Here is a 224070-nt window from a genome sequence, read left to right as displayed (position 1 = left end):
CTCGAGCCCCGCGTGCCGGCGCAGGGCGGCCAGCGACGGCTCGCGCGTGCCTTCCGAGTTCATGAGCAGCAGCGGCAGCCGGGCCCCGTGGCGCTCGCGCAGCGCCAGGGTCTGCACGGCCACGGCGTCGAGGAAGCTCGTGCCCGGCTTGATCTCGAGCAGCGACTTCGGCCCGTCGAGTCCCATGCTCGTGCCCAGCCCGCCGTTGAGCTTGATCACCGCGAGCCGGTCGAGAGCCCGGCGCGCGTCCTCGTCGGACGGCTCGGGCAGGCCGTCGAGCGTCGGCAGGTCGTCGACCGGCGCGAGCTCCTCGCCGGGCAGGACGGCGCTCTCCGGGTCGGCGAGCTGCTCGAGGCGGCGGCGGAAGGCCTCGACCTCGGCGGGGTGGGCGTCCCGCGCGGTGAGGGCGGCCAGGGCGTCGTCGACGTAGGACATGCCGCCATCGTCCCGAACGGCCGTGTCGGACCGACCCGCGGTGTCGGGCGCGTCGGTACCCGCCGCGGCACGCCCGGCGTAGGACGATGGGGCCATGTGGAGGCGAGCCCGATGAGGACGGTCGAGGCCCAGCTGCGCCGCGTGCTCGACGCCGCGGTCCGCCCGGCCCCCATCCGCGTCGACATCTCCTCCGCCCAGGGCCTGCTCTGCGCCGAGGAGGTCGTGGCCGACCGGGCCCTGCCCGGCTTCGACCAGGCGGCCGTCGACGGGTTCGCGGTCCGCAGCGTCGACGTGCTGGCGGCGGCCGACGAGCCGGTGGAGCTGCCCGTGGTCGGCGAGGTCGCCGTCGGGTCCCGCCAGGCGCACCGCCTGCAGCCCGGCCAGGCCGTGCGCGTGGCCACCGGTGCGCCGCTGCCGACGCTGGCCGACGCGGTCGCCCCGCACGACCACACCGACGCCGCCGACGACCCCGCGAGCCGGGCCACCGGGCACCGCGCGCGCCTGACCGTCAAGACCCCGGTGCCGTCGGCGGCCTGGGTGCGGCGGGTCGGCGAGGACGTGTCGCCGGGCGACGTGGCCGTCCGGCGGGGCGCCGCGGTCGGCCCCGCCCAGGTGGGCCTGCTGGCCGCGGTCGGGCGCACCAAGGTCCTCGTGCACCCGCGCCCGCGGGTGTCGGTGCTCGCCGTCGGCGACGAGCTGGTCGACCTGGACCGCACGCCCGGCACCGGCCAGGTCGTCGACGTCAACTCCTACGCCCTGGCCGCCGCGGCCGCCGACGCCGGCGCCGAGGTCACCCGCCTGGGCATCGCCTCGACCGAGCCGACGGCGCTGCGCGAGGCGGTCGCGTCGGCGCTGGCGCGCTCGGAGATCGTCGTGATCGCCGGCGGGGTCGGCGGGCAGCTGGGGGAGGACGTCCAGGACACGCTCGCCCAGCTCGGGCCCGTCGACATCTCGCGGGTCGCCATGCACCCCGGCTCCGTGCAGGGCTTCGGGCGCCTCGGCAGCGAGGAGATCCCGACGTTCCTGCTGCCGGCGAACCCCGTCTCGGCGCTCGTCGCGTTCGAGGTGCTCGTCCGCCCGCTCATCCGCCTGACCCTCGGCAAGCAGGACCTGCACCGCCGCGAGGTCACCGCCGCGCTGCTCTCGCCGGTCAGCTCGCCGCCCGGGCGGCGCAGCTACGTGCGCGGGCGCCTGCTGCGCGACCGCGCCACCGGCGAGTACCTCGCCCAGCCGCTGGGCAGCTCGGGCTCGCACCTGCTCTCGTCGCTCGCCGAGGCGAACGCGCTGATCGTCGTCGACGAGGAGACGACCGAGATCGGCATGGACGCCCCCGTGCGCGTGTCGTTCCTCGCGCCGCGTACCTGAGTGGGCGGCTGAGGTGGGCCGGCCCCCGTGGGGCGGCGCCCGTCCGACCGGTCGCCACCCCGGCTGGCCCGCCCGCACCCGCGCGCTGCGCGTCCCGGCGGGCGTCGTCGAGCTGCGCCCGATCCGCCTGCGGGACGGCGCGGCGTGGTCGCGGACGCGGCTGCGTGACGAGGAGCACCTCGCGCCGTGGGAGCCGACGCTGCCGGGGCCGTGGGCGGAGCGCAACGCGCTCGTCGAGTGGCCCGCGCGCTGGGCCGCGCTGCGCTCGATGGGCCGGGCGGGGCAGGCGCTGCCGTTCGCGCTGCTCGTCGACGGGGACTTCGCCGGCCAGGTCGTCATCGGCAACGTCGTGCGCGAACCCCTGCTGTCGGCCTACGTCGGCTACTGGATCGGCGCGCACGTCGCGGGCGGTGGCGCGGCGACCGCGGGCGTGGCGCTCGCCGTCGACCACTGCTTCGCCCGGGTCGGGCTGCACCGCGTCGAGGCGACCGTCCGGCCCGAGAACGCCCGCAGCCTGCGGGTGCTCGCCAAGCTCGGGTTCCGCGAGGAGGGGCTGCTGCGCCGCTACCTCGAGGTCGACGGCGACTGGCGCGACCACCTCGTCCTCGCGGTCACCGAGGAGGACGTGCTGCCCGACGGCCTCGTCGGGCGCCTGCTGCGGGCCGGTCGTGCCGAGCGCGCGTGAACTCGCACCCACACGGCCTAGAGGTCGAGCCTGGCGCGCCATCCGGTCGAGTGGTATCAGGCCCGAACGCCCGGGGTCAGGGTTCCCCTACTGGAGGGATCTCGTCACCGCTCGCACACGACACGCCGCGTCAACTGCGGGGCGCGCGGGACTCGTGTGACTAGCGTGGCGCCTGCGACGAGCCGGATCCGGCCGTCGCGGTCGTCCGGGGTGGGAGGTCTGCGGTGCCGAGCTCGGTCGTCTTCGCGGCCCTGGTCCTGGCGTGGCTGGTGGTGCTCGTCCCCGTCGTCGCCCGCCGCCGCCAGATGGTCCCGCGTCCCGCGGACGTCGATCTGAGTGCACGGGTGCTGCCGAGGACGGCCGGAGCATCCCTGATCGAGGAGGTCCCCGTGGCGACAGTGCAGACGGACGGACGCGCCCGCGGTGAGCGTGCGGCGGCGTCGACCGGCACCGGATCCGTGACGGGCGGTGGCACGGCCCTCGCCGAGCGCGCCGACGAGACGCAGGAGGCCCTCGACGCCGAGCTCGACCTCGACGCCGAGCGCGACGACCTGGACGAGTACGAGGACGACCGGGACGACCGGGCCCCCGCGGACGAGCCCACCCGCGTCGTCGGTCGCGAGCGGGTGCTGCGCCGACCCGCGCACGAGGAGCCCGAGGAGGTCGACGACCTCGAGGACGAGTACCTCGAGGACGAGGACCTCGACGAGCTCGAGGACCTCGAGGACCTCGACGAGCACGACCCCGAACCGTCCCGCGAGCTGCGGACCTACCGGCCCGGGCGGGGCGGGTTCGACCCCGACGCCGCGGCCGCCGCGGCGCACGCGCGCTACGCGTTCCGCCAGCGCGTGGCGATCGGGCTGATCGCGGTCGCGGTCCTGTCCGCGCTCGCGGCGCTCGTGGTGTCGAGCGCGATGTGGTGGCTGCACGCCGTCGCCGACGTCCTGCTCATCGGCTACCTCGTCTTCCTGCGCCGCCAGACCCGCATCGAGGAGGAGGTGCGGGCACGCCGCGCCGCCCGCCTGTCCGGCGAGCGCCGGGCGCTCGAGGCCCGACGGGAGCGCCAGGCCGCGCACGAGGAGCGCATGGCCGCCTACCGCGACGCCGACTGGATCGACGGGGAGTACGACGCCCACGACGACGAGCTCGCCGACGAGCACGACGAGGACGAGGACCGGGACGAGGCGCCCCGCTGGGCGGCGCCGCGCACGCCCCCGCCGCCGGTGCCGGAGGACATGGAGCTGGTCGACGACACCGACGACGACCCCGCGTTCCACGACCTCGACGGCGAGCGGACCTACGGGTACCGCCGGGCGGCGGGAGCCTGACCCGCTGTCCCGGACTGATCCGCGGCGTTGATAGAGTCGGCGTCGCACCAGGGGCTGTGGCGCAGTTGGTAGCGCGACTCGTTCGCATCGAGTAGGTCAGGGGTTCGATTCCCCTCAGCTCCACCCTTGCTCTCCGTCCGGCTTCTCTCTTCGGGCCCGGGCCTCACCAGTCCGCCCGCCGGGCGATCTCCTCCAGTTCACGCCGGTCGGCCACGGCCTCGCCCGGGTCCTCGGGCCAGGTCCCGATCTGCTCCTCGGCCCAGTCGGCCCAGCGCGCGACCATCGCGTAGAGATCGGTGAAGAACGCCCCGGCGATCATCCCCTGGGCGGCGCGGTGCTGGTAGGGGCCCTCGCCGGCCGCGTAGTCGCGGGCCGCCTCCCGGTTGACGACGTTGCGCTCGGCGGCCCAGGCGCGGGCCGCGGCCACCGTGCGCAGCGCGTCCTCCCGCGTGCCGTGCTCGGCGAACCCGAGCTTCACCAGCGCCTCGAACTCCAGCACCGGGCCCTCCCCGGGCTCGGCGAGCCAGCGCGCGAGGGCGGCCCGGCCCTCCTCGGTGATCGAGTACACGGTGCGCGGCCGGCGCCCGACGGTGTCGGTGGCGGCGGACGCGTAGCCGTGCGCGACCAGCTTCTTCGGCTCCTCGTAGAGCTTGCTCGCCGCGCGCGGCCACATCCGGCCGAGGCTGCGGTCCATCTGCCGGGTCAGCTCGTAGGTGCTCCAGGGCTGGACCCCGAGCAGTCCGAGGACGGCGTAGGACGTGCTGGTCAGGCGTGGGCTTGACATGTACTCCCCTGGGGACGACCGTAATACTCCCCAAGAGAGTATCGGAGAACCGCGATGACCACGACCACGACCGTCGACCCCACCAACGTCGACCCCAGCAACGAGGCCCAGGCGCAGGCCTGGGACGGGACCGAGGGCGCCTACTGGGCGGCCCACCCCGACCGCTTCGACACCGCGCTGGCCCGCTACCAGCCCGCGTTCCACGCGGCGGCCGACGTCGGACCGGGCGACCGCGTGCTCGACGTCGGGTGCGGCACCGGCCTGACCACCCGCGCGGCGGCCCGCGCGGCGGGGGACGGGGCGGCGCTCGGCGTCGACCTCTCCGCCCGCATGGTCGAGGTCGCCCGCGCCACGGCGGAGGCCGAGGGTCTCCCGAACGCGCGCTTCGCGCAGGCCGACGCCCAGGTGCACCCGTTCGCGACGGCGGGGTTCGACGGGGTGATCAGCCGGACCGGCGCGATGTTCTTCGGCCGCCCCGACGTCGCGTTCGCCAACCTGGCGCGGGCGCTGCGCCCCCGCGGGCGGCTGACCCTGCTGACCTGGCAGCCCGCGGACCGCAACGAGTGGATCCAGGTGTTCGCCCGCACGCTCGCGGGGCGCGAGCTGCCGCCGTCGCCGCCGGGACAGCCCGGCCCGTTCTCGCTCGGCGACCCCGACCACGTGCGCGAGCTGCTCACGGCCGCGGGGTTCACCGACGTCGCGTTCGACGGGCTCGCCGAGCCGGAGGTCTACGGACGCGACGCCGGGGAGGCGAGCGCGTTCGTGCTCGGCCTGCTCGGGTGGATGCTGGCGGACCTCCCGCCCGCCGAGCGCGACCGCCGCACCGAGGCCCTGCGCGCCATCCTGGCCGCGCACGAGGGCCCGGAGGGCGTGACGCTGGGGTCGGCGGCGTGGCTGGTCACGGCCCGCCGGCCGTGATCGCCGCTGCCCTCACCGCCACGACGGCAGCCACAGCTCCGCGTTCCAGCGGTCCGCGGTGATCCACGTCCCGACGAGGATCGGCCACAGCCACGCGAAGTTGGCGACGACGAGGCCGGTGTAGACGCCGACGACGAGCGTGCCCGTGCGCCGGCGTTCCAGCCCCTGCTCGCGGCGCCCGAGGAACTCGCCGAGGGCCAGCACCACCGCGAGCACCAGGAACGGCGCCACCGGGGTCATGTAGAAGAAGTACATCTGCCGGTCGAGGTTGGTGAACCACGGCAGGAAGCCCGCGCCGTAGCCGACGAGCACCGCGACGTGGCGCCAGTCGAAGGCCGTCACGACGCGCCAGATCGACCAGCCGAGCACCGGCACCGAGACCCACCACAGGGCGGGCGTGCCGATGAGCATCACCGCCGACACGCACGAGGGCGAGCCGCAGCCGAGCTCGGCGGTGCCCGACTCGTAGTAGTAGAGCATCGGTCGCAGGCCCATCGGCCACGTCCAGGGCTTCGACTCCCACGGATGCGGCGAGCCGCGCGGGGTGTCGAGCGTGGCGTGGAACTCGAGGACCTTGGTGCTGTAGTAGGCCAGGCCGCGCAGCCAGTCGGGCAGGAAGCCGAAGGGCCCGCCGACCGGCAGCTGCTGGCCGACGGCGTGGCGGTCGGTGCCCGTCTCGCTCGCGATCCACGGCAGCCAGCTCGCGAGGTAGCAGAGGACCGGCACGCCCAGGAAGGCCCAGGCGGCGGGGGCGACGTCGCGCACCAGCGTCCCGACGAAGGGGCGGGCGACGCCGGCCGCGCGCCGGGCCGCGGCGTCGAAGCCGAGGAGCAGGAGGCCGAAGAAGACGATGTAGTAGAGCCCCGACCACTTCGCCGCGAGCGACAGCCCCAGGCACGCGCCGGCGGCGAGGCGCCACCAGCGCACCCCGAGGCGGGGCCCGTAGACGGTCTCGGCGATGCGGCCCTCGGCGACGACGACCGCGAGGCGGGCCCGCACGTCGTCCCGGTCGACCAGCAGCGCCGCGAACGCGAGCAGCACGAACAGGGCCGGGAAGATGTCGATCATCCCGACGCGGGCGGAGACGTGGCTGACGCCGTCGGCGATGAGCAGCACGCCGGCCAGCCCGCCGAGCAGCGTGGAGCGGGTCATCCGCCGCGCCACGCGGATGATCACCAGGATGCACAGCGTGCCGACGAGCGCCGAGGCCGCGCGCCAGCCCACCGGGTCGTAGCCGAAGACCCACTGGCCCACCGCCATGAGCTGCTTGGACAGCGGCGGGTGGACGACGAGCTCGTAGCCGGGGTTGTCCTCGTACCCGCCGTTGCGCAGGACCTGCCACGCCTGGGGCACGTAGTGCTTCTCGTCGAAGATCGGCGTGCCCTGGTCGGTGGGCCAGCCGAGGTCCCAGAAGCGGACGATCCCGCCGACCACCGTGAGGACGAGCGCCACCACCCAGCCGCGGAGGCGGTCGGTGGGCATCGGCCGGCCGAGCAGCTGCGCGACGGCCGGGGCGTCCTGCGGCGCCGGCCGCGCGGGCCCGCCGGGCGGTGCGGGGCGCGCGATGGTGGCCGTCACGGGCACCGATCGTATGGTCTCGGTCGTGCCTGCGGTGTCATCCGGTGGTCCGGACGGGGTCCTCCTGCTGGGTGGTGTCCCGCTCGGCGACCCCGCGGACGCCTCGCCGCGCCTGCGCGACGCCCTGGCCGGCGCGGACGTGGTCGCCACCGAGGACACCCGGCGGCTCAAGCGCCTCGCCGCGGACCTCGGCGTCACGGTCGGCGGGCGCGTCGTGGTGTTCCGCGAGGACAACGAGACGGCGCGCACCCCCGGGCTGGTCGAGGACGTGCGCGGCGGCGCGACCGTGCTGCTCGTCACCGACGGCGGGATGCCGAGCGTGTCCGACCCCGGCTACCGGGCCGTCACTGCCTGCCTCGAGGCCGGGCTGGCCGTGCGGTGCCTGCCGGGCCCGTCGGCGGTGCTGACGGCCCTGGCGGTGTCCGGGCTGCCCACCGACCGGTTCTGCTTCGAGGGGTTCGCGCCGCGCAAGGACGGCGAGCGCCGGGCCTGGTTCGCCGAGCTCGCCACCGAGCGGCGGACCGTCGTGTTCTTCGAGTCGCCGCGGCGGCTGCGGTCGCTGCTGGAGGCCGCGGTGGCGCAGCTCGGCGGGGAGCGGCGCGGCGCCATCTGCCGCGAGCTCACCAAGACCCACGAGGAGGTCGTGCGCGGGACGCTCGCCGAGCTCCTCGCGTGGGCGACCGAGCCCCTGGGCGAGATCACCGTGGTGCTGGCGGGCGCGACCCCCGTGACGCCGGAGCCCGGGGACCTCGCGGCGGAGGTCCTCGGGCTGGTCGCCGACGGGCGCCGGCTCCGGGACGCCGCCCGCGAGGTGGGGGAGGCCCACGGCGTCTCGACGAAGGCGCTCTACGACGCGGCGGTGCGGGCCAAGGGGTGAGTCAGGGGACGAGCACCAGCTTCCCGGAGACGCGGCCGTGCTGGTTGTCGTCCTGGGCCCGCCCGGCCTCCTCGAGCGGGTAGGTGACGACGGCGGTGGTGCGGAAGCGGCCGTCGACGATGCGGGGGAGCGCGTCGGCGAGCCAGCGGCGCTCGTCGGCCGGGTCGCCCCCGGAGGTGAACACGACGCCGAGCTCCTGGGCGCCCGCGTAGTCGGCGATCGTGATGGCCCGCTCCGGGGAGCCCACCAGCGTGACGAGGTCGCGCAGCGCGCCCTTGCCCGCGGTCTCGAACGCGAGGTCGACGCCCTGCGGGGCCAGCTCGCGGACCCGCTGGACGAGGCCCTCGCCGTACACCACCGGGGTCGCCCCGAGCGCGCGGACGTCGTCCTGGTGGCCCGCGCTCGCGGTGCCGACCACGGTCGCGCCGCGGGCGACGGCGAGCTGCACGGCGTACACGCCGACCCCGCCCGACGCGCCGTCGACGACCAGCGTGGTGCCGGTGTGGTCGCCCTCGCCGAGCCCGAGCTGGTCGAGGGCCCGGTAGGCCGTGCTGACGACCACCGGGAGCGAGGCCGCCACCTCCCACGAGAGCCCCTCGGGCTTGCGGACCAGCGACCCGGCGTTCGCCACCGCCTTCTCGGCGTAGGCGCCGGGGGCCTTGCCGAGCACCTCGTCGCCCACGGCCAGGTCGGTGACACCCTCGCCGACCGCCTCGACGACGCCGGCCACGTCGTAGCCCGGCACCTGCGGCTCCGGCGGCGCGGGCGTGCCCGCCATCGCGCCGGTGCGCAGCTTCCAGTCCAGCGGGTTCACCGCCGCGGCGCGCACGGCGAGGCGCACCTGCCCCTCGCCGGGGACCGGGTCCTCGCGCTCGACGACCTCGAGGACCTCCGGCCCTCCGAAGTGGCGGTACTGCACGGCTCGCGACGTCATGCCTCGCCCAACGCTCTCGGGCGCCCGCCCATGCCCGTCCGTGGGGCAAGATCTCGGTCTGCGGAGCGAACGTTCCGCTCAGCGGAGCGTTCGCTCCTCGCATCAGGATCTCGAGCGCAGGGTCTCGACGAGCCGGGCCAGGAAGACCGCGGGCTGCCCGCGCAGCTCGTACCAGTGGGTGCGCAGGACGACCCAGCCGGCCGCGGCGAGCGCGGACTGGCGGGGGCCGTCGCGCAGGAAGGCGCGCAGGTCGCGGTGGTACGCCCAGCCGTCCACCTCGACGATCACCTTCTCCTCCTCGAACACCACGTCCCCGAGGGCGCGCCCGTAGCCCGGGAGGACGATCTCGGTGTTGGCCGACCAGCCGACGACGCCGGCCGCGCGCATCTCGGTGTGCAGCGTCCGCTCCGCCCACGACGCGGCGCCGCCCGCCGCGAGGGCGATGATCTCGCCGCCGATCGTGGTGCCGCGGCGTCCTGCCGTCCGTGTGTGCGTCTCGCGCAGCTTCTCGACGGTCACCATCTCCTTCTGCAGCGCCCGGTCGGCCACCTCGGCGCCCGCGTCGAGCCCGAGGACAGCGGCGGCGTCGAGCACCGTGAGGGCCCGGGCCGTCACGGCGATCCCGGACACACGGACCCGGTCGGCGGGAGCGATCGCGCGGCGGACGACGTCGACGTCATCGCGTGGACGCGGTCGGCGGTCCGGGGGCACGGCCGCCCGGGTCCGGGTGGGAGCGGTGTCGAGCAGGCCCCACCACCACGCCGCCGAGTCCCCGACGAGCGTCGCGTCCGGGCCCAGCGACAGCAGCGTGGCGACGGCGCACGATCGCGGCGTCCTGGCGTGCTCGGCGATCTGGTAGGTCCGCGGCCCGGCCGGGAACCACGCCTTCTGGGCGACCTTACGGGCCACGGCCTGCCGGGTGTAGCCGGCCGCCTTCGCCTGCTCGAGGCTCAGCACCCCGTGCTGGCGACGGATGAGCCGGCGGAACTCCGTGCGCTGTGTTTCGGTGGTCATGCGGGGTTCGACGCAGCGGTCGGCGCCACGGATCCATCGCGCCGACCGGCGAGATCCTGATTCGTGGAGCGAGCGCTCCGCTCAGCGGAGCATTCGCTCCGAAGTCTGAGATCTTGCTAGTCGGCGACCCGTTCCACGGCGCGGAGCGCGACCGTGGCGCCCAGCTCCCACGCCGCCTCGCGCTCGGCGGCGCCCACGGCCCCGGTGACCTCGCAGACCTCCGCCGCCTGCTCCCACCCCAGCGCGCCCGTGATCCTCAGGACGTCCCGGACGGCGCCCGCGGTGTCCGAGCCGCCGTGCACGTAGAGGCCGAAGGGCCGCCCGCCGGTCTGGTCGAGGCAGGGGTAGTAGGCCTGGTCGAAGAAGTGCTTGAGCGCCCCGGACATGGTGCCGATGTTCGCCGGCGTCCCCAGCACGATGCCGTCGCAGTCCAGGGCGTCGGCGGCGCCCGCGGTGAGCGCCGGGCGGCTGACGACCTCGATGTCCGCGTCGATCTCGTCGGTGCCCGCGCCCTCGAGCACCGCGGCGAGCAGCTCGTGCAGCGTCGGCGACGGCGTGTGGTGCACCACCAGCAGCCGGGTCACGGGGCCGGCGTCTCCTCCAGCGCGGCGCGCACGAGCCGGTGGAGCAGCTCCCCGGTGCGGGCAGCGGCGGCGTGCACCGCGTCGATGACCGCGAGGTGGTCGATCGCGTCGTCGGTGGTGCCCGCGGCGGGGTTGCTCACCAGCGCCACCCCGGCCACCCGCGCCCCCGCGGCGCGCGCGGCGATCGTCTCGAGCACGGTCGACATCCCGACGAGGTCGGCGCCGAGCGTGCGCAGCATCCGGATCTCGGCGGGCGTCTCGAAGTGCGGGCCCCGCAGGCCGGCGTAGACGCCCTCGGGCAGGTCGGGGTCGATCGCGCGGGCCAGGGCGCGCAGCCCCGGGTCGTAGGCGTCGGTCAGGTCGACGAACGCCGGCCCGACCAGCGGCGACGTCGCGGTGAGGTTGAGGTGGTCGGCGACGAGCACCGCCTGCCCGACCGCGTAGGACGGATCGATGCCCCCGGCGGCGTTGGTCAGCACCACCGTCCGGGCGCCGGCGGCGCAGGCGGTGCGCACCGGGTGCACGACCTGCGCGGGCCCGTGGCCCTCGTAGAGGTGGGTGCGCCCGAGCAGCACGAGCACGCGGCGCCCGCCGACGTCCACCGAGCGCGCGACGCCGGCGTGGTCGGGGGCGCCGGGCGGGGCGAAGCCGGGCAGGTCGGTGAACGGGACCTCGGTGACGGGCTCGCCGAACGCGTCCGCGGCCGGGCGCCAGCCCGAGCCGAGGACGACCGCGACGTCGTGGGTCAGGGCCCCGGTGCGGCGGGCGAGCTCGGCCGCGGCCTCCTCGGGCGAGGGCGGCGGCTCGGGGGCGAGGATCTCGGTGCCGGTCACCGCGGGCCCTCGGGCGGGGGCACGGCGAAGCTGTCGGCGACGGCGCGGAACTGCTCGGGGGCGCCGACCGGGTCGGTGCTCGGCGCGGTCAGGCGCACCACCCACAGGTCGGTGCCCGACGGCACCAGCCGCGTCCAGGTCGTGCGGTCGTCGGGGCCCGACGTCGTGCGGTAGACGGTCTGCTGCGGCGGCTCCGCGCCCGGGGCGGCGGCGCCGACGTCCTCGACCGGCCCGACGGAGCTGCCGTCGACGCCCAGGCTCGCGGGCCGTGCGAGCAGCGCGAGGTAGTCCGCGGCCTTCTGTGACGGGTAGAAGCCGGCGACCCGGTCGACGCGCAGCTCGCGCTGGGCGTCGGGCGACACGAAGCGCACGGTGACGTCGCCGCCCGCCTGCTCGAGGCGGAACTGCTGCCACCCGGCCGGCACGAGCGCGCTGAAGCCCAGGCCGGTGCCGCTGTAGCGCTCGTCGGTGTCGGCGTGGGCGATGAGGACCGTGCCCGCGACCTCCGGTCCCGACGGCGTCAGCGTCGTCGCCAGCGCGCCCTGGCCGGCCAGCGAGCGGGTGAGCGCGTAGGCCCCGACCGCCCCGAGCGCCGCCATGAGCACGAGCAGCGCGACCACGGCGGCGACCGCCCACGGCGACCGGCGCGGCGCCGGGGCCCGCGGCGTCGGGGTGAACGGCAGCGGGCCCGGGTCCGGCGCCAGCTGCCCGGGCGTGCCGGCGGTGCCCATCCCGGTCGCCGCGGGGCGCGGGGGTGCCGGTCGCCAGCCGGGCGCCGGCGCGCCGGCGGGCGGGGTCCAGCGGGCCCCGGTCGGCGGGCCGGTGCGCGGCGGCAGCGGCGGGCGGCGCACGGTGCGCGTGACGTCCTCGGACGTCGACAGCCGCGGCCCGACCATCGTCGTCTCGGCGTCCGACGGCGGCGGGAGACGCTTCGGGGACGACGACGGGGTGGTGGGGCCGCGCCCGTTCCCGCTGCTCGTGCCGGTCTCGGGCTTCTCGCCGGGCTCGTCCGCCGGCTCCTCGGCGGTGGGCTCCTCCCCGGCCGGCTTCCCGTCGGCCGGCTCCTCGGCGGGCTCGCCGTCGGCGGCCGTCTCCTCGGCGGGCTCCTCGTCGGCGGCCGTCTCCTCGGCGGCCGTCTCGACGGCGGACTGCTCGTCCGACGCCTCGCCGGTGGCCTCGTCCGGCCCCGCCCCGGCGTCCTCACCGGCGTCCTCACCGGCGGGCTCCGCGACCCCGTCGTCCTCGTTGCCGGCCCGGGACGCCTCGGGCGCCGTGTCCTCGCCGGCCTCGGCCTCCTCGTCGGCGGTCTCCTCCTCGGCGGCCTTCTCCTCGGTGACCTTCTCCTCGGCGGCCTCCTCGGCGGCCTCGGGCGCCGACTCCTCGACCGCGCTCTCCTCGGCGGCGTCGCCGTCGGTCGACGCCGCGGGGCCGCCGACGACGGCCTGCTCCTCGGCCTCGTCCTCGTCGCCGGGCTCGGCCGCGGCGGTGGACCCGGCCGCCGCCGCGGGCTCCTCGGTCGCCGTCGCGGACTCGCCGGTGGCGGGCTTCTCGTCGGCCCCGCCGGTCGAATCGGCAGACGTGGCGGCGGCGCCCGCGACGGCCGCGGCGGCGGCGACACCGGCGACCGGTCCCGAGGACGCGTCCGCTGACTTCCGGGGTTTCTCGGGCTCCGCCTCCTCCGGCGTCTCGACGGCGGGCGCCTCCGCGCTCGCCTTCTCCGGCGCCGCCGCCTTCTCCGGGGCCACCGGCGTCTCCGGGCCCGTCCGCGGACCCGGGGTCGGTCGGGGGCGGGGCGGCTGCTCGGGGGCGACCGGGGTGCCGTCGGCGAGCGTGCCCGTCGGGCCCCGGGAGGAGGAGGCGGGGATGAGCCCGGCCTGGTCGCTGGCGGGACCCGGGCGCGGCACGCGGAACGCCGCCGTGCGCGGGGCGGACGACACCGCGAGGACGGGGCCCTCGGGGTCGGAGAGCAGCGGGCGCAGGCGGCGGCGCACGGCGGCCAGCGGCATGCGCAGCGCCGGGTCCTTGACCATGAGCCCGCGGATGACGTCGACGACGGGGCCGCGGCCGGCGGGCACCGGCACGTCGCCGTGCACGACCTCGGTGACCGTGCCGACCGGGTCACCCGCGTCGTACGGCGGCCGCCCCTCGAGGCAGGCGAAGAGGGTGGCGCCCAGGCCCCACAGGTCGGCGGCCGGCCCGACGGCGCGCCCCATCGCCACCTCGGGCGCGATGTAGGGCGGCGAGCCGAGCACCGTGCCGGTCTGGGTCATCGACTGCTCGGCGGCGTTGCGCGCGATGCCGAAGTCGGTGAGCTTGATCTGCCCGTTCTCGCCGATCAGAACGTTGCCGGGCTTGACGTCACGGTGGGTGATGCCGGCGCGGTGCGCCGTGGTGAGCGCCGAGGCGACCGCCGACCCGATCTCGGCGGCCTCGGGCTGCGTCAGCCGGCCGCGCTCGCCGATGTAGCTGGCGAGGCTGCGCGAGGGCAGCAGCTCCATGACGACGTAGGGCTCGGAGGCGACCTCGACGACGTCGTAGAGGGTGACGACGTTGGGGTGGCTGAGCATCGCCGTGGCGCGGGCCTCGCGCAGCGTGCGCTCGCGGACGATCGCGCGCTCGTTGACCGGCACCGACGAGAGCCGCACCTCCTTCACCGCGACCGGGCGGTGCAGCACCTCGTCGTACGCCGACCACACCGTGCCCATGGCGCCGCGACCGAGCTCGTGCTCGAGGCGGTAGCGACCGACGATCCGGCGGGGGCCGGGCGCGTCGGTGGGTGCGGGGCTCACCCGACCATCATGGCAACGTCGACCGTTGGGCGGGTCGCCCCCGGGGTACCCGGTGTCAGATCGGCTGCGCCGGACGGCCAGCGAGCGCCGGGCAGCGGCCCGGCACGCCGGTGACCTGCGCAGACCGGCCGTTCGTCGGCTCAGGGGGTGACACAGGTCGCCGCCGACAGCGCGATCGCGACCCCTCGGCGCCGCGGGGGCTCGATCGTCCACAACCGCCGTCCGGCGCAGGCATGCTGGGCCGGACAGTCGGACTCATCACGGGCCCGACACGGGAGGTGTGTTCGATGACTCTGGCGGAGCCGCGCGTGACGTCTGCCCCCGTGGCCGACCTCGGCGCCGGCAACGGCCCGGAGTGGATCGACGGCTGGCTCGCCGCACACGCCGGGGACGTGGTGGGCTGGCGCCGGGCGCTGCACGCCCGGCCCGAGCTGGCCCGACGCGAGTTCGAGACCACCCGGCTCTGCGCCGAGGTGCTCACCGCCGCGGGCCTGGCGCCCCGGCTGCTGCCCGGCACCGGTCTGGTCTGCGACATCGGCCACGGGCCCCGCACGGTGGCCCTGCGCGCCGACCTCGACGCCCTGCCGCTCACCGAGCACACCGACGCGTCGTACGCCTCCCGCGTGCCCGGCGTCGCGCACATGTGCGGTCACGATGCGCACACGGCGATGCTGCTGGGCGCCGGCCTCGCGCTGGCCGCCGCGCCGTCGCTGCCCGGCCGGGTGCGGCTGATCTTCCAGCCCGCCGAGGAGGTGCAGCCCGGCGGCGCGCTCGACGTCATCGCCGCCGACGGGCTCGACGGTGTCGACCGCATCTTCGCGCTGCACTGCGACCCGCGCCTCGAGGTCGGCAAGGTCGGCACCCGCACCGGGGCGATCACCTCGGCGTGCGACATGCTCGAGCTGCGCCTGACCTCGCCGGGCGGGCACACCTCGCGCCCGCACCTCACCGCCGACCTCGTGCACGCGCTGGGCACCGTCATCACCGGCCTGCCCGACCTGCTCTCGCGCCGGGTCGACCCCCGCTCGGGCACCGTGCTCGTGTGGGGCACCGTCCAGGCCGGCCACGCGGCGAACGCGGTGCCCCAGCAGGGGATGCTCGCCGGCACCCTGCGCACGGCCGAGCACGCGACGTGGAACGATCTCGAGCCGCTGGTGCGCTCGCTGGTCACGGCGCTGCTCGCCCCCACCGGCGTCGGGTACGTCCTCGAGCACCGCCGCGGCGTGCCGCCGGTGGTCAACGACGCCGTGTCGGCCGACCTGCTCGCCCGCGCCGCGGAGCGCGCGGGCGGCCCGGCCGCCGCGGTCGACACCGCGCAGTCCAGCGGCGGCGAGGACTTCGGCTGGTACCTCGAGCACGTGCCGGGCGCGATGGGCCGGCTCGGCGTCTGGTCGGGGGTCGGTGAGATGTCCGACATCCACCAGCCCACGTTCGACCTCGACGAGCGTGCGCTGCCCGTCGGCGTGCGGACGCTGGTGCACGCTGCGCTCGCCTCGCTCGGCGGCTGACGACAGGATCGGGCGGCACGGAGCCTGCGGAGCTGCCGCGCCGGAGGCGGTATGCCGTCGCACGCCGTCGGGCCCGTCGGGCACGATGGCGCCCGTGAGCGATGCGACGGTGACCGCCACGGACGCGCCGGCCCCCGAGGGCGGACCCGCGGGCGAAGCGTCCCCTGTGTCCACTCCCGTGCTGCCCCCGGTCACGCGGCGCATCGCCGACGAGCTCGGGGTCGCCGAGGGCCGGGTGTCGGCCGCGGTCGAGCTGCTCGACGGCGGGGCCACCGTCCCGTTCGTCGCGCGCTACCGCAAGGAGGCCACCGGCGGGCTCGACGACGCGCAGCTGCGCACGCTCGAGGAGCGCCTGACCTACCTGCGCGAGCTCGAGGAGCGCCGCGCCGCCGTGCTCGAGTCGGTGCGCTCGCAGGGCAAGCTCGACGGCGAGCTCGAGGCGCGCATCCTGGGCGCGGAGACCAAGAGCCGCCTCGAGGACGTCTACCTGCCCTTCAAGCCCAAGCGGCGCACCAAGGCCGCGATCGCCCGCGAGGCGGGGCTCGAGCCGCTGGCCGACGCGCTGCTCACCGACCCGACGCACATCCCGCGCACCGCCGCGGGCGCCTACGTCGACCCCGACCACGGCGTGCCCGACCGTGACGCCGCCCTCGAGGGCGCCCGCGCGATCCTCGTCGAGCGCTGGGCCGAGGACGCCGACCTCGTCGGCGAGCTGCGCGAGCAGATGTGGCGCCGCGGGCGGCTCACCGCCACCTACCGCGAGGGCCGGGGCGGCGAGGGCGACACCGCGGCGGCGAAGTTCTCCGACTACGGCGCCTTCGACGAGAAGTTCACCCGCCTGCCCTCCCACCGGATCCTCGCCGTGCTGCGCGGCGAGACCGAGGAGGTCCTCGCGCTCACCCTCGACCCGCTGGCCGCCGACGACGACGAGAGCGCCATCAACGAGGTGTACCTCGCGCGCATCGCGAACGCGGTGGGCGTCGCCGACCGGGGGCGTCCCGCCGACCGCTGGCTGGGCGAGGCCGTGCGCTGGGCCTGGCGCACGCGCATCCTGTCCCGCCTGGTCGTCGACCTGCGGGTGCGCCTGCGCGAGGTCGCCGAGGAGGGCGCGGTGCTGGTGTTCGCCGGCAACCTGCGCGACCTCCTGCTGGCCGCCCCCGCCGGGGCGCGCCCGACGATGGGCCTCGACCCGGGGCTGCGCACCGGCGTGAAGGTCGCGGTGATCGACGGCACCGGCAAGGTCGTCGCCACCGACACCATCCACCCGCACGTCCCGCGCCGGCAGTGGGAGGCCTCTCGCACCCGCCTCGGCGAGCTGGCGCGCGAGCACGGCGTCGAGCTCGTCGCCATCGGCAACGGCACGGCCTCGCGCGAGACCCACGCGCTGGTCCGCGACCTCATCGCCCGCGAGCCCGGGCTCGGGCTCACCGCGGCGGTCGTGTCCGAGGCCGGCGCGTCCGTGTACTCCGCCTCCGAGCAGGCCTCCGCCGAGCTGCCCGACCTCGACGTGTCGCTGCGCGGCGCGGTGTCGATCGCCCGGCGCCTGCAGGACCCGCTGGCCGAGCTCGTCAAGATCGACCCCAAGTCGATCGGGGTCGGCCAGTACCAGCACGACATCGCCGGGACGGCCCTGTCGCGCTCGCTCGACGCGGTCGTCGAGGACTGCGTGAACGCGGTCGGCGTCGACGTCAACACCGCGTCGGCCCCGCTGCTGCGCCGCGTGTCGGGCATCAGCGCCGGGCTCGCGACCACGATCGTCGGCTACCGCGACGAGCACGGCCCGTTCGCGTCGCGCACCGCGCTGCGCGAGGTGCCGCGCCTGGGCGCCAAGGCCTTCGAGCAGAGCGCGGGCTTCCTGCGCATTCCCGGCGCCGACGACCCGCTCGACCGCTCGGCGGTGCACCCCGAGTCGTACCCGGTGGTGCACCGGATCGTGGAGTCCACCCACACCGACGTCGAGGGCCTCGTCGGCAACAGCGCGGTGCTGGCCGGGCTCGACCCGGACGCCTTCACCGACGAGCGCTTCGGGCGCCCGACGGTGATCGACATCATCGCCGAGCTCGACAAGCCGGGCCGCGACCCGCGCCCCGAGTTCACCACCGCGGAGTTCGCCGAGGGCGTCGAGCAGATCACCGACCTGACGCCGGGCATGGTCCTCGAGGGCCAGGTCACCAACGTGGCCGCGTTCGGCGCGTTCGTCGACGTCGGTGTGCACCAGGACGGCCTCGTGCACATCTCGGCGATGTCCAAGGACTTCGTCTCCGACCCCCGCGCGGTGGTCGGGCCGGGCGACGTCGTGCGCGTGCGGGTCCTGGACGTCGACGTGGAGCGCAAGCGGATCTCGCTGACGCTGCGGCTCGACGAGGAGGACACCGCGGGCGCCGGGCCGCGCGAGGGAGGACGGGCCGGCGGCCGCGGCGGGCGCGGGCGCGGCGGCCGGGGACGCGGCCCGAAGCAGGGGACGCCGAGCGAGGCCCCGGCGGCGGCCCCCGCGGCGGCGCCGGCGGCCGAGACGCCGCCGGCCGAGACCGGCGAGCGCCAGGGCGGGCGCGGTGGCCGTGGCGGGCGCGGGCGTGGCGGGCGTCCCGGGGAGGGCCAGGGACAGCGTGGCCAGGGACAGCGCGGCGAGGGCCAGGGCGGCCGCGGCGGCGGTCGTGGCGGACGCCCCCAGGACGGCGGCGAGCGCCAGGGCGGCGGACGTGGTCAGGACAAGCGTGGTCAGGACAAGCGCGGTCAGGACAAGCGCGGGGGCCAGGGCGGCCAGGGCGGTCGTCCGCAGGGCAACCGCGACCGGCGTCCCGCGCCCACCAACGACGCGATGGCCGAGGCGCTGCGCCGGGCGGGCTACCAGAGCTGAGCTCTCACGACGGCGACCCGTGTCCCCGGGACACGGGTCGCCGTCCGGGGCTCACAGCTCCGAGCCCGGCCCCGGCCCGACGGAGCGGCAGGGCCGCTCGCGCAGGGACTGCACGTAGTCGTCGGGCGCGCCGGCGGCCTCGGCGGCGTCGGAGAGCACGCCGATGTAGCGCGCCGAGGGCAGCCCGCCCTCGTAGGCGTCGAGGACGTAGACCCACGCGAGCTGCGGCCCGTCCATCGTCTGGATGCGCAGGCGCAGCTTCTTGTGCATCCCCAGCTCGCCGCCCTCCCAGCGGTCGAGCTGGTCGACGTCGAGCGGGCTGACGTCGTAGAGCACGACGAACACCCGCGACGACGGGTCCTCGACGACGGTGGACAGGGCCCCCTCGAGCCCGAAGTCCTCGCCGCCGAAGGTCAGGCGCCAGCCCTCGAGCCAGCCCGTGCCCGACATGGGCGAGTGGGGAGCCCGTTGCATCATCTGTGCGGGGTCCATGTTGGATCCGTACGCGGCGTAGAGCGGCACGGCGGACAGGGTAGCCAGGAGGAGCGGGCGTGGGCCCGGGCCCGCGCCCGGCGGTGCCCGGAACGCGATCGGCACGCGTGCGTCGTCCCCGTCGTGGACGATGGAGGACGACGACACAGGAGGGAACCACCACCATGACCCGCATCGTCATCCTCGGCGGAGGACCGGCGGGGTACGAGGCGGCGCTGGTCGCCGCCCAGCACGAGGCCGACGTCACGGTCGTCGAGCAGGACAGCCTCGGCGGCAACTGCGTGGCGTACGACTGCGTGCCGTCCAAGACCTTCATCGCCTCGGCCGGCGTCCGGGCCGGCTTCCGGCACACCGCCGACATGGGCGTCGACGTCGACGACCCGCGGGTCGACCTGCCGCGCGTCAACGGCCGCGTCCGCGGGCTCGCCCTCGCCCAGTCGGCCGACGTGCACGCGACGCTGCAGTCGGCAGGGGTGCGCGTCGTCCAGGCGCGCGCCTGGTTCAAGGAGAGCGACCGCAGCAGCGCCACCCACGACGTGTGCATCGCCCACCCCGACGGCAGCACCGAGACCGTCACCGCCGACGTCGCCCTCATCGCGACCGGCGCCTCCCCGCGCGTGCTGCCCGACGCCCAGCCCGACGGCGAGCGCATCCTCACCTGGCGCCAGATCTACGACCTGGAGACGCTGCCCGAGCACCTCGTGGTCATCGGGTCCGGTGTCACCGGGGCCGAGTTCGTGTCCGCATACGCCGAGCTCGGCGTCCCCGTGACGCTGATCTCCAGCCGCGACCGGGTGCTCCCGCACGAGGACCCCGACGCCGCGGCGACGCTCGAGGAGGTCTTCACCGAGCGCGGGGTGCGCATCGAGCCGCGCTCGCGCGCCGAGAAGGTGGTGGCCACCTCCGACGGCGTGCGCGTCACGCTCACCGACGGTCGCGACGTCGAGGGCTCGCACGCGCTGATGACCGTGGGGTCGGTGCCCAACACCGGCGACCTCGGCGCCGGGAACATCGGTCTGGCGCTGCAGGACAGCGGGCACATCGCGGTCGACCGCGTCTCGCGCACCGACGTCCCCGGCGTCTACGCCGCCGGCGACTGCACCGGGCTGCTCCCCCTCGCCTCGGTCGCGGCGATGCAGGGCCGCATCGCCATGTGGCACGCGCTGGGCGAGGGCGTGTCCCCGCTGCGGCTCAAGACGGTCGCCTCGGCGGTGTTCACCCGCCCCGAGGTGGCGACGGTCGGCATCAGCCACGCGCAGGTCGAGAGCGGCGAGTTCTCGGCCCGCGAGGTGATCATGCCGCTGGGCACCAACCCGCGCGCGAAGATGTCGGGGCTCCGCGAGGGCTTCGTGAAGATCTTCTGCCGGCCGGCGACGGGCGTCGTCATCGGCGGGGTGGTCGTGGCGCCGGTGGCCAGCGAGCTCATCCTCCCGCTGGCCATGGCGGTGCAGAACAACCTGACCGTCGGCGACCTCGCCCACACGTTCTCGATCTACCCGTCGCTGTCCGGGTCGGTCACCGAGGCCGGGCGGCGGCTGATGCAGCACGACGACCTGGACTGACCTGGACTGAGGGCGCCTACCCCGTCATCTGCACCCGGTCGCGCAGGGCACGGCGACCGCGGATGCCGAGCTTCCCGTAGACGTTGCGCAGGTGGTACTCGACGGTCTTCGCCGAGACGAACAGCTCGGCGGCGATCTCGGGGTTGGTCCAGCCGCGCCCGACGAGGCCGGCGATCTCGCGCTCGCGGTCGGACAGGGCGTCGGTCCAGCGGCCGGGGTCCTCGGCGGGGTCGCTGCCGGGGTCGCTGCCGGGGTCGCCGCCCGCGAGCTCCCCGTCGAGGCGGGCCCGGTCGAGGAAGGGCCGGGCGCCGAGGCGCGCGAAGGTGCGGCAGGCCTGGGCGAGCACCGCGCGCCCGACGGCGGGCTCGCCGACGCGCAGCATCAGGCACCCGTAGGCGTGCCGCAGCCGCGCCCGGTACCAGCCCGGCTCGCCGCCCTCGGCGGGGACCGCCAGCCCGTCCTCGAACAGGCGGCAGGCGAGCGTGACGTCCCCGCGGGCCGCGGCGAGGCGCCCGCCGACCCAGGCCCGCGCCACCGGCAGGCAGCTGCCCCGCACCGGCACGCGCGCCAGCTCGTCGAGCGAGCGCTGCGCCTCGTCCCACCACCCGAGGTCGATCTGGCTGTCGGCGATCGCGGGCAGCCACCACCCCGACAGCAGCCGGACGCGGTCGGCCTCGATGGCCCCGGGCGTCAGCGGGCTCAGGGCGGCGACCACCTCGGCGGGCCGTCCGGCGGCCTGCGCGATCGCGCCCCGGGCGAGGGCGAGGTGGACGCGCGGGCCCAGGAAGTCGGCGCCCTCGGCGTGCTCGGCGGCCGCCGCCAGGTCCGCCCGCGCCGCCTCCTCCTCGCCGCGCCCGGCGTGCAGGATCGCCGACAACGACCGCAGCGCGGCGTGGTCGAAGCTGCGCCCGTACTGGTCGGCGCCGGCGCGGGCGACCTCGAGCGCGCGGCCGGCCGCGTCCCACTCGCCGAGGAGGTAGTGGCACCACACGAGGTGCAGGTCGGCGGCCATCCCGAGGAACCGGGTGAACGGCGTGTGCCGGCGGGCGGCGACGGTGAGGTCGGCGACGGCGGGGTCGAGGCGACCGAGCAGGCCCGTGAGGATGCCGCGCTGGATGAGGGCCGGGAGCTGGGGCGGCGCGGCGTCGACGGGGCCCGCGGGCAGGAACGCCAGCTGGTCGAGGCCGGCCGGGGCGCCGTCGGTCAGCGCCGTCCCGGCGGCGAGGAAGGCGCGCGCGACCGCGCAGAGCCGGGGGAGGTCGGGCCGGTCGTGCAGGGCCCGGCGCGCGGCGGCCGTGGCGGCCTCGCCGGAGCCGAGCTGGGAGTGCACGTAGGCGAGCTCGACGTCGATGCGCGCCCGGAGCTCCGAGCCCGCGGGCGCCTCGTCGCGCGCCGCGAGCAGCAGGTCGCGCGCCGACGCCACCTCGTCGCGGGCGAACGCGAGCAGCCCGCGGATCTCCGTGCGTGCCGCCGAGTCGGGCAGGCACTCGATCGCCGCGGTGTGCTGCAGTGCGTCGCCCTCGCGCGCGGCGTAGACCAGCAGGCGCACCGCGTCGATCAGCCGCCGCCCGGCCAGGGCGTCGTCGTCGCTGCACTCCGACGCCCACTCCAGGTACTCCGCGGCGGGCACGAGGTCGCCCCGCGCGATCGCGTCCTGCGCGGCGGCGTCGAGCCCGTCGGCGAGGGCGCGGTCCGGGCCGTTCGTGGCGCCGACGAGGTGGCGCCAGCGCGCGCTCCCGCCGGTCAGGTCGGCGGCCGCGCGGTGCAGCGCGCGGCGGCGGGCCGCCGGCGTGCCGGTGTAGACCGCGTCGCGCAGCAGGGGGGAGGGGAACGCCAGGTGCTCGCCGGTCTCGTCGGCCTGCCGGACCGCGAGCCCCGCCTCCACGAGCGGCGTGGCGCACGCGGGGGCGTCGGGGCCGGTCAGCGCCGTGAGGTCGGTGAGCGAGGCCGGCTCGGCGAGCACCGCCATCGCCTCGAGCACCCCGCGCGGCGCGGCGGGGAGGGCGTCGAGGCGGGCGCGCAGGGCCGCGGTGAGCGTGCCCGGCGGCCGGGCGCGGCCGAGCCGGTAGCGCTCGGGGAGGTCCGACTCGGCGAGCACCGCGTGGACGTGCAGCGGGTTGCCCGCGGTCTCCTCGTGCAGGCGCCGCACCGTCCACGCCGTGCCCCGGCGCCCCGCCGCGCGCGTGAGGTCGTCGACGTCGGCGACGGTCAGCCCGTCCAGGTGCAGGCGGACCGCGTCGTCGCCCCACCCGCCGGCCGCGCCGACGAGGTCGAGCCAGCCGTCGGGGCGGTCGCGGCCGGTGAGCACCGCGAGCACGCGCAGCGGGGTCAGCCGGCGCAGGAGCAGCCGCAGCACCCCCAGCGACTCGGGGTCGGCGCGGTCGAGGTCGTCGACGACGAACAGGACCGGGCCGCGGCGGTCGAGGTCCTCCAGCGCCGCGAGCAGCGCGGTGCCGAGCAGGAGGGGGACCTCGGCGCTGCTCGCCCCGCCCGCCGCCCCCAGGCAGCGCGCCAGCACGGCGCCGGGCGGAGCCGCGCCGGCGCCGGGGGCCCGGGTGCGGACGAGGGTGAAGTCGGCGAGCCGCGCGGCGAGCCGGTCGACGAGCTCGGACTTGCCGACGCCGGGGGCGCCGTCGAGCAGCACCACGGTCGCGGCGCCGCCCCGCACGCGCTCGGCCAGCGCGTCGAGGCGCGCGATCTCGTCGCCGCGCCCGACGACCCCCGTTCCCCCCACCCCGCGATCGTCGCGTGTCGGCCCCGCCCGGGACCAGAGGATCTCAGGACTAGGGGATCTGCCTGGGGCACGCCCGGGCGGCGACGCCGAACCTGGAGCTCGTCGCCCGGACGGCGGGAGACAGGCGGTGGACGGACCCCGGGTCCGTGGGCGCCGGCGCGGCGCGCCCCCTCGGCGCCGCGTGCCGCCGTCCGGGCGACCCCGGCACGGGAGGGACCCCATGATCACGATCGTCGACCCGGTCGCGACCGGTCGCGAGCTCTCCGCGTCGTTCGTCGAGCGCGGGGTCCTCCCGCTGCACCTCTACCAGCGCCGGTGCGCGCCGGCCTTCGAGGCCGACACCCACCCGCACACCCTGCTCGTCGACGACCCGCGCGAGGCGCTCGGCGACCTGGCCGCCCGCGGGGTCACCGCGGTCGTGGCCGGCAGCCGCGGCGCCGTCGACGCGGCCGACGCCCTGTGCCACGCGCTCGGCCTGCCCCACCACGACGCGGCGACCGCGCCGGCCCGCAGCGACGACGGCGCCCGGGACGACGCCCTGCGCGCGGCCGGGCTGCCGGTGGCCCTGCCGGTGTCACGGGGCCGCACCGAGGGGCCGGTGTTCGTCGTGACCACCGTCAGCGCGGGCGGACGCCACGCGCTCGGCGACCTGCAGGCCGTGCGCGTCGACCGCCTCGCCGACGGGCCCGTCGAGCGGCACTCGGTGCTGATCCGCCGGGCCTCGCCGGTGCACATCGCCGCCGTCGCGCACGTCAGCCACTGCCTGGACGCCCTCGGCGTGCGGGAGGGGGCGGCCCACACCACGGTCCGGATGACCACCGACGGGCCGCGCCTCGTCGGCTTCGCCCCCACGCTCACCACGGCGTCGCAGGACCCCGCGCTGCACCGTCCCGCCCTGGGCTACAGCCACGCCGACCTCACCGCCGAGCGGTTCGCCGACCCGGCGGCGTTCGCGCTGCGGTTCACCGACCCCTACCGGCCCGACGCGTCGATCGCGACCGTCCCGCTCCACGTCCCGACCGACGGGATGGTTACCGACCGCCCCGGGCTCGCCGCGCTGCGCGCGCTGCCGGGCTTCCACCGCGCCGAGGGGCTGCTGGAGGTCGGTGACCCCGTACGACAGCACGGCCCCGCCGGGACGGCGTATCTCCGCCATCCCGACGAGGCCGTGCTGCGGCGGTCACTGAGGCGGCTGCACCACCTCGAGGACCGGGGCGAGCTCTACGCCCTGGCCCCTACGCCCAGTCGAACGTGCGGGTGACCGCCTTCTTCCACTCCGCGTAGGTCTCGTCGCGCAGCTTCTCGTCCATCGACGGCGACCAGACCTTGTCCTGCGCCCAGTTGTCGCGGATGTCCTGCTCGGAGTCCCAGAAGCCCACCGCGAGGCCCGCGGCGTACGCGGCGCCGAGGGCCGTGGTCTCCGAGACGACCGGGCGGATGACGTCCACGCCGAGCAGGTCGGCCTGGAACTGCATGAGGACCTCGTTGCCGACCATGCCGCCGTCGACCTTGAGCGCGGTCAGCGGCACGCCCGAGTCGGCGTTCATGGCGTCGATGACCTCGCGGGTCTGGAACGCCGTGGCCTCCAGCACCGCGCGGGCGATGTGGCCCTTGTTGACGTACCGGGTCAGACCCACGATCACGCCGCGGGCGTCGGAGCGCCAGTACGGGGCGAACAGGCCCGAGAACGCCGGGACGATGTAGGCGCCGCCGTTGTCGTCGACCGACTTCGCGAGGGTCTCGACCTCCGGTGCCGACGAGATCATCCCGAGGTTGTCGCGCAGCCACTGCACCAGCGAGCCGGTGACCGCGATCGACCCCTCGAGCGCGTACACCTGCGGCGCGTCCCCGATCTTGTAGCAGACCGTGGTGAGCAGGCCGTTCTTCGACTCGACCTTCTCCGTGCCCGTGTTGAGCAGCACGAAGTTGCCGGTGCCGTAGGTGTTCTTGGCCTCGCCGACGCTCAGGCAGGCCTGGCCGAAGGTAGCGGCCTGCTGGTCGCCGAGGATGCCGGACACCGGCACGTCGGCGAACGTGCCGCGGGCGCGGATCGGCCCGTAGGTCTCCGACGACGACCGGATCTCCGGCAGCATCGCCATCGGGACCCCGATCTCCTCGCAGAGCTGCGGGTCCCACTCGAGGGTGTCGATGTTCATGAGCAGGGTGCGGGAGGCGTTGGTCGGGTCGGTGACGTGCAGCCCGCCCTCGTTGCCCCCGGTGGCGTTCCACAGCACCCAGGTGTCCATCGTCCCGAACGCGAGCTCGCCGCGCTCGGCCCGCTCGCGGGCGCCCTCGACGTTGTCGAGGATCCAGCGGGCCTTGGGGCCGGCGAAGTAGGTGGCCAGCGGCAGCCCGGTCTTCGTCCGGTAGCGCTCGGCGCCACCGCCGAGCGCCCCCAGCTCGTCGCAGATCGCCTGGGTGCGGGTGTCCTGCCAGACGATCGCGTTGTGGATCGGCTCGCCGGTCGCCTTGTCCCAGATGACGGTGGTCTCGCGCTGGTTGGTGATGCCGACCGCCGCGACCTGGTCGGCGTTGATGTCGGCGCGGGCCAGGGCGCCGCCGCAGACCTGGCGGGTGTTGCCCCAGATCTCCGCGGCGTCGTGCTCGACCCACCCCGCCCGCGGGAAGATCTGCTGGTGCTCGAGCTGGTCGACGGCGACCACGTGGCCGGAGTGGTCGAAGATCATGCACCGGGTCGACGTCGTGCCCTGGTCGATCGCGGCGACGTACTGCGTCATGCCTGTACTCCTGGCGATGTCGGGAAACGGTGTCCGGGAGGTGTCGGGTGGCCGTCGCCCCGCGCCGGGGCGACGGTCCCGTCAGCCCGTCTTGACGGGCGCGACGATCGCGACGAGCGCCGCCAGCACGGCCCCGACCAGCGGAGCGATGACGGGCACCCAGGAGTAGCCCCAGTCGGGCCGGCCCTTGCCGCGGATCGGCAGCACCGCGTACGCGATGCGCGGCCCGAGGTCACGGGCCGGGTTGATGGCGTAGCCGGTCGACCCACCGAGCGCCTGGCCGATGCCCATGACGACCGCGGCCGCCGCACCGTAGATCGCCGGGCTGCTGCCGTAGGGGTTGACCAGCAGGAACAGCACCAGGGCGAACGTCGCGATGAGCTCGGTGACGAAGTTCCAGGCCGGCTTCTTGATCGGCGGATTGGTCGAGAAGATGTTCAGCGTGCCCGAGTTGTCCTCGTTGGCGTCGAACTGCAGCTTGTAGACGAGCCACGCGAGGACGGCGCCGACGAAGGCGCCCAGGAACTGGCCGATGAGATAGAACGGCACCTGGCCCCACGGCGTGCCGCCGTTGATGGCACTGGCCAGGGTGACTGCCGGGTTGATCGCGCCGCCCGAGGCGTCCGCGATGCTCGCCCCGGCGAACACGCCGAAGCCCCAGCCAAAGGTGATCAGCACCCACGACGCGGTGTCCCCGTCGGCATTGGTGCGGGTGAGCAGCACGTTGGCCACCACGCCACAGCCGAAGAGGAGCAGCACCATGGTGCCGAGGAACTCCGAGAGAATGATGCTTCCAGCGCCCACGAGGACTCCTGTCGACGGCGACCCGGCCCCTGCGACACGCTCGTCCGGTGATCCCCCCGCCGGGTCCTGGGCGCGCGTGATCGCGAACGTTAGTGGCGACGCTCACCGCCTGTCCATGATCCTGACGGATCTCGGGGGTGGCGGGGTGGATCCACGGGCATCCGGAGACCGGGACGGAGCAAGCGGCTGCCCCGCGTGCTCGGTGTGAGGGTCGGCGTTACCGCGTTAGCGTGAGCGGTAGCGCCCTCGGGACGCCGGACGCGGCAGGACCGGCACGCTGTGGTGACGAAGGACGAGACGAGAGGGGCTGGACGTGGGCGCAGCGCACGACGGGGGAGCGGCACAGGCCGAGGCGCTCGACGCGGCGGCCGAGCCGGCGCGACTGGGGCCAGCGTCGCGGGACGAGGCATGGGAGCGGCTCGCCTCGGAGAAGTTCGACGTCGTCGTGGTGGGCGGCGGCGTGGTCGGCACGGGCGCGGCGCTGGACGCGGCCACCCGGGGCCTGAAGGTCGCCCTCGTGGAGGCGCGCGACCTCGGCTCGGGGACGTCGAGCCGGTCGTCGAAGCTCTTCCACGGCGGGCTGCGCTACCTCGAGCAGCTCGACTTCGGGCTGGTCCGCGAGGCGCTGCGCGAGCGCGAGCTCAACCTGACGCGCCTCGCCCCGCACCTCATCAAGCCGGTCAGCTTCCTCTACCCGCTGACCAAGCACTGGGAGCGTCCCTACGTCACCGCCGGCGTGACGCTCTACGACACGATGGGCGGCAAGAGCTCGCTGCCCCACCAGAAGCAGCTCACGCGCTCCGGCGCGCTGCGCATGGCGCCGGCGCTCAAGCGCAGCGCCCTGGTCGGGGCCATCCGCTACTACGACGCCCAGGCCGACGACGCCCGCCACACCATGATGGTGGGGCGCACCGCGGCCCAGTACGGCGCGGTGGTCCGCACCTCCACCCAGGTCGTCGACTTCCTCCACGAGGTCGACCGGGTCGCCGGCGTGCGCGTCCGCGACGTCGAGTCCGGGCGCGAGACCGAGGTCCGCGCGTCGGTGGTCGTCAACTGCACCGGCGTCTGGACCGACCAGATGCAGCACGCCGCCGGCACCCGCGGGCGCTTCCGGGTCAAGGCGTCGAAGGGCGTGCACTTCCTCGTGGCGCGCGACAAGATCCCGTCGGACACCGGCATGATCCTGCGCACCGAGAAGTCGGTGCTCTTCGTCATCCCGTGGCGCAACCACTGGATCGTCGGCACCACCGACACCGACTGGAACCTCGACCTGGCCCACCCCGCGGCCACCCGCAAGGACCTCGACTACCTGCTCGAGCACGTCAACTCGGTGCTGGTCACGCCGCTGACCCACGACGACATCGAGGGCGTGTACGCGGGGCTGCGCCCGCTGCTCGCCGGCGAGAGCGAGGAGACCTCGAAGCTCTCCCGCGAGCACGCCGTCTCCCGCGTCATGCCGGGACTCGTCGCCATCGCGGGCGGCAAGTACACGACCTACCGGGTGATGGCCGCCGACGCGATCGACGCCGCGTCCGAGGACATCCCGACCCGCGTGGCGCCCTCGGTCACCGACCGGGTGCCGCTCGTCGGCGCCGACGGCTACTTCGCGCTGGTCAACCAGTCCGAGCAGCTGGGCCAGCGCCACGGGCTGCACCCGCACCGGGTGCGCCACCTGCTCGACCGCTACGGCTCGCTGCTGCACGGCCTGCTCGCCATGGCCGACGACGACCCGTCGCTGCTCGAGCCGGTGCCCGCCTCGCCGGACTACCTGCGCGTCGAGATCGCCTACGCGGTGGCCTACGAGGGCGCCCTGCACCTCGACGACGTCCTCACCCGGCGCACCCGCATCTCGATCGAGTACGCCCACCGCGGCGTCGACTCGGCCGAGGCCGTGGGCGCGCAGATGGCGCCGCTGCTGGGCTGGACCGACGAGCAGCGCGACCTCGAGGTCAGCTCCTACATCGAGCGCGTGCAGGCCGAGCGCCAGTCGCAGTCGGTCGACACCGACATCGAGGCCGACAAGCTCCGCGTCGCCGCGCCCGACCCGCGCGCCCCGCGGCTCGCGGCGCTCGGCACGGGCTGAGACGGGCCCTCCCGGGGGAGCGAGGGCGTCCCTGACTGCGTGGGACGCAGCGGGGGACGCCCTCGCACCCGGACGGGCGGGCAGGGACGCCGGACGCCCGGCACTGGTCGCGGGCGGAGCCGGGCGGTGGACTCGGGGACATGACGACCCCGGTCCCCGCGGTGACGCTGCTCGCCGGCGTGCTCTCGGCCCTGCTCGCGGGGCTCTACCTGGCGTTCTCGCTGGCGGTGATGCCGTCGCTGGCGCGGCTGCCCGACCCTGTGCTGGTGTCGGTCATGCGGGCGGTCAACCGGGTCATCGTGCGGCCCGGGTTCGTCGTGCTGTTCCTCGGCGCCCCGCTGGTCGCCGTGGCGGCGGTGGTGCTGGCGCGGGTGGCGGGTGCGCCCGTGATCGCCGCGGTGGTCGGGGCGGTGCTGCAGATCGCGTCCCTGGTGGTCACGGCCGTCGTGAACATCCCGCTGAACACCGCCCTCGACCGCGCCGACCCGGGCGACGCCGGTGACGTCGCCCGGGCCCGCGAGGCGTTCGAGCGTCCTTGGGTGCGCGCGCACGGCGTGCGCACCGCGGTCACCGTCCTCGGGGCCGTGGCCCTCCTGGCGGCGCCGCTGCTGTGAGGCGTCAGCGGCCCGCGACCGGGCTGGAGGGGGCGGACGGGGTGGTGTCGGTGTCCGCCGGCGCCTCGTCCCCGCTCGCGACGGCGTCGGGGGCTGGCTTGCGCCGCACCATGAACGACACCGCGACGGCGATCAGCCCGATGACGCCGGCGGCCATGAACGCGAGCCGCAGGCCGTCCGCGTCGGGCGTGCCCCCGGCGGTCGCCGACCCGATGGCCGCGATCGTCACGAACCCCGCCGTGCCGGCCGCGCCCGCGACCTGCTGCAGCGTGGTGAGGATCGCGCTGCCGTGCGAGTACAGGTTCTCCGGCAGCACCGCGAGGCCCTCGGTGAGCAGCGGCGTCATCATCAGGCCGAGCGACACCATGAGCAGGATGTGCACCGCGACGACCATCCACAGCGCCGCCCCGGCGCCGAGCGCCGCGAGCAGCCACATGGACGTCGCCAGCCCGATCGCGCCGGGGATGACCAGCGGGCGCGCGCCGACACGGTCGAACAACCGGCCCACCGGACGCCCCATGAACCCGAGCACGAGGCCGCCGGGCAGCACCGCGAGTCCCGTGGTCGCGGCGCTCACGCCGAGCACGTTCTGCAGGTAGATCGGCAGCAGGATCGCCCCGGCGCCGAGCAGCGACATGAACAGCAGGGCCGAGAGCACGATCGCGACGACGAACTGCCGGTGGCTGAACGGCCGCAGGTCGAGCAGCGCCGACTCGCTGCGCTGGAGCTGCATCTGGCGCAGGACGAACGTCAGCAGCGCGACGGCGCCGACGACCAGCGCGGCCCACGGCGGGATCGCGCCGCTGCCGCCGTGACCCAGCGTCGAGAGCCCGTAGACGATGCCGCCGAAGGCGAAGAACGACAGGACCACCGACAGCAGGTCGAGCGGCGTCCGGCGCGTCTCGCTGTCGAGCCGGAAGAGCACGACCCCGACCAGCAGCGCGGCCACCGACAGCGGCAGCACGCTCCAGAACATCCAGCGCCAGTCGAGCGTCGAGAGGATCAGCCCGCCGATCGTCGGGCCGATCGCGGGGGCCACGGCGATGACGATCGAGATCGTGCCCATCGTGGCGCCGCGGCGGTCGGCCGGGATCAGCCGCATGACCGAGGTCATGAGCAGCGGGATCATCACCGCGGTGCCCGACGCCTGCACGATGCGGCCGGCGAAGAGCATCGGGAAGCCCGGCGACAGCGCGCAGACGAGCGTGCCGAGGCTGAACAGCGTCATCGCGGCCAGGAACACCTGGCGCGGGGTGAAGCGGTTGAGGATGTAGCCCGTGGTCGGGATGACCACGCCCATCGTCAGCAGGAACCCGCTGGTCAGCCACTGCACCGTCGTGGCGGACACCCCGAGGTCGCCGGTGAGGTGCGGCAGCGCCACGCTGAGGATGGTCTCGTTGAGGATCATCACGAAGGCCGAGACGACCAGCGTCATGATGATCACCATGGGCCGCGTGGGCGCACCCTGGCCGGTTCCGGACGGGCCGGTCATCGTTCCCCCTCGTGGCGGCGGCCGTGACGGTCACGGGCCGGTCTCCAGAGCATCACACGCCCCCCTGACAGGCGAACGGGTTTCGCTCACGGGTGACCGGACACGCACCGGCCGACGAGGACGCCAACGCCCGGTCGGGGGTCCCTGTTCCCGGTCGTGACGCATCGCGCCGGGCGCAGCCCTCTCAGCGTTCGTGGCGGTGGGAGATGACGGCCACGCCGGCGATCACGATCGGCACGAGGATGAAGATCCACGGGAAGCGGCCGCCGCTGACTGCGAAGAGCAGCGCGGCGACCGCCGGCGTCAGCAGCGAGATCAGCCCGGCGTGCCGGGCGATCGTCGCGCCGGTGGGGGCGACGAGCTCGGGGAGCTCGGGCATCTCCGGTGCGGCGGGCGTGCCGGTGACGCGCCGGCCCGCCGCCGGGGCCTGCGGCGCCGGGAGGTCGGGGTGCGGCTCGGGGAGGTCGGTGAACAGCGCCTCGAGCTCGGCGCGCGACGTCGCCCGTGACGCGGTGGAGCAGCGCTCGGCGTGCTCGCCGCGCTCGAGGCGCCCGGCGCGGCGGTGCGCGTCGAGCGCCTCCATCGCGAGCTCCCGCTCGTGCGCCCCGACCTCCATGCCCCCAGTATGCGCGGCCTAGCTCGCGTCGGGGATCTCGCAGATCACCGCGCCCTGGTTGACGCTCGCGCCCGCATCGAGGGTCAGCCCGGTGACGACGCCGTCCTTGTGGGCGGTGACCGGGTTCTCCATCTTCATGGCCTCGACGACCACGACGAGGTCGCCCGCGGACACGGTGTCGCCCTCGGAGACGGCGACCTTCACCACGGTGCCCTGCATCGGCGCGGTGATCGCGTCGCCGGAGACCTTCGCCCCGCCGCCCGAGCGCTGGCGCTTCTTCTTGGGCGCCGCGGCGCGCGCGCCGCCCCCGCCACCACCGATCGCGAGGTCGCCCGGGAGGGAGACCTCGAGGCGCTTGCCGCCGACCTCGACGACCACGGTCTGGCGCGGTGCGGCCTCCTCGTCGTCCGGCGCGGGCTCGGCCGCGTACGGCTCGATCTGGTTGTCGAACTCGGTCTCGATCCAGCGCGTGTGCACGAGGAACGACTCGGCGCCGTCGGGGGCGACGAACGCGGGGTCGCGCAGGACGGCCTTGTGGAACGGGATGACGGTGGGCAGGCCCTCGACGACCAGCTCCTCCAGCGCGCGCTTCGAGCGCGCGATGGCCTGCTCGCGGTCCTCACCGGTGACGATCAGCTTGCCGACCATCGAGTCGAACTGCCCGCCGATGACCGTGCCGGTCTCGACGCCGGAGTCGACGCGCACGCCCGGGCCGTCGGGGGCGACGAAGCGGGTGACGGTGCCGGGGGCGGGCAGGAAGCCGCGGCCCGCGTCCTCGCCGTTGATCCGGTACTCGATCGCGTGGCCGCGCGGCTCGGGGTCGGCGGAGAACCGCAGGTGCTGGCCCGCGGCGATGCGGAACTGCTCGAGCACGAGGTCGATCCCGCTGGTCTCCTCGGAGACGGGGTGCTCGACCTGCAGGCGGGTGTTGACCTCGAGGAACGAGATCGTGCCGTCCTCGCCGACCAGGAACTCGACCGTGCCGGCGCCGGAGTAGCCGGCCTCGACGCAGATGTCGCGCGCCGAGGTGTGGATGCGCTTGCGCTGCTCGTCGGTCAGGAACGGCGCGGGCGCCTCCTCGACCAGCTTCTGGTGGCGGCGCTGCAGCGAGCAGTCGCGGGTGCCGACGACGATGCAGTTGCCGTGCTGGTCGGCCAGGACCTGGGCCTCGACGTGGCGGGGGCGGTCGAGGTAGCGCTCCACGAACGACTCGCCGCGCCCGAACGCGGACACCGCCTCGCGCACCGCGGCGTCGAACATCTCGGCGATCTCGTCGCGCTCGCGGGCGACGCGCATGCCGCGCCCGCCGCCGCCGAACGCGGCCTTGATGGCGACCGGGAGCCCGTGCTCGTCGGCGAAGGCGATGACCTCGTCGGCGTCCGCGACCGGGTCCTTGGTGCCCGGCACCAGCGGCGCGCCCGAGCGCTCGGCGATCTTGCGGGCGGTGACCTTGTCGCCGAGGTCGCGGATCGCCTGCGGACCCGGCCCGATCCAGATCAGCCCGGCGTCGATGACGGCCTGGGCGAAATCGGCGTTCTCCGAGAGGAACCCGTAGCCCGGGTGCACGGCGTTGGCGCCGGAGTCGCGCGCCGCCTTCAGCAGCTTCTCGATGTCCAGGTAGGACTCGGCGGCGGTCTCCCCGCCCAGCGCGAAGGCCTGGTCGGCGAGGCGCACGTGCGGTGCGTCGCGGTCCGGGTCGGCGTAGACCGCGACGCTCGCGAGGCCGGCGTCGGCGCACGCGCGCACCACGCGGACCGCGATCTCGCCACGGTTCGCCACCAGGACGGTGTGCAGCGGGTCGAACCCCGTCGGGGCGGACGCGGCCATCGGTTGACCTCCTGGGGGCGACGCTGAACCGGGGGCGGTCGGGGCAGTGTAGGGGCGGCCGGACGGGTGCCCGGTCGGGTCACTCTCTCGTACTCGACGCGCGGACGGCGCGGGCGCGGGCGTGGCCATGACCACACACCGACCCGAGGGTCCCACGCACCGTGACCGCTCGCCCGGCTGCGCCTCACCCGACGGACGCGGCTACGGTCGGCGACCGATGCAGCCTTGGTGGTGGCGGTCGGTGGCCGCGTGCGCGTCCGTGCTGGTGCTCGCCGGCCTCGTCGCGGTGATCGCCGGCGCGGTGGGGGCCGACCGGGCGACCGCCCTGCGCGCGGCCGGCGAGGACGTCGCGGCGGTGGAGCAGCCCTCGCCCGCGGCGGCCACGCCGACGGCGCCCGGGCCGGCGCCCGGGCCTGCTCCTGACGCGGCGGAGCCCGATCGGGGGCCCGACCGCGTGCCCGACGCCGTCACCGCCACCACGGTGGCCGTGCTCCCGGGCTGGCGGGTCGTGCCGACCCAGGACGTCGTCGAGATCCCGGCGGGCCGCTTCGAGGACGCCACGATCCTGCGGCGCGGCGCGGACGCGGTCGTGCTGGTCGGGGTCGCCGACCCCGCGCGCGTGCCCTCCCAGCCCGAGCCGAGGCCGTCGGCGGCGCTCGACGCGGAGGCGCGGCGCCTGGCCGACGCCTACGTCGAGCAGCTCGCCCCCGGCGCGGACACCGCCGCGCTCACCGACGACGGCGAGGAGATCGCGGACCTGCCGACGCGGACCTCGGTGCGCCGGATCGAGGGCGGCGCGCTCGACGGGGCACTGGTGCGCGTGAGCACGATCGCGGCGCCCGGCCGCACCCTGGCCGTGCTCGCCGTCGTCCGGCCCTCGCCGACCGTCGGCGCCGACGGGGACGCCGCGGACGCGGTGGTGCGCTCGCTGCGGCTCGACCCGGCCTGAGCGGGGTCAGCCCGCCCAGAGGGCGTCGATGCCGACGCCGATCTCCTCGAGCAGGCGGCGGGTCAGTGGCAGGCTCAGGCCGACGACGTTCGACGGGTCGCCCTCGATGCCCTCGACGAACCAGCCGCCCCGGCCGTCGAGGGTGAACGCGCCGGCGACGGCCAGCGGCTCGCCGCTCGCGAGGTAGGCCTCGAGCTCGGCGGTCGTCGGCTTCGCGAACGCGACGGCCGTCCTGGCGTGCCCGGCGACCTCGCGGCCCACGGCGCCGCCGACGATCTCGACGAGCGCGTGGCCCGTGAACAGCTCCGCGGTGCGCCCGGCCATCTGGTCCCAGCGCCCGCGCGCGGCGTCGACGGTGCCGGGCTTGCCGACCATCTCGCCCTCGAGGTGCAGCATCGAGTCGGCGCCGACGACGACGCCGTCCGGGACCGCCGCGGCGACCCGGGCGGCCACGGTCCGGGCCTTGGCCAGCGCGAGGGCGGACACCCGGTCGATCGGGGAGGCCTCCTCGCCCAGCTCGGCGAGGAGGGCGTCCTCGTCGACGTCGGAGACCTCGACGAGGGGTTCGACCCCGGCGGCCCGCAGGACGGCCAGGCGGGCGGGGGACGCGGACGCGAGCACCAGACGCACGGGGCGGCACACTACGTCGGTGGCTCCGGACCCACCCGACGGGCGACCCCCGCGAGGATCGAGAGGTGAGTGGGGCTCTCGAACCCGCGCCACCGGCCGACGTCGACGCCCCCGGGCTCGACGAGCTCGAAGCCCGCGAACAGGGCGGTGATCTCCTCGCGGGAGCGCAGGTGGCCGCCCTGCGGGGTGCGTGCGCGAGCACCACGGGGTCGTCGTCGACGTAGCCGACCCGCGCGTCGGGGTGGGTGCGGCGCGCCACCTCGTGCACGGTCGGCGCGGTCGGGATCCCGGTGCCGATGTCGACGAACTGGCGGATGCCGGCGTCGGCGAGATGCTCCACGGCGCGCACCAGGAACGCGCGGTTGTTGCGGGCGAGCTGGCGCTGGTCGGGGTGGCTCGCGATCACCGCCTCGGCGGCCTCGCGGTCGGCGGCGAAGTTGTCCTGCCCGCCGAGGTAGTAGTCGTACATCCGGGCGGGTGAGGGCACGTCGCTGTCGAACCCCTCGGTCACCGCCGGCCCCCGCGCACGGCGCCACGCTATCCGCGGCGTGCCCGGGGACCGGCGCGAGACGCGCGGGGTCGCTCAGAAGGGCGGGTCGTCCGTTCCCGGATCCTTCGCGGGCCGGGGTGGGGGTCTGCTGGGTGGGGCGGGGTAGGGGCCGTGGATCCAGACGGGGTCGTCGGTGGCGAACTCGTGGGGTGTGGTGCGGGAGCCGTGGCCTCCGGGTGCGGGGTCGGGGATGTCGGGCGCGACCGGTCGGGGTGGGCGGTCGTAGGTGTGGCCGGTGGGGCTGGTCCAGACGAACCGGCCGGGGGCGGGCTGGGCGAGGCGCCAGCCGGCGTCGTGCTTGAGGCGGTGGTCGTGGCGGCAGGCGGCGCCGAGGTTGGGCGCGAGGGTGGCGCCGCCGTGGGTGACCGCGCGGGTGTGGTCGATGTCGGTGACCAGCGCCGAGGCGCGGCAGGGCGGGAACACGCACGTGCGGTCGCGGGTGCGGATGAAGCGGGCCAGCGCGGCGTGCGGGAAGCGCCGGTGGGCGTCGTCGGGGCTCGATGACGGGCCCGTCCAGGCCCGGAACCGGGCACGCAGATCTGCGAGCACCCCGGTCCACGCGGCGGGCTCACGGAGACGCTTCAGCTCGGTCTCGGTGATGCGGAGCTCGAGGACCGGGCGGGCCGCGGGCGCGGTCTGCTCCGGGGTGGTCGCGTAGCCGTCAGGGCGTCGGCGGGTGACCAGCGCGGCGATCAGGTGGCCATGGTCGTCGGTGACCGCGACCCGCCAGTCGGCGTGGCAGAGCTGGCGGGCGAACCCGCGGGCGAAGGGGGCGTGCACGACGCCGTAGCCGGGCAAGGTGCCGGGCTTCTCGTCGTGGCCGAGCAGGGTCAGCAGCCCGACCCGCATCTCGATCCCCGCCCGCCGCGACGCGGTCACCCGCGCACCCGCCGCCGGCGACCCTGGCTCGTCGGGCTCGGGTGCGTCGGGCTCGGGTGCGTCGGGCTCGGGTGCCTCGGGCTCGGGCGGCTCGCCCGGCGCGGAGTCGTCGGGCCCAGGGCTGTCGGGCTCGCGGTCGTCCGCGCTGGTGTCGCCGCCGGGGCCGGGGCCGCGGGCGCCGACGTGGCGCGGGGTCACGCGCCCGCGGGGGTCGGCGGGGTCGGCGTGCGCGACCACGTGGGCGACCAGGGTGTCGTCGTCCCACCCGTGGGGGCGGGGGTGCAGCAGCGTGAGGTACACATCGGCGCGAATGGTGTCGAGCAGCCCCGGATGCCCGGCGGCCTTGGCCCGCAGCGCCAGGGTCTCCACGTGCGCCACCGACAACGCCCCGGCATCCAGCGGCAGATCCAGCCCGGACAGGTTGACCGTGCCGGACTCGGTGCGCCGGGCCCGCACCCGGCGTTGGCGGCGCGCCCGCTCGTAGAGCTTCGCGGCCCAGTCGGGGTCGAGACCGGTCGCGACCTGCTGGAGGCGCTCGATCAGCCCGGACAGCGTCAACCCGGCCGCTCCGGGCAGCACCGCCAGCACCGCCGCGCGGGCGTGCTCGGCCGACAGCGAGGCGGTCCAGGTGACACAGATGCGCACCCGGTCGGTGTCGAGGTGCCCGGCGTCCCAGGCCGCCCACAGCTCGGGGATCGCCGCGATCGCGGTGTCGGCGTGGTCGAGCAACTTGGCCACCCGGGTGCGGGACTCGACCAGCAGGGCCCGCAGCTCGTCGGTGGCGAACTCCCCGAGCTCGCCGAACCCCGCCCGGCGCCCGCCGGGACGGTCGGGGTCGGCCAGGGCGACCTCGCGGGCCGCGAGCGCGAACCGGGCCTCGTGGTGGGAGAGCTGACGGCGCCACGCCCCGGCCAGGGTCACCACGTCGTGCGGGGACACCGCGCGCGGGTCGACCTGCTCCAACAGGGCGCCCAGCGCCGCGCCGGGAGGGGTCGTGGCGACACCCTCCGGCAACGATGCGAACACCTGTTCGAACACGACACCAGGCTAGCGCCCACCTCCGACAACGACGGCCGCGTCACTCGCCGGCCGCCCCGGTCGCCAGCTCCACGACCACGTCGAGGTGACCCAGGTGCCGGGCGTACTCCTGCACGAGGTGCAGCAGGATGCGCTCCAGCGTCGCCGGCGGCGCCCCACGCCATCGGGGCCCGGGCTGCCCGACCTCCTCGAGCGCGTGCGCGGCGACGACCGCGCGGCTCCGCTCGCCCTGCGCCCGCAGCTCCGCGACGACGTCCTCGAGGCCCGCGCCGTCGGGCACCGCCCACCGGCCGTCGCGCTCGTCGGCCCACGGGTCGTCGATCGCGGCGCCGAGGAAGCCCCACTCGAGCCAGCGCCGCTCGACGTGGCGCAGGTGGTGCGCCAGCTCCAGCGGCGACCACCCCGACGGCACCCCGGACCGGGTCGTCCCGGCGGCGGGGAGTTCGCGGAGCTTCTCCACCACGCGCTCGCGGAAGAAGTCGAGGTAGCCGACGAGGACGTCGCCGCGGTCGCCGCGGGCGTCGGTGGGCTCGGGGAACTCAGACGGCATCGCGCCGTACCGGCAGCACGGCACCGATCCCAGCACACCGGACCCCGCTCTCACCCTCGGCAGGCGATCCCACCCCGGCCGCGGCGCCGCACGATGACCACCGTGGCGACCGCCCCGCACGAGACCGCCCCGCCCCGCGAGGGCGACATGAGCGGGTCCGCCCAGGCCCACCTCCGCGCGGCGCTCACCGGGTCGATCTTCGCGATGTCCGTGCTGGCCTACCTCGGCAGCCACGACACGACCCTGCTGAAGGCCGTCGCGACGGTCGCCGGCACCGGCCTGGTGGTCTTCTTCGGCGAGGTCTACGCGGGCCTGCTGTCGGCCTCCCTGGCCTCGGTGCGCAAGCTGCCCCGCGCGGAGATCCGCCACGAGGTCAGCGCCTGCTCCATGGCGGCCGCCCCGGGCCTGCTCGCGGGCGCCTTCCTCGTGCTCGCCGACGCGCTGGGCTCGACGACCGCGATCGCCGTCGACGTCGCGCTGTGGCTCGGCGTCCTGACGCTGACCGGCCTGAGCATCCTCGAGGCCCACGGGTCGCACCGGTCGCTGCTGGTGCGCATCGGCTCGGTGGCCGTGTCCGTGCTGATCGGGGTCGGGATCATCGTGCTCAAGGCCCTGCTCCACTGACCATGCACGGGGCGAGCGCGTTCGTCGAGGTGATGGAGGGGACCGCCCGGCTCTTCGAGCTCGTCGCGGTGGCCGTGCTCGTCCTCGGCCTGCTGTGGTCGCTCGGGCTGGCCGCCGTGACCTGGGTCCGCCGCCGCGCCGGGCACCTGGCCTTCCAGACCCTGCGGGAGGCGTTCGGCGGCACGCTCCTGCTCGCGGTCGAGGTCCTCGTGGCCGCCGACCTCATCCGCACGATCGCGGTCGAGCCGACGCTCGAGAACGTCGCGGTGCTCGGGCTCGTCGTGGTGATCCGGACGTTCCTGAGCTTCTCGCTGGAGGTCGAGATCGAGGGCGTCGCCCCGTGGCGCCGGGCGGCGACCACCGGGATCGCCCGCTCGGCGCGGGCGGCGCGGCGCGCGGTCGCGGACGATCAGCCGTGATCGCTCAGAGCTGCAGGACCGCCTGCACGTCGAGGTGGATCTGGATCGTCGAGCCGACCACCGGGATGCCGCGGGCGACCATCTGCTGCCAGTTGAGCGTGAAGTGCTCGCGGTGCAGCGAGGTGGTCGCCGTGGCGCCGATGCGCGTGCCGTTCCAGGACTGCGTGCCCAGGTAGGTCGTGTCGAGGCGGACGTCGTTGGTGCGCCCCCGGATCGACAGCTCGCCGTCGATCGTCCAGGAGTTGCCGGAGCGGATCGCGAACCGCGTGCTCGAGAACTGCAGCTGCGGGTGCTCGTCGACGGCGAGGAAGTCCTGCGAGCGCAGGTGGGCGTCGCGCTGGGCGTTGTGGGTCTCGATGCTCGCCGCGTCGATGACGACGTCGATGCTGGAGTCCTCGATGTCCTCGGCGATCTGGATCGACCCGCGGAACCGGGTGAACTGCCCGTACACGCGCGACAGGGCGATGTGGCGGGCGACGAACCCCAGCCGGCTGTGGGCGTCGTCGATCACCCACTCGCCCGGCGACGGCCGCGTGCTGCCCTGGTCGGCGGCCATCGTCAGCGCGCCCAGCGCCGCGTGGTCGCCGCGCCCGACGAGGATGTCGCGGGTCAGCGAGGTGTAGCCGCCGAGGGTGGCGCGCAGCGTGTACGAGCCGCTGGGCACGGCCGCGGTGTAGAAGCCGAACGGGTCGGTGACCGCCTCGGTGACCACCCGCCGCAGGCCCTCGGTCTCGATGACCGACACCGTGACCCCCGGCAGCGGCCGCCCCTCGACGTTGCGCATCTGCGCGCTGACCAGCCCGCCGGTGGGCGGGATCGGCATCAGCGCGTGGTCGGCGTCGCGATAGGTCTCGCCACCGATCGGTGTGCGACGTCGTCGGCGCAGCAGGGCCATCAGGGAGTCACCAGGGGGTTCGGGGGACGGTCAGCGGGGACGGGCGGAGGCCCGCCAGCCGCCGGGACCCGGGTGGACCGGGCCGCGGACGAGGTCGACGTGACGGGCCCAGCCCGACCGCGGCGTCGGGTCGGGAGCATCGTCGCCCCCGCCGCCGGCCGTGGCCAGCACGGCCGTCAGCGCCGCGATCTCCGCGGCGTCCGGCTCGCCGCGCACGATCCGCAGGGTCGGACGCGCCGGTGCGTCCTCCTCCTCGCTCACAGGGGCACGTTCCCGTGCTTGCGCGGCGGCAGCGTCTCGCGCTTGGTCTCCAGCATCCGCAGCGCCCGGGCGACGTAGCCGCGGGTGTGCGACGGCGGGACGACGGCGTCGACGTACCCGCGCTCGGCGGCGACGTAGGGGTTGGCGAGGGTGTCCTCGTACTCCTGCTGCAGCTCCGCACGGCGGGCCTCGACGTCGCCGCCGTCCTCCTCGACCTTCGCGAGCTCCTTGCGGTACAGGATGCTCACCGCGCCCGAGGCGCCGGTGACGGCGATCTGGGCGGTGGGCCAGGCGATGTTGACGTCGGCGCCGAGGTGCTTGGAGCCCATGACGTCGTACGCGCCGCCGTAGGCCTTGCGGCAGATGACCGTGACCAGCGGGACCGTCGCCTCGGCGTAGGCGTAGATCAGCTTGGCGCCGCGGCGGATGATGCCGTTGTACTCCTGGTCGGTGCCGGGCAGGAATCCCGGCACGTCGACGAAGGTCAGCACCGGGATGTTGAAGGTGTCGCACGTGCGCACGAACCGGGCGGCCTTCTCGCTGGCCCCGATGTCGAGGCAGCCGGCGAGCTGGGTGGGCTGGTTGGCCACGATGCCGACCGGCCGGCCCTCGACGCGGCCGTAGCCGGTGACGATGTTGGCGGCGTACAGCGCCTGGATCTCCAGGAACTCGCCGTCGTCGACGACCCGCGTGATCGCCTCGCGGATGTCGTAGGGCTGGTTCGGCGAGTCGGGCACCAGGGTGTCGAGCTCGAGGTCGACGTCGTTGATGCCGTCCGGGACCGAGCCGGACTCCTCCTCGCCGGGGATCCGCGGCGGGTCGGTGAGGTTGTTCGACGGCAGGTAGCCCAGCAGCTCCTGCACGTAGGAGATCGCGTCCTCCTCGTCGGAGGCCAGGTAGTGGGCGTTGCCGGAGGTCGCGTTGTGGGTGCGGGCGCCGCCCAGCTCCTCGAACCCGACGTCCTCGCCGGTCACCGTCTTGATCACGTCCGGGCCCGTGATGAACATGAACGACGTCTCGTCGACCATGACCGTGAAGTCGGTGAGCGCCGGCGAGTACACCGCCCCGCCCGCGGCCGGACCCATCACCAGCGAGATCTGGGGGACCACCCCCGAGGCGTGCACGTTGCGCTTGAAGATCTCGCCGTAGAGCCCGAGGGCGACGACGCCCTCCTGGATCCGCGCGCCGCCGCCGTCGTTGATGCCGACGACCGGGCAGCCGATCTTCATGGCCACGTCCATGACCTTGACGATCTTCTCGCCGTAGACCTCGCCGAGCGCCCCGCCGAACACCGTCGCGTCCTGCGAGAACACGCAGACCGGGCGCCCGTCGACGGTGCCCTGCCCGGTGACCACGCCGTCACCGTACGGGCGGTTGGCGTCGAGCCCGAAGTTGGTGGAGCGGTGGCGCGCCATCGCGTCGAACTCGAGGAAGCTGCCCTCGTCGAGCAGCAGGTCGATGCGCTCGCGCGCGGTCTTGCGGCCCTTGGCGTGCTGGCGCTCGACGGCCCGCTCGCTGCCGGCGTGGACCACGTCCTCCTGGCGGCGGTGCCAGTCGGCGAGCTTGCCCGCCGAGGTGTGGACGTCGGGCTCCTCCGATGCGTCATCGGGCTGCGGCAACGGCTCCGTCGCGGCGGTCATGATGCTCCAGCTCCGCTTCGCTTCGTGTCGCGCATGGCCCGGCACTGTAGCGATCGCCCCCGACACGGCCCGGGTCTGCGCCGGGAGGGTGACCAGCGGCACTACCGTGCGCGCTCGTGGCCGCACCCCTGGACGCCGACGCGCTGCGACGCACCCTCGGACCGCCGACGGGACCGTGGGCGTCGGTCGACGTCGTCGCGAGCACCGGCTCGACCAACGCCGACCTCCTGGCGCGCGCCACCGGCCCCGACCCGGCCCCCGACCGCACCGTGCTGGTCGCCGAGCACCAGGACGCGGGGCGCGGCCGCCGCGACCGCGTCTGGGAGGACCGCGCGTCCGAGGGCCTGACCTTCTCGGTGCTGCTGCGCCCGCGCGAGGTGGCCCCCGAGCGGTGGGGGTGGGCGCCGCTGCTCGCCGGGCTCGCGCTGGTGGAGGCGGTCGGGCGGGTCACCAGCGTGCCGGCCGCCCTGAAGTGGCCCAACGACCTGCTCCTGGGCGCCGAGCCCGCGGCCAAGGGCGCGGGCATCCTGGCCGAGGTCGGCGCGGGGTCGGGCGGTGACCGCGCGCTCGTCATCGGCATCGGCCTCAACGTCGCCACGCCGGTCGCCGACCTGCCCGCCGGCGCGACCTCGCTCGCCGCCGAGGGGGCCGACCCCGGACGCGACGCCGTGCTGGTCGCCGTGCTGCGCGCGCTGGCCGACCTCGACGCGCGGTGGCGCGACGCGCACGGCGACGTCGTCGCGGCCGGGATCGTCGACGACTACCGCGCGCGGTGCGCCACGCTGGGCCGCGAGGTGTCGGTGACCCTGCCCGGCGACCGCGTGCTCGCCGGGCGCGCCGTGGACGTCGACCGCGACGGCCGCCTCGCCGTGCGTGCCCCGGACGGGGGCACGACCGTCGTGTCGGCGGGCGACGTCGTCCACGTGCGGCCCGCGGCTCGCTAACCTCGGGGCCGGATCCCGGGGAGGGGGTGCGGTGTGGCGTACCCCGACGGCGTGCTGCGCCGCGGCGAGCACGTCCTCGCCCACCGGCGACCCCACTGGCGCATGCTCGTCGTGCCCGCGCTCGTGCCGCCGGTCGCGGTGTTCCTCGCGGCGCTGCTCGCGGGCCTCGCCGGCGGGATCGCCGAGGGCTCGACGCGCACGGCGGTGCGCCTCGCCCTCGTGCTGCTGGCGGTGCTCGCCGTCGTGTGGCTCGCGGTCCTGCCCCTCGTGCGCTGGCGCTGCACCCACCTCGTCGTCACCGACCGGCGGCTGCTCGTGCGCGAGGGGGTGCTCACCCGCGAGAGCGTCGACGTCGCCGGGGCGACCATCACCGGCGTGCGCACCCGCAGCAGCGGCGTCGAGCGCCTGCTCGGGGCGGGCACGCTCGTCGTGTCCACCGCGGGCACCGAGGAGCCGTGGGAGTTCTCCGGCCTCGGCGACGTCGAGCGTCTCGCCTCGCTGGTCGAGGGCGTCGCGGACGACCGCGGCGGGCTGGCGCCGGCCGCGGACCGGGACGCGTGGGACGACGACGACCCGCTCGACGAGGTCGACGAGCCCGAGGACGAGCCCGAGCCCGAACCGCCGGCGGTCAGCCGGTGGCGGCGCCGGGCTCGTGCTCGCGCCGCCCGAACATCCCGGTGAAGCGCGACCGGAACACCTCGGTCGAGCCGTCGCGGACCAGCGTGCCCCGCAGGGTGATCAGGCCCAGCTGGGGGCGGCTGGCGGAGACGCGCGCGGCGACGATCTCCATGCCCGCCTCGAGCCGGTCGCCCGGGAACACCGGCGCCGGCCAGGCGATCTCGTCGCCGCCCGGCGAGCCCATGGACGCCGAGCGCGACAGGACGCTGTCCACGTAGCAGCGCATCCACAGCGAGGCGGTGAACCACCCCGACGCGCACAGCCCGCCGAAGAGCGACGCGCGCGCCGCCTCGTCGTCGACGTGGAAGGGCTGCGGGTCGAAGCGGCGGTTGAACGCCAGCATCTCGTCGCGGTCGACGACCACCGTGCCCAGCACGATGCGCCGACCGGCGGGCAGATCCTCGAACCAGACCTCGGGGGCGGGCACGGCGAGGATCGTGCCCTGATGTCGACGGAACCGCACGGCGCCCCGCTGCGTCGAACCCCGTGTGCGAGCCGGTGAGCTGGCGGGCTGGCTGACCGCGGCCGGGGTGCCCGGGGCGGCGGTCAGCGTCGACGCCGAGGTCGAGCGGACGTGGTGCGTGCGCCCCGTGCCGGGGCAGGACGAGGGCTGGGAGGTGTTCTGGTGCGAGCGCGGTGGGCGGTTCGAGTGGACGCGGTTCGACGACGAGTCGGCCGCCTGCTTCTCGCTGTTCGGGCGGCTGGTGTGGGCGCGACTCGCCGGGTCCGCCTAGCGGCGGACGATCTCCAGGGCCGCGTCGTGCAGGCGCCCGTTGGTGGTCAGCGAGTCGCCGCCGTCGGGGCGCGCGGCGCCGGTGAGGTCGGTCAGCCGCCCGCCGGCCTCCTCGACGAGGATCTGCGCGGCCGCGAGGTCCCAGGTGTTGGCCTCGGGCTCCACGGCGACGTCGAGCACGCCCTCGGCGACGAGGCAGTGGTGCCAGAAGTCGCCGAAGGCGCGGCTCTCCCAGCAGGCGTGGGTCAGCGCGAGCCAGTGGTCCTGGCGCCCGAGGGTGCGCCAGTGGTCGAGGTCGGTGGTGGAGGCGTAGGCGTCCTCGAGGGCGGCGATCCCCGAGACCCCGATGCGGCCGGCCTCGATCCCGCGGGCGGGGTCGCTGGTGTGGGCGCCCCGGCCCGCCGCCGCCCACCACCGCCGGCCCAGGGCTGGCGCGCTCACGACGCCGACGACGGGGCGACCGTGCTCGACCAGCGCGACGAGCGTCGCCCACACCGGCACGCCGCGGGAGAAGTTCTTGGTGCCGTCGATCGGGTCGATCACCCAGACGCGGTCCTCGCCGAGGCTCCCGCCGCGCTCCTCGCCCAGGACCGCGTCGCTCGGGCGGTGGGTGGCGAGCACCTCGCGCAAACGGTCCTCGCAGGCGGTGTCGGCGTCGGTCACCGGGGTGCGGTCCGGTTTGCGCTCGACGCGCAGATCCACCGCGCGGAAGCGGGGCAGGGTGACCGCGGCGGCGGCGTCGGCGAGGGAGAGGGCCAGGTCGAGGTCGGTCGCGGGGTCCGTCGGACCGGCGGGGCACATGGCCGACGATCGTGCCAGTCCGCCCTCGTCCTGGGTCTACTGTGGCGCGGTGACCACCGTGCTGCTCGTCGAGGACGACGCGGCGATCGCCGGACCCCTCTCCCGCGCGCTCCAGCGCGAGGGCTACGAGGTCGACGTCGTCGGCGACGGTCAGGCCGCGCTCCACCACGCGGGCGCCGCCGGGCCGGACCTCATGGTGCTGGATCTCGGGCTGCCCGGGATGGACGGGCTCGAGGTCTGCCGGCGGGTCCGCGCCGACCAGCCCGACCTGCCCGTGCTGATGCTCACCGCGCGCACCGACGAGGTCGACTTCGTCGTCGGGCTCGACGCGGGCGCGGACGACTACGTGGGCAAGCCGTTCCGGCTGGCCGAGCTCCTCGCGCGGGTGCGGGCGCTGCTGCGCCGGCGGGCGCCGGAGGTGCTCGACGCCGGCGGGGTGCGCCTCGAGCCGTCGGCGCGGCGGGTGACGGTCGACGGGGTCGAGGTCGGCCTGGCCAACAAGGAGTTCGAGCTGCTCCGGGTGCTCATGGCCCACGCGGGGCAGGTCGTGTCCCGCGAGGAGATCCTCCGCGAGGTCTGGAACGACCCCGAGATGAAGACCTCCAAGACCCTCGACATGCACATGTCGTGGCTGCGCCGCAAGCTCGCCGACGAGGGGGGCGGGGCCGGCGGCGGCCGGCGCATCAGCACGGTGCGCGGGGTCGGGTTCCGCTTCAACACCTAGGCCCCGCTCGTGCGACGCCGGATCCTCGTCTCCACGCTCATCGTCGTCACGATCACCGTGGCGGTGCTGGGCGGGCCGCTGGCGCTCACCACCTGGCGGCTGGTGGAGGACTTCACGCGCGCGGACATCAACTCGCGGCTGCGCCAGGTCGTCGGCACGCTCGACTCCCAGGTGTCGGTCGACCGGCCGGTCGACCTCAGCGCGGTCGGCATCGCGGTGCCGCCGGGCGGGTCGCTGGTGGTCCGCACCCCGCGCGGGGTGAGCACGCTGGGCGAGCTCGCGCCGGGCCCGACGGTCAGCGAGACCCTGCCCTTCGGGCTCAGCGGCACGGCGGTGCTCTCCGAGCCGATCACCGAGATGCGGGCGCGCCAGCTGCAGGCCACGGCGCTGGTGGTCGCCGCGGTGTTGCTGTCGGTGGCCGTCGGGGCGGTGGTGGCGACGCTGACCGCCCGGCGCCTGGCCGATCCGCTGCAACAGGTCGCCGGCCGCGCCGCCCGCCTCGGGGCCGGCGACTTCCGGCCCGCCCCGCACCGCCACGGCATCCCCGAGCTCGACCGCGTCTCCGACGTGCTCGACTCCTCGGCCACGGCGCTCGCCGAGCTGGTGCAGCGCGAGCGCGAGCTGGTCGGCGACGTGTCCCACCAGCTGCGCAGCCGGCTGACCGCGCTGCAGCTGCGTCTCGACGAGCTCGCCGCCCACCCCGACGAGCACGTGTCGGGGGAGGGCGCGGCGGCGCTCGAGCAGGCCGAGCGCCTCGCCGAGGTCCTCGACGAGCTGCTCGCCTCGGCCCGTGCGGCGCGGGCGGCCGGGGCGGCGCCGATCGAGGTGGCCGGCGAGCTCGACGCCGTCGCCGACGAGTGGCGCGACCCGCTGCGCGCCGAGGGGCGCACCGTCCGCGTCCGCACCCCCGAGGGGCTGGTCGCGCGCGCCACCTCGGGACGGCTGCGGGAGGCGCTGGGCGTGCTCGTCGACAACGCGATGCGCCACGGCAAGGGAACGGTCACGCTGACCGGCCGGCTGTCGGACAACGACATGATCGTCGTCGAGGTCGCCGACCACGGCGACGGCGTGCCCCCCGAGCTCGCGCCCCACGTCTTCGACCGGGGCGTCTCCGGGGCCGCGTCCACCGGGGTCGGGCTCGCCCTGGCCCGCGCGCTGATCGAGGCCGACGGCGGGCGCCTCGAGCTCGCCCGCACCCGCCCCGCGACGTTCTCGGTGTTCCTGCCCGTGCCCCGCACCGACCGGGCCGTCGCCGCGCCCCGCCCGCTGCCGAGCACCGGGCCGCGGTGAGCGTCAGCAGGCTCAGCGGGGGCGGTGGTGGCGCACGAGCGCCACGGTGACCTCGGTGAGGTCCTCCGCATCGAGCTCCTGGCGGCGCCCGTGGGCCTCCTCGCGGGCGCGCCCGGCGGGGTAGGGGCCGTAGGTGTCGGCGGCACCGGTGACGGGATCGAGGACGAGGACCATCAACCCGTCGCACTGCTCGAACTCGTCGGGTTCGAGCAAGGGGTCGACGGGGGCGTCCCGGCCGATGGTCCGGTGCGGGCACGGCAGCTTCGGCACAGCTGGTCCTCCTCCGCGTCCTTCGAGCCCGGAACCGCGGAGGCCCCGGCGGCCGGGCGGTACCGACGGTATCAAGAACCTTGGAACACTCTGCGCGTTCGGGCGACGACCGGCCCGTGGTCGTAGACCGGCGGTCGTCGCGATCACCAGTCGGCGGCATCGAGGACGTCCGTCGGTGGAGGGGCATACCCCGATCGGTCCCGCAGGGCGGTCACGTCGAGCGTTCGCTCGGGGGCGATGTGGCGCACCGCGTACCGGGTGAGAACCGGTGTCGTGCCCCACAGGTGCGCGCCCAGCTCCGCGACCAGCGCCGTTGCCCGCGCCAGCGGCACCGGCAGCCCGAGCGGGCGGGCCCGGACACCCCGCGCGGCGAGCACCGTCTCGATCACCGCGAGCAGCTCGACGGGCTCGGCGTCGGCGACGTTGTATACCCCGGCGGGTCCGCGCAGGACGGCGAGGACCGCGCCGACCAGGGTGTCGATGCGCGTCAGGCTCACCGCCCGGGGCCCGCGCCCGGGGACCAGGACCCGTCCTGCACGCACGGCGGCGAGGAGCCGGGGGAGCAGGGTGGTCTCGCCGGGGCCGTAGACCGCGTGCGGGCGCAGGATGACCGCGTCCGGGCGGGTGGCGCGCACCAGGCGCTCGGTGGCGGCCTTCGCGGTCCCGTAGCCGTCGGGGTGGCGGCGCGCGGGCCCGGCGTCCTCGCGGGCGCGGACGGTGGGGCGGCGCGGGTCGTAGACGCTCGCGGTCGACAGGTGCACGAGCCGGGCGTCGCGGGGCAGGGCGGCGAGCACCGTCCGCGTCCCGCCGACGTGGGCGTCCCAGTGCGCCTGCGCCGGGAGCGAATCCGAGGCGGGACCGGCGGCGTGCACGACGGCGTCGGTGCCGGCGAGGTCGCCCGCGAGGGCCGGGAGGGAGTCCGCGAGGTCGTGGGCGCGGTACGGGGCGCCCGCGACGTGGCGTGGGTCGACGCGGGGGCGGCGGCCGAGGGCCAGGACGTCGTGGCCGGCCGCGACCGCCGCGCGGCAGACCGCCCCGCCGACGTAGCCGGACGCCCCGGTGACGGCGATCCTCACCGGTTCACCAGGCGCGCGCGCAGAGCGGCGCGGTCGGGCTTGCGGGACCGCCCGCCGCGGGGCAGGTCGTCGAGGACGACGACCTCGTCGGGCGCGTCCACCCCGAACAGTCGCCGCACGGTCGCGGGGCTCGGCGCGGTCCCGGCGACGGCGAGGACGACGTGCTCGTCGCCCGCCGGGGTCGGCACGCCCACCAGCAGCGCCTCGCGGACCCCCGGCAGGTCGGTGACCGCGGCCTCGTAGAGACCGGGGTAGATGTTGCGGTCACCCCGGATGATCATGTCCTTGCGCCGCCCGGTGAGCACGATCCGGCCGTCGTCGAGGACGCGGCCCAGGTCGCCGCTGGGGATGTCAGCGGCGTGGCGCTGCAGACGTTGAGTGTCCGTATCGCCACGCGCTCGATCCGTGTCGAGGTACCCGAGGGCCTGGTGCGGGGCCGTGAGGCGCAGCTCGTCGTCGACGACGTGGACGGCCACGCCCGGCAGCGGCGAGCCCAGCAGATCGCCCTCGGCGCCGCTCTCCGTGTACGCGATCTTCTCCTCGGCGGTGGCGATCGCGGCGGGCGCGAGCTCGGTCATCCCGTAGACCGCGAGCAGCTCGGCGTCCGGGGCCGCCGCCCGCAGCCGGCGCAGCGGGCCCGGGAGCACCGGCGCGGCGCCGAGGAGCACCCCGCGCAGCCCCGGCGGCAGGCCGCCCCGCACCACGGCGTCGACGTCGGCGGGCACGCAGAAGGTGTGCGTCGCCCCCCGCCGGCGCAGGACCCGGCCCAGCCGCGACGGCCGGGCCCCGGGTGCGGGCAGCGACCAGGTCGCCCCGCCGGCGAGCGCGGGCAGCCCGATCATGAGCTGGTCGGTGTGGACGACGTCGCCGGGAGCGAACGGGACCCGCGCCGCGAACGCCGCCAGCCCGGCCCCGAGCCCGGCGCGGGAGTGCACGACGAGCCGTGGCGCGGCGGTCGTGCCGGACGTCGGGATGACCAGCGTCGGGGCGGCGGGGTCGCCGACCGGTTCATGATCGTGGGGGCTTCCCTGACGTTCAGCGTCAGGGTGGCCGCCACGCTGACCCACCGCCAGGTGCGTCCAGGACACGGCGCCGCGGGGGACGCCGGGGAGTCGGGGGCCCACGCGGACGTGGGTGACGCCGGGCAGGACGCGCCAGGGGCGGCCCGCCAGCGCGTACACCGGCGATGCGGCGATCGCCCAGCGCGGCGCCAGCACCGCCGCCCGCGCGGCGAGCACGGCCTCGCCGGCGCGGGGGTCGGCGAAGGCGAGCGTGCCGCCGGCGATGACGACGCCGAGCGCGAGGGCCAGCGACGTCGGCGAGGGGGGCACCGCGAACAGCACCCGGTCGCCCGGGGCGAGGCCCCGTGCGCGCAGCCCGGCGGCGACGGCGAGCACCCGCGAGCGCAGGGCGCCGAAGCGCACGGGACGGCCCCGGGGTCCGGAGAGCAGTGCCACGCGGTCGCGGTGCCGGGCGCAGGCGTCGAGGACGGTCCGGGCCAGGTCAGCGGGCACGCGCCACCACCAGCTCGCGCCACGCCGGGACGAGCACGCGCCGCGACGGGCGCCGGCGCACCACCCGCAGCGGCCCGGCGTCCAGCGCGGCCGCGGCCGTCGCGCGCACCTCCGCGCGCGCCAGCGCCGCGCCCAGGCAGTGGTGCGGGCCGGCGCCGAACCACAGCGAGCGCGCCGCGGGGTCGACCGGTGCGCCGACCCGGAACCGGTCGCCGGCCCCGACGGCGGCGTGGGTGAGCACGAGGACGCGGTCGCCGGGACGCAGCGCGCACCCGCCGACCACCGCGGGCGCGGCGACGCGGCGCAGCATCGCCGGCGAGGGCGCGGTGAACCGCAGGGCCTCGTCGACCGCGGCGTCGAGCTCGGCGTCCTGCTGGCCGGTGTCGACGAGCAGCGCGACCAGGCGGGGCAGCAGGGCGACGACGGTCTCGGTGCCCGTCAGGAACAGGGCCGCGGCCGCCCCGCAGGACGCGTCGTGGTCGACGCCCGCCTCCCGCAGGCGCGCCATCACGGTGCCGGCCCGCCGGGCGTGCCACGACGCCGACGCCGCGTCGACCACCGGCGCCAGCTCGGCGCGCGCCCGGCCGGCCCGGCGCGGCGAGAGCGTGCGGGTCGTGGGGCGGACGCCCGCCGCCACCCGCGAGGCCCGCAGGCTCATCGCGCGGTGCTCCGCCGGCCCGCCGTCGAGGCCCACGAGCGCGGCGATCACCGCCCCCGCGACCACGCGCATCTCGTCGACGAGATCCACGGCGTCGCCGCGGGACAACCGCGCGGTCAGCGACCCGAGCCGCGGCGTCACCGCCCCGGCCACGAGACCCGCCGACGCCCGCACCGTGAACAGGTCCGCCAGCGCGCGGCGCATCGCCCGGTGCCGCTCGCCCTCCATCCCGAGCAGCACGGCCTCGCCCAGCACCGGCGTCCACAGCGCGCCCGGCCCGCCGGGCCCGTCCTTGCGGAAGCGCTCGGTGTCGGTGAGCACCTCGCGGGCCAGCGCCGCGTCGCTGACCACCGCGCCCACCCCGGGCACCCGCACCACCGGGCGCCGCGCCGCCAGCCGGGCCAGGGGCGCGGCGACCGGGTGCGCCGCGTCGATCAACCGCTGGTCGGACCGGACCGTCATCGCACGTCCACCACGGCGGGACGGTGGCGGTGGTCGGCGTACCAGCCGAGCGTCCCCACCAGCCCGTATGCGCGCACCCGCCGGACCGACCCGGCGACCACCGCGTCCCGGCGCCGCCCGATCCGCCCGCCGGCGCGGCGCACGGCGTTGACCAGCGCGCGGTCCTCGTGGACGTCCTCGATGGCGGTGCGCGGGAACCCGCCGCTGCGCCGGTACATCGCCGCGGTGATCGCGAGGTTGCAGCCCGGGCACATGACGTAGGGGCCGCGGAACGCCGGGTCGCGGTTCGACGGCCGCAGGCGCCCGAACGCCGCGGCGACGGCGACCACGGCCGGCAGTCCCCGGCGCTCCCACCACCGCAGCCGCACCTCGTCGGTCCGTGGCACCAGGCGCCCGCCGATCAGCTCGAGGCCGTCGGCGAATCCTTCCCGCAGCGCCGCGGTCCAGCCCGGCGCGGGCAGGCAGTCGGCGTCGGTGCGCGCCAGCAGCGTCGCCCCGGCGCCGATCGCGTGCCGCATCCCGGTGTCGGCCGCAGCACCCGTGCCCTTCACCGGCTCGTCGACCACCCGCAGGTCGAGGCCCCGGTCGTGGGCTCGGACCACGTCCCCGGTGCCGTCGCGGCTGCCGTTGTCGACGACGAGCACGGTGAAGGCCGGGTCCTGCTGGGCGGCGAGGGCGTCGAGCGTCGCGGTGATCCCGCGGGCCTCGTCGTAGGCGGGGACGATCACCCACAGGCTCACGGCAGCGAGAGCGCGATCATGCGGCACCGGCGGGGAGGGCGGTCATACCGAGTGATCTCACCCTTCCCCGGGCCGTCCCCGGCAGGGGAGAAATACTGACATGACGACCGCGCAGCGTCACGAATCATGGCTGCTGTTCCGATCACGCCCGGCGCTCTGGGCCCTCCTGCGCGCCGGTCGGTGGACCGGGCCGGTCCGACACGTGCCGCGGGTGGGCTGGCTGGTGGCCGACCCGGTGCTCGCGCGGCGGGTGCTCAACGACCACGCGCACACGAGCGTGCTCGGCGAGGGCGGGGTCGGGCACCTGTGGGCGCAGGTCCTCGGCGACTGGGTCACCGAGCTCTTCGACGGCCCGGGCCACGCCGCGATGCGGGCCCGGGTGCGCGACGTGTTCACCGAGGCCTCCGCGCGCGCCCACGTCGACCGGGTCCTCGCCCCCCGCCTCGCCGCGGCCACCGCGACGCTTGCCGCGGGCGGCGAGCTCGACGTCGCCGACCTCGCCCGCGTGCTCACCGGGCGCCTCGTCGCCGACCTCCTGGGCCTGCCCGGGACCACCGACGAGCAGGCACGGGCCCGCTTCGCCACCGCCGAACGCCTCGCCGCCCTGGCGGTGGGCACCGGCGCCTCCACGCACCTCGCCCCGGCGACCGTCGCGACGGCGCGGGAGCTCGTCGCCGAGCTGACCGCCGGGGTCGCCGACGGGTGGGCGCACGCCGGCGAGGACCGGCTGCTCGGCCGCTGCCGCGCGCTCGGGCTGGGCCGGCGCGAGACCGAGGGGCTGGCGGTCCTCATGGCCGTCGCGGGCACCGGGACGGCGGCGAGCGCGATGGCCCGCACGGTCGCCCTCGTCGCCGACACCGGCAGCGCGCCGCGCCTGCTCGCCGCGCCCGACCTCGTCGGGGACGCGGTGCGCGAGGGCCTGCGCGTCAGCACCCCGGCGCCGGTGATCGGCCGGCACGTCACCGGCGACACCGCGCTCGGCCCGGCGGCGCTGCGGGCGGGCGACCGGCTGCTCGTCCTGACCCACACCGTCGACAACGCCGCCGGCGGCTTCGACCTCGACCGCCCCTACGACCCCGCCACCCGGCAGCTGTGGTTCGGCGCCGGGCGCCACCAGTGCCTCGGGGCGGCGCTGGCGAAGGCCGAGCTCGCCGCGCTGCTGCGGGCCCTGCTCGCGACCGGCCGACCGTGGCGGGTCACCGGGCGTCGCGCGGCCCGGGGGGTGCTGGTCCCGGCGTACGCGCAGCTGCGGATCACGGCCGCACGCCGCGACGCGGAGCCGCGCTCGTGAGAGGAGCCGCGTGACCCTCCTCGCCACCGCGCTGGCCCTCGTCGCGGCGCTGCTCGTCGGCGTCTCGGCGGTGCTGCAGCAGACCGCGGCCGCCACGACGCCCGACCGCGGCGCCGGCTTCTTCGCCGCGCTCGTCCAGCGGCGGCGCTGGCTCGCGGGGGCGGCGGCGGACACCGCGGGGTTCGTCGTGCTGCTCGGGGCGCGGGCGGCGGGCCCGCTGCTGCTCGTGCAGCCGCTCATGGCGGTGTCCGTGCTGGTCGCGCTGCTGGGCGGTGCGCGGGTGGCGGGGCGCCGGCCGCGCGCCGGGGAGGTCGTCGCCGGGGTCGTGCTCACCGTCGCGCTCGCGGTGCTGGTGGCGCTCGGGCGTCCGGTGCGCGGCGTGGACCGGGTGCCGCTCGCGACGTGGGCGCCGGCCCTGGTCGTCGTGGCGGCCGGGGCGGTGGCCGCGCTGGTCGCCGCCCGCCGCGTCCGGCCCGGGCCCGCCCGTGCGGTGCTGTTCGGCGTCCCGGCGGCGCTCGCCTACGGGCTCGGGGCGGCGCTGACGACGACGGTGGTGGCGCTCGTCCCGGACGGGGTCGCCGCGGTGCTCGGCGCGTGGGAGACGGCGACGGCCGCCGTGGTGCTGCTCGCCGGCACCGCCGCCCAGCAGCTGGCCTACCGCGCCGGGCCGCTCCCGGCGTCGCTGCCGGTGGTGGCGGCGGGCGAGCCGGTGGTCGCGGCGGTGCTCGGGGTGGCGGTGCTGGGGGAGACGCTCGCCGGGCTCGGGCCGGCGGTCGTGCTGGCGGCCGTCGCCGCGGCCGTCGGCGTCGTGGTGCTCGCGCGCGGGGTCGGTGACGCCGCTACCGCAGGGGCCCGACCTCGTCCGGGAACACCCACCGCCGGAACCCCCACCAGCGGAAGACCATGGCGAGCAGGGTCCCGACGACCTGGGCGCTGACGAGGTCCGCGACGTGCTCGGTCAGCGCGGACACCGCCGGCTGGGCGAGGTCGAGGACGTAGCGCGAGACGCCCAGAGGTGCGGCGTTGATCGCGAGCGCGACGCCCGACACGGCGAAGTACAGCAGCGCCTCGTGCGGGCGGCCGCGGCCCCCGCGCAGGCGGAAGGACCACTCGCGGTTGAGCACGTAGCCGACGATCGTGGCGACGAGCACCGCGACGATCTTCGCGGTGACCGGCTTGGGCTCGAGGACCGTGGACTTCGCGGTGACGAACACGGCCGTGTCGACGACGAAGGTGATCGCCCCGACCGTCGCGAACTTGACCAGCTCGCCGTGGCGCCCGGCGAGCCGCGCGGCCCATCCCGGCACGTAGCGGACCCCGATCATCGCGGCGAGTCTAGTGAGCCCTCCCGCGCGGCGAGGCCGGTCCGGCAGATCACGCCCCGCGTGTCGAGCACCGGCAGGCGCGCCGTGACCAGGCAGTCCGCGCCCCGGGGACCCGGGCTGCTCCGGGCGTCGGCACCGGACGCGAGCACCCCGGCGCCGCCGCTGTCCCGTTCGGCGGAGCGGGCGGTCCGCAGCGGCGCGGTGGGCGCGTCCGACGCGACCGGCCCGCGTGTCGGGGAGCGCGTGCTGGTCGGGGCCGGTGCCGGGGAGGGTGCCGGCTCGTCGAGCAGACCGGGCAGGGCCAGCGCGGCGTCGGGCGTCGCCGCGCTGCCCGGCCGCGCCGGTCCGGGTGCCGCCGGGGACGGGGGAGCGACCGGCACGCCGCCGGGCGGCGCGGCCGGCGGGAGCGTCCCCGGCGGCGAGATCGGTGGCAGGGGCGGGAGGAGGGGCGGGAGGAGGGGAGGTGCCACGGGCGGCACGAGCCCGGGCACGGCCCGCACCGGCGGGAGGGCCGGCGGCTCGAGAACATCGCCGAGGAGGAAGCCCGCGACGCCCACGGCGCCCGCGAGGCCGACGACGGTCGCCGTCCGCACCCGCGGCAGGGGGGCGGGGCGCGGGGTGAGGCCGGTCAGCGCGCCCAGCACGCCCAGCGCGCCGCCCCCGGCGACGGCGAGCTCGCCGGTGCTCGCCTGGAGGAACGGGCCGGTCGAGCCGCGCGAGGCGAGGTAGCCGACGAGCCCGGCGCCGAGCACCAGCGGCGCGACCACCGAGCGGACCATGCCGGCGTTGACCTCGCGCAGCTCGTCGGCCAGCGCGCGGCACTCGGCGCACTCGGCGAGGTGGGTCTCGACGCGCTGGGCCTCGCGGCGCGCCAGCCCGCCGCGGGTGTAGGCGCCGAGCTTCTCGCCGGTCTCGCGGTGGCGCCGGTCCCGGCGTCCGGTGCCGGCGTCGAGGTGCTCCTGGAGGTAGGCCTGGCGCAGCCCCTCCCGCGCGCGGTAGCCCAGCGCGGAGACGGCGTTGGCGGACAGGCCGAACAGCGGGGCGATGTCGGCGGGGCTGTCGCCCTCGACCTCGAGGTGCCAGAGCACGGCCTGCCAGCGCTCGGGCAGGGTCGCGAACGCGCGCGCCGCCATCGTCCGCTCGAGGCCCGCGAGGGCGGGGTCGGTGAACGGGACGACGGTGCCGTCGGGGTCGATGCCGTGGACGTCGGTGATGTCGTCGGTGAGGTCGAGGCGTCGTTCGGCGCGGCTGCGGTCGTAGGCGAGGTGGCGTACCGAGGTCAGCAGGTACGCGCGGAAGGCCTCCGTCGGCCCGCGGCCGGCGCGCAGGACCTCGAGCATGCGGGTGAAGGCGCCGGCGACGAGGTCGTCGGCGTCGGTGGGGGAGCGGGCGAGCTGGCGCGCGAGCGACCGGGCGGCCTGCTGGTGGCGCGCGTAGAGGGTCGCGAAGGCGGCGGTCGAGTCGTGGTCGGCGCCGCGTCCCCGCAGGCGGCCGATGAGCTCGGCGTCGCTGCGGAGGTCCTCCTCGGAGCCGCCCCCGACGTCGTCGAGAGACACGGGCGTCACCTCCCCCCTCACCCGTCCGGTCGAGTGTGGCGTGGTCCCTACGGCCGTATCGGTGAGCGTCACCGTCATGGGCGACGGTTCCGCGCGTCTCTCCTGCCGGGACCACGGGACAGGAGGCCGGCCGAGGGATGGACGTGAGCAGCATCGACGGGGCGGCGCCGGCGCACGGCGAGGACGTGACGGGCGCGCTGGACGGCGCGACGGCGCGGCCCGAGCGGGCCGCGGCCCTGCGCGAGCGGTGGTTCGCGTGCAGCAGCGCGCTGGGGTGGGCGGCGGCCGCGGAGTGGCCGGACCCCGCGGTCGACGCCGTCTGCGCCGTCGCCACGGCCCGCCACGACAGCCGCGTCGCCCACGACCGGGCCGTCGAACGGGCCCTCGCCCGCTGGGCGGGCGCGCGCGCCGGCGCCGGGGTGGGGCTCGCCGAGACGCTCACCGACCTCGCCGCGCTGAGCACCGCGGTCTCGGGCGCGGGCGACGGGGACGGGGACGGGGCCGTCGTGGACACCCGCTCGACGGGGCGGGGTCCCGACGGCGTGCGCCTGCTGCGCGCGGTGTCGCTGGCGTGGACCGACGTGGCCTGCGGGGACCTCGCCGAGACCGCCGCGGTCGACCCCCTCTCCGGCCTCGCGAGCGTCCGCTACCTGCGCACCCGCCTCGCCGAGGTCTACCGCGCCGCCCGCGCGCACGGCCGCTCCGCGGGCGACGACCGCGCCCTGGTGGTGCTCTCGCTCGACGTCCGCGACTGGCGCCGCGTCGCGCCGCTGTCGATCGCCGGGGACGCCGCGGGCGTGGTGTTCGACGCGGGCGAGTCGCTCGCGGTCGTCGGGCGCGGCACCGTCGTCGTGCTCGCCCCGCGCGAGGGCCTCGCCGAGCGCGCGGCGGTGCTGCGGCGCCTGTTGGCGCGCCGGCTCGCGGCCGCCGAGGGACTCGTCGGGTCGCCCTCGGTGCGGATCGCGCGCCTGCCCGCCACGCACGAGGGGGCCTGCGCGCTGCTCGAACGTCTCCGGGGTCGCGAGCCCGAGCCGGACCCGGATCACACCTGACCAGCGCGTAGCCTCCTCCGACCGTGGACCAGCGCACCGGCCTGCCCGTGGTGACGATGATCGGCGGCGGCCAGCTGGCGCGGATGACCCACCAGGCCGCGATCGCCCTGGGACAGTCGCTGCGGGTCCTCGCGACCGGGCCCGGCGAGCCGGTCGCCCTGGTGGCGCCCGACGTCGTGCTCGGCGAGCACACCGACCTCGACGCCCTGCGCCGGGCGGCCGCGGGCGCCGAGGCCGTGACCTTCGACCACGAGCACGTCCCGGGCGAGCACCTGCGGGCCCTGGTCGCCGACGGCGTCAACGTCCACCCGGGTCCCGACGCCCTGCTGCACGCGCAGGACAAGCTCGTCATGCGCCGGCGCCTCGCCGACCTCGGCGAGCCGGTGCCCCCGTTCGCCGCGGTGGACGGCGTCGACGACGTGACCGCCTTCGCCGCGCAGCACGGCTGGCCGGTGGTGCTCAAGGCCGTCCGCGGCGGCTACGACGGGCGCGGCGTGTGGGTGCTCGACGACGCCGACGCCGCGGGCACCACGGTCCCCGAGCTCCTCGCCGCCGGCACGCCGCTCATGGTCGAGCAGAAGGTGGCGCTGCGCCGCGAGCTCGCCGCCGTCCTCGCGCGCTCGCCGTTCGGGCAGGCGGCGGTGTGGCCGGTGGTCGAGACCGTGCAGGAGCAGGGCATCTGCACCGAGGTGCTCGCGCCCGCGCCCGGTCTGGACCCCGAGCGCGCCGAGGAGGCCGAGGAGCTCGCCCTGCGCGTCGCGGCGGCCCTGGGCGTGGTCGGCCTGCTGGCGGTGGAGCTCTTCGAGACCGACGGTGCTGACGGACAGGGGGGCCTGGTGGTCAACGAGCTCGCCATGCGCCCGCACAACTCGGCGCACTGGACGATCGAGGGCTCGGTGACCTCCCAGTTCGAGCAGCACCTGCGCGCCGTGCTCGACTATCCCCTGGGCTCGACGGCGACCACCGCCCCCGTCACGGTCATGGCCAACGTCCTCGGCGGCGACCCCGTCCCGGCCACCGGCGTCGACGAGCGCCTGCACCACACCCTCGCCCGCTTCCCCGAGGCGCGGGTGCACCTCTACGGCAAGGCCGAGCGGCCCGGCCGCAAGGTCGGCCACGTCACCGTGCGCGGGGACGACCTCGACGACGTGCGGACCCGCGCCCGGCTGGCCGCCGACCACCTCTCCACCGGCGTGTGGAGCGACGGATGGGACCCCCACCAGTGAGCGTCACGGAGCAGGCCCCCGCCGTCGGCATCGTCATGGGCAGCGACTCCGACTGGCCGACGATGCGCGCCGCGGCGGAGGCCCTCGACGAGTTCGGGGTGTCGTGGGAGGCCCGTGTGCTCTCCGCGCACCGCACCCCGCGGGTGATGCTCGACTGGGCCGCGGCGGCCGCCGGGCGCGGGCTGCGCGTCGTCGTCGCGGGAGCGGGCGGCGCGGCTCACCTGCCCGGCATGGTCGCGTCGGCGACGACGCTGCCGGTGATCGGCGTCCCGGTGCCGCTGAAGCACCTCGACGGGATGGACTCACTGCTCTCGATCGTGCAGATGCCCGCCGGCGTGCCGGTGGCGACGGTGTCGATCGGCGGCGCCCGCAACGCCGGCCTGCTCGCTGTGCGGGTGCTCGGCGCGGCGGACCCGGAGCTCGCCCGGGCGATGGAGCGGTTCCAGACCGGGCTCGCCGAGTCCGTCGCCGCGAAGGACGAGGCCCTCGCGGCGCAGGCTCACGACGACTCGAGGGGTCCCGTCAGGTAGCCCTGGATCGTGCGGCCGTAGACCCCGATCAGCGTCTCCCGGTCGGCGGCCGCCAGTTCGGGCAGCTCGAGGATCTGGCGCGCCACGAGGATCCCGACGATCTGCGAGGCGCACAGGTCGGCGCGCAGGCGGGGCCGGTCCGTGTCGATCGCCGACGCGACCCGGTCGAGGATCGCCTCGCCGAGGAACTCGCGCATCATCCGCGCCGCCTCGGGGTGCCCGACGGCCGAGCGCACGAGCGCGAGCATCGGGTTGGCGTCGCCGAGCTCGTCGATGACGCCCAGCAGGAACCGCACGAGGCGCTCGCCCAGCCCGTCGACGCCCGGCGCGACGAGCCGCGGCACGACCTCCGCCGGGTCCAGCGGGAACTCCATCGCCGCCACGAACAGGGCCTGCTTCGAGCCGAAGTAGTGCATGACCAGGGCCGGGTCGACGCCGGCGTCGCCCGCGATCGCGCGGACCGTCGCGTCGCGGAAGCCCGCCGTGCTGAAGCGCGCCCGCGCCGCGTCGAGGATCGCCTCCCGCGTGCCCGAGTCGCCGGGACGGCGGCCGCGGCGGGGGCTCTCGGTCCGGGGCACCCCCGCATCCTAGCGTTTTTCAACAGTGGTTGATTTGTGCCCGGTGAGGGTCCACACTCGGATTCAACAGACGTTGAGATCGTCAGTCGGGAGACAGGCGGAGGTGGGGACCGTGGAGCGCACGACGGTGTGTGTGGCCGGGGGCGGCCCGGCGGGGATGGTGCTCGGGCTGCTGCTGGCCCGGGCCGGTGTCGAGGTCACCGTGCTGGAGAAGCACGCCGACTTCCTGCGCGACTTCCGCGGCGACACCGTGCACCCGACGACGCTCGACCTGCTCGACGAGCTGGGCCTGGGCGAGCGCTTCGCGGCGCTGCCGCAGAGCCGCCTCGACCGGGTCGCGTTCCCGGTCGGCGAGCACGGCGAGACGCTCGTGGTGGGCGACCTGCGCCGCCTCGAGGGCCACGTCGGGCACCCCTACATCGCGATGGTCCCGCAGTGGGACCTCCTCGACCTGCTCGCCGAGGCCGGCGCGGCCGAGCCGGCGTTCACGCTCCGGATGAGCACGGAGGTGACGGGCCTGCGGCGGGGTGCGGGCGGTGCCGTCACCGGGGTCACCTACCGCACCGCCGACGGCACCACCGGCGAGCTCGCCGCCGATCTCACGGTGGCCTGCGACGGGCGCGGCTCGACCGCGCGGGCCGGGGCGGGCCTCGAGGTCGTCGACTTCCCGTGCCCGATGGACGCGTGGTGGTTCCGGCTGCCGCACCGGGCCGACGAGGACGCGCCGGCGCTGACCCCGCGCCTGGGCGACGGCCGCATGGCCGTGGTCATCCCGCGCGAGGGCTACTTCCAGATCGCGTACCTGACGCCCAAGGGCGAGGAGGCCGCGGTGCGGGCGCGCGGGATCGAGGCCTTCCGCGCCGACGTGGCCGCGATCGCGCCCGACCTCGCCGACCGGGTCGACGCCCTGGAGAGCATGGACGACGTCCGCTTCCTGTCCGTCCGGCTCGACCGGCTGCGCCGCTGGCACGTCCCGGGCCTGCTCTGCCTCGGCGACGCCGCGCACGCGATGTCGCCGATCGGCGGGGTCGGCATCAACCTCGCCGTGCAGGACGCGGTGGCCGCGGCGACGCTCCTGGCGGAGCCGCTGCGCCGCGGGCGGGTGGGCCCCGCCGACCTCGACCGGGTGCGCCGCCGCCGGCTCTGGCCGACCGTCGCGGTGCAGGCGCTGCAGCGCGCCATGCACCGCGCGATCGTGCGGCCCGTGCTCGCGGGAGACGCGGCGAAGCGGAGCTCGACCCGGGGGAAGGGACGCCGCGGCGGCCCGCCGGCGCCGATCCGGCGCCTCCTGGCCGCGTTCCCGCCGGCGACGATCGTCCCCGCCTACCTCATCGGCGTCGGCCTGCGACCCGAACGGGCGCCGGCGTTCGCGCGGCGGGACCCGGTGCCGGTCGACGCCGACCGACCGTAGCGGGGACCACACGCCGTCGGGCGATCGCGAGGTCCCCCGACGGTAGGACGTCCGAGTATCCTGGTCCCGCAACGCCGTCGTGTGTGGAGGAACCCCGTGGACCCGGACTTCGACCTGTACAGCCTCGGCGAGGAGCGCGACGCGCTGCGGGAGTCGATCCGCGCGCTGGCGGAGAAGGAGATCGCCCCGTACGCCGCGGAGGTCGACCAGCAGGCGCGGTTCCCCACCGAGGCGCGCACCGCGCTGACCCAGAACGGGTTCCACGCGATCCACATCCCCGAGCAGTACGGGGGCGAGGGCGCCGACTCGATCGTGGCCTGCATGGTGATCGAGGAGGTCGCGCGGGTCGACGCGTCGGCCTCGCTCATCCCGGCGGTGAACAAGCTCGGCTCGATGCCGATCATCCTGTCGGGCTCCGAGGAGCTGAAGCAGCAGGTCCTGCCGACCATCGCCTCGGGCGAGTCGATGATCAGCTACGCGCTCTCGGAGCGCGAGGCCGGGTCGGACACGGTCTCGATGCGCACCCGCGCCCAGCAGGACGGTGACGACTGGGTGCTCAACGGCACCAAGTGCTGGATCACCAACGGCGGCGTCTCGGACTGGTACACGGTCATGGCGAAGACCGATCCCGACAAGGGTGCCAACGGCATCTCGGCGTTCGTGGTGCACAAGGACGACCCGGGCTTCTCGGTCGGCCCGAAGGAGCACAAGCTCGGCATCAAGGGCTCGCCCACCACCGAGATCTACTTCGAGAACTGCCGCATCCCCGGCGACCGCATCATCGGGGCGCCGGGCACCGGGCTGAAGACGGCGTTCGCCACCCTCGACCACACGCGCCCGACCATCGGGGCGCAGGCCGTGGGCATCGCCCAGGGCGCCCTCGACGCGGCCGTCGAGTACGCGCGCGAGCGCCAGCAGTTCGGCAAGGCCATCGCCGACTTCCAGGGCCTGCAGTTCATGCTCGCCGACATGGCCATGAACACCGAGGCCGCCCGCCACCTCGTCTACGCGGCCGCCGCGCGGGCCGAGCGCGGCGAGAAGATGGGCCTCATCGCCTCGGCGTCGAAGTGCTTCGCCTCGGACACGGCGATGTCGGTGACCACCGACGCGCTGCAGATCTTCGGCGGCGCCGGCTACACCGTCGACTTCCCGGCCGAGCGGATGATGCGCGACGCCAAGATCACGCAGATCTACGAGGGCACCAACCAGATCCAGCGCATGGTCATGGCGCGGGCCCTCCTCAAGAAGTAGCCCGTTCGGGGTACTCGTCACGGAGCGTGCGGGGAGCTAGCCTGGCCGGGCGATAGAGGCCGCGACGACCGCGATCTCTCCCCACGCTCCGTGAGAGGTCCCCCATGCAGTGGTACCTGAAGGTGCTCAAGCAGTACGCCGACTTCAGCGGGCGTGCGCGTCGCACCGAGTTCTGGATGTTCGTGCTGTTCAACATCCTCGCGTCGATCGTCCTCAACATCATCGACGTGCTGATCGGCACGGCGAGCTTCAGCAACACGGGCACGGGCTTCGCCGTGACCGGCGGCCTGCTCAGCACGATCTACTCGCTCGCCGTGCTCTGCCCCTCGCTCGCCGTCGGCGCGCGGCGCCTGCACGACACCGGCCGCTCGGGCTGGTGGCAGCTGCTGGCGCTGATCCCGATCGTCGGCATCATCATCCTCATCGTCTGGTGGGCGACCGAGGGTCACGCGGGTGCCAACGAGTACGGCATGAACCCGAAGCAGGAGATGGCCGGCGGCTACCCGCAGGGCGGCTACCCGCAGCAGGGCTACCCGCAGGCCGGCCACCCGCAGCAGCAGGACCTCGGCCAGGGCGGCTACCCGCAGCAGCAGGGCTACCCGCAGCAGGGCTACCCGCAGCAGCAGGGCTACCCGCAGCAGCCGCAGCAGCAGTACCCGCCGCAGCAGCAGTACCCCGGGGCCCCGCAGGCCTGACGCGGGCGGCTCGCCGAGCCGCCGCAGGACGAACGCACGGCGCTCTCGCTGCTTCCGTGGCAGCGGGAGCGCCGTTCGCGTTTCCCGGGTGCGCGCGTCCGGGTCAGCGCCCGGCGCCGAACGGCCCGCCGGGCGCGAAGGCGTGCGCGGCGAAGCGCTCGGCGACGAGGCGGTGGGTCGCCGCGTCGGGGTGCAGCCGGTCGGGCAGCGGGAGCGTGGCGGCGTCCGCCTCGCCGTAGAGCGCGAGCCCGTCGAGGTGGTGCAGGTGCGGGTCGTCGGGCGTGCGCTGGGCGGCGACGCGAGCGATCTCGTCGCGGACCACCCGCAGGGTCAGCCGGCCGGCGGCGACCTCGGCCGGGTCGCCGGTGGCGCGGAACGTCATCCTCCCGTCGTCGGTGAGGTCGACCGCGCCGGGCCCCGGGGTGTCCTCGTGGATCGGGCAGAGGATCGGCGAGACGAGCAGCACCGGCGTCACCGGCCGGCCCTCGCGGATCGTGTCGAGGAACCCGTGCAGCGCCGGACCCAGCGCGCGGCGGCGCATGAGGTCGGCGTTCACCAGGTTGATGCCGATCTTGATGCTGATCACGTCGGCCGGGGTGTCACGCAGGGTGCGCGCGACGAACGGGTCGAGCAGCGCGCTGCCGCCGAAGCCGAGGTTCACCAGCTCGACCCCGCCCGCCGCGGCGGCCAGCGCGGGCCACGTCGTCGACGGGCTCGCCGCGTTCGAGCCGTGGCTGATCGAGCTGCCGTGGTGCAGCCACACCCGGCGGTCGCCGGGCGGCGCCGGCGTGGCCGGCGCGTCGGTCCGCAGCGCCACGAGCTCGGTGATCTCGGTGTGGGGCAGCCAGACCTCGACCTGCTTGTCGCGGTCGGGCAGGTGCTCGAAGCGCACGGTGCCGACGGGGCCGGGCTCGGTCTGCGCCGTCCCGGTGGCCATGTCGAGCCGCAGGACCTTCCCCCCGGACGTCGACCCCTGCGCGACGAGGTCGCCGTCGACGCGCAGGTCGTAGACGCCGTCGGGGCGCAGGGGCAGGCCGGCGTACCCGACCCGCGTGCGCAGCGTGTCGAGCTCGATCACCGTGGCCCGGGTGCGCACGACGACCCGCACACCCGACGGCTGGGCCTCGGCCATCGCGATCTGGCCGTCCCCCTGGGCACGGGCCCGCGCCGGCAGCCGGTGCGGCACGAGCCCGTGCTCGCCCGGCACGAGCTCGATCGCGCCCCGGACGAGGTCCGGGCCGACGTCGGTGGCGATCACGCCGCGAGCACCCGGGTGACCTTCTCGGTGCCGGCCCGGCGCTCCTGGTCGCCCGCGGGGTGCCGGACGTGCACCAGCGACGCCCCGGCGGCGAGCACCGCCAGGAAGCCGTCCACGAGCCCGCCGGTCAGGGCGAGCGGCCACGCCGCGGTCGAGAGCACGCGGTCGTCCGCACCGAGCCCCAGCTCCGCGGCGCGGGCACGGGCGGTCGCGACGACGGTGCCGGCGTCGGCGCCCACGAGCGCGGGGGCGTGGTCGGGGATCGGGGCGAGCGGGTCGAAGTGGTCGCCGTGCACGCGGACCTCGGTCGCGTAGTCGACGGCGTCACGGGGCAGCACGTCCCCGAGCCCCTGCCCGAACGCGTCGAGGGAGAAGCCGACCACGAGCCCCGCGCCGGCGGCGGCCTCGAGGTGCTCCGCGTCGGCGAGCGCGACCTCGGCGCCCGCGGGGTCGGCGACCGCCTCGGCGCCGCACGACCAGATCGCGCACAGCGCCGCCGCGGCCTGCCAGTGGGCGGGCAGCAGCACGGCCACCGTCGTGCCCGCCTCGACGTCGCACTCGTCGCGCAGCAGGTTGGCGGTCTTCGCGACCCAGTTGCCGAACGTGGCGCCGGAGAGCTCGATGCGCTCGCCGGTGGCGTCGTCGTAGAAGGTGATCAGCGGCTTGGCGGGGTCGCCGGCGAGCAGCGGCGCGAGCAGGGCGTCGGTGACGGTGGTCATCGGGGCCCGACGCTACCTAGTCGATGCAGGGCACGCCGTCGGCGGTGATCGCCGGCTGCGGCGCCGGGGCCGGGGCGGCGGCCGCCTCGCCGTCGCTGCTGAAGCCGCCGACCGGCGCGGGCGTGGGGGCGGCGGCGCCCGGCCCGCGGTAGTCGCCGCCCAGCAGGACCCGCACCGAGTTCGGCGGCACCGTCGGGTCGAAGCGGGTCGGCAGGTCGCCGAGGCTGCGCGCGACGCGGGCCCCGCCACCGTCGCCGGCCGGGCCGAACAGCACCTCGGAGCGGGGCGCGGGCGCCTCGGCGTTGCCGGCCACGGTGCGGGCGTAGCCCTGGGCGGAGAGGACGGCGACGACGCGGGCGGCCGCCCCCTGGGTGTCCGAGGCGTTGCGGACGTCGACGGGGATGGTGGCCGGCGGCGGTCCCTCGTCGTTGGCGTCGGCGGAGTCCTCGGGCCCGATGGCGTCGTTGACGAAGGTGCGCACCTCGGAGGGGTCGACGTCGAGGACCTCGCCGCGGCCGTCGACGAAGCGCGTCCCGTTGGTGGGGATCGTCAGGAACGCGACCGCGCCCGCGCTGACGTCCTGCATCTGGCGGCCGAACTGCAGCAGGTCCCAGTTGCCGTCGAGCACCACCGACTGGCGCACGGCGTCGAGCAGCCGGGTCAGGGTGATCGGGTCCGCGAGCGTCCCGCTGGAGAGGATCTTGCGCGACATCGAGGCGAGGAACGCCTGCTGGCGGCGGATGCGGTCGAGGTCGCCGTTGGGCAGCCCGTGGCGCTGGCGGACGAAGGCGAGCGCGTCGTGGCCCGCGACGGTGCGCGGCCCGGCGGGGAAGCGGGCCCCGGAGAGCTCGTCGTCGACGGGGTTCTTGAGGCAGACGTCGACGCCGCCGATGGCGTTGGTCAGCGTGTAGAAGCCCAGGAGGTTGACCTCGGCGAAGTGGTCGACGGTCAGCCCGGTCAGGTCGGCGACCGAGCGCACCAGCTCCTGGCGGCCCGCCTCCGAGGACCGGACGTCGATCTCGCGCGGGTCGGTGACCCCGGACGTCACGAGCCGGTTGGCCTCCTCGGCCTTCGCGCCGGGGTACGCCGAGTTGATCTTGTCGCGGCGGAAGGCCCCGGGGATCGAGACGTAGCTGTCGCGGGGGATCGAGAACGCGACCGCGCGGCTGCCGTCGTTGGGGATCCGCACCAGCATCATCGTGTCGGTGTTGACGACGCCGTCCGCGGAGCCGGCGCCGAGCTCGCGCAGGACGTCGGCGGGCAGCGGCTGCCCCTGGGCGTCGGTGCGGCTGTCGACGCCGACGAGCAGGATGTCCGTCGCGCCGTCGGCGGCGTTGCCGACCGGCCCGTCGGCCAGCGCGCTCGAGCCGCTGATGCTGCCGGACAGCGCGCCCCACGCGGTGCCCGAGAGCGCGAACACCAGCACCGAGAGCACCACGAGGCCCAGGCGCAGCGTGCGCGTGAGCGAGCGGCGCCCGCCCCGGTCGTCCGGGGGCTCGGGCTCGCGCGGGGGTCGGGTCCGGCCGGGTGGGCGCGGTGGCGGCGGGCCCGGGCGGCCGCGCTCCCGGTCCCGGTCCCGGTCCCGCGGGGGGCGGGGCCGGTCGCGGTCGGGTGGCGGGCCCGGGCGGCGGGGACGGTCGGGGGGCGGGGCGCCGTCCTCGCCACGGCGGGCGCCGGCCGGGGCCGCGGAGAGCTCGGCGAGGTCCCGGCGCCGCAGGCGCGCCGCGGGCGCGGCGGCCCCGTCGTCCTCGCGGGCCGGGCGACGGCGGGCGGCGGACGGGCGGCGGTCGGGCTCGGTGACGCCGTCGTCGGGCCGCGGGCCCCAGCCGTCGTCGGCCGGCGGTCCGCCGGCGCGGCCGGGGCTGCGGCGGGCCGCGGAGGGCCCGAACCGGCGGGCCGGGTCACGGCGGGAGGACGCGGCGGCGTCGCGCGACACGTCGCGGGGGTCGCCACGGTCCATCGGCGCGCCTCCCTCCGTCCCGTCGCTGATCACGACGCCCGTGCGGCCCCCGCGGGTCGGCACGAGCAACCCCGCCGTGACGGCCGGGTCCGTCGTGTTTCGCAGGCTAGACGGCGTCCGGTTCGATCGGGGGCTCTCACCCGTTGGACGGCTCGTCGGCGCGTCGCGGCGACGCGCGGTGAGGACCGCGGGCGGAACACGGTCCCGAGCAGGGTGGCGGCGGGGACGCTCGCGGCCCGGGTCGTCACCGCACACGCCCCCCGCGGCACCGGCGCCGGTCCGCGCGGCTGCGAGACTCCGGCCGGGTGATCGACGGGAGGGGGGTCCCGATGCGGTGGATGGTGACCGGCGCGGGGGGAGCGCTGGGGACCGACCTGGTCGCCCGGCTCGGCGCGCCCGGGACCCCACCGGCCGACACGCTGACCGCGCTGACCCGCGCCGACCTCGACGTCACCGACCCCGACGCCGTCCACGGTGCGGTGCGTGCGTGGCTGGCGGCGCCGGGCGAGGGGCCGGCGGTGGTGGTCAACGCCGCCGCGTACACCGCGGTCGACCTCGCCGAGACCGACCCCGGCGCCGGCGCGCAGGCCTGGGCGGTCAACGCCGAGGCGCCCGGCCTGCTCGCGGCGGCGTGCGCGGCCGGCGGGGCGACCCTGGTGCACGTCTCGACCGACTACGTCCTGGGGCCGCTGCCCGGAGGCGAGCGACGCCCGCTCGAGCCCGGTGACCCGACGGCGCCCGTGGGCGTCTACGCGCGCAGCAAGCTGGCGGGGGAGGAGAGGGTGCGCGCCGCCCTGCCCGGCGCCCACCACATCGTGCGCACGGCCTGGCTCTACGGCGCCACCGGACCGAACTTCGTGCGCACCGTGGCCCGCCTGTCCCGCGAGCGCGACACCCTCGACGTCGTCGACGACCAGCACGGCTCGCCGACGTGGACCGCCGACCTCGCCGACGGGCTGCTCGCCCTGGCCCGCTCGTCGGCGCCGGCCGGCACCCGCCACGCCGCGGGCGGCGGGGCGACCACGTGGTGGGGGCTCGCGCGCGCGGTGTTCGAGGAGCTGGGCGCGGACCTCGGGCGGGTCCGCCCGTGCGACACCGCGTCCTTCCCCCGGCCCGCCCCGCGCCCGGCCTGGTCGGTGCTCTCCGACGTGTCGTGGCGCGCCGCGGGCGTGGCGGCCCTACCACCCTGGCGAGAGGCCCTGCACCGCGCGGTGACGCACCATCCGGAGTTACTGCTGGGCTGAACGGACTAACGTCTTACTTCCATCGTTGTCATTCGCGTGTCCTCGGGCGGTCGTCGCGCGTTGAACGGTCATGGGTGTGGAGACGGTGCTCCTGGCGCTGCTCGGTCTCGTCGCCGTGTGGTTGGTGATCGACGCCGGGCGCGAGCGTCACCGGCTGCGGGCCCGGGTGGCGCGCGACGAGCGCTGGCAGGCCGAGCAGCGGCGGATCGCGCGGCGCGCGCGGACCGCACAGGTCCCCGCCGCCCCGGTGTCCGCCGGCGCCGCACCCGACGCGTGGCGCTACTGGCCGCTGACGCTGCCCTCGGCGGAGGACGGGTCGAGCGGTCCGCGCCTCTGAGGCGGTGAGGCCTTCCTGGCCGCCCGCCGGCGGCGCACACTGATCCGATGACGGAGCAGGCCGCGCCGGGGGCGACCGGGACATCCGCCGACGACGAGCCCCTCTGCGCGCAGGCCCGCGAGCTCGCGGCCGCGCCGGACGGGGACGCCGTCGACCGCGTGGAGGAGCGCATCGCCGTGCTGCGCCGGGCCCTGGCCAGCGGCGAGCCCTCCGCGCCCGCGCTGCTCGCGCACGCCCACCTCGCCCTCGGCGAGCGCCGCGAGGCCGCCGACCTGCTCACCCCGTCCGTCATGGGACGCCGCGAGAGCGAGCACGCGGGCCTGCTGGGCGAGACCCTCGCCGCCATCGGCGACCACGACAGCGCCGAGGCGGCGTTCCTCGTCGGGCTCGACGGGGGCGACCCGGGGGCGACCAACGACTACGGCGTCTTCCTGCGCGAGCGCGGCCGCACCCAGGAGGCGCTCTACGTGCTCGACCGGGCCGTGCGCCTCGGCGACGAGCTGGCCCCGCTCAACCTGGTGGCGCTGCACCTCGAGGAGCTCGACGACCCGGTCACCGCCACGGAGCTCGCCGAGGACCTGCTCGACGAGGCCAAGCCCGCGACGCTGCTCGCGCTGGCCGACTGCCGGCTGGCCGCCGACCGGGTCGACGAGGCCGCCGACCTCTACCGCCGCGCGGCCGAGCAGGGCGCGCCGTGCGCGAACATCTACCACGGCTGGTTCCTGCGCGACCGCCGCGGCGACCACGAGGGCGCCGAGGAGCACCTACGCCGGGCGCACGAGGTCGGCGAGCCGGGGGCGGCCTTCCACCTCGGACGCTTCCTGTTCGACCAGGGGCGGCTCGACGAGGCGCAGCCCTACGTCGAGGAGGCCGCCTGGCGCGGCGACCCGGACGCGGTCGCCCTGCTCGAGGCCCAGTACCGCGGGCTGGTCGACGAGTACGACGACTGACCGGCGACAATGCGGCGGTGCCGGATGACCGCTCTGATGACTACGGCGACGGGCTGGCCGTCGTCTGCGTGACCTACTCGCCGGGCGAGTCGCTCCCGGAGTTCGTGTCCTCCCTGGAGAAGGCCACGTCCCGCCCGTACCGCGTGGTCCTCGCGGACAACGGCTCGGTCGACGGAGCCCCCGAGGCCGCGGCCGCCGCCGACGAGCGGGTGGAGCTGCTGCGCATCGGCGAGAACGTGGGCTACGGCGCGGCGGCCAACCGCGCGGTGGCGGGGCTGCCCGCCGAGGTCGGCTGGGTGCTCGTCGTCAACCCCGACATCGTCTTCGGGCCGGGCTGCCTGGACACGCTCGTCGACGCCGGCGGCCGCTGGCCGCGCGCCGGCGCCCTCGGCCCCCTCATCCGCACCGGCGGCGAGGTCTACCCGTCGGCGCGCCTCCAGCCCAGCCTGGGCCGCGGGGTCGGGCACGCGCTGTTCGCCGCCGTGTGGCCCGCCAACCCGTGGACCCGGTCGTACCGCCAGGAGGGCGCGGTCGCCGAGCGCACCGCGGGCTGGCTCTCGGGCTCGTGCGTGCTCCTGCGCCGCGCGGCGTGGGACTCGGTCGACGGGTTCGACCCGCGCTACTTCATGTACTTCGAGGACGTCGACCTCGGCGACCGCCTGGGGCGCGCCGGCTGGCTCAACGTGTACGTCCCCGAGGCCGAGGTCGTGCACACCGGCGGGCACGCGACCGAGCGCGACGCCCCCACCTCCTCGCGGATGCTGGCCGAGCACCACCGCAGCGCCTACCGCTTCCTCGCCGACCGCTACCGCGGCGCGCGCTGGGCCCCGCTGCGCCTCGCCCTGCGCGCGGGTCTGGGGCTACGGGCGCGCTGCGGTGCCCGGTCGGCCTTCTAGCGCCCGGCCCAGGTAGCCCAGCACCAGCGCGGTGACCTCGTCGGCGAACCCCGCGCGGTCGATGGGCGGTTGTTCGAGGACGTAGCCGACGGCAAGGCTCTCGACGGTGCGCACCAGCATCCAGGCCACCGTCCCGGCCGGGTGGCGCAGCTCGCCGCCGTGGCGCGCGAGCAGGGTGCTCGTGAGCAGCGCGTCCACCCTCCGCGCGAACGCCGCCCGCCGGTCGTCGCCCGCGCGCGGCAGGCGCTGGGCGACGGCCCGCAGCAGCGCCGGGTGCTCGCCGAGCGCGTCGACCAGCGCGAGCACCACCCGCCGCACGGCCACCACGGGGTCCCGCTCGGCGGCGGTGTCGACGAACGCGCGGGTGACGCGCTCCTCGAGGTCGTCGGCGTAGCGGGCGACGACCTCGTCGACGATCGCGTCCTTGTCCGGGAAGTACTGGTACAGCGAGCCCGGGCTGATCCCGGCGACGCCGGCGACGTGGTTGGTGGTCAGGCCGTCGACGCCGCGCTCGAGGAGCACGGTGCGCCCGGCGGCCACGATCCGCTCGACCGTCGCCCGCGACCGCTCCTGGCGGGGCTGCCGGCGCCGGCGGGGCGCGGTCACCGCACGAACGCGACTTGAACGCGAGCAGGAACTCGTCTCAGCATGGTCGTCATGGTGGCATGCGAGCAGGTGGGGCAGCCGCGGTATCCGGGACGCTTCCGGGCCGCGCCCGAGCGGTCGCGGCGCATCGCGCGGCCGCTGGGCGTGGTGGCCCGGGTCCGCGGGGTCGACGAGGACCTGCTCGACCGCATCGGCACGCGGATGTTCGCGCGCGACGAGGTCGGCGCCGAGCTCGCGGCGGCGATGAGCCGGCCCCGCACGGACCCCGAGCGGACCACGATGGCCGCCTTCCACCGGGCGCTGGCGGGCGCGGAGCCCGAGACGCCGGCGCTGGCGCGGTTCTTCGCGGTCGTCGAGGACACCCCGGACTGGGTCGACCTCGACCAGGTCGCGCGCGGCGGCCGCGCGCTGCGCCGGATGGGGCGCACGCTCGACGACGTCCTGCTCACGCTGTCGCTGATCGGCGGCTACCGCTTCGGCGGGCCCGCCGACCTGCTCGTCGCCACCGGGGGGCTGACCGGGTCGACGGCGATGCGCCGGCTCGGGGAGACGACGGAGTGGGCGCGCGCGGTGATCTCGCCGGGCGGCATGCGCCGCGACGGCGAGGGCTGGCGGCTGACCGTGCACGTGCGGGCGATGCACGCGCTGGTCGACCGGCGCTTCGAGACCAACGGGCGCTGGGACGTCGGGCACTGGGGGCTGCCGGTCAACCAGGCCGACCAGGCGGCGACGCTCGGGCTCTTCAGCAGCACCGGCCTGCTCGGGGCGCGGCTGCTGGGCTGGGTGGTGACGCCCGCCGAGTCCCGTGCGGTGATGCACCTGTGGCGCTACGTCGGCTGGCTCATGGGCGTCGACGACGACTGGCTGTTCACCACCGAACGCGAGCAGAACCGGTTCCTGCACCACGTCCTGCTCGTCCAGGACGACGTCACGCCGGCCGGCCCGGCGCTCGCGGGCGCGCTGGTCGACGGCGAGTCGGCACGGCGGCGCCGCCACGTGCTCGGGCTGCTGCGCTGGTTCCTGGGCCGCGAGGCCCTGCGCGACCTGGAGCTGCCCGACGCCGTCCCCTGGACCGTGCCCCCGACCGTGCTGCGCAACCTCATCCTCTCGGGCCTCGTCGCCCGCACCCGCGCCGGGCGGCGGCTGCTCGAACGCCGCGGCGACGCCTGGACGCGCGCGGAGATCGGCCGGCGCTTCGCCGGCGAACGCCCCGGCGTGTCGCCGCTGCCGGGGTAGGGCGTGTCGTGTCAGCGGCGTGGCGTCGCTGCCACTGAGTGTCCGTAACGCCACGCGCTCGACCGCGGGTACGTCGTCGCGCGGGAGTAGACGAAAGATCGTGGTGCCGGGGCCCCGCGCTGCGGTGTCCTCGTGGTCATGGGCTCCACGACGGTCGGCGCGTTCCGGGACGACGAGGCCCGCGTGCGGTACGCGGCCGCCCTCGAGGCGGCGATGGCCGTGCTGCCGCCGCACATCTCGCACGACGTCCCCACGGCCTACGGCACCGTGCGCGTCCACCGCTTCGGCGACGGGGACGCCACCCCGCTCCTGCTGGTCCCCGGACGCGTCGGGACGACGGCGATGTGGGCGCCGAACCTGCCCGCGCTCGCGGCCCGGCGCACCGTCTGGGCGCTCGACCTTCTCGGCGAGCCCGGCGCGAGCGTGCAGACCGCGCCGATCACCGGCGACGCCGACCAGGGCGCCTGGCTCGCGGAGGTCGCCGACGCCCTCGGCGGCCCCCTGCACGTCGTCGGCGCGTCGCTGGGCGGGCGCTGGGCCCTCGAGCTCGCCGTCGCGCACCCCGGCGCCGTCCGCTCGCTCGCCCTGCTCGAGCCGGCGCACACCCTCGCGCGCCTGCGTCCGGGCTTCGTCCTGGCGTCGCTGGCGTCGCTGGCCGGGTTCGAGGACCTCTTCCTGCGCTACGCCGGCGGCGACACCCCGCCCGCCGACGACCCGCTCACCGCGGTGATGACGCTGGGCGCGCGGGACTACCGGATGACCCTGGGCCCGCCCGGCTACCCGCCGGACGCGGCGCTGCGCGGGCTCGCGATGCCCGTGCTCGCCCTGCTCGGGGGGCGGAGCACGGTGTTGCACGCCGGGCGGGCCGCCGCCTGGGCGCGGGCGCGGATCCCCGACGTCGAGGTCGAGGTGTGGCCGGACGCCGGGCACGCCCTGCCCGGTTCGCACGCCGACGCCGTCGACGCGCGGCTGGCGGCCTTCCACACGCGGGTGGAGGAGGGCCCCTAACCGCCGAAGAGGCGCCGCCACCAGGGGCGCCGGGGCTCCGCGGCCGGGGTCTCGTCGCGGTCGGGCTCCCGGTCGGCCGCCTGCGGTCCCGGCCCCCCGGGGAACGGGTTCGCCGGGAAGGGCGAGGTGCCGGGGTGGGCGGCGGGCCGGGTCTCGAACCGCACGGTGGTGGCGTCCTCGTCGTCGTCCGAGGAGGGCGCGCGGTGGTGCCCGTTGGCGTGCCCGTTCGGCGGCCGCACGTCACCGCGCTGCAGGCGCTGCGTGAGGTCGGGGTCGTGCCCCGGGCCCCGGCGCGAGGTCAGCGCGTGCGGCAGCACCGTGGTGCTCGAGGCGTCGAACGGCGAGACGGCCGTGTCCGGCGTGACCACGTCCTCGTCACGCTCCGTGGCCCGCTGGTGGGCGTGCGCGATGGCGTCCTGGGCGCGTTCCCACGCATTCGAGGCCACCGCACCCCTCCTGCTCGTTCCCCCGAGGGGCGGGACTGGGGCGGGGTCGGCGCCCGGTGCGCCCCGGGAGGGTCCACACTATCGCCCGCGGTCACGATTCGTCATCGACGAGGGGGGTCTTCGGGTGATGCAGACAGGGGACGCGGCGGTGATCGACCCGGCGCGGACGGCGGCGGTCGTGCTCGTCGGGGGGCAGGGCAGCCGGTTGCGCCCCCTGACCCTCAGCACGCCGAAGCCGATGCTGCCCACGGCCGGGGTGCCGTTCCTGGCTCACCTGCTGTCACGGATCGCCGCGGCCGGCATCCGCACCGTCGTGCTGGGCACCGCCTACCGCGCCGAGGTGTTCGAGGACTTCCTGGGCGACGGCGCGTCGATGGGCCTCGACCTGACCTGCTGCCCCGAGCCCGAGCCGCTCGGCACCGGGGGCGGCATCCGCTTCGCCGCCGACGCGCTGGCGCCGGGGTTCGACGAGGTCGTCGTGTTCAACGGCGACATCCTCTCCGGCGTCGACGTCCGCGCGGTGGTCGGCGAGCACCGCGCCGCGGGCGCCGACGCGACGCTGCACCTCGTGCGGGTCCCCGACCCCACGGCCTTCGGCTGCGTGCCGACCGACGCGACCGGCCGCGTCACCGCGTTCCTCGAGAAGACGCTGACGCCGCCGACCGACCAGGTCAACGCCGGCTGCTACGTCTTCCGGCGCGACGTGCTCGACGCGATCCCCGCCGGGCGGCCGGTGTCGGTGGAGCGCGAGACGTTCCCGGGCCTGCTCGCGGCCGGCTCGCGGCTGCAGGGGCACGTCGAGTCGTCCTACTGGCTCGACCTCGGCACGCCCGCCTCCTTCGTGCGCGGCAGCGCCGACCTCGTGCAGGGCGCGGCGCCCACCGCGGCCCTCCCGGGGCCCGTCGGCACCGCGCTGCTGCTGCCCGGGGCGAAGGTGGCCGCGTCGGCGTCGCTCACCGACGGCACCACGGTGGGCGCCGACGTCCAGATCGGCGAGGGCAGCCGGGTGTCGGGCTCGGTGCTCCTGGACGGCGCGCGGATCGGCGACGGCGTGCTCGTCGAGCGCTCGGTGATCGGGCCGGGCGCGACCATCGGCGACGACACCGTGGTCACCGACGCCGTGGTCGGCGACGGCGCCTCGATCGGGGCGTCCTGCGAGCTGCTCGCCGGCGTGCGGATCTGGCCCGGCCTCGCGATCCCCGACGGCGGTCTGCGATTCTCGGGTGGTGCCTGAGGCTCCCGCGGACGCGCAGCGATCACGGGAGCACGCCGATAGGGGAGCCGGAGTGTCGACTGCTGTCGCGGCGCCGGAGGCGGAGCGGGTCTGGCGGCCCGACTTCGTGCTCGACGTGCGGGCGCTCGTCGCCCCGCTGCGCCGCGGCAAGGGCGACCCGACGTTCCACACCGAGCTGGAGGGGCCCGACGGCGGCGCCCTGTGGCGGGCCACGCCGACCCCCGAGGGCCCGGCGACGCTCGCGCTGTCGCGCCGCGCCGGCGAGGTCCGCGCGCGGGCGTGGGGGCCGGGTGCGGCGTGGATCGTCGACGGGGTGCCCGCGCTGCTGGGCGCCGAGGACGACGACGCCGGCTTCGTCGGGCACCACCCGCTGGTCGCCGAGACCCGCCGCCGCATGCCGGGCCTGCGCCTCGGGGCCACGCGCACGGTGTGGGACCAGCTGGTGCCCGCGATCCTCGAGCAGAAGGTCACGGGCACCGAGGCGCGCCGGTCGTGGCGCGAGGTGTGCTGGCGGTTCGGCGACGACGCGCCGGGCCCGACGCCGCGGCCCATGAAGCTGCCCCCGACCCCGCGGCGCATCCGCGAGATCCCCGACTGGGAGTGGCACCGCGCCGGCGTCGACCAGAGCCGCCGGCGCGCGATCCTCGCCTGCGCCACCGTCGCGCACCGTCTCGAGAAGGCCGCCGAGATGCGCGGCGAGGCCGGGCGGGCGCTGCTGCAGAAGGTCCCGGGCATCGGCGTCTGGACCGCCGCCGAGGTGGCGCAGCGCTCCTGGGGCGACCCGGACGCGGTCAGCGTCGGCGACTTCCACATCCCCTCGACCGTCGGCTGGGCGCTCGTGGGCCGCAAGCTCGACGACGCCGGGATGCTCGAGGTGCTCGCCTGCTACGCGCCCCAGCGCCAGCGGGCCGTGCGCTACATCGAGGCGTCGGGCTTCCGCCGCCCGCGCTTCGGGCCCCGCTTCTCGCCGAAGGACTACCGGACGTACTGACCCGCGAGGGCGCGGCCGAACGCGACCTCGTCGGGCAGCTCGCCCAGCGGCCACCAGCGCAGGTCCAGCGACTCGTCGCTGATCGCCTCCACCGCCCCGGCGGGGGCATGGGCGACGAAGCGGACGTCGAGGTGGCGGGTCGGCACGCCCAGCGAGCAGGTCAGCGCGTGCACCTCGGCGTGCACCGGCTCGGGGTCGAGCACGAGGCCCTCGATGCCGGACTCCTCGGTCGCCTCGCGCAGCGCGGCGCCGGCGAGGCTCGCGTCGCCGGGCTCGATGTGCCCGCCGAGCTGGATCCACGCGCGGACCCGCGGGTGCAGCGTCAGCAGCGCGCGCTCGCCCGCGGCGTCGAGCACGAGGGTCGAGGCCGTGAGGTGCCCGGGCGCGCAGGACCGCGAGCACGCGTCGGGCCGGGCGTCGAGGTAGGACAGGAGGGCCTGGCGCACGGAGTCGAGCTCGCGGGCGGGCGGGCGCCAGCGGTCGAGCACCGCGCGGGCGTCGGCGTGCGCGGCGGCCGTGGTCACCGCGGCGCGGGTGGTCGACGCGAGGGTCCGGTCGTCCGTCACGGTCAGATCTCCACCCAGCGGTCGTCGGTCGTGAGCTCGCCACGCGGGGGCGACGGGGTCTCCGGGTGTCCCACGGCCACCGCGCCCAGCGGCTCCCAGGTGGCCGGCAGCGCGAGCTCGGCCCGCACGACGTCCGCCGCGAAGATCGTCGAGGACACCCAGCACGACCCCAGGCCCTCGGCGGCCAGCGCCACGAGGAACCCCTGCACCGCCGCCCCGCCGGCGACGGTGAACATCGTGTGCTCGGCGGCGGCGCGCCGCTCGTCGGGGTAGGGGTGGGCGCCGTCGGGCACGAGGAAGGGCAGCACGACCTCGGGGGCGGTGCGCAGGATGTCGCCCCGCGCGACCCGTCGCGTCACGGCGTCCTCGGAGAACCCGTCGCCGCGCAGGTCGTCGCGCCACGCCGCCGCCATCGCGTCGAGCAGCCGGGCCCGGACCGCCGGCGAGGCGAGGTGCACGAACCGCACCGGGCGGGTGTGGTGCGGGGCGGGCGCGGTGAGCGCCGCGGCACCGGCCCGGCGCAGCGCGGAACCGTCCACGGGGTCCGGGGCGAACGCCCGCACCGACCGCCGCGCGGGCACCGCCTCCCGCCGGCCCCGGGCCAGGGCCTCGTCGGTGCCCAGCCAGAAGAGGTCCTCATCGACGGGGCGCACGAGGTCGGCGCCCCGGGCGGTCTCCGAGCGCAGCGCCGCCGGCAGCCCGCGCACGACGGCCACGGGGACGCCGCCGAGCTTGCCCTTGACGAGGTCGGCGGCCGCGGCGACCTCGTCGGCGACCGCGACCTCGGTGACCACCAGCTCGTTGCCCTGCGCGTCGATCGCCCCGCCGTAGGCGTGCACGACCTCCAGACCCGCGGCGCCGATCGCGGCGTCGGTCTGCCCGGTGCGCCAGGTGCGGCCCATGGTGTCGGTGACGACGACGGCGACGTCGACCCCGAGCCGGTCGCGCAGCGCGGCGCGCAGGGCGGCGGCGGAGGCGTCGGGGTCCTCGGGGAGCAGAGCGACCTCGTCGCCCGCGACGTTCGAGGCGTCGATCCCGGCCGCGGCCTGCACGATGCCCAACGGGTTGGCGACGATCTTCGTGCGGCCCTTGGTGGCGAGCAGCCGGACCGTCTCCCGGTCGATCAGGGCGCGCCGGGCGGTGTCGCGCTCCTCGGGGTCGGACGGCACGGTCACCAGGCGGCCCTCGACCTTGGAGAGCACCTTGGAGGTCACGACCAGCACGTCGCCGTCGGCGAGCGAACCGTCCAGCGCCGCGGCGAGCGCGGCGGCGAGGTCGTCGCCGGGCCGGAACTCGGGCAGCCCGGGGACGCCCCAGAGCGTCAGCCCGTCCGACGCGTGATCAAACACCGGCGAGATCGTAGGCCGCGCGCACCATCGCCGCCGTGGTGTCCGGGTCGGTCATCATCAGCGGCACCTCGCGGACCTCGACGCCCGGCACCTCGGCGCCGTCGCCCGGCGCGACGAGCCAGCCGTCGAGCAGCCCCCCGGTGGTGCGCGAGCCGTACCAGCGCCCGACGCCCTCGGCGCTGACCGGGACGTCGACCGCCGTGAGGCACGCCTCGGCCATGCCGCGCACGGCGTGCCCCTCGACGATCGGCGACACCCCGACGACCTTGCCCGCCGCGGCCGTCAGCGCCGGGCGCATGCCGGGGACGTCGACGACGGTGTTGACGCTGACCACCGGGTTGGACGGGGCGACCAGGATGACGTCGGCCTGCGCGACGGCGGCGAGCGCGTCCGGGCAGGCGGTTGCCTGGTCGCGCCCGACCGAGGCGAACGAGTGCGCCGGCAGCGCCGCGCGGTGGCGCACCCACCACTCCTGGAAGTGGATGGCCCTGCGCGCGCCGTCGGCCGGGTCGTCGACCACGACGTGGGTCTCGATGCGGTCGTCGCTGGCCGGGATCAGCTCGACGCCGGGCTGCCAGCGGTCGCACAGCGCCGCGGTGACCTGCGAGAGCGGGAAGCCGGCACGCAGCATGCGGGTGCGCACGAGGTGGGTGGCGACGTCGCGGTCGCCCAGCCCGAACCACGTCGGGTCGGCGCCGTAGGCCTCGAGCTCCTCGCGGACCGACCAGGTCTCCTTGGCCCGGCCCCAGCCCTTCTCGGTGTCGATGCCCGCGCCGAGCGTGTACATGCAGGTGTCGAGGTCGGGGCACACGCGCAGCCCGTGCAGCCAGATGTCGTCGCCGACGTTGACCACCGCGCGGATGGTGTCGCCCGGACCTGCGGCGGCCTTGACGCCCTGCAGGAAGCGGGCGCCGCCGACGCCCCCGACCAGAACGGTGACCTGCACCGGAGCTCCTCTCGTCACGTGCACCCCCGATGGTCCTCCCCGCCCCCGACAGCCGGGCCCGGCGGGTCAGCGCAACAGGGAGATGAACTGGTCCTGCCCGACCGCGGCCAGCAGCGAGTCGCCGCCGACGAGGGTGAACAGCGCGTCGGACACGGTGAACAGGACCGCCGAGGCGCCCGGCAGCAGGAAGAGCACCAGGATGATCGCGAGCGGGGCGTAGGGCGCGATCCGCGCCGCGCCCGCGCGCGTGCGGTAGGGCAGGTAGGGGTCGATGACGCCCCAGCCGTCGAGGCCGGGCACCGGCAGCAGGTTCAGCACGAACGTCAGCACCTGGATCAGACCCAGGAACGCGAGCGCGGCGGCGAGCGGCAGCGGCGGCGAGGTGAGCGCCAGCGCGAGCGCGATGACGGCGGCGAGCACGAGGTTGGCGATCGGGCCGGCGATCGACACGGCGCTCATCGCCGCCCGCGAGCGCAGCGCGGAGCGCTGGATCCACACCGCGCCGCCCGGGAGCGGGATGCCGCCGAGCACCAGGAAGAGCAGCGGCAGCACGAGGGTGAGCCCGACGTTCGCGTAGCGGCGGATGTCGAGGGTGAGGTAGCCGAGGCCCCGCACCGAGTGGTCGCCGCAGCGGTCGGCGGTCAGGGCGTGGGAGAACTCGTGCAGGCACAGCGACACCGCCCACCCGGCGAGCACCAGCAGGACCGTGCCGCCGATGATCGCGCCCTCGGCGGGCAGCAGGGTCAGGGCACCCCCGGCCGCGGTGAGGGCCACGAGGACGAGGAAGATGGGGCTGACCGGCGATCTGAGCCGGGACACGCGGGGGGCCACCAGGCCAGTGTCCCCGACCCCGATGGGGCCGGTTGGAGCAGCCGGGTCGCGCAGAATCGGCGCATTGCTACGGACAGCCCATGACGTTCACCGCACGTGACGACCGGTCGTCGCGACATGCGGCCACACGGGGCCCCCGGCTTGACCCGGATGGAACGACACCGGTGTAATTCCTACGCGATGACACGTCGGTGCGGGGCCGACGCCTCGTCCGCTCTGCGGGGGGCCGGGGGAGTCGAGGCGAGGGAGGCGTCGTGAACGGTGCGGAGAGCGGGTCGGTGGTGCTGGGAAGCGAAGGACATGGGCCGCCGAAGGCGGGGCTGCGGGACGTGCTGTCCGAGCTCGCCATGGTGACCGAGGACGAGCAGGAATGGCAGGAGCGCGCGCTGTGCGCGCAGACCGACCCGGAGGCGTTCTTCCCCGAGAAGGGCGGCAGCACCCGGGAGGCCAAGCAGATCTGCAACAGCTGCGAGGTGCGGGGCGAGTGCCTCGAGTACGCCCTCGGGCACGACGAGCGCTTCGGGATCTGGGGCGGGCTCTCCGAGCGTGAACGCCGGCGCCTCAAGCGCCGGGCCGTCTGACACCCGGCCCGACACCCGGCCCGTCCCGCCCTCGGGGCGGGTCCTAGTCTCGGACGCCGACCGCAGCGTGGGCGCCCTCGGGTGGTGGCCCGAGGGGAAGGACGACGCCCGTGGCTCGACCCTCCCCGGCGGTCTCGTCCCGTGTCGCGCCGGTGCTCGCCGTCCTCGTCTGCCACGACGGTGAGGCCTGGCTGCCGGGCACGCTCGACGCGCTGGCGCGCCTGACCCGGCGCCCGCGCCGGGTGATCGCGGTCGACACCGGCTCCGCCGACGGCACCGCGGGCATCCTGGGCGCCAGCAACCAGGTCGACGTGGTGCTGCGCATGCCGCGCGACACCGGCTTCGCCGAGGCCGTGCACACCGCCGTCGACGACGCCGACCGGCGCTGGGGGCGCCACCAGGACGCCGGCCCGGGTGGTTCCGGGGAGTGGCTCTGGGTCCTGCACGACGACGCGGCCCCCGCCCCGAACTGCCTCGAGGTCCTGCTGTCGGTCGCCGCGACCTCCCCGTCCGCCGCGGTGCTCGGCCCGCTGTGCCTCGACTGGGACGACCCCCGGCTCGTCGTGGAGGCCGGCGTCTCCATCGACGCCTCCGGCTCGCGGCAGACCGGCATCGGCGCCGACGAGCTCGACCTGGGCCAGTTCGCCACCAACTCCGAGGTGCTGGCGGTCGGCTCCGCCGGGTCGCTGGTGCGCCGCCGCGAGTGGGACTCCCTCGGCGGCTACGACACCGCGCTCGGGCTGCTGCGCGAGGACGTCGACTACGGCTGGCGCGTCAACCGTGCCGGCGGCCTGGTCCTCTGCGCGCCCTCGGCCCGGCTGCGCCACGCCCGCGGCCTGACGACCCGGGCCCGCACGCTCGACACCGCGGGCGTCGACCCCCGCTACCGCGCCACCGACCGCGCCCACGGCGTGCGGACGTTCCTGGCGAACTGCTCGAGCCCGGCGTTCGTGCTCGGGCTCCTGCGGCTGCCGGTGCTCGCCGTCCTACGCGCGCTCGGGTTCCTGCTGGTCCGCCGCACGCGGGCGGCGGGCGCGGAGCTCGCGGGCCTGTCCCGCGTGCTCGGCTCCGGGCCGGGGCTGGCCGACCTCGCCGACGCCCGCCGCCGCCGCAGCACCGGCGCCACCGCCCTGCCGCGCGAGCTGCGCGGCCTGCTGACCAGCCGCACCACCCGCCTGCGCAACGCCGTGCGCGGCGGGCTGACCTCGCTGGTGCGGGGGCGTCTGCGCGAGGAGCTCGACCTCGGCCGCCTGCCGGAGTGGGCCGAGCGCAGCTCCCGCGACGGCGGGGAGGACGAGGACGCGGGGCGCCGGCGCGCCGTCGGTCCCGAGGCCCTGCCCGCCGGCGCGGGCCTGCGCCGGCGGCGGGCGGCCGGTCTGCGCCGCCCCGGCGAGTCGCTGGCCGTCGCGCTGCCCGGCCCGCGGGCGCCGGCCGACGCCGAGCCGGCGACCGGGGCCGTCGCGCCGATCCGGCCGAGCGACCCCCGGCCCGCGCCCGACGGCGAACGCGTCGTCTACGTCCCCGTCACCCCGGGCCGGGTGGCGCGCGAGCTGCTGCTCGCCCCGCCGCTGCTGCTCGTCGTCGGCCTGACCCTGGTCTCGGTCCTCACCCAGCGCGCCCGCCTCGGGCTCGGCCTGGCCGGCGGCCGGATCGCCGAGGTCCCGGGCCTGCGCGAGCTCTGGTCGTCCTACCTCGCCGGCTGGCACCCGATCGCCGGCGGCACCGGCGCGCCCGCCCCCGCCGCGCTCGCCGTCGTCGGCACCCTCGGCGGGCCGGTCGCGCCGCTGGGCGGGCCGCCCGCCGCCGTGTCGCTGCTGCTGATCGCCGCGCTGCCGCTCGCCGGGCTCTCGGCCTACCTCGCGACCCGCGACCTGCGCGTGGGCCGGGTGCTGCGCGCCCTCGCCGGCGCCGTCTACGCGCTGCTCGGGATCACCGCGGGCGCCGTGGCCCAGGGCCGCCTCGACGGCGTCGTCGCCGTGATCCTGCTGCCGCTGGTGCTCGCGGGCGTGGTCTCGGTGCTGCGCGGCGTGCGGGTCGCCGGCCGACGCGGGTCGTGGTGGAGCACGGCCGCGGGCACCGCGCTCGCGCTGGGCGTGATCAGCGCGTTCGCGCCGCTGGTGCACGCCCTCGTGCTGGTCGTGGTGGTGATCGGCTTCGTGCTCGTGCCGGCGCCTCCGCGCGCGGCCGGGCGGCGCGCGATGTCGCTGGCCGTCATCGTCCTGCTGCCGGTGCTGCTGCTCCTACCCTGGCCGACCGTCCTGCTCGCGGCGCCCGAGGTGCTCCTGCACGGCACCGGCTCGCCGGTCGCCGAGCGGTTCGTCGGCGCCCTCGACGTCCTCTCGCTCGACCCCGGCGGCGACGCGACCGTGCCCTGGGCCGGGCTGCTGGTCGTGCTGCTCGCGGTCGGCGGGGCGCTCGTCGCACCGCGCCGCGCCGCGGTCCCCGGGCTCGCCCTGCTGCTGCTCGGCATCGTCGCCGCGGGCGTGGTCGGGTCGTTCGCGCTGCCGCCGCTCGCCGGCGGCGACGCCCGGCCCGGCTGGACGGGCCCGGCGCTGGCCTTCGCCGCGTGCGGGGCGCTGTGGAGCCTGCTCGCCCAGGTCGCCGCCGCCCGGACCGAGCCCCTCGGCCGGCTCATCGGGCGCCGCGACCGGGTCGACCGCGGCCCCGCCCGGCGCGGCGAGTCCGAGCTGGACCTCGGCGGCGCCGGGTTCGGCGGGCGGATCGCCGGCGCGATGGAGGGCCTCGCCGGGCGCCTGCGCCCGCGCAGCACGGCCGGCGCCGACCGCAGCGCCCGCGCCCGCAGCGTCGCGGTCCCCGTGGTGGCGGTGGCGGTCGCCGCGCTCGCCGTGGTCACCGTGCTGCGCGGGGGTGCGGGCGCGCTCGCCGACACCGCCGCGCCCACGCTGGCCCGGCCGGTGGCGGACGACCTCGCGGCCGCGGGCGCGCGGGTCGTCGTCGTGACCCGCGACCCGGACACCACGCGGCGCGCCGGGCCGGAGCTGCCGCGCTACGGCGACGACGACCTCGCGCCGGTCGCCGCCGCGCCCGCCCGCCTGCAGCGCGACGTCCGCGCCCTGCTCTCCGGCGATCCCGCCACCGCCCAGGCGGGCGTGGCCGAGCTGGCCACCGGCGGCACCGGGCTGATCGTGCTGCCCGACGCGGCGACCGCGCGCTCGGTGCGCGCCGCCGCCGGGCCCCTGCTCACCGACGCGCCGCCGGTGTCCGACGGCCGTCCGACCGCTCGGGTCGCGCTGCCCGTGGCCAGCGCGGTGCTGCTCGAGCCGCCGATCTCCGACGACGCGACCGAGGCTCGCGCGGCCCCGCGCCGTCCCGCCGGCCTGACGACGGTGCCCTCGGACCTGCCCACCGTCGCGGTGCGCGTGTCCCCGGGCGCCGACCGCCGGCTGCTCGTGGTGGCCGCGGAGCTGGAGTCGGGCTGGTCGGCGAGCGTGGGCGGTGCGCCGGCCGAGGTCGTCCCGGCCTGGGGCCACCTCGTCGGCGTGTCCGTGCCGCCGGGCGGCGGGCCGGTCGTCGTCGACCGCGACGAGACCGTGCGGCTGCTGCTCCTGCTGCTGCAGCTCGCGCTGGTGCTGTTCACGGCGCTGTCGGCCCTGCCGTCGCGGAAGCGCCTCGACCAGTGACCCGGTGTCGGGGGGTCTCTCTAGAGTCCGCGGCATGTTCGACCACGTCGGATTCCCCTGTGGTGACGTCGAGACCTCCGTCGCCTTCTACACCGCGGTGTTCGCGCCCCTCGGCTTCGAGGTGGGCCTGCGCATCCCCACCGGTCCGCCCGGCGCGCCCGAGGTCGTCGGCCTGCGCTCCGGCGGGGGCGGGCACGCGGACTTCTGGCTCGCGCCCGGCCACGGCGTCGAGCAGGAGCTGCACGTCGCGTTCGCCGCGCCCGACCGGGCCGCGGTCGACGCCGTGCACGAGGCGGCCCTGGCCCACGGGGCGGAGGTGCTGCACGCGCCGCGGATCTTCCCGGAGTACCACCCGGGCTACTACGCGGTGTTCCTCCGCGACCCGGACGGCCACAACGTCGAGGCGGTGCACCACACCTTCGGCTGAGGGCTGCGGGCTGCGGGCCTACTCCTCGCCGGCGATGGTGTCGGGCTCGACGCCCAGGTAGCCCGCCACCTGCTCGACGAGCACGTCGTGGAGCAGGTCGGCGAGGTCCTCGCCGTCGAGCGCGCGCGCCTCCAGCGGGCGGCGGTAGAGCACGATGCGCGCGCGGGTCACGGCGCCGCGCCGGTCCATGCCGGCGGGCACGAGGCGCGCGAGCGGCACCTCGCCGTCGCCGAGCACCGCCTCGTCGTCCATCGGGGAGCGCGTGCCCGCGGGCACCTCGGGCACGTCGTCGACGGCCACGTCGAGGTCGGCGAGCTCGGTGCTCCAGCGCTCCTCGATCGGCTCGAGGGCCTCGAGCACGAGGGCGTCGAAGCGCTCGGCGCGCGTGCGCGACGCGGGGGAGCCGGAGGGGTAGAGAGGCATCCGCAGGCCCCGCCCGCGCCGGTCGCGCCGGCGGCGACGCCGCCCGGGCGCCGGCGTGCTGCCCCGGCGGCTCGCGCTCCTGGTCACGCCCGCGGAGCCTACGCGGGCGGGCCCCCGGCCGTCCGGCACGGCCCGGTGACGCCCCGACGCGCCCCGCGCGCCTGCACGGTGACGGCCGTTCGGCGGACTACTGTCCTGCTTCGTGCGAGGAGTGCGGAAGTGCTCACGGACCGGGTGTGGTCACGCGGCCGTGGCCACCCTGACCTATGTCTACTCGGACTCGACCGCCGTGGTCGGTCCGCTGGCGACGAGCGCCGAGCCGCACTCCTACGACCTCTGTGAACGCCACGCCGTCCGGCTCACCGCCCCGCGCGGGTGGGAGGTCGTGCGCTACGAGGGCGAGTTCCCCACGGAGCCCTCGGTCGACGACCTCACCGCGCTCGCCGAGGCCGTTCGGGAGGCCGGGCGCGCCGACCGCCCGCTCGGCGGCTCCGACGGCCGGCCGCGGATCACCGCGGGGACCGGGGTGGGCCAGGCGCTGCCGCCGGCTCCGCTCCCCGGGGTGGCCAGCGGCGTCGGCGGCGGGGTCGCGAGCACGCCGACGGGCCGCCGGGGCCACCTGCGGGTGCTGCCGGACCCCGCCTCGTCCTGATCGTTCCCGGACGACCTCCGGCGCCCGCGGAACGGTCGTGGACCACCGTTCACCCATCGGCGGACGTGCCCGCCCGGCGGGCGCAGCGTGTCGGTCGCGCGGATAGGCTGACCTCGTGGCCAGTGCGCAGCAGGGGACACGAGAGGCTCCGGACCGGGCCCGCGTGATCGACCAGGTCATCAAGGCCTACGACATCCGCGGTCTGGTGAGCAGCCAGCTCGACGCGACCTTCGTGCGCGACGTGGGGGCGGCCTTCGCGCGGGTGCTGCTCGACGAGGAGTCGGGCCTGGGCAGCGGCCGGGGTGTCGTCGTCGCCCACGACATGCGCGAGTCGTCGCCCGAGCTCTCCGAGGCGTTCGCCGAGGGCGTCACCTCGCTCGGCGTCGACGTCGTCGCCATCGGCCTGGCCAGCACCGACGAGCTCTACTATGCCTCGGGCGCCCTCGACATGCCCGGCGCGATGTTCACCGCGAGCCACAACCCGGCGAGCTACAACGGCATCAAGCTCTGCCGCGCGGGCGCGGCGCCGGTGGGCCAGGACTCCGGGCTCGACGAGATCGCCGCGCTGCTCGACCGCGGCCCCGGCGAGGTCACCGCGGACGCCCCGGCGCAGCGCGGCACGGTCAGCCACCGCGACCTCCTCGAGGACTACGCGGAGTTCCTGCGCTCGCTGGTCGACCTCTCGGGCATCCGCCGGCTGTCGATCGTCGTCGACGCGGGCAACGGCATGGCCGGGCACACCGTGCCCGCCGTGCTCGACCCCCTGCCGATCGAGGTCGAGCCGCTCTTCTTCGAGCTCGACGGCTCGTTCCCCAACCACGAGGCCAACCCGCTCGACCCCGACAACCTGCGCGACCTGCAGCGCAAGGTCATCACCCTCGGGCGCGTCGACGCCGGCCTGGCCTTCGACGGCGACGCCGACCGCGTGTTCCTCGTCGACGAGTTGGGCGACGCGGTCAGCCCCAGCGCGATCACCGCGCTCGTCGCGACGCGTGAGCTGGCCAAGCACCCCGGATCCACGGTGATCCACAACCTGATCACCTCGCGCGCCGTCCCGGAGATCGTCACCGAGGCCGGCGGCACCCCCGTGCGCTCGCGGGTCGGGCACTCGTTCATCAAGGGCACGATGGCCGAGACCGGTGCCGTGTTCGGCGGCGAGCACTCGGCGCACTACTACTTCCGCGACTTCTGGCGCGCCGACTCCGGCATGCTCGCGGCCCTCCACGTGCTCGCCGCGCTCGGCGAGCAGGACCGGCCGCTCTCGGAGCTCATGGCGCAGTACTCCCGGTACGCGGCGTCGGGCGAGATCAACTCGACGGTCGACGACCCGCGGGCGGTGATGGCCGAGGTGGAGCAGACCTTCGGGGATCGCGAGGGCGTCACCACCGACGACCTCGACGGCCTCACGGTCTCCCTGCCCGACGGCTCCTGGTTCAACCTGCGCCCGTCCAACACCGAGCCGCTGCTGCGGCTCAACGTCGAGGCCGCCGACGACGACGCCGTGGCCGCGCTGCGCGACGAGGTCCTGGGCCTCGTCCGCGGCTGACCCGATCGAGGAGGAGACCCCATGCCGCTCGGTCTGGACGCCGACCTGCTGGAGATCCTGGCGTGCCCCGCGCCCGACCACGGCGCGCTGCGCCCGGGCACGCCGGAGGACGCGGACGCCGCCACGCTCACCTGCACGGTGTGCGGCCGGCGCTACCCGGTCACCGACGGCATCCCGGTGCTCCTGTTGTCCGAGGCGACCGGGGGTCCCGAGCACGACGAGCAGGGGTGAGCCGCGATGCTCGACGACGCCCTGCTCTCCGACGAGACGCGCCTGCTGGCCGCCGACCACGACGGCGTGCTGCGCGCGGTGGCGACGGCCGGCGCCCAGGTGCGGGCCACGGCGGAGGCCGCGCAGCGGGCCGGGGTGGCCCGTGACCTCGCGGGCCTGCGGCCGCGCGCGCTGGTGCTGCTGACCCGGCCCGGCACCACCGAGTCCGCCTGCCGCCTCATGGCCGCCCTCCTCACGCCGACGGCCCCGCTCCCGGTGATCGTCACCGGGGTCGCGCCGCCGTGGCTCGGCCCGCTCGACGTCGTCGTCGCCACCCACCGGGGCCGCGAGGGCGACCCGGTCGAGGCCGACGTCGCCGAGTCGGTGCACCGCGCGGTCCGCCGCGGCGCCCATGTCGTGCTGACCGGCCCGGCCGAGGGCCCGGCGGCCGCGGCGGGCGCCGGACGCGCCCTCGCGGTGACGCCGCGGCTGACGGTCGGCGTGCCCGGCGAGGACCTCGACGGCCTCGACACCGCGACCGTGCTCGCCACCGGCCTGGCCGTCGCGAGCGCGCTCGACCTCCTCGAGCTGGACCTCGACGACCTCGCCGACCACCTCGACGCCGAGGCCGAGCGCGACGGCCCGCGCGGGGAGGCGTTCGTCAACCCCGCCAAGAGCCTCGCGCTGCGCCTCGCCGAGCGCACCCCGCTGCTGTGGGGCGCCGACCCGGTCGCCGGCCTGCTCGCGGGGTACGGGGCGACCGTCCTGGCCACCCACGCGGGGGTGGTCGCCCAGGCCACCACCGCGGCCGCGGCCGGCGCCCAACCGGCGCTGCGGGCCCGGCTGGTCGAGAGCTCGGGGGAGGCGTCGATCTTCGCCGACCCCTTCGACGACCCGGCCCCGGCGGCGGCGCCGCCACGGCTGGTGCTGCTGGCCGTGCGTGAGGACCTCACGACACGCCGTCTCGTCGCCGACGTCGGCGCCCGCCACCCGGGCGCGGACGTGCTGGAGATCGACGACGTCGAGCTGGCGGGGGAGGGGCCGACACGGGACGCGCTGCGCGCCGCCGTGCTGGCCACCCGGCTCGACTTCACCGCGGTCTACCTCGGCCTGGCCCTCGGGGCCCGGGAGCCCGGGGTCCGGACCGCCTGATCACGAACAGAGGGGCACCAACACGTGGAGGTCCTCAGGGGCAGCGTGCGCACGTACGCGTGGGGCTCCCGGACGCACCTCGCCGAGCTGCTCGGCGACCCCGTCCCGTCGCCGCACCCGCAGGCCGAGCTCTGGCTCGGGGCGCACCGTGACGAGCCCTCGCAGCTGACGGGCGAGCACGCCCGGTCGCTGGCCGACGCCCTGCGCGACGACCCGACGGGCACGCTCGGGCCCTCGCGCCGGGCGCGCTGGTCGGACCGGCTGCCCTACCTGCTCAAGGTGCTGGCGGCCGAGGAGCCGCTGAGCCTGCAGGCGCACCCGTCGGCCGAGCAGGCCGCGGCGGGCTACGCGCGCGAGGAGGCGGCGGGCGTGCCGCGCACGGCCGCGGACCGGAACTACCCGGACCCGCTGCCGAAGCCCGAGCTGCTCTGCGCGCTCACCGAGTTCCACGCATTGGCGGGGTTCCGCGAGCCCGCGGAGACCGTGCGCCTGCTGCGGGCCCTCGACGTCCGCGGGCTCGAGCACCACACCGAGCTGCTCGCCGCCCAGCCCGACGCCGACGGCCTGCGCGCGCTGTTCACCACGTGGATCACACTGCCGCAGCGTGCCGTCGACGAGCTGGTGCCCGCCCTGCTCGACGGCTGCGTCGCCCACGCCCGCGAGCACGGCGAGTTCACCACCGAGGCGCGCACCCTGCTCGACCTCGGCGAGCGCTACCCCGGCGACGCCGGGGTGCTCGCGGCGCTGCTGCTCAACCGCGTCGTGCTGACGCCGGGGCAGTGCCTCTACCAGCCCGCCGGGTCGCCGCACTCCTATCTCGCGGGCGCCGGGGTGGAGCTCATGGCGAACTCGGACAACGTCCTGCGCTGCGGGCTGACCCCGAAGCACGTCGACGTCCCCGAGCTGCTGCGCGTGCTCGACTTCGCGCCCGGCGCCCCGACGCTGCTCTCGGGGGAGGGGACGGGGCCGGTGACGCGGTTCGCGCCCTCGGAGTTCTTCAGCCTCGCCCGCTGCGCGTTCGACGGCGCCGAGGAGGAGGCCGACCTGGGCATCGAAGGTCCCCGCATCGTGGTCACCGTCGAGGGCACCGTGCACCTGCGCTCGTCGCGGGGCCAGGACCAGGAGCTCCCGCGCGGGACGGCCGCGTGGGTGCCGGCGTGCGACGGGCCGGTGACGGTGGCCCCGGTCGGCGGTCCCGCCCTGGCGTTCGCCGCGGCCGACGGGTTGGGCGATCGTCCGGCCGACGGGTAGGAGCGGGCACCGGGCGGGGGGTTAGATTTCACCCCGTACTCACATTCCGCCCACTCGCATCCTGGCCGAGTCCATCCCTGGAGGCGCCCCGTGTCCGCATCCGGAGGCGGCAAGGCGATCATCGCCGCGCTGGCCGCCAACGCCGGCATCGCCGTGGCCAAGTTCGTCGGCTTCGTCATCACGGGCTCGTCCTCGATGCTCGCCGAGAGCGTCCACTCGGTCGCCGACACCGGCAACCAGGGCCTGCTGCTGCTCGGCCGCAAGCGCGCCAAGCGGGCGGCGACGCCCGAGCACCCGTTCGGCTTCGGCCGTGACCGGTTCTTCTACTCGTTCGTCGTGGCGCTGCTGCTGTTCAGCCTCGGCTCGGTGTTCGCGATCTACGAGGGCATCCACAAGCTGTCGTCGCACGAGGAGCTGACCTCGCCGATCGTCGCGGTGGTCATCCTCGTCGTGGCCATCGTGCTCGAGGGCTTCAGCTTCCGGACCGCGGTGCACGAGTCCCGCGAGCTCAAGGGCGACGCCACGTGGTGGGGGTTCATCCGCCAGTCGGTCAACCCGGAGCTGCCGGTCGTGCTGCTCGAGGACACCGGCGCGCTGGTCGGCCTCGTCCTGGCCCTCGGCGGCGTCGGGCTGTCCACGCTGACCGGCGAGCCGGTGTGGGACGCCGTGGGCACGATCTGCATCGGCGTGCTGCTCGGCGTCATCGCGGTGATCCTCATCGTCGAGACGAAGAGCCTGCTGATCGGCGAGGGCGCCGGCGCGCCCCTCGTCCGCACGATCACCGACGCGCTCGTCGGCGGCCCGGTCGAGCGCGTCATCCACCTGCGCACCCAGTACCTCGGCCCCGAGGAGCTGCTGGTCGCCGCCAAGATCGCGGTCTCGGCGTCGCTGTCGACCGAGGTGGTCGCCGAGGCGATCGACAACGCGGAGGCGCGGCTGCGCGCGGCCGTCCCCGAGGCCCGGCTGGTCTACCTCGAGCCCGACCTCGATCGCAGCGACGCCCCGCCCGTCGACGAGGCGCTCGACCCCTCGCCCCGCTGATCTCCGCCGACCGGACGCCTCCGCACGTCCGGCCGAAGCAGCGAGGTGAACACGCCGTCACGGAATCGGCCGTCTCCGTCGTCGTCGACGCCGGTCGCGGGCGTAGGGTCCCGCCCGACCCTCGTTCCGTGCCCGCCCCGGTGTGACCCCTGGAGGACCGCGCATGACGTCGACCCAACAAGGCGGGCTCTTCCGGACCAAGTCCGTCGAACAGTCGATCGCCGACACCGACGAGCCCGGCAACAAGCTCCGCCGCGACCTCGGCGCCCTCGACCTCACGATCTTCGGCGTCTCGGTCCTCATCGGCGCCGGCATCTTCACGATCACCGCGCGGGTGGCCGGGGACATCACCGGCCCCTCGATCGCGATCTCGTTCGTCATCGCCGCGATCGCCTGCGGCTTCGCCGGCCTCTGCTACGCCGAGTTCGCCTCGACGGTGCCGGTGGCGGGCAGCGCCTACACGTTCTCCTACGCGACGTTCGGCGAGTTCATCGCCTGGATCATCGGGTGGGACCTCATCCTCGAGTACGCCCTCGGCGCGGCGGTGGTGGCCAAGAGCTGGTCGTCCTACCTCGGTGAGATCTTCGCGCTGGTGGGCCTGCCGGAGTCGGCGTCGATCGAGCTCGGCCCGGTCACCTTCGACTGGGGCGCGATCCTCGTCATCGGCGTGCTCACGGCGATCCTCATCGCCGGCATCAAGCTCTCCAGCCGGGTGAGCGCGATCGTCACCGGCATCAAGGTGCTCGTCGTCCTGCTGGTCATCGGGGTCGGTCTCGCCTACGTCCAGGCGCAGAACTACACGCCGTTCATCCCGCCGCCCGGGGGCGAGCGGACCTCCGAGGGGCTCGACGCGTCGCTGTTCTCGCTCTTCGCGGGCAGCGAGGGCTCCACGTTCGGCATCTACGGCCTGCTCGCCGGCGCCTCGCTGGTCTTCTTCGCGTTCATCGGGTTCGACGCGGTGTCGACCACCGCGGAGGAGACCCGCAACCCGCAGAAGGACCTGCCGCGCGGCATCCTCGGCTCGCTCGGCGTCGTCACCGTCCTGTACGTGGCGACCTCGCTGGTCGTCGTCGGCATGGTGCCCTACACCGAGCTCGCCACCGACCCGGCGACCGGCGACACGGCCACGCTGGCCACGGCGTTCACCCTCGTCGGCGCGAACTGGGCGTCGACGATCATCTCCATCGGCGCCATCGCCGGCCTCACCACCGTGGTGCTCGTCCTCATGCTCGGCCAGAGCCGGGTGTTCTTCGCGATGAGCCGTGACGGCCTGCTCCCGCGGAACTTCGCCCGCCTCGGCAGCCGGGGCACCCCGGTGAAGATCACGCTGACGATCGGCGTCTTCTGCGCCGTGCTGGCCGGCTTCTTCCCGGCCGACGAGCTCGAGTCGATGGTCAACATCGGCACGCTGTTCGCGTTCGTGCTGGTCGCGGTCGGCACCGTCTACCTGCGGCGCCGCCGTCCCGACCTGCCGCGCAGCTTCACCGTCAAGGCGCTGCCGGTGGTCGCCGCCCTCGCGGTGCTGTCCTGTCTGTGGCTGATGCTGAACCTGACCGTCGAGACCTGGATCCGGTTCATCGTGTGGATGGTGCTGGGCGTGGTCATCTACTTCGTCTACTCGCGCCGCAACTCGGTGCTCGGCAAGCGCGAGCGGGGCGAGGAGCCCCCGGCGTCGATGCCGACCCAGCCGCAGTAGTCCGGAACGACGAAGGGCCGGCCCGCCGTGGGCCGGCCCTTCGTCGTGTGCGGGGTCAGGCCTTCGCGGGGGCCTGGTGGCCGGCGAACTTCTCGCGCAGCGTCTTCTTCGAGAACTTGCCCGTCGAGGTCTTGGGCACCTCGTCGATGAACACGACGTCGTCGGGCACCTGCCACTTCGCGACGCGGGTCGCGATGTGCTCGAGCACGGCCTCGCGGGTCAGCTCGACGCCCTGCTTCGGGACGACGCACGCCAGCGGGCGCTCCGACCACTTCTCGTCGGGGATCGCGATGACCGCGGCCTCGGCGACACCCTCCATCGACATGATCTCGTTCTCGAGGTCGACCGAGGAGATCCACTCACCGCCCGACTTGACCAGGTCCTTGGTCCGGTCGACGAGCTTGACGTAGCCGTAGCGGTCGATCACCGCCACGTCACCGGTCTTGAGCCAGCCGTCCTCGGTGAACTGCTTGCCGCCGTCCTCGTTGCGGTAGTACGACGCCGCGATCCAGGGCCCGGCGGCCTGGAGCTCGCCGGAGGTCTCGCCGTCCCAGGGCAGGACCTCGCCGGAGTCGGGGTCGCAGATGCGCAGGTCGACCAGCGGCGAGGGCGTGCCCGCGGTGGCGCGCACGTCGGCGAGCTCGTCGTCGGACAGGCCGTCGTGGACGCTCTTGAGCACGCCGGTGGTGGCGATGGGGCTGGTCTCGGTCATGCCCCAGGCCTGGGTGATCGGCAGGCCGATCTTCTGGCGCCAGGCCTCGGACAGCGACTTCGGCACCGCCGACCCGCCGCAGAGCAGCAGGCGCAGGTCGGGCAGGTCGCCCTCGGAGAGCTCGGGCAGCACGCCCATCCAGATCGTCGGGACGCCCGCCGTGACGGTGATCTTCTGGTCGCGCAGGATGCCGGCGATCGCCTTGGGGGTCATGTTCGGCCCCGGGAAGACGATCGAGGAGCCCGCGAACACCGCGGCGTACGGGGTGCCCCAGGCGTTGGCGTGGAACATCGGCACGATCGGCAGCAGGACGTCGCGCTCGACGAGCCCGGCGACGTCGGCCATCAGCACGGCGATCGAGTGCAGCACCGAGGAGCGGTGCGAGTAGACGACGCCCTTGGGGTTGCCGGTGGTCCCCGACGTGTAGCACATCGCCGCGGCCTGGTTCTCGTCCGTGATCTCGAAGCGCCCGGCGAAGGGCTCCACGGAGTCGAGCAGCTCGTCGTAGCGCAGGACGCGGTCGTCGTCGGGGATCTCGGTGTCGGCGCCGTCGTCGATCACGATGACCTTGCGGACCGTCGTCATCTCGTCGACGTGCGGCCAGAACTGCGGCAGCAGCGAGCGGTCGACGAAGACGACCTCGTCCTCGGCGTGGTTGGCGATGTAGATCAGCTGCTCGGTGAACAGCCGGATGTTCAGCGTGTGCAGCACGCGGCCGCTGCACGGCACGGCGAAGTAGAGCTCGAGGTGCGCCGGGCTGTTCCAGCAGAACGTCCCGACCCGGCCCTCGGCGGACACGCCCAGGGTGTCGAGGGCCGCCGCGGCCCGCCGCACCCGCTGGGCCCAGCTGCCGTAGTCGGTGCGCTGCACCGTGCCGCCCGCCCCGACGCCGACGATCGGTTTGTGGGCGAACAACTGCTCGGCGCGGTGGAACACGTGCGGCAGGGCGAGTGGGTAGTCCTGCATCTGTCCGAGCACGTCCATGGCCTCCTGATCACCGGGATCCGTCTGTGGTTCCGGTCACGCATCCTACGTGCGGGGTCCCGGATGACCCCATCGCCGACAATCACGTGAGCCCGGTGTGATCCGGCCGACGCGTTCCGTGGCACCCCGGAGCGGACCTGCGCGGACGGGTCACCGGATGCGTGCGTCCGGGCCCGGCCGGGGCGCGTCCCGGTTGACCGGCCATGGGGCCTGTGCTGGACTTCTGTCACGGCATCGATCGCACACCTCGTGCGAACGGAAGCTGCCGAGTGGCGCTGCAACGGACCGTCCCGGTCCGCCACGCTCGGCAGTGGTCCGCACCATCGCAAGGGCGCCTGGATGGTGGTGAACCGTGCGCGCAGCCCCGTGACCTCCCGGCGTGTCCCGCACCGCCGGTCGAGAGCCGGTCGAGACGCGCCCCGGGCACGGACGCCGCACGGTCCGCCGCCGCCGACACACCCGAGAAGACGAGGAGTCATGACGAACGCAGTGGGCACCGCCAACCAGAAGTACGCCGAGAAGAACGGCATCGACTTCGCCGTGGCCGACCTCGCCGAGGCCGACTTCGGCCGCCGCGAGATCCGGCTCGCCGAGCACGAGATGCCCGGCCTGATGGCCCTGCGCCGGGAGTACTCCGAGGCCAAGCCGCTGCACGGCGCCCGGATCTCCGGCTCGCTGCACATGACGGTGCAGACCGCCGTCCTCATCGAGACGCTGGTCGAGCTCGGCGCCGAGGTCCGCTGGGCCTCCTGCAACATCTTCTCCACCCAGGACCACGCGGCCGCCGCGGTCGTCGTCGGCCCCCACGGCACCCCCGAGGAGCCCAAGGGCATCTCCTGCTTCGCCTGGAAGGGCGAGACGCTGGAGGAGTACTGGTGGTGCGCCGAGCAGATGCTCGCGTGGAAGGACTCCGAGACCCGGGGCCCGAACATGATCCTCGACGACGGCGGCGACGCCACGATGCTCGTCCACAAGGGCGTCGAGTTCGAGAAGGCCGGCGTCGTCCCGAGCGTCACCGCCGAGGACCCGGCCGAGTACCAGGTCGTGCTCGCCACGCTGCGCCGCAGCCTCGAGGAGGACCCGCAGCACTGGACCAAGGTCGCGTCGGGCATCAAGGGCGTCACCGAGGAGACCACGACGGGCGTCCACCGCCTGTACGAGTTCTTCAACGAGGGCAAGCTGCTCTTCCCGGCGATCAACGTCAACGACTCGGTCACCAAGTCGAAGTTCGACAACAAGTACGGCTGCCGCCACTCGCTCATCGACGGCATCAACCGCGCCGTCGACGTGCTGATCTCCGGCAAGAAGGCCGTCGTCGCCGGCTTCGGTGACGTGGGCAAGGGCTCGGCCGAGTCGCTGCGCGGCCAGGGCGCCCGCGTCACGGTCACCGAGACCGACCCGATCTGCGCGCTCCAGGCGCTCATGGAGGGCTACGACGTCAACACCCTCGAGAACGTCATCGAGGAGGCCGACATCGTCATCACGACGACCGGCAACAAGGACATCGTCACCCTCGACCACATGAAGCGGATGAAGCACCAGGCGATCCTGGGCAACATCGGCCACTTCGACAACGAGATCCAGGTCGAGAAGCTCGAGAAGTCCGGCGCCAACCGCATCAACATCAAGCCGCAGGTCGACGAGTGGAAGTTCGAGGACGGCCACTCGATCATCCTGCTGTCCGAGGGCCGGCTGCTGAACCTCGGCAACGCCACCGGGCACCCGAGCTTCGTCATGTCGAACTCGTTCGCCAACCAGACGATCGCCCAGATCGAGATCTGGACCAAGCCGGACGAGTACCCGATCGGCGTCTACCGCCTGCCCAAGCACCTGGACGAGAAGGTCGCCAAGGTCCACGTCGAGGCGCTCGGCGCGGAGCTGACCAAGCTCACCAAGGAGCAGGCCGAGTACATCGGCGTCGACGTCGAGGGCCCGTACAAGCCGGAGCACTACCGCTACTGAGGTCTCCTCGGTCTCCCCTCGGGGCTGAACCGACCGGAGGGCCCCCTCGCTCGAGCTGTTCGAGCGAGGGGGCCCTTCGCTCGTTCCGGGGCGGTGCCGGAGATCAGGGGCACGTGGTGCACGGTCGGGTGCTCGGCGCGGTGGATGGCGTGCTCGTGATCTCCGGTGCGCGCCCGCGCGGCGCCCCCGACGACCCGGCGAAGGGTGCCCCTCGCCCGTCCAACCGCGCGAGGGGGCCCTTCGCTCAGCACGCTCCGGGGCGCCGCATAGGGTTCCGTCGTGGGTGTGATGGCGTGGGCGTGATGGTGGCCGTCGAGGGGCTCGACGGCGCGGGCAAGGCGACGCTGGTCGCCGCGCTCGCCGACGCCGCCGCCCGCCGCGGGGCCAGCGTCAGCATGCACGCGTTCCCCCGCTACGACGCCGACGTCCACGCCGCCCTGGCGGGCGAGGCGCTCCACGGCGCCCACGGCGACCTGCGCTCCTCGGTGCACGCGATGGCCGTGCTCTTCGCGCTGGACCGGGCCGGGGCCGCGGCGGATCTGCGCGCCGCGCGGGAGGCGTACGACCTCGTCCTCGTCGACCGCTACGTGGCCTCCAACGTCGCGTACGGCGCGGCCCGGCAGGAGCAGGACGCCGGTGGGGAGTTCGTGGCCTGGGTGCACGCGCTCGAGATCGAGCGGCTCGGTGTGCCCGCGCCCGACGTCCAGGTGCTCGTCCGCGTCCCGGGGGAGGTGGCCGCGCGGCGGGTCCGCGAGCGTGCCGCCGCCGACCCGTCGCGCACGCCGGACGGCTACGAGTCCGACGCGGCCCTGCAGGCCCGGTGCGCCCAGGTGTACGACGAGCTCGTCTCGCGGACATGGCTCGCGCCCTGGTCGGTGGTGGGGGCGGACGAGGGGCACGTCGCACTCACCCGAACGGCTGAGTCACTGGTCGCAGAACGACTCGGGACCGAAAGGTCGGGCGATATCGCCTCCGGATCGTCGGTGAGAAGTGACACCATTGAGACATGAGCTCGCGGATCCTCGTGGTGGACGACGACGCCTCGCTGGCGGAGATGCTGACGATCGTCCTCGAGGGCGAGGGCTTCGAGACCACGGTGGTGGGCGACGGCTCGTCGGCGCTGCCCGCCCTGCGCGAGAGTGCGCCCGACCTCGTCCTGCTCGACCTGATGCTGCCGGGGATGAACGGCATCGACGTGTGCCGGGCGATCCGCGCGGAGTCCGGGGTCCCGGTCGTGATGCTGACGGCCAAGACCGACACGGTGGACGTGGTGCTCGGGCTCGAGTCCGGCGCGGACGACTACGTGGTCAAGCCGTTCAAGCCCAAGGAGCTCGTCGCGCGCATCCGGGCCCGGCTGCGCCAGTTCCCGGCCGAGCCCGCCGAGCAGATGCAGATCGGCGACGTCACCATCGACGTCCCGGCCCACCAGGTGCGCCGCGACGGGCGCACCATCCCGTTGACGCCGCTGGAGTTCGACCTGCTGGTGGCCCTGGCCCGCAAGCCGCGCCAGGTGTTCACCCGCGAGGTGCTGCTCGAGCAGGTCTGGGGCTACCGGCACGCCGCCGACACCCGGCTGGTCAACGTCCACGTGCAGCGGCTGCGCTCGAAGGTCGAGGTCGACCCGGAGCACCCCGAGGTCGTGCTGACCGTCCGCGGGGTGGGGTACAAGGCCGGGCCGCCCTGATCGGCGTGCCGTTCCCATGACGTCCGTGCTGATCAACGTCCGCCGGCGTCTCGACCGGTTCGTGGCCGAGCGCGTCGGCCAGGTCCGGGTGCTGTGGCGCCGCTCGATGCAGCTGCGGGTGGTGCTCTCGACGCTGGCGATGTCGATCGTCGTCGTCGCCGTGCTGGGTCTCGTGCTGCAGACCCAGATCGCCGACCGGTTGGTCCAGGGCAAGGAGCAGGCGGCGCTGATCCAGGCCGACATCTCCCGCCAGGCCCTCGAGCGCGACCTCGCGCGCATCGACCCCGACCGCGACGGGGCCCAGGCGGTGCTCGACGACGTCCTCGACCGGCTGTCCACCAGCGGCCAGGACGCCGGCTCGAACGGTCTGACGCGCGGCAGCGACCCCGTGAGCGACGCCGGCGCGTTCGACGCGGTGCTCATCGCCGGCTCGGACACGCTCGGGGCGGTCCCGGGCGCGCTGCCGACGGTGCCGGGCGGCACCACGGGCGAGATCAGCGCGGGCCCGGCCCAGGTCATCCCGCCGCAGCTGCGCGCGCCCGTGCTCCAGGGCTTCCTCGCCACGAAGTACCTGACGGTCGCCTCGTCGGGGCAGGCGGCGCCGGTGCCGACCCTGGTGGTCGGCCAGCCCGTGCGCACCGCCGGGCGCAACCTGCAGCTCTACCTCCTCTTCCCGCTCTCGGCCGAGCAGCGCACCCTCGCGCTGGTCCAGAGCACCCTCGCGCTCGCCGCCGGGGTGCTGCTCGTGCTGCTCGCGGGCATCTCGTCGGTGGTGACGCGGCAGGTCGTGCGCCCGGTCCGCCAGGCCGCCGACGTCGCCGAACGGTTCGCCGACGGCCACCTCGACGAACGCATGCCCGTGCACGGTGACGACGAGGTCGCCCGGCTCGCGGAGTCGTACAACGAGATGGCGGCGAGCATCCAGTCGCAGATCCGCCAGCTCGAGGAGTTCGGGGCGCTGCAGCGCCGGTTCACCTCCGACGTCAGCCACGAGCTGCGCACCCCGCTGACCACCGTGCGGATGGCCGCCGAGGTGCTGCACGCGCAGGTCGACCCCGGCGAGGTCACCGCGGCGCGTTCGGCGCAGCTGCTGGTCGACGAGCTCGACCGCTTCGAGACCCTGCTCTCCGACCTGCTGGAGATCAGCCGCCTCGACGCCGGCATGGCCGAGCTGGGCCTCGAGCTGGTCGACGTCGCCGCGGTGGTGCGCCGGGCGGCCGAGACGGTCCGCCACCTCGTCGACGAGACCGCGACGCCCCTGCTGCTCGACCTGGGCGACGGCGACGAGCCCGTCCTCGCCGAGGTCGACCCCCGCCGCGTCGAGCGCATCCTGCGCAACCTGCTCGCCAACGCCATCGACCACGGCGAGAGCCGGCCGATCGAGGTGCGCCTGGCCGCTGACGAGGGCGCGCTCGCGGTGGTGGTGCGCGACCACGGGATCGGCCTCAAGCCCGGGGAGGCGGGCCTGGTGTTCAACCGGTTCTGGCGGGCCGACCCGTCCCGCCAGCGCCGCAGCGGCGGCACCGGGCTCGGGCTCGCCATCAGCCTCGAGGACGCCCGCCTGCACGGCGGCTGGCTGCAGGCGTGGGGCGAGGTCGACCGGGGCGCGGTGTTCCGGCTGACGCTGCCGCTGCGCCACGGCGAGCGCCTGCGCACCAGCCCCCTGCCGCTGCTGCCCGTGGCCGCCGCGCCGGCCGCCGCGGAGCCCGGCATCCATGACGCCGCGCCCACCACCGGCACCGCGCTGCCGCCGATGGACGCCGACGCGGACGGGAACGGCGACGGGAGCCCCGACGCGGACGGGGCCGACGACCTCGACGCCGTCTTCCCCCAGCCCTCCCCGCCGTCCGATCCGGGCACGTCGGTGGCGCGGTGAGGCGCGCACTCCTCGCCCTGGTGGTGCTGCTGGCGCTGGCCGCGGGCTGCGCCTCGGTGCCCGGGTCGTCGGACGTCACCGTCCTGCGCCGGGTGGGCGACGCCGCCGAGCCGAGCGCCCCGCCGGGTCCCGCGCGCGACGCCGGGCCGCTCGAGACCGTGCGGGGCTGGGTGCTCGCGTCCGGGGCGACCGCCGAGCGTCACCAGGCCGCCCGCGCGTTCCTCACCCCCGCCGCGGCCGGGACCTGGGACGACGGGGCGGCGCCGGTGGTCGTCAACGACCAGGTCGACACGGTGTTCGCCGACCGCCCGGCCCCGCCCGGCCAGGCCTCGGTGCGCATCCGGGCGACGGCACTGGGCGTCCTCACCCCGGAGGGCGTGTTCGTCGCCGGCGTGCGCCCGGTGGAGGTGGACGTGGGCCTCACCGAGCAGAACGGCCAGTGGCGCATCTCCTCGCTGCCGACGGGCACGATCGTGCGGCGCTCGGACCTGCGCGCCAACACCCGCCCGGTGCGCACGTGGTTCCTCGACACGCAGCGCGCCGGGCCCGTGTCCGACCCGCGCTACCTGGCGACGAGCCCGGCGCGCTCGGTGCCCACCCGCACGCTGCAGTACCTGCTCGCCGGGCCGTCCGAGTCGCTGGCGGGCGCGGCGGTGAGCTCGCTGCCGGTGGGCACGACGCTGCGCTCCGACGTCACGCTCACGCCCGAGGGCACGGCCGTCGTCGACCTGTCCCGCACCGGCCCGCTCGACGACCCGCGCCGCCGCGAGATCGCCCAGCAGGTGACGCTGACGCTCGCGGGCATCGGGGTCTCCCAGGTCCGCCTGCTGGTCGACGGCGAGCCGCTGCTGCCGGCCACTCCCGAGATCGCCGTCGGCGACACCCTCGCCGGACTGCCCCCGGAGGTCGCCCGGCGCCCCGACCTGCCGGTGGACCCGGTGGTCGGCGGCCCCGGCGACGCCGAGGTGCCGGTGCTCGTGGCCGACGGTGGGCGCCTGCGCCTGCTCTCCGGCGAGCCCGCGGGCGGCCCGGCCGGCCGGGGCGCCTACCAGGCCGTGTCGGCCTCGGCGTCGTTCGAGGGCGACGTGGCCGTGGTCGCCGAGGACACCCCCGGCGGCGACCCGGCGGCCCGCCGGGCGCGGCTGCTCACCGGCGCCGGGGGCTCCGAGCTCGCCGTCAGCGGGATCGAGGGCCGCTCCCTGGTGCGGCCGACGTGGACCCCGGACGGCACCGAGGTGTGGTCGGTGCAGGACGGCAGCACCGTCGTCCGCGGCGTGCGTCAGGGCCCGGGCGGCGCGGTGCGGCCCGTCGCGGTGGACGCCGCGGCCCTGACCGGCGCGGGCGTCACCGCACCGCCGGGCGCGGCAGGGCCGGTCTCGGCGGTGCGCATCTCGCCGGACGGGTCCCGGCTCGCGCTCGTGGCGGGAGGCCACGTGCTGGTCGCGGCGATCGCGCGGGACGGGGCGGGCGGGGCGCGGCTCGGGTCGGTCACCGAGCTGCGGCCCGAGGCGCTCGACCAGGTCCTCGACGTGGGCTGGACGCGCACCGACCAGCTCGTCGTCGTCGGCAACCGCGCCGACCGCCCCGTCACCCTCGCCTCGGTGGACGGCCTGGACGTCGAGTCGCTGTCGACGACGAACCTGACACCGCCCGTCACCGCGGTGGCCGCGCGCCCGGGGCGCCCGCTCGTGGTGTCCGACCAGGGCGGCACCTGGACCCTGCCCCTCGACGGCGGGAGCACGAGCGGCGGCGACGTCTGGCAGTCCGTGCCGGGGTTCGGGGCGGGCACCGTGCCGGCGTACCCCGGCTGACCGCGGCGCCGCTGCTCCGCCCGCCGTCCCCATCGGCCGGATGCGTCCCCGGGCCGGGAGGGTGGTGCTGGCCCCGGACCCGGTGCGCGCCCGAGGCTGGACGGCGTGTCCCGCGAACCGGCCTCAGCCCTCGGAGCGGCGTTCCTCGCCCTCGCCGACCTGCTGCTGCCCGCGCCGTGCGCCGGGTGCGGCCTCGACGGCGAGCGCTGGTGCGCCGCGTGCCGCGAGCGCTGGCGCAGCCCCGCGCTGCTCGACCTGCCGGGGCTGCCGCCGGTGCTCGCGCTGGCGCCGTACGCCGGGCGCGCGCGCGAGGTCCTGCTGGCCTACAAGGAGCGCGGCCGCCGGGAGCTCGCGCGCCCGCTGGCCGGGCTGGTCGTCGAGGCGCTGCGCGCCGGGGCGGTCCCGCCCGCCGCGCTCGTGCCCGCGCCGTCGCGCCCGTCGGCGGCCCGCGCCCGCGGGGGCGACCACGTGCTGCGCCTGGCCCGCGCGGTGGTGGCCGGCCGGTCGGGCCCCGCGCCGCCGCGACTGCCGGTCGACGGGTCGAGCTCCACTGCGCTGCGTCTCCCGTGCGTGTCGCGCGCGCTGGCGCTGGGCCGCGGCGCGGCCGACGCCGTCGGGCTGGACGCCGCGGCCCGCGCCGACAACCTCGCCCGCCACCTGCGCGTGCGGCCCCGCGGGCTGCCGCCGCCGGGCTGCGCGGTGGCGCTGCTCGACGACGTGCTCACCACCGGGGCGACGGCGCGCGCCGCGACGAGCCTGCTCGCGGCGGCCGGGCGGCCGGTGGACGTCGTCGTGGTGCTCACCGTGGCGGACCCGCGCGCGCCGCGGACGCTCATCCGGGCGAGTCCGGTCGGCCGCGCCGGTGGTCACCCACCCGGAGGCCGCCACGCTGGGTGAACCACCCGCGCGGGTGTCGTCCGAGAGGTCGTCTCCGGACGGATCGGACCTTCCATGGGAACGGGAGTTGTCACTACGGTGACGCCTCACATCCTGAGTCGGTGAACGACAGGAGGCGCGAACGCAGTTTCGACGCGGTCCCGGTCCCGGCGAGGCATGCCGATCCGATCCCTCCCCGACGAGCGGGCCGCGCACCGTACCCCCAGACCGGGAGGTCGTCTTGGAGATCGTTGTCTGCGGACGGAACGTCGAGGTCCCGCAACACTTCCGCGAGCACACGGCAGACAAATTGGGCCGTCTCGAACGTTACGACCACAAGATCGTCCGGATGGAGGTCCAGCTCTCCCACGAGCCGAACCCCCGTCGATCCAAGAACTGCCAGCGCGTGGAGATCACCGGTCGCGGACGCGGCCCCGTGGTGCGCGGCGAAGGTTGCTCGGCCGACTTCTACTGCGCGATGGACCAGGCCGTCGCGCGCCTCGAGGCCCGGATGCGGCGCGCGCACGACCGCCGCCGCGTGAGCCACGGGCGCCGCGTGCCGACCTCGGTCGCGCAGGCCACCGGAGCGCTGTCGGCCTCGGAGGCCGCCCTCGCCTCGTCGGCCGCCACGGCGACGGAGCTGCTCGAGCGCGAGGTGCCCGACGACCGTGAGGGCTGGGAGATCGAGGTCCCGGCCGCCCGCACCCCGGTCGAGGACGGATCCACCGAGGACGTCGACCCCTACCTGCCCGGACAGGTGGTGCGCACCAAGGAGCACCACGCGATCCCGATGACGATCGACGACGCGCTCTCCCAGATGGAGCTCGTCGGGCACGACTTCTTCCTCTTCTCCGACAAGGACACGGGCCGGCCGAGCGTGGTGTACCGACGCCACGGCTACGCCTACGGCGTGATCGCTCTGGTCTGACGGGCAGGCGGCACAGGGCCCGTTCTCCGAACGCCTACGATGGGGAGCGGGCCCGTGCCGCGCCGTGCGCCGGGCCCGGGGAACCGTGGCGCCGACGAGGACGAGCGAGGTCACCATCGTGGTCCTGAACCGACTGCTGCGTGCGGGCGAGACGCGGACGGTCAAGCGCCTCGGCAAGATCGCGGACTACGTCGACACGTTCGCCGACGAGATCGCCGAGCTGACCGACGAGGAGCTCCGCGCCAAGACCGACGAGTTCCGCGAGCGCTACGCGGACGGCGAGTCGCTGGACGACCTGCTGCCCGAGGCCTTCGCGGTGGTCCGCGAGGCGGCGTCCCGCACGCTCGGGCAGTTCCACTACCCCGTGCAGCTCATGGGCGGGGCGGCGCTGCACGAGGGCAACGTCGCCGAGATGCGCACCGGCGAGGGCAAGACGCTGGTCTCGACGCTCCCGGCGTACCTCAACGCGATCTCCGGCGAGCCCGTCCACGTCATCACGGTCAACGACTACCTGGCCCAGCGCGACTCGCAGTGGATGGGCCGCGTGCACCGCTTCCTCGGGCTCGAGGTCGGCGCCATCTACTCCGGCATGCCCGCCGACGAGCGCCGCCGCGCGTACCGGGCCGACATCACCTACGGCACGAACAACGAGTTCGGCTTCGACTTCCTGCGCGACAACATGGCCTGGTCGAAGGCCGAGTGCGTGCAGCGCGGCCACGCGTTCGCCGTCGTCGACGAGGTCGACTCGATCCTCATCGACGAGGCCCGCACGCCGCTGATCATCTCGGGCCCGGCCGAGCAGAGCGCGCGCTGGTACACCGAGTTCGCCCGCCTGGCGCCGAAGATGACGCGCGACGTCCACTACGAGGTCGACGAGCGCAAGAAGACGATCGGTGTCACCGAGGAGGGCGTGTCCTTCATCGAGGACCAGCTCGGCATCGACAACCTCTACGAGGCCGCGAACACCCCGCTCGTCGGGTACCTGAACAACGCGATCAAGGTCAAGGAGCTCTTCCTCCGCGACAAGGACTACATCGTCCGCGACGGCGAGGTCCTGATCGTCGACGAGTTCACCGGCCGCGTGCTCGTGGGACGCCGCTACAACGAGGGTCTCCACCAGGCGATCGAGGCGAAGGAAGGCGTCGAGATCAAGCCGGAGAACCAGACGCTGGCGACGATCACGCTCCAGAACTACTTCCGCCTCTACGACAAGCTCTCCGGGATGACCGGTACCGCCCAGACCGAGGCGGCGGAGCTCTCGAAGACCTACAAGCTCGGCGTGGTCACCATCCCGACCAACCGCCCGCCGCAGCGCATCGACCAGGCCGACCTCGTCTACAAGACCGAGCCGGCCAAGTTCGAGGCCGTGGCCGACGACGTGGCCGAGCACTACGAGCGCGGCCAGCCGGTGCTGATCGGCACCACGAGCGTCGAGCGCTCGGAGTACCTGGCGAAGCTGCTCACCGAACGGGGCGTGCCGCACTCGGTGCTCAACGCCAAGTTCCACGAGCAGGAGGCCCAGATCATCGCCGAGGCCGGCCGCAACGGCGCGGTCACGGTGGCCACCAACATGGCCGGCCGCGGCACCGACATCGTCCTCGGCGGCAACCCCGACTTCATCGCCGACCAGCGCCTGCGCGCGAAGGGTCTCGACCCGGTCGACACGCGCGAGGAGTACGAGGCGGCGTGGGACGAGACGCTCGCCGCGGTCAAGGACGAGGTGGAGCGCGAGGCCGAGTCGGTGAAGGACTCCGGCGGGCTCTACGTGCTGGGCACCGAGCGCCACGAGTCGCGGCGCATCGACAACCAGCTGCGCGGCCGCTCGGGACGTCAGGGCGACCCGGGGGAGTCGCGGTTCTACCTGTCCCTGGGCGACGAGCTGATGCGGCGGTTCAACGGCGCCATGGTCGAGTCGATCATGACGCGGTTCAACCTGCCCGAGGACATGCCCATCGAGGCCAAGATGGTCTCGCGGGCGATCCGCAGCGCGCAGACGCAGGTCGAGCAGCAGAACTTCGAGGCGCGCAAGGACGTCCTCGAGTACGACGAGGTGATGAACCAGCAGCGCACGGTGATCTACGCCGAGCGCCACCGCGTCCTCGAGGGCGAGAATCTGTCCGACCAGGTCCAGAACATGATCGTCGACGTGGTCACGGCCTACGTCGACGGCGCGACGTCCGAGGGCTACAGCGAGGACTGGGACCTCGAGAAGCTCTGGACGGGGCTCAAGCAGCTCTACCCGGTCGGGGTCGCGTGGGAGGACCTCGTCGAGGAGCACGACGACATCGACCGCGACCTGCTGGTCGAGGTGCTCACCGAGGACGCCCTCGCGGCCTACGAGCGCCGCGAGGCGGAGATCGACCAGATCGCGCCCGAGGGCGGGATGCGCGAGCTGGAGCGCCAGGTGGTGCTCTCGGTGCTCGACCGCAAGTGGCGCGAGCACCTGTACGAGATGGACTACCTCAAGCAGGGCATCGGCCTGCGGGCGCTGGCGCAGCGCGATCCCAAGATCGAGTACAAGCGCGAGGGCTTCGAGATGTTCACCTCCATGATGGAGGGCATCCGTGAGGAGTCCGTCGCGTTCCTGTTCAACCTGGTCATCCAGGTCGAGGAGCAGGCGCCCGTCGACGCGGTGCCGGGGGCGAACCCGTCCACGGACACCAACGTCCAGCCGGCGATCACGCCGGACACCCCGGACCCGCGCACCAGCCAGACCCGCACCACCGCGGGCGCGGCGCCGCTGCCGGTCGACCCGCGCCTGACCGGCGCCCCGACCAGTGCGATCCCGGTGCCGCCGCGGGCGCCCGGGGGTGCGGTGCCGCCGGGCGCGATGCCGCCCGCGGGAGCCCCGCAGCAGGCACCGGCGGCGCAGGCCCCGACCGGGCGGGGCGGCCGCAACCGGCCCGGCCGCGGTCCGGCGCCCGCGACGCAGCGCCCGGGCAACGGCCAGGGGCGCCGGGCCGCCCAGCCCGCCCCGCAGGAGGCGCAGGACGGCGGACCGGTGACGGCCGCGGGGCCGGCGCTCTCGCAGCTCGGCCAGAGCTCGATGCCCGAGGCCTTCCGGGGCGCGGGCCTGGGCGGGCGCCGCGCGCAGGAGCTGAACTACAGCGGCCCCGACGAGGACGGCCAGGCCGCCCGGCACGCCGCGGGCGACGGCAACGGCGCCGGCGGTGGCCGTGCCGCCCGCGCCAACCCGCAGCAGGCCCGTCGCGCCGACACCCCGTCGCGCAACGCACCCTGCCCGTGCGGCTCGGGCCGCAAGTACAAGCAGTGCCACGGGGCGCCGCCCCGGACGCCGGGCTGATCGAGCGCTACCCCGGCCACAGCGCCACCAGGCGCCAGCGGCCGGGGTCGGCGGGCCCGTCGTCGGTGCGTTCGAGGCGGGCGGCGACGGCCCGGACGCGGTCCTGACCGGGGACGACGGCCGCCACCTCGGCGGCGCGCGGTCCGACGGCGCACACCCGCAGCCCGCGCAGGACGGCGCCGCCCGGGGCGCCGCCCGCCGCGCGGGTGCGGGCGGGCGTGCCCGGGGGCGGCGCGGCGCGCGCGAGGACGGCGAGCGCGTCGGGGGTGAGCAGGGCGTCGAGGTGCCGCGCCGGCCGCCGTCCGGCCAGGACGTCGCCGACGGCGGTGAGCAGGCGCGCCGCCATCGGGCGCAGGGCGGCGGCGAGCCGGTCGAGCTCCTGCTGCGCGCGCCCGGGGTCGGGGACCGGGACCGGGTCGGGTCGCTCGCCCGGCGCGGCGAGCACCTCGTCGAGCGGGCGCACGCGCGGGGCGGGCACGGCGCCCACCCGGCGCGCACGGGCAGGGGTCGTCGCAGGGGTCGTCGCAGGGGCGGTCAACGGGTCCTCCCGGCACAGCGCGAGCGGGCGGGGCCGGGGGAGGACCGGTCCGCGGGGACGGGACCGAGCCTAGGCAGGCCGTGGCGCCGCCGGGGGCCGTTTCCCCGGAGTGGACGGCCCGGAGCTCAGCCCCGGCGGCGCGTCAGCTCGAAGCAGGCCACCGAGGCGGCGACGGCGGCGTTGAGCGACTCGACGCCCTCGGCCAGCGGGATCGTCAGCGTCCCGTGCAGCTCGGCGCGCACGTCGTCGGTGAGGCCGTCGGTCTCGCCGCCGACGACGAGCGCGACGCGGTCCGGGAGCTCGGCGTCGAACAGGGAGGTCTCGGCGGGCCCGTCCAGCCCGTAGAGCAGGAACCCCGCCTCGGCGAGGGCGGCGAGGCCGTCGGCGGCGGTGCGGGCGCGCAGCACGGGCGCGTGGAAGGCGACGCCGGCCGATGCCTTGATCACCAGCGGGTCGATCGACGGCACGCCGCGCCGGGGGAGCAGGACGCCCTCGAGCCCGGCGCCGGTGGCCGAGCGCAGGATCATCCCGACGTTGGCCGGGTTGGTCAGGCTGTCGAGCACGAGGACGCGGGCGCTGCCCGTCAGGTCCTCGAGGAAGTGCTCCAGCGGGCGCATCCGCGGGGCCACGACGTCGGCGAGCACGCCCTGGTCCTGGCGCCCGTTGCCGGCGAGGACCTTCACCCGCTGCGCCGACGCCCGCTGCAGCACGAGCCCGCGGGCCCGGGCGGCCTCGGTGAAGGTGCGCACGGCGTCGCGGTCGGCGCCCTCGGCGAGCACCACCTTGTCGACCTGCAGCGCCGGGTCGCCGAGCGCCTCGAGCACCGGCTTGCGCCCGTAGACCGTCACGAAGGCGTCCTTCGGCGAGACCGGCCGACCGGACGCCGAGCTGGGTGAGGGCGACATCACGACCAGCCTGGCAGACGCCCCGACCCCCGGCCCCGGCTCGGTCCCTGTGCGACGATCGCGCCCATGCCGGACCGCCTGTCGGCGCTGGACGCCTCGTTCCTCTACATGGATCAACCGACGACTCCGATGCACGTCGGGAGCGTGTCCGTCTTCCGCAAGCCGCGGTCCGGGTTCGACTACGACGGCCTGGTCGAGCTCATCTCGAGCCGGATCGGGCTGGTGCCGCGCTACCGCCAGAAGATCCGCGAGGTGCCGGGGCGCATGGCGCGCCCGGTGTGGATCGACGACGTCGACTTCGACGTCACCTACCACGTGCGGCGCTCCGCGCTGCCGCCTCCGGGCACCGAGCGGGCGCTGTGCGACCTGGTCGCCCGCCTGATGTCGCGCCCGCTGGACCACACCCGGCCGCTGTGGGAGATGTACCTCGTCGACGGGCTGTCGGGCGGGCGGGTCGCGCTGGTCACCAAGACCCACCAGGCGATGGTCGACGGGGTCGCCTCGATCGACATCGGCCAGGTGGTGCTCGACGACACCGCGAACGGCCGCCCGACCCCCGACGACGACTGGGTCGCGCGCCGCGAGCCGACGTCGTGGCGGCTGATCTACGACGCCGTCAGCGAGAACGTCTCCCGTCCCGGCAACGCCGTCGAGGCCGCGCGGGACGCGGTGCGCGACGCGGCGGACACCGTCACCAAGGTCGCGGGCGTGGCCGGGGGCCTGTTCTCGGCGGTGCGGACGGCGGTGCGCCCGGCGCCGGTCAGCCCGCTCAACGTCCCGATCTCCACCCAGCGGCGCTTCTCGATGACCCGCACGGACCTCGAGGACTACCGCGCCGTCCGCCGCGCTCACGGCGGCACGATCAACGACGTCGTGCTCGCGGTGATCTCGGGGGCGCTGCGCAACTGGCTGCTCTCGCGGGGGGCGACGGTCTCGCCGACGACGACGATGCGCGCGATGGTGCCGCTGTCGGTGCGCGGGGACGCGGAGACCACGGGGTCCATCCAGGGCGCCGGGCTGCTCGGCAACCAGATCGCGTCGTTCCTGGTGGACCTGCCCGTCGGCGAGCCCAACGCCGTGCTGCGGATGCACCACGTCGCGCACGCGATGCGGGAGCACAAGGAGTCGGGCCAGTCGGTGGGGGCGAACGCGCTGGTGCGGGTGGGCGGGTTCGCGCCGCCGACGCTGCACGCGCTGGGCGCCCGGGCCGCGAACGGCTTCGCGCGGCGGCTGTTCAACCTCGTCGTCTCCAACGTCCCGGGCCCGCAGCACGCGCTGTACGCGGCGGGGGCGCGGATGCTCGAGATGTACCCGGTGGTCCCGCTGGCGAAGGGGCAGTCGCTGGCGGTGGGGCTGACGTCGTACGACGGCGGGGTCTTCTACGGCTTCAACGCCGACCGCGACTCGATGGCGGACGTGGACGAGCTGGGCGAACTGGTCACCGAGTCGCTGGCGGAGCTGCGGGCGACGGTGCCGCGATGACGGGCCCGCGGTGAGCCTCGGCCTCGTCCTGGGCACCGGCGGGCAGCTGGGCTACGCGTGGACGATCGCGGCGCTGACGACGTGGGAGCAGGAGACCGGGCGGGACGCGCGCGAGGCGGACGTGCTGGTCGGGACGTCGGCGGGCTCGGTGATCGCCGCGGCGCTGGCGAGCGGGGTCCCGGTGGCGGACATGCTGGCCCAGCTGCTCGACCCGCCCCCCGCGCCGTCGCGGCCCAAGGGGGCCCCGCGGTCGACGGCGCGGCGCGGGCTGCCGCCGGTGCCGCGGGTCGGTCCCGGGTCGCTGCGGCTGCTGGGCGAGATCGCGCGGCGGCCGGGCCGGTTCCCGCCGCTGGCGTTCGGGGCGGCGCTGCTGCCGACCGGCCGGGGCGACACCACCGGCCTGCACCGCTGGGCCACCAAGTGGGCGCGGGAGCAGTGGCCCGAGGCGCCGCAGGTGCGGATCGTGGCCATGGACTACGACACCGGTGCCCGGGTGCCGTTCGGCCGGACCGGGGCGCCGCCGGCGTCGATGGCCGAGGCGGCCACGGCGTCGTGCGCGGTGCCGGGCTGGTTCTCGCCGGTGCGCATCGCGGGGCGCCGCTACGTCGACGGCGGGGTGTGCTCGGCGACGTCCGCCGACCTCCTGCTCGACCGCGACCTGCCCCGCGTCGACGAGGCGCTCGTCCTCGTGCCCCTGGCCCGCTCGGGGGAGTCGCCGACGGTGTGGTCGAATCCCGTCGGGGCCACCGACGGCTGGCTGCGCGGGCTGATCGGCGGACGGACCGCCGGCGAGATCGCACGGCTGCGCGCGGCCGGGATCGCCGTGACCGAGCACGCGCCCGACGCCGAGGACCGGGCCGTGACCGGCTGGAACGTCATGGACCCCCGCAAGCAGGCCGAGGTCGCGCAGGTCGCGTTGCGGACGACCGCGGCGCGGTGGGTGCGCGAGAGGACGGGGGAACGGTGAGGATCTACGTCCCGGCCACGGTGGCCGGCCTGCGGCGGCTGCTCGCGGACGAGCAGCTGCAGCCGTTGTCGGGCACGGCGTTCGCCCTGACGCCCCGTCTGCGCGAGGCCTACGCGTCGGGGGACGACGAGGAGCTCGAGTACGTGGCGATGAGCGAGGCGGCGCGGGCGTCGCTGCGCCTGCTGGCCACCGAGCTGGCGGAGGACCCGTCGGCGTCCCCGCGCCGGGCCGTGGTGAGCGCGGACGTCGACGACGTGACGCTGCGCCCCGACCTCGACGACGCCGTGGTGCGCGTGGCGGGCCCGGTCCCGATGGCGCGCCTGGCGGCGGTGCACCTCGACCTCGAGGACGCCGCGGGCGCCGTGCGCGCCGCCGCGGCGGTCGTGGACGCGGCCGACCTGGGGGACCCGGACGCCGAGTTCACCCTCGGCGAGGCCGAGGACCACGAGCTCGCCTGGTACGGCGTCCAGGAGCTGCCGTTCGTGCTCGAGCTGCTCTGACCTCATCCCTGCGGGGGAGGCGGATCCGGTCCCTGAGGTCGATGCGGGGTGTCGGGGGGCGCGCCTACCGTCCCCGGGCATGAGCCGCGCCGCGACGACCACCCGCCCGACGGCCCCGGTGGCTGCGCCGGTCGCTCGGGGCCCGCGGCGGGCGATCGGTCGCCGTGCGGCCTACGGGCTCGGCCTGCTCCCGGCGTCGGCGGGGGTGATGATGGCGGTGGCCGTCAGCGGGCCGGCGGGCGGCGTGGACGCGGCGCGGCGGCACCTCGCGTGCGGCGGCCCGGTGCCGCCCCTCCGCGACCGGGTCCGCGGGGCGCGGGTGATGGTCCACGGGCTGCTCGGGGCGGTGTTCGGGCTGCTGTTCTGGTGGCTGGCCGGGATGGCGCTGCTGGCCACCGCGCGCGGCCCGTTCTACGGGTTCGTCGTCGCCGGGCCGTACGACGACGCCTGGGGCGGCCCGAGCCTCGTCGGGGCGTGGGCGGCGCACGCGTGGGCGTGGGTCGCGGTGCTGGGGGTGCTCGCGCTGGTGTGGTGGGGGCTCGCCGCGCTGCACGTGCGACTCACCGAGGCCGTGCTGGGGCACGGTCGCCGGCCGTGGGTGCTGCCCGTGGCCGGGGTGGTCGTGCTCGCGGCGGTGCTGCTGGTCGTCGGGTGGGTGCGGCAGATCTGACCGTGGGCAGGGCGCGGATGCGTCTGCGCGTCGCGAGAGACCAGTCCGGAGGTGCCGAGGAGCGCGGCGCCGGGTTCGCCGGTGCCGGTGGTACGCGTCGAGCCAGGCTCCGCCCGCACCCCTGCGGCACCCCTGCGGCACGCCTGCGGCCCTCTCCTGCGATGTCGCGAGTCGCCATGAGGCACGGTTCGAGCCGGGGGGGGGCTCGCGATGGTGCTCCTCGTCGGTTGGTCGCGGCAGATCTGACGTAGTGCCCCCGCGGTGTCGGGGGTGCGCAGTATCATCGAACACATGTTCGATCACGACTACGACGAGGTGCCGGCGGAGCTCGAGGAGCTCCCCGCCGGCGCCGCGCTCGCCGTCGTGCTCGAACGCATCGATCCCACGCGGGTGTCGCCGTACGACACGGTGCGGCTGCTGGCCGCCCAGCGCCGCCAGCTCGCCCACCAGCAGGCGCGCTTCCACCTCGCGGCGCGGGAGGCGTCGCTGGCCGACCCCGACGAGCCGGGTGGCCGGGCCGAGGTCGACGTGCCGGCGGCGGGTGACGAGCTGCGGGTGGTGCTCGCGGCGTCGCGTACGGCCGTGGGGCGCATCCTCGATCTGGCCGAGGCCGCGGAGCGCCACACCCGGCTCGGCGCGGCGTGGCGGGCGGGTCTGATCGACGAGCAGCGGGTGGGCATCCTGGTGCGCGGCACCGCGGCGCTGTCCGAGGAGCACGCCCGCGAGGTGATCGACGGGTTGGTCGACGAGGCGGGGACGCTCACCCCCTCGCGGCTGATCGACCAGGTGCAGGCGAGGGCCAAGGCCCTCGACCCGGAGTGGGCGCAGACCCTCTATCGCAAGCACCGACGCCAACGACGGGTCCGGGCGCGGTGCACCGAGGCCGGCACGGTGAACATCTCGGCGATGGACCTGCCGCTGCCCGGCGGGGTCAGCTTCACCCGCCGGGTCAACGCGCTGGCGGCGCGGGCCCAGGCCGCGGGCCGCGCCGGGCTGATCGAGACCATCCGGGCCGACGTCGTGCTCGCGGTGTTCCACCCCGCCAACGCGGGCGCCACCGACGACCAGATCATCGACGCGGTGCTCGCCGCGGCGCTGCCGGACGACCCCCAGCCGCGTCGCACGCCCGATCCCGCCGGCGCTCCGCCGGACGATCCCCCGGCCTCGGCCGGTGGGCGGCGCCCGACGCGGCAGTCCCGGTTCGAGCTGCGGGTGGGTCTCGCGACGCTGCTGCAGATCGACGACCGCCCGGCCCGGCTGCCCGGATGGGGCGTGATCCCGGCCGGCACCGCCCGCGAGCTCGCCGCCTCCCACGGCGACGCCGAGTGGCGGGTGGCGGTCACCGACCGGACCGGGGCCCTGGTCGCCGCGCTGATCACCCGGCACCGCCCGGACCAGACCTCCACCACGCCGCAGGAGCCGCCCATCGAGAGCGCGCCCCGCCCGGTGGTCGAGCTGCACGTCAGCGAGGCGGTGCTCGACGGCCTGCATCCGGGCGACCATCCCGGCTGGACGCGACTCATCGCGGACCTTCGCCACCAGCTCGCCTGCTGGCGCACCGCGCGCACCGAGGACCGGGCCGCGCGGGAGGCCGAGGAGCGGGCGACGCACGAGCAGGCGGCGCAGGAACGCAGCGCGGAGGAGCCTGGTGCCCTCGTCGGGCTCACGCCGTTCGGTCACTTCCGCGGAACGGACGCGGCGGGGTGGGAGCGCGCGGCCGCGCGAAGGCGCCGGCGCGCCCGGGAGGCCCTGGCCCGGTTCCCGTCCGCGGCGTTGCGGCGCTGGATCACGATGCGCGACCGCTCGTGCGTGTTCCCGCCGTGCGGTGCCTCGGCGCTCGAGTCCGAGATCGACCACACCCTCTCGGTGCTCGAGCACGGGCTCACCGTCGGCGCGAACCTCGGCCCGGCGTGCGGCCACGACCACGACCTCAAGGACCAGGGCTGGCGCCTCGAGCAGCCCCGGCCCGGCTGGTTCACCTGGACGAGCCCGACCGGGCACACGTACGACCGCCCGCCGCGCCCGGTCGTCGACGATCTTCCTGCACCCCGTCCGCCGGCCACGCCCTCGCGCGCGGAGCCGCATCAGTACGCCGACGACGGGCCGATGTGGGAGAACGACCCCTCTCCGCCGCACGTGGAGACACCCGCTCCCGACGCACCGCCCGGTCGGCCACCACCGGGACGCCGCTCCCTGCTCGACGACCCCGACCCGCCGCCCTTCTAGCGCCCGGGCGCCGTGCGAGGCCGCCCCGACGAGCCCGACGCGAGAGCCCCTGGCGGGGACGGCGCTCGTCGCGGGCGGGTCGCGGGGGATCGGGCGGGCGTTGACCCGCCCTCAGAGCTCCCGCGTCCACGTCCCCAGCCGCCGCGCCGCGGCGTAGAGCTCGTCGATCTCGCCGTCCGCCAGCACCGCGGGCAGCGCGGTGATCAGCCGCGGCAGGCCCACCGGGGTCGCGACGAGCACGCCCGGCGGCGCCGACGCGGTCGTCACCGACGCCGCCACCACGGCCAGCGCACCCACGGCGGGCGGCGCCGTCCCGGGTTCGTCCCGCCGGGCCGCCGCGAGCAGCCGCCCGGCGCGCTCCGCCTCCTCCCGCGCGCGGGGGAGGTGGTCGACGGGCTTGCGGTCGACGGTCATCCGGTCGCCGTCGACGCGCACCGTCCGCCCGTGGTGGTGCTCGGTGTTCACGGTGACCAACCCCGGCGGCCCGAGCAGCACGTGGTCGATGTCGCCGCAGCCCGGGCCCATCGGCACGGCGTGCAGCACCCGCCACGGCGGGCGGCGCTGCGCGAGCGGTCCCGCCTCGGTCAGCCCTCGCAACGCCTCGGCGAGCCGGACCTCGCCCTCGGCGCCCGCCGGCAGGGAGCGCCCGCCGAGATCGAGAGCAGGACCACGATCCGCCAGGTCGGCCACGTCGGTCACGTCGGTCACGTCGGTCCCGTCGGCCACGTCGGCCACGTCGGCGAGGTCCTCCGGCACGTCGGCCGGTGCCGGCAGCCACCGCGCGAGCTCGGGCATCCCGGGCCGGGGGGCGTACCAGCGCTTGGCGCGCCAGTCCCACTGCGCGCCGGCGGCCTTGGCCTCGTCCTTCTCCCCGAACGGCACGTCCAGCCACGGCTGCTGCTCCCGCACCATGGCTCAGCCTGGCACGGTCAGCGGTCCGGCTGCGCCGGCATGCCCTTGCGCCACGCCGTGAACGACTGCATCCGCCCGGCGCGCGGCCGGAACAGCCACGGCCAGGGGTGCACGACGGCCGGCTCGAGCTCGGCGGCGCGCCGGCGGAAGCCGGGCACCGGCGCGAAGGTCACCGCGAGGCGGCGCCCGGCGAGCTCGTCGGCCACCCGGCCGCGGCGGATCTCGACGGGCCGCCGCGTCGCGAGGTCGGCGAGGGTCTCGGCGAGGAACACCAGCCGCTTGCCCGAGAGCATGAGCCGCCGCAGCAGCGGCTCGTCGAAGCAGAACACCGCCGGGACGTCGGGGTGTGCGGCGAGGGCCGGGTCGGCGTCGCCGAGCGACTCGGCGGTCAGCCACACGGCGTCGACATCGCCGGACGTCGGCAGCGAGGGCCCCGCCGTCACCTCCGGGTCGGGGTCGCCGCGCAGCAGCTCCGACGCCGGCACGCGCAGGGTGCGCTCGTCGGACGGCCACGACTGCACGGGGCAGGCGTCGCGCAGCGCGCAGCCCCGGCACAGGGCGGGCGCCCGCTTCTCGACCTGCCAGCGCGAGAACGCGTACGCCTTCCCGTTGCCGGCCCCGGTCGTCCACTGCCAGTTGAGCCGGTTCGCCGCGCGGGACCCGTCGAGCAGGTGGGTGAAGAACACCTCCTCGCCGTCGCGCCACCGGGCGCCCGCGCGCACCGTCCACTGGCTGGCCAGCCACATCCGCGTCTGGTTGACCAGCCAGCCGTCGGTGTGCAGCTCCTCCAGGGTCGCGTCCATGCACGCCATGTCCCGCGGCCACGGCTCGTCCCAGGGCTCGGGCGGCGACGGCGGGGTCGCGCGCAGCTCCTCGCGCAGCGCCGGCTCGCCGTCGCGACCGAAGCGGGCGTAGAGGTGCCGGGTGTACTCCTGCCAGGTCAGCTCGTCGCGGTACTTGCGCCGGTCGTTCGCCGGGGCGTCGGCGACGTGGTCCCACAGCACGGTCAGGTCGACGAGCTGGTGGCGGATGTAGGGCGACATCCGCGAGGCCCCGCGCCGGGACTCGGGCAGGACCTGGTTGCGACGCCCCGCGTAGCCGGTGACGTCGAGCGCGGCCAGGGCCGCGTCGGCGGCGCCCTGCCCGCCGCGGAAGGAGCCGGACGCGGCGGGGGTGTCGCACGCGAGGTCCGCGAGGTGGTCACGGACGAACGCCACCGCGGCCTGGGGTCCCGGCTCGGGGACGGGGAGCTGCACCTCCCTGCGGTACCCCGTCCTGGGCGATCATGCGCACCATGACCGCGACCGTCGACCACCTCCTCGCCGCCGCCCGCACCGACGGCCGCCGACGGCTGCTCGGGATCGTCGGCGGCCCGGGCGCGGGCAAGTCCACGCTCGCGGCGTCGCTGGCCGGCCCCGAGGTGGCGGTGGTGGGGATGGACGGGTGGCACCTCGCGAACTCGGTGCTCGACCGGCTCGGCCGCCGCGAGCGCAAGGGCGCCCCCGACACGTTCGACGCCGCCGGCTACGTCGCCTTCCTCGACCGGGTCCGGTCCCGGGAGGCGACGGTCTGGGCGCCCGAGTTCCGCCGCGAGATCGAGGAGCCGATCGCCGGCGCGCTGGAGGTGCCGCCCGACGCGCTCGTCGTCGTCACCGAGGGCAACTACCTGCTCATCGACGAGCCGCCGTGGGACGGCATCCGGGCGCTGCTCGACGAGGTGTGGTTCGTCGCGCCGGAGGAGGACGTGCGCCGCGCCCGGCTCATCGCCCGCCACGAGCGCCACGGCCGCAGCCACGCCGAGGCCGTCGCCCGCGCCGACGGGAGCGACGCGGCGAACGCCCGGGCCATCGCCGCCACCGCCCATCGGGCGGACGTGGTCGTCACCGAGGGCCCGGATCACCCGTGAGCACCAGCACCGGCCACGTTCGGTGGTGCCACCCCGACCGGGCGCAGGACCATCCTGATGTGACCCACAACACAGGAGGGGCTGGGGTCATGGGCATCGAGCAGCAGGCACGCCAGGGCATCGAGGACTTCAACCGCGGCGACTGGGACGCCCTCCGGGCGATCACCGGAGCCGACTCGGTCTACGAGGAGCCCGCGACGGGACGCGTCCTCACCGGTGTCGACGACATCATGACGGCCCTGCAGGACTGGCGCACCGGCGTCCCCGACGTCACCGGCGAGATCCAGCGGATCGTCACCGACGGCGACACCGCCGTCCTCGAGATCGTCTGGCGCGGCACCCAGTCCGGCCCGCTCGCGGCCGGCGCCACCACCATCCCGCCCACCGGCCGCTCGTTCGTCATGTGGTCGACGATGTGGCAGACCTGGCGCGACGGCATGCTGATCGCCAACCGCCACCACCAGGACATCCTCGGCATGCTCGTCCAGCTCGGGGTGGTGCCGGCGCCCGCCTGACCCGCGTCACGTCTCCCACGACGGCGTGCGCAGCGCCTCCAGCACCCGGCGCAGCGCCTCCAGCCGCGCGGGGGACAGGCGCCCGCCCGCGACCTCCGCGTCCAGCGCGCACTCCGGGTCGGCCGGGGGCCCGAGGTGGCCGCACCCGCGCGGGCAGTCCTCGATCGCCGCGGCCAGGTCGCCGAACGCCGCGACCACGTCGTCCGGGGCGATGTGGGCGAGGCCGAACGACCGGATGCCCGGGGTGTCGATCACCCAGCCGTCGAGCTCCGGGAGCGCGAGGGCGACCGCCGAGGTGGACGTGTGCCGGCCCTTCCCCACCCCGGAGACCTCGCCGACGGCCCGGTCGGCGTCCGGGACCAGCGCGTTCACCAGCGTCGACTTGCCGACCCCGGAGTGCCCGATCAGCGCCGACACCCGGCCGGCGACCACCTCGCGCAGCGCCTCGGGGTCACGGTCGGCCCGGGTGACGACCACGGTGAGGTCGAGCGCCGCGTAGTTCGCCGCGAACTCCGCGGGGTCGGCGAGGTCGGCCTTCGTCAGGCACAGCACCGGCTCCAGGCCCCCGGCGTAGGCCGCGACGAGGGCGCGGTCGACGAACCCGGTGCGCGGGACGGGGTCGGCCAGCGCCGTGACGATCACCAGGTGCGACGCGTTGGCGACGACCACCCGCTCGTAGGGGTCGGTGTCGTCGGCCGTGCGCCGCAGCACGCTGCTGCGCTCGGCCACCCGCACGATCCGCGCGAGGGCGTCCTCGCCCCCCGAGACGTCGCCGACGAGCCCCACCCGGTCGCCCACCACCACCGGCGTGCGGCCCAGCTCCCGGGCGCGCATCGCGACCACGCGGCGCTGCGGGTCCTCGTCGGGCGCGCAGGTCCACCGGCCGCGGTCGACGCCGACGACCATCGCCTCCGTCGCGTCCGCGTGCTCGGGACGTCGCTTGCTGCGCGGCCGCGTCCCGCGCCCCGGCCGGACCCGGACGTCGGACTCGTCGAGCCGCGAGGTCGACCCGCGCCCGCCGCCCCGGGATCCGCTCGGCGGCACCGCCTCAGACCCCCACCCCGGCGCCGACGAGCTCGGGCCAGTCGGTGGCGAAGTCCGGGAGGGTCTTCGTGGTGGCGGCGACGTCGTCGATCGTCACACCGGGAACGACGAGCCCGACGATCGCGCCGGCCGTCGCCATCCGGTGGTCGGCGTAGGCCTGCCACGGCCGCGTCGGCGCGGTCAGCGGCGCCGGGGCGATCTCCAGCCCGTCCTCGGTCTCGGCGACCCGCGCGCCCACGGTGCCGAGCTCGGCGACCAGGGCGGCGAGGCGGTCGGTCTCGTGCCCGCGGATGTGCCCGACCCCGCGCAGCCGCGACGACGCCCCGTCGCGCGCGGCGAGCGCGGCCAGGGCGGCGACGGTGGGCGTGAGCTCGCTGACCTCGTGCAGGTCGACGTCGACCCCGCTCAGCCGGTCGGGCCCGCGCACCGTGAGCCCGTCGGCGGACAGCGTGACCCGCGCACCGAACGCCTCCAGCACGCGCCGCACCGCGGCGCCGGGCTGCAGATCGGTGTCGGGCCAGCCCGCGATCGTCACCTCGCCCGCCGTGGCGGCCGCGGCGGCCAGGTAGACCGCGGCGCCCGAGAGATCCGGCTCGACGTCGAGCACCCCGGGCGCCGTGACCGGACCCGGGGCGACGTGCCAGCGCGCGGCCTCCTCGGCGACCGTCACGCCCGCGGCGCGCAGCATCGCCACCGTCATCGCGACGTGCGGCAGCGACGGGACGCCGCGCTCGCCGGCGTGGGTGACGGTGACCCCGCGCGCGTAGCGGGCGCCCGAGAGCAGCAGGCCCGAGACGAACTGGCTCGAGGCCGACGCGTCGACGGTGACCTCGCCCCCGGGCGGGTGCGGGCCCCCGGAGACGGTCAGCGGCAGCGCCTCGCCGGTGACGGTCACGCCGAGCCCGCGCAGGCCCGCGACGATCCCGCCCATGGGCCGCTCGCGGGCCCGCGGGTCGCCGTCGAGCACCACGGGCCCCTCGGCGAGCGCGGCCAGCGGCGGGACGAAGCGCATCACGGTGCCGGCGAGGCCGCAGTCGACGTGCGCGCCGTGGAACGCCGCCGGGGCGGTGATGGCCAGGTCGAGGGTGCCCGCGCGGCCGTCGGTGGTGGTCACCGTGGCGCCCAGCGCGGCCAGCGCGCCGGCCATCAGCGTCGTGTCGCGCGAGCGGGCGGCGCCGCGGACCGTGCGGGTGACGCCGTCGGTGCCCAGGGCCGCGAGCACCAGGGCCCGGTTGGTGACCGACTTCGACCCCGGCACCGACACCGTGCCCCGCACCGGGGCGTCGGCGGTCGGGGCGGCCCAGGGCTGGTCGGTCACGCTCATGGGCCCATCCTCTCGCGCCCCGACCCGTGTCGGTGTCCGGTGCCAGGATGGGGGCATGTGCGGCCGTTACAGCCAGGCCAAGGACCCGGCCACCCTCGCCGAGGAGTTCGACGCCGTCGACGCCACCGACGGCGCGTGGCCCGGTCCCGATCGCAACGTCGCGCCGACCACCACGGTCATCGGGGTGGTCGACCGGCACCCGCGCGACGCGAGCGGGACGGCCGACCCGCAGCGCCTCGAGCGCAGCCTGCGTCCCATGCGCTGGGGACTGGTGCCCGGGTGGGCCGACGACCCGAAGATCGGCAATCGCATGATCAACGCGCGGTCCGACTCGCTGACCAGCAAGCCCGCGTTCCGCCGCGCGGTCAAGGGGCGTCGCTGCCTGCTCCCGGCCGACGGCTGGTTCGAGTGGCAGCGCGACGGGCCCGGCGGCCGCAAGGTCCCGTACTTCATCACGCTGCCGGGCGGGAAGTCGCTCGCCTTCGCCGGCCTGTGGGAGACCTGGCGCCCCAAGGACGCGCCGAAGGGCACGGCGCCGCTGATCAGCACGACGGTCGTCACCATCGACGCCGCCGGCCCGCTCACCGAGATCCACCACCGGATGCCGCTGGTGCTGCCCGCCGAGCGCTGGAAGGCCTGGCTCGACCCCGACAACGACGACCCGACCGGCCTGCTCGAGCCGCCCCCGCCCGAGCTGCTGGCGTCGTTCGAGCTGCGCCAGGTGAGCACCCTGGTCAACAACGTGAAGAACCACGGCCCGGAACTGCTCGAGGAGAGCCACGACGAGCCCGAGCAGCAGGGACTCGAGCTCGACCTGGATGCGAACGCTGACGTGCCGGCCACCCAGTGATCACCGTCGACACGCCGCACGGCCCCGCGCAGGTCCACCTCGACGAGCCCGGGGGCGCCCCGCGCGGACTGCTCGTCCTCGGGCACGGGGCCGGCGGCGGGGTCGAGGCGCCCGACCTGCTCGGCGCGCGCTCGGCGGCCCGCGACGCCGGGCTCGCCGTCGCGCGCGTGCTCCAGCCCTACCGCGCGGCCGGGCGGAAGGCGCCGGCCCCGGCCCCGCAGCTCGACGCGGCGTGGGCGGCCGTCGTCGAGCACTTGACCACAGCCGTGCCGGGCGTCCCGCAGGTGCACGGCGGGCGGTCGTCGGGCGCCCGCGTGGCCTGCCGCGGCGCCGGCGCGCTGGGTCCGGTCGCCGTGCTCGCGCTCGCCTTCCCGCTGCTCGCGCCCGTGCGCCGGGACGGCACCCGCGCCGACCGCGGCCCGGAGATCGACGCGGTCACCGTCCCGGTGCTCGCCGTGTCGGGCGAGCGCGACCGTTTCGGCATCCCGGAGCCGACTCCCACCCGCGAGGTCGTCGTCCTCGCGGGCGACCACTCGCTGAAGGCCCGCGGGCCGGTCGCCGCCGCCGTCGGTCCCTGGCTGGAGACGGTGCTCGCGCGCGAGACCGTCTAGCCCGGCGCGAACGCCCGGCGCGCGACGGCGTGCAGGGCCGTGCGGCGGCGCTCGTGGTCGGCGACCGGGTCGCCGGGGGCGGCCGCGACCACGGTGGCGGCCGGCGACCAGGACATCGACAGCGAGATCACCATCGAGTAGACGTCGCGCGGGTCGAGGTCGGGGTCGACGAGCCCGGCGGCCTGCGCGGACCGGACGGCGTCGAGCTTCGCGGCCACGTCGCGCGCGACGGTGGTGAGCAGGTCGCCGGTCGGCACCCGCTCCAGGCGCGCCCACGTCGCGAGCAGGATCACCGACGGCTCGTCCAGGTAGGCGTCGTAGAGCCGGACCGCGTAGCCCGCGAGATCGGTCGCGTCGAAGGGGACGAGGTCGACGATCAGCGCGAGGTGCTCGGCGAACACCGCGTCGAACAGCCCGTCCTTGGACGAGAACCACGCGTAGATCTGCGCCTTGTTGGCCTCCGCGGCCTCGGCGATCCGGTCGACGCGCGCGCCGGCGATGCCGTACCGGGAGAACTCCGCGGTCGCGGCGTCGAGCAGCCGGCGGCGGGTCGCCGCTCCGTCCCTGGGCACGCGACAAGAGTAACCAACTGGTCGGTTACGTGCTACGGTCGGAAGTAACCAACTGGTTTGTCCGTCAGGAGAGCACCATGCGTCAGGTCACCGGATGGGCCGCCCACGCCCCGGGCGACGCCCCGCGGTCCTGGTCCTTCGCCCGCCGCGACCCGCGCCCCGGCGACGTCGTCGTCCGCGTCACCCACTGCGGCGTCTGCGCCACCGACCGCCACGCCCTCGCCGCCGGCGACCCCGCCGCGTTCCCGCTGGTCGCGGGCCACGAGATGACCGGCGTCGTGGCGGCGACCGGCGAGGAGGTCGCCGACCTCGCCCCCGGCGACCGCGTGGCCGTCGGCAACATCATCGACTCCTGCCGGACCTGCGCACCGTGCCGCGCGGGGCGGGAGAACGACTGCGAGGCCTTCCCGACGCTGACCTACGGCGGCGAGGACCGCGTGTCCGGCGGGATCACCCAGGGCGGGTTCTCCACCGAGATCGTCGTCGACCGCCACTTCGTGTACGCCCTGCCCGCCGGCCTCGACCCGGCGGGCGCCGCGCCGCTGCTCTGCGCGGGCATCACGACCTGGGCGCCGCTGCGGCGCTTCGGCGCGGGTCCCGGCACGACGGTGGGCGTCGTCGGGGTCGGCGGCCTCGGACACCTGGCGATCAAGTTCGCCCACGCGCTGGGCGCCGAGACCGTCGCCCTGACCACCAGCGCGGCCAAGGCCGACGCGGCCAAGGCGCTGGGTGCCGACGACGTCGTCCTCACCCGCGACCCGGACGCCCTCGCCCGCCAGGCCCGGCGCTTCGACCTCCTCCTCGACACCACCGGCCACCCGCTCGACCTCGCGCCCTACCTGCACGCGCTCGCGGTCGACGGCACCTACGTGCTGGCCGGCATCCCGCCGCAGGCCCTGCAGATCGACCCGATGAGCCTGGTCGTCGGCGAGAAGCGCATCGCGGGCACCGGCAGCGGCGGCGTGCCCGCCACCCGCGAGATGCTCGACGTCGCCGCCGAGCACGGCATCGTCGCCGACGTCGAGGTCGTCGGCCCCGACCGCCTCGGCGAGGCCCTCGACCGGCTCGGTCAGGGAGACGTCCGCTTCCGGTTCGTGGTGGAGATGCCTAGGTGACCGCCCGCAGGTAGCGCTCGCCGGTCGCGCGCAGCTGCGCCACCAGCTCCGGCGGGCCCTCGACGCGGAAGTCGAGGTCGAGCATGCCCACGTAGGCCGCGAGGGTGGCGACGCTGTCGGCGCCGGTGACGAGCACACAGCTGTGCGCGTCGCGAGGCTCGACCACGCCCACCGCGGGGTTGATCCGCGCCAGCACCTCCGACGCCGGGGCCGCCACGACGATCCGCGCGTGCACCGACCACCCCGCGGCGGCCACCTCGCGCAGCACCAGGTCGGTGAGGTCCTCGGGCGGGTCGACGGGGGAGAAGCGCGGCCCGCCCGGCGTCCGCAGCGCCAGCCCGTCGGCGCGCAGCACGGTCCACGCACCGGGCGCCGGGTCCCGCACCACCACGTACCAGCGCCGCTCCCAGCTCACCAGCCGGTAGGGCTCGAGCAGGCGGGTGGGCCCGTCGGCGCTGGCGACCCGCAGCGCGGTGCGGTCGCGGATCGCCTCGGCCACGGTCCGCAGGAGCGCCGGGTCGACCTCGGGGTCGGGCGCGTCCGAGGCGGTGTTCTCCGGCCCGCGGGCGGTGGCCGCGGTGAGCGCGGCGACGGTGCGGCGCAGGCGGTGGGGGAGGACCCGGTCGAGCTTCGCGAGCGCCCGCTCGCCGGCCTCGCGGGTCCCGGCGAGGCCGGTGCCGGCGCGCAGCCCGAGGGCGACCGCCACCGCCTCGTCGTCGTCCAGCAGCAGCGGCGGCAGCGACGCCCCGACCCCCAGGCGGTAGCGGCCCGCGCGCCCGGTCGCGGCGTCGACGGGATAGCCGAGCTCGCGCAGGCGGGCGACGTCGTGGCGGATCGTGCGGACGCTCACGCCGAGGCGCCCGGCGAGCTCCGGACCCGGCCAGTCGGGTCGCGACTGCAGCAGCGAGAGGAGGGCCAGCATCCGGGCCGAGGTGTCGCGCACCGGACGGATTCTGCCGGAGAACAAGGAAGGGAACGTGCCTGGTTGGCTCCTACCGTTCTCCCCATGAGCAGCGCAGACATCACCCCGTTCGTCGTCGACGTCCCTCAGGCCGACCTCGACGACCTCGCCGACCGGCTCGCCCGCACCCGCCTGCCGCGCCCCGCCCCCGGCGACGACTGGGACTACGGCACCCCGAACCACTACCTCGCCGCGATGGTCGAGCGGTGGCGCACGACGTTCGACTGGCGCGCCCAGGAGAAGCGGATGAACGCGGTGCCGAACTTCCTGACCGAGATCGACGGCCAGACCGTCCACTTCGTGCACGTGCCCTCGGCCGAGGCGGACGCGACGCCGCTGCTCCTGCTGCACACCTACCCGGGGTCCTTCGCCGAGTTCCTCGACGTCATCGGGCCGCTCACCGACCCCGTCGCCCACGGCGGGCGCGCGCAGGACGCCTTCTCGGTGGTCGTCCCGTCGATGCCGGGGTTCGGGTTCTCGACGCCGGTGGCCGACCGCGGCTGGACGATGGCCCGGGTCGCCCGCACCTACGACACCTTGATGCGCCGGATCGGCTACGAGACCTACGGCGCGCACGGCAGCGACGGCGGCGCTCGTCGCCCGCGAGCTGGGCCTGCTCGACCCGCCCGGGTTCCTCGGGCTGCACGTCCTGCAGCTGTTCAGCTTCCCGTCGGGCGACCCGTCGGAGTTCGAGCGCCTCGAGCCCGCCGACTACGCCGGCCTCGAGCACATGCAGTGGTTCCAGAAGGTCGGCGGCTACAACCAGATGAACGGCTCGCGCCCCCAGACCGTGGCGGTGGGCCTCGCCGACTCACCGGTCGCGCAGCTCGCCTACGACGAGCTGTTCAACTCCTTCGGCAACGGCACCAGCCTGGTCACCGAGGAGCAGATCCTCACCCAGGTCTCGCTGTACTGGCTCACGAACACCGCCGCGGGCGCCGTGCGCTACCACTTCGAGGAGGCGCACTCCGGGGCCGAGCCGCGGGTGAGCGCCGCGCGCACCGGCGTGCAGGTGTTCGCCGACGACTTCCAGACGATCAAGGTGTTCGCCGAGCGGGACAACACGGGCATCGTGCACTGGAGCCGCCACGAGCGCGGCGGGCACTTCGCGGTGCTCGAGGTGCCGGACGCGGTCGTCACCGACCTGCGGGTGTTCTTCAGCGGGCACTGATCTCGGCGAGCTCGCCGCCCGTCGCGGCGAGGAGGTCGTCGGGGGCCAGCTCCATCTGCAGCCCCCGGCGGCCGGCCGAGCACCAGACGCTCGCGTGCTCGGCCACCGAGAGGTCGATCACGACGTCCAGCGCCTGGCGGGTGCCGAGCGGGGCGATGCCGCCGACGACGTAGCCGGTGAGTCGCTGGGCGGCCGTCTGGTCGGCCATCACCGCCCGCTTGCCGCCCCGCGCGGCCGCGAGCGCCTTCAGGTCGAGCGTCCCCGACACCGGCACCATCGCGAGCACCGGCGTCCCGTCGACCTCGGCGACCAGCGTCTTGAGCACGCGCTGCGGGTCGAGGCCCAGGGCCTCGGCGGCCTCGGTGCCGTAGGCGGAGCGGCCCGGGGCGGTGTACGGGTGGGTCGTGTACGCGATCCCGGCCTCGTCGAGCGCCGCCAGGGCCGGGGTCGACGCCGCCGGCCGTGGACCGGTCCGGCTCCGCCGCGCTCCGTGTTCCTGCGCCACGGCGGGCGAGCCTAGACCGGGAATCCCGCCCATCGGCACGGCGTTGAGCCGGACATGCCAGCACTGTTGACGATGGCGGAGGCCGGGACGGCCGTCCCGACCGCCGCGACGCCGTTCGACGGCGTGACGTCGTCCGCGGGTCCGGATGCCCTGCGCCCGACGCGGGTAGTCTCCTCGGGATTCATCGACGTCCCGACCGCGCCCGTGGCGCGGCGCGAAGGGAGCCCCGTGGCCGACGCGGCGAGGGCTGTGACTCCTGAGACCCCCGACGAGACCGACGACCGTGCGCCCGGGGCGCCCGACGCCGAGGCCGTCGACGTGACGACCGAGACGCCCGAGGAGCGCGCCGCGCGCTTCGAGCGCGACGCCATGCCGATGGTCGACCAGCTCTACGGGGCGGCCCTGCGGATGACGCGGAACCCGGCCGACGCCGAGGACCTGGTGCAGGAGACGGTGCTGAAGGCGTACTCGTCGTTCGCCTCGTTCCGGCCCGGCACCAACCTCAAGGCGTGGCTGTACCGGATTCTCACCAACTCCTACATCAACACCTACCGCAAGCGGCAGCGCCAGCCCCAGCAGTCGCCCACGGAGGAGATCACCGACTGGCAGCTCGCCCAGGCCGGTGAGCACTCGAGCGCCGGGCTGCCCTCCGCGGAGGCCGAGGCCCTGGAGAACCTCCCGGACAACGACATCCGCGACGCGCTGTCGAACCTCCCGGACGACTTCCGGATGGCGGTCTACCTCGCCGACGTCGAGGGGTTCGCCTACAAGGAGATCGCCGAGATCATGGGCACGCCGATCGGCACCGTGATGTCGCGGCTGCACCGCGGGCGCCGCCAGCTGCGCGAGGCGCTCACCGACACCGCCCGCGACCGCGGGTTCATCCGCGACGGTCAGGCGGCCCGGAACGACGGCCAGACGGTGACCACCGGAGAGGGGGCCCGGCGATGAGCTGCGGGAATCACCACGAGACCGACTGCTCCGAGGTCCTCGCCGAGGTCTGGCTCCTGCTCGACCACGAGTGCGACGAGGCCCGCGACGCCCAGCTGCGTCGCCACCTCGACGAGTGCGGGCCCTGCCTGGCGCGCTACGGGCTCGAGGAGAAGGTCAAGACGCTGCTGAGCCGCAGCTGCCGCGGCGAGCACGCGCCCGCCGGCCTGCACCAGCGGCTGCGCGAGCAGATCCGTGCGACGGTGCTCGAGCAGGCCGAGGTCACCGTCGAGCGCGGCCCGGGCGGCACGGTGGTCGAGGTCAACCAGACCCGCGTGGAGTCCTGGAAGGCCTGAGCGCACGACGAAGGGCCCGTCCGCCGCGGCGGACGGGCCCTTCGTGTGTCAGGGGCAGACCGGCTAGGCGTGGGGACGCTTGCCGTGGTTGCTGCTCTTCTTCTTGCGGTCCCGCTTCTGGCGCGCGCGCTTCGACATGCGTCCATCGTCCCACGGGCGACCTGCCCGGACGGCACGGTGGTTGGATGATCGCCGTGGGGAACCGCGGCCGCCCGGTGTCGACGCTGTCGAACCTCCTGGCCGCCCACACCGCGCTGTCCGGGGCCGCGGCGGCCCACCTCCAGCGCGTGGTCGCCGAGTGGCAGCTCCTCGCGGACCTGTCGTTCGCCGACTTCCTGCTGTGGGTCCGGGGCGAGGAGGGCGACCTCCTGTGCGTCGCACAATGTCGCCCGACGACGACGGCGACCGCTCACCCCGAGGACATGGTCGGCGTGCGGGCCCCGGCCAGCCAGCACCCGCAGCTCGACCGGGCCTTCGCCGACACGACCCTGCGCCGCGAGGACCAGCCGCGCTGGCACCGGGGCCGCTCGGTGCGGCGCGAGGTGGTGCCGGTCCGGTCGCCCGACGCGTCCGAGGTCGTCGCCGTCCTGGGCCGCGACACGAACCTCGCCGCGCCCCGGGTACCGAGCACGCTCGAGATCTCCTACACCGCGGTCGCCGCGGACCTGTGCCAGATGGTCGCCGACGGCACCTTCCCGACCGCCGAGGGGCGCGACGAGGGCCGTTCGTCGCCGCGGGTGGGCGACGGGCTGGTGCGGATCAGCACCTCGGGCCGCGTGCTCTACGCGAGCCCGAACGCCGCGTCCGCCTTCCACCGTCTCGGCTGGAGCGAGGAGCTCGTGGGCGTCGACCTCGCCGCGGTGGTCCGCGAGGTCGCCGACGACGCCTTCGAGGGCGCCGACGCCGCCGAGCACGTGCGCGGCGCGCTGGCCGGCACCCCCTCCCAGCGCGCCGAGCTCGAGGGTCACGGCGCGACCGCGGTGCTCCGCGCCCTGCCGCTGCATCCACGGGGCGTGCCGAGCGGTGCCCTGGTGCTGGTCCGCGACGTCACCGACGTGCGCCGGCGCGACCGTGCCCTGCTCAGCAAGGACGCGACGATCCGCGAGATCCACCACCGCGTGAAGAACAACCTGCAGACCGTCGCGGCGCTCCTGCGCCTGCAGGCCCGCCGCACGCCGCACGCGGAGGCCCAGGAGGCGCTCACCGAGTCGGTGCGCCGCGTCGCCTCGATCGCGCTGGTGCACGAGGCGCTGGCCGCGTCGGTGGACGAGAAGGTCGACATCGACGAGGTGCTCGACCGCGTGCTGCCGATGATGAACGACCTCACCCGACTGGCCGCCCGGGTCGCCATGCGCCGCGAGGGCGAGGTCGGCGTGCTGCCGGCGGTGATGGCGACGCCGCTGGTCATGGTGCTCACCGAGCTGGTCGCCAACGCCCTCGAGCACGGCTTCGCCGAGGGGGCCTCGGGCACCGTGGTGATCGCCGCGTCGCGCACGGCCGCGCAGCTCGAGGTGGAGGTCCGCGACGACGGCCGCGGGCTGCCCGAGACGTTCTCGCTGGAGCGCGCCCCGGGCCTCGGGCTGCAGATCGTGCGCACGCTCGTCGACTCCGAGCTCGCCGGCGCCCTGCGCATCCTGCCGGGTGAGGACGCGGGCACCCGCGCGGTCCTGCGGGTGCCGTTGCAGCACCGTGGACGCTGACGAGACCCCCGACGCACGAAGGCCCCGGCGCCGTCTTCGGGGGACGGCTCCGGGGCCTGCGTGGGTGTGGTCCTGCGGGTCCGGGACGGACGCGTGGGGAGCGAGCGTCCGGCCCGGTCCCGGCGCGGGGAGCGTGCTCGAGGGTGCGCCGGGGTCGTGGTCGTCCGACCCGGGGAGGACGCCGGGGAGCTGGCGTCCTCGATCCGGATCAGAATCCGGTGTGCACCTCGGGGCGCACGCCGTGACGCTTGAGCGCGCGGCGCTCGTCCTCGCTCGCTCCGCCCCAGACGCCGGCGTCCTGACCGGACTCCAGCGCCCACTTCAGGCACTCGGTCATCGCCGGGCAGCGCCGGCAGACGCTTTTCGCACGCGCGATCTGGGAGAGCGCGGGGCCACTCGTGCCGACGGGGAAGAACAGTTCCGGGTCCTCGTCGCGGCAAGCAGCGTCGTTCCGCCAGTCCATCGTTCTGAGCTCCTCGGTGGGTGCGCCTCGGGGAGCGCACCGGTCGTGGTCGTCGTTCCCGACCTTTGTCACGACTCCGGTGTGGCGCCGTGACCTGCCAACGGAGATCAGGGACACTCACTGTCGCCCGATCTCCCGCCCGTCGCTCGCGTGTCGAACGACGGACCCGACCGGTCCGGATGCGCCGACCCCCGTGGGGGCCGTGCGTCCGTCCCGGCATTTGCGGGGGATGCGACTCAATCTGCAGGACGTTCCCTGGGAGATCGAGTGCCAAGCGGTTCGGCGGGCGAACTCGGTCGGTGAGTGGAATTGCGCGGACGGTCATGACCGCCCGGCTGCGACGAGCGACGATTACAGCACGACGAACCGTCCACCCGTCCGTGACCCCACGACGAGCGGCAGCAGGTGGACTCGATTCAGATGGCCACTGACCGCCCGTCGGCCTTCACACGGGTTTGACACGGGCCCGGAATCGGCGTCAGACGACCACGCGGAGCGCCTCCGGGACGGCCACGAACTCGACATCGCTGCGCTGTCCGAGGTGGTCGCCGTCGACCTGGAGGTTGACCGGCTCGTCGCTGGTGATCCGCAGGGCGGGGACGTCGTCGCGCGACACGACGGACTTCAGGCCCGAGGCGCCGTCCTGGCGCAGCACCTGGTGCACGAGGCGCAGGACGGTCGGCAGGCCCACCGACCTCAGCGCGAACAGGCCGAGGCCGCCGTCGAACGAGCAGCCCGGGTTCGTGCGCACCGGGCGAGGCCCCAGGTAGGTCCACGGGTCGGTGTTGGACACGATGGCCAGCCGCACGCCGCTCACCGGCTCCTCGCCCGCGATCTCGACGGTGAGGTCGGGCGGGTCGAAGCGGGTGCGCGTCCAGCGGCGGATCGAGGTCGCCACGTAGCGCGTCGGCGTCGCGTCGAGGCCGCGCCCGCGCGCGCGTTCCATCGACGCGATGACGTCGGCATCCCAGCCGAGCCCGGCGTTGAAGCTGAACCACCGCTCGTCGGCGCGGCCCAGGCCCACCGTGCGGGAGCGGCCCTCCGCGAGGGCGCCCAGCAGCGTGTGGGTGGCCTCCAGCGGCTCGCGGGGCAGCCCCAGGGCGCGCGCGAAGACGTTCGCCGACCCGCCGGGCACCACGCCCAGGGCCGGGACGCCCTCGCCCGGGCCGTCGGCGAGCAGGCCGTTGAGCGCCTCGTTCACCGTGCCGTCGCCGCCGAGGACGATGACGAGGTCGACGGCCTCCGCGCGGGCCCGGGCGGCGAGCTCGGCGGCGTGGCCCCGGTAGCGGGTGGCGACGACGTCGAGCTTGATCTCGCTCGCGAGCGCGTGCGCGATGACGTCCTGACCGGCCGCCGTCGTCGTGGTGGCCGAGGGATTGGCCACGAGCAGCGCACGCACGGCGCTCACCGTAGACGCCGTGCCCTCTCCGTTCGGGGGGTGTGGTCCCGGGATGTCGCCCATCTCTCGGCGCTCCCTAGGCTGATGGCGTGACGTCCCCGCCCCGACCCGTCCTCCTGGCGGCCCTGGGCGTGCTCGCCGAGGGTGTCGTCGGCGTCGTCGTGGCGGTGCTCCTGGCCACCGCGGGCGTCGGGTTCGCCGTGTGGGGATTCGTCGTGCTCCTGGCCCTCGGGCTCGGTGTCGTGTCCGTGCTGCTGCTGCGCGGCGAGCGGGGCGCCCGCGGCCCGGCGCTGGTCGCCCAGCTCCTGACGCTCGGCTGCGGGTTCTACGCCGCCGTGCCCTCCCAGCGCCCCGAGTGGGGCTTCCCGGTGATGATCGCCGCGGCGGCGGTGCTCTACGGCCTGCTGTGCGCGCCCGCGCGCGCATGGGCGGAGCGGTAGTTCCCCAGTAGGTTCGGCACACGTGGCCATGAACGTGATGCACCGCCGACTGTGCCGTTCCGACCGCTGGGCCGAGCGGATGCACGGCCAGGTGATGCCGTGGGCGCTCGAGGACCTCGACCTCGGCGGCGACGTCCTGGAGATCGGTCCGGGCTACGGCGTGACGACGCGGTGGCTGGTCGGGCGGACGGGCCCGCTGACCGCGGTGGAGGTCGACCCCCGCCTCGCGACCGCGCTGGACCGCGAGATGGCCGGCCGGGTCGAGGTCCACACCGCGGACGGCGCCCGGCTGCCCTTCCGCGACGCGAGCTTCGACGTCGTCGTCTGCTTCACCGTGCTCCACCACGTCCCCTCGCCGGCCCACCAGGACAAGGTGTTCGCCGAGGCGGCCCGCGTGCTGCGCCCGGGCGGGGTGTTCGCCGGGTCGGACAGCGTGCTGAGCCTGCGCTTCCGGCTCCTGCACGTCGGCGACACGATGGTGGTCGTCGACCCCGCGACGATGCCCGACCGGCTGCGCGACGCGGGCTTCCTCGACGCCTCCGCCGAGGCCGGCGAGCGGTCGTTCCGGTTCCGCGCCGGACGCTAGGTCCCGAGCGCCTCGGTGAGCAAAGCGACGTAGGCGGGGTGCGCCAGGTCGAGCGCGGACAGCTCCGCGGCGGTGAACCAGCCCAGCCGCTCGTGCTCGTGGTCGGCGACGTTGCAGACCTCGCCGGTCCAGTCCCGGACCAGCCACACGGAGAGCTCGTCCGCCCCGTCGGTCAGCACCCGCCAGGCCGCCCCGAGCCCGGCGTCGACACCCAGTTCCTCCCGCAGCTCGCGGCGGGCCGCGGCGGGCGGTGACTCGCCGGGCTCGACGTGCCCGCCCGGCAGGTCCCACACGCCGGGGTGGGAGGCGCGGTCGGCGCGGCGCAGGCCCAGGAGCACCCGCCCGTCGCGGACGAGGACGCCGGCGGCCATCCGGGTCCGCGGCACCGTCAGTGCCGGTCCGCCGGCGGGGGCGGGGGCTCGACGAGCCCGCCGGGAGCGTTGAGCAGGTCGATGCGCGGCACCCCGCGCTCGTGGCCCAGCACCGTCACCGACGCCGCGTCGAACGCGAAGCCGACGCCCGCCGACGGGTCGAGGCCCAGGTAGCGCGCGATGAGCACCCGCCCGGCGTGGCCGTGGCCGACGAGCACGACGTCGCGGGCCGCGAGCTCCTGCCCGGCGTCGGCGAGGACGTGGTCGAGGCGGGCAGCCACCTCGGCGCCCGTCTCCCCGCCCGGGCAGGGGTGCGTCCACACCGTCCAGCCCGGCACCTCCTCGCGGATCTCGGGCGTCGTGCGGCCCTCGTAGGCGCCGTAGTCCCACTCGACGAGGTCCTCGCGCACCGCCGACGGCTCCAGGCCCGCGAGCCGGGCGGTCTCGGTGGCCCGCTGTCGGGGGCTGGTCCAGACGGCCGGGGGCGGGGCGTCGGCGCCGCGCAGCGTGACGAGCAGGCGCCCGGCGGTCCGCGCGGCCTCCTCGCCCTTCTCCGTCAGCGGGAGGTCGGTGCGCCCGGTGTGCCGTCCGTCGCGGGACCACTCGGTCTCGCCGTGCCGCAGGACGTAGATGCGTCCGATGGGGGTCGCGCTCACGGAGGCGTTCCTACCCGGTGGGGCCCGCGCCGAACGCCCCCGACGACGACGCGCCCGCCCCCGATGTCGGGGACGGGCGCGTCGGGAGGTCTCGCGCGCGAGCGCTCAGCCCTTCTTGGTCTCCCAGAAGATGTCCGAGATCTCGGCGATGTAGTCGAGGACCTGCTGGCCGGTCTGCGGGTCCATCGACGACTTGGCGCCGTCGGCGCCGCCGCCCGCGGCCTTGGTGGCCTTGTTGAACAGCTCGTGGAGCTGCGGGTACTTCTCGAAGTGCGGGGGCTTGAAGTAGTCCGTCCACAGCACCCAGAGGTGGTGCTTGACGAGGTCCGCGCGCTCTTCCTTGATCTGGATGGCGCGGGTCCGGAAGGCCGGGTCCTCGTTGGACTGGTACTTCTCCTGGATCGCCTTGACCGACTCGGCCTCGATCCGGGCCTGGGCCGGGTCGTAGACGCCGCAGGGGAGGTCGCAGTGTGCGGTGGCCTCCAGACGCGGTCGCAGGACGCTGGAGAGCAGTCCCATCTCGCCTCCCTCTTCCTGGTGGGGAATGGTGATCGTTCCGACGACAGAGAACGTACCCCCAGCCCCGCCCGACGACACGTGGAGCGCCGCCGGTGAGGACCCTTCGCGAGCTGCTGGCACGCCGTCCGCGGCGGGTGCTGGTGCGGGGTGGCTCGATGGCGCCGACGCTGCGTGACGGCGACGTCGTCCTGGCGCTCCCGGGAAGCGTGGTGCGGCCCGGCGAGCTCGCCCTCGTGCGGTGGGCCTCGCGGCCCGGCCAGCTCTCCGTGAAGCGCGCGGCCCTGGCCCTCGACGACGGCTGGTTCGCGGTGGGCGACGCCCCGCTCGCCTCCACCGACTCCCGCACCCTCGGGCCCGCGGAGGTGCTCGGGCCGGTCCGCTGGCGGCTGTGGCCGCGGCCCGGGCGGCTGCACGCGCGGTAGTCGCGGCGCGCCGGGTGACCCCGGACGCAGACACGACCCCCGCCGACGCGCGAGGATCGGCGGTGACCGGGCGAGCGAGAGCACCTTGGCCCGGGCCGCGCGCCCACCCGCGCCGACGGCCCGCCCGGCACCCGCCGACCGCGGGTGCCGCCACCGCCTCCCGCCCGGGTACCCCGACCTCGCCAGCCCTGCCTGCGCGACCCCCACCGCTTGGAGCCACCGTGAGCGACCCCGGCAACGACGCCACCACGAACCAGCCCGCCCTCGACGGCCGCGACATCACCGAGGAGGAGGTGTTCGCGTCGCACGAGGGCGGCAAGCTCTCGGTGACGCCGACGGTCGGCCTCGCCGGGCGCCGCGACCTCGCGATCGCCTACACGCCCGGGGTGGCGAAGGTCTGCCGCGCGATCGCCGACGACAAGGCGCTCACCGCCCGCTACACGTGGACCCACCGCCTGGTGGCCGTGGTGTCCGACGGCACTGCCGTCCTCGGGCTGGGCGACATCGGCCCGCGCGCGTCGCTGCCCGTCATGGAGGGCAAGTCGGCGCTGTTCAAGGCGTTCGCCGACCTCGACTCGATCCCGCTGGTGCTCGAGACCACCGACGTCGACGAGATCGTCGACACCCTCGTGCACCTGCGCCCGAGCTTCGGCGCGGTCAACCTCGAGGACATCGCGGCCCCGCGCTGCTTCGAGATCGAGCGGCGGCTGATCGAGGCGCTCGACTGCCCGGTGATGCACGACGACCAGCACGGCACCGCCATCGTCGTGCTCGCGGCGCTGCGCAACGCCGCGCGCGTCCTTGACCGCGACCTCGCCTCGCTCAAGGTCGTCGTCAGCGGCGCGGGCGCGTCCGGCGTCGCCTGCGCGAAGATCCTGCTCTCGGCGGGGGCGAGCGACGTCGTCGTGCTCGACTCGCGCGGGGTCATCCACGCGGGCCGCGAGGGCATGAACGTGGAGAAGATGGCGCTCGCCGAGGAGACCAACCCGCGGGGCGTGCGCGGCGACCTCGCCGCCGCGGTGTCCGGGGCCGACGTGTTCCTCGGCCTCTCGGGCTCGACCATCCCCGAGTCCGTGATCGCCTCGATGGCCGAGGGCGGCATCGTCTTCGCGCTGTCCAACCCCGACCCGGAGATCGACCCCGAGGTCGCGCGCAAGCACGCGGCGGTCGTCGCGACCGGGCGCAGCGACTACCCGAACCAGATCAACAACGTGCTCGCCTTCCCCGGTGTGTTCGCCGGGGCGCTCGACGCGGCCGCCCGGCGCATCACGGAGGCCATGAAGCTGGCCGCGGCGGACGCGATCGCCGACATCGCCGCGGGCGACGAGGAGTTCGGCGCCGACCACATCGTGCCCAGCGCCCTGGACCCCCGCGTGGCGCCGGCGGTGGCGCAGGCGGTGGCCCGCGCGGCGGCCGAGGAGGGCGTCGTGCGCCGCCACGTCGCGGAGGTCGCGGCGGAGGGGCACGGGCACTAGCGAGCCGTCGTCACCCGATGGCGCGCGATCGAGTCGTGCGCCCGGGGGTGGTGGCCGATCCGGTTGTCCGCGACGGTTTGCGGCATCGGCACGTCGGGTACCGACGGGTGGTCGCGGTTCCCGGCGTGTCGATGTCGCTCACCCGGCCGATCACCCGTCATCCTTCCGGAGGTTGCGGAGCGTTCGCGGCGTGATCCGGACCGCTCGTGGCGGCGAGGATCTACCGTCGGTAGGCCGCTGAGCCGCAGGTGGGTGATCTCGCGGTCCATCGGCCGAGTGGCGCTGGGCCGTCTGCCGCTCGTCGTGGACTCCGTCCGCTTCGGCGCGACGACCGGTCGGTGACCTCAAGGTCGATCGTCCGTGTCGTGCAGCAGAACGCGTCGGAACACGCGGTCGCCGCGCGACGTCCCCCCACGGGGTGATCCACCCGGACCCGGACCGGGTCTCCTTCGTTGCTGAGACAGACGCGGAGGGGCCGTTCCATCCGGGACGGGCGGGGCCGCGTGCGAGGGGAGCGCAGACGTGGGGAGTGCCGTGCCGGTGCCGGGCTCGCGTGGCCTCGCCCTCGCCACCGGGATGCCCGGTGCGGCGGCGAAGCACCGGGCCGGGGCGCTCGCGGTGCTGCCCCCCGCGGACGGTGGTCCCGAGGGCGGCGTGACGCTGCCCCCCGGGGCCGCGCTGCACCACGACGCCCACGGGCGCGTCGTCGCCGTGCGCGACCAGGTCGCCCTCCTCGTCGACCCCGCCGGCACCGTCGAGCCGCGGGGCATGCTCGGGCGCCCGCTGCACGACCTGCTCGTCGACTTCGGGACCGTCGACCCCTGCGCCGGCCCCGAGGGCCTGCTCACCGCGCGACTGCGGCGCGTGGCGGACGTGCCGCTGCCGGTGCACGTCGTGGTGTGGCGGGACGCGCTGGGCGGCGCAACACTGGTCCTGGTGCCCCAGCAGGCTCCCGTCCCCGCCCGCGAGCCCGGCCCGGGTACGGAGGGGCCGGCGGAGGGGCCGGCGGAGGGGCCGTCCGCGGCCGACGTCGAGCGCATCGCGGGCCTGGGGCACTGGGAGGTCGACCTCGCCTCGGGCTCGGCGCGCGTCTCCCCGGTGCTCGCCGAGCTGCTCGGGATCGAGGAGCGCCCGCGGCGGGCCGAGGACCTCCTCAACGCGCTGCACCCCGCCGACCGGGGCGGGTTCGTGCGCCGCTGGGCGGCGCTGGTGGCCGAGGGCACGCCGCTCGAGGCCGAGGCGCGCCTCGGCGACGGGACCGGGCGCATCCTGGCGCTGCACGCCGCGATGCGCCCCGACGGCAGCGTGCTCGGCACCGCGTCCGACGTCACCGGCCGCCGCCAGGCCGAGGAGCGGCTGCGCGCGCTGACCCAGCGCTTCACCGACCTGCTCGCCGTCGCCCCCGTCGGGATCGCGCTGTTCGACGACGACGAGCGGCTGGTCAAGGCGAACCAGGCGCTGTGCCGGCTGCTGGGGCAGGGCCCCGAGGCGCTGCGCGGCTGCCGCGCCGACGAGCTGCTCGACCTCGCCGCCGAGACCGCCGCCGGGCCGGGGCCGGTGACGCCGCTGCTGTCGCGGCCGGCGGGCTCGGCGGGGTCGGTGAGCTGGTCGTGCGCGCCGCGGGCCCTGCGGACCCGCGAGCGCGGCGCGGGCGGCGCCGCCGCCGACCCGGTGTGGTGCGAGCTGCACGTCTCGGTCTCGGTGCACGACGACGGCGGCGTCACCCACCTCGTCGTGTTCACCGACGTCACCGACGCCCGCCGGGTGGAGGCGAGCCTGCGCCACCAGGCCATGCACGACGAGCTCACCGGCCTGCCCAACCGGCGCGCGCTCACCACCACCGTCTCGCGGCTGCTCGCCGGCCCGACGGCGCGGCGCACCGGGGTGCTGTTCTGCGACCTCGACAACTTCAAGCGCGTCAACGACTCGCTGGGCCACGACGCGGGCGACGAGCTGCTCGTGGAGCTGGCGGCGCGGCTGCGCGAGCGCCTGCCCGCCGGGTGCGCGGCCTCGCGCAGCGCGGGCGACGAGTTCGTCGTCGTGTGCGCCGACGTCGACCTGCACGGCGGGCTGGACGCGCTCTCGGCCACGGTCGCGGGCATCCTGCGCACCGCCATCCCGGTGCACGGGCAGCTCGTGCGGATCTCGGCGACGGTCGGGGCGGCGGTCGGCGCGACCATCGGCGCCGACGCCCACACCGACCCCGCCCGGCCCGACATCGACCCGACCGCCGACCCGGTGGAGCAGGTGCTGCGCCGGGAGCGCCTCACCGAGCTCGCGGGCCTCGACCCGGCGCCGGCCCACCCGGGCACCGGCGACCTCATGCGCTTCGCCGACGCCGCGCTCTTCGAGGCCAAGAGCGGCGGCACCGGCCGGTTCGCGCTCGCCGACGAGGCCATCATGAAGGGCGCCGACGAGGCGCTGCGCCTGGAGACCCAGCTGCGCGAGGCCATGGTCAACGACGAGCTGGTGCTGCACTTCCAGCCGGTCGTCGGCCCCGACGGGCGCGTGCAGACCGCCGAGGCCCTGGTCCGCTGGCAGCACCCCGAGCACGGCCTGCTCTTCCCCGACAAGTTCCTGCCCGTCGCCGAGGCCGCCGACCTGCTCGGCGACCTCGACCGCTGGGTGCTGCGCACCGCCGTGCGCGAGGCCGCCGTGTGGCCGCCGTCGGCGCCCGACGGCACCGTGCCCTCGGTGGCGGTGAACCTCGCGGGCCTGCTGCCCGGCGACCCCGACTTCCTCGACACCGTGCACGAGGCCGTCACCGGCGCGGGCCTGCCCTACGACCGCCTGGTCCTCGAGCTCGTCGAGACCTGCCTCGCCGACCTCCCGTCGACCACCCTGCGCGAGATGAACGAGCTGATCGCCGCCGGCGTGCGCTTCGCCGTGGACGACTTCGGCACCGGCTACTCGTCGCTGTCGCGGCTGACGGGGCTGCCCGCGCAGATCGTCAAGCTCGACCGCGGGTTCGTCCGGGGGGTGGCGACCGGCGAGTCCGACCGTGCGGTGGCCCGGGCCGTCGTCGACCTCACCGCGGCCATCGGCCAGGTCTGCGTGGCCGAGGGCGTCGAGGACGCCGACCAGTTCGCGGTGCTGCGCGACCTCGGCGTGCACGCCTACCAGGGGTGGCTGTTCGCCCGCGCGATGCCGGGCGAGGCGTTCACGCAGCTGCTGCGCCGGGGGCCGCTGACGCCGGAGGACCGCCGGGCCGGCTGAGACCGGTGTCACATCACGCCCTCCCGCGGGGCGGTGATCGGTCGCGGGTGTCGGGGTGCCCGGTTAGATTCACGCCTCGACTCGGTGGCCGAACCCGTGCCGCCGTCCGAGCCCGGGGGCCAGCACGTGATCGAGTTCCGGGACGTCGGCAAGCGCTTCGCCGACGGGACGGTGGGGCTGGAGTCGCTGTCGCTGACGGCGCGCGAGGGCGAGATCACCGTGCTGGTCGGGCCGTCGGGCTGCGGCAAGACCACCTCGCTGCGCACGGTCAACCGCATGGTCGAGCCGACGTCGGGCGCGGTGTACCTCGCCGGGCGCGACGTCGCGCAGGGCGACCCCGCCGACCTGCGCCGCGGCATCGGCTACGTCATCCAGCAGGCGGGCCTGTTCCCGCACCGCCGGGTGATCGACAACGTGGCCACCGTCCCGGTGCTCCAGGGCCTGTCGCGGCGCGAGGCGCGGGCCCGGGCGGCCGAGGTGCTCGAGCGGGTCGGGCTCGACGCCGCGCTCGCCCAGCGCTGGCCCGCCCAGCTCTCGGGCGGCCAGCAGCAGCGGGTCGGCGTGGCCCGCGCGCTCGCCGGCGACGCCCCGGTGCTGCTCATGGACGAGCCGTTCTCCGCGGTCGACCCCGTGGTGCGCGTCGAGCTGCAGGACGAGCTGCTGCGCCTGCAGGCCGACCTGGGCAAGACCATCCTCTTCGTCACCCACGACATCGACGAGGCGATCCGCCTGGGCGACCGCGTGGCCGTGCTGCGCGTCGGCGGGCGCCTCGCCCAGTTCGCGCCGCCCGACGAGCTGCTCGCCCACCCCGTCGACGACTTCGTGGCCGGGTTCGTCGGCCGCGACCGCGGCTACCGGCGCCTGGGCTTCGTGCCGGCCACCGCGCTGCGCCTGGTCGACCTGCCGACCCGCGCCGACGCGAACGGCGACTCCGGCACCCCGGGGGAGTGGACCGTCCTGCTCGACGGCAGCGAGCGCCCCGCGGCGTGGCTCGGCCCCGACGGCGCGCGCCACGACCTCGGCTCGGTGTACGTCACCGACGGCGACGACGCCGCCGCCGACGCCGCCGGCACGCTGCGCGGGGCCCTCGACGCGGCCCTGAGCTCGCCGGCCGGGCGCGGGGTCGCCGTCGACGGCGCGGGCCGCTACCGCGGCGGGGTCGACACCGACGACGTGCTGGCGCTGCTCGATCGGGGTGCCCCGCGGTGAGGGCGTTCGGGTACGACATCGACGACCTGGTGATCGCCCACGTCCTGCTGGCGGTCGTCCCGGTGGTCCTGGGCCTGCTCGTCGCCCTGCCGCTGGGGTGGTGGGCCCACCGCTCGGCGGGCGCCCGCCGGGTCCTGGTGCCGTTGTCCGGCGCGCTCTACACGGTCCCGTCGCTGGCGCTCATCGTGTTCATCCCGGTGCTGCTGGGCACGCCGATCCTCAGCCCGGTCAACGTGGGGCTCACGCTCACGATCTACACGGTGGCGCTGCTCGTGCGCAGCGTGGCCGAGGCCCTCGACGCGGTGCCCGACACGGTCACCACGGCCGCGACGGCGGTGGGCTACCGGCCCGCGGGGCTCCTGTTCGGCGTCCAGCTCCCGCTCGCCGTCCCGGTGCTCACCGCCGGCGTCCGGGTGGCGTCGGTGTCGGCGTTCTCGCTGGTGACGGTGGGTGCCCTCGTCGGCATCCCGTCGCTGGGCACCCTCATGACCGACGGCTTCGGTCAGGACTACACGGCGATGGTGGCCACCGGCATCATCGGGTCGGTCCTGCTCGCGTTCCTCTTCGACGCGCTGTGGCTCGCGCTGGGCCGCACGCTCTCGCCGTGGTCGCGCGCCGGGGCGGGGGTGTAGGCCGTGCTCGGACGCCTCGTCGAGTGGTTCTCCGCGCCCGCGCAGTGGAGCTATTCCACCGGCATCCCGGCCCGCGTGCTCGAGCACCTCGGCTACACGCTGCTCGCCGTCGTCATCGCCGCGGTGATCGCGCTGCCGCTCGGCGCGGTCATCGGGCACACCCGCCGCGGCGGGCTCGCGGTCGTCGGCGTCGCCAACGGCCTGCGCGCCCTGCCCGAGCTGGGCGTGCTCGTGCTGTTCGTGCTGCTCCTGGGCCTCGGGCTGCTGCCGCCGACGCTCGCGCTGGTGCTGCTCGCGATCCCGCCGATGCTCGCCGGCGCCTACTCCGGCGTCGCGGGCGCCGACCCGGGCGCGGTCGACGCCGCGCGCGGGATGGGGATGCGCGAGCACCAGATCCTGCTGCAGGTCGAGGTGCCCGCCGCCGTGCCGCTGGTGCTCGGCGGGGTGCGGTTCGCGACGCTGCAGGTCATCGCCACCGCGACGATCGCGGCCTACGTCGGGCTCGGCGGCCTCGGGCGCTACATCATCGACGGCTTCTCGGTGCGCGACTTCCCGCAGATGCTCGGCGGCGCGCTGATCGTCGCGGTGCTCTCGATCGTCGTCGAGCTCGTGCTCCAGCTCCTCGGGCGCTTCGTCACGCCCGGTCCCACCCGGCTCCGGCTCCGGCACCGCCCCGACGGTGCCCCTGCCGGGGCCCTGCACTCCGCATCCACCCCGTCGCCCGCAGAGAGGCACGACCGATGATCCGATCCTCCCGATTGCTGCTCCTGGCGGCGATCGCCGCCGTCGGCGTCCTGCTCGCCGGGTGCGGCGGCGGCTCCGACCCGCTGGCCACCGAGCCCGCCGCGCCCTCGGCGCAGGGCACCGTGCGCATCGGCTCGGCGAACTTCACCGAGAACCGCCTGCTCGCCGAGATCTACGCGAGCGCCCTGGAGACCAAGGGCGTCACCGTCGAGCGACGCTTCGGCATCGGCAGCCGCGAGACCTACTTCCCCGCGCTGCAGCGCGGCGAGATCGACCTCGTGCCCGACTACACCGGCAACCTGCTGCAGTTCCTCAACCCCCAGGCCACGGCCACCGCCTCCGACCAGATCTACCAGCAGGTCTCCGCCGCCCTGCCACCCCAGCTCCAGCTGCTCGCGCAGAGCGCCGCGGAGGACAAGGACGCCGTCGTCGTCACCCGCGCCTACGCGACGCAGAACAACCTGCGCTCGATCGAGGACCTCGCCCCGCTGTGCTCGACGATCGCGTTCGGCGGCCCGCCGGAGTTCCAGCAGCGCTCGTACGGTGTCCCGGGCCTGCAGCGGATCTACAACTGCACGTTCCGCGAGTTCCGCGCCCTCGACGCCGGCGGCCCGCTGACCGTCGCCGCGCTGCGCGACGGCACCGTCCAGGCCGCCGACCTGTTCACCACCGACGCCTCGATCCCCGAGAACGACTTCGTGGTGCTCGAGGACCCCCGGTCGAACTTCGCCGCCCAGAACGTCGTGCCGCTGATCAACCGCGCGAAGTCGGCGGACCCCCGGGTCACCGACACGCTCAACCAGATCTCGGCGGCGATGGACACCACCCAGCTGACCCAGCTCAACCAGCGCCTCGCCGGCCCCGACCGCCCCGACCCCGCCGTCGTCGCCCGCGACTGGCTGAACTCGGCGGGCATCCGGTAGCCCCGCCGCCCCCTCCCGGAGCGAACGCGCTGTTCGCTGCTTCTACGCGCGCGAACTCCCCGTTCGCTCCGGGGACCGGGGCCCGCCGGGCCTGTGCGAGGGTGATCGGCGTGCCCCGTCGCGTCCCCGTGGTGCTGGTCGCCGGTCAGCTCGGTGCCGGCAAGTCGACGCTCGTCAACCACCTGCTGCGCCGCGCCGACGGGGTCCGGATCGGCGTCGTCGTCAACGACTTCGGCGCGATCGGGATCGACGCGATGCTCGTGGCGGGGCAGGCCAGCGCCGTCACCTCGCTGGCGAACGGGTGCCTGTGCTGCACCACCGACGCCAACGGGCTCGCCGGCCTGCTCGCGGAGCTGACGGCGCCGTCGGCGCGCCTCGACCTCGTCGTGGTGGAGGCCAGCGGCCTCGCGGAGCCGCGCGAGCTGGTGCGCCTGCTGCTCGACGCGATCGCGGGTGAGGCGCGGCACGCCGCGTACGGCGGGCTGGTGGTGGTGGTCGACGCGGTCACGGGCGAGACCGACGGCGTGGTGCGGCTCGCGGACCTGGTGGTGCTCAACCAGGTCGACCGCGTCGCCGACCCCGCCCCGCTGCTCGCCGCCCTGCGGGAGACCGCCCCGGGCCCGGTGCTCCCGGTGGTGCGCGGCGCGGTGGACCCGGCGCTGCTCGTCGACCCGCCGGCGCGCCGCCGCCCGTCGCGGTCGAGCCAGCTGGCGTTCGACGTGCTGCTGCGCGAGGACGCCGGCCATGCGCACACCGCCGCGGAGAGCGTCGCGGTGGAACGGGACGCCCCGCTCGACCCGGCGCGGTTCGCGGCGTTCCTCGAGGCCGGGCCGGCCGGTGTGTTCCGCGCGAAGGGCGTGGTGCGCTTCCCCGGCGCCGCCCCGTTCGTCGTCCAGACCGTCGGCACGGCGATCCGGGTGCGTCCGGCGCCCCGCTCGGTCGACGTCGCCGGCGCGCGCCTGGTGTTCATCGGCGCCGGCCTCGACGCGGCGGGTCTGCACGCGGCGATCGACGCCTGCGCCGCCGACCCCGCGGCCGGGGAGCCGTCGCTGTTGCCGGTGCTGCGCTACGAGGAGTCCGACCGCGTCGACGCGCTCTGAGCGGGCGGGCGGCTGTGGCAGCGAACGGGTATCTCGCTGCTTCTATGCGCGCGAAGTCCCCGTTCGCTTCGCGGGGAGCGCCCGGCGCGGGAGATCACGGGCACGTGGTGCACGGCGGACGCCGAGCCGACGTGGACGAGGTGCTCGTGATCTGCGGGGCCGCGGCGACGAGGCGCGCCGACCGGCGGCGTACCCCGCCCCACCGCCGAAGATCAGGAGCACGCCAGGCACCTCGGCGAGCCGGGCGAGGTGGACGAGGTGCTCGTGATCTCTGGGGCGCGCCGGCGCCGCACGCACCGGCACCGCACGCACGGCACCGGCGAAGGGCGCCCCTCGCCCGTCTATCCGAGCGAAGGGGCCCTTCGGTCAGGAACCGCCACGACCTACTCGTCGTCGCTGTCGTCGCGCGCGAGGAAGGTCGCGAAGCGGTCGGCGGCGCCGGCGTGCTCGGGATGGGCGTCGACGAAGGCGCGGAGGCGGTCGGCCAGCCACGCCAGGCTGACCTCCTCCTCGCCCCGCCGGTCCTCGAGCTCCTCGATCCCGCGATCCGTGAAGTACACGACGAACTAGTCCGCGAGCGCCTCGGCGATGAGCGCCTTCTGCTCGACCTCGTGCACCTTCGCGACGCCGGCGGCCGGGGCGGCCATGCGACGCCGGGAGACGCGCTTGAGGTGGGGCAGGCGGCCGTTCATCCGCTCGGGCAGCCAGAGGCCCAGGAAGGGCCAGGCGCCCTGGTTCGCCGGCTCCTCCTGCACCCAGCGGACGTCGCCGTTCGCGTTCGGGTACCGGTCGAGGACGGCGGCGAGCTCGTCGGTCGCGATCGGGTAGAGCTGCTCCATCCGCACGATCGCGGTGTCGTGGGTGCGGCCCGCCTTCTCCCGCGCGGCGACCAGCTCGTAGTAGATCTTGCCGGCGCAGAGCAGCAGGCGGGTGACCCCGTCGGTGCCGCCGTCGCGGAAGGCCGGGTCGTCGAGGATCGGCCGGTAGCCGCCCGAGGTGAAGTCCTCGACCGGGCTGACCGCCGCCTTGTTGCGCAGCATCGACTTCGGCGTGAAGACCACCAGCGGGCGGCGCACCCCGTCGGTGGCGTGCCGGCGCAGCAGGTGGAAGTAGTTCGCCGGGCTCGACGGCACCGCGACCGTCATCGACCCCTCGGCGCACAGCTGCAGGAAGCGCTCGATGCGCCCCGAGGTGTGGTCGGGGCCCTGGCCCTCGTGGCCGTGCGGCAGCAGCAGCACGACGTCGGAGGTCTGGCCCCACTTGGCCTCACCGGACGAGATGAACTCGTCGATGATCGACTGGGCGCCGTTGACGAAGTCGCCGAACTGCGCCTCCCACAGCACCAGCGCCTCGGTGTTGGCGACCGAGTAGCCGTACTCGAAGCCCACGGCCGCGAACTCCGAGAGCGCCGAGTCGTAGGGCATGAACCGGCCCTGGTCGGCGGTCAGGTGGCGCAGCGGCACGTACTCCGAGCCGTCGTGGCGGTCGATGACCACCGAGTGGCGCTGCACGAACGTCCCGCGGCGCGAGTCCTGGCCCGACAGGCGCACGAGCTTGCCGTCGATGAGCAGCGAGCCCCAGGCCAGCAGCTCGGCGTAGGCCCAGTCGATGCCCTCCTCGGAGCCGGTGGCGGCCGCCTTGGCGCGCCGCTCGAGGACGGGCTTGACGCGCGGGTGCACGGCGAAGCCCTCGGGCAGGTCGACGTGCGCCCGGGCGATCCGCTGGATGACGTCCAGCGGCACCGCCGTCTGCAGCGAGTTGGGCACGGCCTGCTCGTACTCGACCGACGGGCTCGGCTCGGGGTCGGCCTTCTCCAGCTCGCGGACCTCGTTGAACACGTGCTCGAGCTGGCTGCCGTAGTCGCGTAGCGCGTGCTCGGCCTCGTCGAGCGAGATGTCGCCGCGGCCGATCAGCGACTCGGTGTAGGTCTTGCGCACCGAGCGCTTGGCGTCGATGACGTCGTACATCTCCGGCTGGGTCATCGAGGGGTCGTCGCCCTCGTTGTGACCGCGGCGGCGGTAGCAGATCATGTCGATCACGACGTCGGAGTTCCAGCGCTCGCGGAACTCCACGGCCAGCCGCGCCACCCAGACGCAGGCCTCCGGGTCGTCGCCGTTCACGTGGAAGACCGGCGCGTCGATCATCTTCGCCACGTCGGTGCAGTAGTGCGTCGAGCGGGTGTGCTCGGGCGCGGTGGTGAAGCCGACCTGGTTGTTGACGATCACGTGCACGGTGCCGCCGGTGCGGTAACCGCGCAGCAGCGCCAGGTTCAGCGTCTCGGCCACCACGCCCTGGCCGGCGAACGCCGCGTCGCCGTGCAGCGTGACGGGCAGGACCGTGAAGCCCTCGGGGCCCTTGTCGAGCATGTCCTGCTTGGCGCGCACGATGCCCTGCATCACCGGGTCGACGGCCTCGAGGTGCGAGGGGTTCGACGTCAGAGACACCGTGGTCTCGCCGTCGCCGAACATGCGGAAGAACTTGCCCTCGGCACCGAGGTGGTACTTCACGTCGCCGGAGCCGTGGGCCTGGCCCGGGTCGAGGTTGCCCTCGAACTCGCGGAAGATCTGCGAGACGGGCTTGCCGACGATGTTGGCGAGCACGTTGAGCCGCCCGCGGTGGGGCATACCGACGACGACCTCGTCCATCTCGTGCGCGGCGGCCGTGTCGAGCACGGCGTCGAGCAGCGGGATGACGGTCTCCGCGCCCTCGAGCGAGAAGCGCTTCTGCCCGACGTACTTGGTCTGCAGGAACGCCTCGAACGCCTCGGCGGCGTTGAGCTTGGAGAGGATGTACTTCTGCTCGGCGACCGGCACCTTCTCGTGCGGGCGCTCGATGCGCTCCTGGAGCCAGGCGCGCTTCTCGGGGTCGAGGATGTGCATGTACTCGATGCCGATGGTGCGGCAGTACGAGTCGCGCAGGACGCCGAGGACGTCGCGCAGCTTCATGCACCCGCGCCCGGCGAAGCCGTCGACGGGGAACTCGCGGTCGAGGTCCCAGAGCGTCAGGCCGTGCGACGCGATGTCGAGGTCGGGGTGCTTGCGCTGGGGGTGCGACAGCGGGTCGGTGTCGGCCATGAGGTGGCCGCGCGTCCGGTACGCGTCGATCAGCTCGATGATCCGCGCGGTGCGGTCGATCTGCGACGACGGCAGGTCCTGGCGCCAACGGATCGGCTCGTAGGGGATCCGCAGCGACGCGAAGATGTCGTCGTAGAACCCGTCCTCGCCGAGCACGAGGTGGTGGATGCGGCGCAGGAAGTCGCCGGACTCGGCGCCCTGGATGATCCGGTGGTCGTACGTGGACGTCAGCGTGATGATCTTGCTGATGCCCATGTCGGCGAGCTTCTCCTCGCTCGCCCCCTGGAACTCGGCGGGGTACTCCATGGCGCCGACGCCGACGATCGTGCCCTGGCCGACGGTCAGGCGCGGCACCGAGTGGTTGGTGCCGATCGTGCCCGGGTTGGTGAGCGAGATGGTGACGCCGGCGAAGTCCTCGCTGGTCAGCGAGCCCGTGCGGGCCTTGCGCACCATGTCCTCGTAGGCCGCCCAGAACTGGGCGAAGCTCATGTTCTCGGTGCCCTTGAGGGCCACCACGACCAGCGAGCGCGACCCGTCCTTGCCCGGCAGGTCCATCGCCAGGCCGAGGTTGACGTGACCGGGGTCGACGACGGCGGGCTTGCCCTTCTCGTCCTCGCCGAAGTGCCGGTTCATGTTCGGGAAGTCCGCGAGGGCGCGCACCATCGCGTAGCCGAGCAGGTGGGTGAACGACACCTTCCCGCCGCGCGTGCGCCGCAGGTGGTTGTTGATCACGATGCGGTTGTCGGCCAGCAGCTTCGCCGGGACCGCGCGCACGCTCGTCGCCGTCGGCAGCTGCAGCGACGCGGTCATGTTCTTGGCGATCGCGTTGGCCGCGCCGCGCAGCGGCTTCGTCGTCTCGACGGCGCCGTTGGCGGCCCCGGGCTGGGCGGACTTCGCCGGGCTCGTGGTGCCCGCCGCCGGCTTGCTCGTGCCGTCGGTGCCGGTGCTGGACGACTGGGTCGGCGCGCTCGTCACGGGGGCCTTCTCGCTCGGGGCCTGCGGGGAGGCCTGCTGCTGCTCGGTCCGCCCGGGCTGCTGGGCCTGCCGGGGCGGGTCGGCCGCGTCCTCCGTGGCCGACGTGGCCTCCGTGGCCGACGCGGCCTCCCCGTGGGACGCGCCGCGCGGCTCGGCCGACTCCGCCGAGAGCGGGGCGTTGCCGTTGGCGGCGTTGCCGGCGCTGGCGTGCGCCCCGGCCTCGTCGGGCGCGGTGTCGGGGCTGTAGTCGGCGAAGAAGTCGTGCCACGCGGCGTCGACGGAATCGGGGTCGGCCAGGTAGCGCTGGTACATCTCGTCGACCAGCCACTCGTTGGGTCCGAACTGGGCGGTCGGGCTACTACTCGACACGACTCGAAATCGCCTCAATCAGTCGTCGCGGTGGCGTCGGAAGCGTGTCCAGATTAGCGCTTGACACCTCCCGGGGTCGGTGCCCTGTCGGCTACTGCACCGGTCCATGCGGGTGCTCTGCCCGCGTCCGGTGCCTCTGAGCCACCGGACGGACACGTACCGTGCGCCATCTCACGCAGCGGCGCCCTGTGATCAGGCGAACCGCGACCGCAGCACCTCGTCGCCGTCGGCGTCGGTGACCACGAACCCGCCGGCCTGGTCGAGCAGCACCGAGGAGTTCAGCCGGCAGACCATCTCCGTCCCGCCGGTGCCGCGGAACGCCCCCGCGGGCACCGGGCGCCCGCTGCGGTCGAGCACCGTGACCTCGTAGCGCCGGCCCTCGTCGAACCCGGAGGCGGTGAGCACCACCTCGACCCCCCACGTGTGGTCGATCGTGCCCGCGCTCGCCCGCACGTCGGGATCGAGCGCCTGGACCGCCACCGGCGCGACCGCCGGCTCGCCCGCGCCGGCGAGCGCCAGCCCGACGCCCACCCCGGCGAGCCCGATGACCGCGGCGGCCGCCGCGGCCAGCAGCGGGCGGGCGACACGGCCGCGTCGGCCGGCGAGCTCGTCGGGGACGGGCTCGGGGGCGGGCTCGGGAGCGGGCCGGGAGTCGGGCGCGGGCTCCTGCTCCAGCCGGCGCAGGACCGCGGCGAACCCGTCGGCCGAGGTGACGCCGGGCGCGGGGCCGGCGTCCGGGTCCACGTGGGCGAGGGGACCGGCCAGCGGCGCGATCGCGGCGAGCTCGGCGCGGCACGACGCGCAGGTGGCGAGGTGCGCCTCGACCTCGGCGGCCTCCGCGGCGTCGAGGTGGCCGAGCGCGTGCGCGCCGAGCATCGCGCGCAGGGACTCGTGTGCCGGCCCGTCGGGCGGAGTGCTCACAGCGGGACCCCCGTGTCGTCCAGGATCTGGCGCAGGTTGCGCAGGCCGTAGAAGACCCGGCTGCGCAGTGTGCCGACGGGCACGCCCTGTTCCGCAGCCACCTCGGCGTAGGGGCGGCCGCGCACGGAGGTCTCGACGATCGCGCTCCGCTGGTCGTCGCCCAGGCGCGTCAGGGCCTCCTCGAGGAACCAGGCGGTGACGAGGTCGTCGCTGAAGTCCGCGCCGTGGCCGGCGACCAGGGACAGGTCGGCGGGTGCGGTCGGTGTCCCGGGGCGGCTGCGGGCGTGGCGCACGTGGTCGACGACGACGTTCCTCGCGATCGTGAACAGCCACACGCGCAGGCTCGCAATCCCGGCGTCGTAGCGCTCGGCGTGCCGCCACGCGCGGACGAACACCTCCTGCACCACGTCGGCCGCGGCGCCCGGGTCGCGCAGCTGGCGCAGGGCGAAGCGCTCGAGCTCGCCGGCGTGCGCGCGATAGGCGGTCTCGAGGTCCTCGACCCGGCGCAGGTCCACCGGCGCCCGCGCCGTGCCCGCGGCCTCGCTCACCCGTTCCACCCTGCGTGTTCCGACGTCCGGAGCATCCTGCTGAAACGTGTGTGACCGCCTCGTGACGTGCGTGGCCCGGGGAGCGCGGTGCAGGGGCAGGGCGTGGGTCACGGTCGTCGGTACGCATCGCGGGTCCGGGGCGTTCACGGAAATCGGGCGAAGCGGAGGTGAACGCCGACGCCGGGCGCGCCGTAGGGACGGGCACTTCGGACATCTCGCCCTCCAGGAGGCCCCCGTGCGCCGTGCGCTCCCGAAGCTCGCCGCCCTCTCCGTCCTGACCGCCGGTGCGGTCGTCCTCTCGTCGGGCACCGCGTCCGCCGCCGACACCGAGGTGCCCGAGCCGGACACCTTCACCTCGATGTTCACCGTCATGGCGACCCCCGACACGGTCGTGGGGATGGACAACCAGCCGGCGCCGGGCCAGCCGGGCGCCAGCGGCACCTTCAACTACCGCATCAACAGCGACGAGGAGATCATCTGTTACGACCTGACCCTGCGCGGCGTCACCGGCGAGTACCAGAGCCCGGCCCGCACCGCGACGCACATCCACGAGGCGCAGCCCGGGATGTCCGGGCCGCCGCGCATCGCGTTCCCGGACCCGTCGGGCGAGGGCGAGACCCGCACCAGCTCCGGCTGCCTCCAGGGCCCGTTCACCACGGGCGTCATGGCGAACGGGCAGGACAGCGGCACCGGGTTCTCGCTGCGCGAGATCGAGGCGAACCCGGCCGCGTTCTTCGGCGACACCCACACCGCGGAGTACACGGCCGGCGCGGTGCGCGGGCAGCTCACGCGCGTCCCGATGGGCGGCGTCGAGACCGGGGCCGGCGCGACGGCGTCCACCGGTGACGGTGCCGGCACGGCGCTCGCCGCGGGCGGTGGCCTCCTCGCCGCCGTCGCGGCCGGGGTGGCCGTCCTGCGCCGGCGCGGGGCCCGGTCGCGGGCGTGACGTGGTTCGTGGGGCCCCTGCGGTCGGGATGCGTCCTGGTCGCGGGGGCCCTGCTCGTGCTCCTGGCGGGGTGCGGTGCCCCGCCGCCGCCGGTCCCGCCGCCCGCCCCCGCCGCGGCGGTCCCCGAGGGGCGCGTCGTCCCGACCTCGGTGCGGATCCCGGCGATCGGCGTCGACGAGCGGGAGGTCCAGCGCCTCGGCGTCGCGCCCGACGGCACGGCCGAGGTCCCGCAGGACTACGCGCGGGTGGGGTGGTTCGATCCGTCGGTGGCCCGCCCCGGCCCGACGGTGCTGCTCGGTCACGTCGACTCGCGCAGCGGGCCGGCCGTGTTCTTCCGGCTCCGCGACCTGCGCCCGGGGGACGTGATCGACCTCGTCCGGTCGGACGGCTCGCCGGCCCGCTACGCCGTCGAGCGCGTCGAGCAGGTCGCCAAGGACGCGTTCCCGACCTTCGCCGTCTTCGGCGCCACGCCGGACGACGTCCTGCGCCTCGTCACCTGCGCGGGCGACTTCGACCGCGGGGCGCGCAGCTACACCGACAACCTCGTGGTGCACGCCATCCGGCGCTAGGGGACGAGGCGCGCGAAGACCACGGTGTTGTCGCGGTAGGAGCGCGCGGCGTCGTCGAAGTCGCCGCCGCAGGTGATGACCCGCAGCTCGGGGCCCGCGGTGTCGCCGTAGACCTCGAGGCGCGGGAATGCGTCCTTGGGGACCGAGCGCACCTCGTCGACGGCGAACGTGCGCGTGGTGCGGTCGGCGAGGGTGACCGTGATCCGCTCGCCCGGCCGCAGCTCGCCCAGCCGGTAGAACACCGACGGGCCGTTCGCGGCGGAGTCGACGTGGCCGAGGATCACCGAGGGGCCGACGCGTCCGGGGGTCGGCGAGCCGCGGTACCAGGCGGCCTGGTCGTAGGCCGGGCCCGGCACGGGCACCTCGAGGGTGCCGTCGGGCCGGAGGCCGACCTCGTTGACCGGGCCGGCGACCCCGATCGCGGGGATGTCCAGGGCCACCGGGCGCGGCCCCGACGCCGGGTCCTGGCGCGGACCGGCGGCGGCGACGGGCGAGGGGGACGCCGGCGCGGAGCCGGACGCCGCGGCGGGGGCGGGCGGGGCCGTCGTGCCCCGTGCCCCGATCCCCACGAGGACCAGCCCGAGCACCACGAGCATCCCGAGGACCACCGGCAGGGCCGCGCGGCGCGCGGGCTCGGTCATCGTTCTTCCTCTCCGCGGTAGGACGACGGTTACTGGCTGGTATCGCTCGCCGAGCGAGAGATACCAGCCAGTAATGCCTCGGCTCGGGGTCGTCAGCCCCGGCCGGCCGCCGCACGGCGGCGCGCGGCGAACCCGACGCCACCGGCCGCCACGAGCACGGTCAGGCCGGCGAGCACGAGCGCGGTGTCCGGGCCGCTCGTGGAGCCGCCGCCGGTCTCGACGCCGCCCTGGGGCATGGCGGGCACCTGGCCGGGCAGGTTGACGACGATCGTGGCGACGCCGATGGTCAGCCCGCCCTGGATCGCCTGGGTGCCGAACGCCTGGTTCAGCGCGGCCGCGGCGTCCTGGGAGAGCCGCACGGTGGTGCCGGTCAGCGTGGCGGTGCCCGCCGCCGCGTCGGTCGTGATCGGCTGGAGCGTCGAGCCGTCGAGGTCGAACAGCACGGCGGACTCGGCGAGGGTCTGGCCGCCCGCGCTGACCTTGCCGCTCAGCGTGGCGGGGTTGCCGGGGTCGATCACGAAGTCGGTCAGCTCGACCTTCGTGTCGCCCTTGGTCAGGCTCAGCCCGCTGCCGTCGTGCTCGATGCGGCCCTGGACGTAGGGGTCGGCGTCACCCGGGCGGTAGACGGTGACGTTGCCGCCGGTGATCGGGAACGTGACGCTGCCGTCCTCGAGGGTGGCGTCGCCGATCGTGCCGGGCTCGACCTGGAGCTGGCCGAGCGCGTCGGTGAAGCCCGGGTCGAGCCGGACGGACGACGACTGCCCGGTGAGGTCGGGGATGGTGGCGATCGGCTCGGCGGCGGTCGCGGTGCCGGCGGTGACGCCGGCCAGCGCCAGCGCGGCGACACCCGACACGAGGGTGGCGGCGAGCCTGCGACGAATGCTCACGGTGGGGGCCTCTCTGGCACGGGGCCGGCGACGTCGCCGACCTGATGCCTGCCTTCCGTGCGCCGGACCCCGAGCGGTTCGGAACCGTGCGAATACGACACGTGATCGAACCGCTTGCCCCGCACGGACGTATGCGCCCGGGTGCGGATCCCGTCAGCCGGCGCGCGCGAGGTCGTCGTCGGCGAGCCCGCCCTCGCCCACCGCGTCGTCGACCGTGCCGGCCCCGGCGCGCCAGAGCCGCGCGTAGGCGCCGTCGCGGGCGAGGAGCTCGGCGTGCGTGCCCTCCTCGAGGATCCGGCCGGCGTCGATGACCACGATGTGGTCGGCGCGCGCGGCCGTGGCGAGCCGGTGGGCGACGACGAACGTCGTGCGCGGCGCCGCGAGACGCTCGCCCGCCGCCAGCACCGCGCCCTCGGTGGCCGGGTCGAGCGCGGCGGTGGCCTCGTCGAGCAGCAGCAGCCGCGGGTCGACGAGCTCGGCGCGGGCGAGGGCGACGAGCTGGCGCTGCCCGGCCGAGAGCCCGCCGCCCCGCTCGCCGACGGGCTGGCGGAAGCCCCCGGGCAGCGAGGCGATCATCTCGAGCGCCCCGACGTCGCGGGCGGCCGCCTCGATGCGGGCGGGGGTGGCCGTGGGGTCGCCGTAGGCGATGTTGGTAGCGACGTCGCCGACGAACAGGTGCGCCTCCTGCGGCACGACACCCAGGCGCTGGTGCAGCGTCGTCAGGTCGTGCTCACGGACGTCGACGCCGTCGATGAGCACGCTGCCCGAGGAGGCGTCGTAGAACCGGGCGACGAGCTTGACCACCGTCGACTTGCCCGCGCCGGTCGCCCCGACCAGCGCGACCGTCTGCCCCGCCGGCACGTGCAGCGAGAAGTCGGAGAGCGCGGGGGTGTCGGCGCCGGCGTAGGAGAAGCCGACGTCGCGCAGCTCGACCTCGCCGCGCAGGTCGCCGACCACCACCGGGTGCTCCGGGGTGGGCACCGAGGTCGGCGTGCGCAGCAGCTCGCCGATGCGCGTGAGGCCGACGCGGGCCTGCTGGTAGCCGTCGAACACCTGCGAGAGCTGCTGCACGGGCCCGAAGAACATCGCGAGGTAGAGCAGGAACGCGGCGAGGATGCCGGGGGAGAGGCCGCCGGTGGCCACGCGCGCGGCGCCCACGCCGAGCACCGCGGCCTGCGCGAGGTCCGAGAGCATCGCCGCGAACGGGAAGTACGTCGCGATGAGGCGCTGGGCGCGCAGCCGCGCCCGGCGGTAGGCGTCGCTGTTGTCGGCGAACGTGGCCGCCGAGAGCTCCTCGTGGGTGTGGGCCTGCGCGACCCGCAGCCCCGCCACGTTCTCCTGCAGGTCGGCGTTGACCACGCTGACGCGCTCGCGCGCCTCGTTGTAGGCCGCCGACGACAGCCGCCGGAAGATCACCGTGGCCACGATCAGCACGGGCATCACCGCGAGCGCCACCAGCGCCAGCTCGACGTCGGTGACGAGCAGCGCGACGGCCACGCCGATGATCGTCAGGAGCGCGACGAACGCCTGCGCGAGCCCGGTCTGCAGGAACGTCGAGAGCGCGTCGACGTCCGTGGTCATCCGCGTCATGATCCGGCCGCCGAGCTCGCGCTCGTAGAAGTCGAGGCCGAGGCGCTGCAGGTGGGCGAAGCTGCGGGTGCGCAGCAGGAAGAGCCGGCCCTCGCCGATGCGAGCGGTGAGCACGGTCTGCGCGGCGACCACGAACCAGTCGAGCGCCACGACGAGCACGCCCAGCCCGACGGCGAGCCACAGCACGTCCAGCGAGCGCGCCTGGATGCCGCCGTCGACCGCGAGGCGCGCGAGCGAGGGGAACGCGACGGTGGCCGCCGCGTCGAGGCCGAGCAGCACGACCGCGAGCAGCAGCGCCCAGCGCACCGGGCGCAGCAGCTTGCCCAGGCGGAACGCGGGGTCCGGCGCCGTCGGGTCCTCGCCGTGCAGGTCCGGCTCCTCGGTGGCCGGCGGCAGGCGGTCGAGCTGCGCGCGGATCTCCGGCGAGGCCCCGCCGTCGATCCCGCCGGCCAGCGCCTCGGACCCGGCGGCGACGGCGGCGGGCCGCGGGGCGGGCACGGGCCGGTCGGGCGCGGGGTCGTCGGGCCACAGCGAGTGGGTGAGCGCGGGCGTGGCGGGACCCGGCTCCTCGTCGGGCACGCGTCCGGGCTCGTCGACGCACCCGGTCTCGTCGATCCGTTCCGGCGGGCCCGCCAGCAGCTCGCGGAAGAGCCGGCACCGGCCCTCCAGCTCCTGGCGGGTGCCGACGTCGACGACCCGGCCGCCGTCGAGCACGGCGATGCGGTCGGCGAGCGCGAGCGTGGAGCGCCGGTGGGCGATGACGACGGTGGTGCGCTGCGCGGTGACCGTGCGCAGCGTCTCGCCGATGGCGGCCTCGGTGGTGGCGTCCACCGCCGACGTCGCGTCGTCGAGGACGAGCACGCGGGGGTCGTAGAGCAGGGCGCGGGCCAGGGCCACGCGCTGGCGCTGGCCGCCGGAGAGGGTGAGCCCGCGCTCGCCGACCCGGGTGTCGTAGCCGTCGGGCAGCGCGGTGATGAACGCGTCGGCCTGCGCGGCGACGGCGGCCGCGCGGATCTGCTCCTCGGTGGCGTCCGGGCAGCCGTAGGCGATGTTGGCGCGCACGGTGTCGGAGAAGAGGAACGCCTCCTCGAACACCACGCCGACCGCGTGGCGCAGGGAGTCGAGCCGCAGGTCGCGCACGTCGACGAGGTCGCCCGCCGGGCCGATGCGCAGCGCCCCGCCCTGCACGTCGTAGAAGCGGGGCGCGAGCAGCGCCACCGTCGACTTGCCCGAGCCCGCGGTGCCGACGAGCGCGACCGTCTCGCCCGGCGCGATGTCCAGCGAGACCCCGTCGAGCACGGGCTCGCTGCGCGCGTAGCCGAAGCGCACGTCGTCGAGCTGGACGCCCAGCGGGCCGTCGGGCACCGCCCGGGCGGTGGGCGCGTCGACGATCTCGGGCTGGGAGTCGATGAGCTCGTAGACGCGCTCGACGCCGGCGCGGGCGAGCTGGCCGGTGACGACGAGGCCGGCGACCAGCCGCGCCGGGCCGACCAGGGCGGCGATGTAGGAGGTGAACGCGATGAACACGCCGATCGTGATCGACCCGTTGACCGCCAGCACGCCGCCGAGCGCGAACACCACGAGCTGCCCGATCGTGGGCAGCGCGGTGAGCGTCGGCGTCAGGCGGGCGTTGAGCGCCGCCGCGCGCAGGCGCTCGGCGTAGAGCCGCCGCGCCGCCTCGCGCAGCCGGCCGACCTCGCGCCGCTCCTGGCCGAAGCCCTTGACGACCCGGACACCGGTGACCGTCTCCTCGACGTGCTGGGCGACCTCGGCGGCGCGCTGCTGGGCCGACCACGTCGCGGGGAAGAGCCGGCGGCGCAGGCGCGCGGTGAACACCACGCCCAGCGGCAGCACCACGAGCGAGACCGCCGTGAGCAGCGGCGACAGGAACAGCATGATCGCGACGGACACGACGAGCTGCCCGACCGTGCCCGCCACCAGCGGCACCATGCCGAGCAGGCCCTGCACCTGCTGGAGGTCGGAGTTGGCGCGCGAGACGACCTGGCCGGTGCGCAGCGCGTCCTGCTTGGGGCCGTCGAGGCGCGAGACCGAGCCGAAGACGCGGCGCCGCAGGTCGTGCTGCACCCCCAGCGAGAGCCGCCCGCCGAGGTAGCGGCGCAGGAAGGCCGCGCCGAAGCGGACCACCGCGATGGCGACCATCGCGCCGACCAGCCATCCGAGCCCGTCGGTGGAGCCGGCGACCGCGCGGTCGACCGCCGTGCCGATGAGCAGGGGACCGACGGCCTCGAGGCTGACCCCGAACACGGAGGCGGTGAGGGCGGCGACCGACAGCGCCGGGTGGCGCCAGCAGTCGCGGGCGAGACGCCGGACCCAACCTCGCGTGCGGAGTCGATCGTCCGGCTCCGCTGCGCTGCGCGTTCTGTCGGCCGACGCAGACGTGCGCTCCGTGGTGCCCTCCGGGATGTGGTGGTGGTGAGGCGAACCCCTCCAGATTAGGACCGCCCACCGACACCCCGCCGTGCGCGGCGACCCGGACGTGACGTACCCCCGGTGTCGTGGTCCAATGACCGCGTGCAGCACTTCCTCCTCGGCCCCCTGTGGGAGAGCCGTCGTGCGCACCTGTTCGACCAGCGGTGTTGCCGGGCCTGACGAGACGTGTCGCCGCCATCCGGCCGCGACGTCCCTCGCCCGCGCAGCGCACCGCCCCCCCCGAGAGACCGGCCGTCGACGGCCGCCGGCGCGCGTGCGCGGACGCCCGCTCTCCCGGAGGACGAGTTCCGTGACCGCCCTGGTCGACCACCCCGCGCACCCCGGCCCCACCTTCACCCGCCCCCGCTCGCGGCGCCCGGACCTGCGGCGCTGGCAGGACGGCCCGACCCCGGCGAGCCTCGCCGACCTGCTCACGCTCACCCGTGAGGTGGCCGCCGAGGTGGACGCCGGCCGCCACCCCGTCGAGGTCGACCCCGTCCACCGCTGGTCGCGGCGCCTGCACGCCGACCAGCACCTCGACGTCTGGCTGATCTCCTGGGCCACCGACCAGGCCGCCGAGCTGCACGACCACGGCGGCTCGATCGGCGCGCTGACCGTGGTGCGCGGGTCGCTGACCGAGTGGCGCTGGACCGCCGGCAGCGACGACGACGGCCTCTGCCCCGCCGAGGAGCTGCCCGCCCGCGGCCCCGGGCTGCGCCGCCGCGCCCTGGACCCCGGCCGCTCGGTCGCCTTCGGCCTGGGCCACGTCCACGACGTGTCCAACCGCGCCGCGGCGACCGCGGTCAGCGTGCACGCCTACTCGCCGCCGCTGTCGGCCATGTCGTACTACGGCGTCGGGGCGGGCGTGCTGCGCCGCACGCGCTCGGAGCTGATCGAGCCGGGACGGTCTCCCGAGTGAGCACCATCGACGACCTCCTCGCCGACGCCCGGTCCCGGCTGCGGCGCCTCGCGCCCACCGAGGCCGCCGCCGCGGTCGCGGACGGCGCGCGGCTGGTGGACATCCGGCCCGGCTGGCAGCGCCTCGACGAGGGCACGGTGCCGGGCGCCCTCGTGATCGAGCGCAACCACCTCGAGTGGCGCCTCGACCCGTCCTCCGACGCCCGCGTCGCCGAGGTCACCGACCACGACCAGCAGTGGATCGTGCTGTGCTCCGAGGGCTACACGTCCTCGCTCGCGGCGGCGGCCCTGCAGGACCTCGGCCTGCACCGGGCCACCGACGTCGTCGGCGGGTTCCGCGCCTGGGCGGCCGAGGGCCTGGCGACGGGGCCGGGGTCCGACGAACGGCCCGACTACGCGAAGGGCCCTGGCCCGTCACACGGCGACTGAGCGATGATCCGGTGCGTGGACGCGCCCGAGACCTGGATCACCCCGCTGACGCCGCTGTCGTTCCTGCGCCGCTCCGCGGACGTCTACCCGGACAAGACGGCGATCGTGCACGGCGAGCAGCGCACGACGTACGCGCAGTTCGCCGAGCAGGCCCAGCGCCTGGCCCGCGCGCTGCGCGCGAGCGGGATCGCGCCGGGCGACCGCGTGGCGTGCCTGCTGCCGAACGTGCCGGCCATGCTCGTCGCGCACTTCGGCGTCCCGCTGGCCGGGGCGGTGCTCGTCGCGGTGAACACCCGGCTGTCGGGCGAGGAGGTCCGCTACATCCTCGACCACTCGCAGGCGAGCGTGCTGATCGTCGACTCCGTCCTGCGCCCCACCGTCGAGCCGGTCGCGGACTCGCTGGAGACCGTGCGCGAGATCGTCACCCTGGTCGACCCGCAGGGCCCCGACGCCGGCGCCACGGTGGACGGCCCGACGTGGGACGACCTGCTGGCCCGCGGTGACCAGGGGGAGGACCTGGCCTGGGACGTCGCCGACGAGCGCTCCACGATCAGCATCAACTACACGTCGGGCACCACCGGGCGTCCCAAGGGCGTCCAGTACCACCACCGCGGCGCCTACCTGAACTCCTTCGGCGAGATCGTGCACTCGTACCACGACCCGTCGACGGTCTACCTGTGGACGCTGCCGATGTTCCACTGCAACGGCTGGTGCACCCCGTGGGCGATCACGGCGATCGGCGGCACCCACGTCTGCCTGCGCGAGGTGCGCGGCGACGCGATCTGGAACCTCATCGGCGAGCACCGCGTCACCCACCTCAACGGCGCCCCGACCGTCGTCACGACGATCATGAACGCGCCGCAGGCGCGGACCCTGGACTACGCGCTGGTCGTCACCACCGCCGGCGCGCCGCCGAGCCCCACCACCATCCTCGAGATGGAGAAGATGGGCTTCCGGATCGTGCACGTCTACGGGCTCACCGAGACCTACGGCCCGTACTCGGTGTGCCAGTGGCAGGAGGACTGGCGCGGGCTCGAGGAGCACGCGCGGGCGAAGCTGCAGGCCCGCCAGGGCGTCGGGATGCTCCAGTGCGAGCCGCTGCGGGTGGTGGAGCCCCTGTCCGACGACGTCACCGACTGGTCGACCGTCGAGCTCGTCGACGTCCCCGCCGACGCGACGACGATGGGCGAGATCGTCATGCGCGGCAACAACGTCATGTCCGGCTACTTCCGCGACCCCGACGCGACGGCCAAGGCGTTCGCCGGCGGCTGGTACCACTCGGGCGACCTGGGCGTGATGCACCCCGACGGCTACGTCGAGCTGCGCGACCGCGCGAAGGACGTCGTCATCTCCGGCGGCGAGAACATCTCCACCGTCGAGGTCGAGCAGGCCGTGCTCTCGCACCCCGCGGTGCTCGAGGCGGCGGTGGTCGGCGTGCCCGACGAGCAGTGGGGCGAGCGGCCGAAGGCGTTCGTCGTGCTGCGCCAGGGGCAGTCGGTGGAGCCGGAGGCGGTGATCGACCACGTCAAGGGCCAGATCGCGCGGTACAAGGCGCCGCGCGACGTCGAGATCGTCGACGAGCTGCCCAAGACGTCCACCGGAAAGATCCAGAAGTTCGAGCTCCGGGCCAAGGAGTGGGGCGACGCGACCACCCGCATCCGCGGCTGAGCCTCTCGGCGCGCGCGACGCCCCGCGGGGGCATGACCGGCCCCGGTGAGGGGAAGGGCAGCGGGACGGCGGAGACTGTCCGCCGCTGGTCGCGAGGAGGAGCGAGGGCGCGTGAGCGAGGAGTCCGTCGAACGGGGCGAGGCCGTCCTGGACAACGACATGACGAGCCTGGACACCGAGCCGTCGGTGATCCTGGACGAGGACCGCCTGGACGCCGATCCGCTCGAGGACGGCATGGACACCGCCGAGGGCTACAGCCGGGACGTGCGGCTCGGCGGCACCCAGGAGTGGGAGCGCGAGTCGCCCAGCATCGACCGCCGCCTGCCGCAGGAGGAGCCCGAGGCCACGGCCGAGCAGCCGCCGGACCGGCCTCTGGCGGCGACGCCGATCGACGACCTGGACGAGTCGGTCGACGACCCGGAGAACGCCGTCGACGGCGTGGGCGGCGCGGTCGTGCTGGACACCGAGGGCGCCACCGGCGCCACCGGGGCCGAGGGCCTGGCCGAGGAGGCCCGCGAGATCGAGCTGGGTGCCTCCTCGGCGGCCGGCGGCGTCGAGCCGACGGGCCTGCCCGCCGACGACACCGTCGGCGAGGTCGCGGCGGTCGACAACGAGCCGGGCACCGCGGAGGAGCAGGCCCTGCGCGTGGAGCAGGAGAACTGAGGACTGTGAGGATGGCGCGCCCGACCGTGCCGCGACGGGTCGTGCTCGCCGCCGGGATCGCGGGCGCCGTCCTCGTGGTGCTCCTGGCCGGCGCGCTGATGGGCGGCTGGCGGCCGTTCACCGCCGCCCCGGACGTCCTGACCTTCGGGGCCGGCGGCGACCTCGAGCAGTACACCCTGTTCGAGGGCCAGTGCGCCCGCGGGCAGCTGGCGAGCGGCGGCGGGTTCGGGGCGGAGGCCGACGCGCAGTGCGGCACGCCCCACGACGTCGAGGTCGTCGCGAGCACCGCGCCGATCGGCGAGGGCCGCGCGGTGTCCTACCCGGGGGAGGCGGCGCTCGCGGACTTCGGGCGGGCCTACTGCGCGATGTACGTCGACTCCGACCTGCTCGTCCCCTCCTCGGGCGGCGTCGACCGCGACGACCTGCGCATGACCGCCGTCGTGCCCAGCCGCGCGGCGTTCGCCGACCCGGGCTCGGCGGGGGCCACGCGCGGTGGCCGGGAGGTCAGCTGCGTCATCTCTCGGAGTGACGGCGAGGCGCTGACGGACCGCTTCTCGGTGATCTGACCGGGTTGCGCCGATCGGTGCAGTCACTCCCCGCGTTGGTACTCTTGCCCTGTGTGAGTGGCGATGACCATACTTCACCATGACCACACTTCCCGCCGGAGCGGACCGCCGGTCGCTCAAGCGCCGGGCCGTCGTCGCGAGCACCGTCGGCACGACCATCGAGTGGTACGACTTCTTCCTCTACAACACCGCCGCGGCGCTCGTCTTCGGGCCGCTGTTCTTCGCCGACTCCGAGGCCGGCGGGGTCCTGCTGGCGTTCTCCACGCAGTTCGTGGGCTTCGCCGCCCGCCCGATCGGTGCGGCGATCTTCGGGCACTACGGCGACCGCATCGGGCGCAAGTACAGCCTGGTCGCGACGTTGCTGCTCATGGGCGGGGCCACGGTGCTCATCGGCTGTCTGCCCACCTACGCCTCGATCGGCGTGCTCGCCCCGATCCTGCTGACGCTGCTGCGTGTGCTGCAGGGCATCGGGGTCGGCGGCGAGTGGGGCGGCTCGGTGCTCATGTCGATGGAGTGGGGCCACCGCAAGCAGCGCGGGCTGATGGCCGCGTGGCCGCAGGCCGGCGTGCCGATCGGGCTCGCGCTCGGCACCTACGTCGTGTGGCAGTTCTCCGGCCCCGAGTTCCTCGAGTGGGGCTGGCGCGTGCCGTTCCTCGCGAGCGTCGTGCTCATCGGGATCGGGCTGTGGGTGCGCCTGACCGTGCTCGAGTCGCCGGCGTTCGCGCAGGTCAAGACGTCGGGCAAGGTCGCCAAGCTGCCGCTGGCCGAGACGTTGCGCACCCAGTGGCGCGACGTGCTCAAGGCGATGTTCGTGCGCACCGCCGAGCAGGCGCCGTTCTACATCTTCACGTCGTTCGTGCTCGCCTACGGCACCCAGCAGCTCGACCTGGAACGCAGCGACCTGCTGCTCTACCTCATCCTCGCCGCGTGCCTCGGCATCATCAGCGTGCCGTTCTTCGGGTGGCTGTCCGACGGGCTGGGGCGCCGACTCGTGTACGGCATCGGCGTGGTGCTCACCGGGCTCTACGCCTTCCCGTACTTCGCGCTGCTCAACACGAGGACGGGCGGCCTGATCCTGCTGGGGATCATCCTCGGCCTGATCTTCCACGACATGATGTACGGCCCGCAGGCGGCGCTGATCTCCGAGAGCTTCGGCACCGGCATCCGGTACACGGGCGCGGGCCTCGGCTACCAGCTCGCCTCGATCACCGCGGGCGGCCCGGCGCCGCTGATCGCCACCGCGATCCTGGCCGGGACGGGGTCGACCACGTGGATCTCGATCTACATCATCATCTGCGCCGTGGTGTCGATGATCGCGTTGCTGATGATGCACCCACGGCCGCCGGAGGCCGACGAGGCGGACTACGCGTCCGAGGAGGACCACAGCACGGTCAGCGGGGCCGCCCGGACCTGACGCATCCTGGGGTGGATGCCGATCCGCCCGCTCACCCCCTCCGCGCTCGCCGACGAGATCGTCGCGGCGGTCGAGCGCGCCGGGCCGGGGCACGTCCGGGTGCTGGTCGACGGGGCGCCGCCGGCCCGCCCGGAGGTGCTCGCCGACGCGCTCGTCGACCCGCTGCGGGTGCGCTCGCGGCCGGTGGTGCGGGTGTCGGCGTGGGACTTCCTGCGCCCGGCGTCGGTGCGCCTCGAGCGGGGGCGCACCGACCCGGACTCGTTCTACGACGACTGGCTCGACGGGGGCGCGCTGGTGCGCGAGGTGCTCGCCCCGCTCGGGCCCGGCGGCAGCGGGCAGGTGCTGCCCCGGCTCTGGGACGTGGCCGTCGACCGGGCGGCGCGCGCCGAGCGCGTCGCGCTGCCCCCCTCCGGCGTGGTGGTCGTCGACGGCCCGCTGCTGCTGGGCCGCGGGCTGCCGGCCGAGCTCGCCGTGCACCTCGCCCTGTCCGAGACCGTGCTCGCCCGCCGCACCCCCGCCGACGAGGCCTGGACGCTGCCGGCCTACGCGCGCTACGCCGACGAGGTCGACCCGGTGCGCGTCGCCGACCTCGTCGTCCGCGCCGACCACCCCGACCGCCCGGCCCTCCAGACCGCCTGAGGCACGGGGTGTCTCAGCGTGGCGGCCACGCTGACGTTGAACGTCAGGAAAGCCGCCACGATCACGCCACCTGGCGCCGCGCCCGCAGCGCGAACCCCGGGTAGCCGGCCTGTGCCTCCGCGTCGCACATCCCGCGGTAGCGGGCGAACCCGCCGGCGTAGGGCAGGAACACGCGCGGCTTGCCCGGCACGTTCGCGCCGAGGTACCAGGAGCTCGCCGCCTGCGGCAGCAGCGTCGCGTCGGCGGCCTCGCGCACGTGGTCGGCCCACCGGGCCTGCGCCTCAGGGGTCGGCTCGGCGTCGAGGTCGTGGGCCCGCAGGTGCGCGACGACGTCGGCGATCCAGTCGACGTGCTGCTCGATCGAGGTCGGCATGTTGGTCAGCACCGAGGGGCTGCCCGGGCCGGTGATCGTGAACAGGTTCGGGAAGCCGGCGACGCCGAGCCCCAGGTAGGTCGCCGCGCCCTCGGCCCAGGCGTCGGCGAGGGCGAGCCCGTCGCGGCCCCGCAGGCCCAGCCGCAGCAACGGCCCGGACAGGGCGTCGAAGCCGGTGGCGAACACGAGGACGTCGAGCGGGTGCTCGGCGCCCGACGCCAGCCGCACCCCGCCCGGTGTGATCTCCGCGATCGGGTCGGCGCGCACGTCGACGAGGGAGACGTCCGGCCGGTTGTAGGTCTCGAAGTAGTCGGTGTCGATCGGCGGGCGCTTGGTGGCGAAGGGGTGGTCGCGCGGGGTCAGCGCCTCGGCGACGTCCGGGTCCGTCACCGTCGACCGGATCTTCGACCGGATGAACTCCGAGGCCTGCTCGTTGACCGCCGGGTCGGCGAGCACGTCGCGCACCGCCGCGCGGAAGCGCAGCCCGCCGCGCTCCCAGGCGCGCTCGAACAGGGCGCGGCGCTCGTCGTCGGGCAGGGCGAGCGTGTCGACGTCGCTGACGACGAACGGGTGCCCGTTGGTGGAGGCCTGCTGGACCTCGCGGATCGCCGCGTAGTCGGCCTTGTAGCCGGCGGCCTCCTCGGGGGAGAGCGGGGCGTTGCGGGCGGGGATGCTGAAGTTCGCGGTGCGCTGGAAGACGGTGAGGTGCCCGGCCGCCTCGGCGAGCACGGGGATCGCCTGGATCCCGGTGGAGCCGGTGCCCACCACGCCGACCCGCCGGCCCGCGACGTCGACACCCTCGTGCGGCCACTGCCCGGTGTGGTGCCACGTCCCGGCGAACGACGCCAGGCCCGGGATGTCGGGGACGTTCGCCGACGAGAGGCAGCCGACCGCGGTCACCAGCCACCGGCACGTCCACCGCGCGCCGTCCTCGGTGTCGACCACCCAGCGGTCGCCGTCCCACGACGCGGACACCACCGTCGTCGAGAACGAGATCGACCGCCGCAGGTCGAACCGGTCGGCCACGTGCTCGAGGTAGGAGAGGATCTCCGCCTGGCCCGGGTAGCGCTCCGACCAGTCCCACTCCTGCTCGAGCTCGCGGGAGAAGGCGTAGCAGTAGTAGTAGCTCTCGGAGTCGCACCGCGCGCCCGGGTACCGGTTCCAGAACCAGGTGCCGCCGACGCCGTCGGCCGCCTCGAGCCCGTGCACGGCGATCCCCAGCCCGCGCAGGCGGTGGATCATGTAGAGCCCGGCGAACCCGGCCCCGATGACGACGACGTCGAGATCGTTGCCCACGCTCACGAGTGTCCGTTGTCACCGTCCGCCGGACAACCGCACCGCGCAGCCGGGGTTCAGCGTGCCCTCGGGGTCGAGCGCCGCCCGCACGCGCCGGACGACGTCGAGCGCGCCCGGGTCGCCGAACTCCTCGAGGTGGTGGGCCTTGGCGCGCCCGACCCCGTGCTCGCCCGACACCGCCCCGCCCAGCGCGGTCCCGGCGGCGAAGACGTCGTGCAGGGTCCGGGCGAGGCGGTCGGGGTCGGGCTGGAAGACCGCGAGGTGCACGTTGCCGTCGCCCGCGTGCCCGCACCCGAGCACCCGCGAGCCGTGCGCGTCGCCGGCCGCGCGGGCCCGGGCCAGGAACGTCGCCATCGCCGACCGGGGCACCACCAGGTCGACGATCTCGTCGGCGCCCGCGGCCTTGATCGCCCAGAACGTCTTCTCCCGCGCCTCGACCAGCCGGCGCACCGACCCCGTCGGGAGGTCGAAGACGTCGGCGGCGCCCTGCCGGGCGAGCAGCTCCGCGAGCTCCTCGGCGTCCTTGTCGACCCGCTCCTGGCGCCGCCCGGCGAGCTCGACGAGCAGGTGGTCGGCGTCGACGAGGTCCTCGGGCAGGCCGAGCGAGAGGTCGGCGGCCGCGCAGACCGCGCGCATCGTCGGGCCGTCGAGGTACTCGCAGATCGTCGGCCCGAGCCCGGAGGCGACGACCGCGCTCACCGCGGAGGTGACCGCCTCCGCGTTCGGGAACGGCGCGAGCACCGTGCGCCGCGCGGGCAGGCGCGGGTGCAGGCGCACGATCACCTCGGTGACCAGGGCGAGCGTGCCCTCCGAGCCCACGAGCAGCTGGGTGACGTCGTAGCCCGACGAGATCTTCACGAGCTTCCCGCCGGTGAGCACCACCGACCCGTCGGCGAGCACCGCCTCCAGCCCGAGCACGTGCGAGCGGGTGACGCCGTAGCGCACCGCGCGCATGCCGCCGGCGTTGGTCGCGACCGTGCCGCCCACCGACGCGGTCGTCTCGCCGGGGTGCACGGGATAGGTCAGGCCGTGCTCGCCGGCGGCGGCGTCGAGGTCGGCCAGCGAGACCCCCGGCTGCACGACCGCGACCGCGTCGGCCGGGTCGATCTCGAGGATCCGGTCCATGCGCGCGAACGACACGAGCACCGCGCCGTCGTCGGGGGTCGCGGCGCCGGAGAGCCCCGTACCGGCCCCGCGCGCGGTCAGCGACGCCCCCGCGGCGCGGGCGGCGCGCACCACGGCGGCCACCTCGTCGCGGTCCGCGGGCCACACCACGTACGCCGGCTTGCCGGCCGGGACGCCGAGGGCCTCGTCGGCGCACAGGTCCGCGACGGCCGGGTCGTCGCCCGTGCAGACGTGCTCGGCGCCGACCGCCGCGATGAGGTCGTCGAACATCCCCGAGGTCTAGCACGAACCGCTACGCTGTGAACCACTTGCAGAATGCAACCGGATGGAGCGGGCGATGGGGCAGCTGATCTACTCGATGATGACCACCCTCGACGGCTACACGGCCGACGCGGACGGCGACTTCGGCTGGGGGATCACCGAGGACATGGAGCTGCACCGCGCCCTGGAGGAGGCCACCCGCGGCGTCGGCACCTTCCTCTACGGGCGGCGCATGTACGAGACGATGGTCTTCTGGGAGACCGCCCACACCCTGCCGGACGAGCCGCCGGAGATGGCGGAGTTCGCCCGCACCTGGCAGGCGGCCGACAAGATCGTCTACTCGACGACCCTCGACGAGGTCGCCAGCGCCCGCACCCGCATCGAGCGCGAGCTCGACGCCGACGCCGTGCGGGCGCTCACGGAGCACGGCGACGTCACCGTCGACGGCCCCGGTCTGGCCTCCGCCGCGCTGGCGGCGGGCCTGGTCGACGAGATCGCGCCGGTGGTCGTGCCCGTCGTGGTCGGCGGCGGCACGCCGTTCCTGCCCGACGGCCTGCGCCTGGACCTGGAGCTGGTCGGCGAGCGCCGCTTCAGCAGCGGCGCGCTGCACCTGCGCTACCGGGTCCGGCACTGAGCCGCCCGCGGGGGCGCGCTCGCTAGCCTCGGGGCATGGTGGTCCGCGACGCCCCGATCGTCTCGCACGTCGAGCACACCCCGGAGGCGACGCGTCCGCGGCGGGTGGAGGTCGTCGAGGTCCGGGACCTGACGCCGCGGATGCGCCGGGTGCGCCTCGCGGGCGACCTGCACGACCTGCCCGTCGCCGGGCCCACCGACCACGCGAAGGTCTTCTTCCCCGCCGCGCCGGGCGAGGAGCCGCCGGAGCCCGAGCTGAACGCGCGCGGGCTCGTCGTGCCGCCGGCGGGCCTCCCGCGGCCCTACCGCGAGTACACGCTGCGCCGCCACGACCCGGCCGCCGGCGTCGTCGAGATCGACCTCGTGCGCCACGGGGGCGGGCGCGCCGGCACGTGGGCGGAGGACCCGCGGGATGCGCTGTGGCTGCACGGGCCGCGCTCGAGCCTCGCCGTCGAGTCCCGCGACTGGTACCTGCTCGGCGGCGACGAGACGGCGCTCCCGGCCCTGGCGCGCTGGATCGACCAGCTGCCGACGGTGCCCGTGCACGTGGTCGCGGAGGTCGCCGACGCGGCCGAGGAGGCCTACCTCGGCGACGTCCCGCCCCACGTCACCGTCGACTGGCGCCACCGCGACGGCGCCGCGCCGGGCACGACGACCCTGCTGGAGGAGGCCGTCGCCGCGTTCACGCCGCCGCCGGGGGAGGGGTTCGCGTGGATGGGTGCCGAGGCCGGCGCGCTGCGCCCGGTGCGCCGGCGCCTGCGCGCGCTCCTGCCCACCGCGGCGGTCGACCTCGACGGCTACTGGCGCCGCGGCGTCGAGGGCACCGGCCTGGGCTGACCGGCGTATGTGAGCGAACTTCGGGGCTATAGCCCCGAAGTCCGCTCACGTGGGGTGGTCGGTCAGGCGGGTGGACAGGGCGCGCAGGACGCGCAGGCAGGCGTCGAGGTCGGCGGGGTCGAGGTCGGCGCCGAGGTCGTGCTCCAGCGCGGCCAGCTCCCGCCGCTCGCCGTCGCGCACGTCGGCCAGGACCCGCTGGCCGGAGTCGGTGAGCTCCACGAGCACCGAGCGGCGGTGCGCCGGGTTCTCGCGCGTGCGCACCCACCCGCGCCCGGCGGCGTCGTCGACCGAGCGCTGCACGAACTGCCGGGAGAGCGCCAGCGTGCGCCCGAGTGCGGGCACCGTCGTCGCCCCGCAGCCCGCCAGGGCGTCGAGCACCGCGCGCACGCCGACCGGCATGCCGCCCTCCTGCTCGACGGCCCGCACGCCGCGGCGGTAGAGCGGGCCGAGGACGTCGAACACGGCGGCGAGGCGCACTCCCGGGTCACTCATGACACCCATGTTGTCATGCTGGCCCGAACATGACACTTTGGGTGTCATGCTGGCTCACATCGACCAGGGCAGCGGCCCGCCCGTCCTCCTCCTGCACGGCGGCGCGCTGGACCACCGGCTCTGGGAGCCCCAGATCGCCGCGCTGGCGCGCACTCACCGCGTCGTCGCCCCCGACCTGCGCGGCCACGGCGCCTCCCCGACGCCGACCGCCCCCTTCCGCCACGTCGACGACGTCGCCGCCCTCGTCCGCGACCTGCGCCTCGACCCCGTGACCGTCGCCGGGGTCTCGCTCGGGGCCTCCGTCGCCGTGGACCTCGCCATCGAGGCGCCGGAGCTGGTGGCGCGCCTCGTGGTCAGTGGCGCGGGCGCGAGCGGGGCGAAGTTCCGCGACCCCGCCACCCTCGACCTCCTCGCCCGCTGGGCGCAGGCCGGGCGCGACCGGGACCGCGAGCGCTGGACCGCGATCTTTCTCGAGCTGGGCTTCGGGCCGGGACGCCCGTTCGCCGACGTCGACCCCGCGGTGCTCGCCCACGTCGCGCGGATGACCGACGGCACGCTCGACCACCACGTCCCCGACGGCGCGCCCGTCCTCCCGGTGCCCGTCGCCGACGTCGAGGCACGTCTGCCGACGCTGCAGGTCCCCGTCCTCGCCATCACCGGCCTGCTCGACAGCCCCGACCACCAGCGCATGGCCCGCGAGGTCGCGCAGGCCGCCGGCGGGCGCGTCGTCGAGGTCGCCGGCGCCGGGCACTACCCCAACCTCGAACGCCCCGAGATCGTCACCGGCGCCCTGCAGGCCTTCCTCCGTGAGCACTTTCCGGGGTCATAGGCCCGGAAAGTGCTCACGTACGGGAGGTGCGGCGGAGCCACAGCAGGCCCAGGATCGGCAGGACGACGGGGACGAAGCCGTAGCCGATGCCGAAGTCCGACCACACCGTCGGGTCGGGGAAGTCCTGCGGGCGCAGCAGCGACAGCGTCCCGATCCCGAGCACGCCCACCAGTTCGATGACCACCGCCACGAGCGCCACCCGCCGCGCGCCGCGGCCCAGGGCGACGGCGGCCACGAGGTACACGGCCGCCGCGAACGCCGAGAGCAGGTAGGCCTCCGGCGCGCGCTCGAACTGCACCGCGATCTGGTACAGCGCACGGGCCCCCGCCGAGATCGCGAAGACGACGTAGACCACGAGCAGCACGCGCCCCGGACCGGCCGCGAGGCGACGCTCAGCGGGCACCGGTCACCGCCCACACCTGGCCGGTGCGCAGCGCCAGCACCGCGGTCGTGACGCCCGCGACGGCCAGCACCACCGAGCCGTACCGGGTCCGCTCGCCGTGGGCCAGCGCCGCCCCGATCGGCAGCACCGCCAGCATCGCGACCAGGTAGCCGACGATCTCGACGACGGCCCCGGTGGTGCGCCCGCCCTCGACCACCAGACCGACGACGATCACGAGCGCGACGACCAGCGCGACGCCCTCGAGCACCAGCAGCCCGACGCGGTGGCCGAAGGTCGGCGCCTGGCCCACGGCGGCGGAGACCACGCACCACAGCGCCCACGCGAGGGCGAGCGCGAGGACCACGAAGGTCAGGCCGACGATCACGGACCGCAGCCTACGAGCCGGGACCGGTGACCGGCCGGAGGTGGTCGAAGATCAGGCTGGTGACGGTGCCCGCCACGTCGCGGTGGGCGTTGAGCCGGGCGACGAGGTCGCGCAGCGCGCCCGTGCCGGCGGTCGCGACGTGCAGGAGGTAGTCGTCCTCGCCGGCGACGAAGTACACGTCGCGCACCTCGGGCAGCCGGCGCACCAGCCCGGTGAACTCGCCGAGGCGGTCGCGCGCGTCGCTCTGCAGCCGCACCGAGATCATCGCCTGCAGGGGCAGCCCGACGGCGGCCGGGTCGACGTCGGCGTGGTAGCCGCGGATGACCCCGCGCTCGCGCAGCGAGCGCACGCGCGCCAGGCACGTCGACGGCGCGATGCCCACGGCCGCCGCCAGCGCCTGGTTGGTGATCCGGGCGTCGGCGACGAGGTGGGCGAGCAGCGCGCGGTCGACCTCGTCGGGCCCCCGCAGATCGTTCGGCGGCGGCGCCGCCAGACGCGGCAGGTCGTCCGATCCTTCCCGCACGACGCCAATCTACAGAATCATCTGCACAGAAGTACCGATCACAGCGCAGGAACTTCACGCTGGAGGCGACGTCAACGGACGGAGAGACGATGAAGGTCGCGGTGCCCGCCGAGGTCAAGGACAACGAGTTCCGGGTGGCTCTGACGCCCGGCGGCGTGCGCGAGCTCGTCGCCCACGGCCACGACGTGACCGTCGAGCAGGGCGCGGGCCTCGGGTCCGCGTTCGGCGACGAGGAGTACAAGGAGGCCGGCGCCCACCTCCTCGCCGACGCCGACGACGTGTGGGGCGACGCCGACATGGTCGTCAAGGTCAAGGAGCCGGTCGCGGCCGAGTACCACCGCCTCCGCGACGACCTGACGCTCTTCACCTACCTCCACCTCGCCGCCTCCCGCGCGTGCACGCAGGCCCTGCTCGACGCCGGCACCACCGCGATCGCCTACGAGACCGTCACCCGGGGCGGCGCGCTGCCGCTGCTCGCCCCGATGAGCGAGGTCGCGGGCCGGCTCGCCCCGCAGGTCGGCGCCCACCACCTCCTGCGCTCCCACGGGGGCCGCGGCCTGCTGCTCGCCGGCGTCCCCGGCGCGCCCGCGGGCCACGTCGTCGTCATCGGCGGCGGCGTCTCCGGGGCCGCCGCGGTGCAGATGGCGGTCGGCATGCACGCCCGCGTCACGGTGCTCGACACCGACCTCGACACCCTGCGCGCCCTCGACGCCCGCTACGCCGGCCGCGTGCAGACGATGTACTCGAGCGTCGACAACCTCGAGCGCGCCGTCCTCGACGCCGACCTCGTCGTCGGCGCCGTCCTCGTGCCCGGCGCGAAGGCCCCGACGCTGGTGCCCGACGCGCTCGTCGCGCGCATGAAGCCGGGCGCGGTGCTCGTCGACATCGCCATCGACCAGGGTGGCTGCTTCGCCTCGTCGCACCCGACGACGCACTCCGACCCGACGTTCGGTGTGCACGACACGCTCTTCTACTGCGTGGCCAACATGCCCGGCGCGGTGCCGAACACCTCCACCCACGCGCTGACGCACGCCACCCTGCCGTTCACCCTCGCCCTGGCCGACCGCGGCTGGCGCGACGCGGTGGCCGCCGACGCCGGGCTCGCCGACGGCCTCGCGACCCACGCCGGCGAGCTCCACAGCGCCGCCGTGGGCGAGGCGCACGACCTGCCCGTCGCCGCCCTCTAGTCGGCGGTCACCCCGACCTCGGCGAGGAACGCGGCCATCGCGTCGACGCTGCGGAAGCGGTCGATGTCGAAGTCGTCGAGCGGCAGCTGGCAGCCGAAGGTGTCCTCCAGCCCGACGATCAGCGTCACCAGCGCGAGCGAGTCGAGCAGGCCCTCGGCGACGAGGTCGGTGTCGGGGGAGGGGACCTCGACGCCGAGCCGGTCGCGGACCAGATCGGTCAGCTGCTCGGTGAGGGGCCCGGTGGTGGCGTCGGGCATGCTCAGCGTCCTCCTGTCGTGGCCTCCGCGGGAGCGAACCGCTCCCGCAGCGCCGGGCGATCGATCTTGCCGTTCACGTTGTGGGGCAGGTCGTCGAGCTCCGCCCAGCGCGCCGGCACCATGTACCTCGGTACCAGCTCGGTGAGCCGGCGTCGCACGTCCGTGGCCGGGAGCACGTGGCCCTCGGCCACCGAGTACGCGCAGCAGATCGTCGTGCCCTCGAAGCCGCCGGTCTCGACGCCGACCACCGCGACCTCGCGGATGCCGGGCACCGTGGCCAGCGCGGCCTCGATCTCGCCCAGCTCGATGCGGTAGCCGCGGCTCTTGACCTGCGAGTCCGCGCGGCCCAGGAAGTGCACGACCCCGGCGTCGTCGGTCCGGGCGAGGTCGCCGGTGCGGTAGAGCCGCTCGCCGGTGGCCGGGTCGGGCACGAACGCGGCGACCGTCTTCTCCGGGTCGCGCCAGTAGCCCGGCGACAGGCCCGCCCCGCCGATCCAGAGGTCGCCGACCTCGCCGACCGCGACCGGGGCCATCGCGTCGTCGAGCACGCGCAGCTCCTCGCCGTCGCACGCCCGCCCGATCGGCACCGGGACGGTCTCGTCGGCGGGGACCTCCGGGACGTCGTAGAAGCTCGACGCGATCGTCGCCTCGGTCGGCCCGTAGAGGTTGGTGAACCGCACGTGCGGCAGCCGGCGCATCCAGTGCGCGAGGACCGGCGTGGGCAGCACCTCCCCGCACCACAGCAGCCGCTCGAGCGCGGGGAAGTCGTCCTGGGCGACGACGTCGAAGCGCGCCAGGTAGGTCAGCACGCTGGGCACCGAGAACCACTGCGTCAGCGCCCGGTCGCGGATGAAGGCCGCCGTGGCCCGCGGGTCGACGCCCAGCGAGGCCGGGACGAGGTGCAGCTCGGCGCCCGCCGCGAGCGTCGCGTAGATGTCGAAGGTCGACAGGTCGAAGTGCAGCGGCGGGTGCCCGGACACCCGGTCGCCGGGGCGGGTGCCGAAGTGGCGCAGCCCCCAGTCGACGAACGCGAGCACCGTGTCGTGGGTGATCATCACGCCCTTCGGCACCCCGGTGGAGCCGGACGTGAACAGCAGGTGGGCGAGGTCGGTCGGCGCGACGCCCGGGTCGGCCGTGGCCGCGGTGAGCAGGTCGTCGCGGGTGAACGCGAGCCCCTCCTGGACGTCGATGGCCCCGACGAGCGGCAGCGGGCCGGGCAGCTCGGCGAGCACCTCGTCGAGCAGCGCGCGCGACGCGGCGTCGACCAGGACGATCTCGGGCTCGGCGGCGCCGACGATCCGCGCCACCCGCGACGCCGGGCCGGCCGGGTCGACGGGGACGTATGCCCCGCCGGCGCGCAGCGTCCCGATCAGCGCGGCGATCGTCCACGGGGCCTTCTCGGCGAGCACGCACACGCGCGCGCCCGGGGTGAGGCCGTGCTCCAGCAGCACGTGCGCGACCCGGTTGACCGCCCCGTCCAGCTCCGCGTAGGTCATCGTCACGTCGCTGCCGACGAGGGCGGGCCGGTCGGCGTGGCGCTGCGCCGAGACCGACAGGAGGTCCTGGAGGTGCCGGGAGGCGGGGCCTGCGGAGCTCGATCCGTCGATGCGGCTCATGCGCGCGCCGCCGCTCCCGCGCGGGCGAACACCTCGCCGGCGTGGCCGAGGTCCTCGGCCGCGGGCGGGATGTCCAGCACGAAGACGTCGGTGCCGCGCTCGAGGTAGCGGGCGACCTCCGCCGCCACCCGGTCGTGCGAGCCGACCAGGTAGGGGCAGAACGACTGGTAGTTCTCGAACGGCCCGAGCCAGTAGGGCTCCGGCTCGGCGTCGAGGTCGGCCGGCGCGGCCGGCGCCGTCGCGGCCGCCGCCAGCTGGTGGTGCCAGTGCGAGTCGGAGACCCGCATCGCCATCGCGTGCGCGACCTGCCCGGTGCGGTCGGCGGGGAAGCGCTCGTGGGCCACGCGCCACGCCTCGTCGGCGTCGTCGCGGGCGATGATCCCCATCCGCACGCCGCCGCCGGTGGGGCCGTCGGGCGCCTCACCCAACGGCTCCGGGTAGCGGATCGGGGTCGCGCCGATCTCCGCGGCGGCCGCCCGGCCGGCGGGCGAGGAGCCCGAGATGAGCACCTCGGGCATGAGCTCCGCGGGCATCGCCGGGGCGAGGCGCAGGTTCTCCACCTGGTGCCAGCGGCCCTGGTGGGTGACGGTCTCGCCGCGCAGCAGCGCGGTGAGGATCTGCGTGTACTCGACGGTGCGGGCGTACCGGTCGTCGTGCTCGGTGCGGTCGCCCAGCGCGACGAGGTCGTTCTTGAAGCCCCCGGCGAGCATGTTGAGGTGCACCGCGCGCCCGTGCAGGTACGCCAGCGAGGACACCATCGACGCGACCGTGTACGGGTGCATGTACACCGGCTGCACGGCCACCAGCGGCGCGAGGCGCGTCGTCGCCGTGATCGCGGTCTGGGCCACCAGCCACGGGTCGGCGATCCCGTTGTCGGTGTAGACGAGCATGCCCGCGCAGCCGGCCTCCTCGCTCCAGCGGGCGGTCGCCGCGACCGCGTCGAGGTAGTCCGCCGCCGCGACGTCCTTGGACTGCGGGCAGGTCGAGTAGACCGTCAGAGCGGTCATGCGGGCACTCCCTGGGTCCAGAGCACGTGGTGGCCCATCCACCACTCGCCGTCGAGTCGGGTGAGCAGCGTGTCGTCGGCGTCGAGGGCCGCGAGCACGCCCGGGTCCTGCGCGTCGACCAGCGCCCAGGCCGCCGGGCGGACCAGGCAGCGGCGCTCGCGCACCGCCTCGGCGAGCGAGGGCTCGAGGCGCCCGGACACGGCGGCCGCGCCGCGCGCGTCGGCGTCGGCGAGGAGGTGGTCGAGCACCGGGCCCGGGTCGGGCGTGGTGCTCGCGAGCTGCTGGACCTGCACGATCCCGCCGGCCGGCGCGAACGCGACGTACCAGCCGACCACCTTGCCGCCGCGCCCGCGCACCAGCGTGCGGACCACCTTGCCGCGCGCCGGGGCCACCGTGTCGAGCTCGGTGAACAGCGCCCGCAGGTACTCGGCGTCGTAGTCCGGGTGCAGGCGCCAGTGCCGCGGGGCCTCGGCCATCTGCTCGACCAGCGCCTCGACGGTCAGCGGCTCGCCGGTGAGCTCCGGGTCGGGCGCCGCGGCCGGGCGCGCCCCGACCCGCGGGATCCGCCGGACCAGCGCGTCGACCCCGCCGCCCGCGGTGCGCAGCGGGCCCGGGATCGACCGGCCCCGGTCACCGAGGTGCGCGGCGACCGCCGAGGTCGGGCGCAGCACGCGGTACCAGGCGAACGACGGGGCCGTGCGCACGCGCCCGCGCAGCTGGCGCCACATGCGGCGCATGAGGTCGGTGGCCCCGTCGGTGATCGTGAGGTCCTGCGGCCCGCGCAGGTAGGCGCGCGTCAGCAGGGCGCCGATCCCCGGCGTCGAGGGGTCCGCCACGAGGTGCCCCGAACAGCCCACCCGCAGCACCCGCCCGTCGAGGCGCATGCGTCGCGGGTAGGAGCCCAGGAACCCGATCACCCGGCCGTCGGACGCCTCGGCGACCAGCGGCGGGATCTCCGGGTCGGCCCAGACGGCGTCCAGGGTCGTGCGCGCCAGGTACCCGGCCAGTGGCGCCGGGGGCGTGTCCCGCCCGGAGCGGGCGAGCTGCTCGTAGAGCGAGGCGACCGCGGGCAGGTCCTCCCGCAGCAGGGGTCGGATTCCGGTCATGCGTCCTTCGTGTGCGCCCGCGGCTCCACGACGTACCCCTCGATGTAGAGGCGGTCGAGAGCGATCCCGGCGAACGTGTCGAGCGCCGTGCCCGGCGCCATGATCAGTGGCTGTCCCTTGACGTTGAAGGAGGTGTTGACGACGACGCCCGAGCCGGTGCGCGCCTTCACCTCGCGCAGCAGGCGGGCGAAGCCGGGCGCGAGGTCGTCGCGCACGGTCTGGATGCGCGCCGAGTCGTCGGCGTGGACGATCCCCTCGACGACGGCGCGCGCCTCGGGCCGGACCTGCGCCGTGGAGAGCATGTACCGGTCGGGCTCGAAGCCGCGGGTGACGAAGAGCCGGTCGACGTCCTCGTCGAGCACCGCGGGCGCGAACGGCCGGAACGCCTCGCGGAACTTCACCGCGCCGTTGATCCGCTCCTTGATCCGGTCGCCGTCGGGGCGGGCGAGGATCGAGCGGTGGCCCAGCGCGCGGGGCCCGAACTCCATGCGCCCGGAGAACCAGGCGACGATCCGGTCGGCGGCGATGTCGTCGGCGGCGCGGGCGTAGTACTCGTCGGTCTCGCCGACCCACGTCGCGGTCAGCTCGGGGCGGGCCTCGAGCGCGGCGCGCACGTCGTCGGCGGTGTAGGCGGGGCCGAGGTAGGGGTCGAACGGCCCGGTGACGGGCGCGAGGCCGCCGCCCTCGGTGCGCGCGACGTGCCACGCCGCGCCCGGGGCGGAGCCGTCGTCGCCGGAGGCGGGCTGGACGAACACCCCGTCGAGGCCCGGCAGGTCGGCGATCGACTGGTTGGCCTTGCAGTTGAGGAACGTGCCGCCGGCCAGGGCGAGGTGGCGCTCGCCGGTGCGCTCCAGCCAGTGCCCGACGAGCTCGACGAGCACGGTGGTGAGCCGCTCCTGCAGCGCGGCGGCGAAGTCCGCCTCGTCGCGGTGGATGTCGCCGTCGGGGGCCTGCGGGGTGAAGGCCGCCTCGGCGAGGAAGGCCCGGGCGTGCGGGTAGCCCCGCGCGGGCTCGTCGAGGCTGCCCGCGGGCCAGTCGACGACCACCGTGCCGCGCTGCGTGTCGGCGCGGGCGAGCTTCTCGAAGACCGGGCGGAAGCGCTCGGGGTCGCCGTACGGGGCGAGCCCCATGACCTTGTACTCGTCGTTGTTGAACTGGAACCCGAGGAACCGGGTCGCGATCGAGTAGAGGATGCCCAGCGAGGCGGCGATCGGGACGGTGTGCAGCAGCTCGAGGTCGTCGCCCGCGGCGCGGAACACCGACAGCGACTCCGCCTCGCCCATGCCGTCGCTGACCACGACGAGCGCCCGGTCGAAGCCGCTCGGGGCGAGCGCGGACTCGGCGTGCGCGACGTGGTGGCGCACCGGGCGGAAGCGCTCGGTGACGCGCGTCCAGCCGAGGTCGGTGAGGCCGTCGATCACCGTGGCGCTCGCGTAGACCTCGTCGAACGGGGCGCCGGCGATCTCGAACGCGCGGCGGTGGCGCTCGTAGTCGAAGCCGTGGGCGATGAGGTCGACGTCGTCGGGCGTCACACCGGCCTCGGCGAGGCAGGAGGCGATCGCGTGCACGGGCAGGGCCCCGGTGCCCTTCTCGCCGGTGAAGCGCTCCTCCGAGGCGGCCGCGACGAGGCGGCCGTCGACGATCAGCGCGGCCGCGCTGTCGAGCCCCTGGCAGATCCGCTCGTCGAGCGGGTCGATGCCGGGGTCCGAGGCTCGCAGGTGCTCCTGCGCGTGCGGCAGACCGGACAGGCCGAGAACGATCACGGCGCTCCTCTGGGGATAGGACACGACGTTGTGAGCGGTTCCACTATCGCCCCGGCGCTGTCGCCCCTGGGCGTGGGGGGCCTCCCGTGAAAAGGTCGTCTGTCCCGCTCCGGGGCCGGAGCGGCAGGAACCGGACAATTCTCTCCGGTCCTCTGTGACGGAAGACGCGCGGGGGTCACCCGGAGTTCCCGCCGCGTCCCCGGGAGTGAGCACCACGTCCGCCGGGCACCATCCCGACCATGGCTGACCGGTCCGATCTCGCCGCGTCCCTGCGCTCGCTCGACGGCGCGAGCTACGGGCGCTACAAGTCGCTGTCGGGGTCCTGGTCCGTGTCCGGGCTCCAGCTCGAGGTGCTGCGCGTCCAGGCCGACCCGTTCGCGCCGCCGAGCCGGGTGCGGCTCACGGTGGACGACGCCGGGCTGCCCGGCGACCTGGTCGCGACCGCCGACCGCCGCCGCGCGCTCGCCGCGTTCCTGCTGCGCGGGCTGCGCCGGACCCTGCGGGGCACGCCGGTGCACGTCGACGCCGGGGGTCCCGAGGTGCTCGACCGCACCGCCGGCACGGTGCGCGAGGACGGCGTCGTGGTGGTCGAGGTCGGCGTCCCGTTCCCGGGGCCGAAGCGGCGGATCCTGGGGCGCGAGGCCGCCACGCTGCTGGGGGAGACGCTGCCGGCCGCGGCGCGCGAGGCGATCTGCGCGGCGGACGTCGACGCGGCCCGGACGTTCGTCGAGACCGTCGAGGACGCCGTCGCGCTGCGGGCCGCGCTGGCCGACCGGGGGCTGGTCGCGTTCGTCGCCGACGGGGCCGTGCTGCCGCGGCGCAGCGGGGTCGACGACCGGCCGCTGGAGGGCGCGACGCCGTTCGGCGGGCCGCCGGAGCTGCGGGTGACGCTCACGGCGCCGAACGCCGGGGAGGTCGGCGGCCTCGGGGTGCCCGAGGGCGTCACGCTGATCGTCGGCGGCGGGTATCACGGCAAGTCGACACTGCTGCGCGCGCTGGAGGCCGGGGTCTACGACCACGTGCCGGGCGACGGGCGCGAGCAAGTCGTCACCCGGCCCGACGCGGTGAAGCTGCGCGCCGAGGACGGGCGCGCGGTGATCCACGACGACGTCTCCGCCTTCGTCGCGCACCTGCCCTCCGGCGAGCCGACCGACGACTTCTCGACCACCAACGCCTCGGGGTCCACGAGCCAGGCGGCGTCGACGGTCGAGGCGGTGGAGGCGGGCGCGGACGTGCTGCTCATCGACGAGGACACCTCGGCGACCAACATGATGATCCGCGACGCCCGGATGCAGCAGCTGATCGCGACCGAGCCGCTGGTGCCGTTCGTGGAGCGCGTCCGCCCGCTGCACGCCGAGCACGGGGTGTCGACGGTGCTGGTGATGGGCGGGTCGGGCGACTACCTCGGCGTCGCCGACACGGTGATCATGATGGACGCGTACCGGGCGTCGGATGTGACGGCGCGCGCCCACGAGATCGCGGCGGCCGGGACGTCGCGGGCCGTGGAGCACACCGGTTTCCCGGCGGTCACGCCGCGCGTCGTCGACCCGCGCTCGCTGGACCCGACGGCGAAGGGCAAGCGCCGGGTGACCGCCCGGGGGCGCGACACCCTGACGTTCGGCGAGGACGACATCGACCTGTCCGCCGTCGAGCAGATCACCGACCGCTCGCAGGTCGCGGGCATCGGGCGGGCGCTGGCGCTGCTCGGGGACGGCGTCCTCGACGGCACGATCACGCTCGCCGAGGGCCTGGACCTGCTCGACGCCGAGCTCGACCGCCGGGGGCTGCACGCCCTGCTCGACGGGCGCAGCGAGGACCTCGCCCGCCCCCGCCGCCACGAGGTCGCCGCCGCCCTCAACCGGCTGCGGTCGATGCGCCTCCGGCGCACGTGAATGGTATGGGTCGTCAGGACGACCCATACCACTCACATGGCGAAGCCATCACTCGACGATCTGGACCCGGTCGTAGACGTTCAGGCCGTTGAAGAACGCCTGGGCGTCGGGGTCGGCCATGCGCACGCAGCCCGCCGACTGCCGCGCCGGGTCGCCGCCGTGGAACGCGCGGCCGTTGTCGTCGAAGAACACCGACCACGGCATCCGCGCGTTGTTGTACTCCTTGGAGAGGTGGACCTCCTCCTTGCGCTGCACGGAGAAGAAGCCCACGGGCGTCTCCTTGCCCGGCGCGCCGTGGTTCATCCGCACCGGGCCGCGCAGGATGTTGCCCTGGCCGTCGGAGAGCCACGCCTCGTTGGTCGACAGGCGGGCGCAGGCCTTGACGTTGTCCTCGCACGGCATGGCGGCCTTCGGCACCGCCATGGCCACCGCCCCGAAGCTGCCGAACCCGGCCAGCGCGACGAGTCCGAGGACCAGCGCGGCGACGCGGCCGCCCACCCGCCGCCGGGCGCGCTCGCGCGTCTCCGGGGTGATGCCCATCCACGTGTGCCGACCCACCGTGCTCCTCTCGACGGTTCGCGCCGCAGCTCCGGCGCCTCCCTCTCAACGGCAGCGCGGGTGCCACGGACGAGTGGTCTGTCCGGGTGGTCACCAGGGGTGACGTACCGGCGACGCGCCGTGGCCTCGCGGCCTGCCGGGCGGGGACTCTCTCATCCCGATCATCGGCCGACGGGACCCCCCGGGGCGCTCGGCCGCCTTGCCCGATGTGCCCCTGAGCAGGAAAGTGACGCCGTGGCGGGAAAGGGATCCGGTGGGCGGGACGCGGGCGAGGAGCGCGCCGGCGTGTCGCTCACCAACCTCGACCAGGAGCTGTTCGCCGGCGCCGGGGTGACCAAGCGCGAGCTCGTCGACTACCTCGAACGCATGGCGCCGCGGATGCTGCCCGCGCTCGCCGGGCGCCCGCTGTCGGTGGTCCGGGCGCTGCGCGGGCAGAAGCCGTTCATGCAGAAGAACGTCCCGAAGTACGCGCCGGACTTCGTGCGCACGGTGTCGTTCTGGGCCGAGAGCTCGCAGCGCGAGGTCGCCTACGCCCTGTGCGACGACCTGCCCACGCTGCTGTGGTTCGCCAACCAGCGGGCCATCGAGTACCACCCGACGCTCACGCGCGCGGCGTCGATGGGCACCCCCGAGCACCTCGTGCTCGACCTCGACCCGCCCGAGGACGCCGGGTTCGACGCCGTCGTGGCCGCCGCGCACCTCGTGCGCCGCGCGCTCGACGACGCGGGCCTCGCCGGCGTGGTGAAGACCACCGGCGCGAAGGGCGTGCACATCCTCGTCCCGCTCGACCCGGGCCCGACCCACGAGGACGTCGCCGCCGCCACCCGCGCGCTCGCGGTGCGCACCGAGCGCCTCGACCCCGACGTCGCCACCACCGCGTTCATCCGCGCCGACCGCGGCGGCAAGGTGTTCGTCGACCCCACCCGCGCGGGCGGCTCGACGATCGCGTCGGTCTACAGCCCGCGCGTGCGCCCCGGCCTGCCGGTGTCGTTCCCGGTCTCGTGGGACGAGCTGGACACCGTGGTCCCGGCCGAGATCACCGTCGCGACCGCGCCGGAGCGCCCGGACCCGTGGAGCGACGCCGACGCCCGCCCGGCGCCGCAGGCGCTGCCCGAGGACCTCGTCGCCGAAGGGCACACGATCCCCGTCGCCCGCGTCCAGGCCATGCACGAGGGCAAACGCCGCAAGCGCGCCGCCGAACGCGGGGAGTGACGGTTCCCCGATCTCCTCGTGTCAGCGGCGTGCCGTCGCTGACGCCCAGTGTCCGTAACGCCACGCGCTCGCGAGGATCTTCGAGGTCGAGCGTCACGCAGGGTCGCCGAGGACGCCCGCGACGACGGTCGCGTCGTGCTCCTCGTCGCGCGCCACCGACGCCGTGAACCCCGCCGCGGCGAGGGCCTGGCGGGCGAGCGCGCCCTGGTGCGCGGCGCACTCGACGAGCAGGTGACCGCCCGGGCGCAGCCACGCCGGCGCCTGCGCGGAGAGCCGGCGCACGACGTCCACCCCGTCCCCGCCGCCGTCCAGGGCCGCGCGCGGCTCGTGCTCGCGCGCCTCCGGCGGCATGGCCGCGACGGCGTCGCTCGGCACGTACGGGGTGCTCGCGACGACGACGTCGACGCGCCCGGCGATCTCCGCGGGCAGCGCGGCGAGCAGGTCGCCGGCGTGCACGCCCGCGGCGCCGGGGAGGTTGGCCCGCGCGCAGGCGACGGCGGCGGGGTCGACGTCGGCGGCGTGCAGCACGAGCCCCGGGCGCGCGGCCAGCAGCGCCGCCCCGATCGCCCCGGTGCCGCAGCAGACGTCGACCACGGTCGCGCCCGGCGCGGCCACCGCCAGCGCCCGCCCCACCAGGAACTCGCTGCGCCGCCGCGGTACGAACACCCCGGGCGCGACGGCCACCCGCAGGCCCGCGAACCCCGCCCACCCCAGCACCTGCTCCAGCGGCTCGCCGGCCACCCGCCGGGCGACGGCGGCTTCTGGCGCGCCCGCCAGCAGCGCCGCCTCCTCCTCGGCGAACACGCAGCCCGCCGCGCGCAGGCGGGCCACCAGCGAGCTCACAGCCCCAGGATCCCCCGCGTCTCGGCGATCGTCGCGGGCCGGCGTCCCAGGTCCGCGAGCAGCGCCACGATCTCGTCGACGAGCTCGGTGTTGGTCGGCGTCCGCGGGCCCGCGTAGTCCTCCAGCCCCACCCGCACGTGCCCGCCGCGGCGTACCGCGGTCTCCGCCAGACCGGAGGCGACGACGTCGCCGCCGAGCACCGCGACCGACCACGGCAGGCCGGAGGGCTCGAGCATCTCGAGGTAGGCCTCGAGCGCGGTGGTGGTCGGCGGCAGCCCGAACTCCAGCTCGCCGCCGAAGTACAGCTTGACGATGGCGCCGCGCGGCACCCGCCCGTGGCGGTGCAGGGTCAGCGCCACCCGCAGGAAGCTCGGATCGAAGATCGAGATGGACGGCCCGGTGCCGTGCGCGGCGCAGCGGGCGAACATGTGCTCGGTGTCGGCGAGGCTGTTCTGGTAGGGCCCCGGGGCGGCGGCCGCGGCGATCGCGCCGTCGCTGGTCAGACCGAGGTTCACCGAGCCGGGGTCGACCAGCGAGAGCCCGCCGAGCCCGCGGCGGGCGAGCTCCTCGTGGTGCGCCCAGCGGGTCTCGATCGGGATGCCGCGGGCCCCGGCGGCCATCGTCGCGTAGAGCAGCAGGTCGGGGTGCTGCGCGAGCACGGGCGACCACGCCTCGAGGTACGGCTCGACGGGGTGGACCCCGGACGGCACGAACATCGCCTCGTGGTGGTCGTGCGCGATGCTCGCGCCGCGCGCCACGCAGGCGAGCATCTCGTCGGCGACCTCGGCCGGGGTCAGCGGCACGTGCGGGTTGACCGAGCGCGGCGTGGCGCCGTTGACGGCGACCTCGAGGATCACGGGAGACGTCACGCCCGCAGGATCGTCGCCACACGGCGCCGCGTCGAGGATCATCCGTGCCGTGGATCCCCTGACCCCCGAGGAGCTCGGCCGGGTGCGCGCGCTCGCGACCTCCTCGCTGTGCGACGCCGACAAGACCCTCGCCCTGCCCGACCCCGCGATCCGGGCGATGGTGCCCGAGGTCCGGATGGCCGGGCCCGCGGTCACCGTCGTCGCCCCCGACGACCACCTCCCGGTGCTCCTCGCCGCCGGGCAGGCGCCGCCGGGCTCGGTGCTCGTCGTCGTCAACCCGCGGGGAGCGCGGGCCGTCGCCGGCGAGCTGGTGGCCGCCGAGGCCCGCCGCAGCGGCCTCGCCGGGGTCGTCATCGACGGGTACTGCCGCGACGTCGCCGGCCTGCGCCGCCTCGGGCTGCCGGTGTTCGCCCGCGGCTCGACGCCCGCCTCGGGCAGCGCCCGCGACCCGCGGGGACTCGACGAGGGCCCCGTCGCGCTCGGCGGGGTGCCGGTACGGCCCGGCGACCTCGTGCTGGGTGACGACGACGGGCTCGCCGTCGCCACCCCCGACCAGCTGCGCGCCGCCCTCGCGGGCGCCGAGGAGGTCGAGCGCGCCGAGGCCGCCGTGCTCGCCGGGATGGGCGAGGGCCGCGGGCTCGCCGACCACACCAACCTCGCCGAGCACCGCGCCGCGCGCGCCGACGGCCGGGACTCGTCGCTGCGGTTCCTCGTCTGATGGGGGCCGTCCTCCTCGTCACCGGCGGCAGCCGGGGCATCGGCGCCGCCGTCGTCGCCCGCGCGGCGGCGGCCGGCTGGGACGTCTGCCTCACCTACCGCAGCGACGCCGACGCCGCGGAGAGCGTCGTCGCCCGCGCCCGCGAGGCCGGAGTGCAGGCGAGCGCGGTCCGCGCGGACGTGGCCGTCGAGGCCGACGTCGAGGCCGCGTTCGCGGCGGCGGACGCGCTCGGCCCGCTCGGCGGGGTCGTCGTCAACGCCGGGGTCGTGTCGCCGAAGTCGCGCGTCGACGCCATGTCGGCCGCGCGCGTGGCCGACATGCTCGCGATCAACGTGGTCGGCGCCGTCGTCACGTGCCGCGAGGCGGTGCGCCGGCTGTCGACCGCGCACGGCGGCCGCGGCGGGTCGATCGTGCTCGTGGGGTCGGCGGCGTCGCGGCTGGGGTCGGCGGGGGAGTACGTCGACTACGCGGCGTCCAAGGCCGCGGTCGACACCCTCGGGCTCGGGCTGGCCAAGGAGGTCGCCGACGAGGGCGTGCGCGTCAACGTCGTGCGGCCGGGGATCGTCGACACGGAGATCCACGCGTCGGGCGGGCAGCCCGACCGGGTGGAGCGCATCGGCCCGCTGGTGCCCGTGGGCCGCGCGGGCACGGCCGACGAGGTCGCCGCCGCGGTCGCGTGGCTGCTCTCCGACGAGGCGTCCTACTGCACGGGCAGCATTCTCGACGTCGCCGGCGGCCGGTAACCGGGAGCCCCCTCCCGGGTGGCCCGGCGCGCGCGGCAGAATCGCCGCCGTGACCGGCAGGTGGCGCAGCTACGTCGCGCTCGGGGACAGCTTCACCGAGGGCGTCGGCGACCCGGACCCGGCGACCGGGGCCGAGCGCGGCTGGGCCGACCGGTTCGCCGCCGCGATGGCCCGCCGCGACCCGGGGTTCACCTACGCCAACCTGGCGGTGCGCGGGCTGCTGCTCGACCCGATCCTGCGCACCCAGGTGCCCGAGGCCGTCCGTCTGCGCCCGGACCTCGTCAGCCTGTGCGCGGCGGGCAACGACCTGCTGCGGCCCGGCGCCGACCCGGCCGCGCTGGCCGAGCGCCTCGAGGGCGCGGTCGCGACGCTGCGGGCCACGGGCGCCGACGTGCTGGTGTTCACCGGGTTCGACACCCGCGAGAGCCCGCTGCTCAACCTCATCGGGCGGCGGCTGGCCGCGATGAACGACCACATCCGCGAGATCGCCCACCGCCAGGGCGCCCACCTCGTCGACCTGTGGGTCATGCCGCCGCTGTCGGACATGCGCGCCCGCACCGACGACCGGCTGCACCTCAACCCCGGCGGGCACGCCCGCGTCGCGGCGCGCGTCAGCGAGGTCCTCGGCCTGCCGCCCGAGGTCGACTGGCACGCGCCGTGGCCGGCGGCGGCGCCGACCACGTGGGGTCACCGCCGCGTCGAGGACGTCCGCTGGGCGCGCGAGTACCTGTGGCCGTGGGTGCAGCGCCGCGCCCAGGGCCGCAGCACCGGCGACGAGCGCACCGCCAAGCGGCCCGAGCTCAGCCCCGTCCCGTGACGGCGTGACTCACGGCCGGATCACGATCGGGTCGTCGACCAGGTGCACGTCGACCGGCGTCCGCGGGGTCCAGCGCGGCGGGGCGCCCGGGGACCAGTCCCAGCGCCGCGGCACCCGCTCCACGCCCAGCGCGTAGATCGTCAGCGTGCCGTCGTCGGCGATCCGCAGCCGCAGGAAGCCCTTGTGGTCCTCGATGCTCTGGGCGGCGAACAGCTCGTTGCGGTTGGCGCCGCGGGCGGCGAGCAGCAGGAACGTCGAGAGCACGAGGCTCGACAGGAGCCCCGCGGCCAGCACGACGAGCACGGTGGCCAGCGGGTCGTCCAGGCGGACCGCGACCACCGTCGCGCCGACCGCGACCGCCAGCTCCGGGATCGTCAGGCCGAGCCCCAGGAGGAACCGGCGCAGGCGCCCCGCCCGCTGCGGGACGACGAACGCGTACGACCCGCCCGCGACGGCCAGGCCCGCGATCACCGAGACCGCCGGGACGCCGAGCACCCACGGCACGATCACCAGGGCCGGCAGCAGCACGAGCAGGGGCAGCAGCAGGCCGTTGCGCAGCGGGAGGCGCCACAGCACCTTGACGGCCTCGGCGCGTGAGCCCTTCTCGGTGGGGAAGGTGCGCGGGCGCCGGACGTAGCGGTGGGTGCCGGTGGCGCGCTGCGGGCCGGGGGCGGCGAGGTCGGTGGTGACGTCGAGCGCCGGGGGCAGGAAGTGCGTCGGCGACGTGTAGGCCCCGCCGTGCCCCGCGGTGACCAGCACCTGCTCGTGCCCGGGGTGCTCGAGGCTGTACACGGCGTAGTGGTGGGTGTCGCCGGTGAGCACGAGCCGGATCGGCAGGTCCCGCCCGGCGAGGACGTCGCGCAGGAAGAAGGCGAGCCGGTCCATCGAGCGGTCGTCGCCGTCCTGCGCGCCGTACCAGGCGGGCGCCGCGGTGAGCAGCACGATCCGGTCGCCGTCGGGGATGGTCGAGACGACCTCGCGGAACCACTCGAGCTGCGTGGCGTCGACGTAGGTGTCGAGCTGGATGTCGATCGCCAGCACCCACCACCCGCGCGGCAGCGCGAGCGCGAAGTAGGAGCGGCGCTGGTCGGTGTCCCACCCGGCGACGTGCCGGCCCTGGCAGAACACCCGCAGGAACGCGGTGAGGCCGTCGTACCAGTCGTGGTTGCCGGGGATCGCGTAGACGGTGGGCGGCCCGGCCCCCGGGTCGGGGACGAACTGCTCCTGCAGCGGGCTCTCGAGGCGCTGCTCGTAGGCGAGCGTCCCGGCCACCGGGTAGACCTCGTCGCCGCCCAGCAGCAGCACCCGCCCGCGGGGGAGCACCGCGCCGTCGACGGTCAGCTCCGGCGCGCCGAGCAGGGTCGCGACCGTCGCCATCGCGCGGAACCCGTCCCCGGTGTCGCAGAGGAAGTCGAACCAGAACTCGCCGGACCCGTCCGCGTCGTGCACCGGCACGCCCTGCGCGAACGTCGTGCCCGCCATGACGTCGCGCTTGTCGGCGTAGGCCGCGACGGTGCTGCCGAGCACGACCGTCACCCCGGTGCGGATCAGCTCCGTCGGAGAGAGCCAGCGCACCGCCGGGAGCCGGACCGGTGCGCTGTCCCCCATGGGCGCACCGTAGTGGCGATCACAGGCTCGCGGTGGCGATCCGGGTCGCGTCGGCGATCGTGGCGCGGCCGTTCGTGCTGGCGGGGTCGGTCGGCGTGGTGAACACCGCGATCACCCACGGTGCCCGGTCCGGCGGCCAGACCACGGCGACGTCGTTGTTCTCGCCCTGCGCGCCCGAGCCGGTCTTGTCGCCGACGCGCCAGCCGCGGGGGAGCCCGGCGCGGATCTGCTCGGTGCCGGTGACGGCGCCGACCATCCAGCCGGTGAGCCGGTCGCGGCCGGCGGGGTCGAGGGCATCCCCGAGCACCAGCGCCCGGAGGTCGGCGACCATCGCGTCCGGGGTGGTCGTGTCGCGCTCGTCGCCGGGCGCGGTCTCGTTGAGCGCGGGCTCGAGGCGGTCCAGGCGCGTCGTCGGGTCGCCGAGGGTGCGGACGTACGCGGTGGTCGCCGCGGGCCCGCCGAGCAGGCCCGTGAGCAGGTTGGCGGCGGTGTTGTCGCTGACGACGATCGCGGCCTCGCACAGGGCGGCCACGGTCATGCCGGTGTCGACGAAGCGCTCGGTGGTCGGGGCGTAGGAGAGCAGGTCGGCGCGGGTGTAGCGGATCGTGCGCTCCAGCAGGCCGGGCTCGGTGCGGGCGCGCTGCAGCACCGCGGCGACCATGAGGACCTTCGCCGTCGAGCACATCAGCGCCCGCTCGTCGGCGCGGTGGGCCACCGCCCGGCCGCTGCCGGTGTCGAGCGCGAGCAGCCGGATCCGCCGTCCGGAGCGCTGCTCGAGCCCGGCGAGGGCCATCGGGGGCTCGGACAGCGGCGGGGGCGGGGCGGGTGCGGGCCCCGGCGCGCACCCCGCGAGGACGGTGAGGCCGGCCCCGACCAGCGCGGCGCGGCGGGTGATCATCCGCGGGAGGGTAGCGACCGGTACTCGAGGCCCGCGTCGGTGCTGTGCCACGCCACGAACCGGTCGAGCGTGACCACGATCGGCAGCGAGAACGTCATCAGCCACGCGTCGAGCGGCTGGTCGCCGAGCATCGGCGCGTACTTGCGCCCGAACGCGTCGAGCGCCTTCTCGACCTTCCCGAACGTGGACAGCCGGGCCCGGCCGCTGCCGGTGACGATGTCGGTGCCCTGCTCGGCGGAGTCGAGGGCGACGCTGACGAGGTCGTGGGTGCGCAGGTGGCCGATCTTGGCGGTGTCGGGCCTGCTGAAGATCGTCACCTTGGGGTCGTCCCATGCGAACCAGACCGGCACCGTGTGCGGCCGCCCGCCCGCGTCGACGGTGCCGAGCCAGATCACCGCCTCGGTCGCCAGGCGCTGCGCCGCGTGGGCGTCGCCGGGCACGGCGGGATCGAGCAGCGGAGTGGCCACGACGCGGACCTCACCACGACCACACACGGGCGGCAAGCACCACCGGGGCAACCCCTCGACGGGTGATCTTCGCAGGGTGCGGCCGGATGCCCTCTCGACACGGAGCCCGGTCGGCGATTCGATGTGCCCTGATCAGCGGTGTGACGGAGGGGGACGTGTGATGACCAGCGCGACGAGTGGTGCGGCCGTGCGCCGGTCCTCCAGCGGGTGGGGCTGGATCATGGCCTCGGGGGTCATCGGCCTGTTCGTCGGGATCCTGGCGCTCCTCTTCCCCGTCGTCACCGTCATCTTCGCGGCGATCGTGCTGGGGATCGGCCTGCTCGTGCAGGGCATCCTCGAGATCGGCGTCGCCTGGCGGGCCGAGACGGGGTCGACGGGCCGCGGGTGGCTCGCCGCCTTCGGCATCCTGGCGCTGGTGGCCGGCATCCTCGTGCTCTTCCGGCCGGGCGCCGGCGTCGTCGCGCTCGCCTGGGGCCTCATCCTCTGGTTCATCATCGTCGGCGTCCACGACCTGATCGTCGCCGGCTCCGAGCGCGAGCACCGCGCCTGGAACATCGTCCTCGGCGTCCTGAGCCTGATCGTCGCGCTGATCCTGCTGTTCTCGCCGTCGACGGCCGTCGGCACGATCGCGGTCATCGTCGCGCTGGGCTTCCTGCTCCGCGGCGCGGCGGACGTGGGTCTCGCGCTGAGCATGCGCCGCAGCGCACGATGAGGGCATGGATGCGCGCGAGACGGTCGGGCGCCGCTACGGCGAGCACCTGACCGACCGCGACCTCCTGGCCCTCGCCGACGGCGAGCCGAGCCGGGTGGCCCCGCTGCGCCGCCGTCCCGAGCTGCTGCTCGACCTGCTCGACCGCCCGGCGGTGGCCGACGCGGTGCTCGCCGCGCGGCGCGACGAGGGCGGGCGCTTCCGCCACGTCTCGCCGTTCCTCGTCTTCGCCGCCGCCGTGCACCGCACGGGCCGGGCGCTGGTCGGGCGCCTGCACACGCCCGACCGGACCGCGCCCCGCACCCGGGTGCCGATCTTCGACGCGCCGGTGCTCGCGGCCTTCGCGGCGGACCCCGAGCACCGCCTGCACCTCACCGAGCTGCTCGCCTCCTACTCCCGGCCGGCCTCGGGCGTCGTGTGGCGCCGCGACGAGTGGGGCCGGCACGCCGAGCGCTGGGACGAGCTCGACCTCCCGGCCCTCGCCCGCCTGCTCTCCGCCGTGCCCGCCGACCAGCAGCCCGGGGTGTGGCGCCGGATCGGCGACGGCGCCCTGTTCCTGGCCGGCGTCTTCCCCGAGCACGCCGAGCGGACCCTCGGGGGCGCGGGCCTGGCCCGCCTGGCCGGGTCGGGCGACGGCCCGGTGACCGAGCTCCTCGAGCAGCTCGCCGGCCGGGCCTACGCGCAGGTCGGCGCGGCGGTGCCCGTGGGCGTGGCGCAGTCGCCGCAGCTCGCGCGCCGGTTCCTCGCGCTCGTCGCCGAACGCCACCTCTTCCCGTCGGGCGGGCTGCTCAGCGCGGGGCGGTGACGAGCGGGTCAGCGGTAGGGGAACCAGACGAGGTCGACCATCGACCTACGCGTCGGCCTTGGCCCGGGTGACCTCGAGGGGTTCGTCGTCCGGGCTCGGCTCTCCGGTGATCAGCTCGGCGGCGCGACGGAGGTTGCGGCGGTACTGATCCGGTCGGGACTGCATCGCAGCGAGGCCACGCAGAGGCGTTCGCACAGAGTGCCGGCCCGCCCGAGGAGCCATGATCGCCCCAGGTGCTCCGGGAACCCTGTGAGACCAGGGTCCCAGGAGCACCCGGAGCGATCATGCGGCTCAGCCCTCCGGGGAGGTCCGCGGCGCGGGCACCGTCGCGGGGCGGGCGAGGTCGGGGTGCGCCGGACCGGCCCAGCGGCACGCGAAGACGTCCCAGTAGCAGGTGCGGTCGTGGACGTGCCCGTGACGTGTCACGCGGGTGGCGGGTCGGGGCGGGGCGTCGACGCTCATGGTGGGCCTCCTTCGGTCACCGAGAGTCCTGACGGTGACAGCGGGTGCTCGACGACGCCAGTAGTCATCACTCGAACGGCCCTACGTATTCGGCGCTGGGTGTGCTGGCGCGCACGCAGGGTCGGGGCACGACAGAATGCGCGCCGTGGAGGCCGCCGAGCTCGTCCTGCCCGATCCCACCCGCCCCGGCCTGCACGACGTCATGCCGGCGCTGCTGGACGCGGTCACCGGGGGCCCGGCCCGTCTCGGGCTCCCCCCGGTGCGCGCCGCCGCCCTGCTGCTCGTCGACGGGCTGGGCCACCGCCTGCTGCACGAGCACGCCGCGGACGCCCCGTTCCTCGCCGCGATGGCCGACCACGGCCCGTTGCTCGTCGGCTTCCCGAGCAGCACGTCGATCAGCGTGACGTCGCTGGGCACCGGCCTGCCGCCGGGCACCCACGGCACGCTCGGCATCCGGTTCCGGGTGGACGGCACCCTGCTCGACTCGCTGAGCTGGACCAGCGACGCCGGCGACGCGAGCGAGCTCCTGCCGCCGGAGACCGTGCAGCCCCACCCGACGGTCTTCGAGCGCGCCGTGGCCCGCGACGTCGGCGCCACCGTGGTGTCCGCGCGCGCGTTCCGCGCCTCCGGGCTGACGCGCTCGGCGCTGCGGGGCGCGCGGTACCGCGGGGTCGGCGCGTTCGGCGACCTCGCCGCCGAGCTGCTCGACGCCCTCGGCCGCCCGGGCGCCCAGCTCGTCTACGGCTACCACGCCGACCTCGACCAGCTCGGCCACCTGCACGGACCGGGCTCCACGGCCTGGCGCTGGCAGCTGCGCCAGATCGACCGGCTCGTCGAGCAGCTCGTCGCCGAGCTCCCCGCCGGCACCCTGCTCGCCGTCACCGGTGACCACGGGATGGTCACCGTCGACCGCCGCCACGACGCCGACACCGAGCCCGACCTGCGCGTGGGGGTCACGATGGTCGGTGGCGACCCGCGCGCCCGTCTCGTCTACACCCGCGACGGCGCCGCCGACGACGTGCTCGCCGCCTGGCGCGGCGTACTCGGCGAGGACGCGTGGGTACTCCCGGGCGCGGAGGTCGTCGAGCGCGGCTGGTTCGGCGCCCTGGACGACGGCGTGCGCCCGCGCGTGCCCGACGTCGTCGCCGCGCTGCGCGGGACCGCCGCGGTCGTGCGCAGCGAGGGGGAGCCGCTGCTCTCCCGCCTGCCCGGCCAGCACGGTTCGCTGACCGGGGACGAGCACGTGGTGCCGCTGCTGGCGGCGGCACGGGCCTGAGACGACCCGAGACGGAGGAGCCATGCCCGGACTCGACGGGCGCATCAGCCAGGGATGGGGCGGGACGCCGCCGAACGGGGTGCACGTCAACGTCGTGCTCGCGCAGCGCGCCTCGCCCACGGCCGCCGCGCTGACCACGGCGTTCGCGTCGCCGGGCCCGGGGTTCGCGCCGATCCTCGTCAGCGTGGGGCCCGACCAGCCGTCCTACGAGACGCTGCTGCCGCCGACGATCATGCTCAACAAGATCCCGACGGACAGCCGCGAGGTGGAGAGCCTGGTGTTCGGCGCGTGCCAGGTCGGGGTGGCGCGCGGGGTGCTCGACGCGGTCGCCGCCGAGCTGCTCGCGGCCGACCAGGAGACGCTCGTGTTCGTGTCCCTGTGGATCGACGCGACCGCCGGTGACGAGGACGCCGTGTGCCGCGCGGCCCGCGAGGCGACGAGCCGCGCGGTCGCCGAGGCCGTGCAGGGCCGGCCGCCCGAGCGCGCGCGCCGGCTCGTCGACGAGCGCGACACCGTGACCCATCCCGCGTACGGGCGATGAGTTCCGCGGCCGGGCGCCGTCACACCCTCGGAACCCGACACGAGGAGGAGCCGTGGACGACGTCTGGTCGCTGGTGCACGCGGAGCGCGCGGCGCTGATCGACGACCTGGAGCGCAGCGACCACCGGCGGTGGGACGAGCCCTCGCCGTGCCCCGGGTGGACGGTGCACGACGTCGTCGCCCACCTCGTCGACACCGCGCGCACGACCCGCCTCGGGTTCGCCGTCGGGCTCGCCCACGCCGGGTTCGACTTCGACCGCCTGAACGCGCGCGGCGTGACGCGGGAGCGGGGCGCCACCCCGGCGGAGACCCTGGACCGGCTCCGCGCGGCGGCCCCCCGCCGGACGACCCCGCCCGCGCCGCTCGACTCCCGGCTGGTCGAGGAGATCGTGCACGGCGAGGACGTCCGCCGGCCCCTGGGCCTGGTGCGCACCTACCCGGCCGCGGCCGTCGTCCGCGCGCTGCGGCTGCAGGCGCGGACCCCGGGGTCGTTCGGCGGCGCGAAGGAGCTCGTGGCGCGCGTCCGGCTGGTCGCCACCGACACCGACCTGGCGCTGGGCGACGGCCCGGAGGTGCGTGGGCCCGCGCTCGCGCTGCTGCTCGCCGCCTGCGGGCGGCCGACGGCGCCGGGGGAGCTCGCCGGGCCGGGGACCGCCCTCGTCAGAGATCCAGCGTGAGCCGCCCGCACCCCTTCTCGGCGCGCGAGACGCAGATGAACAGCGTGGTCTGGTCGGCGCGCTCCTCGTCGGTGAGCAGCGAGTCGCGGTGCTCGGCGCGGCCCGCGAGCAGCGGGGTCTCGCACGTCCCGCAGGTGCCCTCGCGGCACGACCAGAGCGCCGGGATGCCGGCCTCCTCGGCGACGGTGAGGATGCTGCGGTCCGGGGGCACGGTCACGGTGACGCCGCTGCTCGCGAACTCGACCTCGAAGGCCTCGCTGCCGGTCGCCACGACCTTCGGGGTGAACCGCTCCACCCGCAGGCTCCCCGGGGACCAGCCGGCCATCAGCGCGTCGACGGCGTCGAGCATCGGGGCCGGCCCGCAGGCGTAGACGAGCGTGTCGCGCCGCGGGGTCGCCAGCAGCCCGGCGAGGTCGAGCAGCCCGACCTCGTCCTGCGGGGCGAACCGCACCCGGTCGCCGTACCGCGTCAGCTCCTCGACGAACGCCATCGAGGACCGCGAACGCCCGCCGTAGAGCAGCGTCCAGTCCGCGCCCGCCGCCTCGGCCGCCGCGATCATCGGCAGGATCGGGGTGATCCCGATGCCGCCGGCGACGAAGACGTAGCGCGCCGAGGGCTCGAGCGCGAAGTGGTTGCGCGGCGCGCCGACGGAGACGATGTCGCCGCCGTGCAGCTTGTCGAACACGTGCTCCGAGCCGCCGCGGCTCGCCGGCTCGCGCAGGACGCCCAGGCGCCACCGCGTCCGGTCGGCGGGGTCGGAGCACAGCGAGTACTGGCGGACCAGACCCTCGGCGAGGTGCACGTCGACGTGCGCGCCGGGCGCCCACGCGGGCAGCTCGCCGCCGCGGGCGCAGCCCAGCGTCAGGGAGACGACGCCGTCGGCCTCGTCGCGGCGCTCGTGGATGATCATGTCCATGGTGGCGTGGTCTCCTAGCGCATCTGGCCGGCGCCGACGTAGGGGTGCGGGCTCGTGAGCAGCGCCCCCTCGGCGAACCGGGAGAGGCGGAAGTCCTCGGCGGGGATGTCGGGGTCGGAGCTGCGCCCGTCGACCACGAGGTCGGCGACGAGCCGCCCGACCGCGGGCGAGATCTTGTAGCCGTGGCCCGAGAACCCGGCCGCGACGACCAGGCCGTCGAGCCCGGTCCGCGAGATCACCGGGTTGAAGTCGGGCGTGACGTCGTAGCACCCGGCGTAGGTCGAGGCGACCGCCGGATCCGCGAGGCCGGGCAGGCGGGTCCCGACCTTCTCCACGGCGACGTCGACCGCGTCCGGGCTGGCCTGGTTCGAGTAGCGGTCCGGGTCGGCGGGTTCGAGCACCGAGAGGTCCGAGTTGCCGAACAGCAGCTTGCTCCCGCCCTCGGGGCGGATGTACTGCAGCGAGACCAGGTCGGAGAACACCGGGACCGGCCCGAGCGGCTGCCCGGGGTCGACGAGCACGATCTGCTCGCGGTGCGGGGTCAGCGGCAGCTCGATGCCGTGCGCGGCGAGCAGCGCCACCGACCACGGGCCGGCGGCGAGCACGACGGTGCCGGTCGCGACGACGGTGCCGTCGGCGAGCTCGACGCCGGTGACGCGGTTGCCGGCCGTGCGGATGGCCGTGACCGTGGTGCCCTGGCGCAGGCGCGCCCCGGCCCGCCGCGCGGCGCCCGCGAAGGCCTGCGCGGTCTGGTAGGCGTCGCCGTACCCGCCGCGCGGCTCGTAGGCGAAGGCCCCGAACGGCGCGAGGTCGGCCACCGGCCAGAGCTCCTGCACGTCGCGGTGGTCGATGTCCTCGGTCTTCACGCCGACGGCGCGCTGGGCCTCGAGCGAGGCGGCGAAGGCGTCGACGTTCTCGGGGCCGACGCCGACGACGTAGCCGGTCTGGTGGAAGCCGACGTCGGCGCCGAGCACGAGCGGGGCGTCCTCGAAGGTCTGCAGGCTGCTCGCGGCCATCGCCGCGAGCGACGAGACGCCGTAGTGGCTGCGCACGACGCCCGACGACTTGCCGGTGCCGCCCGAGCCGACGGTCGCGCGCTCGGCGATCAGGACGTCGGTGACGCCGCGGCCGGTCAGCGCCCAGGCGGCGGCGCAGCCCTCGAGGCCGCCGCCGATGACGACGACGTCGGCGGACGTGGTGCTCACGGGGTTCCTTCCTGGTTCGACGAGGGGTGGTGGGAGATGCGCGCGACGACGGTCTTGAGCTTCACGTAGCTCTCGAGCGCGACGAGCCCGCGCTCGCGGCCGGTGCCGCTGCGCTTGGTGCCGCCGAACGGGACGCCCGGGCCGCCGGCGAAGTACTCGTTGATCATCACGTAGCCGGCGTCGACCCGGTCGGCCACGCGCAGCGCGCGGTCGATGTCGCGGGTGTGGATGCCGGTGCCCAGGCCGTAGTCGGTGTCGTCGGCCAGGGCGACCGCCTGGTCCTCGCCGTCGAACGGCAGCACGGCGAGCACCGGCCCGAAGATCTCCTCCCGGGCGATGCGCATGTCCGGCGTGACGTCGGTGAACGTGGTCGGGGCGAGGAAGTAGCCGGCGTCGGGGAGCTCGCGGGGCGCGTCCGCGATCCGCGCGCCCTCCGCCCGCCCGATCTCGACGTAGCCGGCCACGCGGCGGTGGTGCTCGGCGGAGACGAGCGGGCCGAGGTCGGGGTCGTCGGCGCCCGGCCCGATCGTCAGCGCGGCGGTCCGGGCCACGATGCGCTCGACGAGCTCGGCCTGTACCGACCGCTCGACGAGCAGCCGCGTACCGGCGTCGCAGTACTGGCCGGTGTTGGTGGTGAAGCCGGTGACGACCTGCGCGGCGACCGTGTCGAGGTCGGCGTCGGCGAACACGATCTGCGGTGACTTGCCGCCGAGCTCGGTGACCACCGGGGTGATGTGCTCGGCCGCGGCCCGCAGCACGGCGCGCCCGGTGGCGACCGAGCCGGTGAACGTCAGCGAGCCGATGCCCGGGTGGGACGCGAGGGCGGCCCCGGCCTCCGCGCCGAGCCCGGTGACGACGTTGACCGTGCCGGGCGGGAACCCGGCCGCCTCCGCGAGCCCCGCGAACCGCAGCGCGGTCAGCGGGGTCTGCTCGGCGGGCTTGACCACCGCGGTGTTCCCGGCGGCGAGCGCCGGGGCGACGCTGCGGCACAGCATCGACAGCGGCGCGTTCCACGGGACGATGTGTCCGGTCACCCCGACCGGCTCCCGCACCGTCCAGGCCAGCGAGCCGGGGCCGAGCGGGATGGTCTCGCCGTGCAGCTTGTCGGCCGCGCCGGCGTAGTAGTCGAGGTAGCCGACGCAGCCCGCGACCTCGCCGCGCGCGAGCGAGAGCGGCTTGCCGGTGTCGAGGGTCTCGAGACGGGCGAACGCCTCGCGGTCGGCGTCCAGCGCGGCCGCGAGCGCCCGCAGGTGACGCGCCCGCTCGGCGGGCGGGACGGCGCGCGTCCGGCGGGCCGCGGCCCGCGCGGCGGCGACCGCCCGGTCCACGTCGTGCGCGTCGCCGCGCGCGGTCTCGGCGATCGTCTCGCCGGTCGAGGGGTCCTCGACGGCGATCGTGCGGCCGTCGCGGGCCGGGACCTGCTCGCCGCCGACGACGAGGCCGGCAGCGCTCACGGGTCGGGGAACATGCGGGTCATCGTGTCCTCGTCACCGCCCGGCATCCGGTCCACGCCGACCACCTTGTCGATCACCATGTTCTGGAACCGGTGCAGCGGCTCCTCGAACCGGAAGCACATGCGCCCGCCGCGGTAGGCCGGGTTCTCGATGCCCTCCTGGACGCGCTCGACGATCTCGATGTCCTGGCGGTTGACGAGGTCCCAGAACTTCGCGAGCTGCTCGATGCCGTCCCCGGCCTCGGGGTGCTCCAGCGACTCGGGGTGGGCCAGCAGCACCGCGGTCTCGACGGTGCGGTTCGCGGCGACGGGGCGGTTGAACAGCACGAACGCGTGGTTCGGGAGCACGACGAGCGCCGTCGAGGGGAACAGCCAGACGAACCGGCCGGCGTCGGCGTCCTGCGGACCCAGCGTGCTCAGCGCCTGCAGCCCGTCCCAGCCGCCGGCGTCGGTGTTGCGCGACACCGGCGTCGTGCACATGCCCGTGTACATGCCGGGGCCCTGCCACCGGTAGTGGTCGGAGAACTTGGAGACCTGGTTGAGCTCGGGGTGCACCCAGGGCAGGTGGTAGTACTCCATGAAGTTCTCGCCGACGAGCTTGTAGTTCGCGTTGATGTCGTAGGTGAGCCGGCGCTGCGGTACCCACTCGTCGAGCCGGTAGTCGCGGAAGCGGGTCGGCAGGTCGCCCAGGTGCACCGACAGCGGGCCGGAGTCCGGGTCGAGGTTGACGAACAGGAACAGGCCCCAGGTGTCGACGGCGACGTCGTGGAGCCCGTAGTCGGCCTTGTCGAAGCCCTGCGCCACCGAGGTGTCGAAGATCGACTCCTCGCCGGCGGGCACGTCGGAGCCCTCGAACAGCGGGGTGCCGAGGCACTTCCCGTCGGTGTCGTAGGTCCACGAGTGGTACGGGCAGCGGATGCGCCCGCGGTGGCCGACCTCGCGCGCGTCGTTCGCGAGCAGCTTCGTCGCGCGGTGGCGGCACACGTTGTGGAACGCGCGCAGCGCGCCGTGACGGTTGCGGGTGATGATCACCGAGCGGCCGGCGACGTCGACGACGATGCACGCGCCGGGGCGGTCGACGTCGGCGGCGAGGCCGACCGCGACCCAGCCGGACGCGAAGACCTTCTCCTGCTCGAGCGCGAAGAACTCGGGCGTCGTGTAGGCGTCGGGCAGCAGGGTCGAGGCGAGCTCCACGGGCAGCCGGGTCGCGGCGTAGGTGGCCTCGTCGGTGTAGGTGGCCGGGTCGACGGGACGGGCCGGCAGGGTCTTCTGCGGCAGGGTCGTCTCAGACATGGAAGCTCCGCGGGTGGCTCGGGTCGGTCAGGGCGGGGCGGGTGATCGAGAAGCTCCCGATCGGCTGGGACGGGGTGTGGCCGAGCGCGAGCTCCGAGAGCAGCTGCCCGATCAGGGCGGCGAACTTGAACGCGTGGCCCGCGCCGTTGGCGACGACGATCTGCGGGTGCTCGGGAAGGGTGTCGAGCACGAAGTCCTGGTCCGGGGGGACCGTGTACAGGCAGGTCTTCGAGTAGAGCTCCGGGCCGCCGAAGCGCGGGACGTGCCGGGCGACGAAGTCGGCGTAGCGCTCGCGACGCACGGGGTCGGGCTCGAAGGTGCGGCCGTCGGCGGTGGTCTCGTGCCCGCCCATGTGCTGGCCGAGCTTGGTGGCGACCTCCCCGTAGACGGGGAAGCCGTAGAAGTTGTGGCGCCCGTGCCACATGAACACCGGGAACCGCGACGGCGCGAACTCCGCCAGGTGCGGGGTGGCGTAGTAGGTGACCTGCTCCTGCAGGACGGTCAGGGGCAGCGCGGTGCCGGTCTGCGCGAGGACCTGGTTGGTCCAGGCGTCGCTGGTGACGACGACGCGGTCGGCGTGGAGCGTGCCCTCGTCGGTGACCACCGCGACGCCCGCGCCGTCCGGTCGGACGGACCGCACGGGAGTGTTCGCGCGGATCTCGGCGCCGTGGGCGCGGGCGAGCGCGCGGTGCACCGCGTTGGCCCGCGCGGCGTCGACGATGCCCGAGTCGGGCTGGTAGAGCGCCTGCTCGCCGCCCGTGAGCCGGAACTGAGGCCAGCGCGCCGTGAGCTCGTCGGCGTCGAGGCGCTCGTAGGCGACGCCGTAGCGGTCGAACATCGCGGTGTAGCCCTCGATGTTGCGGTTGCCCGACGCCATGCCCGCCCGCGCGACGCGGTCCTCGATGACCAGCCCGCCGGTCGGGGTGACGATCTGCTGGCACGCCTCGGCCTCGACCTCGTGCCACGCCTTGTACGCGGGGGCCGCGAGCGCCGCGTACTCCTCCTGGTGCTGCGCGAGCCGGATGATCCGGGAGTGGTCCTGGGACGCCCCGCGGACGTGCCCGAGCTCGAACTGCTCGAGCCCCAGGACGCCGGGACCGAGCTCGGCGGCGAGGCGGTAGAGCGTCGCCGAGCCCAGCCCGCCGAGGCCGACGACGATCACGCGGTAGGACAAGGAAATCTCCTGCTCGAGGTGGTGGTTCCGGGCACCGGCACCGGCACCGGCGGCGGCGGTGACGCGGTGCGTGATCGCAGTGTGCGAGCGGGAATCCGTCCACGTCCATCGCAACGTTGAACCTATGATCTTGTACGATCAGTACATGATCGATCGGCGGCTGCGGGTGCTCGCGGCCATCGCCCGGCACGGCACCGTCACCGCCGCGGCGGAGGTCTGCCGGCTCACCCCGTCGGCCGTGTCGCACCAGATGCAGGCCCTCGCCCGCGAGCTCGACGTGGCGCTGCTCGAGCCCGTCGGGCGCGGCGTGCGGCTCACGCCGGCGGCGCACACGCTGCTCGAGCACGGCGAGACGCTGAGCGCCCAGTGGGAGCAGGCGCGCGCCGACCTCGCGGCCCACCGGGCGGGCGCGGTCGGGGGAACGCTGCGCTTCGCGGCGTTCTCGAGCGCGGCGGCGGTCGTGGTGCCGCGGGTGCTCGACCACCTGCGCCGGGAGCACCCCCAGCTGCGCGCGCACCTGCGCGAGACCGAGCCCGCCCGCTCGTTCGACCTGCTCGCCGCCGACGACGTCGACGTCGCCGTGGTCGTCGCGACGCCCAGCATCCCGCCGGTGTCCGACCCGGCGTTCGACCAGCACGCCCTGTTCGACGAACCGCTCGACATCCTCGTCGGCCCCGGGCACCCCCTGCTCGGGGCGGACGTCGTCGCGCTCAGCGACCTCGCCGCCGACCCCTGGGTGTGCGGCAACACCGGCCGCGCCTACCACCAGCTCGTCACGCTCGCCTGCACCCAGGCGGGCTTCGCCCCCGACATCGCCCACCACGCCGACGAGTGGGACACCGGCGCCGCCCTCGTCGCGCGCGGCTTCGGGGTCGCGCTGGTCCCGCGCCTGGCCGACCTGCCCGCGCATCACGACACCCGGCGCATCCCGATCACCACGCCGCCGGTGCCGACCCGGCGCGTCGTCGCCGCCGTCCGCGCGGGGTCACAGGAACTGCCCACCATCGCCGCCGGGCTCGACGCCCTGCGCCACGTGACGGAGACGGGCCTCGACGCGCTGGACCCGTGAGCGGGGTGGTCGCCCCGGAGATCACGAGCACGTGGTGGACCTCGGGGGCGGCTTCGCGGGGGACGAGGTGCTCGTGATCTCGGAGCGCGGCGTGGGGCGCGCGGTGCCGGGTCGCCCGTCCCCGGCCACCGGAGATCACCAGCACTCGGTCACCCGCGCCCGGCCGGGCGAGGTCGATGACGTGCTCGTGATATCCGGCGTTCCGCCGCCCGAGGACGCCTCGCCGCCACGCCGCCGACGTCCGGAGCGGGCGAGCGCGTGGCGATACGGACACTCAGTGTCTGCGACGCCACGCCGCTGACACTCCTACCGCGCGTTATGGAAGATGATCCCGAGGACGTGGCGCTCGCCGGAGTGCACCGCGGACACGCCGTGGCGCATGTTCACGCGGTGGTAGCCGCGCGCGCCGAGCTTCGGGCGGTACCGCACCGGGAAGACGACGCCCTCGCCGAGCCCGGGGCGCACGACCATCGGCCGCGACTGCTGGCGCGGGCGCTGCTCGACGAACACGCTCTCGCCGCCGGTGAAGTCGACGTCCGGTGTGTTCAGCATGATCAGCAGCTGCAGCGGGAAGGTCAGGTCGCCGTAGACGTCCTGGTGCAGGCAGTTGTAGCCGGTGGGGCCGTAGCGCAGCACGAGCGGCGTCGGCCGGTGTTGACCCGCGGCCGCGCACCGCTCGACGAGCCCGGCGTGCTCGGCCGGCCACCCGTCCTCGCCGAGCGCGTCGGCCCAGCGGTTCGCGACGCCCGCCACCCCCGGGTACAGCCGGGTGCGCAGCGTCTGCACCAGCGGCGGCAGCGGGTCGGCGAAGTAGCGGTAGCGGCCCTCGCCGAACGAGAGCCGGGCCATCTCGACCGTCGAGCGGAACACCTCGTCGCGGTCGAACAGGTCGATCATCTCCCGGCACTGCGCGGGGTCGAGCAGCGGACCGGTCCGCGCGTAGCCGTCGCGGTCGAGGGCCGTGCCGATGGCCTTCCAGTCGAGGCCGTCCAGCGCGGGCAGGGCGGGCCGGGCGCCCCGGACGGGGCGGTCGGTCGTCGTCATACCCGGGGAACACCGACCGCCCCGTCCGCGTGGCACCTCTCAGAAGTCGGTCAGCGACGCGGTGTCGCGGGTCCGGTCGAGGTTCTCCCGCAACGCCTCGACCTTCGCCGTCGCGTAGGCGTGCGCGTCCGACCCGAGCACCTGGCGCAGCGGACCGCCGCCCTCGACGACGCCGGCGACGATCCGCGCGGCGCCCCGCACCGGGTCGCCGAGCTGGCTGCCCTGCAGCGCGAGGTGGTCACGGACCATCGCGCGGATCGCGGGATAGTCACCGGAGGTGTCCGCGGGCAGGGCGAGGGAGTCGGTGCTCAGGAAGTCGGTGCGGAAGTAGCCGGGCTCGACGATCGTCACGTCGATCCCGAGGTCGGCGACCTCGGCCGCCAGGGCCTCGCTGAGGCCCTCGAGCGCGAACTTGCCCGCGCAGTAGAGCGCCCAGCCGGGCACCGCGGTCAGGCCGAGGACCGACGAGACGGTGACGACGTGCCCGCTGCGGTGCGCGCGCATCACCGGCAGCGCGGAGCGCAGCACGTTCCACGCCCCGACGACGGCGACGTCGAGCATCGCGCGGACGTCGGCCTCGCTCGTCTCCTCGACCGCGGCGAGGAAGCCGTAGCCGGCGTTGTTGACCACGACGTCGAGGGCGCCGAAGCGCTCGGTGGTCGCGCGGACGGCGCCGTCGACCGCCGCGGCGTCGCGCAGGTCCACCTCGAGCGCCAGCAGGTCGGCGGTGTCGGCGCGCCCCTCCAGCGCGCCGGTGAGTCGCTCGAGCGACCGGGTCGTGGCGGCCACGCGGTCCCCGCGCTCGAGCAGGGCGACGACCAGCTCCAGGCCCAGTCCGCGGGAGGCGCCGGTGACGAACCAGGTGGCCGGACGGTCGGTGGGGTAGCTCATGGAGATCCTCTCGGTAGTCGGTGCGATCTCCACGCTGGTCGCCGGCGGGGCCGCGCGGACGCCCATCGCGAGCCCTGCGCTGCCGAGGACGCGGAGGGCCGGGCAGCACCCGCGCGAGGTGGGGAGGATGGGCGGATGCCCCAGAGGAACCGGGAGCTCGCCGACTTCCTGCGCCGCGCCCGCAGCGAGTGCGACCCGGCACGGGCGGGGCTGCCCGCCGACGCCCGCGTCCGCCGGGTACCAGGTCTGCGCCGCGAGGAGGTCGCGCTGCTCGCGGGCGTCTCCAGCGACTACTACGCGCGCCTCGAGCAGGGCCGGCGCATCCTTCCCTCGCCGGCCGTGCTCGACGCGATCGGCCGAGCCCTGGAGCTGGACGCCGCCGGGCGCGCGCACCTCGACGACCTCGTCGGGCTCGCCGGCACGCCGCGGCAGCGTCCCCGCGCCGCGCAGCGGGTCCGGCCCGGGCTGCGCCAGCTCGTCGACGCCCTCGACGGCGAGCCCGCCCTGGTGCTCGGCCGGTGCACCGACGTCCTCGCCGCCAACCGCATGGCCCGCGCGCTGTTCACCGACTTCGACGCGATCCGGCCCGCGGAGCGGAACTACGCGCGCTGGATGCTCCTCGACGAGGACGCCCGCGCGCTGTTCGCCGACTGGGAGGTCCAGGCCCGCGCGGCGGTCGAGAGCCTCCGGCTCGCCGCGGGCGCCGACCCCGACGACCGCGCCACCGGAGCCCTCGTCGGTGAGCTCCGCGAGCGCAGCCCCGACTTCCGTCGCTGGTGGGACGAGCACCGCGTCCACCGGCGCACCCACGGGTCGAAGCGCCTGTGCCACCCCGTGGTCGGCGAGCTGACCGTCGAGTTCGAGACGCTCACGCCGCCCGGCGACCCGGACACCACGCTGTTCGTCTACACGACCGAACCCGGCTCGTCGTCGCGGCGTGCGATGGACCTGCTCGCGAGCTGGACCCTGACCGTCACCTGACGCCGACCGGTTCGGGCTCCTCCGCCGTGTCCGCCGGACGAGGCGACCAGGCGCCGGACCGCAGCAGGCGCAGCCCGTTCAGCCCGACCAGCACCGTGGACCCCTCGTGCCCGGCGACGCCCAGGGGCAGGGGGAGCGTGCCGACGAGGTCCCACACGACGAGCCCGGTGATGATCGACCCGGCGATGACGAGGTTGGCGACCACCACGCGGCGGGCGCGCCGGGCGAGGTCGACCAGGGCGGGCAGGGTGGCCAGCTCGTCGCGGACCACCACCACGTCGGCGGCCTGCAGGGTCAGGTCGGCGCCGGCGTGGCCCATCGCGACGCCGACGTGGGCGGTGGCGAGCGCCGGGGCGTCGTTGATCCCGTCGCCGACCACCATCACCCGGCGCCCGGCCGCCCGCCGGTCCTCGATCGCCGCGACCTTGTCGGCGGGCAGCAGCTCGGCGCGCCGGTCGTCGATGCCGACGGCCGCGGCGACCCGGGCGGCGGTCCGCGAGTTGTCGCCGGTCAGGAGCAGCGGCGGGTCGACGGTGCGGGCGGCGAGCGCCGCGACCGTCGCGCGGGCCCCGGGACGCAGGGCGTCGGTGAGCGCGAGGACACCCTGCGGGCGGTCGTCCACGTGCACCACGACGGCCGTGTGCCCGGCGTCCTCGGCGTCGGCCACGAGGCGCCGCACGCGCGGGTCGGTCACCGGCGCCGGGCTCCCGACCCGCACCGACCGCCCCTCGACGACCGCCCGCACCCCGCGCCCGGGCTCGGCCGCGAAGTCGACGGCGTCCGCGAGCGCCAGCCCGCGCGCCCGGGCCGCCGCGACCACGGCGCGGGCCAGCGGGTGCTCGCTCGGGTGCTCCGCGGCGGCGGCGAGGGCGAGCAGCGTGTCGCCGTCGAGGCCCAGGCCGTGCACCGACGCCAGCTCCGGCCGCCCCTCGGTGAGCGTGCCGGTCTTGTCCAGCGCGACCGCGTCCATCGTCGCGAGGTCCTCCATGACCTGCGCCGACTTGACCAGCACCCCGCGGCGGCCCGCCGTGGCGATCGCCGCGAGCAGGGGCGGCATGGTCGCGAGCACCACCGCGCACGGCGAGGCGACGATCATGAACGTCATCGCCCGCAGCAGCGCCCCCCGGAGGTCCTCGCCGAACCACAGCGGGATCAAGAAGATCGCCACCGTGGCGACGACGACGCCGACCGAGTAGCGCTGCTCGATCGTCTCGACGAAGCGCTGCGTGCGGGCCTTCGTCGCCGAGGCCTGCTCGACGAGCACCGCGATGCGCGCCATCACCGACGCGCCGGCCTCCCGCGCGACCCGCACGCGCAGCGCGCCGGTGCCGTTGACGGTGCCGGCGAAGACCTCGTCGCCGACCGTCTTGGCCGCCGGCAACGGCTCGCCGGTGATGCTCGCCTGGTCGACCTCGCCGGCACCGTCGACGACGGTCCCGTCGGCGCTGATCGTCTCGCCCGGGCGCACGAGCACCTCGTCGCCGACCCGCAGGTCGGCGACGTCGACCTCCTCCTCCCCGGCGGCACCGACGCGCCGGGCCCGCTCCGGCGCGAGCTCCAGCAGCCCGCACACCGACGACTCCGTGCGCTCGGTCGCCCAGGCCTCCAGGGCCCCGGAGGTCGCGAAGATGACGATCAGCAGGCCGCCGTCGAGGACCTGGCCGATGGCGGCCGCCCCGACCGCGGCGACGACCATCAGCAGGTCGACGTCGAGCGTCCGCTCCCGCAGGGCCCGCAGGCCGGCGAGCGCGGGCTCCCAGCCGCCGCTGAGGTAGCAGGCCGCCCAGAGCGGCGCCCACACCCCGACCGGCGCGTCGAGCAGCTGCGTGAGCGCCGCGACGACGAAGAAGGCCAGCGACGCGAGCGCCCACCGCGCCTCCGACAGGCGGACGAAGCTCCGCCACCACGCGCTGATCGCCATAACCCGCACGCTAGCTCACGTGAGCAATCGTTCATACGTGGTCGGCTCAGCAGGTCGTGAGATGGCGGCTCGACGGGGCCGGCCTCGGTAGAGTCCGTGGTGTGGGACACGGGACGTCGGGGCCGGAACCGGCCGGGACGACGCTCCTGGCTGCGCTCGGCGCGGGGGTCGACGTGCCCGTCGAGGGCATCGCGGAGACCCTCAGCGCCCTGAGCACGCCCAGCCGGCTGCGGATCCTGCTGCACCTGGCCGACGGGCCGTCATCGGTCGGCGATCTCGCCGCGGCGGTCGGGATGGAGCAGTCCGCGGTGTCCCACCAGCTGCGCGTGCTGCGCCAGCTGGGGTTCGTCGTCGGCACCCGGCAGGGCAAGCAGATCTCCTACCGGCTGTTCGACCAGCACGTCGCGCGCCTGCTCGCCGAGGCGATCAACCACGTCCAGCACCTGCGGCTCGGCGTCACCGACACCGCGGCGGCTGTCCACTAGACGCCTCTCCTGGCTCCACAGCGTGAAAAAATCTAGTAGCTTCGCCTGACTTGTCCCTCGATCGGGTGGTCAGCGATGACGGTGCGTCAACAAAGCGGTGCCCGTCGCCTCCGGATGGCCCTCGCGGCCGCCTGTGTGGCGCTCATGGCGGCGGCCTGCGCGGCCGCGACACCACAGGTCGGCGTCGCGCCGGCGTCCTCGCCCTCCCCGGCGTCGCCGGTGACCGGACCGACGCCGGGACCCGGCGTCGCGTGGGGCGCGTGTGCCGCGCCGAGCGATCGGGACCCGGCCCTGCAGTGCGCCCGGGTCCCGGTGCCGCTGGACTGGAGCGCGCCCCAGGGGCAGCAGATCGAACTGGCGCTCATGCGCCGGCTCGCCAGCAGGCCGCAGGAGCGCATCGGCTCGATGTTCGTGAACCCGGGCGGTCCGGGGCAGAGCGGCGTCGAGCTCGTGGCCGGGGGCGGCGAGGACTTCGACCGCTGGGGCGGCGGCCGGTTCGACGTCGTCGGCTGGGACCCGCGGGGCACCAACTTCAGCTCGCCGGTGCGCTGCTTCACCTCCGACGCGGACCGCGACGCCTTCTGGGCGGGGGCGAGCATCCCGACGACCGACGCCGAGTCGCAGGCCTACGCCCGACGCACCACCGACCTGGCGCGCCGCTGCGGCGAGGTCAGCGGCGAGCTGCTGAATCACGTCTCGACCGCCGACACCGCCCGCGACCTCGAGGCGCTGCGCGTCGCGGTCGGCGACCCGCAGCTCACCTACGTCGGCCTGTCCTACGGGACCTTCATCGGCCAGACCTACGCCGCCCTCTTCCCGGACCGGGTGCGGGCGATGCAGCTCGACGGCCTCATCGACGCGGTCGAGTACAGCGAGGGCGCGGAGGCGCGGACCGTCGGCGACGTGGCGCACACCGACGAGGTCTTCGCCCGGTTCCGCGAGCTCTGCCAGCAGGCCGGACCGGCCGGCTGCGCGCTCGCGCGGGGCCCCGAGACCGTCGACCAGCGCGTCGCCGCCCTGTTCGACCGGGCGCGGCAGGCGCCGATCCCCGCGCCGACCGCGACCCCGCCCGGCGAGCTCACGTACGGCGACCTGCTCGTCTCCACCTTCACCCCGCTGCGGGTGCCGGGGATGTGGCCGCAGTTCGCCGCCGACCTCGACGCCGCCGCGAACGGCGACGCCTCGGCGCTGGAGACCTCGGCGCAGCAGTACCAGTCGCCGGCGGGCTACGACGCCAGCGTGACGTCGTCGGCGATCTCGTGCCTCGACGGTCCGGCGCAGCAGCCCGTCGCCGCGTGGCCGACGGTGGTCCCGGAGTTCGTGCGGTCCAGCCAGTTGTGGGGTGCGGTCAACGGATGGTGGCTCTGGGGGCCGTGCGCGTCCGGGTGGCCCGGACGCAGCGACGACCGCTACGCCGGGCCGTGGGACGCCCCGACCCGGAACCCCGTCCTGCTGATCAACAACCGGTGGGACCCGGCGACCGGGATCCGCAACGCCGAGGCCACGCAGCAGCGGCTCGGCAACGCCGTCCTGCTCGTGCAGGACGGCTACGGCCACCCGACCTACCAGGACCCGGGAGCGTGCGTCGACGCGGCGCGGGAGCGCTACCTCGTCGACCTCGTGACGCCGCCCCCGGGCACGGTCTGTCAGCCCGACAAGCCGCCGTTCCCGTAGACCCGGCGGTCAGTCCGCCGTGACGGTGACGCCGCCCTTGCCGGCGAGCCCGTCGGTCAGCCCGCCGCGGGCGGTGCCGTCGACGAGGGTCAGCGCGCGGACGTGGCGGGCGAGGCCCAGGCGCTCGAGCGCGAGGCGGTCGACCGGCAGGTCGCCGTCGCGGGCGAGCAGCTCCTTCGCCGAGATCTCGTCGGGCAGCCCGGCGAGCGCGGCGGCGTCGCGCACGTAGACCAGCCGCCCGGCGCCGAACGCGTCGGCGAGCAGCAGCGCGCCGGTGTCGGTGCGGTGCACCGGCAGGCGTCCCGTGGCCGTCGGGAACTCGTGGACGCCGTAGGGCGGGTAGCCGTTGGAGACCGCGGCGTTCGCGGCGGCGAGGTGCACGGGCAGCTGGCCCGCGACGGTCTGGTGCGGCAGGTACGACACGCCCTCGGCCGCGAGCAGCGACGCGACGAGGCGCCCGTTCTGCTCGGCCTCGGTGGCCGCGAGCCCGGCGAGCGCGCCGGTCGGCAGCCCCAGGTCGAGCCCGACGCCGAGGACGTGGCGCGCGCGGATGCCCGCGCCGGTCAGCAGCAGCATCCGGTGCTCGGGCAGCAGTCCGCGGATCTCCTCGACCAGCGGGAGCAGGACGTCGCGCCCGCGGTCGACGATGGTCGACCCGCCCAGCACGACCACCTCGAGCCACGGCAGCAGGCGGATCGGGGCGACGTCGCCGGGCTCGGCCGAGCGCACCAGCTCGGCGTCGAGCAGGGTCTGGCGGACGAAGGCCGACTCGACGTCGCGGCCCGTCCGGTCGTCGGGGGTCGTCACTGCGGGCCTCCGGCGGAGATGATCGTGCCGACGTGCTCGCCGGCGAGGGCGCGGGTGAGGTTGCCCGGCACGAGGCCGTTGACGACCTGGACCGACCGGACGTGGCGGGCGTCGCGCAGCAGCTCGAGCATCCCGCGCTCCAGCACGAGGTCGGGCAGGCCGCGGGCGAGCAGCTCGTCCACGGTGATCTCGGGGATGAACGTCGCCGCGGGGTCGGTCTTGGGGTTCGCGGTGTAGAGCCCGTCCTCGTCCTTGACGAAGATCATCTGCTGGCAGGCGTAGGTCTCGGCGACGAGGAAGCAGCCGGCGTCGGTGCGGTAGGGCGGGATCACGCCCTCGTGGGGGACGCGCTGCCACAGCCCGAAGGGCGGCATGCCCGGGAAGACCGCGGCGCCGACCTCGGCCAGGCGCAGCGGCAGCGTCCCGAAGGCGTTGGCCTCGACGACGGGGATGCCGTGGCGCGCCAGCAGGTAGCCCAGCATGGTGGCGTTCTGGCCGGCGACCGCCGAGCCGATCTCGGAGAGCACGCCGGTCGGCAGGCCCAGCTCCGCGGCGAGCGCGTAGGCGTGCCGGGCGCGGGTCCCGCCACCGGTGCCGATCAGCAGCCGGTGGCTCCCGGTGGCGGCGACGATCTCGTCGACCAGGGGCAGCACGGCCGCGCGCCCCCGGTCCATCAGGCTCTGACCGCCGACCTTGATCACCGAGACGTCGGGCAGCACCGGGGTCTCCGGCGCCTCGTCGCTCAGCGCCGCCAGGGCGGCGTCGTCGAGCGAGCGGTCGCTCAGCAGGGCGGCGAGGTCGGCGAGCTCGGCCGACCCGCTCGCGGACACGGACACCAGGGGACCTCCTCGTGGGTGAAGGGGCGACCAGCGCCGTCGGCCCCGGTCACGGCGAGGCTAGGGCCTGCCGTGATCTCCGTGGGGCGCCCTCGGGGAGGTGGCGAACCGCAGCTACGGACGGCGGCGCCGGGGGCTCGGCGAGGACGCGGGGTGGATCCCCCGGCCCTCGTCGCGCCCACGGCGCGCGCAGCCCGGCGTGTGACGTCGAGCACGGGGTCAGGTCATGGCCCGGCGGACCTCGTGGGTGTCGTTGATCGCCTCGAAGGCCGTCACCCGCCCGTCGGACAGGCGGAACACATGGGCGAAGCGCGACGTCATCGACCGGCCGGTCGCGCGGTGGACACCCTCGAACGCGCCCAGGACGACGAGGGCGCTGCCCGCGGCGAGGAACTCGGACGGCACGGGCACGAAGCTCTCCCAGTCCGCCCCGAGCGGGGCGAAGACGTGCGCGACGACGGCCTCGGGGCCCACGTGGGTCCCCGCGTAGGCGCTGCCCGCGGCCTCGGTCCAGGCGACCTGCGGATCGAGCACCCCCACCACGGCGGCGATGTCGCCGCGGGCGAACGCGCGGTAGGCCTCCTCGACGACGGCGAGGTCGGAGCTCTGCAGGGGAGTGGTCACGGCGGACTCCTCGGGACCGGGCGGACGCGGGGTGCGTGCCGCTGCGCTCAGCCCAGCGGGGTCCGGGTCCGCCCGGTATCCGGGACGTCCGCCACGGCCGCCGCGGGGTGCGTGGGTACCGCCGCGGCCCAGGCCGCGATCTGCGCGCGCGTGCCCACGCCGAGCTTCGCGCGCAGGTTCTCGGTGTGGCGCTCCGCGGTCCGCTCGCTGATGCCGAGACGCCGGCCGATCTGGCGGTTGGTCAGCCCGTCGGCGACGAGCCGGGCCACCTCGAGCTCGCGTGCGGTGACCCCGTGCGGCGCCGGCGTCGCGACGGCGGCCCGGGCGCCGTCCCGGGCCCGGTCGCAGTGGGGGCGCAGGTAGGCGTTGCGCCGCGTCCCGGCGCGCTCGCGCAGCCCGTCGGCGGTCGCGAAGAGCTCGAGGGCCTGCGTCGCGTGCCCGCGGGCGGCGGCGACGCACGCGGCCCCGTCGTGACAGTCGGGCAGCGAGCGGCGGTCGCCGATGTGGGCGAAGGCCGCCGCGCCGTCCCGGAACCGCCGGTCGGCGTCCTCGAGGTCACCGTCGAGGAACGCGAACCAGCCGAGGAACCAGCCCGCCTTGGCCGCTCCCCACGGCGACGGGGCCGCGAGGCGCGCGTTCTCCTCGAGCAGCGCGCGGGCCTCGTCCGCCCGGCCCTGGGCCCAGCGCACCAGGCCGAGCCCGCACGTCGTGCGCAGCAGCGGCATCCAGGCCGCCTCCTGCCGGGCGACGGCGAGGCCGCGCTCGGCGCGTTCGGCGATCGCATCGACGTCGCCGCCCGCGAAGTGCGCGATCCCGAGGCTGCCCGCGCACCAGGCCCAGCCGGCGGCGTCACCGCGCCGTTCGGCCAGGTCCGCCGCCTCCTCCAGCGCGCCGCGGGCGCCGGCGAGGTCGTCCTGCCAGAGCAGGAGCAGCCCGAGCGACTGCAGCGCGGCCACGCGCGCGGAGGGGTCCCACGCGGCCTCCGGACGGGCGAGGAGACGGGCGAGGTGGTCGCGGCCCTCGCCGAGGTAGCCCCGCATGTCCCAGAAGAAGTAGAGGTCGGCGGCCGTGCGCAGGCCGGTGGGCGTCGCCGCGGGCGGGCAGCGCTCGAGGGCCGCGCGGAGCTCGGCGAGCTCGGCCTGCGCGACGTCGATCCACGCGGCCTCCCGCGGCCCGGGGCACGTCAGGACCGAGTCGGCGACCTCCGCGCACCAGTCGGCGTGGCGGCGCACGGTGTCGTCGGCCGCGCGCGCCAGGCCCGCGGCGTGGCGCCGCAGCGTCTCCAGCATCCGGTAGCGGACACCGGTCCCGGCGGGGACGACCTCGACCAGGGAGTGCTCGACCAGCGCGGCGAGGGCCGGGCCGACGTCGCGCCCCGGCTCCCCGCAGACGCGCTGCGCGACCGGCGCCGTCCAGCTCCCCGCGAACACCGAGAGCCGGCCGAACACCGTCACCGACCAGTCGTCGAGGAGGGCGATGCTCCAGGCGATGGCGGCCTCGAGGCTCCGGTGCCGCTCGGGGACGGCCCGCCGCGGCGACACGGCGGTCCCGGCGTCGTCGAGGAGGCCCGCGAGGCCCACCGTGCGGACCTGCGCGGCGGCGAGCTCGAGGGCGAGCGGGAGCCCGTCGAGCGCCCGGCAGATCCGGGCGACGTCGCGCAGGTCGCCGTCACCCACGGCGCGGTCGGGCTCGGCGGCGCGGACCCGGTCGAGGAACAGGGCGACGCTCGGCGAGTCGGCGCCGTGCCCGTCGCCGGGGACCGGCAGCGGGGCGAGGGGCAGCAGGTGCTCGCCCGGGATGCGCAGCGGGCACCGGCTCGTCGCGAGCACCGTCAGGCGCGGGCACCGGGCGAGCAGGTCGGCGAGCCCGTCGACGGCGTCGAGGACGTGCTCGACGTTGTCGAGCAGGAGGAAGGCGTCGCGGTCCGCGAGGTGCCGGTGCAGCGTCGTGACCAGGGGCTGTGCCCCCGCCTCGCCGAGCCCGAGCGCGCGGGCGACCGTCGGCAGCACGAGCGCCGGGTCGGCGAGCGGGGCGAGGTCGACGAACACCGCACCGGCGACCCCGCGGGCGACCTCGGTCGCGAGCCGGGTCTTCCCGCAGCCGCCCACGCCGACCACGGTCAGCAGGCGGTGCGCGCCCAGCACCGCCCGCGCCGTCGCGACCTCGCGCTCGCGGCCGATCAGCGGTGTCAGCGGCGTCGGCACCGGGACCCCGTCCGCCTCCATCACCGCACGGTAGCGGCGCGCACGCCTCCCGGTCAGGTGCCCGCGGTCCCGGGGCCGATGGTGGCGGCCACCTCGACGACGACGTCGGCGGGGAAGCCGCCGCGGCGGGCGTGCTCGCGCACGGTCTCGACGTCGTCGGTCTCGTGCACGCAGTAGAACTTGTCGCCGGCGACGTAGCTGTGGCGCCACGTGTACGGGACGCCGAGGTCGCACACGACGTCGTTGGACGTCGCCGCGATCTGCGCCAGCTGCTCGGGCGTCAGGTCGGACGCGCCGGGGATGTTGCGCTCGATCAGGAAGGTGGCCATGGCACTGCTCCTTGCTCTCGTGTCGTCGGCCTGGTGGCCTGCGAGAACGCTAGGAGCGGGCGGCGGCGCCCCGCGTCGGGAGAGAATCCCCGTCGTTCGCCGCGGCGGTACCCATCTCGGGAGGCACGCATGGAATCCGCGATCGACACCCACCTGCAGTGCCCCCGCACGCTGTCGCGGCGCGTTCCCGAGGACTACCGGCCGCCCTTCCCGATCTGGGTCGCGCGCGTCGGGGAGGACGTCACCCGGGTCGTCATGGGCTACTTCGGGGTCCAGTACCGCGGCGAGGAGCACCGGGCCGAGGCGTGGGCGACCCTGCGGGCGATCACCGACGGGTTCGCGCTGGCGGACGGTCCGGGCGGGTGGGACGTCACCCACCACGTCGACGCGCAGGGGTACGACACGCTCGTCGCGGCGGCGTACTGGCGCGACGCCGGCACCACGCAGCGCTGGCTGGCGCGCCCGGAGATCGCCGCCTGGTGGGACGCGCCCGAACGGCTGTCCGCGGCCGTCGGCGTCTTCCGCGAGGTGCTCTCCCCGGGCGTCGACCGGTTCGAGACGCTCTACCCGTTCACCGACCGCCTCCCCGGCATCGGCGGGGTCCTCGACGACGTCAGCGACCAGGTCGAGGAGCACGCCTACTGGGGCGCGATGCGCGACCGCATCCCGCGCTCGCAGACCGACCGCATGGGCCCGTCGGGCGAGCTCGCGGCCACGAGCGACCCGGCGCGGGGCGGGCGCGTCGTCGTGCGCGGGCACGAGAACGTGGCGCTGATCCGCTCCGGCCAGGACTGGGCCGGCATCCCCGCCGAGGAGCAGGAGCTCTACCTCGAGGCCATCGAGCCGGCCCTGCGCCGGGCCATGGACTTCCTGCGCGACAAGGGGCAGCGTCTCGGCTGCTACAGCAACCGCTACGTCCGCAACGTCGACCTCGAGGGCACCCCGCTCGACACGACCTACGCCATCTCGTTCTGGCGCTCGCTCGACCTGCTCGAGCGCTGGGCCGAGTCGCACCCGAGCCACCTCGAGGTCTTCGTCGCCTTCGTCGGCCGCGCCCGCCACGTCCCGTCGCTGCGGCTCTATCACGAGGTCTCGGTGGTCGACGCGGACTCGCAGTACTACGAGTACGTCAACTGCCACCCCGCGACGGGCCTGCTGCGCGACGCCGTCACCAGCGACGCCGTCAGCAGCGACGCCGTCAGGAGCGCAGACCCGCCTCGCGCATGAGCGGCATGACGGTCTCGCCGAAGTGGTCGATCTCCTCGTTGTAGTCGAGGAAGCCCATGATCATGCCCTCCATGCCGGCGTCGCAGAGCCGCTGGAAGCCGTCGACCACCTGCTCCGGCGTCCCGACCAGCGGCTGGCCCGCCCAGCCGGCGATGAAGCGCTCCTGGAACTTCTCGATCTGCTCGCCGAACGACTGGCTCTCGACGCCGATGATGCTCATGAGGTGGCGGGCGCCCGGCCAGTCGCCCTCGTCGATGATCCGCTGGTGGTCGCGCCTGGCCTCCTCCTCGGTGTCGCGGCAGACCACGAGGCCGTAGGTCATCGTGCTGATCTGGCGCCGGTACTCGTCCTTCGCCTTCTTCTTGATCGCCTGCGTGTAGTCGGGCATCTTCTCGAGGTCCAGCGACGCGAAGTTGATGTCGACGTACTTCGCCGAGAAGTCCGTGCCCGCCGAGGAGTTGCCGGCGTTGATGAGCACCGGGCGGGGGTTCTGCACCGGCTTGGGCTCCGACTCGAGCTCCTGGGCCTGGAAGTACCGGCCGTCGAACGCGAACTCGCCCTCGGCGGTCCAGAGCCGCTCGACGAGCTCGAGCCATTCCCCGCCGTACTGGTAGCGCTCGTCGTGCTCGAGCTGCTGGGGGTTGAACATGTGCATCTCGGGGGTGAACCAGCCCATGACCAGGTTCATCCCGTACCGGCCGCCGGAGATGTGGTCGATGGTCGTGGCCATGTTGGCGGCGACGATCGGGTGCACCGTCGGGATGTGGGTCGTCGTGAAGATCGTGATCTGGTCGGTGCACTCCGCCAGGCCCGCGGCCCAGGTGAACGTCTCGAAGTTGGTGCCGTTGAAGTTGACGTTGCCGCCGAAGCCCTTCCAGCGGGCGACGGGGACCATCGCCTCCATGCCGAGGCGGTCGGCCTTCTGCGCGATCGACCGCGTGTGGTCCCAGGTGATCTCGTAGGTGGTCGGGGCGTCGGTCATGCACAGACCGCCCGAGCAGTTCGAGCCGAACAGGCCGAGCTTCATCTTCTGGTCGTTGAAGATGGACGGGCCGTTCTCGCGGGGGTGGCGGAGCGGGATCTCCTGCTCGCGACCGTAGGTGATCGTCTGGACCATGGCGACCTCCGGGTGTCGGGTCGGGCAGTGATGATCGCCACCACGCTAGGGAGCCGGTGATCGGCCCGGACATCCGTGAGACGCAGCGCTGCGTCCGAAACGCGCAGCGCGGCGGGCGGGGTCAGCCGTGGCGCAGCGTCTGCGAGGGCAGCTGTCCGTACCGGCGGCGGTACTGCTCGGAGAACCGCCCCTGGTGCAGGAAGCCCCAGGCGGCGGCGCGTTCGGTGACCGAGGTGTCGGCGGGGTCGGCGGCCACCAGGTCGGCGTGCACGCGCGCGAGGCGGACGTCGCGGACGTAGGCGCTGGGCGGGACGCCGACGTTGCGAGCGAACGAGACCTGCAGCGTGCGCGTGGACACCCCGAGGTGCTGCGCGAGCTGCGGGACGGTGAACGCCTCGGCGGCGTGGGCCTCGATGTACTCGGTCGCGCGGCGGACGAGGGCGGGGCGGTCGTCGGCGGGCGGGGCGTGCAGCGCCTCGGTGTACTGGTGCGGCACGCCGTGCAGCAGCGCCGTCATCACGTAGGTCTCGAGCTGGGCGCGGGCGAGCGGGGCGTCCGCGATCCCGCCGGGGCGGTCCATCTCGGTCTGCAGGAACTGCACCGCCGCGAGCAGGGCGGCGCCGGGCCCGCGGGTCAGGTCCATCGTGACGTCGAAGTCGAGGGGGTCGTGGACCGGCCGGCCCAGCAGGCTCCCGAGGTGCTCCTCGAGCGGCCCGCGGTTGAACTTCATGGCGAACTGGGTCGCCTCCGGCGTCCACTCGACCGTCGAGTGCTCGGTGGGCAGCAGGACCGCGCCGCTGCACCCGCCCGCGGTCGTCGCGCGGTCGCGGCCGCCGCGGCGCGTGACCTGCGTGTTCCCGGACAGGGTCAGGTTGACGTGGTAGCAGCTCTCCAGCGGGGGCAGGTCGAGCGCCGCGTTCGCCCCGTAGACGAGGTAGCCGAGCGTCATGCGCTCCGAGGCGACGCAGTTGAGGCGCGCGTCGAGCGGGCGGCCGCCCAGCGAGTCGAGCTCGTGGCGCACGTAGACCTCGGTGACCACGTGCTGGGCCTCGTCGACGTCGGCCGTGCTCATCACGGCGTGGCCGGCGAGGGGCTCGGCCGGGTCCCTGCTGGGTGCGCCCACTCGTGACCCCTCGCCCCGGTGCGACCGTGTCGCCGGACACAGTTGCAGGCAACCGATCGGGGTGGCAAGTCGATCGCAGCCCCGCGACGTGCGCGGATGCGCTGCGCAGATCGGCCGGCGCGGTGCGCGTGACGGATGGGGCGGTGCCCGCGGCGCCTCCTAGCCTCCGACGATGACCACCACGCGGCTCCTCGGCATCGTCGGCTCGCCGTCCCCGGGAGGACGCAGCCTCGTGGCCCTGCGCGCGCTGCTCGACGGCGCCGCGGCGACCGGCGCGGCCACCGAGGTGATCGAGCTCGCCGACGGGCCCGACCCGGAGGCCGTCCAGCGGGCGATCGAGGCCGCCGACGGCATCGCCTTCGCGACGCCGACCTACCGCGCGCGCTCGAGCAGCCTGGTCAAGGGCGTCCTGGAGAACACCGAGCGCGGCGTCGCCGGCGACACCCGCGCCCCGCTGCTGGGCAAGGCGACGGCGATCGTCCACACGGGCGCGACGGCCCACCACTTCCTCGCGGTCGACGACCTGCGCGACGTGCTGGGCGGGTTCTTCGCCGCCCAGGTGCTCTCGCCGGGCCTGTACTTCGAGGGCGCCGACTACGTCGACGCGACCACCCTCACCGACCGCGCCCGCGCGCTGGCCGACGCCCACGGCCGCGCGTTCGCGGAGTTCACGACGGCGGTGCGCGCGGCGCCCGCCGTCCGGGCCCTGCGCCCCCTGCTCTGAGTCGGCTCTGGTCCCCGCGCGTCGGCGGTGATGTCGGTCAGTCGCAGGTCGGGCCGTCGCGCCACAGCCGGCCGGCCGTGCCCGCGGCGAGCGCCTCCTCGTAGATCTCCACCTTGGTGTGGATGACCGCGAGGGCCTCCTGGAGGTCGGCGACCTGCCGGGCCACCTTCTGCTCGTGCTCCTGGAGGATCGCGAAGCGCTCCGCCTCGTTGCCGGGGCCCTTGCGCACGAGGGCCACGTAGCGGTGGATCTCGGGCAGCGGCATCCCCGACGAGCGCAGCTTCGTGCACACCCGCGCCCAGTGCGCCTGTTCCTGGGTGTAGAGGCGCCGCCCCGCGGCGTTGCGCCGGACCGGTCCGGCGAACAGCCCTTCCTGCTCGTAGAAGCGCAGGGTGTGGGTGGGCAGCCCGGTGCGCTCGCTGACCTCGCCGATGCTCAGCAGCGTCTCTGTCTCGGTGGTCACAGCGCCAGTCTACGACTTTGACTTCAAGTCGACTTCAACTCCTAGCGTCGCCGCCATGGCTACCACCTGGTTCATCACCGGCACGTCGTCCGGCTTCGGGCGCCTGCTCACCGAGCGCCTGCTGGCCCGCGGCGACCGCGTCGCCGCGACCCTGCGCCGTCCCGAGGTCCTCGACGGGCTGCGTGCCGAGTACGGCGACCGGCTCTGGACCGGCCGTCTCGACGTGACCGACGGCGACGCGGTGCGCCGCGTCGTCGGCGAGGCGTTCGCCGCGCTCGGCAGCATCGACGTCGTCGTCAACAACGCGGGGTACGGCGTCTTCGCGTCCGTCGAGGAGGCGTCCGACGAGCAGATCCGCCGGGTCGTCGACACCAACCTGCTGGGCTCGATCCACGTCGTCCGCGCCGCGCTGCCGCACCTGCGCGCCCAGGGGCACGGGCGCATCCTCCAGGTCACGACGGCCGGCGGGCAGACGACCTACCCGAACTTCGCCTATTACCACGCCTCGAAGTGGGGTATCGAGGGCTTCGCCGAGACGGTCGCACGGGAGATCGCACCGTTCGGGATCGGCCTGACGATCGTCGAGCCCGGCGCGACGCCGACCGGGTTCGCCGCCGCGCTGGCCACCGCGCCGGTCATGCCGGAGTACGAGGACACCCCGGCGGGCCAGGTGCGGCGCGCGCTGACCGACGGCTCGTTCACCCTGCCCAACGACGCCGGGAAGATCGCCGGCGCGGTGATCGACCTCGTCGACGGCGGCGCGACGCCCCTGCGCCTGCCGTTGGGCTCGGACACCTACGAGGACGTCCGCGCCTCGCTGGTCGCCCGGCTCGCCGAGCTCGACGCCCACCGCGACGTGGCCTACTCGGTGGTGAAGGACCCCGAGGTCACAGCACCCGCGTGACGAGCGCGACGCCCTCGGCCGTGACGTGGTGCGTGCGCCCCGAGCCGCCGACGACCCGGCTGGCGCTGCGCACCTCGACCGTCGGCTCGTCCGCGTCGTCGGCCCACCGGCACGCGAAGCCGCCGTACATCCCGGGCACGCGGACCCACATCGTCGCGCCGGGGTACTCCAGCAGCGGCCCGAGCTGGGGCGGTCGCAGCGGCCGGTCCAGGCGGCGCGTCCGGACCTCGACCAGGGCGCGCAGGAACGTCTCGATGTCGGCGACCGTCTCGTCGTCCAGGGCCATCGCGGGCTCCGGGCGGAGCCGGTCGGCGAGCGAGACGTGGCCGAGGCGGCGGGCCACCGTCTCGGGGGTCGCGCCGTCCGCGCCGCGCAGCGTGCGCCACGCGCCGCGGGCGACGAGGTCGTCGACGACGTCGGGGTGGGCTCCCTGGCGTGCCGCGTGGTGCAGCGGCGCCGAGCCGCTCCGGTCGCCCGCGCGCAGGGCGTTGGCGCTGAGCGCCGAGGGCAGGTCGTCGTCGGTCCGGTCCAGGAGCGTCGCGACGTGCGCCCAGTGGCCCTGCTCGACGGCGTCGGACAGGGCGTCGCGCAGGGCGAGGACGGTGGGCTCGAGATCGGCGCGTTCGAGGACGGCGTCCCAGAGGAGCTGCGTCACGGCCGGGGCGGGTCGGACCATCGCGCTCAGCCTCGCGGACGGAGATCGGTGTGTCAGTCCGCCGATCGGACCCTTGCCCTGCTCGTGCTCAGGAGCCGAGGATCCGCCGCTTCTGCGCGTCGAACTCCTCCTGGGTCAGGATGCCCTGGCTCCTGAGCTCGCCGAGCTGCCGGAGCTGGTCGATGGTGTCGGCCCCGGGGGCGCCGCCGCCGTACCCCTCGCCGTACCCGGCGGGCGGCGGGGGAGGCGGGGGCGGCGGCGCGTACTCGGCCTCCTCCGCGGCCCACCGGCCGGCCTGGCGGCGCGAGACGCGGTTGGAGACCGCCGTGGCCGTGCCGGCCACGAGGGCGGTGCGGGCGAGTCCTCGCAACAGTCCGGGCATGGGTCGACTCCTCTACGCGGGGACGGACGGGGCGAGGGCGGCCTCGACCTCGTCGACGGGGATGCGGCCACCGGCGACGAGCTGGGCCCCGCCCCGGCGCAGTGCGGTGGCCAGCGGTGCCGCCCAGACGTTCTCGTAGACGAGCACCGCGGCGGTGGCGCCGGGGTCGAGCACCCCGCCGGCCTCGTCCAGGTCGTCGCGCCCGAGCAGGCCCGACGACACCCCGTCGAAGACCATCAGGTCGAGGTCACCGTCGCCGTCGATGTCGGCGAGCTCGAGGACGCTGAGCGTGCCGTCCGCGGCCTTGGCGACGAAGACGAGGTCGAGGATGCGGATGAGGCCGCGGTCGACGAGGTCGAGCAGCAGGGGCATGCCCTCGCCGGTCCTCGCGCCGGGAGGGAACTCGACGACCAGGTAGTCGATCGGTCCTGTCTCAGCTCTCGGCTCGGTCATGGTCCTGCCTCCCAGCTCGCCGGTTCTCCGGCGCCCGATGCTCGTCGGCCGTCGCCGGGGGGTCGTCGCCCGCCGAGGGTGATCCCGGGGCGGGGTCGGGGAGCCGCAGGGTGACGACGTACGACGTGACCACGGCGACGATCACCAGCGGCATCACGGTGAGGCCCGCCGTCCCCAGGAACAGGGTGGCGAGCAGCACCGAGGTCATCGGGAGGCGCAGCATGCCGACCGTCATCGCGCCCATCCCGATCGCCGCCCCGGAGACGGGGTCGAGACCGGGCAGCAGCGCGAGCGCCGTACCGCCGACCGCCCCGATGTACATGGCCGGGAACGTGGGCCCGCCGCGGAAGCTGGCCAGCGACCCGGCGTAGGCCAGGCCCTTGCACACGATCAGCAGGAGCAGGGCGCCGAGGCCGTACGCGGCGGGGTCGTGCAGCAGCGGGCCCAGCGCGTCCTGCCCCGAGAACAGCACGTCGGTGGCCGCGTGCCCGGTCGTGCCGGCGTAGACCACGGCGAGGGCGCCGATCGCGAGGCCCACCAGCGGCGTGACCAGCACCGGGCCGCGCACCACGACCGGGCGCAGCCGCAGCGCCGCCCACCGGATCGCGAAGCAGAGGCCGGCGGCGACGACGCCGGCGGCCACCGCCCAGCCCAGGCCCCGGACCGTCGGCGAGTCCGCGTGCAGGTCGCCCACCGCCAGGGAGAAGGTGCCGAACCCGGTCCACGAGTCCAGCCCGAGGAACACCAGCGACCCGATCCCGGAGCCCAGCAGGCCCGGGACCAGCACCATGGTGGCCGTCGCGCCGCCGAGGCCCGCGGCCTCCATCATGAGGAACGCGCCGGCCAGCGGGGAGCCGAACAGCGTGCTCACCGCGGCGAAGCTGCCCGTGGCCGCCACCACCGAGGCCACCGACGCCGGTGCCGCCCCGCGGGTCGCCAGCCGCAGGGCGATGACGGCGAGCCCGCCGCCGATCGCGATCAGCGGGGCCTCCGGGCCCACGACGACGCCGAGCCCGATGCTCGCGAGCGCGGCCAGGGCGATGCCGCCGAGGGCCGCGGGCTCCGGGAACCCGCCGGCGTGGAAGCCGTCGGCCGGGGACTCGCCGCCGTGCCCGGGCAGGTAGCGCACGGTCAGCCCGACCAGGAGCCCCGCGACGCCGAGCGGCACCAGCGGCCACCACGGCGGCGCGCCCGCGAACCCGAGCCCCGCCGGGAGGGCCTCGAACGCCCAGGTCTGGACGAGACCGACGAGGGCGAGGAACCAGTAGGCGATCGCCGAGATCGGCACGCCGATGACGGCGGCGAGCGCGAGCAGGCCGAGGTAGCGCCGCGAGCGCAGGACGGTGAACGGGTCGACCGCGGGGTCCGGCGGGGTCACGACACGGGCTGGATGCGCCCGTCGCCCGCCGCGGCCCGCCGGCGTCCGTCGGGCATCGGCGCCTGCCACGCCTGCGCACCGGCGGTGGTGGCCACCTGGGCCACCCCGATGGCGTGGCGGGCGAGCTGGGCGGGCGACATCTCCGTGCCGCGCTGCCAGCGCCGGGCGGCGTCGAGCAGCGCGGCGCTGCCCAGGGCGAGACCGACGCTCACGAGGGCGCTGCCCGCGGCGGCGAGCACCGCGCCGCCGAGGAAGAGCCGGGAGTTGAACCCCTGGTCGGGGGGACGCGACGCCATGGCGGACCTCCGTGGATGGGCGATGCCGGTCCACCGTGTCGCCCGCGGCGGTGCGCCCGCATCACCTGCCCCAGGTGACTACGGAGGCCGCCGCAGGATCGGCGGTGCCGGTCAGCGGGTCGCCCGTCCCGTCCGGTTGAACGCCCAGCCGTCAGGGCCGACGGCAAGGGGGTCGATCGGATGATCGTGCACGCGTGCGGGTGGTCGACGGCGAGACCCGCCGCCGAGCGCCCGGTCCGGTGGCATGTCGGCGCCGGTCGTGCTGGTCGGGGGGATGGCCGCCACCGAGCCCGTCCTGCTGCCGCTGCTGACAGGACATCAGCGACCGTTGCCGGAAATCGAGATCGGGGCCGGGGGCCGGGGGCCGGTGGCCGATCCTGCGTGCGCCCCGCCGCGACGGGGTATCCCCGGCACAACCCGGTTGACGCTCCAGCCCCGCCTGTCGGCTGCTCGCCGAGCCCCTCCCGGTGGGAGTTCGTTGATCACCCTCGCCCCGTCGCTCCACCCCACCTCCACCGCCGCCCGCGTCCCGGCGGGCTGCGGCGATGCGGCCGCGTGCGGGCGATGACGGACGACGCCGGGCGAGGGGATGCGTCGACCGACCTGACGCGCCTGCGCGACGCCGTGGCGCTCGCGCTGCGCGGGCCCGATCCCGTCGAGGCGGTGCGGGTCGTGTGCCGGTCGGCGGCGGCGGCGCTGCCGGTCGACGGCGCCGCGATCTCGACCATCGCGGGCACGCGCCACCGCGAGACGCTGTGCGCGAGCGACGACACCGCCGCCGAGCTCGAGGAGCTGCAGTTCAGCCTGGGGGAGGGGCCGTGCTTCGAGGCGTTCGACCTCGGTGTGCCCGTCCTGCTGCCCGATCTCGACTCCACGGCCGGCGCGCGGTGGCCGATCTACGCCTCCCGGGCCGTCGAGTGCTCCCGCGCCCGGGCGGTGTTCGTGTTCCCCCTGGTCTTGGGCTCGCTGCGCGTCGGCGCCCTGAGCACCTACTGCACCGCCCCGGCCGTGCTCGACGCCGAGGCCGTCGCCGCCGGGAGCGAGCTGGCCCAGACGGCGGCGTTGGTGCTGCTGGGCGTCCAGGACCCGGCCGGCACCGTCGCCCGGGTCCAGCGCGAGGCCTCGGCCGGGAGCCTGGGCGCGCGGATCGTGGGGCACGTCCAGGTCCACATGGCGGCGGGCATGGTCGCCGAGCAGCTCGGCGTGTCCCCGGACGCCGCGTTCGACCGGCTGCGCGGGCACGCGTTCGTCGAGAACCGGCTGCTCGTCGAGGTGGCCTCGGACGTCCTGGCCCACCGGTTGCGTCTCGACCGGGTGCCGGACGGCCCCTCCGGTGACCCGGGCCGGCAGCCGTAGCGGAGCGCTGCCGCCGCGCGGCCGCCGCGCCTACGATGGTCCCCTCCACGACCTGCGCGGTCGCCGGCTCCACCCCAGGGGCACCGAGAGGACGGTCCCGACGGAAGGGGAGCGGAAGCGTGCACGGCGACCCCGGCCCGGTCGGCGATCCGGTGTCGTCCGCGCCGTCGCCCGGTACCGACCTCGTGGCGGCACTCGATCGGCAGCTGCAGCTCCTCGAGGACGCCGACGAGATCATGGGCGCGGCGGCGCGACGGCTGGGTGAGCACGCCGGCGCCGACCGGTGCGCCTACGCGCAGGTGGAGGCCGACGAGAACCACTTCACCGTCTCCGGTGACTGGGCCTCGGGCTCGCTGCCGCCGCTGACCGGGCGGTTCGCGATGGCCGCGTTCGGCGCCGAGGCGCTGGCGGCGATGCGCCGGGGTGAGCCGTGGGTCGTCGAGGACGCCGCGACCGACCCCCGCCTCGACGACGGCGAACGGGCGGTCTACGCGACCACCGGCGTCCGCGCGGCGGTGTGTGTCCCGCTGAGGAAGGCGCAGCGCTTCGTCGCGGCGATGGCGGTGCACCACGCGCTTCCGCGGCGCTGGACGCCCTCGGACGTCGATCTCACCACGCTGGTGGCCAACCGCTGTCGGGAGTCCCTGGCGCGCGCACGGGCCGACCAGACGGCTCGGCGCAGTGAGGACCGCTTCCGCATGTTGTTCGAGCGGGCGACCGACGGTATCTGGCTCGCCGACCAGGACGGCCGCTTCCTGGACGCGAACCCGGCCGCGTGCGCCATGGTCGGGATGTCCCGGGAGGACCACCTGGGGCTGCGGGTGCACGACCTCGTCCGCGACCAGGACCGGGGCCGGCTCGCGCATCTGCTCCGGCGGTTGCGCGCGGGCGAGGCCGTCCACGAGACGTGGGAGATGCGCCACCGCGACGGCGGTGCCGTCGCCGTCGAGCTCAGCATCTGGTTCACCCCCGACGGTCTGTGGCAGGCCATCGGTCGCGACGTCACCGCCCGCCGCCGGGCCGAGGTCGAGCGCGAGCGCCTCTACCGGTTCGAGCACGAGCTCGCCGAGACCCTGCAGCGAAGCCTCCTGCCCCGTGCCGCGCCGGCCCTGGCGCGGCTCACCACCGCCACCCGCTACCTCCCGGCCACCACCGAGGCCCAGGCCGGCGGGGACTGGTACGACCTCGTGTCGATCGGGCCGACCACGGTGGCGCTCGCCGTCGGTGACGTCGTGGGCCACGGTCCGCGCGCTGCGGCGATCATGGGGCAGCTCCGCAGCGCCCTGTCGGCGTACCTGCTCGAGGGGCATCCGCCGGCCGAGGCGCTCGAACGGCTGGACCGGTTCGCCGCCGGCCTCGAGGGCGCCCTGGGCAGCACGTGCGCGTGCCTGACGCTCGACTGGGAGTCCGGCGTGCTGACCTGGGCGCTGGCCGGTCACCTCCCGATGCTGCTCGTCGACGACGAGGGCGTCCGCTTCCCCGCCGGGGGCGAGGGCACCATGCTCGGGGTGCGGGCCCGCACCGCGCCCTACCGCTCGGCGTCACTCGTCCTCGAGCCGGGTTCCTCGGTCCTGCTCTACACCGACGGGCTGGTGGAACGCCGCGGGGAGTCGCTCGACGAAGGACTCGACCGGCTGCTGCGCAGCACCGCGCAGGTCGGTCACCGCCACCCCGAGGAGCTCGCGACCGGTCTCGTCGACGCCGCGGTCGACGGCGGCGGCTCGGGCGCCGCCGACGACATCGCCCTGGTCGTGGTCCGGTGGATCCCGGCGCCGCTGCGGGCCCGGCTGACGGCCGAGCCCACGTCGCTGCAGTCCCTGCGGCGGGAGGTCACACGGTGGGCCGCGCGGGCCGGCCTCTCGCAGGGCCACGCGATCGACCTCCACCTGGCGGTCGGCGAGGCGGCGACCAACGCCATCGAGCACGCCTACCCCGACGGTGCGGGCACCTTCAGCTGTGATCTCGCGCGGACCGGTACCGGCGCGGTCCATGTCGTCGTCTCCGACTCCGGTCGGTGGCGGCCGCCGCCCACCGACTCGGGCCACCGCGGGCGCGGGCTGATGCTGATCCACGAGATCGCCGACGACGTCCGCGTCATCCCGGGTGGTGACGGGACGCGCGTGGCCTTCCTCGTCCCCGACACCGGGTCCTGACCGGGCCGCGGGCAGCTCAGGCGCTGCAGATCACCGCTCGCCGGTGCGGGTCTTCTTCTCCAGCTCGCCGGTGAGCCATTCGGCGACCTTGACCAGCTTCATGTTGGTGTTCTGGGAGGACTCCACGAGCATCGAGAACGCCTGCTGCTGGCCGATGCCGAAACGTTCCATGAGGATGCCCTTGGCCTGGCCGATGACGTCGCGGTTCTCGAGGGCGAGGTGTAGGCCCTGGATGCGCTGGGCGCCGTGCAGGACCAGGGCGGCCTGGGCGGCGAAGAGCCGGCCGGCGTCGGCGGTGCTCTCGTCGAAGACGTGCGGCTCGCCGGCGTAGAGGTTGAGCGCCCCGGCGCTGCCCTGCTCGGCGAAGAGCTGGAAGGACATCAGCGCCCCGACGCCGCGCTCGCGGGCGGCCGGGGCGTAGCGGGGCCACCGGTCGGTCGCCTGGGCCATGTCCTCGACGATGGTGCGCTGCTCGCGCCAGATGGAGTCGAGGCACGGTCCTTCGCGGAGGTCGTTCTGGATTTCGTCGAGCTCGCGCACGGCGTCGCTGCTCGGCGCCGCGGACCTGACGCGCCCGCCGCGCTCGACCAGGGAGATGCCCGCCTGGTCGACGTGCGGGACGGTCTGGATCGCGCCGCGCACGACCAGGCCGAGGGTGTGCTCGACACCGTCCTCCTCGCCCCGCTCGAGCAGGCCGCGGGCCGCCTCCTCGAGCGTGCGGGCAAGATCGGCACCGACGCGCTCCCCGGTCCCCTCACTGACGTGCTCGCGTTCGTCGCGCTCTCGTATGGACGACATGCGAAGAGAATTACCCACGGAAGGAAGAGGCCGACACCGTCGATGGTGCGCGGTCGGCGGCGTCCCCCTGCCCGGGGGCACCGCCGACCGCCGGTGTCAGCGGCGGGGCCGCGTGGACTCGGTGCCGCGTCCGGTGGCCCCGGTCTCGTCGGTGGCCTCGATCTGCTCCTTGCGGACCTCGTCGGAGACCTGCTCCTCGTCGCGGTGGGTCTCGGTGTCCATGCGGACCCGCTCCTTGGCGACGGTCTCCTTGCCGACCACCGGGCGCTCCTCGTGCAGGACGACCTCGTGCTCCTCCTCGGAGATGGACGGCCCGTCGTGGGCGGCCGGGGCGTTGGCCTCGGTGATCGGCTCGCGCTCGACGCGGACCTCCTCATGCGACACCGGCACCGTCTGGGTCACGTTCTCGGTCACGACGTACTTGCGCAGCCGCGCCCGGCCACGCTCCTGGGTCTGGGTGCCGACGCGCAGCTCCTCCTCCGAGCGGGTCATCGCCTCGTCGGTGGTCGGGCCCGACGTGTCGCGGCCGACCGCGCCGTCGTGCTCGTCGCGGTCCGTACCACCACGTCGTTCGCCACGGCCGGCTCCGGCGCCGTCCGCACCGCCGGTCGGGGTGTCGTGGGTGCGGGCGGTGGCGGTGTCACCGCCGTGATCGACGCCGTAGTGGCTGAACAGCTGCTGCTCGTTCTCGACCGACAGCTCGTTTCCGGGGTCGTGGTGCGGCGCGTTCTGGACGTCGTCCTTGGAGTAGGGGACCTCGAGGTGCCCGCCCTGGTAATCGGCCCTGGCCAGCGGCACCAGGGAGATGTGGATGCCGAACAGGCCCGTCTTGATGGCGGCCCACTCGGGGCGCTGGGTCTGGTTGTCGAGGTAGACGGTCTCGACCTTGCCGAGCTTCTCCCCGTGGCGACCGGTGACGTCGGCACCGTAGAGGTCGCGAGGATCGCTGAGATCAACGGTCATGGTCGGTGACTCCTTTCCCGCCCGTGCGTGGAGGACCCGACGAACGCCTCGAGGCACACGTCGGTCCACGGCAGGATTCCGGACGGAATGGTGGAACTGAGATCGGGACGCGGAGTCGCCCGACGGCTGGACGAGAAACAGCAGAATGCGCATCCTGCTCACTCCGCGTCCCTTCCGGGTGGCCGTTGCGGGGCCCGGTCAATCCTCCCGACGGCGCGGCGATCGGAGCAATTCGAACGGCGTCCAGACGATCGTTTCGCACACAACCTTTGCTCGCCGGCGAGGACCTCACACACCCCCGGACACGACGACGCTCCGGCACCCGCCTGGATGCCGGAGCGTCGTCCTTCGCCTCCCTGTCGTGGGAGGGTGGGGCTCAGGGTCGGCCGTTGCCCCGGGTCGGCCCGGCGCCGGGAGCGCCGGTGCCGCCGTAGGGGTCGGCGTAGGGGTCGCCGTACGGGTCGCCCGGCTGGGTGACCCGGGTGGTCTGCTCGCTCGGTCCGGCGGCGTAGGCGCCCCCCGAGGCGCCACCGGCGGGCGCGTGCTGCTGCGTGTACTGCTGGGTGTACTGCTGGGCCTCGGCCTGGGCGCGCTGCTGGCCGGCCTGCAGGTCGGCCTGGACCTGGTCGGAGTTCTGCTGGGCCTTGCGGTACCCGGAGTTGATCAGATCGGCGGCGGCGTCGCGGCCACCGAGGCCGAACGCCAGCGCCGCACCGAGCGCGACCGCGCCGATCAGGGCGATGTAGGTCGCGTTCACGATCGTCTGGGCGATGCCGAGCTGGTTGAGGATCATGAACACGGCGATGGCCATGACCAGCG

216 protein-coding genes, 1 tRNA gene, 3 pseudogenes and 1 riboswitch (1 of these 221 only partly in view) are annotated in these 224070 nt (G+C 75.5%); of the genes and pseudogenes, 111 read left to right on the top strand and 109 right to left on the bottom strand.

Annotated features, from left to right (window positions below):
• A protein-coding gene (locus ACFPK1_RS18490; RefSeq protein WP_378022398.1) for a UTP--glucose-1-phosphate uridylyltransferase crosses the window boundary here: on the bottom strand, positions 1 to 435 show its 5' end (the start). The gene continues 924 nt to the left of window position 1, outside the view; only the first 435 of its 1359 coding nucleotides appear in the window; it begins with the start codon at positions 433 to 435; its stop codon lies off the left edge, out of view.
• A 111-nt stretch (positions 436 to 546) separates the two neighbouring features.
• Here ACFPK1_RS18490 and glp point away from each other — a divergent pair, with 111 nt between their 5' ends.
• From glp to ACFPK1_RS18470, 4 genes are all read left to right on the top strand, one after another.
• On the top strand, positions 547 to 1800 hold the full coding sequence (glp, locus tag ACFPK1_RS18485; RefSeq protein ID WP_378022397.1) for a molybdotransferase-like divisome protein Glp: 1254 nt from the start codon (positions 547 to 549) through the stop codon (positions 1798 to 1800).
• Positions 1801 to 1813: 13 nt separating this feature from the next.
• On the top strand, positions 1814 to 2485 hold the full coding sequence (locus ACFPK1_RS18480; RefSeq protein WP_378022396.1) for a GNAT family N-acetyltransferase: 672 nt from the start codon (positions 1814 to 1816) through the stop codon (positions 2483 to 2485).
• 224 nt (positions 2486 to 2709) lie between these two features.
• Positions 2710 to 3813 carry a divisome protein SepX/GlpR gene (gene sepX, locus ACFPK1_RS18475; protein WP_378022395.1) on the top strand — a complete coding sequence of 368 codons (1104 nt, stop codon included), beginning with the start codon at positions 2710 to 2712 and terminating at the stop codon, positions 3811 to 3813.
• 50 nt (positions 3814 to 3863) lie between these two features.
• A tRNA-Ala gene (locus ACFPK1_RS18470) sits at positions 3864 to 3936 on the top strand.
• Positions 3937 to 3976: 40 nt separating this feature from the next.
• Here the strand turns inward: ACFPK1_RS18470 and ACFPK1_RS18465 are convergent.
• Complete coding sequence (locus ACFPK1_RS18465) at positions 3977 to 4597, bottom strand: PadR family transcriptional regulator (RefSeq protein ID WP_378022394.1); 621 nt, start codon at positions 4595 to 4597, stop codon at positions 3977 to 3979.
• 54 nt (positions 4598 to 4651) lie between these two features.
• On the opposite strand from ACFPK1_RS18465, the gene ACFPK1_RS18460 reads away from it, so the two are divergent.
• Positions 4652 to 5515 carry a class I SAM-dependent methyltransferase gene (locus ACFPK1_RS18460; protein WP_378022393.1) on the top strand — a complete coding sequence of 288 codons (864 nt, stop codon included), beginning with the start codon at positions 4652 to 4654 and terminating at the stop codon, positions 5513 to 5515.
• A 12-nt stretch (positions 5516 to 5527) separates the two neighbouring features.
• On the opposite strand, the gene ACFPK1_RS18455 is transcribed toward ACFPK1_RS18460, so the two are convergent.
• Positions 5528 to 7093, bottom strand: coding sequence for a dolichyl-phosphate-mannose--protein mannosyltransferase (locus ACFPK1_RS18455; RefSeq protein WP_378022392.1), 1566 nt, complete (start codon positions 7091 to 7093; stop codon positions 5528 to 5530).
• A gap of 25 nt (positions 7094 to 7118) precedes the next feature.
• On the opposite strand from ACFPK1_RS18455, the gene rsmI reads away from it, so the two are divergent.
• On the top strand, positions 7119 to 7970 hold the full coding sequence (rsmI, locus tag ACFPK1_RS18450) for a 16S rRNA (cytidine(1402)-2'-O)-methyltransferase (RefSeq protein ID WP_378022391.1): 852 nt from the start codon (positions 7119 to 7121) through the stop codon (positions 7968 to 7970).
• Position 7971: 1 nt separating this feature from the next.
• Here the strand turns inward: rsmI and ACFPK1_RS18445 are convergent, their stop codons facing one another.
• The 5 genes from ACFPK1_RS18445 to ACFPK1_RS18425 all read right to left on the bottom strand — a co-directional run bounded on the left by ACFPK1_RS18445 (position 7972) and on the right by ACFPK1_RS18425 (position 14124).
• A complete protein-coding gene (locus ACFPK1_RS18445; protein WP_378022390.1) occupies positions 7972 to 8904 on the bottom strand; it encodes an NADP-dependent oxidoreductase in 933 nt (310 codons plus the stop codon).
• A 102-nt stretch (positions 8905 to 9006) separates the two neighbouring features.
• Positions 9007 to 9918 (bottom strand): DUF559 domain-containing protein, encoded by a 912-nt coding sequence (locus ACFPK1_RS18440; protein ID WP_378022389.1) that lies wholly within the window; start codon positions 9916 to 9918, stop codon positions 9007 to 9009.
• 116 nt (positions 9919 to 10034) lie between these two features.
• Positions 10035 to 10502 carry a flavodoxin family protein gene (locus ACFPK1_RS18435; protein WP_378022388.1) on the bottom strand — a complete coding sequence of 156 codons (468 nt, stop codon included), beginning with the start codon at positions 10500 to 10502 and terminating at the stop codon, positions 10035 to 10037.
• A complete protein-coding gene (locus tag ACFPK1_RS18430; RefSeq protein ID WP_378022387.1) occupies positions 10499 to 11335 on the bottom strand; it encodes a purine-nucleoside phosphorylase in 837 nt (278 codons plus the stop codon). The genes ACFPK1_RS18435 and ACFPK1_RS18430 overlap by 4 nt, the downstream gene beginning before the upstream one ends.
• Entirely contained in the window at positions 11332 to 14124 is a 2793-nt protein-coding gene (locus tag ACFPK1_RS18425) for a serine/threonine-protein kinase (RefSeq protein ID WP_378022386.1), read from the bottom strand. Before ACFPK1_RS18425 ends, ACFPK1_RS18430 begins: the two co-directional genes overlap by 4 nt.
• A 287-nt stretch (positions 14125 to 14411) precedes the next feature.
• Between ACFPK1_RS18425 and ACFPK1_RS18420 the strand changes: the two genes are divergently transcribed.
• Positions 14412 to 15632, top strand: coding sequence for an amidohydrolase (locus tag ACFPK1_RS18420; protein WP_378022385.1), 1221 nt, complete (start codon positions 14412 to 14414; stop codon positions 15630 to 15632).
• Between the two features lie 166 nt (positions 15633 to 15798).
• On the top strand, positions 15799 to 18489 hold the full coding sequence (locus ACFPK1_RS18415; protein WP_378022421.1) for a Tex family protein: 2691 nt from the start codon (positions 15799 to 15801) through the stop codon (positions 18487 to 18489).
• 51 nt (positions 18490 to 18540) lie between these two features.
• Here the strand turns inward: ACFPK1_RS18415 and ACFPK1_RS18410 are convergent, their stop codons facing one another.
• A complete protein-coding gene (locus ACFPK1_RS18410; RefSeq protein ID WP_378022384.1) occupies positions 18541 to 19011 on the bottom strand; it encodes a gamma-glutamylcyclotransferase family protein in 471 nt (156 codons plus the stop codon).
• Between the two features lie 134 nt (positions 19012 to 19145).
• Between ACFPK1_RS18410 and ACFPK1_RS18405 the strand changes: the two genes are divergently transcribed.
• The gene (locus tag ACFPK1_RS18405; RefSeq protein WP_378022383.1) at positions 19146 to 20543 is read left to right on the top strand and encodes an NAD(P)H-quinone dehydrogenase; all 1398 of its coding nucleotides are present in this window, start codon (positions 19146 to 19148) and stop codon (positions 20541 to 20543) included.
• Between the two features lie 16 nt (positions 20544 to 20559).
• Here the strand turns inward: ACFPK1_RS18405 and ACFPK1_RS18400 are convergent, their stop codons facing one another.
• A complete protein-coding gene (locus ACFPK1_RS18400) occupies positions 20560 to 23277 on the bottom strand; it encodes a helix-turn-helix transcriptional regulator (RefSeq protein WP_378022382.1) in 2718 nt (905 codons plus the stop codon).
• A gap of 220 nt (positions 23278 to 23497) precedes the next feature.
• Here ACFPK1_RS18400 and ACFPK1_RS18395 point away from each other — a divergent pair, with 220 nt between their 5' ends.
• Positions 23498 to 24538, top strand: a complete 1041-nt coding sequence (locus tag ACFPK1_RS18395; RefSeq protein ID WP_378022381.1) for a hypothetical protein — start codon at positions 23498 to 23500, stop codon at positions 24536 to 24538.
• Here ACFPK1_RS18395 and glpK read toward each other — a convergent pair.
• On the bottom strand, positions 24513 to 26015 hold the full coding sequence (gene glpK, locus ACFPK1_RS18390; RefSeq protein WP_378022380.1) for a glycerol kinase GlpK: 1503 nt from the start codon (positions 26013 to 26015) through the stop codon (positions 24513 to 24515). The genes ACFPK1_RS18395 and glpK overlap by 26 nt on opposite strands.
• An 81-nt stretch (positions 26016 to 26096) precedes the next feature.
• The gene (locus tag ACFPK1_RS18385; protein ID WP_378022379.1) at positions 26097 to 26819 is read right to left on the bottom strand and encodes an MIP/aquaporin family protein; all 723 of its coding nucleotides are present in this window, start codon (positions 26817 to 26819) and stop codon (positions 26097 to 26099) included.
• A 382-nt stretch (positions 26820 to 27201) separates the two neighbouring features.
• Between ACFPK1_RS18385 and ACFPK1_RS18380 the strand changes: the two genes are divergently transcribed.
• A complete protein-coding gene (locus tag ACFPK1_RS18380; protein ID WP_378022420.1) occupies positions 27202 to 28902 on the top strand; it encodes a glycerol-3-phosphate dehydrogenase/oxidase in 1701 nt (566 codons plus the stop codon).
• Between the two features lie 140 nt (positions 28903 to 29042).
• Positions 29043 to 29516, top strand: coding sequence for an anthrone oxygenase family protein (locus tag ACFPK1_RS18375; RefSeq protein ID WP_378022378.1), 474 nt, complete (start codon positions 29043 to 29045; stop codon positions 29514 to 29516).
• 4 nt (positions 29517 to 29520) lie between these two features.
• Here ACFPK1_RS18375 and ACFPK1_RS18370 read toward each other — a convergent pair whose 3' ends face one another.
• From ACFPK1_RS18370 to ACFPK1_RS18360, 3 genes are all read right to left on the bottom strand, one after another.
• The gene (locus tag ACFPK1_RS18370; RefSeq protein ID WP_378022377.1) at positions 29521 to 30951 is read right to left on the bottom strand and encodes an MDR family MFS transporter; all 1431 of its coding nucleotides are present in this window, start codon (positions 30949 to 30951) and stop codon (positions 29521 to 29523) included.
• Between the two features lie 241 nt (positions 30952 to 31192).
• On the bottom strand, positions 31193 to 31624 hold the full coding sequence (locus ACFPK1_RS18365; RefSeq protein ID WP_378022376.1) for a DUF1707 SHOCT-like domain-containing protein: 432 nt from the start codon (positions 31622 to 31624) through the stop codon (positions 31193 to 31195).
• 18 nt (positions 31625 to 31642) lie between these two features.
• Positions 31643 to 33451: an acetyl/propionyl/methylcrotonyl-CoA carboxylase subunit alpha gene (locus ACFPK1_RS18360; protein ID WP_378022375.1), complete on the bottom strand. Its 1809-nt coding sequence runs from the start codon at positions 33449 to 33451 to the stop codon at positions 31643 to 31645.
• 217 nt (positions 33452 to 33668) lie between these two features.
• Here ACFPK1_RS18360 and ACFPK1_RS18355 point away from each other — a divergent pair, with 217 nt between their 5' ends.
• A complete protein-coding gene (locus ACFPK1_RS18355) occupies positions 33669 to 34400 on the top strand; it encodes a hypothetical protein (protein WP_378022374.1) in 732 nt (243 codons plus the stop codon).
• Positions 34401 to 34406: 6 nt separating this feature from the next.
• Here ACFPK1_RS18355 and ACFPK1_RS18350 read toward each other — a convergent pair whose 3' ends face one another.
• The 5 genes and pseudogenes from ACFPK1_RS18350 to ACFPK1_RS18330 all read right to left on the bottom strand — a co-directional run bounded on the left by ACFPK1_RS18350 (position 34407) and on the right by ACFPK1_RS18330 (position 38047).
• Positions 34407 to 35030, bottom strand: coding sequence for a Maf family protein (locus ACFPK1_RS18350; protein ID WP_378022373.1), 624 nt, complete (start codon positions 35028 to 35030; stop codon positions 34407 to 34409).
• Positions 35031 to 35041: 11 nt separating this feature from the next.
• The gene (locus tag ACFPK1_RS18345; RefSeq protein ID WP_378022419.1) at positions 35042 to 35200 is read right to left on the bottom strand and encodes an SAM-dependent methyltransferase; all 159 of its coding nucleotides are present in this window, start codon (positions 35198 to 35200) and stop codon (positions 35042 to 35044) included.
• A 77-nt stretch (positions 35201 to 35277) separates the two neighbouring features.
• A pseudogene (locus tag ACFPK1_RS18340) lies at positions 35278 to 35499 on the bottom strand (SAM-dependent methyltransferase); the annotation flags it as partial.
• A gap of 114 nt (positions 35500 to 35613) precedes the next feature.
• A complete protein-coding gene (locus ACFPK1_RS18335) occupies positions 35614 to 37497 on the bottom strand; it encodes a hypothetical protein (RefSeq protein WP_378022372.1) in 1884 nt (627 codons plus the stop codon).
• Between the two features lie 40 nt (positions 37498 to 37537).
• Positions 37538 to 38047: a mycothiol transferase gene (locus tag ACFPK1_RS18330; RefSeq protein WP_378022371.1), complete on the bottom strand. Its 510-nt coding sequence runs from the start codon at positions 38045 to 38047 to the stop codon at positions 37538 to 37540.
• Positions 38048 to 38149: 102 nt separating this feature from the next.
• Between ACFPK1_RS18330 and ACFPK1_RS18325 the strand changes: the two genes are divergently transcribed.
• Both ACFPK1_RS18325 and ACFPK1_RS18320 read left to right on the top strand, forming a co-directional pair.
• Positions 38150 to 38671, top strand: coding sequence for a hypothetical protein (locus ACFPK1_RS18325; RefSeq protein ID WP_378022370.1), 522 nt, complete (start codon positions 38150 to 38152; stop codon positions 38669 to 38671).
• 2 nt (positions 38672 to 38673) lie between these two features.
• The gene (locus tag ACFPK1_RS18320) at positions 38674 to 39090 is read left to right on the top strand and encodes a DUF1622 domain-containing protein (RefSeq protein WP_378022369.1); all 417 of its coding nucleotides are present in this window, start codon (positions 38674 to 38676) and stop codon (positions 39088 to 39090) included.
• A 4-nt stretch (positions 39091 to 39094) separates the two neighbouring features.
• Here ACFPK1_RS18320 and ACFPK1_RS18315 read toward each other — a convergent pair whose 3' ends face one another.
• The 3 genes from ACFPK1_RS18315 to ACFPK1_RS18305 are packed head-to-tail and all read right to left on the bottom strand — an operon-like array spanning position 39095 to position 41886.
• Positions 39095 to 39985 (bottom strand): YceI family protein, encoded by an 891-nt coding sequence (locus ACFPK1_RS18315; RefSeq protein WP_378022368.1) that lies wholly within the window; start codon positions 39983 to 39985, stop codon positions 39095 to 39097.
• Positions 39986 to 40015: 30 nt separating this feature from the next.
• Positions 40016 to 40246 carry an acyl-CoA carboxylase subunit epsilon gene (locus tag ACFPK1_RS18310; RefSeq protein ID WP_378022367.1) on the bottom strand — a complete coding sequence of 77 codons (231 nt, stop codon included), beginning with the start codon at positions 40244 to 40246 and terminating at the stop codon, positions 40016 to 40018.
• Positions 40243 to 41886: an acyl-CoA carboxylase subunit beta gene (locus ACFPK1_RS18305; RefSeq protein WP_378022366.1), complete on the bottom strand. Its 1644-nt coding sequence runs from the start codon at positions 41884 to 41886 to the stop codon at positions 40243 to 40245. Before ACFPK1_RS18305 ends, ACFPK1_RS18310 begins: the two co-directional genes overlap by 4 nt.
• A gap of 116 nt (positions 41887 to 42002) precedes the next feature.
• Between ACFPK1_RS18305 and ACFPK1_RS18300 the strand changes: the two genes are divergently transcribed.
• Both ACFPK1_RS18300 and ACFPK1_RS18295 read left to right on the top strand, forming a co-directional pair.
• Positions 42003 to 42830, top strand: coding sequence for a biotin--[acetyl-CoA-carboxylase] ligase (locus tag ACFPK1_RS18300; protein ID WP_378022365.1), 828 nt, complete (start codon positions 42003 to 42005; stop codon positions 42828 to 42830).
• Between the two features lie 33 nt (positions 42831 to 42863).
• Complete coding sequence (locus tag ACFPK1_RS18295; RefSeq protein WP_378022364.1) at positions 42864 to 43511, top strand: PH domain-containing protein; 648 nt, start codon at positions 42864 to 42866, stop codon at positions 43509 to 43511.
• On the opposite strand, the gene ACFPK1_RS18290 is transcribed toward ACFPK1_RS18295, so the two are convergent.
• A complete protein-coding gene (locus ACFPK1_RS18290) occupies positions 43459 to 43935 on the bottom strand; it encodes a MaoC family dehydratase (RefSeq protein ID WP_378022363.1) in 477 nt (158 codons plus the stop codon). The two genes, ACFPK1_RS18295 and ACFPK1_RS18290, sit on opposite strands and share 53 nt — an antisense overlap.
• Before the next feature lie 61 nt (positions 43936 to 43996).
• Here ACFPK1_RS18290 and ACFPK1_RS18285 point away from each other — a divergent pair, with 61 nt between their 5' ends.
• Positions 43997 to 44242, top strand: coding sequence for a hypothetical protein (locus ACFPK1_RS18285; protein ID WP_378022362.1), 246 nt, complete (start codon positions 43997 to 43999; stop codon positions 44240 to 44242).
• Here ACFPK1_RS18285 and hisN read toward each other — a convergent pair.
• Positions 44239 to 45042 (bottom strand): histidinol-phosphatase, encoded by an 804-nt coding sequence (gene hisN, locus ACFPK1_RS18280; protein WP_378022361.1) that lies wholly within the window; start codon positions 45040 to 45042, stop codon positions 44239 to 44241. The two genes, ACFPK1_RS18285 and hisN, sit on opposite strands and share 4 nt — an antisense overlap.
• A 49-nt stretch (positions 45043 to 45091) precedes the next feature.
• Between hisN and ACFPK1_RS18275 the strand changes: the two genes are divergently transcribed.
• Both ACFPK1_RS18275 and ACFPK1_RS18270 read left to right on the top strand, forming a co-directional pair.
• The gene (locus ACFPK1_RS18275; protein ID WP_378022360.1) at positions 45092 to 45766 is read left to right on the top strand and encodes a response regulator transcription factor; all 675 of its coding nucleotides are present in this window, start codon (positions 45092 to 45094) and stop codon (positions 45764 to 45766) included.
• 9 nt (positions 45767 to 45775) lie between these two features.
• Positions 45776 to 47056: an ATP-binding protein gene (locus ACFPK1_RS18270; RefSeq protein WP_378022359.1), complete on the top strand. Its 1281-nt coding sequence runs from the start codon at positions 45776 to 45778 to the stop codon at positions 47054 to 47056.
• A gap of 12 nt (positions 47057 to 47068) precedes the next feature.
• On the opposite strand, the gene ACFPK1_RS18265 is transcribed toward ACFPK1_RS18270, so the two are convergent.
• From ACFPK1_RS18265 to ACFPK1_RS18245, 5 genes are all read right to left on the bottom strand, one after another.
• Complete coding sequence (locus ACFPK1_RS18265; protein WP_378022358.1) at positions 47069 to 47326, bottom strand: hypothetical protein; 258 nt, start codon at positions 47324 to 47326, stop codon at positions 47069 to 47071.
• Between the two features lie 143 nt (positions 47327 to 47469).
• On the bottom strand, positions 47470 to 48402 hold the full coding sequence (locus tag ACFPK1_RS18260; RefSeq protein ID WP_378022357.1) for an NAD-dependent epimerase/dehydratase family protein: 933 nt from the start codon (positions 48400 to 48402) through the stop codon (positions 47470 to 47472).
• The gene (locus tag ACFPK1_RS18255) at positions 48399 to 49916 is read right to left on the bottom strand and encodes a class I adenylate-forming enzyme family protein (protein WP_378022356.1); all 1518 of its coding nucleotides are present in this window, start codon (positions 49914 to 49916) and stop codon (positions 48399 to 48401) included. The genes ACFPK1_RS18260 and ACFPK1_RS18255 overlap by 4 nt, the downstream gene beginning before the upstream one ends.
• The gene (locus ACFPK1_RS18250; protein WP_378022355.1) at positions 49906 to 51036 is read right to left on the bottom strand and encodes a cytochrome P450; all 1131 of its coding nucleotides are present in this window, start codon (positions 51034 to 51036) and stop codon (positions 49906 to 49908) included. Before ACFPK1_RS18250 ends, ACFPK1_RS18255 begins: the two co-directional genes overlap by 11 nt.
• On the bottom strand, positions 51033 to 51776 hold the full coding sequence (locus ACFPK1_RS18245; protein WP_378022354.1) for a glycosyltransferase family A protein: 744 nt from the start codon (positions 51774 to 51776) through the stop codon (positions 51033 to 51035). The genes ACFPK1_RS18250 and ACFPK1_RS18245 overlap by 4 nt, the downstream gene beginning before the upstream one ends.
• A gap of 100 nt (positions 51777 to 51876) precedes the next feature.
• On the opposite strand from ACFPK1_RS18245, the gene ACFPK1_RS18240 reads away from it, so the two are divergent.
• Positions 51877 to 53067: a cytochrome P450 gene (locus ACFPK1_RS18240; RefSeq protein WP_378022353.1), complete on the top strand. Its 1191-nt coding sequence runs from the start codon at positions 51877 to 51879 to the stop codon at positions 53065 to 53067.
• Between the two features lie 10 nt (positions 53068 to 53077).
• Positions 53078 to 54004 (top strand): DMT family transporter, encoded by a 927-nt coding sequence (locus ACFPK1_RS18235; RefSeq protein WP_378022352.1) that lies wholly within the window; start codon positions 53078 to 53080, stop codon positions 54002 to 54004.
• On the opposite strand, the gene ACFPK1_RS18230 is transcribed toward ACFPK1_RS18235, so the two are convergent.
• Both ACFPK1_RS18230 and ACFPK1_RS18225 read right to left on the bottom strand, forming a co-directional pair.
• Positions 53907 to 54392, bottom strand: a complete 486-nt coding sequence (locus tag ACFPK1_RS18230) for a GtrA family protein (protein ID WP_378022351.1) — start codon at positions 54390 to 54392, stop codon at positions 53907 to 53909. The genes ACFPK1_RS18235 and ACFPK1_RS18230 overlap by 98 nt on opposite strands.
• A complete protein-coding gene (locus tag ACFPK1_RS18225) occupies positions 54389 to 55948 on the bottom strand; it encodes a sigma-70 family RNA polymerase sigma factor (protein WP_378022350.1) in 1560 nt (519 codons plus the stop codon). Before ACFPK1_RS18225 ends, ACFPK1_RS18230 begins: the two co-directional genes overlap by 4 nt.
• Positions 55949 to 56091: 143 nt before the next feature.
• Here ACFPK1_RS18225 and ACFPK1_RS18220 point away from each other — a divergent pair, with 143 nt between their 5' ends.
• The 3 genes from ACFPK1_RS18220 to purE are packed head-to-tail and all read left to right on the top strand — an operon-like array spanning position 56092 to position 58756.
• Positions 56092 to 57000: a GGDEF domain-containing protein gene (locus tag ACFPK1_RS18220; protein ID WP_378022349.1), complete on the top strand. Its 909-nt coding sequence runs from the start codon at positions 56092 to 56094 to the stop codon at positions 56998 to 57000.
• 23 nt (positions 57001 to 57023) lie between these two features.
• A complete protein-coding gene (locus ACFPK1_RS18215; protein WP_378022348.1) occupies positions 57024 to 58226 on the top strand; it encodes a 5-(carboxyamino)imidazole ribonucleotide synthase in 1203 nt (400 codons plus the stop codon).
• Between the two features lie 35 nt (positions 58227 to 58261).
• Positions 58262 to 58756 carry a 5-(carboxyamino)imidazole ribonucleotide mutase gene (gene purE / locus ACFPK1_RS18210; protein WP_378022418.1) on the top strand — a complete coding sequence of 165 codons (495 nt, stop codon included), beginning with the start codon at positions 58262 to 58264 and terminating at the stop codon, positions 58754 to 58756.
• Here purE and ACFPK1_RS18205 read toward each other — a convergent pair.
• Complete coding sequence (locus ACFPK1_RS18205) at positions 58726 to 59334, bottom strand: TetR/AcrR family transcriptional regulator (protein WP_378022347.1); 609 nt, start codon at positions 59332 to 59334, stop codon at positions 58726 to 58728. The genes purE and ACFPK1_RS18205 overlap by 31 nt on opposite strands.
• A gap of 103 nt (positions 59335 to 59437) precedes the next feature.
• On the opposite strand from ACFPK1_RS18205, the gene ACFPK1_RS18200 reads away from it, so the two are divergent.
• From ACFPK1_RS18200 to ACFPK1_RS18190, 3 genes are all read left to right on the top strand, one after another.
• Positions 59438 to 60745 carry an FAD-dependent oxidoreductase gene (locus tag ACFPK1_RS18200; protein ID WP_378022346.1) on the top strand — a complete coding sequence of 436 codons (1308 nt, stop codon included), beginning with the start codon at positions 59438 to 59440 and terminating at the stop codon, positions 60743 to 60745.
• Between the two features lie 96 nt (positions 60746 to 60841).
• On the top strand, positions 60842 to 61996 hold the full coding sequence (locus tag ACFPK1_RS18195; protein WP_378022345.1) for an acyl-CoA dehydrogenase: 1155 nt from the start codon (positions 60842 to 60844) through the stop codon (positions 61994 to 61996).
• A 104-nt stretch (positions 61997 to 62100) separates the two neighbouring features.
• Positions 62101 to 62691: a DUF805 domain-containing protein gene (locus ACFPK1_RS18190; RefSeq protein ID WP_378022344.1), complete on the top strand. Its 591-nt coding sequence runs from the start codon at positions 62101 to 62103 to the stop codon at positions 62689 to 62691.
• A gap of 103 nt (positions 62692 to 62794) precedes the next feature.
• On the opposite strand, the gene ACFPK1_RS18185 is transcribed toward ACFPK1_RS18190, so the two are convergent.
• From ACFPK1_RS18185 to ACFPK1_RS18175, 3 genes are read right to left on the bottom strand one after another with little or no spacing between them, the layout of a single operon-like run.
• Positions 62795 to 63949, bottom strand: a complete 1155-nt coding sequence (locus ACFPK1_RS18185) for a GDSL-type esterase/lipase family protein (protein WP_378022343.1) — start codon at positions 63947 to 63949, stop codon at positions 62795 to 62797.
• Entirely contained in the window at positions 63946 to 64668 is a 723-nt protein-coding gene (locus tag ACFPK1_RS18180; RefSeq protein ID WP_378022342.1) for a TIGR03089 family protein, read from the bottom strand. Before ACFPK1_RS18180 ends, ACFPK1_RS18185 begins: the two co-directional genes overlap by 4 nt.
• 16 nt (positions 64669 to 64684) lie before the next feature.
• The gene (locus ACFPK1_RS18175) at positions 64685 to 66628 is read right to left on the bottom strand and encodes an LCP family protein (protein ID WP_378022341.1); all 1944 of its coding nucleotides are present in this window, start codon (positions 66626 to 66628) and stop codon (positions 64685 to 64687) included.
• Between the two features lie 329 nt (positions 66629 to 66957).
• On the opposite strand from ACFPK1_RS18175, the gene rfbD reads away from it, so the two are divergent.
• From rfbD to ACFPK1_RS18155, 4 genes are all read left to right on the top strand, one after another.
• Positions 66958 to 67872, top strand: a complete 915-nt coding sequence (rfbD, locus tag ACFPK1_RS18170; RefSeq protein WP_378022340.1) for a dTDP-4-dehydrorhamnose reductase — start codon at positions 66958 to 66960, stop codon at positions 67870 to 67872.
• A gap of 76 nt (positions 67873 to 67948) precedes the next feature.
• The gene (locus tag ACFPK1_RS18165) at positions 67949 to 68209 is read left to right on the top strand and encodes a hypothetical protein (protein ID WP_378022339.1); all 261 of its coding nucleotides are present in this window, start codon (positions 67949 to 67951) and stop codon (positions 68207 to 68209) included.
• A gap of 47 nt (positions 68210 to 68256) precedes the next feature.
• The gene (locus tag ACFPK1_RS18160) at positions 68257 to 69159 is read left to right on the top strand and encodes a tetratricopeptide repeat protein (RefSeq protein WP_378022338.1); all 903 of its coding nucleotides are present in this window, start codon (positions 68257 to 68259) and stop codon (positions 69157 to 69159) included.
• Positions 69160 to 69176: 17 nt separating this feature from the next.
• Complete coding sequence (locus ACFPK1_RS18155; protein WP_378022337.1) at positions 69177 to 70055, top strand: glycosyltransferase family 2 protein; 879 nt, start codon at positions 69177 to 69179, stop codon at positions 70053 to 70055.
• Here the strand turns inward: ACFPK1_RS18155 and ACFPK1_RS18150 are convergent.
• Positions 70020 to 70661: a TetR/AcrR family transcriptional regulator gene (locus ACFPK1_RS18150; RefSeq protein WP_378022336.1), complete on the bottom strand. Its 642-nt coding sequence runs from the start codon at positions 70659 to 70661 to the stop codon at positions 70020 to 70022. The genes ACFPK1_RS18155 and ACFPK1_RS18150 overlap by 36 nt on opposite strands.
• Positions 70662 to 70712: 51 nt before the next feature.
• On the opposite strand from ACFPK1_RS18150, the gene ACFPK1_RS18145 reads away from it, so the two are divergent.
• Both ACFPK1_RS18145 and ACFPK1_RS18140 read left to right on the top strand, forming a co-directional pair.
• Entirely contained in the window at positions 70713 to 71897 is a 1185-nt protein-coding gene (locus ACFPK1_RS18145; protein WP_378022335.1) for an oxygenase MpaB family protein, read from the top strand.
• A 138-nt stretch (positions 71898 to 72035) separates the two neighbouring features.
• Entirely contained in the window at positions 72036 to 72905 is an 870-nt protein-coding gene (locus tag ACFPK1_RS18140; RefSeq protein WP_378022334.1) for an alpha/beta fold hydrolase, read from the top strand.
• On the opposite strand, the gene ACFPK1_RS18135 is transcribed toward ACFPK1_RS18140, so the two are convergent.
• Entirely contained in the window at positions 72902 to 73351 is a 450-nt protein-coding gene (locus tag ACFPK1_RS18135; RefSeq protein WP_378022333.1) for a hypothetical protein, read from the bottom strand. The two genes, ACFPK1_RS18140 and ACFPK1_RS18135, sit on opposite strands and share 4 nt — an antisense overlap.
• Before the next feature lie 127 nt (positions 73352 to 73478).
• On the opposite strand from ACFPK1_RS18135, the gene manB reads away from it, so the two are divergent.
• Positions 73479 to 74585 carry a mannose-1-phosphate guanylyltransferase gene (gene manB, locus ACFPK1_RS18130; RefSeq protein WP_378022332.1) on the top strand — a complete coding sequence of 369 codons (1107 nt, stop codon included), beginning with the start codon at positions 73479 to 73481 and terminating at the stop codon, positions 74583 to 74585.
• Positions 74586 to 74637: 52 nt separating this feature from the next.
• The gene (locus ACFPK1_RS18125; protein ID WP_378022331.1) at positions 74638 to 75576 is read left to right on the top strand and encodes a DNA-3-methyladenine glycosylase family protein; all 939 of its coding nucleotides are present in this window, start codon (positions 74638 to 74640) and stop codon (positions 75574 to 75576) included.
• Here the strand turns inward: ACFPK1_RS18125 and ACFPK1_RS18120 are convergent.
• The 4 genes from ACFPK1_RS18120 to ACFPK1_RS18105 all read right to left on the bottom strand — a co-directional run bounded on the left by ACFPK1_RS18120 (position 75561) and on the right by ACFPK1_RS18105 (position 79268).
• Positions 75561 to 76142 (bottom strand): NUDIX hydrolase, encoded by a 582-nt coding sequence (locus tag ACFPK1_RS18120; RefSeq protein WP_378022330.1) that lies wholly within the window; start codon positions 76140 to 76142, stop codon positions 75561 to 75563. The genes ACFPK1_RS18125 and ACFPK1_RS18120 overlap by 16 nt on opposite strands.
• Positions 76143 to 76144: 2 nt before the next feature.
• Entirely contained in the window at positions 76145 to 77491 is a 1347-nt protein-coding gene (locus ACFPK1_RS18115; RefSeq protein ID WP_378022329.1) for a coenzyme F420-0:L-glutamate ligase, read from the bottom strand.
• The gene (cofD, locus tag ACFPK1_RS18110; protein ID WP_378022328.1) at positions 77484 to 78437 is read right to left on the bottom strand and encodes a 2-phospho-L-lactate transferase; all 954 of its coding nucleotides are present in this window, start codon (positions 78435 to 78437) and stop codon (positions 77484 to 77486) included. The genes ACFPK1_RS18115 and cofD overlap by 8 nt, the downstream gene beginning before the upstream one ends.
• Positions 78438 to 78503: 66 nt before the next feature.
• Positions 78504 to 79268 (bottom strand): site-2 protease family protein, encoded by a 765-nt coding sequence (locus ACFPK1_RS18105; protein ID WP_378022327.1) that lies wholly within the window; start codon positions 79266 to 79268, stop codon positions 78504 to 78506.
• Between the two features lie 347 nt (positions 79269 to 79615).
• On the opposite strand from ACFPK1_RS18105, the gene ACFPK1_RS18100 reads away from it, so the two are divergent.
• The 3 genes from ACFPK1_RS18100 to ACFPK1_RS18090 all read left to right on the top strand — a co-directional run bounded on the left by ACFPK1_RS18100 (position 79616) and on the right by ACFPK1_RS18090 (position 83917).
• Entirely contained in the window at positions 79616 to 79849 is a 234-nt protein-coding gene (locus tag ACFPK1_RS18100; protein WP_133825325.1) for a WhiB family transcriptional regulator, read from the top strand.
• 110 nt (positions 79850 to 79959) lie between these two features.
• The gene (locus tag ACFPK1_RS18095) at positions 79960 to 83490 is read left to right on the top strand and encodes a glycosyltransferase (protein WP_378022326.1); all 3531 of its coding nucleotides are present in this window, start codon (positions 79960 to 79962) and stop codon (positions 83488 to 83490) included.
• A 34-nt stretch (positions 83491 to 83524) separates the two neighbouring features.
• On the top strand, positions 83525 to 83917 hold the full coding sequence (locus ACFPK1_RS18090) for a VOC family protein (RefSeq protein ID WP_378022325.1): 393 nt from the start codon (positions 83525 to 83527) through the stop codon (positions 83915 to 83917).
• A gap of 18 nt (positions 83918 to 83935) precedes the next feature.
• Here ACFPK1_RS18090 and ACFPK1_RS18085 read toward each other — a convergent pair whose 3' ends face one another.
• Positions 83936 to 84340 (bottom strand): metallopeptidase family protein, encoded by a 405-nt coding sequence (locus ACFPK1_RS18085; RefSeq protein ID WP_378022417.1) that lies wholly within the window; start codon positions 84338 to 84340, stop codon positions 83936 to 83938.
• Positions 84341 to 84551: 211 nt separating this feature from the next.
• Between ACFPK1_RS18085 and ACFPK1_RS18080 the strand changes: the two genes are divergently transcribed.
• The 7 genes from ACFPK1_RS18080 (at position 84552) to ACFPK1_RS18050 (ending at position 91888) form a co-directional block, all read left to right on the top strand.
• The gene (locus ACFPK1_RS18080; RefSeq protein ID WP_378022416.1) at positions 84552 to 84992 is read left to right on the top strand and encodes a DUF3499 domain-containing protein; all 441 of its coding nucleotides are present in this window, start codon (positions 84552 to 84554) and stop codon (positions 84990 to 84992) included.
• 115 nt (positions 84993 to 85107) lie between these two features.
• A complete protein-coding gene (locus tag ACFPK1_RS18075; protein ID WP_378022324.1) occupies positions 85108 to 86538 on the top strand; it encodes a phosphomannomutase/phosphoglucomutase in 1431 nt (476 codons plus the stop codon).
• Between the two features lie 21 nt (positions 86539 to 86559).
• Positions 86560 to 86769 (top strand): Trm112 family protein, encoded by a 210-nt coding sequence (locus ACFPK1_RS18070; RefSeq protein WP_378022323.1) that lies wholly within the window; start codon positions 86560 to 86562, stop codon positions 86767 to 86769.
• Positions 86770 to 86775: 6 nt separating this feature from the next.
• Positions 86776 to 87900, top strand: a complete 1125-nt coding sequence (locus ACFPK1_RS18065; protein ID WP_378022322.1) for a hypothetical protein — start codon at positions 86776 to 86778, stop codon at positions 87898 to 87900.
• Between the two features lie 24 nt (positions 87901 to 87924).
• Entirely contained in the window at positions 87925 to 89151 is a 1227-nt protein-coding gene (manA, locus tag ACFPK1_RS18060) for a mannose-6-phosphate isomerase, class I (protein ID WP_378022321.1), read from the top strand.
• A 90-nt stretch (positions 89152 to 89241) separates the two neighbouring features.
• Positions 89242 to 90192, top strand: a complete 951-nt coding sequence (locus tag ACFPK1_RS18055; RefSeq protein WP_378022320.1) for a cation diffusion facilitator family transporter — start codon at positions 89242 to 89244, stop codon at positions 90190 to 90192.
• 163 nt (positions 90193 to 90355) lie between these two features.
• Positions 90356 to 91888, top strand: a complete 1533-nt coding sequence (locus ACFPK1_RS18050) for an amino acid permease (RefSeq protein WP_378022319.1) — start codon at positions 90356 to 90358, stop codon at positions 91886 to 91888.
• 55 nt (positions 91889 to 91943) lie between these two features.
• On the opposite strand, the gene ACFPK1_RS18045 is transcribed toward ACFPK1_RS18050, so the two are convergent.
• Complete coding sequence (locus tag ACFPK1_RS18045) at positions 91944 to 93584, bottom strand: long-chain fatty acid--CoA ligase (protein ID WP_378022318.1); 1641 nt, start codon at positions 93582 to 93584, stop codon at positions 91944 to 91946.
• A gap of 261 nt (positions 93585 to 93845) precedes the next feature.
• A riboswitch (S-adenosyl-L-homocysteine riboswitch) is annotated at positions 93846 to 93928 on the top strand.
• A gap of 133 nt (positions 93929 to 94061) precedes the next feature.
• Here ACFPK1_RS18045 and ahcY point away from each other — a divergent pair.
• From ahcY to secA, 8 genes are all read left to right on the top strand, one after another.
• The gene (gene ahcY, locus ACFPK1_RS18040) at positions 94062 to 95546 is read left to right on the top strand and encodes an adenosylhomocysteinase (protein WP_378022317.1); all 1485 of its coding nucleotides are present in this window, start codon (positions 94062 to 94064) and stop codon (positions 95544 to 95546) included.
• A gap of 302 nt (positions 95547 to 95848) precedes the next feature.
• Positions 95849 to 96556 (top strand): dTMP kinase, encoded by a 708-nt coding sequence (locus ACFPK1_RS18035; RefSeq protein ID WP_378022415.1) that lies wholly within the window; start codon positions 95849 to 95851, stop codon positions 96554 to 96556.
• The gene (mtrA, locus tag ACFPK1_RS18030; RefSeq protein ID WP_378022316.1) at positions 96553 to 97230 is read left to right on the top strand and encodes an MtrAB system response regulator MtrA; all 678 of its coding nucleotides are present in this window, start codon (positions 96553 to 96555) and stop codon (positions 97228 to 97230) included. Before ACFPK1_RS18035 ends, mtrA begins: the two co-directional genes overlap by 4 nt.
• A gap of 16 nt (positions 97231 to 97246) precedes the next feature.
• Positions 97247 to 99106 (top strand): MtrAB system histidine kinase MtrB, encoded by a 1860-nt coding sequence (gene mtrB / locus ACFPK1_RS18025; RefSeq protein ID WP_378022315.1) that lies wholly within the window; start codon positions 97247 to 97249, stop codon positions 99104 to 99106.
• Positions 99103 to 100917, top strand: a complete 1815-nt coding sequence (locus ACFPK1_RS18020; protein ID WP_378022314.1) for an LpqB family beta-propeller domain-containing protein — start codon at positions 99103 to 99105, stop codon at positions 100915 to 100917. The genes mtrB and ACFPK1_RS18020 overlap by 4 nt, the downstream gene beginning before the upstream one ends.
• 105 nt (positions 100918 to 101022) lie before the next feature.
• Positions 101023 to 101814 carry a ComF family protein gene (locus ACFPK1_RS18015; RefSeq protein WP_378022313.1) on the top strand — a complete coding sequence of 264 codons (792 nt, stop codon included), beginning with the start codon at positions 101023 to 101025 and terminating at the stop codon, positions 101812 to 101814.
• A 220-nt stretch (positions 101815 to 102034) separates the two neighbouring features.
• Positions 102035 to 102721, top strand: coding sequence for a ribosome hibernation-promoting factor, HPF/YfiA family (gene hpf, locus ACFPK1_RS18010; RefSeq protein WP_378022312.1), 687 nt, complete (start codon positions 102035 to 102037; stop codon positions 102719 to 102721).
• 118 nt (positions 102722 to 102839) lie between these two features.
• A complete protein-coding gene (gene secA, locus ACFPK1_RS18005; RefSeq protein WP_378022311.1) occupies positions 102840 to 106025 on the top strand; it encodes a preprotein translocase subunit SecA in 3186 nt (1061 codons plus the stop codon).
• 7 nt (positions 106026 to 106032) lie between these two features.
• Here secA and ACFPK1_RS18000 read toward each other — a convergent pair whose 3' ends face one another.
• The gene (locus tag ACFPK1_RS18000) at positions 106033 to 106503 is read right to left on the bottom strand and encodes an Rv3235 family protein (RefSeq protein WP_378022310.1); all 471 of its coding nucleotides are present in this window, start codon (positions 106501 to 106503) and stop codon (positions 106033 to 106035) included.
• A gap of 185 nt (positions 106504 to 106688) precedes the next feature.
• On the bottom strand, positions 106689 to 107468 hold the full coding sequence (locus tag ACFPK1_RS17995; RefSeq protein ID WP_378022309.1) for a TrmH family RNA methyltransferase: 780 nt from the start codon (positions 107466 to 107468) through the stop codon (positions 106689 to 106691).
• Positions 107469 to 107534: 66 nt separating this feature from the next.
• Between ACFPK1_RS17995 and ACFPK1_RS17990 the strand changes: the two genes are divergently transcribed.
• The 5 genes from ACFPK1_RS17990 to ACFPK1_RS17970 all read left to right on the top strand — a co-directional run bounded on the left by ACFPK1_RS17990 (position 107535) and on the right by ACFPK1_RS17970 (position 113313).
• Positions 107535 to 108950: a WS/DGAT/MGAT family O-acyltransferase gene (locus ACFPK1_RS17990; protein ID WP_378022308.1), complete on the top strand. Its 1416-nt coding sequence runs from the start codon at positions 107535 to 107537 to the stop codon at positions 108948 to 108950.
• Between the two features lie 10 nt (positions 108951 to 108960).
• Positions 108961 to 109917, top strand: a complete 957-nt coding sequence (locus ACFPK1_RS17985; RefSeq protein WP_378022307.1) for a patatin-like phospholipase family protein — start codon at positions 108961 to 108963, stop codon at positions 109915 to 109917.
• On the top strand, positions 109914 to 110417 hold the full coding sequence (locus ACFPK1_RS17980; RefSeq protein ID WP_378022306.1) for a DUF6912 family protein: 504 nt from the start codon (positions 109914 to 109916) through the stop codon (positions 110415 to 110417). The genes ACFPK1_RS17985 and ACFPK1_RS17980 overlap by 4 nt, the downstream gene beginning before the upstream one ends.
• 79 nt (positions 110418 to 110496) lie before the next feature.
• On the top strand, positions 110497 to 111087 hold the full coding sequence (locus ACFPK1_RS17975) for a hypothetical protein (protein WP_378022305.1): 591 nt from the start codon (positions 110497 to 110499) through the stop codon (positions 111085 to 111087).
• Between the two features lie 291 nt (positions 111088 to 111378).
• On the top strand, positions 111379 to 113313 hold the full coding sequence (locus tag ACFPK1_RS17970; RefSeq protein ID WP_378022304.1) for a hypothetical protein: 1935 nt from the start codon (positions 111379 to 111381) through the stop codon (positions 113311 to 113313).
• 111 nt (positions 113314 to 113424) lie between these two features.
• Here ACFPK1_RS17970 and ACFPK1_RS17965 read toward each other — a convergent pair whose 3' ends face one another.
• Together ACFPK1_RS17965 and ACFPK1_RS17960 are read right to left on the bottom strand one after the other, a co-directional pair.
• Positions 113425 to 114222: a DUF5710 domain-containing protein gene (locus ACFPK1_RS17965; RefSeq protein ID WP_378022303.1), complete on the bottom strand. Its 798-nt coding sequence runs from the start codon at positions 114220 to 114222 to the stop codon at positions 113425 to 113427.
• Positions 114223 to 114242: 20 nt separating this feature from the next.
• Entirely contained in the window at positions 114243 to 115481 is a 1239-nt protein-coding gene (locus ACFPK1_RS17960; protein WP_378022302.1) for an FAD-binding domain-containing protein, read from the bottom strand.
• Positions 115482 to 115519: 38 nt separating this feature from the next.
• Between ACFPK1_RS17960 and ACFPK1_RS17955 the strand changes: the two genes are divergently transcribed.
• Together ACFPK1_RS17955 and ACFPK1_RS17950 are read left to right on the top strand one after the other, a co-directional pair.
• Entirely contained in the window at positions 115520 to 116131 is a 612-nt protein-coding gene (locus ACFPK1_RS17955; protein WP_378022301.1) for a nucleoside/nucleotide kinase family protein, read from the top strand.
• Positions 116132 to 116220: 89 nt separating this feature from the next.
• Complete coding sequence (locus ACFPK1_RS17950; protein WP_378022300.1) at positions 116221 to 116646, top strand: ester cyclase; 426 nt, start codon at positions 116221 to 116223, stop codon at positions 116644 to 116646.
• A gap of 6 nt (positions 116647 to 116652) precedes the next feature.
• Here the strand turns inward: ACFPK1_RS17950 and rsgA are convergent, their stop codons facing one another.
• Positions 116653 to 117690 (bottom strand): ribosome small subunit-dependent GTPase A, encoded by a 1038-nt coding sequence (gene rsgA / locus ACFPK1_RS17945; RefSeq protein ID WP_378022299.1) that lies wholly within the window; start codon positions 117688 to 117690, stop codon positions 116653 to 116655.
• Between the two features lie 4 nt (positions 117691 to 117694).
• Positions 117695 to 119014 (bottom strand): 3-phosphoshikimate 1-carboxyvinyltransferase, encoded by a 1320-nt coding sequence (gene aroA / locus ACFPK1_RS17940; protein WP_378022298.1) that lies wholly within the window; start codon positions 119012 to 119014, stop codon positions 117695 to 117697.
• 55 nt (positions 119015 to 119069) lie between these two features.
• Between aroA and ACFPK1_RS17935 the strand changes: the two genes are divergently transcribed.
• Both ACFPK1_RS17935 and ACFPK1_RS17930 read left to right on the top strand, forming a co-directional pair.
• Positions 119070 to 119864, top strand: coding sequence for an SOS response-associated peptidase (locus ACFPK1_RS17935; RefSeq protein WP_378022297.1), 795 nt, complete (start codon positions 119070 to 119072; stop codon positions 119862 to 119864).
• Positions 119861 to 120475, top strand: a complete 615-nt coding sequence (locus ACFPK1_RS17930) for an alpha/beta hydrolase family protein (protein WP_378022296.1) — start codon at positions 119861 to 119863, stop codon at positions 120473 to 120475. The genes ACFPK1_RS17935 and ACFPK1_RS17930 overlap by 4 nt, the downstream gene beginning before the upstream one ends.
• Here the strand turns inward: ACFPK1_RS17930 and ACFPK1_RS17925 are convergent.
• Positions 120472 to 121047 (bottom strand): TetR/AcrR family transcriptional regulator, encoded by a 576-nt coding sequence (locus ACFPK1_RS17925; RefSeq protein WP_378022295.1) that lies wholly within the window; start codon positions 121045 to 121047, stop codon positions 120472 to 120474. The genes ACFPK1_RS17930 and ACFPK1_RS17925 overlap by 4 nt on opposite strands.
• Before the next feature lie 77 nt (positions 121048 to 121124).
• On the opposite strand from ACFPK1_RS17925, the gene ACFPK1_RS17920 reads away from it, so the two are divergent.
• On the top strand, positions 121125 to 122162 hold the full coding sequence (locus tag ACFPK1_RS17920; RefSeq protein ID WP_378022294.1) for an NAD(P)-dependent alcohol dehydrogenase: 1038 nt from the start codon (positions 121125 to 121127) through the stop codon (positions 122160 to 122162).
• Here the strand turns inward: ACFPK1_RS17920 and ACFPK1_RS17915 are convergent.
• The gene (locus ACFPK1_RS17915; protein ID WP_378022293.1) at positions 122155 to 123105 is read right to left on the bottom strand and encodes a helix-turn-helix transcriptional regulator; all 951 of its coding nucleotides are present in this window, start codon (positions 123103 to 123105) and stop codon (positions 122155 to 122157) included. The genes ACFPK1_RS17920 and ACFPK1_RS17915 overlap by 8 nt on opposite strands.
• A 63-nt stretch (positions 123106 to 123168) precedes the next feature.
• Between ACFPK1_RS17915 and ACFPK1_RS17910 the strand changes: the two are divergent.
• A pseudogene (locus tag ACFPK1_RS17910) lies at positions 123169 to 123441 on the top strand (epoxide hydrolase N-terminal domain-containing protein); the annotation flags it as partial.
• A gap of 35 nt (positions 123442 to 123476) precedes the next feature.
• On the opposite strand, the gene ACFPK1_RS17905 reads toward ACFPK1_RS17910, so the two are convergent.
• Positions 123477 to 123650, bottom strand: a complete 174-nt coding sequence (locus tag ACFPK1_RS17905) for a hypothetical protein (RefSeq protein ID WP_378022292.1) — start codon at positions 123648 to 123650, stop codon at positions 123477 to 123479.
• 203 nt (positions 123651 to 123853) lie between these two features.
• Between ACFPK1_RS17905 and ACFPK1_RS17900 the strand changes: the two genes are divergently transcribed.
• Positions 123854 to 124294, top strand: a complete 441-nt coding sequence (locus tag ACFPK1_RS17900) for a hypothetical protein (protein ID WP_378022291.1) — start codon at positions 123854 to 123856, stop codon at positions 124292 to 124294.
• On the opposite strand, the gene ybaK is transcribed toward ACFPK1_RS17900, so the two are convergent.
• Positions 124281 to 124799, bottom strand: coding sequence for a Cys-tRNA(Pro) deacylase (gene ybaK, locus ACFPK1_RS17895; RefSeq protein WP_378022290.1), 519 nt, complete (start codon positions 124797 to 124799; stop codon positions 124281 to 124283). The genes ACFPK1_RS17900 and ybaK overlap by 14 nt on opposite strands.
• Positions 124800 to 125117: 318 nt before the next feature.
• Here ybaK and ACFPK1_RS17890 point away from each other — a divergent pair, with 318 nt between their 5' ends.
• On the top strand, positions 125118 to 125750 hold the full coding sequence (locus ACFPK1_RS17890) for a sigma-70 family RNA polymerase sigma factor (RefSeq protein ID WP_378022414.1): 633 nt from the start codon (positions 125118 to 125120) through the stop codon (positions 125748 to 125750).
• Entirely contained in the window at positions 125747 to 126085 is a 339-nt protein-coding gene (gene rsrA, locus ACFPK1_RS17885) for a mycothiol system anti-sigma-R factor (RefSeq protein ID WP_378022289.1), read from the top strand. Before ACFPK1_RS17890 ends, rsrA begins: the two co-directional genes overlap by 4 nt.
• A 63-nt stretch (positions 126086 to 126148) precedes the next feature.
• Here rsrA and ACFPK1_RS17880 read toward each other — a convergent pair whose 3' ends face one another.
• Entirely contained in the window at positions 126149 to 126223 is a 75-nt protein-coding gene (locus tag ACFPK1_RS17880; protein ID WP_378022413.1) for a 50S ribosomal protein bL37, read from the bottom strand.
• 77 nt (positions 126224 to 126300) lie between these two features.
• Here ACFPK1_RS17880 and ACFPK1_RS17875 point away from each other — a divergent pair, with 77 nt between their 5' ends.
• A complete protein-coding gene (locus tag ACFPK1_RS17875; RefSeq protein WP_378022412.1) occupies positions 126301 to 127785 on the top strand; it encodes a sensor histidine kinase in 1485 nt (494 codons plus the stop codon).
• Positions 127786 to 127993: 208 nt separating this feature from the next.
• Here ACFPK1_RS17875 and ACFPK1_RS17870 read toward each other — a convergent pair whose 3' ends face one another.
• Together ACFPK1_RS17870 and ACFPK1_RS17865 are read right to left on the bottom strand one after the other, a co-directional pair.
• Positions 127994 to 128248: a WhiB family transcriptional regulator gene (locus ACFPK1_RS17870; RefSeq protein WP_133824458.1), complete on the bottom strand. Its 255-nt coding sequence runs from the start codon at positions 128246 to 128248 to the stop codon at positions 127994 to 127996.
• Positions 128249 to 128726: 478 nt separating this feature from the next.
• Positions 128727 to 129647, bottom strand: a complete 921-nt coding sequence (locus tag ACFPK1_RS17865; RefSeq protein ID WP_378022288.1) for a diacylglycerol/lipid kinase family protein — start codon at positions 129645 to 129647, stop codon at positions 128727 to 128729.
• Between the two features lie 89 nt (positions 129648 to 129736).
• On the opposite strand from ACFPK1_RS17865, the gene ACFPK1_RS17860 reads away from it, so the two are divergent.
• A complete protein-coding gene (locus ACFPK1_RS17860; RefSeq protein WP_378022287.1) occupies positions 129737 to 130087 on the top strand; it encodes a hypothetical protein in 351 nt (116 codons plus the stop codon).
• Between the two features lie 28 nt (positions 130088 to 130115).
• On the top strand, positions 130116 to 130673 hold the full coding sequence (locus tag ACFPK1_RS17855) for a class I SAM-dependent methyltransferase (RefSeq protein WP_378022411.1): 558 nt from the start codon (positions 130116 to 130118) through the stop codon (positions 130671 to 130673).
• Here the strand turns inward: ACFPK1_RS17855 and ACFPK1_RS17850 are convergent.
• From ACFPK1_RS17850 to sodN, 3 genes are all read right to left on the bottom strand, one after another.
• Entirely contained in the window at positions 130670 to 131044 is a 375-nt protein-coding gene (locus tag ACFPK1_RS17850) for an NUDIX domain-containing protein (protein ID WP_378022286.1), read from the bottom strand. The genes ACFPK1_RS17855 and ACFPK1_RS17850 overlap by 4 nt on opposite strands.
• Positions 131045 to 131061: 17 nt before the next feature.
• Positions 131062 to 131700, bottom strand: a complete 639-nt coding sequence (locus ACFPK1_RS17845) for a histidine phosphatase family protein (RefSeq protein WP_378022285.1) — start codon at positions 131698 to 131700, stop codon at positions 131062 to 131064.
• Positions 131701 to 131805: 105 nt separating this feature from the next.
• Positions 131806 to 132219 (bottom strand): superoxide dismutase, Ni, encoded by a 414-nt coding sequence (gene sodN / locus ACFPK1_RS17840; RefSeq protein ID WP_444876324.1) that lies wholly within the window; start codon positions 132217 to 132219, stop codon positions 131806 to 131808.
• 92 nt (positions 132220 to 132311) lie between these two features.
• On the opposite strand from sodN, the gene ACFPK1_RS17835 reads away from it, so the two are divergent.
• The 8 genes from ACFPK1_RS17835 (at position 132312) to ACFPK1_RS17800 (ending at position 141940) form a co-directional block, all read left to right on the top strand.
• Positions 132312 to 132641 (top strand): S24/S26 family peptidase, encoded by a 330-nt coding sequence (locus ACFPK1_RS17835; RefSeq protein WP_378022284.1) that lies wholly within the window; start codon positions 132312 to 132314, stop codon positions 132639 to 132641.
• A 221-nt stretch (positions 132642 to 132862) separates the two neighbouring features.
• Positions 132863 to 134116 carry an NAD(P)-dependent malic enzyme gene (locus tag ACFPK1_RS17830; RefSeq protein ID WP_378022283.1) on the top strand — a complete coding sequence of 418 codons (1254 nt, stop codon included), beginning with the start codon at positions 132863 to 132865 and terminating at the stop codon, positions 134114 to 134116.
• Between the two features lie 522 nt (positions 134117 to 134638).
• A complete protein-coding gene (locus ACFPK1_RS17825; RefSeq protein ID WP_378022282.1) occupies positions 134639 to 137332 on the top strand; it encodes a putative bifunctional diguanylate cyclase/phosphodiesterase in 2694 nt (897 codons plus the stop codon).
• A 126-nt stretch (positions 137333 to 137458) separates the two neighbouring features.
• Entirely contained in the window at positions 137459 to 138541 is a 1083-nt protein-coding gene (locus tag ACFPK1_RS17820) for an ABC transporter ATP-binding protein (protein WP_378022410.1), read from the top strand.
• The gene (locus tag ACFPK1_RS17815) at positions 138538 to 139173 is read left to right on the top strand and encodes an ABC transporter permease (RefSeq protein WP_378022281.1); all 636 of its coding nucleotides are present in this window, start codon (positions 138538 to 138540) and stop codon (positions 139171 to 139173) included. The genes ACFPK1_RS17820 and ACFPK1_RS17815 overlap by 4 nt, the downstream gene beginning before the upstream one ends.
• Before the next feature lie 3 nt (positions 139174 to 139176).
• Positions 139177 to 139917: an ABC transporter permease gene (locus ACFPK1_RS17810; RefSeq protein ID WP_378022280.1), complete on the top strand. Its 741-nt coding sequence runs from the start codon at positions 139177 to 139179 to the stop codon at positions 139915 to 139917.
• Positions 139914 to 140840 carry an ABC transporter substrate-binding protein gene (locus ACFPK1_RS17805; RefSeq protein ID WP_378022279.1) on the top strand — a complete coding sequence of 309 codons (927 nt, stop codon included), beginning with the start codon at positions 139914 to 139916 and terminating at the stop codon, positions 140838 to 140840. Before ACFPK1_RS17810 ends, ACFPK1_RS17805 begins: the two co-directional genes overlap by 4 nt.
• 110 nt (positions 140841 to 140950) lie before the next feature.
• The gene (locus ACFPK1_RS17800) at positions 140951 to 141940 is read left to right on the top strand and encodes a CobW family GTP-binding protein (RefSeq protein WP_378022278.1); all 990 of its coding nucleotides are present in this window, start codon (positions 140951 to 140953) and stop codon (positions 141938 to 141940) included.
• 383 nt (positions 141941 to 142323) lie between these two features.
• On the opposite strand, the gene ACFPK1_RS17795 is transcribed toward ACFPK1_RS17800, so the two are convergent.
• The 4 genes from ACFPK1_RS17795 to ACFPK1_RS17780 form a co-directional block, all read right to left on the bottom strand.
• Positions 142324 to 142500 (bottom strand): DUF6104 family protein, encoded by a 177-nt coding sequence (locus ACFPK1_RS17795; RefSeq protein ID WP_274191560.1) that lies wholly within the window; start codon positions 142498 to 142500, stop codon positions 142324 to 142326.
• A 6-nt stretch (positions 142501 to 142506) separates the two neighbouring features.
• Positions 142507 to 146358 (bottom strand): multifunctional oxoglutarate decarboxylase/oxoglutarate dehydrogenase thiamine pyrophosphate-binding subunit/dihydrolipoyllysine-residue succinyltransferase subunit, encoded by a 3852-nt coding sequence (locus ACFPK1_RS17790; RefSeq protein ID WP_378022277.1) that lies wholly within the window; start codon positions 146356 to 146358, stop codon positions 142507 to 142509.
• Between the two features lie 192 nt (positions 146359 to 146550).
• Positions 146551 to 147279, bottom strand: a complete 729-nt coding sequence (locus tag ACFPK1_RS17785; RefSeq protein ID WP_378022276.1) for a zf-HC2 domain-containing protein — start codon at positions 147277 to 147279, stop codon at positions 146551 to 146553.
• Positions 147276 to 147827, bottom strand: a complete 552-nt coding sequence (locus ACFPK1_RS17780; RefSeq protein WP_378022275.1) for a sigma-70 family RNA polymerase sigma factor — start codon at positions 147825 to 147827, stop codon at positions 147276 to 147278. Before ACFPK1_RS17780 ends, ACFPK1_RS17785 begins: the two co-directional genes overlap by 4 nt.
• A gap of 235 nt (positions 147828 to 148062) precedes the next feature.
• On the opposite strand from ACFPK1_RS17780, the gene ACFPK1_RS17775 reads away from it, so the two are divergent.
• The gene (locus ACFPK1_RS17775) at positions 148063 to 148773 is read left to right on the top strand and encodes a CHRD domain-containing protein (protein ID WP_378022274.1); all 711 of its coding nucleotides are present in this window, start codon (positions 148063 to 148065) and stop codon (positions 148771 to 148773) included.
• Positions 148770 to 149342, top strand: coding sequence for a class F sortase (locus ACFPK1_RS17770; RefSeq protein ID WP_378022273.1), 573 nt, complete (start codon positions 148770 to 148772; stop codon positions 149340 to 149342). The genes ACFPK1_RS17775 and ACFPK1_RS17770 overlap by 4 nt, the downstream gene beginning before the upstream one ends.
• On the opposite strand, the gene ACFPK1_RS17765 is transcribed toward ACFPK1_RS17770, so the two are convergent.
• The 3 genes from ACFPK1_RS17765 to ACFPK1_RS17755 form a co-directional block, all read right to left on the bottom strand.
• Positions 149339 to 149983: a class F sortase gene (locus ACFPK1_RS17765; RefSeq protein WP_378022272.1), complete on the bottom strand. Its 645-nt coding sequence runs from the start codon at positions 149981 to 149983 to the stop codon at positions 149339 to 149341. The genes ACFPK1_RS17770 and ACFPK1_RS17765 overlap by 4 nt on opposite strands.
• Positions 149984 to 150075: 92 nt before the next feature.
• On the bottom strand, positions 150076 to 150870 hold the full coding sequence (locus ACFPK1_RS17760; protein ID WP_378022271.1) for a hypothetical protein: 795 nt from the start codon (positions 150868 to 150870) through the stop codon (positions 150076 to 150078).
• Between the two features lie 153 nt (positions 150871 to 151023).
• A complete protein-coding gene (locus tag ACFPK1_RS17755) occupies positions 151024 to 154752 on the bottom strand; it encodes an ABC transporter ATP-binding protein (RefSeq protein ID WP_378022409.1) in 3729 nt (1242 codons plus the stop codon).
• Between the two features lie 448 nt (positions 154753 to 155200).
• Between ACFPK1_RS17755 and ACFPK1_RS17750 the strand changes: the two genes are divergently transcribed.
• The 7 genes from ACFPK1_RS17750 to ACFPK1_RS17720 all read left to right on the top strand — a co-directional run bounded on the left by ACFPK1_RS17750 (position 155201) and on the right by ACFPK1_RS17720 (position 161187).
• A complete protein-coding gene (locus tag ACFPK1_RS17750; protein WP_378022270.1) occupies positions 155201 to 155809 on the top strand; it encodes a cysteine dioxygenase in 609 nt (202 codons plus the stop codon).
• A complete protein-coding gene (locus ACFPK1_RS17745; RefSeq protein ID WP_378022269.1) occupies positions 155806 to 156237 on the top strand; it encodes a rhodanese-like domain-containing protein in 432 nt (143 codons plus the stop codon). Before ACFPK1_RS17750 ends, ACFPK1_RS17745 begins: the two co-directional genes overlap by 4 nt.
• 15 nt (positions 156238 to 156252) lie before the next feature.
• Positions 156253 to 157905 (top strand): acyl--CoA ligase family protein, encoded by a 1653-nt coding sequence (locus ACFPK1_RS17740; protein ID WP_378022268.1) that lies wholly within the window; start codon positions 156253 to 156255, stop codon positions 157903 to 157905.
• Positions 157906 to 158016: 111 nt separating this feature from the next.
• A complete protein-coding gene (locus ACFPK1_RS17735) occupies positions 158017 to 158568 on the top strand; it encodes a hypothetical protein (protein ID WP_378022267.1) in 552 nt (183 codons plus the stop codon).
• Between the two features lie 11 nt (positions 158569 to 158579).
• Positions 158580 to 159134, top strand: coding sequence for a hypothetical protein (locus ACFPK1_RS17730; protein ID WP_378022266.1), 555 nt, complete (start codon positions 158580 to 158582; stop codon positions 159132 to 159134).
• Between the two features lie 79 nt (positions 159135 to 159213).
• Complete coding sequence (locus ACFPK1_RS17725; RefSeq protein WP_378022265.1) at positions 159214 to 160548, top strand: MFS transporter; 1335 nt, start codon at positions 159214 to 159216, stop codon at positions 160546 to 160548.
• Positions 160549 to 160563: 15 nt separating this feature from the next.
• A complete protein-coding gene (locus ACFPK1_RS17720) occupies positions 160564 to 161187 on the top strand; it encodes a nucleoside/nucleotide kinase family protein (RefSeq protein ID WP_378022264.1) in 624 nt (207 codons plus the stop codon).
• A gap of 61 nt (positions 161188 to 161248) precedes the next feature.
• Here the strand turns inward: ACFPK1_RS17720 and ACFPK1_RS17715 are convergent, their stop codons facing one another.
• Both ACFPK1_RS17715 and ACFPK1_RS17710 read right to left on the bottom strand, forming a co-directional pair.
• A complete protein-coding gene (locus ACFPK1_RS17715; RefSeq protein ID WP_378022263.1) occupies positions 161249 to 162856 on the bottom strand; it encodes a flavin-containing monooxygenase in 1608 nt (535 codons plus the stop codon).
• Between the two features lie 18 nt (positions 162857 to 162874).
• Entirely contained in the window at positions 162875 to 164251 is a 1377-nt protein-coding gene (locus ACFPK1_RS17710; protein ID WP_378022262.1) for an FAD-binding oxidoreductase, read from the bottom strand.
• Positions 164252 to 164318: 67 nt separating this feature from the next.
• On the opposite strand from ACFPK1_RS17710, the gene ACFPK1_RS17705 reads away from it, so the two are divergent.
• Positions 164319 to 164876, top strand: coding sequence for a dihydrofolate reductase family protein (locus ACFPK1_RS17705; protein WP_378022408.1), 558 nt, complete (start codon positions 164319 to 164321; stop codon positions 164874 to 164876).
• A gap of 35 nt (positions 164877 to 164911) precedes the next feature.
• Positions 164912 to 165712, top strand: a complete 801-nt coding sequence (locus tag ACFPK1_RS17700; RefSeq protein ID WP_378022261.1) for a siderophore-interacting protein — start codon at positions 164912 to 164914, stop codon at positions 165710 to 165712.
• Between the two features lie 45 nt (positions 165713 to 165757).
• Here ACFPK1_RS17700 and ACFPK1_RS17695 read toward each other — a convergent pair whose 3' ends face one another.
• Complete coding sequence (locus ACFPK1_RS17695) at positions 165758 to 166204, bottom strand: MarR family winged helix-turn-helix transcriptional regulator (RefSeq protein ID WP_378022260.1); 447 nt, start codon at positions 166202 to 166204, stop codon at positions 165758 to 165760.
• A gap of 46 nt (positions 166205 to 166250) precedes the next feature.
• Between ACFPK1_RS17695 and ACFPK1_RS17690 the strand changes: the two genes are divergently transcribed.
• Positions 166251 to 167033: an alpha/beta fold hydrolase gene (locus ACFPK1_RS17690; RefSeq protein ID WP_378022259.1), complete on the top strand. Its 783-nt coding sequence runs from the start codon at positions 166251 to 166253 to the stop codon at positions 167031 to 167033.
• A 13-nt stretch (positions 167034 to 167046) separates the two neighbouring features.
• Here the strand turns inward: ACFPK1_RS17690 and ACFPK1_RS17685 are convergent, their stop codons facing one another.
• Genes ACFPK1_RS17685 through ACFPK1_RS17675 form a run of 3 tightly spaced genes read right to left on the bottom strand, consistent with a single transcriptional unit; the run spans position 167047 to position 168323 of the window.
• Positions 167047 to 167436 carry a hypothetical protein gene (locus ACFPK1_RS17685; RefSeq protein WP_378022258.1) on the bottom strand — a complete coding sequence of 130 codons (390 nt, stop codon included), beginning with the start codon at positions 167434 to 167436 and terminating at the stop codon, positions 167047 to 167049.
• Entirely contained in the window at positions 167426 to 167800 is a 375-nt protein-coding gene (locus ACFPK1_RS17680) for a hypothetical protein (protein ID WP_378022257.1), read from the bottom strand. The genes ACFPK1_RS17685 and ACFPK1_RS17680 overlap by 11 nt, the downstream gene beginning before the upstream one ends.
• Before the next feature lie 10 nt (positions 167801 to 167810).
• Positions 167811 to 168323 (bottom strand): Lrp/AsnC family transcriptional regulator, encoded by a 513-nt coding sequence (locus tag ACFPK1_RS17675; RefSeq protein ID WP_378022256.1) that lies wholly within the window; start codon positions 168321 to 168323, stop codon positions 167811 to 167813.
• 89 nt (positions 168324 to 168412) lie between these two features.
• On the opposite strand from ACFPK1_RS17675, the gene ald reads away from it, so the two are divergent.
• Positions 168413 to 169510 (top strand): alanine dehydrogenase, encoded by a 1098-nt coding sequence (gene ald / locus ACFPK1_RS17670; RefSeq protein ID WP_378022255.1) that lies wholly within the window; start codon positions 168413 to 168415, stop codon positions 169508 to 169510.
• On the opposite strand, the gene ACFPK1_RS17665 is transcribed toward ald, so the two are convergent.
• From ACFPK1_RS17665 to ACFPK1_RS17645, 5 genes are read right to left on the bottom strand one after another with little or no spacing between them, the layout of a single operon-like run.
• Positions 169507 to 169767 (bottom strand): acyl carrier protein, encoded by a 261-nt coding sequence (locus ACFPK1_RS17665; RefSeq protein ID WP_378022254.1) that lies wholly within the window; start codon positions 169765 to 169767, stop codon positions 169507 to 169509. The genes ald and ACFPK1_RS17665 overlap by 4 nt on opposite strands.
• Positions 169768 to 169769: 2 nt before the next feature.
• Positions 169770 to 171383 (bottom strand): amino acid adenylation domain-containing protein, encoded by a 1614-nt coding sequence (locus tag ACFPK1_RS17660; RefSeq protein ID WP_378022253.1) that lies wholly within the window; start codon positions 171381 to 171383, stop codon positions 169770 to 169772.
• Positions 171380 to 172390 (bottom strand): LLM class flavin-dependent oxidoreductase, encoded by a 1011-nt coding sequence (locus ACFPK1_RS17655; RefSeq protein ID WP_378022252.1) that lies wholly within the window; start codon positions 172388 to 172390, stop codon positions 171380 to 171382. The genes ACFPK1_RS17660 and ACFPK1_RS17655 overlap by 4 nt, the downstream gene beginning before the upstream one ends.
• Positions 172387 to 173496 carry a GNAT family N-acetyltransferase gene (locus tag ACFPK1_RS17650; RefSeq protein WP_378022251.1) on the bottom strand — a complete coding sequence of 370 codons (1110 nt, stop codon included), beginning with the start codon at positions 173494 to 173496 and terminating at the stop codon, positions 172387 to 172389. The genes ACFPK1_RS17655 and ACFPK1_RS17650 overlap by 4 nt, the downstream gene beginning before the upstream one ends.
• Positions 173493 to 175259: a carbamoyltransferase family protein gene (locus ACFPK1_RS17645; protein WP_378022250.1), complete on the bottom strand. Its 1767-nt coding sequence runs from the start codon at positions 175257 to 175259 to the stop codon at positions 173493 to 173495. The genes ACFPK1_RS17650 and ACFPK1_RS17645 overlap by 4 nt, the downstream gene beginning before the upstream one ends.
• Before the next feature lie 239 nt (positions 175260 to 175498).
• Here ACFPK1_RS17645 and ACFPK1_RS17640 point away from each other — a divergent pair, with 239 nt between their 5' ends.
• Complete coding sequence (locus ACFPK1_RS17640) at positions 175499 to 177151, top strand: P-loop domain-containing protein (RefSeq protein ID WP_378022249.1); 1653 nt, start codon at positions 175499 to 175501, stop codon at positions 177149 to 177151.
• A 48-nt stretch (positions 177152 to 177199) separates the two neighbouring features.
• Here the strand turns inward: ACFPK1_RS17640 and ACFPK1_RS17635 are convergent, their stop codons facing one another.
• Positions 177200 to 177709, bottom strand: a complete 510-nt coding sequence (locus ACFPK1_RS17635; protein ID WP_378022248.1) for a L,D-transpeptidase — start codon at positions 177707 to 177709, stop codon at positions 177200 to 177202.
• 234 nt (positions 177710 to 177943) lie between these two features.
• Between ACFPK1_RS17635 and ligD the strand changes: the two genes are divergently transcribed.
• A complete protein-coding gene (gene ligD / locus ACFPK1_RS17630; RefSeq protein ID WP_378022247.1) occupies positions 177944 to 178921 on the top strand; it encodes a non-homologous end-joining DNA ligase in 978 nt (325 codons plus the stop codon).
• Positions 178922 to 179014: 93 nt separating this feature from the next.
• Here the strand turns inward: ligD and ACFPK1_RS17625 are convergent, their stop codons facing one another.
• Both ACFPK1_RS17625 and ACFPK1_RS17620 read right to left on the bottom strand, forming a co-directional pair.
• Positions 179015 to 179764 carry a putative protein N(5)-glutamine methyltransferase gene (locus ACFPK1_RS17625; protein WP_378022246.1) on the bottom strand — a complete coding sequence of 250 codons (750 nt, stop codon included), beginning with the start codon at positions 179762 to 179764 and terminating at the stop codon, positions 179015 to 179017.
• Positions 179761 to 180633, bottom strand: a complete 873-nt coding sequence (locus ACFPK1_RS17620; protein ID WP_378022245.1) for a beta-keto acid cleavage family enzyme — start codon at positions 180631 to 180633, stop codon at positions 179761 to 179763. The genes ACFPK1_RS17625 and ACFPK1_RS17620 overlap by 4 nt, the downstream gene beginning before the upstream one ends.
• Positions 180634 to 180682: 49 nt before the next feature.
• Here ACFPK1_RS17620 and ACFPK1_RS17615 point away from each other — a divergent pair, with 49 nt between their 5' ends.
• Genes ACFPK1_RS17615 through ACFPK1_RS17605 form a run of 3 tightly spaced genes read left to right on the top strand, consistent with a single transcriptional unit; the run spans position 180683 to position 182911 of the window.
• Entirely contained in the window at positions 180683 to 181351 is a 669-nt protein-coding gene (locus tag ACFPK1_RS17615; RefSeq protein ID WP_378022244.1) for an RraA family protein, read from the top strand.
• Positions 181351 to 182094 carry an SDR family oxidoreductase gene (locus tag ACFPK1_RS17610; protein ID WP_378022243.1) on the top strand — a complete coding sequence of 248 codons (744 nt, stop codon included), beginning with the start codon at positions 181351 to 181353 and terminating at the stop codon, positions 182092 to 182094. The genes ACFPK1_RS17615 and ACFPK1_RS17610 overlap by 1 nt, the downstream gene beginning before the upstream one ends.
• A gap of 49 nt (positions 182095 to 182143) precedes the next feature.
• The gene (locus ACFPK1_RS17605) at positions 182144 to 182911 is read left to right on the top strand and encodes an SGNH/GDSL hydrolase family protein (RefSeq protein ID WP_378022242.1); all 768 of its coding nucleotides are present in this window, start codon (positions 182144 to 182146) and stop codon (positions 182909 to 182911) included.
• A 9-nt stretch (positions 182912 to 182920) separates the two neighbouring features.
• On the opposite strand, the gene ACFPK1_RS17600 is transcribed toward ACFPK1_RS17605, so the two are convergent.
• Genes ACFPK1_RS17600 through ACFPK1_RS17590 form a run of 3 tightly spaced genes read right to left on the bottom strand, consistent with a single transcriptional unit; the run spans position 182921 to position 185884 of the window.
• Positions 182921 to 184519 carry a metallophosphoesterase family protein gene (locus ACFPK1_RS17600; protein WP_378022241.1) on the bottom strand — a complete coding sequence of 533 codons (1599 nt, stop codon included), beginning with the start codon at positions 184517 to 184519 and terminating at the stop codon, positions 182921 to 182923.
• A gap of 19 nt (positions 184520 to 184538) precedes the next feature.
• Positions 184539 to 185417: a class A beta-lactamase gene (gene bla, locus ACFPK1_RS17595; protein WP_378022240.1), complete on the bottom strand. Its 879-nt coding sequence runs from the start codon at positions 185415 to 185417 to the stop codon at positions 184539 to 184541.
• A complete protein-coding gene (locus tag ACFPK1_RS17590) occupies positions 185414 to 185884 on the bottom strand; it encodes a pyridoxamine 5'-phosphate oxidase family protein (protein WP_378022239.1) in 471 nt (156 codons plus the stop codon). The genes bla and ACFPK1_RS17590 overlap by 4 nt, the downstream gene beginning before the upstream one ends.
• A gap of 160 nt (positions 185885 to 186044) precedes the next feature.
• Between ACFPK1_RS17590 and ACFPK1_RS17585 the strand changes: the two genes are divergently transcribed.
• Positions 186045 to 186596 (top strand): HdeD family acid-resistance protein, encoded by a 552-nt coding sequence (locus ACFPK1_RS17585; protein WP_378022238.1) that lies wholly within the window; start codon positions 186045 to 186047, stop codon positions 186594 to 186596.
• Between the two features lie 4 nt (positions 186597 to 186600).
• On the top strand, positions 186601 to 187398 hold the full coding sequence (locus ACFPK1_RS17580; RefSeq protein WP_378022237.1) for a hypothetical protein: 798 nt from the start codon (positions 186601 to 186603) through the stop codon (positions 187396 to 187398).
• A gap of 291 nt (positions 187399 to 187689) precedes the next feature.
• Here ACFPK1_RS17580 and ACFPK1_RS17575 read toward each other — a convergent pair whose 3' ends face one another.
• Entirely contained in the window at positions 187690 to 187860 is a 171-nt protein-coding gene (locus tag ACFPK1_RS17575) for a hypothetical protein (protein WP_378022236.1), read from the bottom strand.
• Positions 187861 to 187996: 136 nt separating this feature from the next.
• Between ACFPK1_RS17575 and ACFPK1_RS17570 the strand changes: the two genes are divergently transcribed.
• The 3 genes from ACFPK1_RS17570 to ACFPK1_RS17560 are packed head-to-tail and all read left to right on the top strand — an operon-like array spanning position 187997 to position 190353.
• Positions 187997 to 189136, top strand: coding sequence for an alkaline phosphatase family protein (locus ACFPK1_RS17570; protein ID WP_465252224.1), 1140 nt, complete (start codon positions 187997 to 187999; stop codon positions 189134 to 189136).
• Between the two features lie 22 nt (positions 189137 to 189158).
• On the top strand, positions 189159 to 189677 hold the full coding sequence (locus ACFPK1_RS17565; protein ID WP_378022235.1) for a formaldehyde-activating enzyme: 519 nt from the start codon (positions 189159 to 189161) through the stop codon (positions 189675 to 189677).
• A gap of 52 nt (positions 189678 to 189729) precedes the next feature.
• Positions 189730 to 190353 (top strand): maleylpyruvate isomerase family mycothiol-dependent enzyme, encoded by a 624-nt coding sequence (locus ACFPK1_RS17560; RefSeq protein ID WP_378022234.1) that lies wholly within the window; start codon positions 189730 to 189732, stop codon positions 190351 to 190353.
• On the opposite strand, the gene ACFPK1_RS17555 is transcribed toward ACFPK1_RS17560, so the two are convergent.
• From ACFPK1_RS17555 to solA, 5 genes are read right to left on the bottom strand one after another with little or no spacing between them, the layout of a single operon-like run.
• Positions 190337 to 191269, bottom strand: a complete 933-nt coding sequence (locus ACFPK1_RS17555) for a PDR/VanB family oxidoreductase (RefSeq protein WP_378022233.1) — start codon at positions 191267 to 191269, stop codon at positions 190337 to 190339. The genes ACFPK1_RS17560 and ACFPK1_RS17555 overlap by 17 nt on opposite strands.
• 14 nt (positions 191270 to 191283) lie before the next feature.
• Complete coding sequence (locus ACFPK1_RS17550; RefSeq protein ID WP_378022232.1) at positions 191284 to 192474, bottom strand: NAD(P)/FAD-dependent oxidoreductase; 1191 nt, start codon at positions 192472 to 192474, stop codon at positions 191284 to 191286.
• On the bottom strand, positions 192471 to 193928 hold the full coding sequence (locus ACFPK1_RS17545; protein ID WP_378022231.1) for an aldehyde dehydrogenase family protein: 1458 nt from the start codon (positions 193926 to 193928) through the stop codon (positions 192471 to 192473). Before ACFPK1_RS17545 ends, ACFPK1_RS17550 begins: the two co-directional genes overlap by 4 nt.
• The gene (locus tag ACFPK1_RS17540; protein ID WP_378022230.1) at positions 193925 to 195220 is read right to left on the bottom strand and encodes an aromatic ring-hydroxylating oxygenase subunit alpha; all 1296 of its coding nucleotides are present in this window, start codon (positions 195218 to 195220) and stop codon (positions 193925 to 193927) included. The genes ACFPK1_RS17545 and ACFPK1_RS17540 overlap by 4 nt, the downstream gene beginning before the upstream one ends.
• Complete coding sequence (solA, locus tag ACFPK1_RS17535) at positions 195213 to 196394, bottom strand: N-methyl-L-tryptophan oxidase (RefSeq protein WP_378022229.1); 1182 nt, start codon at positions 196392 to 196394, stop codon at positions 195213 to 195215. Before solA ends, ACFPK1_RS17540 begins: the two co-directional genes overlap by 8 nt.
• Before the next feature lie 145 nt (positions 196395 to 196539).
• On the opposite strand from solA, the gene ACFPK1_RS17530 reads away from it, so the two are divergent.
• Positions 196540 to 197463 (top strand): LysR family transcriptional regulator, encoded by a 924-nt coding sequence (locus tag ACFPK1_RS17530; RefSeq protein WP_378022228.1) that lies wholly within the window; start codon positions 196540 to 196542, stop codon positions 197461 to 197463.
• A 306-nt stretch (positions 197464 to 197769) separates the two neighbouring features.
• Here ACFPK1_RS17530 and ACFPK1_RS17525 read toward each other — a convergent pair whose 3' ends face one another.
• Both ACFPK1_RS17525 and ACFPK1_RS17520 read right to left on the bottom strand, forming a co-directional pair.
• Entirely contained in the window at positions 197770 to 198507 is a 738-nt protein-coding gene (locus ACFPK1_RS17525) for a 2OG-Fe(II) oxygenase (RefSeq protein ID WP_378022227.1), read from the bottom strand.
• Positions 198508 to 198546: 39 nt separating this feature from the next.
• Complete coding sequence (locus tag ACFPK1_RS17520) at positions 198547 to 199398, bottom strand: SDR family NAD(P)-dependent oxidoreductase (protein WP_378022226.1); 852 nt, start codon at positions 199396 to 199398, stop codon at positions 198547 to 198549.
• Between the two features lie 135 nt (positions 199399 to 199533).
• Here ACFPK1_RS17520 and ACFPK1_RS17515 point away from each other — a divergent pair, with 135 nt between their 5' ends.
• A complete protein-coding gene (locus tag ACFPK1_RS17515; RefSeq protein WP_378022225.1) occupies positions 199534 to 200379 on the top strand; it encodes a helix-turn-helix domain-containing protein in 846 nt (281 codons plus the stop codon).
• Here the strand turns inward: ACFPK1_RS17515 and ACFPK1_RS17510 are convergent.
• Complete coding sequence (locus tag ACFPK1_RS17510; protein ID WP_378022224.1) at positions 200372 to 202300, bottom strand: heavy metal translocating P-type ATPase; 1929 nt, start codon at positions 202298 to 202300, stop codon at positions 200372 to 200374. The two genes, ACFPK1_RS17515 and ACFPK1_RS17510, sit on opposite strands and share 8 nt — an antisense overlap.
• A gap of 101 nt (positions 202301 to 202401) precedes the next feature.
• On the opposite strand from ACFPK1_RS17510, the gene ACFPK1_RS17505 reads away from it, so the two are divergent.
• Complete coding sequence (locus ACFPK1_RS17505; RefSeq protein WP_378022223.1) at positions 202402 to 202785, top strand: ArsR/SmtB family transcription factor; 384 nt, start codon at positions 202402 to 202404, stop codon at positions 202783 to 202785.
• Between the two features lie 114 nt (positions 202786 to 202899).
• The gene (locus tag ACFPK1_RS17500) at positions 202900 to 204459 is read left to right on the top strand and encodes an alpha/beta hydrolase (protein ID WP_378022222.1); all 1560 of its coding nucleotides are present in this window, start codon (positions 202900 to 202902) and stop codon (positions 204457 to 204459) included.
• 9 nt (positions 204460 to 204468) lie between these two features.
• Here the strand turns inward: ACFPK1_RS17500 and ACFPK1_RS17495 are convergent, their stop codons facing one another.
• The 5 genes from ACFPK1_RS17495 to ACFPK1_RS17475 form a co-directional block, all read right to left on the bottom strand.
• On the bottom strand, positions 204469 to 205266 hold the full coding sequence (locus ACFPK1_RS17495; RefSeq protein ID WP_378022221.1) for an amino acid kinase family protein: 798 nt from the start codon (positions 205264 to 205266) through the stop codon (positions 204469 to 204471).
• Positions 205263 to 206102, bottom strand: coding sequence for an amino acid kinase family protein (locus ACFPK1_RS17490; protein WP_378022220.1), 840 nt, complete (start codon positions 206100 to 206102; stop codon positions 205263 to 205265). Before ACFPK1_RS17490 ends, ACFPK1_RS17495 begins: the two co-directional genes overlap by 4 nt.
• A 219-nt stretch (positions 206103 to 206321) precedes the next feature.
• Positions 206322 to 206726 carry a nuclear transport factor 2 family protein gene (locus tag ACFPK1_RS17485; RefSeq protein ID WP_378022219.1) on the bottom strand — a complete coding sequence of 135 codons (405 nt, stop codon included), beginning with the start codon at positions 206724 to 206726 and terminating at the stop codon, positions 206322 to 206324.
• 47 nt (positions 206727 to 206773) lie between these two features.
• Entirely contained in the window at positions 206774 to 208951 is a 2178-nt protein-coding gene (locus ACFPK1_RS17480; RefSeq protein ID WP_378022218.1) for an ATP-binding protein, read from the bottom strand.
• 32 nt (positions 208952 to 208983) lie between these two features.
• Entirely contained in the window at positions 208984 to 209259 is a 276-nt protein-coding gene (locus ACFPK1_RS17475; protein ID WP_378022217.1) for a DUF4242 domain-containing protein, read from the bottom strand.
• Between the two features lie 129 nt (positions 209260 to 209388).
• On the opposite strand from ACFPK1_RS17475, the gene ACFPK1_RS17470 reads away from it, so the two are divergent.
• Positions 209389 to 210486 carry a phenylacetaldoxime dehydratase family protein gene (locus ACFPK1_RS17470; RefSeq protein WP_378022216.1) on the top strand — a complete coding sequence of 366 codons (1098 nt, stop codon included), beginning with the start codon at positions 209389 to 209391 and terminating at the stop codon, positions 210484 to 210486.
• Here the strand turns inward: ACFPK1_RS17470 and ACFPK1_RS17465 are convergent.
• Positions 210458 to 211603 (bottom strand): LLM class flavin-dependent oxidoreductase, encoded by a 1146-nt coding sequence (locus tag ACFPK1_RS17465; protein ID WP_378022215.1) that lies wholly within the window; start codon positions 211601 to 211603, stop codon positions 210458 to 210460. The genes ACFPK1_RS17470 and ACFPK1_RS17465 overlap by 29 nt on opposite strands.
• 121 nt (positions 211604 to 211724) lie before the next feature.
• Positions 211725 to 212726 carry an AraC family transcriptional regulator gene (locus tag ACFPK1_RS17460; RefSeq protein WP_378022214.1) on the bottom strand — a complete coding sequence of 334 codons (1002 nt, stop codon included), beginning with the start codon at positions 212724 to 212726 and terminating at the stop codon, positions 211725 to 211727.
• Positions 212727 to 212898: 172 nt separating this feature from the next.
• Here ACFPK1_RS17460 and ACFPK1_RS17455 point away from each other — a divergent pair, with 172 nt between their 5' ends.
• On the top strand, positions 212899 to 213450 hold the full coding sequence (locus ACFPK1_RS17455; RefSeq protein WP_378022213.1) for an NAD(P)H-dependent oxidoreductase: 552 nt from the start codon (positions 212899 to 212901) through the stop codon (positions 213448 to 213450).
• Between the two features lie 37 nt (positions 213451 to 213487).
• Here the strand turns inward: ACFPK1_RS17455 and ACFPK1_RS17450 are convergent, their stop codons facing one another.
• Complete coding sequence (locus ACFPK1_RS17450; protein ID WP_378022212.1) at positions 213488 to 213913, bottom strand: MerR family transcriptional regulator; 426 nt, start codon at positions 213911 to 213913, stop codon at positions 213488 to 213490.
• Positions 213914 to 213968: 55 nt separating this feature from the next.
• Here ACFPK1_RS17450 and ACFPK1_RS17445 point away from each other — a divergent pair, with 55 nt between their 5' ends.
• Complete coding sequence (locus tag ACFPK1_RS17445; RefSeq protein ID WP_378022211.1) at positions 213969 to 214817, top strand: SDR family oxidoreductase; 849 nt, start codon at positions 213969 to 213971, stop codon at positions 214815 to 214817.
• On the opposite strand, the gene ACFPK1_RS17440 is transcribed toward ACFPK1_RS17445, so the two are convergent.
• The 5 genes from ACFPK1_RS17440 to ACFPK1_RS17420 form a co-directional block, all read right to left on the bottom strand.
• Positions 214801 to 215493: a hypothetical protein gene (locus ACFPK1_RS17440; RefSeq protein ID WP_378022210.1), complete on the bottom strand. Its 693-nt coding sequence runs from the start codon at positions 215491 to 215493 to the stop codon at positions 214801 to 214803. The two genes, ACFPK1_RS17445 and ACFPK1_RS17440, sit on opposite strands and share 17 nt — an antisense overlap.
• 67 nt (positions 215494 to 215560) lie before the next feature.
• Positions 215561 to 215854 (bottom strand): SHOCT domain-containing protein, encoded by a 294-nt coding sequence (locus ACFPK1_RS17435; RefSeq protein WP_378022209.1) that lies wholly within the window; start codon positions 215852 to 215854, stop codon positions 215561 to 215563.
• Between the two features lie 12 nt (positions 215855 to 215866).
• Positions 215867 to 216307 carry a DUF6325 family protein gene (locus tag ACFPK1_RS17430; protein ID WP_378022208.1) on the bottom strand — a complete coding sequence of 147 codons (441 nt, stop codon included), beginning with the start codon at positions 216305 to 216307 and terminating at the stop codon, positions 215867 to 215869.
• On the bottom strand, positions 216288 to 217685 hold the full coding sequence (locus ACFPK1_RS17425; protein ID WP_378022207.1) for a chloride channel protein: 1398 nt from the start codon (positions 217683 to 217685) through the stop codon (positions 216288 to 216290). Before ACFPK1_RS17425 ends, ACFPK1_RS17430 begins: the two co-directional genes overlap by 20 nt.
• The gene (locus tag ACFPK1_RS17420) at positions 217682 to 217981 is read right to left on the bottom strand and encodes a hypothetical protein (protein WP_378022206.1); all 300 of its coding nucleotides are present in this window, start codon (positions 217979 to 217981) and stop codon (positions 217682 to 217684) included. The genes ACFPK1_RS17425 and ACFPK1_RS17420 overlap by 4 nt, the downstream gene beginning before the upstream one ends.
• Positions 217982 to 218545: 564 nt before the next feature.
• On the opposite strand from ACFPK1_RS17420, the gene ACFPK1_RS17415 reads away from it, so the two are divergent.
• Together ACFPK1_RS17415 and ACFPK1_RS17410 are read left to right on the top strand one after the other, a co-directional pair.
• Positions 218546 to 219337: a GAF and ANTAR domain-containing protein gene (locus ACFPK1_RS17415; protein WP_378022205.1), complete on the top strand. Its 792-nt coding sequence runs from the start codon at positions 218546 to 218548 to the stop codon at positions 219335 to 219337.
• Between the two features lie 119 nt (positions 219338 to 219456).
• Positions 219457 to 221490, top strand: coding sequence for a SpoIIE family protein phosphatase (locus ACFPK1_RS17410; RefSeq protein ID WP_378022204.1), 2034 nt, complete (start codon positions 219457 to 219459; stop codon positions 221488 to 221490).
• Between the two features lie 30 nt (positions 221491 to 221520).
• Here the strand turns inward: ACFPK1_RS17410 and ACFPK1_RS17405 are convergent, their stop codons facing one another.
• The 3 genes and pseudogenes from ACFPK1_RS17405 to ACFPK1_RS17395 all read right to left on the bottom strand — a co-directional run.
• Positions 221521 to 222288 (bottom strand): GAF and ANTAR domain-containing protein, encoded by a 768-nt coding sequence (locus ACFPK1_RS17405; protein ID WP_378022203.1) that lies wholly within the window; start codon positions 222286 to 222288, stop codon positions 221521 to 221523.
• 96 nt (positions 222289 to 222384) lie between these two features.
• Positions 222385 to 223251 (bottom strand): DUF2382 domain-containing protein, encoded by an 867-nt coding sequence (locus tag ACFPK1_RS17400; RefSeq protein WP_378022202.1) that lies wholly within the window; start codon positions 223249 to 223251, stop codon positions 222385 to 222387.
• 376 nt (positions 223252 to 223627) lie between these two features.
• Positions 223628 to 224070: pseudogene (locus tag ACFPK1_RS17395) on the bottom strand (hypothetical protein); the annotation flags it as partial.

It is taken from the genome of Actinomycetospora rhizophila (assembly GCF_042657905.1).
GTDB lineage: Bacteria > Actinomycetota > Actinomycetes > Mycobacteriales > Pseudonocardiaceae > Actinomycetospora > Actinomycetospora rhizophila.
Note: the sequence above shows the minus strand (reverse complement) of the source record. Positions and strands in the feature narration are given on the sequence as shown.

Coding starts and splice junctions, on each gene's coding strand:
- ACFPK1_RS18100 (WP_133825325.1), top strand. CDS start 79,616: ATGGTGACCGAGGACGAGCAGGAATGGCAGGAGCGCGCGCTGTGCGCG.
- ACFPK1_RS17710 (WP_378022262.1), bottom strand. CDS start 164,251: ATGTTCGACGACCTCATCGCGGCGGTCGGCGCCGAGCACGTCTGCACG.
- ACFPK1_RS17525 (WP_378022227.1), bottom strand. CDS start 198,507: ATGACGACGACCGACCGCCCCGTCCGGGGCGCCCGGCCCGCCCTGCCC.
- ACFPK1_RS17990 (WP_378022308.1), top strand. CDS start 107,535: ATGCCGGACCGCCTGTCGGCGCTGGACGCCTCGTTCCTCTACATGGAT.
- ACFPK1_RS18230 (WP_378022351.1), bottom strand. CDS start 54,392: ATGATCGGGGTCCGCTACGTGCCGGGATGGGCCGCGCGGCTCGCCGGG.
- ACFPK1_RS18355 (WP_378022374.1), top strand. CDS start 33,669: ATGCAGCCTTGGTGGTGGCGGTCGGTGGCCGCGTGCGCGTCCGTGCTG.
- ACFPK1_RS17730 (WP_378022266.1), top strand. CDS start 158,580: ATGGCGCGCCCGACCGTGCCGCGACGGGTCGTGCTCGCCGCCGGGATC.
- ACFPK1_RS17510 (WP_378022224.1), bottom strand. CDS start 202,300: ATGGCGATCAGCGCGTGGTGGCGGAGCTTCGTCCGCCTGTCGGAGGCG.
- ACFPK1_RS17555 (WP_378022233.1), bottom strand. CDS start 191,269: ATGGACATGATCATCCACGAGCGCCGCGACGAGGCCGACGGCGTCGTC.
- ACFPK1_RS18180 (WP_378022342.1), bottom strand. CDS start 64,668: ATGACCACCGTCACCGACGCCCTGCTCGCGCCGCTGCTCGCCGGCGAC.
- aroA (WP_378022298.1), bottom strand. CDS start 119,014: ATGAGCGTGACCGACCAGCCCTGGGCCGCCCCGACCGCCGACGCCCCG.
- ACFPK1_RS17580 (WP_378022237.1), top strand. CDS start 186,601: ATGGATGCGCGCGAGACGGTCGGGCGCCGCTACGGCGAGCACCTGACC.
- ACFPK1_RS18045 (WP_378022318.1), bottom strand. CDS start 93,584: ATGGACGTGCTCGGACAGATGCAGGACTACCCACTCGCCCTGCCGCAC.
- ACFPK1_RS17655 (WP_378022252.1), bottom strand. CDS start 172,390: ATGACCGCTCTGACGGTCTACTCGACCTGCCCGCAGTCCAAGGACGTC.
- ACFPK1_RS18315 (WP_378022368.1), bottom strand. CDS start 39,985: ATGGCCCTGCTGCGCCGACGACGTCGCACACCGATCGGTGGCGAGACC.
- ACFPK1_RS18140 (WP_378022334.1), top strand. CDS start 72,036: ATGGGCTCCACGACGGTCGGCGCGTTCCGGGACGACGAGGCCCGCGTG.
- ACFPK1_RS18440 (WP_378022389.1), bottom strand. CDS start 9,918: ATGACCACCGAAACACAGCGCACGGAGTTCCGCCGGCTCATCCGTCGC.
- ACFPK1_RS18405 (WP_378022383.1), top strand. CDS start 19,146: ATGACCCGCATCGTCATCCTCGGCGGAGGACCGGCGGGGTACGAGGCG.
- ACFPK1_RS17465 (WP_378022215.1), bottom strand. CDS start 211,603: ATGGTCCAGACGATCACCTACGGTCGCGAGCAGGAGATCCCGCTCCGC.
- ACFPK1_RS17415 (WP_378022205.1), top strand. CDS start 218,546: ATGACGGACGACGCCGGGCGAGGGGATGCGTCGACCGACCTGACGCGC.
- ACFPK1_RS17650 (WP_378022251.1), bottom strand. CDS start 173,496: ATGACCGGAATCCGACCCCTGCTGCGGGAGGACCTGCCCGCGGTCGCC.
- ACFPK1_RS17420 (WP_378022206.1), bottom strand. CDS start 217,981: ATGGCGTCGCGTCCCCCCGACCAGGGGTTCAACTCCCGGCTCTTCCTC.
- ACFPK1_RS18175 (WP_378022341.1), bottom strand. CDS start 66,628: ATGGACCGTGGCGACCCCCGCGACGTGTCGCGCGACGCCGCCGCGTCC.
- ACFPK1_RS18445 (WP_378022390.1), bottom strand. CDS start 8,904: ATGACGTCGCGAGCCGTGCAGTACCGCCACTTCGGAGGGCCGGAGGTC.
- ACFPK1_RS17970 (WP_378022304.1), top strand. CDS start 111,379: ATGTTCGATCACGACTACGACGAGGTGCCGGCGGAGCTCGAGGAGCTC.
- ACFPK1_RS17455 (WP_378022213.1), top strand. CDS start 212,899: ATGACCACCACGCGGCTCCTCGGCATCGTCGGCTCGCCGTCCCCGGGA.
- ACFPK1_RS18090 (WP_378022325.1), top strand. CDS start 83,525: ATGTTCGACCACGTCGGATTCCCCTGTGGTGACGTCGAGACCTCCGTC.
- ACFPK1_RS17405 (WP_378022203.1), bottom strand. CDS start 222,288: ATGTCGTCCATACGAGAGCGCGACGAACGCGAGCACGTCAGTGAGGGG.
- manB (WP_378022332.1), top strand. CDS start 73,479: ATGCAGACAGGGGACGCGGCGGTGATCGACCCGGCGCGGACGGCGGCG.
- ACFPK1_RS17870 (WP_133824458.1), bottom strand. CDS start 128,248: ATGGACTGGCGGAACGACGCTGCTTGCCGCGACGAGGACCCGGAACTG.
- ACFPK1_RS17500 (WP_378022222.1), top strand. CDS start 202,900: ATGGCCCTCGCGGCCGCCTGTGTGGCGCTCATGGCGGCGGCCTGCGCG.
- ACFPK1_RS17805 (WP_378022279.1), top strand. CDS start 139,914: ATGATCCGATCCTCCCGATTGCTGCTCCTGGCGGCGATCGCCGCCGTC.
- hisN (WP_378022361.1), bottom strand. CDS start 45,042: ATGTGCCCCGCCGGTCCGACGGACCCCGCGACCGACCTCGACCTGGCC.
- ACFPK1_RS18395 (WP_378022381.1), top strand. CDS start 23,498: ATGATCACGATCGTCGACCCGGTCGCGACCGGTCGCGAGCTCTCCGCG.
- ACFPK1_RS17955 (WP_378022301.1), top strand. CDS start 115,520: ATGACCGCGACCGTCGACCACCTCCTCGCCGCCGCCCGCACCGACGGC.
- ACFPK1_RS18420 (WP_378022385.1), top strand. CDS start 14,412: ATGACTCTGGCGGAGCCGCGCGTGACGTCTGCCCCCGTGGCCGACCTC.
- rfbD (WP_378022340.1), top strand. CDS start 66,958: ATGCGGTGGATGGTGACCGGCGCGGGGGGAGCGCTGGGGACCGACCTG.
- ACFPK1_RS18330 (WP_378022371.1), bottom strand. CDS start 38,047: ATGCCGTCTGAGTTCCCCGAGCCCACCGACGCCCGCGGCGACCGCGGC.
- ACFPK1_RS17565 (WP_378022235.1), top strand. CDS start 189,159: ATGCCCGGACTCGACGGGCGCATCAGCCAGGGATGGGGCGGGACGCCG.
- ACFPK1_RS17530 (WP_378022228.1), top strand. CDS start 196,540: ATGATCGATCGGCGGCTGCGGGTGCTCGCGGCCATCGCCCGGCACGGC.
- ACFPK1_RS18065 (WP_378022322.1), top strand. CDS start 86,776: ATGCTCGACGACGCCCTGCTCTCCGACGAGACGCGCCTGCTGGCCGCC.
- ACFPK1_RS17950 (WP_378022300.1), top strand. CDS start 116,221: ATGGGCATCGAGCAGCAGGCACGCCAGGGCATCGAGGACTTCAACCGC.
- ACFPK1_RS17695 (WP_378022260.1), bottom strand. CDS start 166,204: ATGAGTGACCCGGGAGTGCGCCTCGCCGCCGTGTTCGACGTCCTCGGC.
- ACFPK1_RS17975 (WP_378022305.1), top strand. CDS start 110,497: ATGAGCCGCGCCGCGACGACCACCCGCCCGACGGCCCCGGTGGCTGCG.
- ACFPK1_RS17515 (WP_378022225.1), top strand. CDS start 199,534: ATGCCCCAGAGGAACCGGGAGCTCGCCGACTTCCTGCGCCGCGCCCGC.
- ACFPK1_RS17610 (WP_378022243.1), top strand. CDS start 181,351: ATGGGGGCCGTCCTCCTCGTCACCGGCGGCAGCCGGGGCATCGGCGCC.
- ACFPK1_RS17520 (WP_378022226.1), bottom strand. CDS start 199,398: ATGAGCTACCCCACCGACCGTCCGGCCACCTGGTTCGTCACCGGCGCC.
- ACFPK1_RS17725 (WP_378022265.1), top strand. CDS start 159,214: ATGACCACACTTCCCGCCGGAGCGGACCGCCGGTCGCTCAAGCGCCGG.
- ACFPK1_RS17570 (WP_465252224.1), top strand. CDS start 187,997: ATGCGCGCCGTGGAGGCCGCCGAGCTCGTCCTGCCCGATCCCACCCGC.
- ACFPK1_RS17765 (WP_378022272.1), bottom strand. CDS start 149,983: ATGACCGAGCCCGCGCGCCGCGCGGCCCTGCCGGTGGTCCTCGGGATG.
- glp (WP_378022397.1), top strand. CDS start 547: ATGAGGACGGTCGAGGCCCAGCTGCGCCGCGTGCTCGACGCCGCGGTC.
- ACFPK1_RS17850 (WP_378022286.1), bottom strand. CDS start 131,044: ATGGCCGCCGGCGTCCTCGTCCGCGACGGGCGGGTGCTCCTGGGCCTG.
- mtrB (WP_378022315.1), top strand. CDS start 97,247: ATGACGTCCGTGCTGATCAACGTCCGCCGGCGTCTCGACCGGTTCGTG.
- ACFPK1_RS18240 (WP_378022353.1), top strand. CDS start 51,877: ATGACGACCGCGCAGCGTCACGAATCATGGCTGCTGTTCCGATCACGC.
- ACFPK1_RS17585 (WP_378022238.1), top strand. CDS start 186,045: ATGACCAGCGCGACGAGTGGTGCGGCCGTGCGCCGGTCCTCCAGCGGG.
- ACFPK1_RS17640 (WP_378022249.1), top strand. CDS start 175,499: ATGGCTGACCGGTCCGATCTCGCCGCGTCCCTGCGCTCGCTCGACGGC.
- ACFPK1_RS17575 (WP_378022236.1), bottom strand. CDS start 187,860: ATGAGCGTCGACGCCCCGCCCCGACCCGCCACCCGCGTGACACGTCAC.
- ACFPK1_RS17475 (WP_378022217.1), bottom strand. CDS start 209,259: ATGGCCACCTTCCTGATCGAGCGCAACATCCCCGGCGCGTCCGACCTG.
- ACFPK1_RS18050 (WP_378022319.1), top strand. CDS start 90,356: ATGACGTCGACCCAACAAGGCGGGCTCTTCCGGACCAAGTCCGTCGAA.
- ACFPK1_RS17720 (WP_378022264.1), top strand. CDS start 160,564: ATGCCGATCCGCCCGCTCACCCCCTCCGCGCTCGCCGACGAGATCGTC.
- ACFPK1_RS18465 (WP_378022394.1), bottom strand. CDS start 4,597: ATGTCAAGCCCACGCCTGACCAGCACGTCCTACGCCGTCCTCGGACTG.
- rsrA (WP_378022289.1), top strand. CDS start 125,747: ATGAGCTGCGGGAATCACCACGAGACCGACTGCTCCGAGGTCCTCGCC.
- ACFPK1_RS18365 (WP_378022376.1), bottom strand. CDS start 31,624: ATGGAGGTCGGGGCGCACGAGCGGGAGCTCGCGATGGAGGCGCTCGAC.
- ACFPK1_RS17435 (WP_378022209.1), bottom strand. CDS start 215,854: ATGCCCGGACTGTTGCGAGGACTCGCCCGCACCGCCCTCGTGGCCGGC.
- ACFPK1_RS18250 (WP_378022355.1), bottom strand. CDS start 51,036: ATGACGGTCCGGTCCGACCAGCGGTTGATCGACGCGGCGCACCCGGTC.
- ACFPK1_RS18035 (WP_378022415.1), top strand. CDS start 95,849: ATGGTGGCCGTCGAGGGGCTCGACGGCGCGGGCAAGGCGACGCTGGTC.
- ACFPK1_RS18305 (WP_378022366.1), bottom strand. CDS start 41,886: ATGACCGCCGCGACGGAGCCGTTGCCGCAGCCCGATGACGCATCGGAG.
- ACFPK1_RS18085 (WP_378022417.1), bottom strand. CDS start 84,340: ATGCCTCTCTACCCCTCCGGCTCCCCCGCGTCGCGCACGCGCGCCGAG.
- glpK (WP_378022380.1), bottom strand. CDS start 26,015: ATGACGCAGTACGTCGCCGCGATCGACCAGGGCACGACGTCGACCCGG.
- purE (WP_378022418.1), top strand. CDS start 58,262: ATGGGCAGCGACTCCGACTGGCCGACGATGCGCGCCGCGGCGGAGGCC.
- ahcY (WP_378022317.1), top strand. CDS start 94,062: ATGACGAACGCAGTGGGCACCGCCAACCAGAAGTACGCCGAGAAGAAC.
- ACFPK1_RS17705 (WP_378022408.1), top strand. CDS start 164,319: ATGGGGCAGCTGATCTACTCGATGATGACCACCCTCGACGGCTACACG.
- ACFPK1_RS18460 (WP_378022393.1), top strand. CDS start 4,652: ATGACCACGACCACGACCGTCGACCCCACCAACGTCGACCCCAGCAAC.
- ACFPK1_RS18190 (WP_378022344.1), top strand. CDS start 62,101: ATGCAGTGGTACCTGAAGGTGCTCAAGCAGTACGCCGACTTCAGCGGG.
- ACFPK1_RS17690 (WP_378022259.1), top strand. CDS start 166,251: ATGCTGGCTCACATCGACCAGGGCAGCGGCCCGCCCGTCCTCCTCCTG.
- ACFPK1_RS18070 (WP_378022323.1), top strand. CDS start 86,560: ATGCCGCTCGGTCTGGACGCCGACCTGCTGGAGATCCTGGCGTGCCCC.
- sodN (WP_444876324.1), bottom strand. CDS start 132,219: ATGGGACTGCTCTCCAGCGTCCTGCGACCGCGTCTGGAGGCCACCGCA.
- ACFPK1_RS17470 (WP_378022216.1), top strand. CDS start 209,389: ATGGAATCCGCGATCGACACCCACCTGCAGTGCCCCCGCACGCTGTCG.
- ACFPK1_RS17540 (WP_378022230.1), bottom strand. CDS start 195,220: ATGTCTGAGACGACCCTGCCGCAGAAGACCCTGCCGGCCCGTCCCGTC.
- bla (WP_378022240.1), bottom strand. CDS start 185,417: ATGATCACCCGCCGCGCCGCGCTGGTCGGGGCCGGCCTCACCGTCCTC.
- ACFPK1_RS17855 (WP_378022411.1), top strand. CDS start 130,116: ATGAACGTGATGCACCGCCGACTGTGCCGTTCCGACCGCTGGGCCGAG.
- ACFPK1_RS18145 (WP_378022335.1), top strand. CDS start 70,713: ATGGTGGCATGCGAGCAGGTGGGGCAGCCGCGGTATCCGGGACGCTTC.
- ACFPK1_RS17935 (WP_378022297.1), top strand. CDS start 119,070: ATGTGCGGCCGTTACAGCCAGGCCAAGGACCCGGCCACCCTCGCCGAG.
- ACFPK1_RS17995 (WP_378022309.1), bottom strand. CDS start 107,468: ATGTCGCCCTCACCCAGCTCGGCGTCCGGTCGGCCGGTCTCGCCGAAG.
- ACFPK1_RS18370 (WP_378022377.1), bottom strand. CDS start 30,951: ATGACGCTGGTCGTCTCGGCCTTCGTGATGATCCTCAACGAGACCATC.
- ACFPK1_RS17600 (WP_378022241.1), bottom strand. CDS start 184,519: ATGGGGGACAGCGCACCGGTCCGGCTCCCGGCGGTGCGCTGGCTCTCT.
- ACFPK1_RS17480 (WP_378022218.1), bottom strand. CDS start 208,951: ATGGAGGCGGACGGGGTCCCGGTGCCGACGCCGCTGACACCGCTGATC.
- ACFPK1_RS17700 (WP_378022261.1), top strand. CDS start 164,912: ATGGTGGTCCGCGACGCCCCGATCGTCTCGCACGTCGAGCACACCCCG.
- ACFPK1_RS17665 (WP_378022254.1), bottom strand. CDS start 169,767: ATGCCCGACGCCACCACCGGGCCCCTCACCGAGCAGCTGACCGATCTG.
- ACFPK1_RS17660 (WP_378022253.1), bottom strand. CDS start 171,383: ATGAGCCGCATCGACGGATCGAGCTCCGCAGGCCCCGCCTCCCGGCAC.
- ACFPK1_RS17900 (WP_378022291.1), top strand. CDS start 123,854: ATGCAGTGGTTCCAGAAGGTCGGCGGCTACAACCAGATGAACGGCTCG.
- ACFPK1_RS17400 (WP_378022202.1), bottom strand. CDS start 223,251: ATGACCGTTGATCTCAGCGATCCTCGCGACCTCTACGGTGCCGACGTC.
- ACFPK1_RS17445 (WP_378022211.1), top strand. CDS start 213,969: ATGGCTACCACCTGGTTCATCACCGGCACGTCGTCCGGCTTCGGGCGC.
- ACFPK1_RS18320 (WP_378022369.1), top strand. CDS start 38,674: ATGCACGGGGCGAGCGCGTTCGTCGAGGTGATGGAGGGGACCGCCCGG.
- ACFPK1_RS18160 (WP_378022338.1), top strand. CDS start 68,257: ATGACGGAGCAGGCCGCGCCGGGGGCGACCGGGACATCCGCCGACGAC.
- ACFPK1_RS18360 (WP_378022375.1), bottom strand. CDS start 33,451: ATGGCCGCGTCCGCCCCGACGGGGTTCGACCCGCTGCACACCGTCCTG.
- ald (WP_378022255.1), top strand. CDS start 168,413: ATGAAGGTCGCGGTGCCCGCCGAGGTCAAGGACAACGAGTTCCGGGTG.
- ACFPK1_RS17440 (WP_378022210.1), bottom strand. CDS start 215,493: ATGGTCCGACCCGCCCCGGCCGTGACGCAGCTCCTCTGGGACGCCGTC.
- ACFPK1_RS17920 (WP_378022294.1), top strand. CDS start 121,125: ATGCGTCAGGTCACCGGATGGGCCGCCCACGCCCCGGGCGACGCCCCG.
- mtrA (WP_378022316.1), top strand. CDS start 96,553: ATGAGCTCGCGGATCCTCGTGGTGGACGACGACGCCTCGCTGGCGGAG.
- ACFPK1_RS17430 (WP_378022208.1), bottom strand. CDS start 216,307: ATGACCGAGCCGAGAGCTGAGACAGGACCGATCGACTACCTGGTCGTC.
- ACFPK1_RS18375 (WP_378022378.1), top strand. CDS start 29,043: ATGACGACCCCGGTCCCCGCGGTGACGCTGCTCGCCGGCGTGCTCTCG.